208 protein-coding genes, 2 tRNA genes and 23 pseudogenes (2 of these 233 running past the window's edge) are annotated in these 224,648 nt (G+C 62.9%); 114 read left to right on the top strand and 119 right to left on the bottom strand.

Translation table 11 applies throughout. The features are described 5' to 3' along the window. The 8 genes and pseudogenes from ACHMXE_RS05385 to ACHMXE_RS05420 all read left to right on the top strand — a co-directional run. A protein-coding gene (locus ACHMXE_RS05385; protein ID WP_057595192.1) for an amino acid ABC transporter permease crosses the window boundary here: on the top strand, positions 1-635 show its 3' portion. The gene continues 49 nt to the left of window position 1, outside the view; the window shows 635 of its 684 coding nt (coding positions 50-684); its start codon lies beyond the left edge, outside the window; it ends in the stop codon at positions 633-635. Between the two features lie 9 nt (positions 636-644). Next, complete coding sequence (locus ACHMXE_RS05390) at positions 645-1,313, top strand: amino acid ABC transporter permease (protein WP_057595190.1); 669 nt, start codon at positions 645-647, stop codon at positions 1,311-1,313. Positions 1,314-1,316: 3 nt separating this feature from the next. Further along, positions 1,317-2,053, top strand: a pseudogene (locus ACHMXE_RS05395) (amino acid ABC transporter ATP-binding protein). A 54-nt stretch (positions 2,054-2,107) separates the two neighbouring features. Continuing rightward, entirely contained in the window at positions 2,108-2,893 is a 786-nt protein-coding gene (locus ACHMXE_RS05400) for a transporter substrate-binding domain-containing protein (RefSeq protein ID WP_209542305.1), read from the top strand. Continuing rightward, positions 2,890-3,222 (top strand): NIPSNAP family protein, encoded by a 333-nt coding sequence (locus ACHMXE_RS05405; RefSeq protein WP_203206412.1) that lies wholly within the window; start codon positions 2,890-2,892, stop codon positions 3,220-3,222. The genes ACHMXE_RS05400 and ACHMXE_RS05405 overlap by 4 nt, the downstream gene beginning before the upstream one ends. 10 nt (positions 3,223-3,232) lie before the next feature. After that, the gene (locus ACHMXE_RS05410) at positions 3,233-4,801 is read left to right on the top strand and encodes a UxaA family hydrolase (RefSeq protein ID WP_395347146.1); all 1,569 of its coding nucleotides are present in this window, start codon (positions 3,233-3,235) and stop codon (positions 4,799-4,801) included. Between the two features lie 68 nt (positions 4,802-4,869). Next, positions 4,870-6,081: a fumarylacetoacetate hydrolase family protein gene (locus tag ACHMXE_RS05415; protein ID WP_203206410.1), complete on the top strand. Its 1,212-nt coding sequence runs from the start codon at positions 4,870-4,872 to the stop codon at positions 6,079-6,081. Positions 6,082-6,095: 14 nt separating this feature from the next. Next, positions 6,096-7,532 (top strand): aldehyde dehydrogenase family protein, encoded by a 1,437-nt coding sequence (locus tag ACHMXE_RS05420; RefSeq protein ID WP_395347148.1) that lies wholly within the window; start codon positions 6,096-6,098, stop codon positions 7,530-7,532. A 106-nt stretch (positions 7,533-7,638) separates the two neighbouring features. Here ACHMXE_RS05420 and ACHMXE_RS05425 read toward each other — a convergent pair whose 3' ends face one another. Beyond that, positions 7,639-8,490 (bottom strand): DUF5991 domain-containing protein, encoded by an 852-nt coding sequence (locus tag ACHMXE_RS05425; RefSeq protein WP_209542308.1) that lies wholly within the window; start codon positions 8,488-8,490, stop codon positions 7,639-7,641. 531 nt (positions 8,491-9,021) lie between these two features. Between ACHMXE_RS05425 and ACHMXE_RS05430 the strand changes: the two genes are divergently transcribed. From ACHMXE_RS05430 to ACHMXE_RS05450, 5 genes and pseudogenes are all read left to right on the top strand, one after another. After that, positions 9,022-11,310 carry a DUF6351 family protein gene (locus ACHMXE_RS05430; RefSeq protein ID WP_209542309.1) on the top strand — a complete coding sequence of 763 codons (2,289 nt, stop codon included), beginning with the start codon at positions 9,022-9,024 and terminating at the stop codon, positions 11,308-11,310. 86 nt (positions 11,311-11,396) lie between these two features. Continuing rightward, positions 11,397-12,389 carry a tripartite tricarboxylate transporter substrate-binding protein gene (locus ACHMXE_RS05435; RefSeq protein WP_395347151.1) on the top strand — a complete coding sequence of 331 codons (993 nt, stop codon included), beginning with the start codon at positions 11,397-11,399 and terminating at the stop codon, positions 12,387-12,389. A gap of 152 nt (positions 12,390-12,541) precedes the next feature. Continuing rightward, positions 12,542-14,527 (top strand): ATP-binding protein, encoded by a 1,986-nt coding sequence (locus ACHMXE_RS05440; protein WP_209542310.1) that lies wholly within the window; start codon positions 12,542-12,544, stop codon positions 14,525-14,527. Continuing rightward, positions 14,520-15,876, top strand: a pseudogene (locus ACHMXE_RS05445) (sigma-54-dependent transcriptional regulator). The gene ACHMXE_RS05440 and the pseudogene ACHMXE_RS05445 overlap by 8 nt, the downstream one beginning before the upstream one ends. A gap of 230 nt (positions 15,877-16,106) precedes the next feature. Beyond that, the gene (locus tag ACHMXE_RS05450; protein ID WP_203206403.1) at positions 16,107-16,784 is read left to right on the top strand and encodes a hypothetical protein; all 678 of its coding nucleotides are present in this window, start codon (positions 16,107-16,109) and stop codon (positions 16,782-16,784) included. Between the two features lie 363 nt (positions 16,785-17,147). On the opposite strand, the gene ACHMXE_RS05455 is transcribed toward ACHMXE_RS05450, so the two are convergent. The 5 genes and pseudogenes from ACHMXE_RS05455 to ACHMXE_RS05475 all read right to left on the bottom strand — a co-directional run bounded on the left by ACHMXE_RS05455 (position 17,148) and on the right by ACHMXE_RS05475 (position 21,597). Next, complete coding sequence (locus tag ACHMXE_RS05455; RefSeq protein ID WP_203206402.1) at positions 17,148-17,501, bottom strand: H-NS family nucleoid-associated regulatory protein; 354 nt, start codon at positions 17,499-17,501, stop codon at positions 17,148-17,150. Positions 17,502-18,287: 786 nt separating this feature from the next. Continuing rightward, positions 18,288-18,466: pseudogene (locus ACHMXE_RS05460) on the bottom strand (PHP domain-containing protein); the annotation flags it as partial. A gap of 244 nt (positions 18,467-18,710) precedes the next feature. Then, positions 18,711-19,583 (bottom strand): hypothetical protein, encoded by an 873-nt coding sequence (locus ACHMXE_RS05465; RefSeq protein ID WP_395347153.1) that lies wholly within the window; start codon positions 19,581-19,583, stop codon positions 18,711-18,713. 201 nt (positions 19,584-19,784) lie between these two features. Continuing rightward, on the bottom strand, positions 19,785-20,627 hold the full coding sequence (gene imuA / locus ACHMXE_RS05470) for a translesion DNA synthesis-associated protein ImuA (protein WP_203206400.1): 843 nt from the start codon (positions 20,625-20,627) through the stop codon (positions 19,785-19,787). A 277-nt stretch (positions 20,628-20,904) separates the two neighbouring features. Next, a complete protein-coding gene (locus ACHMXE_RS05475; protein ID WP_203206399.1) occupies positions 20,905-21,597 on the bottom strand; it encodes a GntR family transcriptional regulator in 693 nt (230 codons plus the stop codon). Positions 21,598-21,699: 102 nt separating this feature from the next. On the opposite strand from ACHMXE_RS05475, the gene ACHMXE_RS05480 reads away from it, so the two are divergent. The 12 genes from ACHMXE_RS05480 to ACHMXE_RS05535 all read left to right on the top strand — a co-directional run bounded on the left by ACHMXE_RS05480 (position 21,700) and on the right by ACHMXE_RS05535 (position 33,558). Then, positions 21,700-22,440 carry an HAD-IA family hydrolase gene (locus ACHMXE_RS05480; protein ID WP_395347156.1) on the top strand — a complete coding sequence of 247 codons (741 nt, stop codon included), beginning with the start codon at positions 21,700-21,702 and terminating at the stop codon, positions 22,438-22,440. An 11-nt stretch (positions 22,441-22,451) separates the two neighbouring features. Continuing rightward, entirely contained in the window at positions 22,452-23,339 is an 888-nt protein-coding gene (locus tag ACHMXE_RS05485; RefSeq protein ID WP_395347157.1) for an amino acid ABC transporter substrate-binding protein, read from the top strand. A gap of 22 nt (positions 23,340-23,361) precedes the next feature. After that, a complete protein-coding gene (locus tag ACHMXE_RS05490) occupies positions 23,362-24,078 on the top strand; it encodes an amino acid ABC transporter permease (protein WP_395347159.1) in 717 nt (238 codons plus the stop codon). After that, positions 24,075-24,737 carry an amino acid ABC transporter permease gene (locus ACHMXE_RS05495; RefSeq protein ID WP_395347161.1) on the top strand — a complete coding sequence of 221 codons (663 nt, stop codon included), beginning with the start codon at positions 24,075-24,077 and terminating at the stop codon, positions 24,735-24,737. Before ACHMXE_RS05490 ends, ACHMXE_RS05495 begins: the two co-directional genes overlap by 4 nt. Before the next feature lie 29 nt (positions 24,738-24,766). After that, a complete protein-coding gene (locus ACHMXE_RS05500) occupies positions 24,767-25,495 on the top strand; it encodes an amino acid ABC transporter ATP-binding protein (protein WP_395347439.1) in 729 nt (242 codons plus the stop codon). Between the two features lie 22 nt (positions 25,496-25,517). Next, positions 25,518-26,591, top strand: a complete 1,074-nt coding sequence (locus tag ACHMXE_RS05505; RefSeq protein ID WP_395347163.1) for a threonine/serine dehydratase — start codon at positions 25,518-25,520, stop codon at positions 26,589-26,591. 94 nt (positions 26,592-26,685) lie between these two features. Continuing rightward, complete coding sequence (locus ACHMXE_RS05510) at positions 26,686-27,909, top strand: pyridoxal phosphate-dependent aminotransferase (RefSeq protein ID WP_395347165.1); 1,224 nt, start codon at positions 26,686-26,688, stop codon at positions 27,907-27,909. 22 nt (positions 27,910-27,931) lie between these two features. Beyond that, complete coding sequence (locus ACHMXE_RS05515) at positions 27,932-28,318, top strand: RidA family protein (RefSeq protein ID WP_395347167.1); 387 nt, start codon at positions 27,932-27,934, stop codon at positions 28,316-28,318. Positions 28,319-30,323: 2,005 nt separating this feature from the next. Further along, on the top strand, positions 30,324-30,506 hold the full coding sequence (locus tag ACHMXE_RS05520) for a DUF3606 domain-containing protein (RefSeq protein ID WP_395347170.1): 183 nt from the start codon (positions 30,324-30,326) through the stop codon (positions 30,504-30,506). Then, complete coding sequence (locus ACHMXE_RS05525; protein WP_395347173.1) at positions 30,503-30,772, top strand: hypothetical protein; 270 nt, start codon at positions 30,503-30,505, stop codon at positions 30,770-30,772. The genes ACHMXE_RS05520 and ACHMXE_RS05525 overlap by 4 nt, the downstream gene beginning before the upstream one ends. 452 nt (positions 30,773-31,224) lie before the next feature. After that, entirely contained in the window at positions 31,225-31,401 is a 177-nt protein-coding gene (locus ACHMXE_RS05530) for a hypothetical protein (protein WP_395347176.1), read from the top strand. A gap of 1,026 nt (positions 31,402-32,427) precedes the next feature. Continuing rightward, complete coding sequence (locus ACHMXE_RS05535) at positions 32,428-33,558, top strand: sensor histidine kinase (RefSeq protein WP_395347180.1); 1,131 nt, start codon at positions 32,428-32,430, stop codon at positions 33,556-33,558. Positions 33,559-33,569: 11 nt separating this feature from the next. On the opposite strand, the pseudogene ACHMXE_RS05540 reads toward ACHMXE_RS05535, so the two are convergent. Next, positions 33,570-33,740: pseudogene (locus ACHMXE_RS05540) on the bottom strand (transposase domain-containing protein); the annotation flags it as partial. A 392-nt stretch (positions 33,741-34,132) separates the two neighbouring features. Here ACHMXE_RS05540 and ACHMXE_RS05545 point away from each other — a divergent pair. Continuing rightward, positions 34,133-34,699: a hypothetical protein gene (locus tag ACHMXE_RS05545; RefSeq protein WP_395347182.1), complete on the top strand. Its 567-nt coding sequence runs from the start codon at positions 34,133-34,135 to the stop codon at positions 34,697-34,699. Position 34,700: 1 nt separating this feature from the next. Then, positions 34,701-35,807 (top strand): relaxase/mobilization nuclease domain-containing protein, encoded by a 1,107-nt coding sequence (locus ACHMXE_RS05550; protein ID WP_395347184.1) that lies wholly within the window; start codon positions 34,701-34,703, stop codon positions 35,805-35,807. A gap of 290 nt (positions 35,808-36,097) precedes the next feature. Here the strand turns inward: ACHMXE_RS05550 and ACHMXE_RS05555 are convergent, their stop codons facing one another. Together ACHMXE_RS05555 and ACHMXE_RS05560 are read right to left on the bottom strand one after the other, a co-directional pair. After that, the gene (locus tag ACHMXE_RS05555) at positions 36,098-36,337 is read right to left on the bottom strand and encodes a DUF6364 family protein (RefSeq protein WP_395347186.1); all 240 of its coding nucleotides are present in this window, start codon (positions 36,335-36,337) and stop codon (positions 36,098-36,100) included. Positions 36,338-37,184: 847 nt separating this feature from the next. Next, on the bottom strand, positions 37,185-37,415 hold the full coding sequence (locus tag ACHMXE_RS05560) for a hypothetical protein (protein ID WP_395347189.1): 231 nt from the start codon (positions 37,413-37,415) through the stop codon (positions 37,185-37,187). A gap of 1,405 nt (positions 37,416-38,820) precedes the next feature. Here ACHMXE_RS05560 and ACHMXE_RS05565 point away from each other — a divergent pair. Then, positions 38,821-40,026, top strand: a complete 1,206-nt coding sequence (locus ACHMXE_RS05565; protein ID WP_395347440.1) for an MFS transporter — start codon at positions 38,821-38,823, stop codon at positions 40,024-40,026. A gap of 63 nt (positions 40,027-40,089) precedes the next feature. Further along, a complete protein-coding gene (locus ACHMXE_RS05570) occupies positions 40,090-40,851 on the top strand; it encodes a glucose 1-dehydrogenase (RefSeq protein WP_395347191.1) in 762 nt (253 codons plus the stop codon). A gap of 7 nt (positions 40,852-40,858) precedes the next feature. Here the strand turns inward: ACHMXE_RS05570 and ACHMXE_RS05575 are convergent, their stop codons facing one another. From ACHMXE_RS05575 to gcvA, 4 genes and pseudogenes are all read right to left on the bottom strand, one after another. Beyond that, entirely contained in the window at positions 40,859-41,977 is a 1,119-nt protein-coding gene (locus ACHMXE_RS05575; RefSeq protein ID WP_395347193.1) for an alpha-D-ribose 1-methylphosphonate 5-triphosphate diphosphatase, read from the bottom strand. Between the two features lie 125 nt (positions 41,978-42,102). Then, positions 42,103-43,706 (bottom strand): annotated as a pseudogene (locus ACHMXE_RS05580) (L-lactate permease). A 50-nt stretch (positions 43,707-43,756) separates the two neighbouring features. After that, positions 43,757-44,359: a phosphohydrolase gene (locus ACHMXE_RS05585; RefSeq protein WP_203208355.1), complete on the bottom strand. Its 603-nt coding sequence runs from the start codon at positions 44,357-44,359 to the stop codon at positions 43,757-43,759. Between the two features lie 131 nt (positions 44,360-44,490). Further along, the gene (gene gcvA, locus ACHMXE_RS05590) at positions 44,491-45,390 is read right to left on the bottom strand and encodes a transcriptional regulator GcvA (protein WP_281081822.1); all 900 of its coding nucleotides are present in this window, start codon (positions 45,388-45,390) and stop codon (positions 44,491-44,493) included. 175 nt (positions 45,391-45,565) lie between these two features. On the opposite strand from gcvA, the gene ACHMXE_RS05595 reads away from it, so the two are divergent. Genes ACHMXE_RS05595 through ACHMXE_RS05605 form a run of 3 tightly spaced genes read left to right on the top strand, consistent with a single transcriptional unit; the run spans position 45,566 to position 48,978 of the window. After that, positions 45,566-47,245 (top strand): Na/Pi cotransporter family protein, encoded by a 1,680-nt coding sequence (locus ACHMXE_RS05595; protein WP_395347196.1) that lies wholly within the window; start codon positions 45,566-45,568, stop codon positions 47,243-47,245. A 34-nt stretch (positions 47,246-47,279) separates the two neighbouring features. Continuing rightward, the gene (locus ACHMXE_RS05600) at positions 47,280-48,242 is read left to right on the top strand and encodes a bifunctional enoyl-CoA hydratase/phosphate acetyltransferase (protein ID WP_395347199.1); all 963 of its coding nucleotides are present in this window, start codon (positions 47,280-47,282) and stop codon (positions 48,240-48,242) included. 55 nt (positions 48,243-48,297) lie between these two features. Beyond that, positions 48,298-48,978, top strand: a complete 681-nt coding sequence (locus tag ACHMXE_RS05605; RefSeq protein WP_395347201.1) for an SGNH/GDSL hydrolase family protein — start codon at positions 48,298-48,300, stop codon at positions 48,976-48,978. 275 nt (positions 48,979-49,253) lie between these two features. Here ACHMXE_RS05605 and ACHMXE_RS05610 read toward each other — a convergent pair whose 3' ends face one another. Beyond that, positions 49,254-49,382 carry a hypothetical protein gene (locus tag ACHMXE_RS05610; protein ID WP_395347203.1) on the bottom strand — a complete coding sequence of 43 codons (129 nt, stop codon included), beginning with the start codon at positions 49,380-49,382 and terminating at the stop codon, positions 49,254-49,256. Between the two features lie 192 nt (positions 49,383-49,574). On the opposite strand from ACHMXE_RS05610, the gene ACHMXE_RS05615 reads away from it, so the two are divergent. Then, positions 49,575-49,847, top strand: a complete 273-nt coding sequence (locus ACHMXE_RS05615; RefSeq protein WP_203208350.1) for a hypothetical protein — start codon at positions 49,575-49,577, stop codon at positions 49,845-49,847. A 767-nt stretch (positions 49,848-50,614) separates the two neighbouring features. On the opposite strand, the gene ACHMXE_RS05620 is transcribed toward ACHMXE_RS05615, so the two are convergent. Further along, the gene (locus tag ACHMXE_RS05620; RefSeq protein ID WP_395347205.1) at positions 50,615-50,917 is read right to left on the bottom strand and encodes a putative quinol monooxygenase; all 303 of its coding nucleotides are present in this window, start codon (positions 50,915-50,917) and stop codon (positions 50,615-50,617) included. Between the two features lie 386 nt (positions 50,918-51,303). Here ACHMXE_RS05620 and ACHMXE_RS05625 point away from each other — a divergent pair, with 386 nt between their 5' ends. Beyond that, on the top strand, positions 51,304-51,891 hold the full coding sequence (locus tag ACHMXE_RS05625) for a lipocalin family protein (RefSeq protein ID WP_203208347.1): 588 nt from the start codon (positions 51,304-51,306) through the stop codon (positions 51,889-51,891). Between the two features lie 247 nt (positions 51,892-52,138). Here the strand turns inward: ACHMXE_RS05625 and ACHMXE_RS05630 are convergent, their stop codons facing one another. Further along, positions 52,139-52,939 (bottom strand): GGDEF domain-containing protein, encoded by an 801-nt coding sequence (locus tag ACHMXE_RS05630; RefSeq protein WP_395347207.1) that lies wholly within the window; start codon positions 52,937-52,939, stop codon positions 52,139-52,141. Positions 52,940-53,030: 91 nt separating this feature from the next. Here ACHMXE_RS05630 and ACHMXE_RS05635 point away from each other — a divergent pair, with 91 nt between their 5' ends. The 4 genes from ACHMXE_RS05635 to ACHMXE_RS05650 all read left to right on the top strand — a co-directional run bounded on the left by ACHMXE_RS05635 (position 53,031) and on the right by ACHMXE_RS05650 (position 56,653). After that, on the top strand, positions 53,031-53,525 hold the full coding sequence (locus ACHMXE_RS05635) for a hypothetical protein (protein ID WP_395347209.1): 495 nt from the start codon (positions 53,031-53,033) through the stop codon (positions 53,523-53,525). Positions 53,526-54,012: 487 nt separating this feature from the next. Beyond that, positions 54,013-54,672, top strand: a complete 660-nt coding sequence (locus tag ACHMXE_RS05640) for a sigma-70 family RNA polymerase sigma factor (RefSeq protein WP_203208345.1) — start codon at positions 54,013-54,015, stop codon at positions 54,670-54,672. Then, entirely contained in the window at positions 54,669-55,322 is a 654-nt protein-coding gene (locus ACHMXE_RS05645; protein WP_395347211.1) for a ChrR family anti-sigma-E factor, read from the top strand. The genes ACHMXE_RS05640 and ACHMXE_RS05645 overlap by 4 nt, the downstream gene beginning before the upstream one ends. Positions 55,323-55,864: 542 nt before the next feature. Next, positions 55,865-56,653, top strand: a complete 789-nt coding sequence (locus ACHMXE_RS05650; protein ID WP_395347441.1) for a transglutaminase domain-containing protein — start codon at positions 55,865-55,867, stop codon at positions 56,651-56,653. Positions 56,654-56,747: 94 nt separating this feature from the next. Here ACHMXE_RS05650 and ACHMXE_RS05655 read toward each other — a convergent pair whose 3' ends face one another. From ACHMXE_RS05655 to ACHMXE_RS05690, 8 genes are all read right to left on the bottom strand, one after another. Beyond that, on the bottom strand, positions 56,748-57,194 hold the full coding sequence (locus ACHMXE_RS05655) for a response regulator (protein WP_203208342.1): 447 nt from the start codon (positions 57,192-57,194) through the stop codon (positions 56,748-56,750). A gap of 134 nt (positions 57,195-57,328) precedes the next feature. After that, positions 57,329-58,693: an RAD55 family ATPase gene (locus ACHMXE_RS05660; RefSeq protein ID WP_395347213.1), complete on the bottom strand. Its 1,365-nt coding sequence runs from the start codon at positions 58,691-58,693 to the stop codon at positions 57,329-57,331. Between the two features lie 560 nt (positions 58,694-59,253). Continuing rightward, positions 59,254-60,498, bottom strand: coding sequence for an MFS transporter (locus ACHMXE_RS05665; RefSeq protein ID WP_395347215.1), 1,245 nt, complete (start codon positions 60,496-60,498; stop codon positions 59,254-59,256). Then, positions 60,495-61,049, bottom strand: coding sequence for an isochorismatase family protein (locus ACHMXE_RS05670; RefSeq protein WP_395347217.1), 555 nt, complete (start codon positions 61,047-61,049; stop codon positions 60,495-60,497). Before ACHMXE_RS05670 ends, ACHMXE_RS05665 begins: the two co-directional genes overlap by 4 nt. Positions 61,050-61,062: 13 nt before the next feature. Next, a complete protein-coding gene (locus ACHMXE_RS05675; protein ID WP_395347219.1) occupies positions 61,063-61,452 on the bottom strand; it encodes a MarR family winged helix-turn-helix transcriptional regulator in 390 nt (129 codons plus the stop codon). Between the two features lie 445 nt (positions 61,453-61,897). Then, positions 61,898-63,526, bottom strand: coding sequence for a histidine kinase famiy protein (locus ACHMXE_RS05680; protein ID WP_395347222.1), 1,629 nt, complete (start codon positions 63,524-63,526; stop codon positions 61,898-61,900). Between the two features lie 455 nt (positions 63,527-63,981). Beyond that, positions 63,982-64,248: a hypothetical protein gene (locus ACHMXE_RS05685; protein WP_395347225.1), complete on the bottom strand. Its 267-nt coding sequence runs from the start codon at positions 64,246-64,248 to the stop codon at positions 63,982-63,984. Between the two features lie 406 nt (positions 64,249-64,654). Beyond that, entirely contained in the window at positions 64,655-64,870 is a 216-nt protein-coding gene (locus ACHMXE_RS05690; RefSeq protein ID WP_395347228.1) for a hypothetical protein, read from the bottom strand. On the opposite strand from ACHMXE_RS05690, the gene ACHMXE_RS05695 reads away from it, so the two are divergent. Continuing rightward, positions 64,869-65,180 carry a hypothetical protein gene (locus tag ACHMXE_RS05695; RefSeq protein WP_395347230.1) on the top strand — a complete coding sequence of 104 codons (312 nt, stop codon included), beginning with the start codon at positions 64,869-64,871 and terminating at the stop codon, positions 65,178-65,180. The two genes, ACHMXE_RS05690 and ACHMXE_RS05695, sit on opposite strands and share 2 nt — an antisense overlap. Before the next feature lie 369 nt (positions 65,181-65,549). Here the strand turns inward: ACHMXE_RS05695 and ACHMXE_RS05700 are convergent, their stop codons facing one another. The 3 genes from ACHMXE_RS05700 to ACHMXE_RS05710 form a co-directional block, all read right to left on the bottom strand. Next, positions 65,550-65,882: a hypothetical protein gene (locus tag ACHMXE_RS05700; protein ID WP_395347232.1), complete on the bottom strand. Its 333-nt coding sequence runs from the start codon at positions 65,880-65,882 to the stop codon at positions 65,550-65,552. Positions 65,883-66,477: 595 nt separating this feature from the next. Continuing rightward, a complete protein-coding gene (locus tag ACHMXE_RS05705; protein ID WP_395347233.1) occupies positions 66,478-66,705 on the bottom strand; it encodes a hypothetical protein in 228 nt (75 codons plus the stop codon). A 214-nt stretch (positions 66,706-66,919) separates the two neighbouring features. Next, positions 66,920-67,597: a TetR/AcrR family transcriptional regulator gene (locus ACHMXE_RS05710; protein WP_395347235.1), complete on the bottom strand. Its 678-nt coding sequence runs from the start codon at positions 67,595-67,597 to the stop codon at positions 66,920-66,922. A gap of 156 nt (positions 67,598-67,753) precedes the next feature. Here ACHMXE_RS05710 and ACHMXE_RS05715 point away from each other — a divergent pair, with 156 nt between their 5' ends. Both ACHMXE_RS05715 and ACHMXE_RS05720 read left to right on the top strand, forming a co-directional pair. Further along, entirely contained in the window at positions 67,754-69,796 is a 2,043-nt protein-coding gene (locus ACHMXE_RS05715; protein WP_395347237.1) for a carboxylesterase/lipase family protein, read from the top strand. 96 nt (positions 69,797-69,892) lie between these two features. Beyond that, complete coding sequence (locus ACHMXE_RS05720) at positions 69,893-71,962, top strand: carboxylesterase/lipase family protein (RefSeq protein WP_395347240.1); 2,070 nt, start codon at positions 69,893-69,895, stop codon at positions 71,960-71,962. A 63-nt stretch (positions 71,963-72,025) separates the two neighbouring features. Here ACHMXE_RS05720 and ACHMXE_RS05725 read toward each other — a convergent pair. Next, positions 72,026-72,466, bottom strand: a pseudogene (locus ACHMXE_RS05725) (NAD(P)(+) transhydrogenase (Re/Si-specific) subunit beta); the annotation flags it as partial. Between the two features lie 34 nt (positions 72,467-72,500). Continuing rightward, positions 72,501-73,379, bottom strand: coding sequence for a TetR/AcrR family transcriptional regulator (locus ACHMXE_RS05730; RefSeq protein ID WP_395347241.1), 879 nt, complete (start codon positions 73,377-73,379; stop codon positions 72,501-72,503). 72 nt (positions 73,380-73,451) lie between these two features. Between ACHMXE_RS05730 and ACHMXE_RS05735 the strand changes: the two genes are divergently transcribed. The 4 genes from ACHMXE_RS05735 (at position 73,452) to ACHMXE_RS05750 (ending at position 76,751) form a co-directional block, all read left to right on the top strand. Next, the gene (locus ACHMXE_RS05735; RefSeq protein ID WP_395347242.1) at positions 73,452-73,925 is read left to right on the top strand and encodes a nuclear transport factor 2 family protein; all 474 of its coding nucleotides are present in this window, start codon (positions 73,452-73,454) and stop codon (positions 73,923-73,925) included. Next, complete coding sequence (locus ACHMXE_RS05740; RefSeq protein ID WP_395347244.1) at positions 73,925-74,473, top strand: MFS transporter; 549 nt, start codon at positions 73,925-73,927, stop codon at positions 74,471-74,473. The genes ACHMXE_RS05735 and ACHMXE_RS05740 overlap by 1 nt, the downstream gene beginning before the upstream one ends. Before the next feature lie 11 nt (positions 74,474-74,484). Further along, on the top strand, positions 74,485-75,387 hold the full coding sequence (locus ACHMXE_RS05745) for a hypothetical protein (protein ID WP_395347245.1): 903 nt from the start codon (positions 74,485-74,487) through the stop codon (positions 75,385-75,387). A gap of 341 nt (positions 75,388-75,728) precedes the next feature. Then, positions 75,729-76,751: an alpha/beta hydrolase gene (locus ACHMXE_RS05750; protein ID WP_395347247.1), complete on the top strand. Its 1,023-nt coding sequence runs from the start codon at positions 75,729-75,731 to the stop codon at positions 76,749-76,751. A gap of 62 nt (positions 76,752-76,813) precedes the next feature. Here ACHMXE_RS05750 and ACHMXE_RS05755 read toward each other — a convergent pair whose 3' ends face one another. The 39 genes and pseudogenes from ACHMXE_RS05755 to ACHMXE_RS05945 form a co-directional block, all read right to left on the bottom strand. Then, positions 76,814-77,359, bottom strand: a complete 546-nt coding sequence (locus ACHMXE_RS05755) for a cytochrome b (RefSeq protein WP_203208328.1) — start codon at positions 77,357-77,359, stop codon at positions 76,814-76,816. Next, entirely contained in the window at positions 77,356-78,423 is a 1,068-nt protein-coding gene (locus ACHMXE_RS05760; RefSeq protein ID WP_395347248.1) for a catalase family peroxidase, read from the bottom strand. The genes ACHMXE_RS05755 and ACHMXE_RS05760 overlap by 4 nt, the downstream gene beginning before the upstream one ends. A 367-nt stretch (positions 78,424-78,790) precedes the next feature. Then, positions 78,791-80,216, bottom strand: a pseudogene (locus tag ACHMXE_RS05765) (NAD(P)(+) transhydrogenase (Re/Si-specific) subunit beta). Beyond that, on the bottom strand, positions 80,213-80,542 hold the full coding sequence (locus ACHMXE_RS05770) for an NAD(P) transhydrogenase subunit alpha (protein ID WP_093350473.1): 330 nt from the start codon (positions 80,540-80,542) through the stop codon (positions 80,213-80,215). The pseudogene ACHMXE_RS05765 and the gene ACHMXE_RS05770 overlap by 4 nt, the downstream one beginning before the upstream one ends. A gap of 24 nt (positions 80,543-80,566) precedes the next feature. Continuing rightward, complete coding sequence (locus tag ACHMXE_RS05775; protein ID WP_395347249.1) at positions 80,567-81,709, bottom strand: Re/Si-specific NAD(P)(+) transhydrogenase subunit alpha; 1,143 nt, start codon at positions 81,707-81,709, stop codon at positions 80,567-80,569. Positions 81,710-81,782: 73 nt separating this feature from the next. Further along, positions 81,783-82,972, bottom strand: a pseudogene (gene bktB, locus ACHMXE_RS05780) (beta-ketothiolase BktB). A gap of 38 nt (positions 82,973-83,010) precedes the next feature. Continuing rightward, positions 83,011-84,069 (bottom strand): phosphotransferase, encoded by a 1,059-nt coding sequence (locus tag ACHMXE_RS05785; protein WP_395347250.1) that lies wholly within the window; start codon positions 84,067-84,069, stop codon positions 83,011-83,013. Beyond that, positions 84,066-85,274 (bottom strand): annotated as a pseudogene (locus ACHMXE_RS05790) (acyl-CoA dehydrogenase family protein). The gene ACHMXE_RS05785 and the pseudogene ACHMXE_RS05790 overlap by 4 nt, the downstream one beginning before the upstream one ends. A 13-nt stretch (positions 85,275-85,287) precedes the next feature. Continuing rightward, a complete protein-coding gene (locus tag ACHMXE_RS05795) occupies positions 85,288-86,034 on the bottom strand; it encodes an SDR family NAD(P)-dependent oxidoreductase (RefSeq protein WP_209547352.1) in 747 nt (248 codons plus the stop codon). Positions 86,035-86,037: 3 nt separating this feature from the next. Beyond that, a complete protein-coding gene (locus tag ACHMXE_RS05800; RefSeq protein ID WP_395347251.1) occupies positions 86,038-86,673 on the bottom strand; it encodes a glutathione S-transferase family protein in 636 nt (211 codons plus the stop codon). 52 nt (positions 86,674-86,725) lie between these two features. After that, positions 86,726-87,175: a TetR-like C-terminal domain-containing protein gene (locus ACHMXE_RS05805; protein WP_395347442.1), complete on the bottom strand. Its 450-nt coding sequence runs from the start codon at positions 87,173-87,175 to the stop codon at positions 86,726-86,728. A gap of 231 nt (positions 87,176-87,406) precedes the next feature. Beyond that, entirely contained in the window at positions 87,407-88,171 is a 765-nt protein-coding gene (locus tag ACHMXE_RS05810) for an SDR family NAD(P)-dependent oxidoreductase (RefSeq protein WP_395347252.1), read from the bottom strand. 19 nt (positions 88,172-88,190) lie between these two features. Further along, a complete protein-coding gene (locus tag ACHMXE_RS05815) occupies positions 88,191-89,129 on the bottom strand; it encodes a 3-keto-5-aminohexanoate cleavage protein (protein ID WP_395347253.1) in 939 nt (312 codons plus the stop codon). Positions 89,130-89,177: 48 nt separating this feature from the next. Next, positions 89,178-89,807: an NIPSNAP family protein gene (locus ACHMXE_RS05820; RefSeq protein ID WP_395347254.1), complete on the bottom strand. Its 630-nt coding sequence runs from the start codon at positions 89,805-89,807 to the stop codon at positions 89,178-89,180. A gap of 43 nt (positions 89,808-89,850) precedes the next feature. Continuing rightward, a complete protein-coding gene (locus tag ACHMXE_RS05825) occupies positions 89,851-90,600 on the bottom strand; it encodes an ABC transporter permease (RefSeq protein WP_395347255.1) in 750 nt (249 codons plus the stop codon). Continuing rightward, on the bottom strand, positions 90,597-91,367 hold the full coding sequence (locus tag ACHMXE_RS05830; protein ID WP_395347257.1) for an ABC transporter permease: 771 nt from the start codon (positions 91,365-91,367) through the stop codon (positions 90,597-90,599). The genes ACHMXE_RS05825 and ACHMXE_RS05830 overlap by 4 nt, the downstream gene beginning before the upstream one ends. Beyond that, entirely contained in the window at positions 91,364-92,092 is a 729-nt protein-coding gene (locus ACHMXE_RS05835) for an ABC transporter ATP-binding protein (protein ID WP_395347258.1), read from the bottom strand. The genes ACHMXE_RS05830 and ACHMXE_RS05835 overlap by 4 nt, the downstream gene beginning before the upstream one ends. A 46-nt stretch (positions 92,093-92,138) precedes the next feature. Continuing rightward, positions 92,139-93,077: an ABC transporter substrate-binding protein gene (locus ACHMXE_RS05840; RefSeq protein ID WP_057598484.1), complete on the bottom strand. Its 939-nt coding sequence runs from the start codon at positions 93,075-93,077 to the stop codon at positions 92,139-92,141. 50 nt (positions 93,078-93,127) lie between these two features. Continuing rightward, a complete protein-coding gene (locus ACHMXE_RS05845) occupies positions 93,128-94,171 on the bottom strand; it encodes a zinc-dependent alcohol dehydrogenase family protein (RefSeq protein WP_203208314.1) in 1,044 nt (347 codons plus the stop codon). Further along, positions 94,171-95,184, bottom strand: coding sequence for an NADP-dependent oxidoreductase (locus ACHMXE_RS05850; RefSeq protein WP_395347259.1), 1,014 nt, complete (start codon positions 95,182-95,184; stop codon positions 94,171-94,173). The genes ACHMXE_RS05845 and ACHMXE_RS05850 overlap by 1 nt, the downstream gene beginning before the upstream one ends. Before the next feature lie 608 nt (positions 95,185-95,792). After that, positions 95,793-96,590 carry an alpha/beta fold hydrolase gene (locus ACHMXE_RS05855; protein WP_395347260.1) on the bottom strand — a complete coding sequence of 266 codons (798 nt, stop codon included), beginning with the start codon at positions 96,588-96,590 and terminating at the stop codon, positions 95,793-95,795. A 15-nt stretch (positions 96,591-96,605) separates the two neighbouring features. Next, complete coding sequence (locus ACHMXE_RS05860; RefSeq protein ID WP_395347261.1) at positions 96,606-97,355, bottom strand: enoyl-CoA hydratase/isomerase family protein; 750 nt, start codon at positions 97,353-97,355, stop codon at positions 96,606-96,608. Beyond that, positions 97,356-99,005 (bottom strand): GMC family oxidoreductase, encoded by a 1,650-nt coding sequence (locus ACHMXE_RS05865; RefSeq protein ID WP_395347263.1) that lies wholly within the window; start codon positions 99,003-99,005, stop codon positions 97,356-97,358. It lies immediately after the preceding gene. Further along, positions 98,983-100,175: pseudogene (locus ACHMXE_RS05870) on the bottom strand (CaiB/BaiF CoA transferase family protein). Before ACHMXE_RS05870 ends, ACHMXE_RS05865 begins: the two are co-directional and overlap by 23 nt. Further along, a complete protein-coding gene (locus ACHMXE_RS05875; protein WP_209547289.1) occupies positions 100,172-101,032 on the bottom strand; it encodes an IclR family transcriptional regulator in 861 nt (286 codons plus the stop codon). Before ACHMXE_RS05875 ends, ACHMXE_RS05870 begins: the two are co-directional and overlap by 4 nt. Further along, positions 101,029-103,263, bottom strand: a complete 2,235-nt coding sequence (locus tag ACHMXE_RS05880) for a molybdopterin cofactor-binding domain-containing protein (protein ID WP_395347264.1) — start codon at positions 103,261-103,263, stop codon at positions 101,029-101,031. The genes ACHMXE_RS05875 and ACHMXE_RS05880 overlap by 4 nt, the downstream gene beginning before the upstream one ends. 154 nt (positions 103,264-103,417) lie before the next feature. Continuing rightward, entirely contained in the window at positions 103,418-103,924 is a 507-nt protein-coding gene (locus ACHMXE_RS05885; protein WP_395347265.1) for a (2Fe-2S)-binding protein, read from the bottom strand. After that, a complete protein-coding gene (locus tag ACHMXE_RS05890) occupies positions 103,921-104,805 on the bottom strand; it encodes an FAD binding domain-containing protein (protein ID WP_395347266.1) in 885 nt (294 codons plus the stop codon). The genes ACHMXE_RS05885 and ACHMXE_RS05890 overlap by 4 nt, the downstream gene beginning before the upstream one ends. A gap of 41 nt (positions 104,806-104,846) precedes the next feature. Continuing rightward, on the bottom strand, positions 104,847-106,001 hold the full coding sequence (locus ACHMXE_RS05895; protein WP_203208304.1) for a thiolase family protein: 1,155 nt from the start codon (positions 105,999-106,001) through the stop codon (positions 104,847-104,849). Continuing rightward, a complete protein-coding gene (locus ACHMXE_RS05900) occupies positions 105,998-106,405 on the bottom strand; it encodes a Zn-ribbon domain-containing OB-fold protein (RefSeq protein ID WP_395347268.1) in 408 nt (135 codons plus the stop codon). The genes ACHMXE_RS05895 and ACHMXE_RS05900 overlap by 4 nt, the downstream gene beginning before the upstream one ends. 36 nt (positions 106,406-106,441) lie before the next feature. Next, complete coding sequence (locus ACHMXE_RS05905) at positions 106,442-107,071, bottom strand: SRPBCC family protein (RefSeq protein WP_395347269.1); 630 nt, start codon at positions 107,069-107,071, stop codon at positions 106,442-106,444. Positions 107,072-107,078: 7 nt separating this feature from the next. Beyond that, positions 107,079-108,323, bottom strand: coding sequence for an ABC transporter substrate-binding protein (locus ACHMXE_RS05910; protein ID WP_203208301.1), 1,245 nt, complete (start codon positions 108,321-108,323; stop codon positions 107,079-107,081). A gap of 37 nt (positions 108,324-108,360) precedes the next feature. Then, on the bottom strand, positions 108,361-109,203 hold the full coding sequence (locus ACHMXE_RS05915) for a branched-chain amino acid ABC transporter permease (protein WP_395347443.1): 843 nt from the start codon (positions 109,201-109,203) through the stop codon (positions 108,361-108,363). A gap of 288 nt (positions 109,204-109,491) precedes the next feature. Continuing rightward, positions 109,492-110,340: a branched-chain amino acid ABC transporter permease gene (locus ACHMXE_RS05920; protein ID WP_395347270.1), complete on the bottom strand. Its 849-nt coding sequence runs from the start codon at positions 110,338-110,340 to the stop codon at positions 109,492-109,494. Between the two features lie 67 nt (positions 110,341-110,407). Continuing rightward, on the bottom strand, positions 110,408-111,199 hold the full coding sequence (locus tag ACHMXE_RS05925) for an ABC transporter ATP-binding protein (protein ID WP_395347271.1): 792 nt from the start codon (positions 111,197-111,199) through the stop codon (positions 110,408-110,410). Beyond that, on the bottom strand, positions 111,196-111,612 hold the full coding sequence (locus tag ACHMXE_RS05930; RefSeq protein ID WP_395347272.1) for an ABC transporter ATP-binding protein: 417 nt from the start codon (positions 111,610-111,612) through the stop codon (positions 111,196-111,198). The genes ACHMXE_RS05925 and ACHMXE_RS05930 overlap by 4 nt, the downstream gene beginning before the upstream one ends. An 82-nt stretch (positions 111,613-111,694) precedes the next feature. Then, a pseudogene (locus ACHMXE_RS05935) lies at positions 111,695-112,021 on the bottom strand (ATP-binding cassette domain-containing protein); the annotation flags it as partial. Between the two features lie 7 nt (positions 112,022-112,028). Beyond that, a complete protein-coding gene (locus ACHMXE_RS05940) occupies positions 112,029-113,492 on the bottom strand; it encodes an aldehyde dehydrogenase (protein ID WP_395347273.1) in 1,464 nt (487 codons plus the stop codon). 435 nt (positions 113,493-113,927) lie between these two features. Further along, positions 113,928-114,989, bottom strand: coding sequence for an aldo/keto reductase (locus tag ACHMXE_RS05945; protein WP_395347444.1), 1,062 nt, complete (start codon positions 114,987-114,989; stop codon positions 113,928-113,930). Positions 114,990-115,190: 201 nt separating this feature from the next. Here ACHMXE_RS05945 and ACHMXE_RS05950 point away from each other — a divergent pair, with 201 nt between their 5' ends. Continuing rightward, positions 115,191-116,078 carry a LysR family transcriptional regulator gene (locus ACHMXE_RS05950; RefSeq protein WP_203208295.1) on the top strand — a complete coding sequence of 296 codons (888 nt, stop codon included), beginning with the start codon at positions 115,191-115,193 and terminating at the stop codon, positions 116,076-116,078. A gap of 180 nt (positions 116,079-116,258) precedes the next feature. Here ACHMXE_RS05950 and ACHMXE_RS05955 read toward each other — a convergent pair whose 3' ends face one another. From ACHMXE_RS05955 to ACHMXE_RS05965, 3 genes and pseudogenes are all read right to left on the bottom strand, one after another. Continuing rightward, a complete protein-coding gene (locus ACHMXE_RS05955) occupies positions 116,259-116,864 on the bottom strand; it encodes an enoyl-CoA hydratase/isomerase family protein (RefSeq protein WP_395347274.1) in 606 nt (201 codons plus the stop codon). 72 nt (positions 116,865-116,936) lie between these two features. Next, positions 116,937-117,318: pseudogene (locus ACHMXE_RS05960) on the bottom strand (type II toxin-antitoxin system VapC family toxin). After that, a complete protein-coding gene (locus ACHMXE_RS05965) occupies positions 117,315-117,518 on the bottom strand; it encodes a type II toxin-antitoxin system VapB family antitoxin (protein WP_203208463.1) in 204 nt (67 codons plus the stop codon). The pseudogene ACHMXE_RS05960 and the gene ACHMXE_RS05965 overlap by 4 nt, the downstream one beginning before the upstream one ends. Before the next feature lie 466 nt (positions 117,519-117,984). Between ACHMXE_RS05965 and ACHMXE_RS05970 the strand changes: the two genes are divergently transcribed. From ACHMXE_RS05970 to ACHMXE_RS05985, 4 genes are all read left to right on the top strand, one after another. Next, the gene (locus tag ACHMXE_RS05970; RefSeq protein ID WP_395347275.1) at positions 117,985-119,352 is read left to right on the top strand and encodes a type II toxin-antitoxin system HipA family toxin; all 1,368 of its coding nucleotides are present in this window, start codon (positions 117,985-117,987) and stop codon (positions 119,350-119,352) included. After that, entirely contained in the window at positions 119,345-119,713 is a 369-nt protein-coding gene (locus ACHMXE_RS05975; protein WP_395347276.1) for a helix-turn-helix domain-containing protein, read from the top strand. The genes ACHMXE_RS05970 and ACHMXE_RS05975 overlap by 8 nt, the downstream gene beginning before the upstream one ends. 452 nt (positions 119,714-120,165) lie before the next feature. Then, positions 120,166-120,327 (top strand): hypothetical protein, encoded by a 162-nt coding sequence (locus ACHMXE_RS05980; RefSeq protein WP_395347277.1) that lies wholly within the window; start codon positions 120,166-120,168, stop codon positions 120,325-120,327. A 406-nt stretch (positions 120,328-120,733) separates the two neighbouring features. Then, positions 120,734-121,825 (top strand): diguanylate cyclase, encoded by a 1,092-nt coding sequence (locus tag ACHMXE_RS05985; RefSeq protein ID WP_395347279.1) that lies wholly within the window; start codon positions 120,734-120,736, stop codon positions 121,823-121,825. Between the two features lie 303 nt (positions 121,826-122,128). On the opposite strand, the pseudogene ACHMXE_RS05990 reads toward ACHMXE_RS05985, so the two are convergent. The 4 genes and pseudogenes from ACHMXE_RS05990 to imuA (ACHMXE_RS06005) all read right to left on the bottom strand — a co-directional run. Further along, positions 122,129-122,342, bottom strand: a pseudogene (locus ACHMXE_RS05990) (PHP domain-containing protein); the annotation flags it as partial. Continuing rightward, the gene (locus ACHMXE_RS05995; RefSeq protein WP_395347280.1) at positions 122,342-122,908 is read right to left on the bottom strand and encodes a hypothetical protein; all 567 of its coding nucleotides are present in this window, start codon (positions 122,906-122,908) and stop codon (positions 122,342-122,344) included. The pseudogene ACHMXE_RS05990 and the gene ACHMXE_RS05995, both read right to left, overlap by 1 nt. A gap of 159 nt (positions 122,909-123,067) precedes the next feature. Beyond that, the gene (locus tag ACHMXE_RS06000; RefSeq protein ID WP_395347281.1) at positions 123,068-123,523 is read right to left on the bottom strand and encodes a hypothetical protein; all 456 of its coding nucleotides are present in this window, start codon (positions 123,521-123,523) and stop codon (positions 123,068-123,070) included. Positions 123,524-123,661: 138 nt separating this feature from the next. After that, on the bottom strand, positions 123,662-124,411 hold the full coding sequence (imuA, locus tag ACHMXE_RS06005; RefSeq protein WP_395347283.1) for a translesion DNA synthesis-associated protein ImuA: 750 nt from the start codon (positions 124,409-124,411) through the stop codon (positions 123,662-123,664). 354 nt (positions 124,412-124,765) lie between these two features. Here imuA (ACHMXE_RS06005) and ACHMXE_RS06010 point away from each other — a divergent pair, with 354 nt between their 5' ends. The 3 genes from ACHMXE_RS06010 (at position 124,766) to ACHMXE_RS06020 (ending at position 126,766) form a co-directional block, all read left to right on the top strand. Continuing rightward, positions 124,766-125,218, top strand: a complete 453-nt coding sequence (locus tag ACHMXE_RS06010; protein ID WP_395347284.1) for a YXWGXW repeat-containing protein — start codon at positions 124,766-124,768, stop codon at positions 125,216-125,218. Positions 125,219-125,555: 337 nt separating this feature from the next. Beyond that, on the top strand, positions 125,556-125,804 hold the full coding sequence (locus tag ACHMXE_RS06015; RefSeq protein ID WP_203208227.1) for a GlsB/YeaQ/YmgE family stress response membrane protein: 249 nt from the start codon (positions 125,556-125,558) through the stop codon (positions 125,802-125,804). A 134-nt stretch (positions 125,805-125,938) separates the two neighbouring features. Next, positions 125,939-126,766, top strand: coding sequence for an alpha/beta fold hydrolase (locus ACHMXE_RS06020; RefSeq protein WP_395347285.1), 828 nt, complete (start codon positions 125,939-125,941; stop codon positions 126,764-126,766). Between the two features lie 625 nt (positions 126,767-127,391). Here the strand turns inward: ACHMXE_RS06020 and ACHMXE_RS06025 are convergent. Next, positions 127,392-127,574 carry a hypothetical protein gene (locus ACHMXE_RS06025; protein ID WP_395347286.1) on the bottom strand — a complete coding sequence of 61 codons (183 nt, stop codon included), beginning with the start codon at positions 127,572-127,574 and terminating at the stop codon, positions 127,392-127,394. A gap of 335 nt (positions 127,575-127,909) precedes the next feature. Between ACHMXE_RS06025 and ACHMXE_RS06030 the strand changes: the two genes are divergently transcribed. Together ACHMXE_RS06030 and ACHMXE_RS06035 are read left to right on the top strand one after the other, a co-directional pair. Next, positions 127,910-128,398 (top strand): hemerythrin domain-containing protein, encoded by a 489-nt coding sequence (locus ACHMXE_RS06030; RefSeq protein WP_395347288.1) that lies wholly within the window; start codon positions 127,910-127,912, stop codon positions 128,396-128,398. Between the two features lie 825 nt (positions 128,399-129,223). Next, on the top strand, positions 129,224-129,556 hold the full coding sequence (locus ACHMXE_RS06035) for a hypothetical protein (RefSeq protein ID WP_395347290.1): 333 nt from the start codon (positions 129,224-129,226) through the stop codon (positions 129,554-129,556). A 313-nt stretch (positions 129,557-129,869) separates the two neighbouring features. Here the strand turns inward: ACHMXE_RS06035 and ACHMXE_RS06040 are convergent, their stop codons facing one another. The 3 genes from ACHMXE_RS06040 to ACHMXE_RS06050 are packed head-to-tail and all read right to left on the bottom strand — an operon-like array spanning position 129,870 to position 131,564. Next, entirely contained in the window at positions 129,870-130,778 is a 909-nt protein-coding gene (locus ACHMXE_RS06040; protein ID WP_209547321.1) for a ParB/RepB/Spo0J family partition protein, read from the bottom strand. After that, positions 130,775-131,260, bottom strand: a complete 486-nt coding sequence (locus ACHMXE_RS06045; RefSeq protein ID WP_395347291.1) for a ParA family protein — start codon at positions 131,258-131,260, stop codon at positions 130,775-130,777. The genes ACHMXE_RS06040 and ACHMXE_RS06045 overlap by 4 nt, the downstream gene beginning before the upstream one ends. Further along, positions 131,220-131,564 (bottom strand): ParA family protein, encoded by a 345-nt coding sequence (locus ACHMXE_RS06050; protein WP_395347293.1) that lies wholly within the window; start codon positions 131,562-131,564, stop codon positions 131,220-131,222. Before ACHMXE_RS06050 ends, ACHMXE_RS06045 begins: the two co-directional genes overlap by 41 nt. 463 nt (positions 131,565-132,027) lie before the next feature. Between ACHMXE_RS06050 and ACHMXE_RS06055 the strand changes: the two genes are divergently transcribed. From ACHMXE_RS06055 to ACHMXE_RS06120, 14 genes and pseudogenes are all read left to right on the top strand, one after another. Next, positions 132,028-132,459 (top strand): hypothetical protein, encoded by a 432-nt coding sequence (locus ACHMXE_RS06055; protein ID WP_395347295.1) that lies wholly within the window; start codon positions 132,028-132,030, stop codon positions 132,457-132,459. After that, complete coding sequence (locus ACHMXE_RS06060) at positions 132,456-132,791, top strand: TrbC/VirB2 family protein (RefSeq protein ID WP_261211782.1); 336 nt, start codon at positions 132,456-132,458, stop codon at positions 132,789-132,791. The genes ACHMXE_RS06055 and ACHMXE_RS06060 overlap by 4 nt, the downstream gene beginning before the upstream one ends. Positions 132,792-132,845: 54 nt before the next feature. After that, on the top strand, positions 132,846-133,190 hold the full coding sequence (locus tag ACHMXE_RS06065) for a type IV secretion system protein VirB3 (RefSeq protein WP_395347296.1): 345 nt from the start codon (positions 132,846-132,848) through the stop codon (positions 133,188-133,190). Next, positions 133,181-135,688, top strand: coding sequence for a VirB4 family type IV secretion/conjugal transfer ATPase (locus tag ACHMXE_RS06070; RefSeq protein ID WP_395347297.1), 2,508 nt, complete (start codon positions 133,181-133,183; stop codon positions 135,686-135,688). The genes ACHMXE_RS06065 and ACHMXE_RS06070 overlap by 10 nt, the downstream gene beginning before the upstream one ends. After that, positions 135,681-136,415: a type IV secretion system protein gene (locus ACHMXE_RS06075; RefSeq protein ID WP_209547326.1), complete on the top strand. Its 735-nt coding sequence runs from the start codon at positions 135,681-135,683 to the stop codon at positions 136,413-136,415. Before ACHMXE_RS06070 ends, ACHMXE_RS06075 begins: the two co-directional genes overlap by 8 nt. A gap of 359 nt (positions 136,416-136,774) precedes the next feature. Then, a pseudogene (locus tag ACHMXE_RS06080) lies at positions 136,775-136,903 on the top strand (conjugal transfer protein TrbL); the annotation flags it as partial. A gap of 146 nt (positions 136,904-137,049) precedes the next feature. Beyond that, a complete protein-coding gene (locus ACHMXE_RS06085; protein WP_395347299.1) occupies positions 137,050-137,697 on the top strand; it encodes a type IV secretion system protein in 648 nt (215 codons plus the stop codon). Positions 137,698-137,865: 168 nt separating this feature from the next. Next, positions 137,866-138,594 carry a virB8 family protein gene (locus tag ACHMXE_RS06090; RefSeq protein ID WP_203208215.1) on the top strand — a complete coding sequence of 243 codons (729 nt, stop codon included), beginning with the start codon at positions 137,866-137,868 and terminating at the stop codon, positions 138,592-138,594. Positions 138,595-138,632: 38 nt separating this feature from the next. Further along, the gene (virB10, locus tag ACHMXE_RS06095) at positions 138,633-140,780 is read left to right on the top strand and encodes a type IV secretion system protein VirB10 (RefSeq protein ID WP_395347300.1); all 2,148 of its coding nucleotides are present in this window, start codon (positions 138,633-138,635) and stop codon (positions 140,778-140,780) included. Then, positions 140,743-141,855, top strand: coding sequence for a P-type DNA transfer ATPase VirB11 (gene virB11, locus ACHMXE_RS06100; protein WP_395347302.1), 1,113 nt, complete (start codon positions 140,743-140,745; stop codon positions 141,853-141,855). The genes virB10 and virB11 overlap by 38 nt, the downstream gene beginning before the upstream one ends. Positions 141,856-141,877: 22 nt before the next feature. After that, the gene (locus tag ACHMXE_RS06105; protein ID WP_395347303.1) at positions 141,878-143,764 is read left to right on the top strand and encodes a type IV secretory system conjugative DNA transfer family protein; all 1,887 of its coding nucleotides are present in this window, start codon (positions 141,878-141,880) and stop codon (positions 143,762-143,764) included. A 27-nt stretch (positions 143,765-143,791) separates the two neighbouring features. Continuing rightward, positions 143,792-144,607 (top strand): hypothetical protein, encoded by an 816-nt coding sequence (locus tag ACHMXE_RS06110; RefSeq protein WP_395347304.1) that lies wholly within the window; start codon positions 143,792-143,794, stop codon positions 144,605-144,607. Then, positions 144,604-145,539, top strand: coding sequence for a TraX family protein (locus tag ACHMXE_RS06115; protein WP_395347305.1), 936 nt, complete (start codon positions 144,604-144,606; stop codon positions 145,537-145,539). Before ACHMXE_RS06110 ends, ACHMXE_RS06115 begins: the two co-directional genes overlap by 4 nt. Next, positions 145,511-145,792, top strand: coding sequence for a hypothetical protein (locus ACHMXE_RS06120; RefSeq protein WP_395347306.1), 282 nt, complete (start codon positions 145,511-145,513; stop codon positions 145,790-145,792). Before ACHMXE_RS06115 ends, ACHMXE_RS06120 begins: the two co-directional genes overlap by 29 nt. 203 nt (positions 145,793-145,995) lie before the next feature. On the opposite strand, the gene ACHMXE_RS06125 is transcribed toward ACHMXE_RS06120, so the two are convergent. The 3 genes from ACHMXE_RS06125 to ACHMXE_RS06135 are packed head-to-tail and all read right to left on the bottom strand — an operon-like array spanning position 145,996 to position 148,883. After that, entirely contained in the window at positions 145,996-147,081 is a 1,086-nt protein-coding gene (locus ACHMXE_RS06125) for a carbon-nitrogen hydrolase family protein (protein WP_395347307.1), read from the bottom strand. Between the two features lie 52 nt (positions 147,082-147,133). Further along, positions 147,134-148,651 (bottom strand): sodium:solute symporter, encoded by a 1,518-nt coding sequence (locus ACHMXE_RS06130; RefSeq protein WP_395347308.1) that lies wholly within the window; start codon positions 148,649-148,651, stop codon positions 147,134-147,136. 4 nt (positions 148,652-148,655) lie between these two features. Further along, positions 148,656-148,883 carry a hypothetical protein gene (locus ACHMXE_RS06135; RefSeq protein WP_203208209.1) on the bottom strand — a complete coding sequence of 76 codons (228 nt, stop codon included), beginning with the start codon at positions 148,881-148,883 and terminating at the stop codon, positions 148,656-148,658. Between the two features lie 252 nt (positions 148,884-149,135). Between ACHMXE_RS06135 and ACHMXE_RS06140 the strand changes: the two genes are divergently transcribed. Beyond that, complete coding sequence (locus ACHMXE_RS06140) at positions 149,136-150,107, top strand: response regulator transcription factor (protein WP_395347309.1); 972 nt, start codon at positions 149,136-149,138, stop codon at positions 150,105-150,107. A gap of 35 nt (positions 150,108-150,142) precedes the next feature. Then, entirely contained in the window at positions 150,143-152,119 is a 1,977-nt protein-coding gene (locus ACHMXE_RS06145) for an ATP-binding protein (protein ID WP_395347310.1), read from the top strand. Positions 152,120-152,171: 52 nt separating this feature from the next. Here the strand turns inward: ACHMXE_RS06145 and ACHMXE_RS06150 are convergent, their stop codons facing one another. From ACHMXE_RS06150 to ACHMXE_RS06160, 3 genes and pseudogenes are all read right to left on the bottom strand, one after another. After that, on the bottom strand, positions 152,172-152,501 hold the full coding sequence (locus ACHMXE_RS06150; protein WP_395347445.1) for a hypothetical protein: 330 nt from the start codon (positions 152,499-152,501) through the stop codon (positions 152,172-152,174). Positions 152,502-152,642: 141 nt separating this feature from the next. After that, a pseudogene (locus ACHMXE_RS06155) lies at positions 152,643-152,810 on the bottom strand (DUF3253 domain-containing protein); the annotation flags it as partial. 18 nt (positions 152,811-152,828) lie between these two features. Further along, complete coding sequence (locus ACHMXE_RS06160; protein ID WP_209547359.1) at positions 152,829-153,392, bottom strand: DNA-3-methyladenine glycosylase; 564 nt, start codon at positions 153,390-153,392, stop codon at positions 152,829-152,831. A 191-nt stretch (positions 153,393-153,583) separates the two neighbouring features. On the opposite strand from ACHMXE_RS06160, the gene ACHMXE_RS06165 reads away from it, so the two are divergent. Then, positions 153,584-153,805 carry a hypothetical protein gene (locus ACHMXE_RS06165; RefSeq protein ID WP_203208205.1) on the top strand — a complete coding sequence of 74 codons (222 nt, stop codon included), beginning with the start codon at positions 153,584-153,586 and terminating at the stop codon, positions 153,803-153,805. 89 nt (positions 153,806-153,894) lie between these two features. On the opposite strand, the gene ACHMXE_RS06170 is transcribed toward ACHMXE_RS06165, so the two are convergent. Together ACHMXE_RS06170 and ACHMXE_RS06175 are read right to left on the bottom strand one after the other, a co-directional pair. Further along, positions 153,895-155,283 (bottom strand): murein transglycosylase A, encoded by a 1,389-nt coding sequence (locus tag ACHMXE_RS06170; RefSeq protein ID WP_395347311.1) that lies wholly within the window; start codon positions 155,281-155,283, stop codon positions 153,895-153,897. Positions 155,284-156,027: 744 nt separating this feature from the next. Continuing rightward, a complete protein-coding gene (locus tag ACHMXE_RS06175; protein WP_395347312.1) occupies positions 156,028-156,771 on the bottom strand; it encodes a hypothetical protein in 744 nt (247 codons plus the stop codon). 218 nt (positions 156,772-156,989) lie between these two features. Here ACHMXE_RS06175 and ACHMXE_RS06180 point away from each other — a divergent pair, with 218 nt between their 5' ends. From ACHMXE_RS06180 to ACHMXE_RS06190, 3 genes are all read left to right on the top strand, one after another. Beyond that, the gene (locus tag ACHMXE_RS06180; protein WP_395347313.1) at positions 156,990-157,400 is read left to right on the top strand and encodes a hypothetical protein; all 411 of its coding nucleotides are present in this window, start codon (positions 156,990-156,992) and stop codon (positions 157,398-157,400) included. Positions 157,401-157,860: 460 nt separating this feature from the next. Then, on the top strand, positions 157,861-158,415 hold the full coding sequence (locus ACHMXE_RS06185) for an Rrf2 family transcriptional regulator (protein ID WP_395347314.1): 555 nt from the start codon (positions 157,861-157,863) through the stop codon (positions 158,413-158,415). 234 nt (positions 158,416-158,649) lie between these two features. Next, positions 158,650-158,958 (top strand): hypothetical protein, encoded by a 309-nt coding sequence (locus ACHMXE_RS06190; RefSeq protein ID WP_395347315.1) that lies wholly within the window; start codon positions 158,650-158,652, stop codon positions 158,956-158,958. Positions 158,959-159,129: 171 nt separating this feature from the next. On the opposite strand, the gene ACHMXE_RS06195 is transcribed toward ACHMXE_RS06190, so the two are convergent. The 3 genes from ACHMXE_RS06195 to ACHMXE_RS06205 form a co-directional block, all read right to left on the bottom strand. After that, a complete protein-coding gene (locus tag ACHMXE_RS06195) occupies positions 159,130-159,342 on the bottom strand; it encodes a hypothetical protein (protein ID WP_395347316.1) in 213 nt (70 codons plus the stop codon). A 395-nt stretch (positions 159,343-159,737) separates the two neighbouring features. Beyond that, positions 159,738-160,688 carry a hypothetical protein gene (locus ACHMXE_RS06200; RefSeq protein WP_395347317.1) on the bottom strand — a complete coding sequence of 317 codons (951 nt, stop codon included), beginning with the start codon at positions 160,686-160,688 and terminating at the stop codon, positions 159,738-159,740. Continuing rightward, a complete protein-coding gene (locus tag ACHMXE_RS06205) occupies positions 160,685-161,122 on the bottom strand; it encodes a hypothetical protein (RefSeq protein WP_395347318.1) in 438 nt (145 codons plus the stop codon). Before ACHMXE_RS06205 ends, ACHMXE_RS06200 begins: the two co-directional genes overlap by 4 nt. Before the next feature lie 618 nt (positions 161,123-161,740). Here ACHMXE_RS06205 and ACHMXE_RS06210 point away from each other — a divergent pair. The 5 genes from ACHMXE_RS06210 to ACHMXE_RS06230 all read left to right on the top strand — a co-directional run bounded on the left by ACHMXE_RS06210 (position 161,741) and on the right by ACHMXE_RS06230 (position 169,856). Continuing rightward, positions 161,741-162,937 (top strand): ParA family protein, encoded by a 1,197-nt coding sequence (locus ACHMXE_RS06210; protein WP_395347320.1) that lies wholly within the window; start codon positions 161,741-161,743, stop codon positions 162,935-162,937. A gap of 1 nt (position 162,938) precedes the next feature. Beyond that, positions 162,939-163,514: a ParB/RepB/Spo0J family partition protein gene (locus ACHMXE_RS06215; protein ID WP_395347322.1), complete on the top strand. Its 576-nt coding sequence runs from the start codon at positions 162,939-162,941 to the stop codon at positions 163,512-163,514. Further along, entirely contained in the window at positions 163,511-163,747 is a 237-nt protein-coding gene (locus ACHMXE_RS06220) for a hypothetical protein (RefSeq protein WP_395347323.1), read from the top strand. Before ACHMXE_RS06215 ends, ACHMXE_RS06220 begins: the two co-directional genes overlap by 4 nt. Beyond that, the gene (locus tag ACHMXE_RS06225; protein WP_395347324.1) at positions 163,744-163,977 is read left to right on the top strand and encodes a hypothetical protein; all 234 of its coding nucleotides are present in this window, start codon (positions 163,744-163,746) and stop codon (positions 163,975-163,977) included. The genes ACHMXE_RS06220 and ACHMXE_RS06225 overlap by 4 nt, the downstream gene beginning before the upstream one ends. Before the next feature lie 3,518 nt (positions 163,978-167,495). Next, positions 167,496-169,856: a YadA family autotransporter adhesin gene (locus ACHMXE_RS06230; protein ID WP_395347326.1), complete on the top strand. Its 2,361-nt coding sequence runs from the start codon at positions 167,496-167,498 to the stop codon at positions 169,854-169,856. 446 nt (positions 169,857-170,302) lie between these two features. Here the strand turns inward: ACHMXE_RS06230 and ACHMXE_RS06235 are convergent, their stop codons facing one another. Then, positions 170,303-170,872, bottom strand: coding sequence for a sugar O-acetyltransferase (locus ACHMXE_RS06235; RefSeq protein ID WP_203208197.1), 570 nt, complete (start codon positions 170,870-170,872; stop codon positions 170,303-170,305). A gap of 479 nt (positions 170,873-171,351) precedes the next feature. Between ACHMXE_RS06235 and ACHMXE_RS06240 the strand changes: the two genes are divergently transcribed. Then, a complete protein-coding gene (locus tag ACHMXE_RS06240; protein ID WP_395347327.1) occupies positions 171,352-171,597 on the top strand; it encodes a hypothetical protein in 246 nt (81 codons plus the stop codon). Between the two features lie 12 nt (positions 171,598-171,609). Further along, on the top strand, positions 171,610-171,891 hold the full coding sequence (locus ACHMXE_RS06245; protein ID WP_395347328.1) for a hypothetical protein: 282 nt from the start codon (positions 171,610-171,612) through the stop codon (positions 171,889-171,891). A 706-nt stretch (positions 171,892-172,597) separates the two neighbouring features. Here ACHMXE_RS06245 and ACHMXE_RS06250 read toward each other — a convergent pair. Beyond that, the gene (locus tag ACHMXE_RS06250; protein ID WP_395347329.1) at positions 172,598-173,107 is read right to left on the bottom strand and encodes a hypothetical protein; all 510 of its coding nucleotides are present in this window, start codon (positions 173,105-173,107) and stop codon (positions 172,598-172,600) included. Positions 173,108-173,857: 750 nt separating this feature from the next. Between ACHMXE_RS06250 and ACHMXE_RS06255 the strand changes: the two genes are divergently transcribed. The 3 genes from ACHMXE_RS06255 to ACHMXE_RS06265 all read left to right on the top strand — a co-directional run bounded on the left by ACHMXE_RS06255 (position 173,858) and on the right by ACHMXE_RS06265 (position 175,255). After that, on the top strand, positions 173,858-174,154 hold the full coding sequence (locus tag ACHMXE_RS06255) for a hypothetical protein (RefSeq protein ID WP_296736322.1): 297 nt from the start codon (positions 173,858-173,860) through the stop codon (positions 174,152-174,154). 541 nt (positions 174,155-174,695) lie between these two features. After that, positions 174,696-174,824, top strand: a complete 129-nt coding sequence (locus ACHMXE_RS06260; protein ID WP_395344889.1) for a hypothetical protein — start codon at positions 174,696-174,698, stop codon at positions 174,822-174,824. Next, complete coding sequence (locus ACHMXE_RS06265) at positions 174,821-175,255, top strand: hypothetical protein (protein ID WP_395344891.1); 435 nt, start codon at positions 174,821-174,823, stop codon at positions 175,253-175,255. The genes ACHMXE_RS06260 and ACHMXE_RS06265 overlap by 4 nt, the downstream gene beginning before the upstream one ends. 180 nt (positions 175,256-175,435) lie before the next feature. On the opposite strand, the gene ACHMXE_RS06270 is transcribed toward ACHMXE_RS06265, so the two are convergent. The 4 genes from ACHMXE_RS06270 to ACHMXE_RS06285 form a co-directional block, all read right to left on the bottom strand. Then, positions 175,436-175,651: a hypothetical protein gene (locus ACHMXE_RS06270; protein WP_395344893.1), complete on the bottom strand. Its 216-nt coding sequence runs from the start codon at positions 175,649-175,651 to the stop codon at positions 175,436-175,438. Next, positions 175,638-175,874 carry a hypothetical protein gene (locus tag ACHMXE_RS06275; protein ID WP_395344895.1) on the bottom strand — a complete coding sequence of 79 codons (237 nt, stop codon included), beginning with the start codon at positions 175,872-175,874 and terminating at the stop codon, positions 175,638-175,640. The genes ACHMXE_RS06270 and ACHMXE_RS06275 overlap by 14 nt, the downstream gene beginning before the upstream one ends. A gap of 1 nt (position 175,875) precedes the next feature. Continuing rightward, complete coding sequence (locus tag ACHMXE_RS06280; RefSeq protein ID WP_395344897.1) at positions 175,876-176,241, bottom strand: hypothetical protein; 366 nt, start codon at positions 176,239-176,241, stop codon at positions 175,876-175,878. A 279-nt stretch (positions 176,242-176,520) separates the two neighbouring features. After that, the gene (locus ACHMXE_RS06285; protein ID WP_395344899.1) at positions 176,521-176,994 is read right to left on the bottom strand and encodes a hypothetical protein; all 474 of its coding nucleotides are present in this window, start codon (positions 176,992-176,994) and stop codon (positions 176,521-176,523) included. A 91-nt stretch (positions 176,995-177,085) separates the two neighbouring features. Between ACHMXE_RS06285 and ACHMXE_RS06290 the strand changes: the two genes are divergently transcribed. From ACHMXE_RS06290 to ACHMXE_RS06305, 4 genes are all read left to right on the top strand, one after another. Next, a complete protein-coding gene (locus ACHMXE_RS06290) occupies positions 177,086-177,853 on the top strand; it encodes an SOS response-associated peptidase (protein WP_395344901.1) in 768 nt (255 codons plus the stop codon). 964 nt (positions 177,854-178,817) lie between these two features. Further along, a complete protein-coding gene (locus ACHMXE_RS06295; protein ID WP_395344903.1) occupies positions 178,818-179,549 on the top strand; it encodes an autoinducer binding domain-containing protein in 732 nt (243 codons plus the stop codon). A gap of 66 nt (positions 179,550-179,615) precedes the next feature. Continuing rightward, positions 179,616-179,681: transfer RNA gene (locus tag ACHMXE_RS06300), tRNA-OTHER, on the top strand. Between the two features lie 301 nt (positions 179,682-179,982). Further along, positions 179,983-180,058, top strand: a tRNA-Arg gene (locus tag ACHMXE_RS06305). Positions 180,059-180,580: 522 nt separating this feature from the next. Here ACHMXE_RS06305 and ACHMXE_RS06310 read toward each other — a convergent pair. The 6 genes from ACHMXE_RS06310 to ACHMXE_RS06335 are packed head-to-tail and all read right to left on the bottom strand — an operon-like array spanning position 180,581 to position 185,823. After that, positions 180,581-181,066: a Pycsar system effector family protein gene (locus tag ACHMXE_RS06310; protein ID WP_395344905.1), complete on the bottom strand. Its 486-nt coding sequence runs from the start codon at positions 181,064-181,066 to the stop codon at positions 180,581-180,583. After that, a complete protein-coding gene (locus tag ACHMXE_RS06315; protein WP_395344907.1) occupies positions 181,063-181,995 on the bottom strand; it encodes a TIR domain-containing protein in 933 nt (310 codons plus the stop codon). The genes ACHMXE_RS06310 and ACHMXE_RS06315 overlap by 4 nt, the downstream gene beginning before the upstream one ends. A gap of 9 nt (positions 181,996-182,004) precedes the next feature. Next, positions 182,005-182,559, bottom strand: coding sequence for a Mov34/MPN/PAD-1 family protein (locus ACHMXE_RS06320; protein ID WP_395344909.1), 555 nt, complete (start codon positions 182,557-182,559; stop codon positions 182,005-182,007). After that, positions 182,556-184,265 (bottom strand): ThiF family adenylyltransferase, encoded by a 1,710-nt coding sequence (locus ACHMXE_RS06325; protein WP_395344911.1) that lies wholly within the window; start codon positions 184,263-184,265, stop codon positions 182,556-182,558. Before ACHMXE_RS06325 ends, ACHMXE_RS06320 begins: the two co-directional genes overlap by 4 nt. After that, positions 184,265-184,723, bottom strand: coding sequence for a hypothetical protein (locus tag ACHMXE_RS06330; protein WP_395344913.1), 459 nt, complete (start codon positions 184,721-184,723; stop codon positions 184,265-184,267). Before ACHMXE_RS06330 ends, ACHMXE_RS06325 begins: the two co-directional genes overlap by 1 nt. Further along, a complete protein-coding gene (locus ACHMXE_RS06335; protein WP_395344915.1) occupies positions 184,696-185,823 on the bottom strand; it encodes a hypothetical protein in 1,128 nt (375 codons plus the stop codon). The genes ACHMXE_RS06330 and ACHMXE_RS06335 overlap by 28 nt, the downstream gene beginning before the upstream one ends. Positions 185,824-186,178: 355 nt before the next feature. Here ACHMXE_RS06335 and ACHMXE_RS06340 point away from each other — a divergent pair, with 355 nt between their 5' ends. From ACHMXE_RS06340 to ACHMXE_RS06350, 3 genes are read left to right on the top strand one after another with little or no spacing between them, the layout of a single operon-like run. Then, entirely contained in the window at positions 186,179-186,685 is a 507-nt protein-coding gene (locus tag ACHMXE_RS06340) for a hypothetical protein (protein WP_395344917.1), read from the top strand. Continuing rightward, entirely contained in the window at positions 186,682-187,089 is a 408-nt protein-coding gene (locus ACHMXE_RS06345; protein ID WP_395344919.1) for a hypothetical protein, read from the top strand. The genes ACHMXE_RS06340 and ACHMXE_RS06345 overlap by 4 nt, the downstream gene beginning before the upstream one ends. Further along, complete coding sequence (locus ACHMXE_RS06350; protein ID WP_395344921.1) at positions 187,076-187,843, top strand: ImmA/IrrE family metallo-endopeptidase; 768 nt, start codon at positions 187,076-187,078, stop codon at positions 187,841-187,843. The genes ACHMXE_RS06345 and ACHMXE_RS06350 overlap by 14 nt, the downstream gene beginning before the upstream one ends. A 1,114-nt stretch (positions 187,844-188,957) precedes the next feature. On the opposite strand, the gene ACHMXE_RS06355 is transcribed toward ACHMXE_RS06350, so the two are convergent. Together ACHMXE_RS06355 and ACHMXE_RS06360 are read right to left on the bottom strand one after the other, a co-directional pair. Continuing rightward, a complete protein-coding gene (locus tag ACHMXE_RS06355; protein WP_395344923.1) occupies positions 188,958-189,731 on the bottom strand; it encodes a class II aldolase/adducin family protein in 774 nt (257 codons plus the stop codon). 30 nt (positions 189,732-189,761) lie between these two features. Continuing rightward, positions 189,762-191,201, bottom strand: a complete 1,440-nt coding sequence (locus tag ACHMXE_RS06360) for an NAD-dependent succinate-semialdehyde dehydrogenase (protein WP_395344925.1) — start codon at positions 191,199-191,201, stop codon at positions 189,762-189,764. A 170-nt stretch (positions 191,202-191,371) separates the two neighbouring features. On the opposite strand from ACHMXE_RS06360, the gene ACHMXE_RS06365 reads away from it, so the two are divergent. The 8 genes and pseudogenes from ACHMXE_RS06365 (at position 191,372) to ACHMXE_RS06400 (ending at position 199,477) form a co-directional block, all read left to right on the top strand. Next, the gene (locus ACHMXE_RS06365; protein ID WP_395344927.1) at positions 191,372-192,421 is read left to right on the top strand and encodes a threonine aldolase family protein; all 1,050 of its coding nucleotides are present in this window, start codon (positions 191,372-191,374) and stop codon (positions 192,419-192,421) included. Then, entirely contained in the window at positions 192,418-193,200 is a 783-nt protein-coding gene (locus tag ACHMXE_RS06370) for an amino acid ABC transporter ATP-binding protein (RefSeq protein ID WP_395344929.1), read from the top strand. The genes ACHMXE_RS06365 and ACHMXE_RS06370 overlap by 4 nt, the downstream gene beginning before the upstream one ends. Before the next feature lie 41 nt (positions 193,201-193,241). Further along, positions 193,242-194,282 carry an amino acid ABC transporter substrate-binding protein gene (locus tag ACHMXE_RS06375; protein ID WP_395344931.1) on the top strand — a complete coding sequence of 347 codons (1,041 nt, stop codon included), beginning with the start codon at positions 193,242-193,244 and terminating at the stop codon, positions 194,280-194,282. Positions 194,283-194,288: 6 nt separating this feature from the next. Further along, positions 194,289-195,515, top strand: a complete 1,227-nt coding sequence (locus tag ACHMXE_RS06380; RefSeq protein ID WP_395344933.1) for a diaminopropionate ammonia-lyase — start codon at positions 194,289-194,291, stop codon at positions 195,513-195,515. 176 nt (positions 195,516-195,691) lie between these two features. Further along, positions 195,692-196,840 carry an amino acid ABC transporter permease gene (locus ACHMXE_RS06385; RefSeq protein ID WP_395344935.1) on the top strand — a complete coding sequence of 383 codons (1,149 nt, stop codon included), beginning with the start codon at positions 195,692-195,694 and terminating at the stop codon, positions 196,838-196,840. Positions 196,841-197,142: 302 nt separating this feature from the next. Then, a complete protein-coding gene (locus ACHMXE_RS06390; protein WP_395344937.1) occupies positions 197,143-197,904 on the top strand; it encodes an amino acid ABC transporter permease in 762 nt (253 codons plus the stop codon). A 335-nt stretch (positions 197,905-198,239) separates the two neighbouring features. Continuing rightward, a pseudogene (locus ACHMXE_RS06395) lies at positions 198,240-198,648 on the top strand (transposase); the annotation flags it as partial. A gap of 199 nt (positions 198,649-198,847) precedes the next feature. Further along, positions 198,848-199,477, top strand: a complete 630-nt coding sequence (locus ACHMXE_RS06400; protein WP_395344939.1) for a helix-turn-helix domain-containing protein — start codon at positions 198,848-198,850, stop codon at positions 199,475-199,477. A gap of 364 nt (positions 199,478-199,841) precedes the next feature. Here ACHMXE_RS06400 and ACHMXE_RS06405 read toward each other — a convergent pair whose 3' ends face one another. Together ACHMXE_RS06405 and ACHMXE_RS06410 are read right to left on the bottom strand one after the other, a co-directional pair. Continuing rightward, on the bottom strand, positions 199,842-200,027 hold the full coding sequence (locus ACHMXE_RS06405) for a hypothetical protein (RefSeq protein ID WP_395344941.1): 186 nt from the start codon (positions 200,025-200,027) through the stop codon (positions 199,842-199,844). Positions 200,028-200,185: 158 nt separating this feature from the next. Beyond that, positions 200,186-200,860 (bottom strand): annotated as a pseudogene (locus ACHMXE_RS06410) (succinylglutamate desuccinylase/aspartoacylase family protein); the annotation flags it as partial. Between the two features lie 255 nt (positions 200,861-201,115). On the opposite strand from ACHMXE_RS06410, the gene ACHMXE_RS06415 reads away from it, so the two are divergent. From ACHMXE_RS06415 to tnpC, 5 genes and pseudogenes are all read left to right on the top strand, one after another. Continuing rightward, positions 201,116-202,114: a Bug family tripartite tricarboxylate transporter substrate binding protein gene (locus ACHMXE_RS06415; protein ID WP_395344943.1), complete on the top strand. Its 999-nt coding sequence runs from the start codon at positions 201,116-201,118 to the stop codon at positions 202,112-202,114. 18 nt (positions 202,115-202,132) lie between these two features. Further along, positions 202,133-202,299 (top strand): annotated as a pseudogene (locus ACHMXE_RS06420) (IS5/IS1182 family transposase); the annotation flags it as partial. A 439-nt stretch (positions 202,300-202,738) separates the two neighbouring features. Further along, entirely contained in the window at positions 202,739-203,134 is a 396-nt protein-coding gene (tnpA, locus tag ACHMXE_RS06425) for an IS66-like element accessory protein TnpA (RefSeq protein WP_395344945.1), read from the top strand. Continuing rightward, positions 203,131-203,463 (top strand): IS66 family insertion sequence element accessory protein TnpB, encoded by a 333-nt coding sequence (gene tnpB / locus ACHMXE_RS06430; protein WP_132970686.1) that lies wholly within the window; start codon positions 203,131-203,133, stop codon positions 203,461-203,463. Before tnpA ends, tnpB begins: the two co-directional genes overlap by 4 nt. A 61-nt stretch (positions 203,464-203,524) precedes the next feature. Continuing rightward, positions 203,525-205,054, top strand: a pseudogene (gene tnpC / locus ACHMXE_RS06435) (IS66 family transposase). A gap of 65 nt (positions 205,055-205,119) precedes the next feature. Here tnpC and ACHMXE_RS06440 read toward each other — a convergent pair. Beyond that, the gene (locus tag ACHMXE_RS06440) at positions 205,120-207,168 is read right to left on the bottom strand and encodes a TonB-dependent receptor (RefSeq protein ID WP_395347446.1); all 2,049 of its coding nucleotides are present in this window, start codon (positions 207,166-207,168) and stop codon (positions 205,120-205,122) included. Between the two features lie 119 nt (positions 207,169-207,287). Next, the gene (gene nikR, locus ACHMXE_RS06445; RefSeq protein ID WP_395344948.1) at positions 207,288-207,758 is read right to left on the bottom strand and encodes a nickel-responsive transcriptional regulator NikR; all 471 of its coding nucleotides are present in this window, start codon (positions 207,756-207,758) and stop codon (positions 207,288-207,290) included. Positions 207,759-207,969: 211 nt separating this feature from the next. Here nikR and ACHMXE_RS06450 point away from each other — a divergent pair. Beyond that, positions 207,970-208,226, top strand: a pseudogene (locus tag ACHMXE_RS06450) (transposase); the annotation flags it as partial. Between the two features lie 745 nt (positions 208,227-208,971). Next, positions 208,972-209,493, top strand: coding sequence for a helix-turn-helix domain-containing protein (locus ACHMXE_RS06455; protein WP_395347448.1), 522 nt, complete (start codon positions 208,972-208,974; stop codon positions 209,491-209,493). A 392-nt stretch (positions 209,494-209,885) separates the two neighbouring features. Here the strand turns inward: ACHMXE_RS06455 and ACHMXE_RS06460 are convergent, their stop codons facing one another. The 8 genes from ACHMXE_RS06460 to ACHMXE_RS06495 all read right to left on the bottom strand — a co-directional run bounded on the left by ACHMXE_RS06460 (position 209,886) and on the right by ACHMXE_RS06495 (position 217,041). Then, entirely contained in the window at positions 209,886-210,086 is a 201-nt protein-coding gene (locus tag ACHMXE_RS06460) for a YqaE/Pmp3 family membrane protein (protein ID WP_395344950.1), read from the bottom strand. Positions 210,087-210,543: 457 nt separating this feature from the next. Continuing rightward, positions 210,544-211,389 (bottom strand): SDR family NAD(P)-dependent oxidoreductase, encoded by an 846-nt coding sequence (locus tag ACHMXE_RS06465; RefSeq protein WP_395344952.1) that lies wholly within the window; start codon positions 211,387-211,389, stop codon positions 210,544-210,546. A 3-nt stretch (positions 211,390-211,392) separates the two neighbouring features. Then, positions 211,393-212,430: a branched-chain amino acid ABC transporter permease gene (locus ACHMXE_RS06470; RefSeq protein ID WP_395344954.1), complete on the bottom strand. Its 1,038-nt coding sequence runs from the start codon at positions 212,428-212,430 to the stop codon at positions 211,393-211,395. Then, a complete protein-coding gene (locus ACHMXE_RS06475; protein ID WP_395344956.1) occupies positions 212,423-213,295 on the bottom strand; it encodes a branched-chain amino acid ABC transporter permease in 873 nt (290 codons plus the stop codon). Before ACHMXE_RS06475 ends, ACHMXE_RS06470 begins: the two co-directional genes overlap by 8 nt. A 26-nt stretch (positions 213,296-213,321) precedes the next feature. After that, positions 213,322-214,041, bottom strand: coding sequence for an ABC transporter ATP-binding protein (locus ACHMXE_RS06480; RefSeq protein ID WP_395344958.1), 720 nt, complete (start codon positions 214,039-214,041; stop codon positions 213,322-213,324). Then, positions 214,038-214,859 (bottom strand): ABC transporter ATP-binding protein, encoded by an 822-nt coding sequence (locus ACHMXE_RS06485; RefSeq protein ID WP_395344960.1) that lies wholly within the window; start codon positions 214,857-214,859, stop codon positions 214,038-214,040. The genes ACHMXE_RS06480 and ACHMXE_RS06485 overlap by 4 nt, the downstream gene beginning before the upstream one ends. Further along, positions 214,859-216,064: an ABC transporter substrate-binding protein gene (locus ACHMXE_RS06490; RefSeq protein WP_395344962.1), complete on the bottom strand. Its 1,206-nt coding sequence runs from the start codon at positions 216,062-216,064 to the stop codon at positions 214,859-214,861. Before ACHMXE_RS06490 ends, ACHMXE_RS06485 begins: the two co-directional genes overlap by 1 nt. Before the next feature lie 131 nt (positions 216,065-216,195). Continuing rightward, positions 216,196-217,041: a MarR family winged helix-turn-helix transcriptional regulator gene (locus ACHMXE_RS06495; RefSeq protein ID WP_203208161.1), complete on the bottom strand. Its 846-nt coding sequence runs from the start codon at positions 217,039-217,041 to the stop codon at positions 216,196-216,198. 230 nt (positions 217,042-217,271) lie between these two features. On the opposite strand from ACHMXE_RS06495, the gene ACHMXE_RS06500 reads away from it, so the two are divergent. The 6 genes and pseudogenes from ACHMXE_RS06500 to ACHMXE_RS06525 all read left to right on the top strand — a co-directional run bounded on the left by ACHMXE_RS06500 (position 217,272) and on the right by ACHMXE_RS06525 (position 221,366). Continuing rightward, positions 217,272-218,495, top strand: a complete 1,224-nt coding sequence (locus tag ACHMXE_RS06500) for a Rieske 2Fe-2S domain-containing protein (protein WP_203208160.1) — start codon at positions 217,272-217,274, stop codon at positions 218,493-218,495. 13 nt (positions 218,496-218,508) lie between these two features. Then, positions 218,509-218,850, top strand: a complete 342-nt coding sequence (locus ACHMXE_RS06505) for a non-heme iron oxygenase ferredoxin subunit (RefSeq protein WP_395344965.1) — start codon at positions 218,509-218,511, stop codon at positions 218,848-218,850. A gap of 205 nt (positions 218,851-219,055) precedes the next feature. After that, a pseudogene (locus ACHMXE_RS06510) lies at positions 219,056-219,292 on the top strand (FAD-dependent oxidoreductase); the annotation flags it as partial. Positions 219,293-219,365: 73 nt separating this feature from the next. Further along, entirely contained in the window at positions 219,366-220,208 is an 843-nt protein-coding gene (locus ACHMXE_RS06515; RefSeq protein WP_395344967.1) for an NAD(P)/FAD-dependent oxidoreductase, read from the top strand. 151 nt (positions 220,209-220,359) lie between these two features. Next, positions 220,360-220,842, top strand: coding sequence for a cupin domain-containing protein (locus ACHMXE_RS06520; RefSeq protein ID WP_203208437.1), 483 nt, complete (start codon positions 220,360-220,362; stop codon positions 220,840-220,842). A gap of 56 nt (positions 220,843-220,898) precedes the next feature. Beyond that, the gene (locus ACHMXE_RS06525) at positions 220,899-221,366 is read left to right on the top strand and encodes a GNAT family N-acetyltransferase (protein WP_203208157.1); all 468 of its coding nucleotides are present in this window, start codon (positions 220,899-220,901) and stop codon (positions 221,364-221,366) included. On the opposite strand, the pseudogene ACHMXE_RS06530 reads toward ACHMXE_RS06525, so the two are convergent. From ACHMXE_RS06530 to ACHMXE_RS06540, 3 genes and pseudogenes are all read right to left on the bottom strand, one after another. After that, positions 221,363-221,670: pseudogene (locus ACHMXE_RS06530) on the bottom strand (2Fe-2S iron-sulfur cluster-binding protein). The gene ACHMXE_RS06525 and the pseudogene ACHMXE_RS06530 overlap by 4 nt on opposite strands. Before the next feature lie 268 nt (positions 221,671-221,938). Continuing rightward, positions 221,939-222,238 (bottom strand): annotated as a pseudogene (locus ACHMXE_RS06535) (glutamine synthetase); the annotation flags it as partial. 567 nt (positions 222,239-222,805) lie between these two features. Beyond that, positions 222,806-223,759: a LysR family transcriptional regulator gene (locus tag ACHMXE_RS06540; RefSeq protein WP_395344969.1), complete on the bottom strand. Its 954-nt coding sequence runs from the start codon at positions 223,757-223,759 to the stop codon at positions 222,806-222,808. A 261-nt stretch (positions 223,760-224,020) separates the two neighbouring features. On the opposite strand from ACHMXE_RS06540, the gene ACHMXE_RS06545 reads away from it, so the two are divergent. Next, positions 224,021-224,648, top strand: partial view of a transporter gene (locus tag ACHMXE_RS06545; RefSeq protein ID WP_395344971.1) — the 5' portion only. The gene runs 389 nt beyond the window's last position; the window shows 628 of its 1,017 coding nt (coding positions 1-628); it begins with the start codon at positions 224,021-224,023; the stop codon falls past the right edge of the window.

The raw sequence follows: 224,648 nt of genomic DNA on the forward strand, positions 1-224,648 counted from the left end.
TCCTGCACGGCGCCTGGCTCACGATCCAGCTCTCGTTCGCGGCCACGCTGCTAGGCTTCGTGCTCGGCTCGCTGTGCGCGATCGGCCGCCGCAGCCAGCTCGCGTGGCTGCGGCGCACCTGCGGCATCTATGTGGAAGTGATCCGCAACACGCCGCTGCTGGTGCAGGTCTTCCTCTTCTACTTCGGCTTCGCGAGCCTCGGGCTGACGATGCATGCCGCGGTCGCATCGCTGCTGGTCCTCGTGATCAACGTCGGCTCTTACACCACTGAGATCATGCGCGCCGGTTTCGAGTCGGTGCATCCGGGCCAGATCGAGGCCGCCGAATGCCTCGGCCTTTCGCGCATCCAGACCTACTGGTACGTGGTGCTCCAGCCGGCCATGGAGCGCGTCTACCCGGCCCTGACCAGCCAGTTCATCCTGCTCATGCTGGCCACCTCGATCATGTCGCAGATCTCGGCCGAGGAACTCACCGCCGTCGCGAACCGCGTGCAGTCGATGACCTTTCGCGCCTTCGAGACCTACCTCGTGGTCGCCTGCTGCTACCTCCTGCTGTCGCTCGCGATGCGTGCCGGGTTCTGGCTCCTGGGCCTCCTCATCTTCCCTCGTCGACGCAGGCTCGGCACCGCGATTTGAGTCGACCCGATGAACAACGAATTCAACACCAACCACCTGCTCTTCCTGCTCCACGGCGCAGCCTGGACGCTCGGCCTGTCGGCCACCGGCTTCGTGGGCGGCGGTCTGCTCGGGTTCCTCGTGGCCCTGGGCCGCATCGCGCCCAGCCGGCTGTGCCGCGGACTCGTGGGCATCTACGTGCAACTGATCCAGGGAACGCCGCTGCTGATCCTGATGTTCCTGGCGTACTTCGGCCTCGGCATCATGGGCTTCGACGTTCCACCGCTCGCGGCCGCCGGCCTGGCGATGACGATCTACACCAGCGCCTACCTCGGGGAGATCTGGCGCGGTGCGCTGCAGTCCGTGCCCCGGACGCAGTGGGAAGCCGCCGAGTGCCTGTCCTTCAGTGCCTCGCAGCGCCTATTCCTGATCATCGTGCCCCAGGCCCTGCGCATCGCCACGCCGCCAACGGTCGGCTTCCTCGTGCAGATCGTGAAGAACACCTCGCTGGCTTCGGTGGTGGGTTTCATCGAGCTCGCGCGGGCCGGCCAGGTCATCAACAACGCCCTGTTCGAACCCTTCCTGGTGTTCTCGATCATGGCGCTCCTGTACTTCGCACTGTGCTACCCGCTCTCGCTGTGGGCACACGCGCTCGAAACGCGCCTGCGCGTCGGTCGACGCGCCTCTCCTGGAACCTGAGACATGAACGACAACACAGCACTGGTTCGACTGGACCAGGTTCGGAAAAGCTTCGGCACGGCGAGGGTGCTCGATGGCGTGTCCTTCGACGTGCACCGCGGCCAGGTCGTGGCCATCATCGGCCGCAGCGGCTCCGGCAAGAGCACGGCGCTGCGCTGCATCGACCGCCTCGAGACCATCGATGGCGGCGAGATCACCGTGTGCGGCCAGTCGCTGAGCAGCGCCTCGCTGGACCTGCGCCGCCTGCGCCGCGAGGTCGGCATCGTCTTCCAGAGCTACAACCTCTTTCCGCACCTCACAGTGGCCCAGAACGTCTCGCTCGCGCTCAGGAAGGTGCGCGGCAAGTCCGCCGCCGAAGCCACCGACATCACCGATCGCGTGCTGCGCCAGGTCGGCATGCACGACAAGGTGCAGGCCTATCCCGAGCAGCTTTCGGGCGGGCAGCAGCAGCGCGTGGCCATCGCCCGGTCCCTGGCGATGGAACCGCAGCTGATGCTCTTCGACGAGGTGACCTCCGCACTGGATCCGCAATTGACGGGCGAGGTGCTGCAGGTCATGGAATCGCTCGCCAGGCGCGGCATGACCATGATCCTCGTGACCCATGAGATGGCATTTGCCGCCAAGGTGGCGGACAAGATCGTCTTCATGCATGCCGGACGGGTGCATGAGATGGGCGGCGCGGACATCCTGGCCGCACCCGCACACCGGAGCTCGCGCAATTCGTCGGCAACGGACTCTGACCTGCACCGTCCCTCTTTTCTTCCCCATCCACATCCACATCAGGAGACATGACCATGATCAAGCCAACCCTCGGGCGCATCGCGCTGGCTTTCTCGCTACTGGCCGCCGCGGGCGCAGCACAGGCCGATCTGCTCGACAACATCAAGCAGGCCAGGAAGCTGCGCGTCGCCATCGAGCTGGCGCTGCCGCCCTACGGCATGACCAACGACAAGATGCAACCCTACGGCTCCGATGTGGAGACCGCGCAGCTCCTGGCGAAGGACCTCGGCGTAGAACTGGAGATCGTTCCGGCCACCGGTCCCACACGCATCCCGTTCCTGCAGACCAACAAGGCGGACCTCGCGATCGCCACGCTGTCGATTAGTCCCGATCGCCAGAAGGTAATCGACTTCTCCGTGCCGTACTCGGTCGTGCAGATCGTGGTCGCCGCGCCCAAGTCGATGAACATCAAGAGCTATGGCGACCTCGTCGGCAAGAAGATCGCCATCACCCGCGGCAACGTGCAGGAGATGGAGCTCGTGCAGAAGGCCGTGGGCGCGCAGATCGTGCGCTACGACGATGACGCGACGCTGGTGACCGCCGGCGTGAGCGGGCAGGCGCCGATCGTTTCCACCGCGACCACCCTGCTGCAGGCGATCCAGACCAAGGCGCCCGGCAGGGAACTCGAAACCAAGTTCGTCGTGAAGGAGTTCAACCTGGGCATCGGCATGCGCAAGGAAGAACCCAAGCTCCTGGCGTGGATCAACGACTGGGTCAAGGTTAACCGCGCCAATGGCAAGCTCAACGAGATCTTCAAGAAGTATCACCACAGCGAACTGCCGCCGCTGCCCGCGCAATGAGCGCCGTTCACGAACTGCGCATCTACCACTGCGCCCAGGGTCGCCTCGCGGCACTGCACCGACGCTTCGAGGAAGCCACGCTGCCGCTGTGGCGCCGCCACGGCATCGAGGCGGTGGGTTTCTGGACCACCGAGGTCGGCCCGAGCAACCAGGCGCTGACGTTCATGATCCGCTGGGACAGCCTGGCCGCGCGCGAACGCATCTGGAGCGCGTTCTCCAACGATGCGGAATGGCTGGCCGCGCGGGAGCGCTTCGAGTCCGAAGGGCCCATCGTCGCGCGCATCGAGAACCAGTTGCTCGTTCCCACGCGCTACTCGCCGCTGCAGTGAGGACCAGCGAATGACTGATCGCCATGGCCTCGCGCCGACTGCCTCGTTCTCGGCCGCGCCGCGTGTGATACGACTGCATCCCGAAGACAACGTGGTGGTCGCGCTCGACCAGCTGCTGTCGGGCACGCTCGTGCGCGGCGAGAACGTGGTCGTCTCCGGACTGGTTCCGCCCGGCCACAAGATGGCAACCCGCGAGATCGCCGTGGGCGAGGTCGTGCGCCGCTATGGCCAGATCATCGGCTTCGCCAGCGTGGCGATCCGCGCGGGCCAGCATGTGCATACGCACAACGTGACGATGGGCGAGTTCAGCCGCGACTACGCGCACGCGGCCGAGACCCGGGCCACCCCGGCCGCCTCGCAGCCAGCCACGTTCCAGGGGATCGTGCGCAAGGACGGGCGCGTCGGCACCCGCAACTACATCGGCATCCTGACGACGGTCAATTGCTCCGCCACCGTTGCGCGGGCCATCGCCGACCGATTTCGCCGCGACATTCATCCGGATGCCCTGGGCGCCTACCCCGACATCGACGGCGTCGTGGCGCTGACTCATGACGCGGGGTGCGCCATCGATGCGAAGGGTGAAGGCCTGCGGATCCTGCAACGCACGCTGGGAGGCTATGCCTGCCACCCTAACTTCGCCGCGGTGGTCGTCGTCGGACTGGGCTGCGAGACCAATCAGATCTCCAAGCTGCTGGCCAGCCAGGGATTGACGCATGACGATCGCGTGCACAGCTACACCATCCAGGACGTGGGCGGGACCACGAACGCCGTCGAGCGCGGCGTGGGTCTGGTGCGCAGCCTCCTGCCGTCGGCCAACGCCGTGCAGCGGCAGAGCGTTCCCGCGAGCCATCTGGTGGTGGGCTTGCAGTGCGGCGGCTCGGACGGTTATTCCGGCATCTCGGCCAACCCGGTGCTGGGTGCCGCCGTGGACCTGCTGGTACGGCATGGCGGCACCGCGATCCTGTCGGAGACGCCGGAGATCTACGGAGCCGAGCACCTGCTCACGCGACGCGCGCGCGCGCCGGACATCGGCCGCAAGCTGGTGGCGCGCATCCAGTGGTGGGAAGAATTCTGCGCGCGCAACGGCGCGGAGATGAACAACAACCCGTCCGCGGGCAACAAGGCCGGCGGGCTCACCACGGTCCTCGAGAAATCGATGGGTGGCATCGCCAAGGGCGGAACGACCTCGCTCAACGAGGTCTACGAATATGCGCAGCCGGTCGCCGCCAAAGGGCTGGTCTTCATGGACACCCCGGGCTACGACCCCGTGTCCGCCACCGGGCAGGTCGCCGGCGGAGCGAACCTGATCTGCTTCACCACCGGCCGCGGCTCGGCCTACGGTTGCGCGCCATCGCCGTCGATCAAGCTCGCGACCAACACCGCCCTGTGGGAGCGGCAGGCCGACGACATGGACTTGAACTGCGGGACCGTGCTGTCCGGCGAGCGCTCGATCGCCGAGCTCGGCGAGGAGCTGTTTCGCATGATGCTGTCGGTTGCCTCCGGGGAGCGCTCGCGCAGCGAGCAGCACGGCTATGGCCAGAACGAATTCGTGCCCTGGCAGATCAGCGTGGTCACCTAGGCGCCGGCTGCATTCCTTACTTCAGCCATCTTTCTCGAATTTTCCGAATACCGATCGAATGGAACGGCATGACGCTTGATCCTGTTTCCTCCCCGCCCCTGACACTTGCAGCCTCCGCAGTGCTGCCGGACGACGGCTACGCAGGCACCCTCGTCGGGCGCGCCTGGCTGACCGGCGAGGTGCCCGGTCCCGCGGTGGTCGCGATCCGCGCTGACGGGGTCTATGACCTGTCGAGCGCCTTCCCGACGATGTCCACCTTGCTCGATGCCGACGACCCGGCACGGCGGGTGCGCGAGACCGCCGGATCGCGCATCGGAAGCCTCGAGGAACTGCTGTCGAACAGCGTCCACCCTGGATGCGACATGCGCCGCCCCTACCTTCTGGCGCCATGCGACCTGCAGGTCATCAAGGCCGCGGGCGTAACGTTCGCGGCCAGCCTGATCGAGCGCGTGATCGAGGAGCAGGCCGGGGGCGATCCATCGCGCGCGGAAGAGGCCCGCGCGCAGGTGCGCGAGACCGTCGGCGACGACCTGTCGCTCATCAAGCCCGGCTCCGAGCAGGCCATGGCGCTCAAGCGCCTGCTGCAGGAACGTGGCGTGTGGTCGCAATACCTCGAGGTCGGCATCGGCCCGGACGCCGAAGTGTTCACCAAGGCGCCGGTACTGTCCGCCGTCGGCACGGGCCAGGAGATCGGCATCCGCAGCGACTCGGCCTGGAACAACCCGGAGCCTGAAGTCGTGCTGGCAGTCAGCAGCCAGGGTGCGATCGTTGGTGCCACGCTCGGAAACGACGTCAACCTGCGCGACATCGAAGGTCGCAGCGCCCTCCTGCTTGGAAAGGCCAAGGACAACAACGCCTCGTGCGCGATCGGTCCGTTCATCCGGCTCTTCGACGCATCCTTTGGGCTGGATGCCGTTCGTGGCGAAACGGTGCATCTGACCGTGCGAGGGCCCGAGGGTTTCGAGCTGGCTGGCATCAGCTCAATGTCGCAGATCAGCCGAGATCCGCTGGACCTGGTGGCGCAGACCATGGCGGCTCACCAGTATCCCGATGGCTTCATGCTTTTTCTCGGCACCTTGTTCGCCCCCATTCAGGATCGTGCGCAGCCAGGCAGCGGCTTTACCCACCATGTCGGCGACGTGGTGAGCATTCGCAGCGCGCGACTGGGCGAATTGCGCAATCGCGTCGCTCACAGCGAGGACGCGGCGCCATGGCGGTTCGGCCTGCGCGCCTTCATCGCCAACCTCGCGCGCCGCGGACTCCTCGCCCACGATCTTTGAAGAAACGAAGAAGCATGCAGAACCACGACAACCTGATCGGCGGCGAATGGCGCGCCGGCGCGAGCTACAGCCCCAACGTCAACCCCAGCAACCTCGGCGACGTGCTGGGCCACTACACCCAGGGCGACGCGAGCCATGTCGAAGCGGCCGTGGCCGCCGCCACCGCCGCCTTCCCGGCCTGGGCCACGGGCAGCGTGCAGGCACGCTCCGACGCGCTCGACAAGATCGGCAACGAGATCCTCGCGCGCAAGGAGGAACTCGGCACGCTGCTCGCGCGCGAGGAAGGCAAGACCCGCGCCGAGGGCATCGGCGAGGCCACGCGCGCGGGCCAGATCTTCAAGTTCTTCGCTGGCGAGTGCCTGCGCCTGTCGGGCGAGCTGCTGCCCTCGGTACGCCCCAACATCGGCGTGGAGATCACGCGCGAGCCCGTGGGCGTGGTCGGCCTGATCACGCCGTGGAACTTCCCGATCGCCATTCCCGCCTGGAAGATCGCGCCCGCGCTCGCCTTCGGCAACTGCGTGGTGCTCAAGCCCGCCGACCTGGTGCCGGGCTGCGCCTGGGCGCTGGCCGAGATCATCAGCCGCTCGGGCATTCCGGCCGGCGTGTTCAACCTCGTGATGGGCCGCGGCAGCGTGATCGGCGATGCGCTGGTCAACCACCCGGGCATCCATGCGATCAGCTTCACCGGCTCGGTGGGCGTGGGCCGCAACATCGCGGTGCAGTGCGTGAAGAACGGCAAGAAGGTGCAGCTCGAGATGGGCGGCAAGAACCCGCAGGTGGTGCTCGACGACGCCGACCTCGCGCAGGCGGTGGAGCTGAGCACGCAGAGCGCCTTCTACTCGACCGGCCAGCGCTGCACGGCCTCGAGCCGGCTGATCGTCACCGAAGGCATCTACCCGAAGTTCATCGCGGCGATGAAGGAACGCATGGCGAAGATCAAGGTCGGCGACGCGCTCGCGCAGGGCACCGACGTGGGCCCGGTGTCCTCGAAGTCGCAGCTCGAGCAGGACCTGGAGTACGTCGATATCGGCAAGGCCGAGGGCGCGGTGCTGGCGGCCGGCGGCGAGCGCCTGAAGCTCGACACCGACGGCTACTACATGTCGCCGGCGCTGTTCAGCGAATCGGCCGCGGCGATGCGTATCAACAAGGAAGAGATCTTCGGCCCGGTGGCGAGCGTGATCCGCGTGAAGAACTACGAGGAGGCGCTGGCCACGGCCAACGACACCGAGTTCGGCCTGTCGGCGGGCATCGCGACCACGTCGCTCAAGTACGCCACGCACTTCAAGCGCCACAGCCAGGCCGGCATGGTGATGGTGAACCTGCCGACCGCGGGCGTGGACTACCACGTGCCCTTCGGCGGTCGTAAGGGTTCGAGCTACGGCCCGCGCGAGCAGGGGCGCTATGCGCAGGAGTTCTTCACCACGGTGAAGACGGCGTACACGCTGGCCTGAAGAGCCAAGTAGCCGCGAGTCGAGGTCGCTGTAGCGCGAGCGCGCGAAAGCGCTGAGAGCGCACCCGAGCGTCGACCTGCGCGCGGGAATTGCCCAGGCATGCCTCTCAGCGCGTCAACCTGAAAAGCATGCCGCTGCGCGGCATGTTGTCGACGGCCCGCCCCAGGCCCTCCAATCGGGTCATGAGCCCTTCAGGTCCCCGCGTTAACGTGAACAAGCGCTCGCCGACCTGATGACGCCCCAGCGCGTTTTCGGGACCAAACTTGTAGAACTTGATCACGAGCGACTGTCCCTCGGGGGTTGCCGTGCAAATGATGCGTCGATGGGTCTGGTAGCCATCGCCGTTGAGCGCGCAACTGGTGGCCCCCGCGGAAGGCCCGAGCACCAAGGTGTGGTTGATGAATGCGGCCACCCCCTCGGAGGGCGTCGAGCCGCCGATGCGGCCGAGCGATTCTTCCCAGACGTAGCGACCGTGCCATGCGGAAGAAGACGCGGTGGACGAAGCAGGGCGCGCAGCGGCTGCGCCCGACCCCGAGGGAGCCGCCGCAACGGCCAACGGCGTCACCGCAAAGTCGCTGCCTCCGCGCTGCGCGGGCCACATGCCGATCTGGAACAGCTGGCGCTCCCCGCAGGCGTTCACGCTCCAGCGTTCGAAGTGGCCCCCACGCGAGTTGGCAGACACGGCGGGCTGCACCGGCACGTAGCCGCGCGGCATCACCTCCATGCGCACCTCGGACAGCGTTTGGCAACCCTTGACCGTACGAACATGGCCTGCGATGCGGTTGAGGATGTCCGTTGCGAGTTGAGAGCTAGCGAGCGTGCGCCCCGTTGAGGCGACGTGGGTCCTCCCTGGAGAGGGTTGGCTGGACGCGGGGGGCTGCTGGGCATGAGCCGCCGTGCTCCAGACAACGAGCGCGCCGGCCCCGACGGTACCGGCAGCAAGGCGAGCAAGGTTCATCGTCGAATCCCTCCATTCGAATGATCTCGTGGCCCAGGATTGGGCTGTCAAAGATTGCGGGCCCTCTACACGGGCGCGTTGTCTGCATCGAACGCAACGCTCTGTCGGCGATTTGCCTGGAGGGGGCGTGCGGTTTCCCGGCCACCTCATGTCCGGCGCGGCTGGACTTTCAGCCGAAAAACCGCGGGAAAACCTGGGGGTCGACCAGAAAACCCCTTTAATTTCAACGACTTGCATCGCCAGGTCGACATGGCACACACGTTGCTATTCCAGAGCGCATCCCCGAGACAGAGGACGGAGACAACCATGCGACACATCCCCTTGCACAGCACTTCCACGCGGCCTGCCGGTTCGCGGCCTGAGCGCCCGCGTCCACACCCGCCTCTGCCCCTGCACTGACAAGCGCCGCAAGGCCAACGGCCCGGCTTCGCCGGGTCGCGCCGCCGCATGGCCATCCCGTCGCGCGCGAGCCCGGCCACCCGCTTCCCGCTTTTCTTCCCTGCAACCAGAACCACAACGGAGACCGAGAAAATGACCGCAAGACCCGAGATCGAGACCCGCTTTGCCAAGGCGAAAGCACCACTGCGCATCAGCACCCTGCTGGCCACCCTGATCCTTGCCGCCTGCGGCGGCGGAAGCGACGGGGGCGGTGGATTCATACCGCCCATCGCCGGCGGCGGCGGTGGTGGTGGCAATCCCACAAACCCCGGCAACCCCGACCCGGGCACGCCGCCGGCCGGGGCGACGCTGAAAGTCGGTGTGCTGTCGTCGCCGCCTCAGCTGGTGACCGGGGACGACGCACTCGTCGAGCTCGAGTTGCTAAGCGAGCAGTCGCCCGGCAGTCTGTCGGTGACGGTCGACGGGCGCGATGTCACGGCTGCCTTCGCGCCCAACCCCGCGAATGGAAGACTGGTGGGAAAGGTCACGGGACTGAAGACCGGCGCCAACGAACTGGTCGCGAGCTACGGCGGCTACAGGGCAACGCTCGCATTGACGGCCTATCCGATCACCGGTCCCGTGATCTCGGGGCCGCACGAGGAGCCCTTCGTGTGTGGCTACGAGACCTTCACGCGCATGGGCGGCCAGAAGCTCAAGTCGCTCGACGACGGCAAGTGCTCGGTCGAGACACGTGTGGACTACTACTACCGGACCACCGCGGGCACCAACACGCGCTTCGAACCCGGCAGCCTGAGCGCCTATCCGGCCAACATCGCCTACCTCACGATCGACGGCAAGCAGGTGCCGTACGTGATCCGGCTGGAGAGCGGCACCATCAACCGCGGCCTGTACCAGTCGGCGATCCTGCACGACGTGCTCAACGAGCCGCCCCCGTCCCCGACCTACCGTACCGCGGGCTGGAAAGGCGGCCTGATCTATCCGCTCGGCGGCGGCTGCCAGGGCGGCTGGTTCCAGCAGGGCAATGACTTCGGCACGCTGATCAATCCGACCTACCAAAGCCGCGGGCTCGCGGTGACCACTTCCACGCTGAACGTCTTCGGCACGAACTGCAATGACCTGCTGTCGTCCGAGACCATTGCCATGGTCAAGGAGCGCTTCATCGAAAACTTCGGCGCGCCCACCTACACCATCGGCACCGGCGGCTCGGGCGGCTCCTACCAGAGCCACCAGACCAGCGACAACTACCCCGGCCTCTTCGACGGCGTGGTGGTAAGCCAGGTGTTCGCCGACGTGACCTCGTCCACGATCTTCAAGTTGCATGACTCGCGTGTACTGAACAACTACTTCAACGACCCGGCCACCGCGGCGCTGAACTACACCGTGGCCGAGAAGCAGGCCATCTCGGGCTACCTGCAGATTGGCAACATCCCCAACATGAGCGGCAGCGCCGGCCGGCTCGATCCCACCGTGTCCTTCCCCGCTGGCGTGCCGGTGGAGAAGCGCTACAACGCCGCGACGAACCCGACGGGTGCGCGCGCCACGGTGTTCGACCACACCGTGAACGTCTACGGCAAGACCGCCGAAGGCTTCGCGCTGCGCCCGATCGACAACGTGGGCATCCAGTACGGCCTGAATGCGCTCAACGAGGGCAAGCTCGGCATCGACAAGTTCATCGACCTCAACGAGCGCGCTGGTGGCGTGGACCGCGACATGAATCGCACCACGACGCGCACCGTGGGCGATCTCGATGCGCTGACCCGGGCCTACCAGTCCGGACGCATCGTCAATGGCGCGGGGGGACTGGCCTCCACCGCCATCATCGACCTGCGCGACTACAACGACGGCACGGTGGGCGGAGACATCCACACCAAGATCCACTCTTTCTCGATGCGGGAGCGGCTGCGCCGCGCCAACGGCAACATCGACAACCACGTGATGTGGACCAAGGGCGCGGGCAGTGCCGAGGCCTTCGATGCAATGGACGTCTGGCTGCGCGCCACCAAGGCAGACCGCTCGGACCGTCCGCTCGCCCAGAAGATCGCCGCCGCACGGCCGGCCGACTTGAAGGACGCGTGCTGGAACAACGGCCTGAAGTACACGGAAGAGCAGACCGCCTTCGGCGCGAGCGCGTGCAACACCTTCTACCCGGCCGGCACGACGCCGCGCATGGCCGCTGGCGGCCCGCTGACCGACGACATCGCCAAGTGCCAGCTCAAGCCGCTGAACCCCTCGGACTACCGCGTGTTCTTCACGCCCACGCAATGGGCCCGTCTGACTGCCGCTTTCCCCGATGGCGTGTGCGACTGGACCAGGCCGGGCGTAGGCCAGCAGCCCCTGAGCGGTACCTGGCTGTCCTTCGGCCCCTCGCCGTTGAACCTGCTGTTCGACGTCACCAAGCAGATCACGCCGTCGATGCTCTGACGTCGCTGACTGGACCTGCACAGACCGCCGTCGACCTCGCGGCGGCGATCCGTGCGACCTCTTTTCTTTCCACCGGAGCCATTTCCTTGAACCGATCGATCGTCAAACGAAGCCTTGCCGCTCTTGCCGCGGCCACTGTGTCCCTGGGCGTGCACGCGCAAGATTTTCCGGGCGGCAAGCCCATCACCATCGTCGTGCCCTTCGCCGCGGGTGGCCCCACCGACCGCGTGGCACGCGACCTCGCCGAAGCGCTGCGCAAGCCGCTCGACGGCGCAACGATCGTGATCGACAACGCCGCCGGCGCAGGCAGCACCATCGGCAATGCGAAGGTCGCCCGCGCCAAGGCCGACGGCTACACACTGCTGCTCACGCACGTCGGCATGGCCACCACCCCCGTGCTCTATCGCAAGCTGCCCTACAACTACGAGACCGACTTCGAGTACCTGGGCATGATCAACGACGTGCCGATGACCGTGATCGGCAAGCCGCAGCTCGAGGCCAACAGCTTTAAGGAGCTACGGGACTGGATCGGCAAGAACGCCGGCAAGACCAATCTTGGCAACGCCGGCATCGGCTCGGCCTCACACCTGTGCGGCCTCTTGTTGCAGAGCGAACTTAAGGCAGAGATGACCACCGTGCCCTACAAGGGGACGGCACCGGCCATCGCGGACCTGCTCGGCGGCCAGATCGATCTGCTGTGCGACCAGACCACCAACACCACAGGCCAGATCGAAGCCAAGAAGGTCAAGGCCTATGCGGTCACGACGCTCAAGCGCCTGAGCACACCGGCACTGAAGGATCTGCCCACGCTCGACGAGTCGGGCCTGAAGAGCTTCCAGGTCACGATCTGGCATGGGCTGTATGCGCCCAAGGGCACGCCGGCGCCGGTGCTCAAGAAGCTCAACGACGCATTGAAGGTTGCGCTCAAGGACGCGGAGTTCATCAAGAAGGAGGAAGGCCTGGGCGCGGTGGTCGTGACCGACAAGCGCGTGGAGCCGGCGGAACACAAGAAGTTTGTACAGGCTGAAGTCGCACGTTTCGGCCCGGTCATCAAGGCTGCGGGCGTCTACGCGGATTGATGGACCCCGGTGATGTACGAGAGAACGCCGATGCAGGGTAATTCCGCCTCGGCGAATCACGAGCGCCTGCGTACGATCGTCTGCTGTTTACCTATTCCCGCAGCCCTCCGCCCCCCACTCTCGTGTCAATGCTGCTTTCGGCAGGTCGTGCCGTGCTGAAGCTGTCCGCACCGTACCGCCATGGCTTCGCCGGCTCCCCCGACGATCTGCGAGACCAGGCCGTGCTTGCGCGCTTCAAGGGCGCGACAGTCATCTCGACCACAACCCGCTGGCGCCGCTGGGCCGCGGTAGGGGCGTGGCTGTGCCTGATCGCCGCGGGTGGTGCGCTGGCGTATCTGATCGGAGAGCGCACGGGCATCCGTGCACTCCAACAAGGGACGCTGCACCGGCTCGACATCTATTCCACCAGTCTGCGCAGCGAGCTCAGCCGCTACGAGTATCTGCCGCAGGTCGTTGCACTCAGCCCGGACGTGCTCGATCTGCTGCGTGCGCCGACCCACCGGACCCTCCAGCTCGAAGCGAATGTGTACCTCGAGACGGTCAATGCGCATGCGCAGGCCTCCGCGGTCTACGTGATGGACACCACGGGCCTGACGCTCGCCGCCAGCAACTGGAACCAGCCAGGCAGCAGCTTCGTGGACATGAACTTCTCCTACCGCCCGTACTTCAAGGACGCGGTGCGCGGCATGCCCGGACGCTTCTATGGGATCGGGACGGTCAGCCGTGAGCCCGGCTACTACTTCTCGCACGGCATCGTCGACGGCAACCGCCAGCTCGGCGTGGCCACCGTCAAGGTCAACCTCGACAAGCTCGATGCCGCGTGGTCACGCTCCACCGACAAGGTGCTGGCCATCGATGGGAATGGGGTGGTGTTCCTCGCATCCGAAGCGGCCTGGAAATTCCGCGCCTTGCGTCCGTTGTCGAGCGAAACCCTTCAGCAGCTCGCCCAGACCAGGCAGTACACGGAAGCAGGCGCGCTGCGCCCCATCGACATGCGCGAGCATCGACCGCTGTCGGGTGGTAACGCCATGGTGGTGCAGTTGAACGCCGATGGGCCGCGCCGCTCCGCGACGCAAGAGCCTTTCGGACCCGATTACTTGCTGGACAGCCGCCCCGTCGAAGGCACGGACTGGAAGCTGATCATCCTGTCCGACATGAAGCCGGTGCACGCCATCGCGCGCACATCGGCCGTGGGCACGGCATTCGCGCTGGTGTTCCTTACGCTCCTGGTGTTGTACATCCAGCAGCGCCGACGCATCGTGCACCAACGGCTCGCGGCACGAGAGGCCCTGCAAGGTGCCTACGACGAGCTCGAACAGATGGTGCAGGTCCGTACCGAAGCACTGAGCCATGCCAACGAACACCTGCAGACGGAAATCACCGAACGCCAGCGCGCCGAGGACATTCTCAAGAGCACGCTGGACGACCTGGTGCAGACCGGCAAGATGGCCGTGCTGGGCCAGATGTCCGCGGGCATCACGCACGAACTCAACCAGCCGCTTGCCGCGCTGCGCACGTTGTCCGCCAATGCGGTCGTTTTTCTGGAGCGCGGACACACTGAGCAGGTCGATCTCAACCTTCGCACCATCTGCGACCTGACAGACCGCATGGGCCAGATCACCTCGCAGCTGAAGAAGTTTGCGCGACGGTCGACCGTCCAGCTGCAATCGGTGGCGCTGGCCGACACCGTCGCCGACGCGCTGTTTCTGCTCAACCAGCGCATCCGCCAAGAGCGCATTGCGTTGTCACAGGAGATCGAACCCGGCCTGCGTGCCCTGTGCGAAGGCAATCGGCTCGAACAGGTGCTGGTCAACTTGCTGGTGAACGCCTTCGACGCCACGGCCTCCGCGGGCGTCGATCCGCGCTGCGTGCGCGTGGTGGCGCGCAGTACACCCGACGGCGTCGTGCTCGAAGTTCACGACAACGGCACCGGTATTGCGCCGGAGGTCATGCCACGGCTGTTCGAGCCATTTTTCACCACCAAGGAGCAAGGCCTCGGATTGGGCCTCGGCTTGGCCATCTCCGCCGGCATCGTGCGCGACTTCGGTGGCCTGCTGCGTGCCGCTCGCAGCGATCTCGGCGGGGCGGTCTTTTCCGTCACGTTGCGAAAAGCAGAGGAACGGACAGATCATGATTGAAACGCGCAACCTCGAGGTTCTCTATGTCGAAGACGATCCGCCCGTGCGCTTGGGCAGCACGCAGGCGCTACAGCTCGCCGGCATTCGCGTCACCGGCTTCGGTTCGGCGGAGCAGGTACTCCAGAAGCTGACGCCGGGCTTCGCGGGCGTGCTGGTCACGGACGTCAAGCTGCCGGGCATCGATGGCCTGGAGTTGCTTTCGCACGCCCTGAAGCTCGATCCGAGCCTGCCTGTGATCCTCGTGACTGGCCATGGCGACATCACGATGGCGGTGCAGGCCATGCGCCTGGGGGCCTACGATTTCCTCGAAAAACCTTTCTCTCCCGACCAGCTGACCGAAGTCGTCCAGCGCGCGCTGGACAAGCGCGCGTTGAGCCTGGAAGTCGAGCATCTGCGGCGCAGGATCGCGGGTTTTGAATCGATCGAGGCGAAGCTCATCGGTCGCTCCTCGGCCATGCACAGGTTGCGCCGTCTGGTGCTCGACGTGGCCAACTCCGATGCCGACGTCCTGATTCTCGGAGAGACCGGAACCGGCAAAGAGCTCGTGGCGCGTTGCCTGCACGATTGCAGTCGGCGCAAGGAAGGCAACTTTGCGGCCATCAACTGTGGCGGCATGCCCGAAGCGCTGTTCGAAAGCGAGATGTTCGGCCACGAGGCAGGCGCCTTCACCGGCGCCGCGAAGCGGCGCATCGGCAAGATCGAACACGCGCGCGGCGGGACGCTGTTTCTCGACGAGATCGAGACGATGCCGAATGAGCCTGCAGGTCAAGATGCTGCGCTCACTGCAGGAGCGTCAGTTCGAGCGCCTGGGGTCGAACGAACTGCGACCGATGGACAGCCGGGTCGTCGCCGCGACCAAAGCCGACCTGCTTGCTGCCGCGCGCGAAGGCAAATTCCGAGACGACCTCTACTACCGGCTGGGCGTGGTGGTGTTGAACCTCCCGCCGCTGCGCGAGAGACGCGAGGACATTCCGATGCTGTTCACGCACTTCGCCATGCAGGCTGCGCTGCGCCACGAGCGAGAGCTGCCGGTCGTGGCGCCCCACCATCTGGATGCGCTCATGGCGCATGCCTGGCCTGGCAACGTGCGGGAGTTGCGCAACATCGCCGATCGCTTTGTGCTCGGACTGTGGGAAGGCAACGAGGCGACGCGCGGAATGACGCCAGGCGAGCGTTCACTGGACGGGCAGATGGCCCAGTTCGAACGATATCTGATCCACGAGGCGCTCGAGGCGTGCAATGGTTCGGCTGCTGCCGCGGCAGAGCGGCTGGGCGTGCCGCGCAAAACCCTGTACGACAAGATGCGCCGACTGGGTCCGCTGGAAGCGGTCGAGGCGCGCAGAGCCTAAGTGCGCCACGGCCCGACGGCCGTGGTGCGATCGCGGCAGCATCAATTTTTCGAATCGTCAGCATTGTTGCGACCACCAGCGCGAAACGACCGAAAGACCGGCCGTTTCGCCCACTCCAGCCGGCCGCGGCCTCGCTTCACCGTGACCCCGCGAACAGCGACTCTCCGGCAATACGGGAGCGCTTGACGCGAACGAATGCCATCACACCTTGCTTCGCTGACAATTGCGGCATGAGCAACGCCAGCGAAGCCTTCGTACTCGATCCGGAAAGGACCCGCGACCTCGCGCATCTTCTGCTGGATGCCGAGGGTCGACTTCTGGTTCGCGATGCTCGGGAACTCGCGCAGACCACGGCTGAGGAACGGCTGTTGTTCGGGGTACGGCATGGCATCTACGGCTTGCCGACGGTGGAACTGTTGGAGTTTCTGCGCGCGCGTCTTGCCGGCCGCAGCGCGATCGAGATCGGTGCGGGTCACGGGGTGTTGGCCCAGGCGCTCGCCATCCCCGCCACCGACAACCGTCAACAGGAAGAACCAGCGATCCGCGCGTACTATGAATCGATCGGTCAGCCGACGATTCGTTACGGGAATCATGTCGAAAAACTTGATGCCGAGCGTGCCGTCGCCAAGTACCGTCCGCAGGTGGTCATCGCCTGCTGGGTCACGCACCGCTTCGAAGCGTCCGAGCCCCAACGCGGCGGTAGCACAACGGGCGTTGACGAAGCCTCCATCCTCAGAAATTGCGAGGAATACATCTTCATCGGAAACGAGAAGGTGCACCAGCACAAGCCGATCTTGTCGCTACCGCACGAGAGGCTGACACCCCCATGGCTGTATTCGCGTGCACTCAACGGAAGCCCGGATTTCATCGCGATCTGGCGACGAGCGCCTGTCCCCGGCGTGGCATGAGGCGTGTGAAGCCTTGGCGATTCTCAGTGCACACAGCAGGCTTGCCGTGGACGCACAGGACAATCGAGCGAACTGAAGGGCGCAGGAGCAAGGAAAAGGGAGAGCCTCAAGGCCGGGCCGGGCGCCTTTTTCGCTGCGCGCTCGCCCTGGCGGTCAACGCGAGGGAGGATTTTCCTTGGCTCACACAACTCGGACGACGAAGTGGCCGCAGGTGCGCGACTGCAGCTTTCTCCCGAGGACAAGCGGCCTGTGACTGCAGAGATCGCTGCCCGAAACTGCGGGGCTTACAAGGTTTCGACCGAGCGGCGGGCCGCTCGATCGCTCTCACCGTACTGTTGCCCCCGCGGGCGACAATCGCAGGCCTTACTTGGCAAGAAACTCTTCTGCCGACTTGCCAGCCTCCAATGCGGCCTTGAACCAGGCCGGGCGCGGACCGCGGCCGCTCCACACATTGCCGTTCTGATCACGGTACTTCGGTGCAGAGGCACCGGCCTTGCCAGAGAACTTGCGGCCCGCTTTGACCGATACGGCCTTCGGCACACGACCGCGCTTGGCGCCTCCCGCGACACCAAGTTCTGCAGCGGTGAAACCGTACACGGCAATCGCTTCTTTGATCCGAGCAAGCACCTCATTGGATTCCTGTTTGCGCAACTGTTCGGCCTCTTGCTGAAGCTGTTCGATTTGCTTTTGCACTTCGAGGAAAGTCTTTTTTGCCATTGCTTGGTGGTCCTGATAATTTTAAGGCTCGATTTTTATCATAGATATCGACACCTTCAGCCAGTGAGGATTGCGATTTTTCGAAATACACCGAAAGAATCCATATCTTCACACCTCCGGGTTGTGTCCGCGAGAAGGTATGTCCAGCGTTCATGGATGGGTAATCGATCTCACCTGAATTCGGCCTGAATGAGCTTCTCTCTCGCGCGGTGATGGCCGGACACTTGTTGGCGTGGACGCACGAGATCATCTGTCTGACGATCTTCAGGCTTCTGCGACCCAGCTAACTTATTTCTCAATTCGTGTGTTTGAAAGAGCTCATTGCGCGGCAAGAGGGGAAGCTCTGCGATTCGAGAGGCTGGCCACAGCTGACGTTCCGGGTCGTTTACCTGCGCGTGAATTCAATGCGATGCCACAGCAACGTTGCCTGCTGCGCAAGCGTCACTCTCAAGTCTCACCAGTTTCTCAGCTCGGGGCGGCTCGGACTGCTGCTCCAATCGATGGCATTTTTCTGAATCGCCCGCAGCTCTGATTGATCGCCTCACAGTGATCTCCCGATCGGCGTTGACTTCGCAGATGGCCCTCGCCAGCGTCTCATCCGATCGAGGCGGCCTCCGCACGCACAAAAGACACGCACGAAAAAGGGGTTCTGGTTGCAGTCCGCCTACCGGAAATCCCGGCTTTTCGCTTGCTTTCGCGAGCCTCCAGCCTAGAGGCGATGAGATTCTTCACCTTCTTCGCGCTGCTAGATTCCAAGCACCGCCATCAGTTTGGAGGCCAGGAGTTGGCAGCGACATGGGCACGAACCACGCCCGCCAGGCTGAGTCCGTGATCGCCGAGGCCGAGTAGCCAAGCTTCTTCGCGCGTTCGACCACTTTCTCCGGCCGACTCGCCCCACGAAGAAAGCTGAAGTTGCTCAAGCACTTCAGGTCGGCATAAAGGGCAGTTGAATTTCGAGCCCTCAAGCGAAGGTGTCGTGGAGAAACCGGACGGTCTCGGCCCTGGCCAGGCGCATCTGGAAAAAATCTACAGCACACCGGCCTGCTCGCTCACGACCACCCAGTCATCCTGCGCGACGTGGGAGGTGGTCTCCAACGGTGGGACGGTGGGAGAGGCCGCTCGTTTTTGACCGCCTCGATACTTGTTGTGCGGTCGCAGCAGCCGCCCTCCACGCGGTGGGGGCCCGCAAGCAGTCGAAGCACACCCCTGTCAGATCGGCCGGTTGTCCTGAACGGCCATACGCAGCGGCTTGGCCAGTACGAAGGTCGGCTGCGGCACGCTGAGCGGCCGGCATCCGGTGCGCGGTGCGGAGTCGGGCGCCGGTCGCCGGTCGCCGGTCGCCAACGACACATTCATTCCGTTCGGTGGTTTTCGACCAGGACCGGGCGCAACACGCGTCCGGCCCCAGGCGTGCGGCGTTGCGCTCGAGCACGAGCGCCATGGTCTCACCCAACCTTTGGCTCGGGCAGCATAGACAGGCTCTTTTCCTCCAATGACTGCACCTCGTTGGCCAACTGCTCCTAGATCGCCCACCGGCTCTAGCAGTTCGAACTTGACCGAGTGCCTAGCCAAAAGCCGCGTCAGGTGTTCTGTGTCACTCGTGGCGTGGGCCGTTCGCACCGTCATTTCGACGCAATCACCTGCCGACTTCGAACGCATAGCGTCATGGCACCAGCGCGAGGTTAGAGCGCTGACGCCCGAGCGCCGTGCCAGAAGCCACCCCGCCATCTGCAGCATCAGTCGACGCGCGCCGAAGACGATCGCTGGCGCATGTTCTACACGCGCCATCAGCTCGAGCTTCGCATGGTAAGTGTTGGACAGCTGCGCCCACTCGTGACCGTCAGGGCGCAAGCCATACGCCTGCGCCCGGCTTCCACGCAATGGTGCGTCGAAGCGCCGGCTCAGTCCCACGCGCGGTAGCGCCTTCACCTGCCCCAAGGTCTGGCAACCCAGGCTTGCCAGTGTGGCTTGGTGCGCGGCGACCTGCGTCAGTGTCTCGAACAGCAATGCATCCAGCAGTTGCGCCAATAGCTTCGTAAAGCCGTTGGACAGGCCCGCTCGCGCGGGGTGCGAGCGGGCCAAGCTTGTGGCACCCGCAGCGAGGTGTCGCACGCCAAGATCGGCGCACTCTTCGCGCACCACTTCACCAACCGGCGAATGCCGCCAAAAATGCGCAGGCTTTGCTCGCGTTCCATAACAACGCCGCAACACGATAGAAGCGCTTCAAGGACGGCAACGCGCGGGGTGAACTGCAAGTACTCGGTGGTCAGACTGTCGAGCGCCTCAGTGCGCGGCTTCGGACCGTCCGGCAGCTTGTGCGGGAGCAGTGCTGCCCACCGCATGGGAGAACTCTCTGAAATGGCGCGCCGCGATCAAACGACTCGGGTGTTGCAGGCGAGGCGTGAGGATTTCTGCCAGACCTCCGGGGATCGACGGCAGACGCAGTTCCGTATCGTGCGACGGCCCTTTGCGCTTGAGCAGCTGTATTCCCAGTTCCCAATCGATGCCGAATCGCGCCTGCAGGCGCAGCGGCGCAGCCGAAGCTTCATGCGCGGCCGCAGCTGGTCGAAAAAGGATGATCGGCGCGTCGCAGCTCTGCGCGGACACCTGCAGGCGACGGATCTGTTCCTGGCGAGCCTGCGGCACCCACCCCAGCACCATGCCCGCTGCGTTGGCCTTCAGCAGCTGTTCGATCGCCCACAGCCGCTCCATCGGCTTGTCCGCGTGAATCCATACCAGATGACGTTCGTCGAGCCCCAGATGAACAAGCCCTGGAATATGCGGAGCCTTGGGAGGTCCGACCACCACGATCTGCTTGCCTTCCAAAATCAGTGCACGCATGGCGGGCGCGAAGAGCCGCCATTCCAAAACCGTGGCCTGCGCCTGGAGAACCTCGGTCAACGAACCGCAAGGCCAGCCACCACCAGGCAGTTGCGCATCCAGGGCCTCGAAGCCACTGCTGAGGATGCGGGTCACGGGGCTGCCCAGGGCATCCCCCCGCCAGATCGCGGATTCCACCGCGTGCGGAAGTACCAGCGGGCGGCCTTTCGGGTCGCGCGACGCATTGGAAGCAAACGGGGTGGGGGGCGCGTCGTCGCCACTCACCCACGACAGGGAGGCAACCATGTGGACTCCAATACTGTATAAAAATACAGTATCCTGGAGCCTCTGGCCGTTGAGCAAGGAGGTTTACAAATTTGGCGGGTTTCCCAGGCGGTGGACAACTGCCTTACCGTCCTATGCGTTGTCCCCGGTCAAAGTGCGTGCGGACGACACTGAACTTTCGAGAACGCGCCAGTCAAAACGCGCAGCTTGAGGTCGGCCGTCCAACGGAACTCAACGATCCCCGCGACGCGGACGCGGTCTCCCCCGCCTGCTTCGCACAGCTCTTTACGCATACCAGCTACGACGACGAATGCTGGACAGGCCGCTTTGCAAAGCATTCAACGAGCAGTTCTCCCGTCGCGGAAATGTGCTGCGTCAGGAGCTTGCAAGCATTCGCGACGTCACCCTGCTGGCACATTGCCAGGAGTTCCCAATGCTCCTGTTGAGAGCGATCGCGATGTGAGGTGAACTCCCACGTATAGCGAAGATAGCGCTCAAAGCCCAGGCGCAGGGTCTCGACCATGGTCAATGTCCGAGGGCGATCGGCAGCGGCGTACAGCCCGCGATGAAAGCGGGCGTTCAGCGAGATGATCCGATCCACGCTCGCTTCACCGTCCAGTTCTTGGAGCACACGCTTGGCCACCTCGAAGTGGGCGTCAGTCAGTCGCGGGATAGCCCACGCAAGGGCCTGCGGCTCCACCAGGCTTCTTAAGCGCGTCATCTCTTCCGCCTCAGCAGCGGACATTGTCGCCACGCTGACTCCCCTGCGTGGCTCGGCGGCCAGGAAGCACTCGCGGATCAGATCCTTGAAGGCCTCCCTGACGACCGTCTGGCTGACGCCAAAGCGTGACGCCACGGCATCCTGTCGCAAACGCTCGCCCGGCTTGAGCCGACCTTGAATGATCTCGACGCGCAATGCGTCGACCACCGCCCCCGAGGTGGAGCGATCACCCAGAACCTGGTCTGCGAGTGAGGCTTCAACGTAATCCATAACTGTTCTCCTGTCAGGGATTGTACGAATCCGAGATCAGTTTGACGATTATCGATAATCGATTATATTTGCTCGATCATTCACTTTCCATCAAGGTTGCACATGACGCTCCGCCTTTCCGATTTCGACGCCGTGACTTTCGACGTGTACGGCACGCTGATCGACTGGGAACCCTCGATCGCCAAGTTCCTGACCCGCTGGGCGAACGACAACGGCGTCGACGCCGACGCCAATACCCTCGTCATGGCCTTCGACGGCGCCCGGGCGGCAATCCAGAAAGAACGCCCGGCCCACCTCTACCCCGAGGTGCTGAACAGGTGCTTCGATCGCATCTGCGCGCAGTTCGGCGTGGCCGTGGATCCCGACCTGCGGCGTCAGTTCTCTGCGGCGCCCCACACTTGGCCCGCGTTCGCAGACAGCCATGCCGGACTCAAGCGCCTGCAAGCGTCTACAAAGGTCGGCGCGTTCAGCAACATTGACCAGGCGTCGCTCAACACCTCGTGCGACAACTTGGACTTCCGCTTCGACCTGGTGGTCACGGCACAGCGCGTGGGCGCCTACAAGCCGGACTGGCCGCATTTCGACACCGGCATCGGCGACCTGATGCGCATGGGCATCCCGCGCGAGCGGATCCTGCACGTTGGTCAGAGCCTGCGGGCAGACATCACGCCGGCCAACCGGCTGGGCATGCGCTGCGCTTGGGTCAACCGTCCAGGCCGGCTGCTCGGTTTGTCCGGCGAGGGCGCGGCCGAGGCCAAGCCCGACCTCACCGTATCGAGCCTTGCCGAACTCGTGGCCGCCCTGACTGGCGCCGTTCAACCCGCAGCCGTATCGGCCTCCTAAGGAACGTTCGAATGAACACCGCCATCCATTTCGTGTCTCGCGTCCTGTTCGGCGTCGTTGGTGCAGCGCTGTTGGTAAGCAGCGGTGCGGCGCTCGCACAAAGCACCGACCCCATCCTGGAGCGCATCAAGGCCAAGGGCACGATCACGCTGGGCTACCGCGAGTCGTCGATTCCATTCTCATACCTCAACGACGACAGGAAGCCTGTCGGCTACGCGATGGACCTCTGCTTAAAGGTAGTAGACGCCGTCAAGCAGCGGCTCCAGCTACCTGCGCTCAAGGTCGACTACATCGCAGTGAATCCGCAGAACCGCATCGCGCTCGTGGCCAACGGCACCGTCGATCTCGAATGCGGCTCGACGGTCAACACGCTGAGCCGCCAAGTCCAAGTCGACTTCAGCGCGCCGCACTTCATCTCCACCACCCGGCTGTTGGTCCGCAAGGGCGCGGACATCAAGGAGGTCGAAGACCTGAATGGAAAAGCGGTGGCGCTCCCCATCAACACCACGCCGGAGCGCCTGATCAAGGCATTGATCGACGCCAAGAAACTGAAGGTTCGCATCGTCCCGGTGAAGGACAACTCGGAGGGCTTCCTCGCCCTCTCGACAGGGCGGGTCGACGCCTTTTCAACCGACGACATCCTGCTGTCCGGGCTGCGCAAGAGCGCACCGGTGCCGCTTGACTACGAGGTGGTCGGCCGGCCGCTCTCATTCGATCCGTATGGCCTGATGATGCAGAAGAACAGCACCGTGTTCCTCAGCCTGGTCAATGCCACCATCGCGCGCAGCGTCCGCTCCGGCGAACTCAACGCGTTCTACGACAAGTGGTTCACACAGCTGGACGTTCCGATGTCAAAGGATCTCGCAGCAGCGCTGAAACTGGCCGCGCTTCCCGAATGAATCGGCGCGCGCGCGACTCGTGATGAACTACGCATGGAATCGGAGGGTCCTCTTCGAGGACCCCTACGCCGGATGGCTGCTGTCCGGGCTGCAGGCGACGGTGCTGATCTCGCTCGCCGCCTGGGCTATCGCCGTGACGCTCGGTCTCGCCTTGGGCGTGCTGGGCTCACTGCCAGTTCGCGCGAAATGGCTGGTGACCGCCTACGTCTCGGTGTTCCGGAATGTGCCGCTGCTGTTGCAACTCTTCATCTGGTTCTTCGTGGTACCAGAGCTGTTGCCGAGCGAGGCCGGACGGTGGCTGAAGCGGGATCTGCCGATGCCGGAACTCTGGACGGCCATCGCTGCGCTGGGGTTGTTCACCGCGTCGCGGGTCGCGGTCCAGGTCCGTTCTGGCATTGCCGCGCTACCACACGGTCAGCGGTTCGCCGCCTTCGCTAGCGGGATGACCTTGACGCAAAGCTATCGCTTCGTCCTGCTGCCGCAGGCGATGCGGCTCGTCCTGCCACCGCTGACCTCCGAATTCCTTACCGTCTTCAAGAACTCGGCACTGGCGCTGACCATCGGCGTCTTTGAGATGACCGCGCAGAGCCGCCAGATCGAGAGCTACACCTTCAATGGCTTCGAGGCCTTCACCGCCGCCACCCTGGTGTACCTGACGATCGCGCTCTGCGTGACCGCAGGTATGCGGAGTCTGGAAAAGAAACTGACGATCCCCGGCACCCAGGGGGCGCGCACATGAACGCGACATTCGATGCCTCGGTCATCCTAAAGGCCTGGCCCTTCCTGCTCGAAGGCCTAGGGCTGAGCCTGATGCTGACCCTGGTCGCGATGGCGGGCGGCCTGGTGCTCGGCCTGTTCCTGGCACTGGCGCGGCGCTCTCGTCACCGCCTGCTCGCCGGTGCGGCGGCGGCGTACGTAAACGGCTTCAGGGCCGTGCCTCTGATTCTGGTGATCTTCTGGTTCTACTTCTTGGTACCGCTGATCGTCGGCAGGCCCGTGGGCGCGCTCACGTCGGCCTTGATCGCCTTCACGCTGTTCGAGGCGGCCTACTACTCCGAGATCATTCGCGCGGGCCTGCAGAGCGTGCGCATGGGCCAGTGGCAGGCGGCCGCAGCCTCGGGCCTGCGACCGGCGCAGGCGCTGCGCTACGTGGTGCTGCCTCAGGCACTGCGCAACATGATGCCCGTGCTGATCACGCAAGCCATCGTCCTGTTCCAGGACACCTCGCTCGTCTATGTGATCTCCCTGCGGGACTTCATGACGTCCACCAGCATCGTGGCGAACCGGGACAACCGCCTGGTCGAGATGTACCTGTTCGCAGCGCTCGTCTATTTCGTGCTCTGCGCATCCCTTTCACTGGCGGCCCACCTGGCTGCCAAGCGCAGGAGCACTGCATGACTTCCCAGAAAAAGAACCTCGAAGCGCCCATGATCGAAGTAGCCGGGCTCCACAAGGCCTATGGGTCGGTCCCCGTGCTCAACGGTTGCGACCTGACGATCCGCCGCGGCGAGGTCGCGGTGATCTGCGGCCCCTCCGGCTCAGGCAAAAGCACGCTGATCAAGTGTTTCAACGGGCTCGAGCCGTTCCAGCGGGGCAGCGTGCGTGTCGACGGCGTTGAGGTGGGCGCGGCGACGTCCAATTTGAGCGAGCTGCGCAGGCGTGTGGGCATGGTGTTCCAGCACTTCGAGCTCTACCCGCACTTGACGGTGCGAGAGAACCTCTGCCTCGCGCCCATGAAGGTGCTCGGCCGATCGCGCGATGCGGCGCAGCGCAAGGCCAGCGAACTGCTGAGCCGTGTAGGCCTGCCGGGGAAGGTCGACGCGTATCCCGCTCAGCTCTCCGGCGGCCAGCAGCAGCGCATCGCGATTGCTCGTGCGCTGGCAATGGACCCCATCGTCATGCTCTTCGACGAGCCGACCTCGGCCCTGGATCCAGAAATGATCGGCGAGGTACTCGCCGTAATGTTGGAACTCGCCCAGGACGGTATGACGATGGCCGTGGTCACCCACGAGATGGGTTTTGCCCGCCGCGCCGCGGACCGCGTGATCTTCATGGACGCCGGCAAGGTGGTGGAGAACACCTCGACGGACGCGTTCTTCGCCTCTCCCACAACCGAGCGAGCGCAGGAGTTCCTGTCGCGCCTAGTCTCCCATTGAGTGCAGTGTGCAGGAGTACACCATGACCAGACACGATACCCAGAGAAACCCGAGCCCCGTCCTCACCCACGAATCGCTGGGGCCCATGCGCGTGCCGACATTCGACGACGTCCGCTCGGCGTCCGAGCGCATCAGCGCCTATGTGGTGCGCACGCCGCTCGTACGATCACCAGTCCTCGATCACATCGCGGGCGCGCCGGTCTGGCTAAAAGCCGAGAACCTGCAGGTCACGGGATCGTTCAAGGCGCGCGGCGCCTTCAACGCCGTGCTGCGACTGAGCGAAGCAGAACGGCAACGGGGCGTCGTGGCCTATTCCACCGGTAACCATGGCCAGGCCATCGCTTGGGCGGCACGCTGCCTGGGCGTCCCTGCCACGATCGTCATGCCTATCGATGCGCCGCGTAACAAGGTCGACCGAGCGCTTGCCCATGGCGCCCGCGTCGTGCACTACGACCGGCGACACGAAAGCCGGGAAGCGATTGGAATGCGATTGCTGCAGGACTCCGGCGGCACGCTCGTTCCGCCAGGCGATCACCCCGACGTGCTGGCCGCACAGGGGACAGTCGCTCTGGAAGCGCTGGACGCACTGCCTCCGGCGGCCAGAGAGAACCTTGGCACCTTCGCCGCACCCTGCGGCGGCGGCGGATTGCTGGCGGGTTGCGGCCTGGTGTTGAACGCCCTCCAGCCGGACGCGCGGATTGCCGCCGTCGAGCCTTTCGGCTTCGACGACACGGCGCGCTCGCTCCACAGTGGAAGGCGCGAAGTCAACGACCCAGCAGCGCACTCGCTCGCAGACGCCCTGCAAGCCGCGACGCCGGCAGAACTGCCGTTCGAGATCAACCGTCACTTCTTGAGCGAGGCATGGTCCGTGACCGACGAGGAGATCGGCTGCGCTATCCGCTTCGCGCTGACCGAACTGCGCATGGTGGTCGAGCCCGGAGGCGCGGTTGCACTAGCGGCCGTGCTGGCTGGCCGGCTCAAGCCCGGAAGCAAAGACACGCTCGTGGTGCTGTCCGGCGGCAACGTCGACATGACGTTGCTGGCCACGCTCATGCGCGCCGACGACAGGCGTGGCCCCGTTGAGCGGCCGTCATGAGCGCGGACGCACGCATGCAGACCGCATCGTAGCGCGCGCCGTGCGCACCCTCTTATCGCAACAGCAACAGCAACAGCAAAGGCAAAAGCAAGCCATGAAGACCATCGAAGAGAAATTCCTGAAGCTGGGCATCGACAACGCGCCTGGTCAAGAAGTACGCCAGGATCGCAACGGGGCCGGTGCCGTGGACCCCGACGAGATCCTGCCCGGTGCTGCGGTTGACTTCTCGCATGGTGACGTGAATGTCACAGCGTTTGAACCCACGCCGGGCGCGCTGGAGGCCTTTATTGACGGCGTCCACCGCGGCGGCTCGCAGGCCTACACCGAGTACCGCGGCGATGCGGCCATTCGAGAAAAGCTCGCGCACGATTTGACCGCCTTCTCGGGGCAACCCGTCTCGGGCTCCGAACAACTCATCCTCACACCCGGAACTCAAAGTGCGCTGTTCCTGGCCGTCGCGGCCACCGTGACCGCAGGCGACAAGGTGGCAATTGTCCAGCCTGACTATTTCGCCAATCGCAAGCTGGTCGAGTTCATGGGCGCCGAGATGATCCCAATTCGCTTGGACTACCTGATCGGTTCTGCACAGGCCGGCCTGGACCTGCAACAGCTCGAATCGGCTTTCGCCCAGGGCGCCAAGGTCTTCCTTTTCTCGAACCCTAACAATCCCACGGGCGCGGTCTACTCCCGCAGCGAGATTGAGCAGATTGCCGCGCTCGCCGAACGTTTTGATGCCACTGTCATCGTCGATCAACTCTATTCCCGGCTTCTTTACGCGGGACAGCCATACACTCACCTTCGCGCCCATTTTCCGGCGACTGACAACGTCGTCACCATCATGGGGCCGTCGAAGACGGAATCGCTGAGCGGCTACCGGCTCGGCGTGGCGTTCGGCAGCGCTTGCATCATCCAGCGTATGGAGCAACTCCAGGCGATCGTTTCGTTGCGCGCACCCGGTTACTGCCAAGCCGTGCTGCAGACCTGGTTTTCAGAGCCCGCCGAATGGCTGGCTGACCGCATCGAAAAACACCAACAGATACGCGACGCCTTGCTGTCGATATTTCGGGCTGTCGAAGGCGTGGCGGTCCGCACGCCACAAGCGGGCAGCTATCTGTTTCCTCGGCTCCCTCCACTGCGCACGCCTCTGAAAGCCTTCATCCGTGAGTTGCGGCTGCAAGCCAACGTCACGGTTACGCCTGGGACCGAGTTCAGCCCGCACGCCGGTGACAGCATCCGCCTCAATTTCTCGCAAAACCATCAAGCAGCGGTCGCGGGGGTCGAGCGCATCGCGGCCATGGTCGAAAAGCATCGCCTTTGATGATCCACCTGACGCCCACGCCATGATCAGAAAAACCTTCAAGAGCGAATCGGCACCGCCGCCCGCCGGCACCTATAGCGTGGCAATGCAGGCAGGCCACCTCGTATTTCTCTCAGGCCAAACACCGCGCGACCGCTACAACGTGAGGCATGGGGACAAGCCCTTCGTCGTGCAGGCAAGGATGGCGCTCGACAACCTTGAGGCGGCCGCGAATGCAGCAGGTTCAAGCCTGCGCGATGCAGTAAAGGTTGGCGTGTTCCTCAAGGACATGGCTAACGCACAGGCCTTCGATGAGATCTACGCGAACTACGTCGGTTCCCCATCACCAGCCAGGACCTTAGTTCAGTCTAGCTTTAGCATCTTTGACATCGAGGTCGACGCCATATTGGCGCTGGACAGCGTACGCTAGCTTGCACTGGTCATCACAACATCTTCGAATTGCCGGTGCGTTGCACACAGAGCAACGTCAGCGTCACATTTAGGCGATGCTCTGCATCTGCGCCAGTGAGCCCATGGCAGGTTGGTGCACGCAGTGAACGCGTCGTCGAGCGCGCAATGCCCATCGCGGTCGTCGACGCACCAGGGCGAGTGCTCTCGGTGCGGGCCGGCGCTCAGATCAGCTTCTGGTCCGCCATCGATGGGGTCGCGCGGATGCACCTCCCGTCTTGCCTAGCGGGTTGGCGTTGGCATGTACATCCTGGGTTTCGAGGAGGGCGAGGCTGAGCGAGCCGTTGCAAAGTCTGCTTGTACTGCTTTAGGATTCCAGCGGGCGTGGCTGCCTGCCACGAGTTCATCCACCGTGGAAAGGAGATAGCGATGGCACGAATCGATGAAGGTCTCTTTGAGGCGTGGGCAGTCTCCGAGAACCTCTTGCACGAGGCGGTGCGTCAGATCCGCGGGGAGCTTCATTGAGTGCTTTGAATGAGTTGGCCGAGCTCAAGCTGGAGGCCAACCAGCGATTCATGGCGCTATGGAACGCAGGGGCAACTCAGCCGCTTGCACTTCGACAGTCGCTGCACTGATGTAGGCAAGGTCGGACCTCGCCTGCTTCGCGCGTCCCCGAAAGGCTGCCGCTGTTCGGGCGTGTCCTTGCCGCAGAGGCGTACCTTCACCGGCGCACAGCTTCCCGCGGCGCCGCAGCGCGCGGCGACGGTCTCGCCGTCGCTTATTCCGACGACGAAGAATCTCCGCACTTGGCCGCGCCAAAGTGGGGAAGGGCAAGTAGCACCGGGGTGCACGGTCCCTGCCTGGAACAGGGATTCAAGGTGCCTCGAGATTCTTTTCGACGTCAAAGTTCCAACGCTCGGACGACTGTCCGGCCGTGATGCCTCGTGGCATCACGCGCCGGTAAGCGCGATGCCCGGCGCCCGCTCTGCGCACAAGCGAACCCGGGGACTTCCAAGTTCAACCCTCGGAGTTCGTGCATGCGGGGAGCTCGTTGTCTGATTCTTCGCTACTACGCCTGTCGCGCGAAGCGCGGGCTTTGCTTCTACTGCCAGCGGCCTATAGGCCGCGACGTTACGGCGGACGAACCGACGGCCCGCAGGGATCGTGGCCCTGACAGACACGAGAACATCGTCGCGGCTTGTCGGTATTGAAATCTTCAGTGCCATGCGCGATTCGGTCCCCACGCCCCTGACGCTCCCCCTATGGCTTTTACGTGCTGCTGATGTCGGCTGCGGGGCTGTGGGGCCATCCTTAGTCGGACAACTCGGCTCTGTAGCGCGCAGTCACAATGGCGCGGCCAACGGCTATCCACGCGTGGTGTCTTCAAGCCGGGGCCCTCGTCCCCCGGACAGCCGCCCCCCCGGCCTACCGATCACGATCGCGCAGCACTGGTAGTTCTTTCGAGCCTCCTCCTTTGATGTCGCGCATGCATAAGACCGAGATCGATCGAAAGACCGGGCAGGTGATTTCCGACAAGCGGTCCGTCGTCCCGCTCGAAGAGCAACCTTCGCGCGCTGGCTGACATGCGTGCACGAGGCGAGGAAGACGATCGAGTTGCCCACAGCCGACCTGATGGCGGCAGATCCCGCTGGTGAAGGCGGTGCGCCTGAGGCCGAGGAAGATGCTGTGCAAGCCTGAGGACTACCGCCGTGCTCACGGCCCAAGGGACCGGGCCAGTCCACGCAATCGGCACGGCGGCACCTGTCTCTTGTGAAGAGATTTAGAAGCCTCGCCTTTCGCCGGCCGCGCCGTCCGGCTTGTGGAAAACTTCGAAACGTGTGCCTTTCTCTTCCAGTATCTGACCACCTGCAGCCGAACTACGGACATGGGCGTCGCGGGCGCCAGGCAACATGACTGCGCGCTGCTAGCCGTCAGTCCTTTGAGTCGGTCGTTTGCCGGCCTCGGCCTACTTTTGACCGAACATCGATCCCGGAAAAGCTCCCTGTATCCAAATACAGGAAGCATCGATGTCTGACGACATCAAGAAAACTGGCCTCGACCGAAAACTGATTTCGCCGGGCGAGGAATACGAAGTGAGAGCCTGGACCGAGAGCTTGCAGTGCACAGAAACCCAACTGCGCGATGCCATCAAGGCTGTAGGCAACTCGGCGGACAGGGTCCGTAAATTCCTTGCCGGGAGGCGCTGGTGAACCCTCTGCGTCGTATTTCGCTGCATGTCGACGAGCCTGACCCCGGTCACTTCCATTGGGTGCTCATGGAGGAAGGCACCGATGCCTTTACCTGGGCGGAGCTGTCTTCCAGTAAGGAAGGCTACGACATGTGGATCGATGCCTGGAGACAAGGTTCGCGCGCTCTTCTCGCCTTGACCGAAGACCAGACGCAGGGACCACGCTCGCAAGAGCTTGCCATGCCTTCATTCGCTGATCCAATGGGTGCAAGAGGGCGAAGGCCGTGATTCACTATTTAGCGCTACGCGCTTGGCGCGCAGTGGCGGCCAACTTCCGTAGAAGTCAAGCTCTCAGATGAAAGAAGCGCACTCCTACGAGGTTGTAAGAGTCGCGTTCATAAAAAGAACTTCGCGACATGAGTTGTTCGCGACGGAGCATGCCCACATGCATGGGGGCTCAGAACTGCAAGCTCGGCTCACTGCGCAAGTTGCTTGGGAGGCTGAATGCGAACGGGTCCGCAAAACTATAAATCCGCCGGTGGGCTACCCCAGGCCCGCAAAACGGCCTCAGTTGGGCCGAACAAGGCGCCTTAAAGATGTCCGTCGGCAGTGAGCGTCAAGTTATTCAATCTTGACCGACAGCAGGTGCACGCCTCTCCCACTGGTAAGTGATAAATGTTATACGCCGCTTTGTTTGAGAACACAATCTGGGACGGTGCCGAGCCGAAGGAGGTTTTCACATGGCGAATGAAGAAGAAACGATTGCCACTTTGGAGGAGCGGATCTCCAAGGCTGTCATGGACTGCGAAGCATGGAGGCGGACAGGGATCAGTGAGAGCTATATGGAAGCGTACGATCTGGTGGAAGCCTTGCAATTGCAGCTTCGAAGATTGTTGCGCCTTCCTGCTGCCAGTTAGCCTGACAGGCTCAAGCACTCCCGCGTTCGGCCTTGGGGTCAATCGAAGTCCCGCCCTAAGCAGCCGGTCGCGAGGCCGCGAGCCCATCGATAGATGCAAGAGCGACCCTTCGTCAATAGCGCAAAAACGGAAATGGTGAAGGTTTAATGGCGCGCAACGCGAACGTCCGATGGCGCCTGCCTCCGATCGAAGATGGCCACGGCGTACTAGCCGCTAGGGTTGACTGGCGTTCCGTAGTGCGTCTTGGCGCAACGCAACGCAACGCGCGGCGAGCATCGGGTCAGTCGTCCCCATCCATGCGATGGCACGCTGACGATGTAGCCGGAGAAGCTCCTGGCGGTCGAATCGGGGCGCTATGTCACGCTGCGAGGATCTGTTGTCGAATGGCTAGTAACTTGGATCGGACTGACTCAGAGAATCGGTTAGCGTCGCGCGGTCGGACGCTCACTCACCGAGCGCCAGTGATCCAACCGAAGCAGGATGGCAACAGCTGCAACGCATGGGATGGGGACTGGCCAGAGTCCTCCAGCACAGCACGCCGTTTTCGAACTGATGTAGAACGACAACCCACTGCACGAGCTTGTTGCCTAGGTGGGTGGCGCGCTTGAGGGCACGTGGCTGGCCACGCCGGAAATTCTCCAACGGCTGACCGTCATCGCGCTGGCTGCAGGTTACGCAACCGGTATTTGATTTGCTAAGCACGCCTGCCGTGCTTTTCCGTCAGGTACACGCCCAGCAGGGCTGTATTCCGGCTGACACGGACTCGGCAAGACATGTGTGGAATCTAGAGCCGCAGTTGCTGACCGTCTGGGACAGACAAAGCATCAGCCTGAACGGAGGGAAAGTCTTCGTAAGCGTCCGGCGAAGGCATGTTGAGTTTCAGAAGCGCTTCTTTGCTTCTGGAGGCCACTGCCGAGCCAAGGCCGCTGGGCTTTGGCGCATACTTTGTCTCTCAGGCGACGCGAGACGATTCCGCCATCACCCGCTGCGACCGGCGCTACGCCGCAGCATGCTGGAGCGATCCATATGCGTGGCTTCCTGCTGAACAATCGCGACGAACTCATTCAACGATGCAAGGACAAGGTTGCGCTGCGGCCTGCGCGTGGTGCCACCCGTGAGCAGTTGTCGAATGGCATCCCGATGTTTCTCGACCAACTGACGCGCACGCTTGCGGCCGAAGATGACGGTGACGCCGCTGGCGGTCTCCGCATATCCGGTCCGTCAGGAGGCGACGCGGCGGCGCTCTCGGAGATGGGAGTTTCGGCAACCGTCCACGGTGGGGAGCTGCTGGGGCTTGGCTACACAGTTGACCAAGTCGTTCATGACTATGGGGACCTGTGCCAGGCCATCACTGATCTAGCCGTCGAGCGGGACGCCCCGTTTTCAGTCGAGCAGTTCCGCACGTTAAACCTCTGTCTGGACAATGCGATTGCCGACGCGGTGACCGAGTTCGCTGCCCAGCGCGACCTGGAAGTGGCAAGAAGACAAGCCGAGGAGGAGAACCAGCGGCTGGGCTTTCTCGCACACGAGTTGCGCAACCACTTGCACGTAGCCAAGCTCGCGTTCGCAGCTTTGGAGTCGGGCAGGCTTCCAGTTGGTGGTTCTACCGGTGCGGTGCTAAAGCGCAGCCTTGGCTCGATGGAGAGTTTGATCGACCATTTGTTGGCAGCCGTCCGCGACGCGGCGCGCGCGCCCTTGCATCCGCGCATCTTTTGCCTTGCCACCTTCTTAGCCGATGCCGGCCGCGTTGCCGAGCTCTATGCAACCGACACGGGTTGCACACTCCGGGTTGCCGAAGTGGACGCCAATCTTGCGGTTGAAGGAAACCGCGAATTGCTGTTGGCGGCACTTGGTAACTTGCTTCAGAACGCCTTCAAGTTCACTCGGCCGAGCACCGAGGTTGCGTTGCATGCGCATACGTCCGGTGGATGGATCAACATCGGCGTGGAAGACTGCTGCGGCGGGCTTCCAGCAGGTGGGGTCGACACAATGTTCAAGCCGTTCCAGCAGGGCTTTAACGACAAGCGCGGACTTGGATTAGGCCTATCCATCGCTCAGCGCAGTGTCGAGGCCGACCGTGGGCAGTTGACCGTGCAAGACTTGCCCGGCAAGGGATGCGTCTTCACGATGTGCCTGCCGCTTCAAACGCTGGCGTAGCCTTTCGTTGGTCAATGCTTCGAGACCTCGTATCCGTCGGCGCGAAGCATCTTGTCCCCGTCCGGCTGATAGGGTCGCCAGCGATGCGGCAGAAGTTCGTCGATCCGGTTGGCCGCCTGGGTCGACAACCGCTCCAGCACATCGTGCAGGTAGGCGTAGGGATTAAGCCCGTTGAGCTTGGCCTCGCCGGCTTCCATCCAAATCAACTCAGCTTTGTTGACATCCGTGTCTTCGCCTCGAAGACTCGGGATTCGATTGATTCTCTCTAGTAGCAGATCTTGCAGCTGCTCGGCAGTGTGGGTGAATTTCGGCATTCAGGGCATCACGTGGAGCTCGTTCAGGCCACGAGCTTAGGGCGGAAACGAATTTTTGAACCGCTACCATTTCTGACAAGTCTCAAAGCGGGCGGCTGTCAAAAAATCAGTTCGAAAACTCTCGGTCCCTCGGCCAGCAACGTCGCTGGCGCGAGGGCTTTCCACCGCACGCACGCTCCGAGAGTCCGGCCGCAAAGTCCTTGCCCGGCGACCGCGAATCGATAGAGTTCAACCCGACCTATCGACCGCCGTCCCGCGCCATGACCTCCAACCGTCGCTCCAGCGTGATCCGTGCCCGCGTACCCTCAGAAACACGGGCCAGGTTTTCCGCCCTTGCTGCGTTCCATGGCCTCTGCGAGGCTCACCTGCTCGCTCGCATGGTCAACGAGGTTCTCAAGGGTTCAAGCACTGCCGAACCGGATGGCCCTGAAAGAAAGGAAACGTCGGCGGCCGACGTGGAGGACTCCGCGCTCCCTCGCGTCGCACTGCGCCTTCGAACGGGTGACCGCGCCCTGGCAACACTGCGCGCCGATGCCTGTGGCATGAAGCTCAGCAGCTATCTGGTCCTGCTCGTGCGCAATCATGTGCGACGCTTGGCGGTCCCGCCCCCCTGCGAACTGACGCAGCTCAAGATTCTTTGCGCACACCTGGCCTCGCTACGACGGCAGCTCGAGGCGTTCGGCACGCCGAACACTTCCATCGGCGTGGCCACCGAGCTCGGCGGCGTGCTTGCAGAGGTTCGGAGTCAGGTGGAAGCCGCGCGCAAGGAGGCGGCGGCTGTTGTACGCAGGAACCTCATCTGCTGGGAAACCGGCGCGCAGGCCTGAGATGCCCGCGAAAAACGCGCAAACCAGTCGGCAAGGCGCCGCACCGATCGGGGCCACACCCGATATGTTGTTGGACATCGTGAGCTATGGCCGCAAGGGGCCCGGCGGCATCTTGCGCTTCAGTTCCGACGAGCTCGCGCAGATCCGGCGCACAATCGATCGCGCGCCAGAGGTGATGGTGAAAATCACCGGTGGCGGACGCGACGCCTCCAGCGTTCAAGTTCATCTGGACTACATCGGCCGGCAGGGAAACCTTCCCATCGAAGACGACGAAGGACGCACTCATCACGGAAGAAGCGCCGCTCGCGAACTCGCATGCGACTGGCAGTTGGAACTCTGCAAAGGTCAGTACAAAGCCAAGCCACGCAAAGGTCAAACGGACACTCGTCCCAAGGTCGCGCACAACATTGTGCTGTCGATGCCTCAAGGTACACAGCCGGAAAAGCTGCTGAGGGCGGCACGCTTGTTCGCACGCACGAACTTCGGGCAGCGCCACCGATACGCCATGACCTTGCATGTCGACCAGGCGCATCCGCATGTGCATCTGGTCGTCAAAAGCGAGGAGGAGTACGAGCCAACAAGGCGGCTGTGCATCTACAAAGCCACGCTTAGACAGTGGCGCGAGCAGTTCGCCGCGCTCCTGCGCGAAGAAGGCGTCACGGCCAATGCGACAGCCAGGCAGGTACGAGGACAGATGCGCACTCCCTACAGCACAGCGGTCCATCATCGCCTGCAGGCGCTGCAAGCATCAGCTCAGTGGCCGCCGGAGGAGAAGGATCGGCACTGCGCGCCAAAAACTTCCACCTTGCTGCAAGCAAAAATTGAAAAGGTGCTGCGTCTCCTCGGGACCCAGGAGCAGGTCATCGATCACGGCCTCGAGGCGATGCAACGCACGCGACAAGGAGTCCTCCATGATTGGCGCACCACGGCCCAGCAACTGCGCGGGCAGGGAGAGGCCAAACTGGCAGCGCAGGTCGATCGCTTTGTCGAAAGCATGCCCGCAGTGCAGACCGACGCGAGATGGCTCGCAGAGCGTTGGAAGGCGCAGGCGAAGGGCCGTGCAGACCTGGCGCCTGTCGCCCCGGACAAAGGACCGCGAACACGGTGAGGAACCAGAGGCCGACGGGCCTCGCAGCTGCAGTGCATGCGACGCTCAGCGCCAGATCTCGCTTCACATAACTCTAGAAGCAATGCCTGCCAATCGAGAAACATCGTGGGTGCCACGCGCAGAGACGACGTCGACATGCAGAGCATCCAGGCGCAGAAAGCTGGCAGCGACCATGGGCTGCAATACGAAGGATCGCCCAGCGGCCGCATCAGCAAGCGCTTGCTCTACCTAAGCCAATTCAGTTGCATGATGCGGATGGTCGCTTCGACGCAGCAACCAGAATTTCTACGTCAGGTCTCAGGATCTGCAGCGTCGAACATTTCTTTGTTGCTTGCACCGCACAAGCCACCAGCGAGCCCTCCCTTGCCGCGATACACCGGGAGATGAACGACTTGAGGGGATGTCGGCTTGGCTTTCAGCCGCAGCCGAAGCCCTTCCTCGATCAAACGCGTGAGACTCGTCCGCTGCTGCGTAGCAAGTGCCTTGGCTTGCATCAGCAAAATGTCGTTGAGATTGAGCGTCGTTTTCATAGCCTGTGATCGAGAACTCGGTATGGACTTCTGTACTGTAGTTCGAGCGGGTAGTCCGTCAAGCTCCGTACGCCTGGAAATCGTTGGTTGAAGCGCTTCACCTGCCTCAAGCAGTGACGCCCACCGATTAAAGAACCGATATTGACGTCATGCTCGTCTCCTCGGGAGTTGCCGTCCAGATGCTGCGCCGATGAGTCATGTGTCTTCGCCGCTAAGCGCATATCTCGTCGAACGCGCAGACGGATCGATGCCGAACGTGGCGCTGCGCCCCGCAGCTGCGTCAATAACTGCTCCGGCGCCGCCGCGCGGCTCGTCAATGGTCCAGCCCAGAACGCCGATTCGACCTCGATGCAGCGCCGCCTCGCGTCAACGTTGACGCGACCTGGTGCGCGATCCACTTTGCCGCCACCTCCATGACTATCGGCATGGTCGCTGCGCGGCTCCCGACTCGTCGGCCGAAAGTTCGTGCTGTCACGATCTTGGTTGGATCCGAAGTCGTCAAGCCGCTATACGGAAACAGGTTCCTTCGGGGGTGAGGCGACCAAGCTTGTCCCAAAGGTGAGAGGTCGGTGGCTCGCCAATGGCTTGGAAAGGGTCGGCATACGTTGACAACGCGTATGGGAGATGCCGGCAAGACTGGCGCGTTCCCAGCAAGTCCGCGATGACCTACGGTCGGCCAGGAGCGGCCCTTCGGCGCCGCCACGCAGGCGTCTGTGCGTGGAGTCAGGAGAACTGCGCCGGGCGGACAACCCACGATGGGCGCGTCACCACCGGCCGCAGGTCAACAGTCGCCAGTCGCCAGTCGCCAGTCGCCAGTCGCCAGTCGCCAGTCGCGCTAACCAAGCATTCATCGATCAGGGCCTCTTGCGCTGATCAGATCGCGCACGGCAACGGTCAGTACCAAGAGTGCCAAGCCAGCTGCGGTCAGCGTCGCCGCCGTGTAGAAGCCGATCAGAGCCCAATAGAGTACAGGCTGCTCGGCTGCAAGGACGTCAGGTCCTTTGCGGTTGTTGAGCACCCCCGTGCGCAGGCTTTCCACCACTTCGGTCGCTCCCATCAGGCAACCCCAGCCGATCAAGGTCGCGACGGCGAGAGCTGCCAGCGACTGCAGCCACGGCCGACGGCGGCTTGGGGCATCCGGCCGACACGTCACGCGCTCGCCGCGCCGGCAAAGGTCAAGCAATTGCCGAAGAAATGACGCACTGTTAACTCACGCTTGCACAGGGTCACGGGGCAGATGGTTGGAGGAAATGGCTTAAGCATGACAGTTCGCTGATGCGGGCGGGCAGAGCAACTTTACTCGAACGTCCCCCTTTCGGATCTCGCGATCGGCTGCCGCGGCCCCATCGCGAAGCAGCCGTTACCTCAAGCCGCACTGACAGGCGCGTGCCATGCTCCGTCATAGACCATGCCCCGACCATCGGCAAGGCAACATCACTGCCGCCGGCATCGTCCGGCGCGAGGCGGCCACCGACCAGGACAGTGATCCAACGCAAGCGATTCTGTGAGGTGCTTGACGTGCCCGACAACGATGATGCCGAGGTTGTCTTTTCGCGACGAGTTTTTGGATCATCGTCGGCTGCGCGCCGCTTTTGTGCTTGATCGACTCCGCACACGGAGGGCTCCCGATAGCGACGATCAATGTGAGCAGAAGGTGTAGCTGGGTCCGAAAAATCTGATCCGGCTCGGCCTCAAGCACGTATGGTGTGTTCCAAATGTTGGAAATTCATGCCTCCTGAAGCCGCTCGCCCTCTCAAGAACGATTCCCATGCCTCTGTTCCCTGTTCCTTATGCACTGATGGCCTCGTGGACTGCCGGAGCTGTCGCGGGGACGGGCTTTACCGCACATACGACGGGGACGAGATTCCCTGCCCCTCATGCTTTGCGGAAGGGTTGGTCGTCTGTAGCGCGTGCAGGGGCACCGGGTTCCGGGCGCTGATCGCTCGGCACCCCATCGAGGCTCCGGATTCAGTAGTCGGGCAAGGCGGCGCCGAGGCTGCGCGGCCCCCTGATCGCCACGTCGAGCGCAGCTTTTGGGATGGTCATCGCTTCCAACCACTGATGGCGGTGTACATCGCAGCGATCGCCCTGATGGCGTTGATCAGCACGTTCCTCTGACCCGGTCGGCCACCAGCGACGAGGGCGAGTCGAGGCCCGACGCTCTCGGCCGCTCAAAGTGACTTCGAACTCGCGGCAGATGGCGCGCTTCACAGAGCAGGACGAAGAGAAAACACGCCCGATCCCGATGGCGTTTACACAGCAGTCAGCGAGACTGCCCCTGAAGTCGCTGCGCCCGCGCTGCCGGGGGCCGCATGCCGCTATGGAATTGCGGCCATTCGCTGCAGGTCTTCGCGTTCCAGCGTTCAGAGTGGCCGCCACGTGAGCGTCCTTGCTGCTTTTGTGGTGTGAGTTTTTCTCGCCGCACGTGTGACATATCATCGATGGCAGCTGTCGGCGGCCCACCCTAGCATCGCGCCATGACGATGCCGACCGCTGTCTCGCAGCCAACTGAGGCAAAAAAGGCATCCAGCAACCGCACCCGCGTGTTATGGACAACCTGTGCTGCACATGCACTCCATGACGGCTACGGCGACATGATTTATGCGCTGCTGCCGATCTGGCAGGCGGAGTTCCAACTCGGCTATGCCTCGCTGGCGTTGGTGCGGGGCGTCTACACTGGGACGATGGCTGTGTTCCAGCTCTCTGCAGGTCGTCTGGCCAGCTGGATCGGAAGCCGTGCCACGCTGGCGCTCGGGACGCTGCTCGCCGCACTGGGCTATGCGGCGGCGGGCCTGTCCGGTGGTCTGCTTGGCTTGTGCGTCGCTTTGGCCCTGTCGGGCAGCGGTTCGAGCACCCAGCATCCATTGGCTTCGGGTGCCGTGTCGCGCGCCTATGGGCGCAACGCCCGCGGGCCCCTCGGTATCTACAACTTTGCCGGAGATCTGGGCAAGGCCGCCCTGCCCGCGGCGATCTCGCTGCTGGCCACCATGATGCCGTGGCGTCATGCACTGTGGGCCATGTCCATCGTCGGTGGATTGGTCGCTGCAGGCCTGGCACTTTGGCTTCCGTCAACACCTCGCGACCCGGCGATCGAAGACGTTGAAGGCGCCGATGAAAAGAATCCGTCAGCCACCGGCTTTCGGCTCCTTCTGGCGATCGGTGTGCTGGACAGCGCCGTGCGCATGGGGCTGCTGACCTTCTTGCCGTTCCTGCTCAAAGGCAAGGGCATATCGACGCCGATGCTGGGCACAGCCCTGGCGATGGTCTTCATCGGCGGCGCCGCCGGGAAGTTCATCTGCGGCTGGCTCGGCCAGCGCATGGGCGTCATCGGTACCGTGCTCGCCACCGAATGCGGAACTGCGGTGTGCATCCTATCGGTGATGCTGTGTCCCCTGGTTCCCGCGCTGGTCTTGCTGCCGTTGCTGGGCGCGCTCATGAACGGAACCTCTTCCGTGCTGTACGGCACGGTACCCGAACTGGCACCCGGGGGAAATGACGAACGTGCCTTTGCGCTCTTCTACACAGGCACCATCGGCTCGAGCGCGATTTCTCCGGTGGTGTACGGTCTTCTGGGGGATCGGGTCGGCATCCAGTGGGCTACATGCGCGACGGCGCTGACTGCCATCGCCGTGGTCCCATTGGCGTTGGCGTTGCGCGCGCGTTTGTCGCTCACCGACCAGGCGGTCTGATGGCCCCACTCGACCACGAGCCAGAACATCCGGCCTTCTTCTCACTCTCTGGACCTTCAACCCATGGAAAATGCTTCTCAGGCACCCGTCATCTTGATCACAGGCGGCAGCCGCGGCGTCGGTGCGGCCACAGCGCGTCTCGCAGCCGCGCAAGGCTATGACGTGGTGATCAGCTATCTCTCAGACGAACCGGCTGCCGATACCGTCATCGCGGACGTGCGAGCCACGGGCCGGCAAGGGTTGGCAGTGCGAGCTGATAGCGCAGATCCCGCGCAAGTCGCTCGTCTGTTCGCGGAGCTCGACCGGACGTTCGGACGCCTCGATGTGCTCGTGAACAACGCCGCCATCTTGCAAAAGCAATGTCGACTGGAAGATCTCGACTTCGAGCGGATGCACCGCATCTTTGCAGTCAACGCCATCGGCCCGATCCTTTGCGCACAGCAAGCGATCAAGCGCATGTCCAGCCGCCACAACGCGCGAGGGGGAGCGGTGATCAATGTCTCGTCGGCAGCCGCGCGGCTCGGCAGTCCCAACGAATATGTCGACTACGCCGCATCGAAGGGTGCGCTCGAAACCTTCACGACCGGATTCGCCAAGGAGGTCGCTCGCGAGGGCATCCGCGTCAACTGCGTTCGCCCGGGTCATATCTACACGCAGATGCATGCCAGTGGCGGCGAGCCCGGCAGAGTGGATCGTGTCAAGGACTCGATCCCGATGGGCCGAGGCGGCCAGCCCGAAGAAGTGGCGCGAGCGATCCTGTGGCTGGCCAGCGCCGAGGCCTCTTTCGTCACCGGCACCTTCCTCGACGTGACGGGCGGCAAGTAGCGGTTGTTCAACGCAGCGTGCCAGTTTCGAAGGCACGCAGCGCGAAGCGCAATGCTCCCGCCACCACGCTCGCGACGACACGCGGCTGCCCGGGAACCGCGTCATCCACCAGCACAAAATCTGCCCGCTGCCCTGTCTCCAAGCGCCCGCGGTCCGTCAACCCCACCGCCGTCGCGGCATGGTGTGAGACCATGCTCCATGCCTCGGGGAACGAAAGCACCTCTCGGCGTGCGAGGTCGAATGCGGCGAGCAGCGGCGACGGATAGTAGTAGTCTGACGTCAGTACATCGCACAGGCCCTTGCGGACCATGTCCTCGGCTCGTGGCGCCCCCACGTGACTGCCACCGCGCAGCACATTGGGCGCGCCGAACACGATGAGGTCACCCGCCACCCTCGCTTCTCTCGCCGCATCCTCGCTCAGCGGAAACTCGGCCACATTGCAGCCCCAGAGGCTCAGACGTCGCCGCTGCGCCGCATCCGGATCGTCATGCGACGCGACGCTCAGCCCGGCTCGCCTGGCCTGTGCCACGAGCTGTGCCAACCCCGGCGCCTCGGGCACTGTCTGACTGGCCGCCTCAACGCGCTGAACAAAGGTCTGCACATCGCATTCCGCGCGCTCCGCGTACCGGGCGAGATGCACGGGATCGTCCAGCTTGGCCGCCAGCTGCGGCCAATGGTCATTGATGGACAGGAAGTGAACATGGCCAGCTTCGATCCATCGACTTGCGGCAGCCCAACCCTCCACGAATCTGGCTTCCAGTCGCAAGTGAAATCGGTGGTCGGCGCCCCATCGAACGCCGCGCTTCTGCAAGGCGTGAAGCATTTGCTCGGCAACGGCCAAGCCGCGCAGCCCGCCTTCCCACGAAATGGTCACGCCGTGATAGGCCGTCGTGATGCCGTTGGCCAGCAGCTGGGCGTCCACATCCGTGAGTGCCGTCGCGTGCGGCACTTGAACGCCTGCCCGGGGCCTGAGTGCCCGCTCGAAGGCATCGCCATGGATGTCAACGATGCCAGGCAGGACGAGCAGGTCGCCCGCATCCAGGAACGCATCGGACGACGCAGCCCCGTGCAGCAGCGTTTCGTCCACAGCGAAGGAGGCCGGCGCCAAGCCTTCGGGCGTGAGCACGCGCGCCCCTCGAATGCCAGCCAGGGGAGGATCGGTGTGGGACGCGCGCAACATGCGGCGATGCTACCCGAGCTCCGCAAGCGAGGCGGGGCAGCACCAGGCGCATCACGTCGTCGTGCGGGGAGTCAGTGACCAGGGATCATCCAGTGAAGATGGTTTTGTTGCAGCCACACCAACACGCCCAGCAAAAGGGTCAGAAAGATGCTGTGCTTGAACGTGCGCGCGACGATGGCCCCCTCTTTGCCATGCATCCCTGTGGTTGCAACACCGCACGCGATGCTCTGCGGGGAGATCATCTTGCCGAAGACGCCCCCGGTCGAGTTCGTGGCTGCCATCAGCGTGGGGCTGAGCCCCAGCTGGTTCGCCGCCACCACCTGCATATTGCCGAACAGGGCATTGCCGGAGGTATCGCTGCCGGTAAGGAACACCGCGATCCACCCAAGGAAGGCCGACACGAAGGGGAACCATGGACCCACCGCCACGATGCCCAGGCCCAGGCTGTACGTCATCCCAGAATAGTTCATCAGGTAGGCCAGACCGATGATCATGGCGACTGTGGCCACGGGCACCGCTGTTTGCCGAAAGGTGTCCTTCGCAGCGCCGAAGAAGTCCTTGACTGACAAGCGCATGACGACTGCGGAGACCAACGCAGCAACCAGCACCGCCGTACCGGTCGTCAGCGGCTGGAAGCTCCACACCGCCGGATACGCCTTCTGGTAGACAGTGATGTACACCGCCTTGTCGAGCCCGGGCCAGGGGATCGAGACTTCCCCGATTTTTCCGAGATTCGCGACGGTCCATCCCACGGCAATCACTGCAACGATCAGCCACGGATACCAGCTTTGCCGACCTGTCACGCTCGTTCGGGCAATGCTCGCCCGGTCGATGTTGACATGGTAGTGAGCATCGGGCGCCGGCTTCCAGTAGCGCAGGAAAGTCATCGTCACCACGATCGCCACGATCGCGGCCAGCACGTCACAGATCGCATAGCTCAAGAAGTTGGCGGCAAGGAACTGGGTGATCGCGAAGCTTTTCCCCCCGCCACGAGTGCAAGCGGCCAGACGGCGCGCAAGCCTTTCACGCCGCTGTAGATCGTCAGCACATAGAAGGGCAGCAGGAACGCGAAAAAGGGGAGCTGGCGCCCTGCCATCTGGCCCAGTTCCGCGGCAGGCAGCCCGGTGACGGCAGCCAGAACCGTGATCGGCAGGCCCATGGCGCCAAACGCGACCGGAACCGTATCGAAGATCAGCATGAATACCAGCGCATCGAGCACCGGAAAGCCGAGCGTGACGAGCAAAGCGGAGGTGATGGCAATGGGCGTACCAGTCCCCGCCACGGCCTCCAAGAGCGAGCCGAAGAGGAAACCCACCACCAGGAGCACAACCCGTCGATCGTTGGGCACGTTGTCCAGCACCCAAACACGAAAGGCGTCGAGCCGTCCCGCTCGTATGGTCATGTTGAACAAAAAGATCGCCGCGACCACGACCCACATCACGGGCCACACCGCCAACACTGCGCCGAGGGCCACGGCGTTGAAGGCCATGCCGACTGGAAACTGCCAGCCGTAGACCGCAACGGCCAGACCTACGCCCAGGCCCGCAAGACCCGCCTGCCAGCCAGGTCGCCGTAGCACGCCGAGCATCAGCAGCACGGTCGTGATCGGAAGTGCCGCCACGATGAAGGTGGGCAGCAGTGCGCCGCCGATCGGCATCGTCAATTGATGAAACATCTTGTCTCCTGCACTCGCGCGCTCGCGCGAGCTTGCTTTTTGGTTCTTGTTCAGTGCGCCGCGCGCGTTTCGCGGTGCTGCGCGTAGATTTGCGAGAGCATGGAAAAGTAGTGCTCGAACGGCGGCGTCTTGACGCCGGGCACCTTGGCCGCGTCATCCCAGCGGCGCAGCCGCATGGCGTCGAGGGCGAAGGGGCGATGCTGGAAGGCATCTGCCTCCTCCTTCGTGTAGATGCCGCCCTGCAGTTTCAGCGTGTGAATGGACAGCGGGCTGAGCTTCGCGCGGTATGTCGGATCGATCGCGCACAGACAGCGCTTGGCCTCGACGTGCAGACCGATGGGATCGACCACTGCGCTTGGGAGAACGGGGCGCAAGAACGGCAGCGCCACGTACTGGTGCAGGTCGTCACCCGTTCCAAAAGGCGATCCGTCGTCCGAACTCGGCGCCCCTTCTTCATGGTGCTTGCTCAAACCGATCAGATGCCCCAGGTCGTGCAGGAATGCCGCGACGATCAGTTCCTGCTCGGCGCCTTCGGATTCGCCCAGATGGGCCGTCTGCAGTGCGTGCTCCAGTTGCGTGACCGCTTCCTTGCCGTATGCCCGTGAGCCGTACGCGTCGAATAACGCCCGAATATCTTCAAGCTCCAAAGCCATGCTCGCTCCTTGTTCTCAGGTGTATGAAACGAGCGATGCTATTTTTCGGAGCCGTCTGGTATCAATCGATTTAAGTTGAGACAGGCCTGTGAGTTTTTCTGAACTCGCCCCTGGACCCGGCTTGGTTCCAGCTAGCTCGCAACCACTGGGCCCGTGTTGCCGACATCCACGAGCCAGGCACAGAAGGCCTCCACCGCGGCGTCACCCTTGGTCCGCTCCGGGCAGTACCAAAAGTAGCTCCTGGCCGGCAGCGCGTACTGCGGCATGACGTACTGCAGCCGCCCTTCGTCGATGTCATCGGCCACCAAGGCCGTCGGACCGATGGCAACGCCCACGGCGTTGACGGCGGCCTGGATGGACAGGTAAAGGTGCTCGAAGGTCAGTTCGCTGCGGCATTGGATCGTCTGGCTGCCCACGGCCGAAAACCAGTTGGACCAAAGCGCCGGCAGGCTGCTGGTGTGAAGCAGCACATGCTGCTTCAGGTCACTGGGCTGCTGGATCGGTGAACGCAGCAACAACTCCGGCGCCGCGACGGCGATCCGTTGCTCATCGAGGAATCGCCCCGAACGAAAGCCATGATGGCTTTCCGGGCCGCCGGTCAGGAACACTTCGAAGTCGTTGACGCGCGGCGGCATGGCGTCGGCCGCAATCGACAGCCGGATCTCGACATCGGGATACCTTCTCTGGAAATCCGGCAACCGGGGGATGAGCCAACGCATCGTGAACGTCGGCAAGGACTGCACGCGGATGATGCGGGTCGTCTGCGGCCGTCGGATCTGGTCAGCCACAGCGGCCAGGCTGTTCAGCATGGCATTGACCTCGGTGTGAAAGCGCATGCCATCGGCCGTGAGCTGCAGCCCGCGCGGCAGCCGCAGGAACAAGGCGGTGCCCAGCCATTGTTCGAGCACCTGGATCTGCCGGCTGATCGCGCCATGCGTCACGCACAGCTCATCGCCAGCCTTCGTGAAGCTGAGGTGGCGCGCGGCCGCGTCGAAGGCCTTGATGGAATTCAGCGGAGGAAGGGCTCGCATGGCATGCATCGGAACTGAGGAGGACGATCAAAAAGCATACATCCGTTGGTCTGCATAAAAACTCACCCGGCGTGTGAGCAATGGTCGATTGATCCTGAGGCCCACCGAAACCCACAATCGCGGCCTCCTTCACTGCGCCTCTCGCCGGCCCGACGCCCTGCGTCGTGTCACCTCGATGATCCACTTGCTCAACCTTCTCGCTGCGATCGCTCTGCTCGTGTGGGGCACGGGGATCGTGCGCACCGGCGTCATTCAACTCTTTGGCGCCAACCTGCGCGATGTTCTCTCGCGCAGCCTGAAAAATCGCTTCCTGGCGATGTTCGCAGGCGTGACGGTGACAGGCATCGTCCAGTCGAGCACGGCCACCGCGGTACTCATTTCATCGTTCGTCGGCAGCGGCCTGGTCGGCCTGCCCGCCGGATTGGCCGTGATGCTCGGCGCGGAGGTGGGCACCAGCCTGATGGCGGTGGTCTTCTCCTTCGACCTGTCCTGGCTTTCACCGCTGCTCGTGCTCGCGGGGGTCGTGCTCGCCACCGGCTCAGAGAAGCGAAAGCGCGCCCGCGTGGGGCATGTGCTGATTGGCTTCGGTCTGATCACGCTCGGGCTGCAGCTGATCGTCAGCGCGACCCAGCCCCTGCTCGCCTCTGCAACGTTTCGCAGCCTGGTGCTCGCACTGCCCGACGATGTTTTTCTGGAGATCGTCGTCGGTGCCCTGCTGACGATGGCGACCTATTCAAGTCTCGCCTTTGTGCTCCTGACCGCGACTTTGACGGCTTCGGGCGTCCTGCCGATATCGATGGCAATGTGCCTCGTGTTGGGCGCGAACATCGGCAGCGGAATTCTGGCACTGCTCACCAGCTCGGGACCGCGTGCGATCCGCATGCGGCTTCCGCTCGGCAGCCTGCTGTTCAAGCTGCTCGGATGCGCCCTGGCCGTGGTCATGCTCCCCCAGATCGAGCATCTGCTGCAACAGAACTTCTCGAGCTTGCATACCCAGGTGATTGCCTTTCACCTGGGGTTCAACCTCACGCGGGCCGTGCTTCTGATTGGGCTGACGGGACCGATGGCGAAGGTCGTCGAAACGCTGCTACCCACCCCTGCCACGCCGGTCGGCGAGATCCGCCCGCGACATCTCGATCCTGGCGCCCTGGCGACCCCTTCCCTCGCGATCAGCTGTGCGGCTCGCGAGGCCCTGCACCAAGCGGATCTGGTTGAAGCCATGCTCACCGGCATCCTCCCGGTGCTTCGCAACGCCGACCTCACGCTGGCCGAGCAGTTGCGCAAGATGGACGACCGCGTCGACGAAATCTGCTCGTCGATCAAGTTTTACCTCACGCAGATCCCTCGCGATGCGTTGCCGGAGAAAGAAGGACGCCGCTGGTCGAACATTGTCTCGTTCACCATCCACATGGAACAGGTTGGTGACCTCATCGAGCATGTGATCCAAGACCTCGAGGACAAGCAGATCCGCAAGGCCAGCCGCTTCTCGGATGCCGGGATGGGAGAAATCGCGGATCTGCACTCGCGATTGATTGCCAACCTGAGGCTGGCGATGAGCGTTTTCCTGGACGGCCAGGTGCACGATGCGAGAGCGCTGCTTGAGGAGAAGGCCCGGTTCCGCGAGCTGGAACACGCGTATGCCGCCAACCATCTTGCACGTCTCCAGATGCAGACGAGCCAAAGCATCGAGACAAGCTCTCTGCACCTTGACCTCATCAGCGATCTCAAGCGCATCAACTCCCTCATCTGCTCCATCGCGTACCCGATCCTGGAGACAGCCGGCGCCTTGACAAAGACACGGCTGCGTCATTCGAGCGCACTGCCGGCCACCTCCGCACAGGAACCCGTCGCCTGACCGGCACGCCCAGCCCTCTTCAACATCGCACTCTATGACCGCCCCCAACTCATCGCCTGCCTGCGTCGCCGGGCAAAGCAGCAGCACTTTTCTCGACGGCCTGCTCGCGACCGCCCGTCAATGCGGCCGGCGGAAGATCGCCATGGTGTTTCCCTGCGACGCAGCCGCGCTCCAGACAGGCTATCGGCTGACCGAAGAAGACATCGCCGATGTGAGCTTGTTCGGCCCGCGCGATCGTCTGCTCGAGCTCGGGGCGCGCGAAGGCACCGATCTGGAGCGATTTGAGTTGATCGACACCGGCGCCGACGCTGCGTCGGCTGCTCAGACAGCGTGCAAGCATGCGGCCGCCGGAAGCCTCGACATGTTGATGAAGGGCTCACTCCACACCGATGAACTGATGCGCGCGGTGGTCGCGCGCATTGACGGGCTGCGCACGCAGCGGCGTATTTCTCATGCCTTCGTGCTGCAAGTGCCGGGCCGCCCATCGCCGCTGATCATCTCCGACTGCGTCGTGAACGTGGCACCGACCTTGGGCGAGAAGGTGGAAATTCTTGAACATGCCATTCATTTGGCAAGAGCGCTCGGCGTTGTCCGGCCAAGAGCGGCTGTTGTCTCCTTCACCGAATCGGTCTTACCGGGTGCTCCGAGCACGCTCGATGCCGCAGCCATCGCGAAGATGGCGCAGCGTGGTCAGATCATCGATGCGGCTGTGGATGGTCCGCTTGCCTTCGACAACGCGGTGTCCATCGCATCTGCGAGCGCCAAGGGCATCGACTCATCCGTCGCCGGCAGAGCAGACATTCTTCTGATGCCAAACCTCGAAGCTGGCAACGCCCTCTACAAGTCGCTCGTTTACATGGCTGGTGCGTCTTGTGCCGGCGTCGTGCTGGGAACGAAAAAGCCTGTGGTCCTCACCAGCCGCACGGACAGTCTCGAGTCCAAGGTGTACTCGGCGGCGTTGGCAAGCGTGCTGCTGCGCGACGAATGCACGTCCTGATGGACTGGGCGCCCATGCTCGTGAAGCAACACCCTTTGACAGAAACGGTCAGGCCATGAAGCAAATCCTTGTGTACGGGGACAGCATGAGTTGGGGCATGGTCCCCGGCACCCGCAATCGTTACGCCTTCGATCAACGGTGGCCGGGTGTTCTGGAAGCCGCACTTCACAGCGCCGGTTTGCGGGAGATCCGAGTCGTCGAGAACTGCCTTCCCGGCCGGAAAACGATCTGGGACGATCCATTTCGCCCAGGGCGAAATGGCGCGGCAGGGCTCGGCGAGGTGATCGAGATGTGCGCCCCGCTGGAGTTAGTGATTATTCAGCTGGGAACCAACGACTTCCAGGCCCCCTTCGGCATCAGGGCCTGGGCAGCCGCCTCCGGCGTCGGAAAGCTGGTTGAAATCGTACGCCATGCCCCGTTGGAACCCGGCATGCCGCAGCCTCGCATCCTGATCGTGGCACCGCCGGAGATCGTTCAGCCGAAGGGCACCAACGAGAAAAAGTTCGAAGGTGCGGTCGAGCGAAGCAACGGCTTCGCCGCGGCGCTGGCAGAGATGGCGGTGGCGAAATCTGTTCACTTCTTTGACCTGAACCCGATCACGAGCCGCAGTGACATCGACGGAATTCATCTTGACGCCAACCAACACGACGTTATCGGCAAGGCGGCCGCGTTGGTTGTGCACGGGCTGATCGTTCGATCAAAAAACATATCTGATTCCATGTTGCACGCGAAATGAGAAGTTGCCCTTAGCAACCGGCCCGGCGAGCGAAGCGCCCCCTGAAAAGCGTGGGTCCGCAGTCGCGGGCAAGCCGAGTTGTCGCAACGCCAAGACGCATCTCGACCCCGTGAGCCGATCCTTCAAAGGGAATCGCGCATCACCGCGTGATGCGGTCAAACGAGGGTGTGTGTAAGTCCAGAGCCCCAAACGCGAGCATTCAAGAGCCGGCGAGACGAAGACCTCCTAGACAATTCGAGCTTGAGCCTCTTGACATTGCCCAGCGACTTCGGCGCTCACGGAAGATGATCGCGGTTCACCAGCGACATGGGATGTCGCATGGATTCCACGGCTGCCCTCGCAGCATCACGGATCACGAACAACAAGGGCAGGCGCAGCATGAAATTGCTGTCGAAACGCGTCATGCAGGATCGGCTGCTTGTCTTGCATCTGGCGGTCTCGCGTTCTGCATCACTGCACGAGTGGATACCACAGGCCAGACTGTCTCCGTCAGCTCAGACGCAAGAAGATGCGCCGTCTCTGTGGTGTTCACCAAGTGGGCCCTCTTGCAGTAGAGTGGGAGCTCCTCAACACGGAACCCGCAAGGGAGGCACACAATGACCACACCGGAAGAGGCAACAGAAAACGCGTCGGCGGCCAACGTTCTTGGAACAGAGATCGCGCTGACCGCGGCTTTACGCGCTTTGATCAAGGCGCATCCGCATCCGACCCTTCTCGCTAAGGAGCTTGTGCAGCAGCGACAGTTTTCGCAAGCACACCTCGAAGCGAGTTTGCTCCCCGATAAAGCGCTACGAGGGTTTGAGTTGACTTGGGCGCTGATACTCCATCAGGACCCAGCACAGGATGTGCGTCTCGTCTCGGAGCTGTAGCGCAAGCGGGCACCTGGGGACCACTCCTCAGGCTTGCGGCTTAGTCGGCGGACGACTGACGCCTCTCGACGGCAAAATCCCGCGCAGCCGTGGCGCGGGGAAAATCGCTCGGTCGCAGCAAGAGCCCTGGACGGAGCCAAGTTTCGTCCAGGCGCTGCAGCCATTCTTCTGGTGAGGGCTGGCTCAGACGTTCCTCAGCGGACAACCGCTGCACCCGATCGATCTTTGCTTTTGGCGTAGGCATAAAGAGACTTCTAGTCGCTACAGAAGACCCTATCTGTAGTCGAAATTCGCCTTTTCGCATGAGCAGACAGATATCCTGCTCCGCCGCCATACCAGTGTTGCTGACGGGCCTGCAGCGCGCAGGGCTGCCGACACCTGACTTTGCGATCGCCAGAAGGATGGGCTCCCCCTCTTCTTTCACCATGAAAGCCTGCCGTGCCGGAACGACAATGCACTGATCGTTCGAAACCCCAAATTCCATTTTTTGCGGTGAATAACGTAGGTTTGGCCGAGACCTTTCCTACCCGCCACCATGGCGCGTCTTGCGATGATCCGTATTGATGCGCGGTAACTGTACATAAAGCCGCTCAGGTACGCTCCTGCGCGAAGCGACTGCGTGCGCACTCAGTCCAAGCCAGGAGGCGGGAACGACCATCACGGCCAATTGTTTGCCGATACGGGCCATGCGCCACAACATTCCTGTGCGCGACGGCTCAGCGTGTGGTGCGCGGAGAAAGTCTCTCGGCGATCGATTTCCGATAGGTTCAGCCGGGCAACTTTGCCGCAAGCACGTCCACACTCTGAATGGACGGCGGTTCGGAGAAGAGCTCACCTGCGTGTGCCATCAAAGCCGCCGCAACCTTGCCGGAAAGATGGGCTTGGCGGCCTGCTTCATCCGGAAAGGCGTCGAAGATCCCGAAGGTTGTTGGCCCAAGGCGAATGCCAAACCAAGCGGTAGTGGCGGGCTCTTCCATGACGAGAGGGAGGCCACCCACGAGAAAATCTTCGACCTCCTTCTCCTTCCCGGGCTTCGCTTCCAGGCGAACGAATAACGCGACTGTGACCATAAAAGCCTTTCTTTCGTTAAACGCGACCGGTACTGGTCGTGTTGGGCAGAGGAGTCTGCGCCATTTCATTGGCCATGTCGCGAACTATCTTTCTTCCATGTCAGCTTCGCGGCATCGAAAGCCGCGATCGTCAGGCTATCGATAGCCGTGCGTGCCCCCCAGCGCGAGCCGCTTTCCCCGCAAGGCAGCTTCCACTGCTGGCCTCATTCTCTGGGAGCTTTCCCCTTGCGACGACCTCCGGCGAAGCAAGACACTGGAGTCGTCCCTGGGGTGGAGGAGCGTGGGAGCCCGATGCGCTGAGCGGGCTTGCAACCGCGCGGGGTGCCGTCCGACGTATCTGGCGCGCACCCAACCGTAATTTGTACAAAATTTCCGGAGTCGCCCCTATGCACCGCCTCTCGTCGCGGCTGGTCCAGCCGACCATCCTACTTTCCGCAGCCCTGCTCGCCACGCTGTTCGTTGCCGGCTGCGCTGTGTCACCGAATACCAAGATTCGGCCGGTGCCACAGGTCGACCTGCAGCGCTTCGTTGGCGACTGGTATGTCATCGGGAACATCCCGACGCGTCCCGAGCGCAACGCCTTCAACGCGGTCGAGTCGTACACGCTGCAGGCCGACGGCAGGATCGCCACCCAGTTCCGCTATCGTGAAGGTGCTTTCGACGGCGAGCTCAAGACGATGAATCCCGTGGCCACTGTAGTGCCCGGGACCAACAATGCGGTCTGGGGCATGCAGTTCATCTGGCCGATCAAGGCCGAGTACGTGATCGTCGACATCGACAGCGACTACCAGCTGACCATCATCGGGCGCAGCGACCGCGACTACGCTTGGATCATGGCACGCACGCCGCAGATCTCCGAAACGTCCTACCAGAACGCGGTGGCGCGTCTGAAGGAGCTGGGCTATTCAGTGGACAACCTGCGCCGTGTGCCGCAGCGCTGGCCGGAGACGCCCGGGGCGCGTGCAAGGCCTTAGCGCCTCGGGAGGCCCGGCCGGCAACAATCTACGCTCACGGCACGAAGCCCAAATCGCCCTCACCGACTGGACTTGCCAGCTCGATGAACGTACAGCCTTGGCCAACCCCGGACGTTTAGCACGTGGGGACATAGCCATCTGAGCGTCAAGCCAAGGCGACCAGCCGCATTCAATCAAAGCGCTCAAACAAAGATCGACAGATCGCACCGTCCGACCCTCGCAACTACACGGGAACGATGCATGCAACTCAATGGTCTTGGCTTCGCGCTTCAATCTTGTAGCTGACCCATCCCCAATAGTCGTCTACGGTTTCTCTGCGCTGCACGGCTTCTTGCCACTGGGACCGAGTGAAACCTGGATGCTGATTGGCCGGCAGCGCATACTTCTCACGCAAGGCTTCCGGCGTAAGGGGCTCATCATCGACCCGGAGATTCGTGAAAACTTGAAGATCGTCGACTCCGTCACGGACATGAGGCCATCTCGACTCAAACATGACACAGTCGCGACCAGCGGACTTTGCTTTCCATAGCGAATCATCTGCTTTTTTCAACGAAACTGACTGACTCCGAGATTCTCTCAATAGCGCAACCCCAACCGAGACGGTGACACGCAAACGCTGTGCTCCGATACTGAAGTGGCCTTGCGAGAACGCGCGACGCAGGTCCTCGCAAATCGCGAGAACATCGGCAACTTCCATGCCGCGAAACACCATTGCGAACTCCTCTCCACCAAGCCTGGCGACACAGACGTCGTTACTTTGATGAGCTTGGAGCATTCTTGCGGCCTCGACAAGTACGACGTCTCCCGCATCATGCCCATAGCGATCGTTGACGGCCTTGAAGAAGTCAAGGTCAAATATTGCGACCGCCCCGTGGGAACCTTCGATGACTGCTTGCTGCGCACGTTCGAGCTGTACTCCAAATCGTCTTCTATTGGCCAGCCCTGTCAGTGAATCCGTTTCCGATAGCTCAACCAACTGGCGATTTAGCGCTGAAAGCTCAGAGTGCGCCTGTTGCAGTGCTCTCTTCCGGGAAATCACGTCGGTCACATCAGTCCAGATGCTGACCAATTCATCTTCCCACCATTGTTCTTGAATACGATAGAAGCGACCCCGAACGAGCCTGAAGTGTCACTGGGCGATGCAACGGACCTTCAGCCTCACTCAGACACAATTCTTCGAACTCAGCGTCGCGTTCGAAAATCTCCTGGAACTTCTTCCAGTAGCTTCCTTGATTTACTCTCCGTTGAATTTCCGGAACTCCTCGAATCAGACTGAGAAAGTGTTCCGAAAAAAATCTCGTATTCACATAGCGCAGGTCTCCATGGGCATCATGGACCGTGATGCCCACATTGACTGCCGCTATCAGTCGATGCAGCAGTTCGCTATCTGTGCCTGGCGCGATTTGAGTACTGATGTCTCGCCAAATCTTGAAGCGCCCACCTTCTGGCAGCGAGAACATGCGAAGCTCGAGCCATCGGCCGTCAGCCCGCTGATATTGGATGGGCCCGCGCTCGTTCAGGTGCCTAAACATGCCGATTTTTCGTCGCCTGGACCATCTGCTCAGGCGTCGACGCTGGATGCTGTAAGCGCAGAAACGCCTCCAACGTTTCCTCGAACGTTGTTCCCACCTTGATCCATGAAGCGACTTCCGGAAAGAACTCTGTATAGAGTGCATTCCAACCAGTAACGCGATTCTGGTCGTCGTAACAGCACACGGCGCATCCGCCATGGAGCAACAACGCCTGCAGCAGTGCGTCAGGAGGGGCTTCAAGAGACGACATTGAGAGTTCCAAGCAGAGGGCCGCCAGGGGCGCAACGCCAAATCTTCCCAGATTCCCAGCGGCATTCGACGTTAGCAACGGCCTGCTAGGCACCCGCCGCCTCGCGATGTAGAAGTCGGCGTCCATGCCAGCACGCGATACGCGCTCGGTGCAACGCCCGCAAAGATACAGCTGTCATGCCGCGGATGCCGCATGCAGCGAGGTTGAACTCTGCTTGCTCGGTACCTTCAAGAGCAGTCGCGTCACCGAGATGGTCTCGCTCTAGTCGATTGTTACAGTTTTCGCCTGCAACCCGGGCCATTCTATGATCCAAGTGAGCCCAAGCCGCGTAAGGGAGGCATGAGCGCCGTTCAAGAACTCGTCGTGCCCGAACCCGACCCGGGGGTGTCCAAGCTGCCCTGGCTGTCTAGCGTGCCCAAAACGCAGCGACGAGGTGCAGTGCCAACCAGTGAGCAACTCAATGAGTGGGTGGAGGCAGTCGCAGCCGCCAACAATCGGCAGGCTTTCGCGGCGCTCTTCAAGCATTTTGCACCGAGGGTCAAGTCTTACATGATGCTTTGTGGGTCTTCGGAGACGTCGGCCGAGGAGCTGGCGCAAGAGACGATGGTGAGCCTTTGGCGAAAGGCCAAGCTCTTCGACCCGAAGCGAGCGGCGTTGTCTACATGGATCTTCGCGATCGCAAGGAATCTTCGGGTGGATTCTTTGCGACGAGACAACGTCCCCTTGGTCCCAGACGAGGAGGATCTGGCGACGCAGTTGGTTGACCCGGGTCCGGCTCTGGAAGACGGTGTGTGGACTGGCCAGAATGCAGTACGCGTACGACTGGCCATGGCGCAGCTCTCTCCAGAGCAAAAGCACCTGCTGAGCCTGTCTTTTTTCAAAGATCACCCCCATCCAGAGATTGCGCAAGAGCTTGGGCTTCCCTTGGGCACTGTGAAGTCGCGCATTCGAAGGGCGCTTGCGCGTTTGCGCGAGTTGCTTGAAGGAATGCAACCATGATCCGCCATCATCCCGCTGACGACCTGTTGCTATCACTCGCCGCGGGAACGCTCTCTATCGGCACGTCGCTCGTAGTTCGCACTCACATAGAAACCTGCGTTCAGTGCCAGGAGCGGCTTGGACTCTTTGAAGCGGTCGGTGGGGTCACACTCGAGGACCTGCCGCCTGCATCCCTGTCCGCGCAAGCGCTGGCACGAACACTCGCGACGATCGATCGGCCGGCATCGACTCACCCAACAGCAGCATCACGCACCTTCGATCGGGGCGATCGTCCTTCGTTGCCCGCCGGCATGGCGTGGCCTCGCGCGCTCGAGGCCTGCACGTCAACCCCCTGGAGGTTTCTCGCTCCTGGCATGCGGTGGAGCCGACTTCGTCTTCCTGCGCACCCGGATGCGAAGCTTTTCTTGTTACGCATCGGCTCGGGTCGCAACCTGCCATTTCATACCCACAAAGGCACCGAGCTCACCCAGGTGCTCCACGGCGCCTTTGCCGATGGGCGTGAGGTATTCGGCGCAGGTGACTTTGATGCCGCGGATCAGAGCATCCATCATTGCCGACTGTCGCCAACGGGGCCGACTGCATCTGCTTTGCCGCAGTCGAGGGCAAGATGCAATTTGATAGCCCGATTGCACGCGCGATGGCCAGCTTGATCGGGATGTGAGCTCCGGCGCCTCTTGGCGTTGACAAGTGGCAGAAGGCAAAAAGATCTCGACTTTTTTGCTTCCCTTCTTGCATTGTTTTCTCTAAGCCAAATGACCTCCCATGCTGGCGAAGGCCTCAACCCTTGAGGTACGCTCGAGCGGGGATCTCAAGCAGCTCTCTGATGGGTCCTGACTTCTGACGGGTGCACGTCTTTTTCGCATCCATGCATTTCCAGCGTCTCGAGTGAGAGAAATCCTCGGGCAGCACCCAGTCCGTCGCATCAGCCCCTAGCAATCGCAGGATTCGCGGAGGTTTTCCCCGGAAGGGCATGGCTTTTGCTCTTGCAACGCGTACCTTGAGAAGCGCGTAAGGTTTATAACCAACATGTCCAAACTTTCCGGGTGCAAACGTTGGTAGCAACTCGATAACTCGGCCGCAACCGACAGAATCGGCGATATGCGAGGGTTACACGCGAAGCCAGATTCCGGCGGCCGCTTCCACAGCCAATCTCCACGGAGAACGAAATATGCGACTTCACGCCACATGCAAGATGAGAGTGCGAGTAAGTAGCGACTGTCCTGTCGTCGCAATGCTTCGTCCGCGCAGTGGCGATGCGCAGTGGATGGTCAGCGAACGCTACGAACTTCACCCGTGGGTCACAACCACGGAATACGTTGACGTGTTCGGCAACCTGTGTCAGCGCCTGACTGTACCGAAAGGCGACATGCGCATAGAGGTCGAGATGATCATGGAAGCCGAAGCCGCGATTGCCGTCGCACCTGATGCCGAGGCGGTGGCGGTGCGCGACCTGCCCTCGGACACACTCCAATATTTGCTTCAAAGCCGCTACTGCCCCTCTGACAAGATGGAGGACCGTGCGCTCCAGATCGCCGGGGACACCAAATCGGGCTACGCCCAGGTCGAAGCCATTCGACGCTGGATCCACGAGCACCTGGAGTACCGGTATGGAGTGAGCGACGGATCTACCGATGCACTTGACACCCTCGCAGATGGCGCCGGCGTCTGTCGCGATTTCTCGCATGTGGCTATCGGGCTGTGCCGTGCCTTGCGTATTCCTGCTCGCCTGGTGGTCGGCTACCTGCATCAACTTGAGCCGATGGACATGCACGCCTGGTTCGAGGCTTTCGTTGGCGGGCGGTGGTACACGTTTGATGCGACGCAGGCGGAACCTCGAGGCGGTCGAATCGTATTGGCCTATGGACGCGACGCGGCTGATGTCGCGTTCCTCTCCAACTACGGCCCCCTCGAGGTAACGGAGATGGCGATCACCGTCGATGAGCTGGCAGCTGGGGCCTCCACGATGGCGCTGTCAACCTAGCGCAGCGCAGGGGTCCCCGACCCAGGGGACGCCTTATGCTGAAGCACAACGCGCTAGGCGGCGGCGCTGATCTGTGAGGTCATGCCTGTGCGGCCTACTCTTCGCGGCCGGGGAGCTTCATGCCCCGCATGAGGTGCCTCATCGACTCGCTGATCTCTTCACTGCTGGGCTGGGGAGGACGGCCATTGGCTACCAGACGTTGAACGAGTGACAAGAGGGGGTCGATTTCGAAAGGCTTGACCAAGAAGGCGTCGTAGCCGCGAAAGATTTTTCGAACGACGTCTTCGTCAGTAGCGCTCATCATGATGAACGGAATCCGACAAAGCACGGGATCCCGACGCACCGCTTCGCCGAACTCGCCGCCGTTCATGATCGGCATCATGAAGTCCGAAATGATCAAGGCAGGTGCTTCGCCCGAAAGCAGTTCAAGCGCAACCTTTCCGTTCGAAGCGGAGGCCACGCGATAGCCCTCCGTCTCCAGCAAGAGCCGGAGAATTTGCGCGTTGCCATACTCGTCCTCGACAACCAAAATGAGCTTCATCGGGACGGACCTTCATTCAGTTGCTCGTATGCGTGCTTGCATCGAGCAAGGGTAGATGTACATCAACAGTCGTCCGCGAGGCATGACCGCCGCGAATCTTCGTGATAGAGAGAATGCGCTTACTCGAGTCCCCGTCACCATCGCATGGTGATTGAAAAACGAAAGCATTGTCGAACCAACCGACGACCCCCCTCCGCCAATGGCGTATTGGCGGCAACCGCCAGTGCGGCGGGATCGACAGTGAAAATCGAGGTGACTCCTCTGGCCTTGAGCTCTGCCAGCAGTCGACCTAGGAAGCGATAGCCACGCTCGGAAAACGCCAGCGTGTCCGCCAGCCCGGCCAGGCCGTCGACAGCCAAACGGCGGATCTTGAGTTCATCGACCATTCGCAAGAGCTTGTGCCCCATCTCGTCCATGGACTCATCCTCGTGACCAAGCGGTTCAACCGTCAATGCCCCGCGGTCCGCAGCCTCGGCCACCGCCAGCCCCAACTCCGCGCCCATGCGCCGCAAATCACCTGCCAACTCGGTGCAAGGCAGCAGCAATCCAGGATTCTGAGCAGTGGAGGCGGCCGCGAACGCTAACGCCAGCGTGGTTTTACCGGACCCACTTTGCCCAATGACGACAGAGGCGCTGCCGGAAAGAAGCCCACCCGCCCGTAGGACTTCATCCAGCGCTGGCACCCCCGACGGTGACGCAGCAGGCCCCAGCATTCCCGTTGACGAAGGCGCTGGCAAGCTTTCAAGCCGTGGGAAGAACTGCAGTCCATTTGAGGAGATGCAGAAAGTGTGTTTGCCGCGGATGACCTGACTGCCTCGGAACTTGCGCACCTGCATGCGGCGCTCGGCGCGCCAGTGGAACGCGTGGTCCTCAAACGAGAAGATCCCGTCGACCATCGTCTGCTCAGCGCTCAGGGCATTGCCGTTGCCGCTTGTCAGCACAAGGCAAGTACAGGACATCGCAGAAACTAGGCTTTGCAGTTCATGGACAAACTGTCTCACCGAGTCATCTGACATGGAGACCGGACCGCCGACAACCAATCCGTCGATGACCAGCAAACCCGCGCGATGGCGCGCCAGCTCTCCTTGCAGCAGGGCGACAACCGATTTCAACCCACCCTGCTCCAGCTCCCGATAACCGCTCACGTAGAAAACTTTGGAATTGACCTCCTGGTGGTCAAAAAACAGCTGTCCTCCCATGTGCTGGAGCATGCGCGAATGAGATTCCGCCAACATCGTGACGTAGAGCGTTCGAGTCTCTCGTTTGGCCAGTGTGTAGGCAATCTGATTGGCCAGCGTGGTCTTTCCGACGCCAGGCGGCCCTTCAAGGATATAGACGCCGCCCTCGAACAAGCCGCCGTTGAGGATCTTGTCGAAGCCTTCGACACTGGTAGACAGTCTTTTCATTCTTGAGAAAAAGGGGAATGGAGGGGTAAATTTTTTTGAAGCGGCCCTGCTCAGCGCGCATTTTGCATCCGCTTGGCCGGCAGAGGCCGCCACGTCAACGCTCCAAGGAAGACGACCGCGCCCATCCGACGGCCCAACCGTCGGCTTGCGAACTGCAAAGCCGACCGCGCGAATGAGCACTCACCAACGCTCAACCTGCAGCCCATCACTGACCGCATCGACTCTTCCAGGGAGCTCCTTTCGCGCTCCTTCGCTCACGCGGATGCGAATCCGAACCAGAGGCCCGGCCCCGGCCCGAGGAATCAGTCTCATGCGCGGGGCCCAACAGATGCGCAGCGGGGCGGTGATTGAGCGGGCGAAGTCCGCCGCCCCCGCGGGGAGGACGGTTTCTTGCCCGGTCAGCCCACACCTGCACATCACCCTCCGCGGAAATTTCTTCCTCGGTGTCCTGAACCGTCGATTCGTTGTAAAAATGAGCGCTTAATGTGTGCGGCCAAGCAGGGGCTGGCGGCTAATTTTTCCGGCCACGCTCGTTCAACCGGACCACTGGCGACGACGCAGTACACATGCCGGAGTACGCTATCGACAGTCATGCGGCGGCTGTGCACCGCGAGATCGCTGATTGCGCCCGAGTGGACTGCCCCCACTCGAGTCTATGGTCCTGGTTTTGCCCGGGAAGTGACCACTTGCGACGACCGGTGGTGCGTCGAGAGGTAGCGCAACCCGACGATGGCCGCGGCCAGCCCCGACAGCGCCGCCACACCCATCGCCCAACGCGCCCCGAACGTGTCGGCCACCCAACCGACCAGGGGCGCACCCATTGGCGTGCAACCGAGCACGATCGCCAGCAGGATCGCCAGCACGCGCCCTCGCATGGCTGGCTCGGTCGACAGTTGCACCCAACTGTTGACCGTGGTGGTGAACGTTTGCGCGGCCACACCCACCACGATCAGCGCCATGCCGAAGAGCCAATAGCCGGGCATCAGCGCCGCCAGTGCGCAGCCCAGGCCGAAAACTGACGCCCCTACCAAGAGCACGCCCATGCGCGGCTTGTCGCGCCGCGCGGCGAGCAACGCGCCTGCAACGGAGCCGATGGCCATGATCGAAGACAGCAGGCCGTACTGGTGAGCGCCCGCATGGAAAACGGTGACCGACATCGTTGAGATGAAGATCGGAAAGTTCAGGCCGAAAGTACCGATCAGAAAGAGCATGAACAGCACGACCTTCAGGTCGGGGCGCCGCCAAACATAGCGAAAGCCCTCAAGGAAACTGCCGCGGGTGCGCACCGCGCGCTGGCGCAGATAGAGCTCGTGCACGCGCAGCATCTTCATCGCGCCGATGACAGCGACGTAGGACGCCGCGTTGATCACGAAGACCCAGCCCGTGCCGACCGCGGCGATGAGCGTGCCCGCAACCGCCGGGCCGATCATGCGCGCCGCATTGAATGAGGTGGAGTTCAGCGCCACTGCATTCTGCAGATCGATCTCGGTGACCAGTTCCGACACGAAAGTCTGGCGCGCCGGCGCATCGAAGGCCGCCACGCACCCCAGCAGCAGCGCGAACACGTACACGTGCCACAGCTGCACGAGGCCGGTGAGTGTCAGCAGACCCAGCCCGAGCGCCAACGCGCCCATGGTGGCCTGCGTGACCATGAGCAGCTTGCGCCGATCGAGATGGTCGGCCGCCCAGCCGGTGAGCGGCAGCAGCAGCAACTGCGGGCCGAACTGCAGCGCCATCACGATGCCGACCGCCGTGGCGTTGTGGCGCGTGAGCTGCGTAAGGACGATCCAGTCCTGCGCGGTGCGCTGCATCCAGGTGCCCACGTTGGACACCGCCGCGCCGCCGGCCCACACGCGGTAGTTGTAGCCCTTGAGCGAGCGAAACGTGCTGCTGCTCACCGAGCGAGCAGGTCGATGATTTCCTGCGTGGTGCCGGTCTCGCCCAGGCGCGGAAAGATGCGAGCGATGCTGTTGGCGTGCGCGTCGGCGTTCATGTCAGTCATGGCATCGATGCCAAGCGTGACGTTGAAACCCAGTTCGTAAGCCTGGCGTGCGGTCGACTCCACGCCGATGCTGGTGGCGATGCCGACGATCACGACCTGCGTGACACCCAGCGCCTTCAGGTGCGATTCGAGCCCCGTGCTCGTGAAGGCACCCCACGTGTGCTTGGTGACCAGGTGGTCCTGGGGCTGGCGGTCGAGTTCGACGGCCAGCTCGGTCCAGTCGGCGGGCAGTTCGCCGCCGGGGCGCTGCTGCTGGGTCCGGCCCTTGGCACCGCCTGCCACGTTGACGAGCACCACCGGCAGCGCACGTTGGCGAAAGGCAAACGCCAGGGCACTGGCGCGCTGCACGATCTCGCCGGTGGCGTGCGCGACGGGCAGCGCGAGGATGCTCTTTTGCAGGTCGATGACGATGAGGGCGGTTCGAGGATCGAGGGTGGTGACGGGCATGGCGGGTTCGCTTTCAATCTTCGGCGACGCGTTTGAGGAGTTCGATGGATGCCGCGAGCGCTTCCTGCTCGCGCGGGGCGAGCCTGGTCTGGATGACCTGGAACAGCCAGTCCTCGCGCGCGGCGCGGGCGTCCTTGAGCCATTTGCGAAAGGCCGGCGTGATCGACCAGATGGTCTGCCGCCCATCGGCAGGGTCGGGCGCGCCGCTCACAAGTCCCGCCCCCTGAAGCGCGGCGACCGTCGCGCCCATGGACTGTGGACGCACGCCCATCGTGCGCGCAAGGGTCGTCACCGTGGCCGGACCCTCGCGCTCGAGATGCAGCAGCACGGTCTTCTGGGAGCCCGTGAGATCGCCGGCATGCGACTGCTCACGCAGTCGCCGGTTGAGCTTGGCCACCAGCATGCGCAGTTCCGCAGCGAGGGTGTGCGCGCATCGATCAGGTCCGCTCGCTGACTCATTCATGAGGCCATCCTAGCGGATACAAAGCCAAACTACAAAGTTTTCCTTCGTAGTTTTCTTAGCCCTGGATGAGAGACATCGACGCGTGGGACTGCCGCGTAGCTCAACGAGTGCGCCAGGCAGAGCCGGAGGCCGAGGCCGCCGTCAAGGTCTTGAGGACCCTGGTCAGCGCTTGAAAAAGCGCACTCGGACTGGCGCATCGGTGCTGCTGCGTTGCGCTCATTTCCTCAAAACCGATGGGCCGATACGCCAAACGCCGCGACGCCGATGCTGCACCTCGCGTCCCCGGCCTCGACCTCAGTGATCGTGAGCAGCCGGACTTCGATCGGGTTGGAGTCAAAAACCGAGCATGATCGCGGGAGAGTGAAGCTATCGATGCGCCTTGGACTTAGCCCATCGTTCCGGTCGGACCATCCAGCACGTCCCTTACTCTTCGCGCCAAGTCAGCGAGGCGGTACGGCTTCTTGAGCAGTTCAAACTCGGCATTGGCGGCCGGTTCGTAAGCGCTCAGATCCCGGTCAAAGCCTGTAGTTAGCAGCACACGTACACCGGGAGATATCCGCTGTACCTCCCTGGCCAGCATGTACCCGTTCATCCCTCCGGGCATCATCACGTCGCTGAAAAGTAGATCAATTGCGTCGGGGCCGAGGTCACGAAGCTTGTCCAGCGCTATCTTGGCGTTGGGCGCGACATGCACCGAATAGCCAAGTCCTTCCAGCATGCCTTGTGCTACCACTGCCACTTCCTCGCGGTCCTCAACGATCAGGATTGCTTCAGTGCCACCCCGAATGCTGGGCCTCACGATGGATTCCGAGTCGTCAGTCAGCGCGCTGCCCACCGTCGGGAAGTACATGCAGATGGTCGTTCCCTTTCCTACCTCTGACTCGATCGTTGTGGCGCCGCCTGATTGCTTCACGAAACCATAAACCATCGACAGGCCAAGGCCAGTGCCCTTCCCCTCGTCTTTCGTCGTAAAGAAAGGATCCATCACGCGAGGCAGGATCGCCGGATCAATGCCCAGGCCGGAATCGGAGATGCAGACAGCAGCATACGGACCGGGCCTCAGTCCCTCGAACGCCGTGGGACTGCCAGGCGCCACCTCCATGAGGTGTGTACGCAGCTTGATCGTCCCTCCGCCTGGCATTGCATCGCGTGAGTTGACGAGCACATTCAAGATGGCGACCTCGAGCTGCGTCACGTCGATCTCCACATTCCCCGCGTTGGGCGCCAAGCCGAATTCGATGTGGATTGAATCACCCAGCGTACGCGCGGCCAACTCGGACATTCCTTGCGCCACCGCGTTAATGCTTACCACTCGACCGCGCAGACGTTGACGTCTGGAAAAAGCGAGCAGTTGCTGTGTCAGGGTCGATGCTTTAGAGATCGCGGAACGCAGGTTCTCAACTCCTCGACGGATAGTGCCTTCATCGAGCATGCCCTTTTCCAACTTCACCCCGAGTATGTCCAGATGACCTGACATGACTTGAAGCAGGTTGTTGAAGTCGTGCGAGATTCCACCTGTGAGTTGACCCAGAGCCTCCATCTTCTGCGCTTGTGCAAGTGCCTCTTCGGCGTCGCGGCGACGGCTAACATCGAGCTGGGACGCAAAGAAGTAGATCAGGTTACCGAGTGGGTCATAGACTGGCGAAATGAATAGCGCGTTCCAAAAAGTCGTGCCATCCTTGCGGTAATTGAGGATCTCGATCTGAACCTGCCGGCGGGACCGGATAGCCTCGCGGATCGTCGAAACGGACTCTCTGTCGGTCGCAGGGCCTTGAAGAAACCGGCAGTTCCGTTTCAGTACTTCGTCAATCGAGTAGCCTGACATCGCCAGGAAGGCACGGTTTGCGAACACAATGGGATTGTCGTGCTGGCGCGGATCTGTCACCAGCATTGGCATACGGGTGGTCTCGATCGCCGCGAAGAAGATGTCGTCCTTATGGTCGCGAAGTTCGTGCGGCCCGCCTTCTGCGCGTACGGTTGATAGGGGAAGTGACGGCTTTTCGGGAATTTCCATGACCACTGAACTCTCGTTCAAAAAAGTGCTTCAATTCTCGCCGCCCTGCAATGCAATCCGGCTGTAATCGGCGTAACGAGTGCTGTAGCCGTCCAACCAAGCGTAACTGCAACGCATCAGAATCACTGTGTGAAAAGACAACCTCGACAGGATTAGCACTAAACGTCGCTGTGCGGCAGGGTCCTCAGCGAGACCGCAAGCGCCTTGCGTGAGGCACATGCCGACGCCCGAGGCGTTTAGGACGGCGCTTCGTATTCACGGCGCGACCCATGTGCTGGATGCCCGTAGGCCCAGGCACCCCGATCAGATCCCGGGGCGTCGTAGCTCACTCTCTCTCTGCAAACCTGCGTGAACACGGTGCCTTGATAGCTGCAGTCATTCCGCTTGGCTGTCGCGCGTCCAGGGCGTGCGGCGGCGCGCTCGACCATCGACCGCGCCGTCTCGAGCCGCGGCATTCAAATCGAAGGGCGGGCTTCTTCCTTGTGCCTGATGCAGTATTCCAAAGCGGCCTCAAGCATGGGCCAGCTGGCGAAGACGTACACACGTTCCACCTTGTCCCAACGCCCCCCAAATTCCTTGAGCGTCAGCGCGAGCCCTGAGAGGCTGCCCAGAAGGGCGGGCTTGGGTTGCCCATAGAGTTCACAGTGATCGGCCACGGTGCACCCGAGGCGCGCCGCGAGGCCCTGCACACGGTCCGTACCGTTCGGAGGAGGAAGAAGCATGTATCCATTCTCGCAAATGCTTTGCCTGCTGGCTTGTCTCGCAGCGTCCCCCACTGACGACTTACCGAGCAACGTGAACGGTTGCTGCGAACGCCAGTGGGAACCTGCAGAAAAAGGATGACAGCGAACTCCCTTCGGTGTCACCTCGGAAAAGCGTCTGCACGTGCGTGCATCCACGCTGCTGCCGGCACAAGGCTGAGCAGCGCTCGCGCTCTCGTCAAGCACTCAGACTCGTGCACCGAACTACGCCCCTGTGCGTCGAGAAAGGCTTGTCCCTTTCGCATTCGCCCAGCAGAAGAGCGCCCTTTCGGGCTCGCTGGACACTCAGAGAAACGACGCATGGAACGACCAACCGAAATGATGTCGGGTCGGACTTAGATGCGGGCACAAGCAACCACCGACCGAGCTACATCGGCTTGCCCGTGGACAGGGCGGCCCTTCCTTGCGGCGTGATGCAGAAAATGATGGCGCTCGCGTCGGCGGGTGGGGCGTCAACGCCCGGAAGCTGGGCTTCAATCAACTCGGCCGCTTCGAGAACAATCGAATTTCTAACATCTGCTTCGTCATGAAGCTCGAGCGGAAACCTGGCGTCCTCGATGCGACGCAAAAAATCCATTGGCATGCCAGCCCCCTCCAACGGGCACGAAAATCTACTAAAGCCCTGTGCGCTTAGCAATGTCATTTTACGTATGCCGTCTCTCTATCTCTCAATGACCGAAAAGGTGTCGGCCCATTGGAAAGCCCACGCCAACGCTTATCCGCGAAAATTTCTGATGACACCCGCGCAACACGCGGAATACATGCGAGTGCTGAAGCTCTGCGGCTCGGCCAAGAGGGATTTTTTCACCCACATGGGAGTGCCGATCGAGATCGTTGCGGACACCCCCGGGGTGATGGTGGCGGCCGACGGCGTCGAGGTCACGTTGCTGTGATGGCGCTTTACTTTTGCTGGAGGTATTCGCGCGTGCCCGCGGGTCCTCACCTGAGCAGCGTGAATGACCGATGGTGAATGTCACCGTCGATGGCTGCGAGTGAATCTGGAGGCACATCGCTGCGATGGATGTATGCGAGCAGGGCGAACCCTAGGGCCAGCATGGCCGGCAGGCTCGCAGTGACCTGCGCTTCATGAAGGGTCGAGGCGTAATAGCGATATAGACAGGTACCGCCACATGGTGCCTGCATCGAAATCCAAGGGCCCGACCAACACGGCGGCGAAGCGCAAGATTCGGCCGTCGAAACAGCACGCGCTGCCGTGAATGATCAAAGCAGCGCGTGCTCGAGCGGACCCATCTTTTCTTCTGCTACTGCATGCGTGCAGAGGTGGGTGAGTCGGAAGACGGCGGTCTGCGACGCCGCGTGACGATTCGCGACATTCGTTGGCGCCACAGCGGCGGCCTCGACGGCGACTGCGGGTAGTCGAACCTTGCGAGCTCTTCACGCCCCTTTTGTGTGACGGCGAGCACCTGGGCAGCCAAGCCATCGCCCGCCAGCGTGAGCGGATCGGTCGGCGCCGGAACCAGCGCCACAACCAGCCCCGCCGCTCTGAGGATGCGGACTTGGTCAATGTCTTCGGGTCGATAGAACGAGACCGGCAGGCGGGACGTCGCGATCTGCCGCAACAAGTTCATGGTCATGGAAACCTCCTTTTCAGTTGACCAAAACTTCGACGGTGATCAATCTAGGTCCCCTTCGGCAAGATTTCAAGAGCCGTTCGACTCGTCACAGCGACACCCAAAAAAAGAGCCCGGCACGGAGCCGGGCTGAGGTTTACAGCAAGGTGCCACGACGCAGCCGTGGCGTCAGAAATGTAGGGTTCCCGCGCTTCACGCCATGTCAGATAACTTTGATTCTTTGCACTCTGAGCCGCGGGGGCCGCGAGAGACGCGAATGGTAAGAAAAAGGCGGGTGACGCCGAGAACGCGAAGAGAAGCCGGCCACAACCTGTCGTGTCCGCAGCGGCAAACTCGCCGAGCCGCCCGGGGCGGCTCCGCGGCTCCGATCTCGCCCACACCTCACGAACCCGACCGCTGCAGCCGATGTGCGCGCCGCAGGAAACAAGCACCGCGTAACAAGAGCCCCGCCGCGAACAAGCGCTTGCGGCAAGCTCGCTGCAGCCTCGCGCGCCAAGCCGGAGACTTGAGAATCAACATGGATGGAGATCTCGTCGCACGCCCAGTGATCTGGCCAAGGATCACACCAGCCAGCTGCCGACGATTTCAACGTGAGCAGCTACGCAGCCCGCGAGGCATGCGCAAACTCAAACTGATCTCGAGACTCGCGAATGGCTTCAAAGAGATCTGGTTCTTCCCAAAGGTCGCGCAGCAGCTCATCGGCCCGTGCACGCAAAGGCGCGACCTCTGCATGGCCGAGCGGACCGAGCCGAGTCATCGCTTCGTAGACCGCAGCCTCAGCCGCAGCCCATGCCTCATAACGTTTGTCAAACGCAACGGTGGTCATTCTGAACTCCAGGGTCACCTTTTCTACCCTTGGGTCTGCGAGAAGGACGTAGGACTTTTGGCTATCAGCAAGCAGCGCTGTTCGCCAAACAGTGCGCAGGGTCGAGCGACGCCATGAGCCATGACCGATGAAGCCAAATCATGAAAGCTGCGGCGCCTGGTCATGCGCTCCGCGTTCACAGGTGCGCCTGGCGATCTTTGCTCCAGCGCGAGCGTCACGGATGCCGGATACCGGCTTCGAGATAGTCCATGAAGAGCGCCCGTTCCTGCACTTCGTTGCCACGTCGCCCGATCGACAGCGGACCGAAGGGTGAGCGCATGGCATAGCTGCGGTATGAGATGCCGTAGTACAACGAATTCATCGTCAGAAGGAGTCGGAACTTCAGAACTTCGAGGGGTACCGCCGGGATCAATGCGGCAAGCCTGTCCAGTGCGAGCGTCAGTATGTCGCGGTGCATGTCGGCCGAGATTTTCTGGCCTTCCTCGCCAAAATCCCAGCCGAGCCGGCCGATGAAGCACACGGCGTCGCGGCCCAGCCCGGCCTCGGACAGCATGTCGATCATCGGACCGAAGGCCGCGTCCAGCACGTCGCGCACGGTGTGAGGCCCCCTATCCAGCGCCTCGAGCCGCGCGCGGCAGCGCGGCTCGAGGATTCGCTGAAGCATCCGCGCCACCTCGGTCACCACACTCTCGCGATTACCGAAGTGGTAGTGCAGCGCCGACAAGTTGGCCGCGCCCGCGGCCGCGACGATCCTGCGCAGCGACACAGCATTCATGCCCTCTCGCGCGAACAGCCGCATGGCTTCCAGCAGCAGGCGCTCGCGCGTGGCGGCGGCCGACGCCGCCAGCGCGGGCGGGCGTTTTTCCTTCGAGCTCGTTGCGGGACTGGGCATGGGACGCAGATTGTGACCTCTGGCTCGGCTAGGGTTAGTTCTAATTCGATTGAATTAATTCAATGGAATTATCCACCTGTTCCGTCTGGGTCGGCTCGGCCCCGCGCGGGGACCCCGTACGTCAAATAACCGAAGGAGACATGGATGATCAGAGGCATGGCATCGCCCGAGGGGCGCCGCTGCGGCACGCGGTGGGTGGCCGCTTGCGCCGCGACCGCGTTCTTGCTGGGTTGCGGCGGTGGAGGAGGGAGCAGCGCCAGTTTCGTAGCGTGGCCCACGGTGCCGGCACCCGGCGGCAGCCATGAGCCTGCACCGGACAACCAGCCCCGGCTCATCGGCGTGTTCGCAGGCGGACCGGTTGTTGGCCTCGACTACCGTGGCTCCGTCACAGGGGCGCGAAAGACAGACGCGCAGGGGCGCTACGACTATGCGCCAGGCGAAACGCTGAGCTTTTCGATCGGTGAATTGCCGCTGGGCACCGCGCCCGCCGCGGACGCGCTGTCGCCGCTGAGCATCGGCGGCGCCAGCTCGCCGGCCGACCCCCGCGCCACCAATCGCCTCATACTGCTGCAGACGCTCGATGCCGACGGCGACCTCAACAACGGCATTCAGGTCACCGGCGCAATCGGCGACATCGTCTCCAGGCATGCCGCGGCCATCGATTTCTCCCAATCGGCCACGGCCTTCCGCGCGAGCCTCGCACCATTGCTCGCAGCGCTCGATGCGGCCGGCGCCTTCACGGATCTCGATCCGCGTCCGCGCAGCGCGCGCGGCGCCGTCGCCGCGCAGGAGCACTACGCCCGCGCCACCGCCGCGCGCAACCTCGTGACCACCACCGGCGGTCCGCTGCGCGGCTTCGAGTCCAGCGCCACGACCTGGCAATACCTTGGCATTCCCTACGCGCAGCCGCCGCTCGGCGCGCTGCGCTGGCGCGCCCCGCAAGCGCCCCAGCCGTGGAGCGGCGTCCGCGAGGCGGTCGCCTGGGCTGATCAGGCCGCACAGGTCCAAGCGCTCGAGCGCTTCGGCGAGGGCGGCATGAGCGAAGACTCGCTGTATCTCAACGTGACGGCACCCAAGTCGGCCTCCAAGCTGCCGGTGATGGTGTGGTTCCACGGCGGCGGGTTCACTTCGCTCACGAGCAACACCAAGCCTTTCAACAACCCGAATGCCCTTGTCAGCAAGGGCGTGGTGCAAGTCTCGGTGAACCATCGCCTCGGTGCCCTCGGCTACATCGCGCACCCCGCGCTCAGCGCCGAGAGCGGTCGCGGCGGCTCGGGCAACTACGGGCAGATGGACCTGGTGATGGCGCTGCAGTGGGTCAAGGCGAACATCGCGGCCTTCGGGGGCGACCCTGACAACGTGACCGTCTTCGGCGAGTCCGGTGGCGGGCGCAAAGTGCTTTCACTGATGGCATCGCCGAGCGCGGTCGGCCTTTTCCACAAAGCGATCAGCCAGAGCGGCACGCTGATTCCCGACACCCGCACGCTGGCCTCGGCCGAGGCGGTCGGACTCGCGCTCCAGAAGAGGCTGGGCGCGGCCTCGCTCGAGGAGATGCGCAACCGCCCCTGGACCGAGGTGGTCGCAGCGGCCTCCGTGCTCGTGCCCTACACCAACATCGACAACGGCTATCTGCCTTACAGCGAGCGCGTGAGTTTCGAGTCGCGCCGACACAACGACGTGCCCTTCATGATTGTCGTCAACACCAACGACACCCCCGACCCGATCGAGACGGTGAAGAACGTGTTTCCCTGGATGACGGCGCACAGCGCCAGCCGGCACTATGCGGCCCTCTTCAGCCAGGTGCCGGGCGGCTGGCGCGCTAGGGGCGTGAAAACGTATCACGCGGGCGAGCTGGCCTACGTCTTCAATGCGCCCGAGAGCGTCGTCACCCACTACCTGCTCGACCTGGTGATCGACCCGGCCACCGGCGGCAAGCTCGCCATTGGAGACCTCAACGGCAACGGCGTCAGCGGCTCCGCGGGCGACACGCAGGACATCCTCGCCTCGGCCGGTTTCGACAGCGCTGATGCGAAGGCGATCGAGAACAGCATGGCGATCTGGACCCAGTTCGCCAAAACCGGCAACCCAAGCGTCGCGGGATTGGTTGACTGGCCTGCCTACACGCCCGCGAACGACCGCTTCGTCGAACTCGGCGCCGCGCCCGTGGTCCGCACCGGCCTGTCGAGCGTCTTTCCCTGAGCGCGCTGCCTGAGCGCCGCGTCGCCAGATCGCGAGGAGGCGCGGCGGCGCGGCCACGCCTTTCGTTCCCGCACACCACACCACAAGGAGACCTTCATGCACTCACACACGGCCCGCGCCGAGCGGCGCCGCTCGCGCGTCCTTTGCCTCGCAGCCTGGGCGAGCACCGTCGCCCTGCTCGGCTGCGGAGGCGGCGGCAATGGCGCCAGCCTAGCGTTCGTCGCGCCGCCTGCGGGCGACACCGCGCCCGATACTCAGCCCGAGCTCACGGGCACGTTCACGGGTGACCCTGTGTCGGGACTTGATTACCGCGGCTCACTGAGCGGCGCGCGCACCACCGATGCCGAAGGCCGGTACCGCTATGCGGCCGGCGAGACCTTGAGCTTCTCGATCGGTACCTTGCCGCTGGGCTCGACGCCGGCATCGGCCGCCGTCTCGCCGCTCGCCTGGGTCGGGGCCGACAGCACGACCAGTGACGTGCGTGTGAGCAACCGCCTGGTGCTGCTGCAATCCCTCGATGCCGACGGTGACCTCAACAACGGCATACAGATCACCGAAGCGATCCGCCAAGCGGTCTCGCGTCAAGCCGCCGCGATCGATTTCGCACAGCCCGCGGCCGCGTTCCGTGCCAGCATTGCGCCCCTGCTCGCAGCGATCGAGACGGCAGGCGCCTTCTCCGACCTCGACCCGCGACCGCGCACGGCCAGGACCACCGCAGCCGCACAGGAACACTACACGCGAAGCACGCGCACGCGCCACCTCGTGGCCACCACGGGCGGTTCGCTGCGGGGCTTCGAGGCAAATGCCGGGACGTGGCAGTACCTCGGTATTCCGTACGCGCAACCGCCGGTCGGTCCATTGCGTTGGCGCGCACCGCAATCGCCCACACCCTGGAGCGGTGTGCGCCAGGCCATCGCCTGGCCCGACCAGTCGGCGCAGAACCCGACGATGGAAGCTTTGGGCGAAGGCGGCATGAGCGAGGATTCGCTGTACCTGCATGTGACGGCGCCCAAAAGCGCGTCGAAGCTGCCGGTGATGGTATGGTTCCACGGTGGCTCGTTCGCAATCCTCACAGCCAACTCCAAGCAGTACAACAATCCAGATGGATTGACCACCAAGGGCGTGGTGCTGGTCACCGTCAACCACCGGCTGGGGCCGTTCGGCTATCTCGCGCATCCGCTGCTGAGTGCGGAAAGCGGCCACGGTGGCTCGGGGAACTACGGCCAGATGGACCTGGTGATGGCGCTCCAGTGGGTGAAATCGAACATCGCTGCGTTCGGCGGCGATCCCGGCAACGTGACCATCTTCGGCCAATCGGGTGGCGGCGGAAAGGTCTATGGCCTCATGAACGCGCCCGAGGCTGCCGGCTTGTTCCACAAGGCCATTGTGCAGAGCGGCGCCAATGCCATCGCGACAGGCGGAACACCCGCGAGCTCGCTGGCCGGCGGCGAGGCGATCGGCAAGGCCGTGTTCGAGCGCGTCGGTGCGACCACGTTGGCACAGGCACGCGCCTTGCCGTGGACCGCCTACACCCAAGCCGACCTCGACGCGGGCATCCCGCGCGAGACCTACCGACCCAATGTGGATCATCGTCACATGGTGAAGACCTACGGTCAGAACATGGCGGAGGGTATGCCCAGCGACGTGCCGCTGATGGTGGGAGCGACCTCTGGCGACTATCCCTCGCTTCGCGCGTCGCTGCCGGTATTCATGGCGCAACGCGCGCCGACCTATCGCTCGCCCCAGTACGTGTACCGGTTCAGCCGCGTGCCGGACGGCTGGTCGGCGATGGGCCTGCTCAGCGGCCACAGCGGCGAGTTGCCCTACCTGTTCGGCTACCCGCAAGGCATGGTGACGAACTACGTGATGGGTCTGGTGCTCACGCCGGCCGGCGCGAAGGCGCCCATCGGTGACCTCAATGGCAATGGCATCACCGGCACCGCTGGGGATGCGGCCGATGTCCAGGCGTCGATGGGCTGGGGACCGAACGACGAAGCCATCACTGAAACCACCATGACGCTATGGACCCGTTTCGCGAAGGATGGCAATCCCAGCATGGACGCGCCGGAGTGGAAAGCCTACACGCCTGCCAGCGACGCCTACTTGGAGATCGGGCCGGGCGGCGGTGCCACGCCGCGCACCGGCTTGGCCAGCGCCTTTCCCTGAACGCCACGCCACGCGGGCCTGCCCAAGGTCTCGCCTCGCGCGCAGCCGCCGGCGGGGGGCGCTGCCGAAGGCGATCACCGAGCCGCTGAAGGTGATGGCGCCGATGGCCGCGCCCAGGAACAGCTCCAGGCGGTTGCCCGCGGGGATCGGATCGCCCTTGAGCGCGATGTTGAAGGCATGCGGCTCGGCCACGGCGGCCACCGCGATGAACACGGCCGCGAGACCGATCATGCTGTGCACGAAGGCCACGAGCTCGGGCATCTTGGTCATCTCGACCTTGTTGGCCATGTAGGCCCCGAGGCCCCCGCCCACGACCAGCGCGACCAGCACGTAGGCCTGGCCCTCGAGGTTGCCGCTGGCGAGCTTGCAGATCAGCGCGCCGGTGGTCAGCACGGCGATCGCCATGCCGGTCATGCCGAAGACGTTGCCGCGGATCGAGGTGGTCGGGTGGCGCAGGCCTTGGCTAGCCGACCGTTCCCCAGAGCGTGGCGCACGGCAGCGCAATGCTCTGCGCGTTCATTGCCAGTCGACCGAAAGCTCAGCCTGGATGATCGGATCGATCCAGCGCGGCATCCCAGATGCCCATGGCTTCGACCACGGATTCCTCGACGACCGCGAGCCGCACACGGTCGCGGGCCAGGACGGACAGACCCAAGAAGAAACTGTCGAACGCGGCGGCCATCGAAGCCGGGTTCGTGGACTTGCGCAGCTCGCCGCTTTTTATGGCCCGCTCGACGCAGGTACGGAATCCAGCGCGGGTGCGACTGCGCACCTCTCGGAGCATTGCGGTGATGGTTTCGCTGCCCGACGAGCAGGCTCCCATCACGCCCAACGCAACCATGCAACCCTTGGGGTGCCCTCCCTCCCACTGCATCTTTGCCGAGCGCTTCAATGCAAGGAACACCGCTTCTCGCGGCTCTAGGGAAGGATCATGCAGGCTTCTGGTCAAGTGGCCGTAGATCTCCATGTATCGATCCAGCGCCTCTTTGTATAGCGCTTCCTTGGACTCGAAGGCCGCATAGAAGCTGGGCGCGGAGATGCCACTGCCCATCGCCGCCTTCAGTTGCGACAGCGAGGTCGATTCAAAGCCATGCTCCCAGAACAGGTGCATGGCCGAGGTAAGGGCCGCATCGCGGTCGAATGCGCGCGGTCGGCCTCGCTGAGCCATGAAGATCTCCGCCAGTTCAAAATTACATACTAGTCGATACACAATAAATCGGCAAGCAAAGACCTCCTCTCCCGGCTGGCAAATCGACCGGGGGGAACCGAGCCGTTGACAGCCTTCGAACGCCGCCATATATTTGTACCAATCGATATTTAAATCGACGCGTTTGAAGCATGCGCTTGAACACCAGGCGCCCGCGCAGGAAGCGGGCTCCACGCCCCGGTCGCTCCAGTCGCGCTTTTTTTTACTCATTTTTGTACCACTCGGTACATTTTCCCGGTGCGCTCACAGATCGCTCGCACCGCTCACTCACGGAGAACCCGCATGTCCCAAGAACTTGAAGCTCGCCTTGACGCCATCGAAAGCCGCTTCGCCATCGATGCCTTGATCGCCAACTATGCGGAAGCGTTCGACACGATGAATGTGGAACTCCTCGCCACCCTATGGCATCCCGACTCTCGGCTCTTGCTCGGCGCCAATGGAAACTCGGAAGGACTCGATGAGATCCTGGCGCAAGCACGCGTCAACATGAGGCGCATGCCGCACATGCATCACTGGATGGCGAACGCGATCATCACACTCGACGGCGACAACGGCCATGGCCTGGTTGCGGCGGACTGCCTCTTCTACGACGTCGAGAAGGGACCGCTGCAAGTGAGCGGCCAGTACAAGGACCTCTACCAGCGAAGAGACGGCCGATGGGCGTTCCAGCAGCGCATCTTCGAGATGCATTTCGCCACGCCGCTGCAGAACTGGACCCCCATCATGGGCACGGAACGCTTCGGTCGCCCCATCTGATGCGCGCCGCCGCAACCGAAATCATGCAAGAAACAAGTTCAGATTCGCGTCGGTGGCTCGCATTCGCGGTGTTGCTGGTGGGGGCGTTCCTGCCTCCGCTCGACTTCTTCATCGTCAATGTTGCGTTGCCGTCCATTCAGGGCGACCTCGGCACGAGTGCTGCTGAATTGCAACTGGTGATCTCCGGATATGCGGCGGCTTACGCGGTCTTCCTCATCACCGGTGGGCGGCTTGGCGACCTCTTCGGCCGACGGCGCATGTTCCTGCTGGGCATCAGCGGCTTCGGACTCACGTCCTTGCTGTGCGGCCTCGCAAGCTCGCCTTCCATGCTCATCGTGGGACGCATACTCCAAGGTCTCAGCGCAGCCGCCATGGCCCCACAAGGGCTGGCCTCCGTCCATGCGCTGTTCCCGGTGCGGGAGCGCTCGCGTGCGCTGGGCCTCTATGGCGCCACCGTCGGGCTGGCGGCAGTGATCGCGCAAGCCCTGGGCGGCGCATTCGATCTCCCGCAGACGTCTTTCACCTCCAGTGGCGAATCATCTTCCTGATCAATTTGCCCGTGGTGGCTGCGGTCCTGATCGGTGGATTGCCCTTGCTGCCGAACGTTCGTGGCGATAGCCCCGCGCCCATCGACTGGGGCGGTGTTCTGCTCTGCGCGCTCACGCTGAGCCTGCTGATCGTGCCGCTGGTAGAGGGGCGCGAAAGGGGCTGGCCATGGTGGGCATGCGCCATGCTCATCGCGACACCTGCCGCCGCGCTCGGTTTCTGGCGCTATGAAAAGGCGTTTTCTCGACGAGGCGGCGTCCCGCTCGTCAGCATCGACCTGGTCCGCATGCCGGGATTGATGAGCGGTCTCGCCGGCGTTCTTTTCTTCTACGTCGTCTCTGCCTTCTTCCTGGTGTTCTCCGTCTACCTACAGTCGGCGCTGGGACTGGATCCTTTGGCAACGGGACTGGTGTTCCTGCCCTTCGGTGTCGGCTTCTTCATCGGTCCGTTGACGACACCGCTGGCCATCCGTCTCTTCGGCAATTGGGTGCCCGCCATCGGCATGCTGCTCGAGGTGGCCGGGTGCCTGTACCTTGCGGCGCTGGTTGCTGGCGCCCCCGCACAAATGCCGGCCGAGTTTCCGCTCATCGTTGCGGTGGGACTGCTGGGTTTCGGGCAGGGATGGGCACTGCCTACCCTCGTGCGCTCGGTCATCGACCGTGCACCGGTGAGCGGCTCCGGGATGATTGCCGGCATCACCAACTCGGCCTTGCAGATCAGCGCCGCCCTGGGCGTCGCGGTCATCGGCGGCGTCTTCTTCAGCGTCGCAGGTACTTCGCCGAGCGCGAGCTCCATGGCCAAGGGACTGATTGCCGCCATGCTCTGCATCGGGGCCAGTCTGACCGTTGCGGCCATCCTATCCGTTGTGGCTTCGAGGTCGGGAGTCGGTGTCGCTGCCCGGCCGGCACCCAACTAAGGGCTGTTGGCACCAACCAATTCCGGACGGGAGGGTTGGAAACTGCTTGGCCTGGAGAGCACGGCAGAAGAGCTCCATTTGATTGCCGCGGATGCCCGAAGGTTCACGGCCTTCAGTCGGCCGCCTAGACAGACCCACCATGGACCCGAACGGAGGCGGGTGCTTCAAAGCTCGCGGTGGTCATGGATCGGGTCTCGCGGTGAGACCATGAGACATGAAGGCGCCGCAACGAGGCCAACAGGGAGGTCGTCCTTCGCGTTCTTCGATGCGGGGCGGCGATGGTGGCCTTATAGACTTGGCCGACCCGCTCTTGGGGGATCGAGTCAAAGGTCCATGAAGAAATGAAAGCCTGCCTCCTCCATCTGCTGGCGAGGGCCGCCATCGCCGCCACCGTGGTCAGCGCAGCTGCCGCCGAACCGCGCGAGAAGCCGCTGGAGGCGCCCGGGCCGCTGGGTCCGCTGCGGGGCACCCTGCTGTCGCCGGCTGCTCCGGCTACGCCGCTCGCTCCGGTGCTACTGATCGTGCCAGGCTCTGGCCCCACGGACCGTGACGGCAACAGCCCGCTGGGAGTGAAGGCCTCGACGTACCGGCTCCTGGCCGAAGGCCTCGCAGCGAAAGGGATCGCGACAGTGCGGATCGACAAGCGCGGCCTGTACGGCAGCGCCGGCGCGGTTGCCGACCCCGACGCGGTCACCATCGAGGACTACGCGGAGGACGTGCGCCGCTGGGTCGACACGATTCGTGAGGCCTCCGGCGCCGGATGCGTCTGGGTGCTGGGCCACAGCGAGGGCGGGATGGTCGCGCTCGCGGCGGCGGCCGCGCGGCAGGATCCGGCCATCTGCGGCTTAGTCCTGGTGGCGAGCACGGGCCGGCCGATGGGGCAGGTACTGCGTGAGCAGTTGCGGGCCAATCCCGCCAACGCGCCGCTGCTAGACCAGGCCATGGCCGCCATCGATGCGCTCGAAGCCGGCCGCCGGGTGGAGATGGCCGATGTGCAACCGGCGCTGCGGCCTGTGTTCCACCCGAAAGTGCAGGGGTTCCTGATCAGCGCATTCGCCATCGACCCCGCGAAGTTGGCCGGTCGGTACACGAAGCCCCTGCTGATCGTGCAGGGCGGGCGCGACCTCCAAGTCGGCGTCGCGGACGCACAGCGGCTGCGTCAGGCGGCGGCGCAGTCGAAGCTGGTGCTGCTTCCGGAGGCGAACCATGTGCTGAAAGCCGTCGAGACCGACGATCGGGCCGCCAATCTCGCGACCTACGGTCGTGCCGACCTTCCACTGGCACCAGGGGTCGTCGACGCCATCGCCGACTTCGTCCTAGCGCGGCAATTGCAGCAAGCGCCTCGGGCTGGTTCGACACGCTGAACGGCAACGACGGGACCGCTTCGGTCCTGGAACCCGCGCGCCTTCACGATCTGCCGAATGAATCAGCGACCACCTCGACGACCAAAGGTCATGGTCTCGAAGACGCCATCCCTTCGCACCCAGGCATGAAGAAGCGCGGCGGCGAAGTGCAGCAAGAACAAAGCGAACAAGCAGAACGCCAGGAAGCGATGGGCGCTCCACAGGATGCTGTGCAACTCGGCACTGGCTGGAACGATCGAGGGGAGCCGCATCCCGGCCAAGGTCACGGGATAGTCCGCAGCCGACAACATGGACCACCCGAGCAAAGGCATCGCGATCATCAGCGCATAGAACGCGACATGCGACAACCTTGCCGCAAGCTTCATGGGCTCGCTCATGCTCGCCGGCAGCGACGGTGCCCCGCTGCGCCATCGCACGACGAGACGCAGCAGCGCCAGTACGAGTATTGCAATGCCGAGTTGCTTGTGGATGCCCACCAGCACCAGGTAAGCGCGATCGATCGTGGACATCATGCCGACCCCGATGAACAGCATCGCAAGGATGCCGATCGCCATGACCCAATGGAGCACGCGCTGCAGCTTCGAGAATTTCATGCTTGGATGGTTCATGGCTTGGCTCCGGCTTGAACGCGCGGGTAGTGTTCCGACTCCGAGGTGCGGCGGTCATAGGACACCGCATAGGCCGCCGAGCGCGCCGCGGGGAACGGATCGTCGGAGGTCTGCATTCCCTCCGGCAGAACCGTGGGATCGAAGTTGATGTCGCGGCACGGTCCGTTGGCCTCGGCTTCGATCCGGGTCACCACGAGCGTGCCCGCTTCTATCTGTCGGCGATCGGCGGGCCAAACCTTGGTGGGGTCGGCCGTGGGATCGCCCGGATTGGCGAGCGTGAATACCAGCTTCCACTTTTGCGGGGCATCGGCGACTCGTCGGGTGAGCTCCTTGAAGAGAAAGTCGGGATCGCGCTTCTTCAAGTCCTCCGAAGGCACCGGAACCATCGCGGCGGTCGGAATGAATGACCAGCGCACGGCCTGCTTCTGACCCTGTGCGTTGGTCAGCATGAAACTGTTGAGGCTGTTGAAGCGATCTTCCGCGTAGGACTCGGCATATGGAGCACTGCCCGCCCACGCACCGAACTCGCGAAGCGAAGGATGGCTGGCTGCAAACTGCTTGATTGCGCCGGGGTCGTTCTTGTTCGCACTGGCACGCTGAAGTTCATAGAACTCCTTCGGCGTGGCGATCGGAAAGAACGGCGCGTTGATCATCGCAGTGCGCCACTCCTGCTTGTCTGGCGCCTCGATTCGAAGACTCAATCCACGTACACGACCCGTGCCATCCGCCATGGTCGGAATGGGGCCCGCAAGGTTGAAGCGACCCATGACCGGATAACTCCCGGCCTTGAAGATGGACGCTCGCGAAACCGCGACTCCCTCGCCGTTCGCCTCGAAATTTCCTGCGAAGCAGATGCCTTTCGCATGATTGCGTCGGAAGCCTTTGACCGGTCCGCTGGCCGGCGCGAGCGAATCCACGATTTTGGCGGACGTCAGGCGCGAAGGTGTCAGCCACCCAGCCGCATAGGCGAAGGCACAAGCCACGGCCCCGACCGAAAGAGCGATCGCGGCGAATCGGACGACAGTGGGTCGCCCGGTGGCAGTTTGATCCTGAGGGGTCTTCATCCGCCTACGCTCCCGTGCCAGTGTGGGAGGCTGTCAGCGAAAGATCGCTGATGTGTAGGTATACCCCCCAGCGTGGTGTCGATCGCGACCCGTTGTGAGTCGACTCGCTGCGTGAACCACGGAAGGCACCGCGATCAGACAGCAGGTAGTGCGTGTGTTTAGAACTTTTCATCTCATGCCCTTTCAATGGCTTGGCAAGCAGCCAGACAACGCGGGCCTGGCGCTTGCTCAGGGCTTAGTTCGACAAGAGATGACTGCTGGTTACACGCCCTTCGAAGATTTCCACCGAAACACGGTCTGCCGCGTAGACGTCGACAAGAGGCAAGCTTGGGTGATGCCGCAACGCAAGTGATTGGCGCCGGATTCTCTATTCGACCGCCTTGCCCATCTCCTCGACCACCTTCTTGGCGTCGCCGAACACCATCATGGTCTTGTCCATGTAGAAGAGTTCGTTGTCCAGCCCGGCGTAGCCGGCGGCCATGGAGCGCTTGTTGACGATCACCGTCTTGGCCTTGTAGGCCTCCAGGATCGGCATGCCGTAGATCGGGCTGCCCTTGGTGTGCGCGGCCGGGTTCACCACGTCGTTGGCGCCCAGGATGATCGCCACGTCGGCCTGGCCGAACTCGCCGTTGATGTCCTCCATCTCGAACACCTGGTCGTACGGCACCTCGGCCTCGGCCAGCAGCACGTTCATGTGCCCCGGCATGCGCCCGGCCACCGGATGGATCGCGTACTTCACCGTGATGCCCTTCTCGGTGAGCTTGGCCGCGAGTTCCTTGACCGCGTGCTGCGCACGGGCCACCGCCAGGCCGTAGCCCGGCACGATCACCACCGTCTCAGCATTGCCCAGCACGAAGGCCGCGTCGTCGGCGCTGCCGCTCTTGACGGGGCGCTGCTCCTTCGCGCCGCCCGTGGCCGCCGCCGCGTCGCCGCCGAAGCCGCCCAGGATCACGTTGAAGAACGAGCGGTTCATCGCCTTGCACATGATGTAGCTCAGGATCGCGCCCGAGCTGCCCACCAGCGAGCCCGCCACGATCAGCATCGCGTTGTTCAGGCTGAAGCCGATGCCCGCGGCCGCCCAGCCCGAGTAGCTGTTGAGCATCGACACCACCACCGGCATGTCGGCGCCGCCAATCGGGATGATGATCAGCACGCCCATCACGAAGGCCAGCGCGAGCATCGCGAAGAAGGCGGTCCAGTTCTCCGTCGCCATGAACACGAGGCCCAGGCCCACGGTCGCCAGGCCCAGCACGAGGTTGAGCATGTGCTGGCCCGCGAACTGCACCGGCGCGCCCTGGAACAGGCGGAACTTGTACTTGCCCGAGAGCTTGCCGAAGGCGATCACCGAGCCGCTGAAGGTGATGGCGCCGATGGCCGCGCCCAGGAACAGCTCCAGGCGGTTGCCCGCGGGGGATCGGATCGCCCTTGAGCGCGATGTTGAAGGCATGCGGCTCGGCCACGGCGGCCACCGCGATGAACACGGCCGCGAGACCGATCATGCTGTGCATGAAGGCCACGAGCTCGGGCATCTTGGTCATCTCGACCTTGTTGGCCATGTAGGCCCCGAGGCCGCCGCCCACGACCAGCGCGACCAGCACGTAGCCCAGGCCGGCCGGGTTGCCGTTGGCCAGCTTCCAGATCAGCGCGCCGGTGGTCAGCACGGCGATCGCCATGCCGGTCATGCCGAAGACGTTGCCGCGGATCGAGGTGGTGGGATGGCTCAGGCCCTTGAGCGCCTGGATGAAGCAGATGCTGGCCAGCAGGTACAGCAGGGTGACGAGGTTCATGCTCACTTGGAAGCTCCCTCGGCGGCTGCGGGCGCGGCCTTGCGCTCCTTCTTCTTGAACATCTCGAGCATGCGCCGCGTGACCAGGAAGCCGCCGAAGACGTTGACCGCCGCGAGCGCGACGGCCAGCACGCCCATGGTCTTGCCCAGGCCGGTCTCGGTGAGCGCGGCGGCCAGCATGGCGCCCACGATGACGATCGCCGAGATGGCGTTGGTCACGGCCATCAGCGGCGTGTGCAGCGCGGGCGTGACGGTCCACACGACGTGGTAGCCCACGTAGATGGCCAGCACGAAGATGATGAGGTTGATGACGGTGTGAGAGACGATGTCCATGTTTTCTTCTCCTCGCGTGTTCGCTTACTTCTTCGTGACCTGGCCGTCCTGCGTGACGCGGCAGGCGGCGACGATGTCGTCCTCGAGGTCGATCTTCAGCGTGCCCTCCTTGGTCAGGACGAGCTTGAGGAAGTCGAGCACGTTGCGCGCGTACAGCGCCGACGCGTCGGCCGCCACCAGCGCGGCGAGGTTCGTCTCGCCGACGATGGTCACGCCGTGCTTGACGACCGTCTTGTCGGCTTCGGACAGCGGGCAGTTGCCGCCTACCCCTCCATCTGGATTGACCGGACCTTTACCGGCGGCGATGTCGACGATGACCGAACCCGGCTTCATCGACTTGACCATGTCCTCGGTGATGAGGGTCGGCGCGGCCCGCCCCGGGATCAGCGCGGTGCTGATGACGACGTCGGCCAGCGCCACGCGCTTGGCGACCTCGGCCTGCTGGCGCGTGAGCCAGCTCGCGGGCATGGGACGCGCATAGCCGCCCACGCCTTCGGCCGCGTCCTTCTCTTCCTGGGTCTCGTACGGCACGTCGATGAACTTGCCGCCCAGCGATTCGATCTGCTCCTTGACGCTCGGGCGCACGTCCGAGGCCTCGATGACCGCGCCCAGGCGCTTGGCCGTGGCGATGGCCTGCAGGCCCGCGACGCCCACGCCGAGGATGACGACCCGCGCGGCCTTCACGGTGCCGGCGGCGGTCATCAGCATCGGGAAGAAGCGCTGGTACTTGTCGGCGGCGATCATCACGGCCTTGTAGCCGGCGATGTTGGCCTGGGAGCTGAGCACGTCCATGCTCTGGGCGCGCGTGGTGCGCGGCGCGGCTTCGAGTGCGAAGCCGGTGAGGCCGGCGGCGGCCATGCGCTGCAGGCCGGCGGCGTCGAAGGGGTTGAGCATGCCCACGAGCACGCTGCCTGACTTGGCGAGCGCGCACTCGGCGTCGCTCGGCGCGCGCACCTTCAGCACGATGTCGGCACCGAAGGCGCCGGCCTGGTCGGTGATCTCGGCACCGGCCGCTTGATAGGCCGCGTCGGTCACGCTGGCCGCCACGCCCGCGCCGCTCTGCACACGCACCGTGTGCCCCAACGCCACCAGTTTCTTCGCCGTCTCCGGCGTGACGGCAACACGAGTCTCACCCGCCGAGGTTTCGGCAGGTACGCCAATCAACATGACTTGTCCTTTGGTGGAAATGGGCGGTCCAAGGCCAGCCCGAAGATGGAAAGGGGTCTAACGACCCCGCCGCTCACTCGATGTTCTCGAAGATCGCGGCAATGCCCTGTCCGCCCCCGATGCACATCGTGACCAGGGCATAGCGCCCACCGATCCGCTGGAGTTCGTGCAACGCCTTCACTGTGATGATGGCGCCAGTCGCGCCGATGGGATGGCCCAGGGAGATGCCCGAGCCGTTGGGGTTCACCTTGGCTGGATCGAGCGCCAGCTCCGCGCTGACGGCGCAGGCCTGGGCGGCGAACGCCTCGTTGGCCTCGATCACATCGAGGTCCTTCACCGACAGTCCGGCGCGCTCGAGCGCCGCTCTGCTCGCCGGTACGGGGCCGATGCCCATGAACCGGGGGTCGACACCGGCATGGGCATAGCTCACCAGCCGTGCCATCGGCTTCAACCCGCGCGTTCTGGCGGCCGAAGCTTCCATCAGCACCAGTGCCGCCGCCGCATCGTTGATTCCGGATGCATTGCCAGCGGTCACAGTCCCGTTCTCTCTGAGAAAGACCGGCTTGAGCTTGCTCATGTCCGCCAATAACGCCCCGGTGCGGAAGTGCTCATCCTTGTCAAAGACGACATCGCCCTTGCGGCCCTTTTGGATGATGGGGACGATCTGGTCCCTGAACACATCCGCCGCCCAGGCGCGCTCCGCGCGGTGATGGCTTTCCACCGCCAACCTGTCCTGAGCGTCCCGGTCGATGCCCCACTTTCTGGCCACGTTCTCTGCCGTCACACCCATATGGATGCGCTCGAAGGGATCGTGCAGGGCGCCCAGCATCATGTCAGTCATCGAGGTGTCGCCCATGCGTGCTCCCCATCGCGAGGTCGATGACACATAGGGCGCGCGGCTCATGTTCTCGGCCCCTCCACCGATCGCGATATCGGTGTCGCCCAACAGGATCGCTTGACTGGCGGAAACGACCGCCTGCAATCCAGACCCGCACAGGCGATTCACGTTGAAGGCAGGCGTCGTCTCTGCGCATCCTCCCTCGATGGCCGCGACCCGTGACAAATACATGTCGCGAGGCTCGGTGTTGATCACATGGCCAAACATCACGTGCCCCACATCCGAACCCGGGATGCCGGCCTTGGAAAGAGCTGCTTTGACGACTTCGGCGGCCAGGGTGATGGGAGGACATCCTTGAGCGCACCACCGAAGGTACCGATGGCGGTGCGCACACCGCTGAGGACAACGACTTCACGATGGGACATGGAAGACTTTCTAAAAAACGGGGATCCTGACGCGCCGGTCACAGGCGCTGCACCTGCTGCCAAGCAAGATCGGCCACCAGCGCGAAGCGGTCTCCAACCTCCTGCGCATTGGCGCTGGATGCAGTGCCTCGGAGATTGCGGCCGCGAATGCCGTGAAGGATGGCTGCGAAGCGGAACATGTTGAACACCACGTAGAACTCGAGGTCGGGGAGATGATGGCGGCCCGACTCGCGGCAGTAGGTCCGCACGTAATCCGCCTCGGACAGGAGTGCCATGCCCGCCAGGTCGGCGCCGAGCAAGCCGTTGTGGATCTCCTGCGGAACCCGATACATCATCAGGTTGTAGGCAAAGTCCGCCAGGGGATGCCCCAGGGTCGAGAGTTCCCAATCGAGCACCGCAACAACGCGAGGCTCCACGGGATGGAAGATCATGTTGTCGATCCGGAAGTCGCCGTGCGTGACGGCAACCTCGTCGTTGGCGGGAATGTGCTCGGGCAGCCATTCCACCAAGCGATCCATCGATGCATGCCGACCCGCGACTTCGTCCTGGAGGTACTGCTGCGACCAGCGCTCGATCTGCCTGGCGATGTAGCCGCCCGCCCTGCCGTAGTCCGACAGGCCCAGCGCGACCGGGTCGTACCGATGCAACTGCGCCAGCGTGGCGTTCATCGCTTCCAGATAGGCGCGCCGGTCCGCTGCGGCTACATCGGGCAGGCGTGCGTCCCAGAAGATTCGGCCCTCGACCAGATTCATCACATAGAACCAGCTGCCGATGACCGTGTCGTCCAGGCAGAGGCCATGAACCCTCGGCACCGGAAAGCCGGCCTGCCCCAGGGCCGTCATGACCCGCGCCTCACGCTCGATGGCATGGGCGCCCTTGAGGAGCACACCCGGCGGCTTGCGGCGCAATACGTAGGATGCGTGCGGCGTGCGCAACCGGTAGGTCGGGTTGGACTGCCCACCCTGGAACTGGTCGACCCGCATGACGCCCCCGTAGCCGTCCACGTTTTCCGCCATCCAGCGCGCCAGCGCTTCTTCGTCGAACCGGTGCTGTGCGCGAACAGGACGAATGCCCTCCTCTTCGAGAACCGACGTCATTGCACACCCCCCTGGAGCGCATCCCGCTTGATTTTCTTTGCAAGCGACCACTTGTGGGTCTCGGTCGGACCGTCGTAGATCCGGAAGGCGCGTGTCTCCCGAAAAATCTGCTCAACCACTGAATCGCCCGAAACGCCGCTGGCGCCCATGACCTGCACGCAGCGGTCGGCGATCCGAAACAGCAAGTCCGACACCGCAACCTTGGCCATCGAGCTTTCAGCCGTTCCGGCCGATCCCGCATCCAGCACTCCCGCGCACCAGTCGATCATCAACTCCGCCTGCTTGAGATCGATCAGGTTGTCCGCGAGCATGAAGCCCACGCCCTCATGGTCCACCAGCAGTTTCCCGAAAGCCGAGCGCGAGGTCGCGTAGCGCACGGCGATCTCATGGGCCCTGGCCGCACCGCCCAGCCAGCGCATGCAATGGGACAGCCGCGCGGGGGGACAGGCGGACCTGGGCATACCGGAAGCCCTCATGGGCCGAGCCGAGGACATGGGCGTCAGGCACCTGCAAGCCATCGATCAAAACCTGGGCATGGCCGCCGGGCATGGAGCTGTCGAGCGTGTCGATGACGCGCTCGATCTTCACCGCCGGATGCGGCAAGTCCACGAGGAACATCGTGGCGCGCGCGGGCGTGCCCTGACCGGTGCGCGCCATGACGATGCCGACCTTGGCGCCGACCGCTCCGGTGATGAACATCTTGCGGCCATGGATGTGCCAATCTCCGCCGGCGCCCCCGTGTTGGACCGCAGTGGTCATCAGCATCGACGGATCGGAGCCCGCACCGCCCTCCGCCGCCGGCTCCGTCATGAAGAAGGCCGAGCGCTGCTGGCCGGACACCAGGGGCGCCAGAAAGCGCTCTTCTGCTGCGGCGTTCCGATCCTAGACAACAGGAACATGTTGCCCTCGTCCGGCGCCATGGTGTTGACCGCCACCGGCCCGAGTGGAGAAAGGCCGGAGCGTTCGAGCACGGCAGCGGTCTCGCGCTGGCTCAGGTGGTGTCCATCCGGCAGGATGTGAGGCGTCAAGACGCCTGCCGCACGCGCCAGGCTTCGCAACTCCAGCACCAGATCTTCCGAGGGCCCATGGGCACCGCAGCGTGGATCCGATTCGTAAGGGATGACGGTCTGGCGGACGAAGGCTTCGACCCGCTCGGCGATCTGCCGGCTGCGTTCGGTGGGAGAAGGACCGAAGGTTTGGTTCATGCTTAAGACGATTTCAAAGGGTGCTGACCAAATGGCCGCCATCGACCACGAGTTCCGCGCCGGTCATGTAGCGCGAGGCATCCGAAGCGAGCAGCAGCAAAGGTCCGTCGAGATCCTCCAGCCGCCCCAGGCGCCGCTGCGGTATGCGTCGCACCAGCGCCCGACCCGCGTCCGACGTCCAGAATTCGCCGTTCAACTCGGTGTGGAGGTAGCCGGGCGCGAGGGCGTTGACGCGCGTGCCCTGCCGCGCCAGCTCGAGGGCGAGGCATTTCGTCATCTGCACGACGCCAGCCTTGGACACCGCATACGGAAGCACCCCGCCGGCTTGCCGCAGACCCAGGATCGAGGCGATGTTGATGATGGCGCCGCCGGGGTTGGGCGCCATCAGCCGCGCCGCGGCCTGCGCGACGAAGAACATGCCCTTGAGGTTGGTGTCGATGACGTCGTCCCAGGCCGCCTCGTTCTGATCGAGCGCGGCGCCCTCCCGCACAATGCCCGCGTTGTTCACCAGGATGCTCAGCGTTCCGAGCTCTGAGATCGCGCGGCTGCTGGCCTCGATGTCGCGCACGTCGAGCCGCATCGCGCTGGCCGCCCCGCCTTGCTGGCGGATCTCTGCCACGATGCCGGATAGCGTCTCGGCGCGCCGGGCCGCCAGCACCACCTCGACACCCTGGCGGGCCAGCAACCGCGCGAAATGGGCACCGAGGCCCGAAGAAGCGCCCGTGACAAGCGCACGCTTGCCGTGAAGGTCGTGGGCCATCATTCAGTTTCCTTCGCGGATCGCTCGCGGCATGAGTTCATAGGGATGCTTCCAGCCCGGCAGCTCGCTGATACGTCCTGCCCAGGCCTGGACGTTGGCAAACTGCAATCTGTCGAACCGCGCATCCTCGTCGTAGTAGAGGTAGCCCGCCATCGAGATGTCCGCCACGGTCGGTGCGTCACCGACCATGAAGCGACGCCCGGCCAGATGCGCGTCGGCGATCTCGTAGGCGGCCTGCGCCTGCGCCCGCAGATAGCCCGTGAGCTGGTTCTCTTCAGCGCCGCGGATGCCGACCATGAAGCGCAGGGTGGCGAACGCCGGCGTGAAACGGTGGTTGTCGAACAGCAGCCAGCGCAGGACCTCTTGCCTGTCCTCGTCGCTCGCCGGTGCGAATCGGCCCGTCGCCCGCGAAAGGTAGTCCAGGATCGCGCCGCTCTGGGTCAGCAACTTGCCGTCCGGCCGTTGCAGCACAGGCAGTTCTCCCTGTGGATTGACGGTGTGGATGAACGCCGCCTTGGAGTCGGGATTGAAGAAGTCGACGAACTCGGCTTCCCAGTCGGCCCCGACAAGGTTGAGCATGAGCGCCACCTTGTAGCAGTTGCCGGATTCGCCTCGGCAGTAGAGCTTGTAGGCGCTCATGGCCGCTCCTCGAGGAGCGACCGTCCCGACGGCTGCGCGCCGCCCGGCAGACTTACTTCTGGCGCCCCGATCGCAGCAGGGTGGCTGCCATGGCCGCCAGGTCCTTGCCAAAGCGCGCGTCCAGGTTCTTGTGCCCCATGAGCAGCCGGAAATACACGGCCCCGTACATCATGTCGAGCGCGGTATCCACATCCAGCTCCGCGGAGAACTCCCCCGTCTCCTGGCCGCGCACGACGACCGCTCGCACATCGGCGCGGCGCTGCCGGAAAAAGCGTTCGCGAAACGCGTCGCGCAGCACGGGATCCGACTGGCCTTCCGCCAGTATCTCCGCCACCATCTTCCCCACTTCGCCGCGGTACTGCCTGACCAGAAGGATCAGGTGCTCGGACATGGCCTCCATCGCCGAATCCGCATCGCGCACCGGCGTGCTGGGAAGCATGAGGTCGATGAACGTGTCGATGACCACCGCATTGCGATTGGCCCACCAACGATAGATTGTCATCTTGGCCACGCCGGATTCCCCGCGCGATCGCATCGATCGTCAAGTCGCCCACCCGCGTGGTGGCGAGCAGATTGCGCGTGGCATCCAGCACAGCGGTGCGGGACTGCTCGCTGCGCGGACGTCCAGTGTTGCGCGTGCCCTGACGGTTGGCGACGGTGGGAGCGGTGCTCATCGGAGAGGCTGATTCCAAGACATTGGGTCATAGTTTAGTGTCCGTGGGGGAGGGACGGATCAGCCGCCGGGCGGGCGCACGAACAGCGTGGTGCCGCTCACATGCCGGGAAGCGTCGGTCATGAGGAAGTGCGCCAGGCCGATGATGTCCTCGGGCTGACCCAGGCGTCCTCCCGGATAAGAAGCTGCAATGCGCTCCATGTATTCCGACGTCATGTGGTCGTTGGCCATGGGCGTGTTGGTAAGCCCCGGGGCAATGGCGGTCACGGAAATGCCCTCTCCACACACTTCCTGATGCAAGGTGTTGGTGAAGCTGGTGACCGCCGCTTTGGTGGCACCGTAGGCGGCGCCGCCAGGCATGCTCCTGACACCCAGTGCGGAGGTGAAGTTCACGATTCGCCCGTTCCGTTGGCGGATCATCTGCGGCAGTACCGCCCGTGCGAACAGGAAGGTTCCCATCACATTGACCTCGAAGATGCGCTGCCAGTCGGCCAGCGTGTGGTCCTTGACGAGGCACCGGTGCAGCTGGCCCGCGTTGTTGATCAGCCCGTCGATGCGTCCCCATTGGTCCAACGTCGTTTCCACCGTCCGCGCCACGGCCTCCTCGTCGGTGACATCGCATTCGACGGCCACGGCCCGCTGCATGCCGATCTCGTTGGCGACCTGATGCGCCGATTCGAAATCTCGGTCGATGACGGCGATCTTCGCGCCTGCATCGGCCAGGCCGATGGCCATGGCCCTGCCGATTCCGCTGCCGGCACCCGTGATGAGCACCACCTTGTCGTCGACGGAGAAGTTGGCGGCTTGATAGCTTTGCTGCTTCATGGAAATCCTTGTGCGTGGGTCAGAACGCCGTCTGCGAAGAGCCCTTCAGGCCGAGTCGTTGCCGCGCCTCGGACGGCGTGGCCACCTCCAGACCCAGCGATTCGATCGTCGCGCGGATCTTCGAGACCTGGGCGGCGTTGGATGGTGCGAGTTGCCCCTTGCCGATGTAGAGGCTGTCCTCCAGGCCCACACGCACGTTGCCGCCCGAGATCGCGCCCGCAGTGGCAAAAGGCATCTGGTGGCGCCCCGCCGCCATGACCGACCACTCGTAATCGTCGCCGAACAGCTTGTCGGCGATATGCCGGGCATGGTTCAGGTTGTCGATGTCCGCGCCGATCCCGCCGAGGATGCCGAAGACCGTCTGCACGAAGAGCGGCGGCTTCACGAGCTTGCGGTCCAGGAAATGCGCCAGCGAGTACAGGTGGCCGATGTCGTAGCACTCGAACTCGAAGCGAGTGCCATGCCCTTCGCCGAGTTCATGCAGGATGTACTGGATGTCCTTGAAGGTGTTTCTGAAGATGCCGTCGCGGGAGTTCTCCAGGTAAGGGGCCTCCCAGGCGTGCTGGAAGTCCTTGTACTTCTCCAGCATGGGGAACAACGCGAAGTTCATGGAGCCCATGTTCAGCGAGCACATCTCCGGCGACGCCCGCCGGGCGGCCGCGATCCGTGCATCCAGCGTCATCCATTGGGCGCCGCCCGTCGTGATGTTCACCACCGCGTCGGTCGACTGCTTGATCTCTGGAAGAAACCGCATGAAGGTGTCCGGATCGGCGGTCGGCTCGCCATTGCTCGGATCCCGCGCATGCAGGTGAAGGATCGCAGCGCCCGCCTCGTACGCCTGCCTCGCGCTTGCCGCGATTTCGGCCGGTGTGATCGGCAGGTGCGGACTCATGCTCGGGGTGTGGATGCTGCCGGTCACCGCACAGCTGATGATCACTTTGCCCTTGCTGTTTTTCATTCTGAGATCTCCTGGTATGAAGGATCGCGCCGTCGCTGTTCCGCCGGTTCACCGAAGCGGAGAGAAAGGCGCGGGGATGTAGATCGAGGACTTGGCGCCGTCGAGCCATTGCAGCGAACCGCGCGGCGGCCACAGCCCTTTCTGGAAGGCATCGGCACGCACGGCCTGACGCTGGTCCAGGGTTTCGAACGGCCAGATATGGACGATGCGCGGGGGTCCCGACAGCGACTGCAGGGCCGCGACCAGCGGCGACAGGGTGACACGCCCGGGCGCGGCTTCCTGCCACGCAGCGATCGTCTGCGGCAGGGCCTGCGGCGCATCCCTCAGCGCATAGGTTCGGATCTCATAGAAGCCACCGAGCTTGCCGCCCGCATGCACCGGCAGCCCAGGAAAGCTGGCGAAGAGACCTTGGTCCAGCCCGACGAGGCTGCCGATGGCGCCGGCATGGGGCGCCAGTTCGGCCTCCCCGAACGCTTGCTCATCGAGGGCCTCGGCGGAGGGAAAGCTTCGCAGCACCACGATCTCGTTGAGGGAACCGATCTCCGAGATCCAGCAGCCCAGCAGCGCAGGCGCCCGCGGGCCGACGAGCGACTTGTGGATCCCTTCGAGCACGGCGGCGACGCCGCCTGGAATGCATTGAAGCGTGGTGAGGTTGAAAACGGTTCGATCCTGGGCCATGGGTCTGGAAGGGTTGGAAGTCTTGGAAACTGCGATCACGGCGTCAGCGCCAGCGCAGCAGGTAGTTCTCGCAACGCTGGAGCACGCTGTTGCTGACGAGACCGATCAGCCCGAGCACCACGATCCCGGCGAAGAGGTCGGCCGACTGGAAGGCTCGGCCGGCCAGCAGGATGGCGGTCCCCAGACCGGGCTGGCCGGTCAGCATTTCCCCCACGATGGAAAGGATCAGGGCCACCGTCATCGAGAGCTTCATGCCCGACACGATGTCGGGCACCGCATTCGGCAGGCCCACCTTCATGACGAAGGACAGTTTTCCGAGGCCCAGGACATGTGCGACCTCCTTGAGCCTGGGCTCCACGGTCGCGAAGCCATGGACCGTCGCGAGCAGCGTGGGCCACAGCGAGCCGAACGCCACCACACCGATGACCATGGCTGGCGTCAGGCCGAAGAAAACGATGGCAACCGGCACCACCGCCGAAGCCGGCAGTGGCCGGATGAACTCGAGCAACGGTCCGACGTACACACGGCCCTGCGACCAGACCCCCAAGGTGGCGCCCAGAATGATCGCGATCAGGCTGGCCAGCAGCCAGCCCCACAGCATGCGCAGGGTCGTCTGCATCGTCTGGTCCGCGAGTTCCCCCTCACGAAACCCCCAGACCAGCGCCTCGGCGGCGGCCCTTGGGGTTGGCAGATAGATCTTGCCCACCAGCCCGGTCACGGTGACCGCGTGCCACAGCAATCCAAGCAGGAACAACCCTGCGAGCGCATGGAGCGAACGGGAAGCAACGCTCATGACGGCAACCCCTCTTGTGGACTGCTCAAGCCGAGGCCCGCCATCAGGCGCCGTTGCGTCTTCACGAGAATGAGGTTCAGCGCCCAGCCAAGCACACCCACCCAGAGCAGGTAGCCGAACATTTCCGCAGGCTTGAGCGCGACCTGCGCGGTGACCAGTCCATAGCCCAGCCCATACGGATTGGCCACGATCTCCACCGTCACCGCGACCACCAGTGCGATACCGATCGCCAACCGCAGCGCCACGATCAGCCGCGGCGCCACCGAGGGCAGAACGATCTTGAGCACGCGCGCCATGTAGCCCAGCTGCAGCACGTCCGCGACTTCGATCAGCCGTCGATCGACACTTGCGACGGCGCCCTGGACAAGGATCAAGATCGGCCAGAAGGTGGCAAATCCGACGACGGCGCTTTCCATGTGGATGCCGAAACCGAAGGCCATCATCGCCAGCGGAATGAGCGCCACCGACGGCATGGGTCGCAGCAGCTCGATGGGCGCATCCAGCAAGCGCGCAACCCTTGGCGACAGCCCCAGCACCAGTCCTCCTGCAAGACCGAGGACCGCGCCGTAGACCAGGCCCATGCCCGCGCTGGCCAAGGTCTGGGCCGTCTTGTCGAGCAGAATTCCGCTGGAGAACATTCCCCACAGCGCCCGCAGCACCGTGCTGGGCGGGACCACGTTGTCGCTCAGCGAGCCGGATACGTTGGCCGCGATCTCCCAGATGCCGAGCAGGCAGACGGGCACGATCAGCCCCTTGCCGGCATTCATGCGGCCTCCTTGTGCATGAGACCGTGGAGTTCCCGCCGCAAACGAACAAACTGGGCGTCCTCACGCGTCGTCAACTGATCGCGTGGCGCCGGCAACGCGACGTCGATGACGCGATCGACGCGTCCAGGGTTCGCGTCGAGCGCAATCACCTGGTCGCCCAGGTAGATCGCCTCTTCCAGGTCATGGGTCACGAACAGCACCGTCATATCTCGGCTCGCGGCGATGGACAGGATCTCGTCCTGAAGGGACTGACGCGTCATGGCATCCAGTGCGCCGAAAGGCTCGTCCATCAGCAGCAGACGAGGCTCCTGCGCCAAGCAACGCGCGATCTGCAGGCGCTGCTGCATGCCACCCGACATCTGGCCGGGGTATTTGCGGGCATGGTCCCGAAGACCTACGGTCTTCAGAAGCTCGTGAATGCGATCGGCGCGCTCCGGGCGGGGAATGCCCGCGGCCTCCAACGCCAGGGAAACGTTACCGGCCACGCTGCGCCATGGCAGCAGCGCGCGGCCGTAGTCCTGGAACACCACCGCCATGTCGCGCCGTGGCCTGCCAAGCGCCTGATCCGCGAAATGAACACTTCCGCTCGAGGGCGTGACGAGCCCGGCGGCGACTCGCAGGACCGTCGTCTTGCCGCAGCCGGATGGACCGATGATGCAGGCGAACCCGCCGGCAGGAATCGTGAACGACACGCCGCTGAAGACCGGGCGTCCCGCATAGGACACCGAGACGTCCCGGAAGGTCAGTCCGGAAGATCGTTGGGGGATGCAGTCACTGCGCATACAGCCGTCCCACCTCCGGGTTGGTGCGCAACATGCCTTGCTCGCGCATCATGGCGATCGTGGCGGCCAGCGTTGCGGGGTCACGCGCCGTCACCAGCTGGGGCATGGGAATCTTCGCGGCCACGTCCGGGGGCAGGCCCGTGAACCTGGCGATCTGAACCTTGGTCTGATCCGGATTCGCTTCTGCGAAGGCAATGCCCTTCTTCAAGGCCTCCCGGAACTTCGCAATGACATCGGGATTCGCTTTCGCATAGTCTCGGGTCGAGACGTAGTAGAAGATCGGCATTGGCTGCTCGAAGTTGGACACCATGGAAGTGACCACGTAGCCGGTATTGCTCTCCAGCATGCGTCCCAGCATGGGCTCGGCGGTGATGACCGCATCCACGCTGCCTCCGCGGATCAGGTCCGGGTGCTGCGGAAACCCGCTCTCCACGAAGGTCACCCGCTTGGCGTCGACGCCATTGAGCGCGAGCCACTTGCGAAACCACACATGGAGGATGGCGCCAACGCCAGGCACGCCCACCTTCTTGCCCACGAAATCCTGCGGCTTCTGGATTCCGGAGCCGTTGCGAGCGAAGGCCGCGAAGTTCTTGCTGGTCTTGGCGCCCACGCTGCCTTCGGCAATGACAACAAGATCCAGGCCGCCATCCACCGCCTGCAGGAAAGTCGTGGACGTGATCGTTGCGACCTGTACCGCACCCGACTGGAGCGCCGGCGGCATCGAGGGATTCAGCGGAATGAGCTTGAGCTCCACGGGCAGTCCAGCGTCCTTGAAGTAACCCTCCGAGGAAGCCATGAACGCCCCAGCGATCTCCGCCGTTGCGACATGGCCCAGCACGAGCGGTTTGGGCTGAGCCAGTGCCGGACCTGCCATCAGCGAGGCGGTCAATGCCAGCGCGATCACTTTTGCAAAGATCTTGAATGTCATGGGTGTCTCCTGTTTTTTGAGGGGGCGAGCGTGTAAACCGGATGCGGCAGTCAGAGAAGGTCGGGGTTGGGCAGCAGGATCACCTTTCCTGCACGGCCGGTACGCGCCGCGTGTGCGACGGCGGTCTTGACGTCGTCCATGGGATAAATCGCCTCCACCCGGACGTCGATCACCCCCTGCTCGATCAGCTTCGCAATCACGTCGTACACGGCGTTGCGCTCTTCGACAGACGCGTTCTCGAACCAGTGCGTGAACCAGTAGCCGCGAAGCGCGATGTTGCGGAACACGAGGTCCGATGCGTCGACACGGCAGGATGCGGAAGACAGCAGGCCGTAGGTCACGACAGTTCCGCCGTCCACCAGACAGCGGCCCAGGGCGGCAGTACCCTCACCCGCGACTGCATCGAATGCCAGTCGAATCGGTGCACCACCCACGGCAGCCTGAATGCGTTCAGTCAGATCGGGCCCATCCGCAACCACGGCATCGGCGCCGCTGGCCATCACGGCTTCGATCTGGCTCTCGCTGCGCACGATGCTCACCGTACGCACGCGCATGTGCTTGGCCAGCTTGATGACGTTGTGCGCCACGGCCGAGTTGCCGGCGTTCTGCAGAACCCATTCACCCGGCTCGAGTGCGACGAAGCCCTTGAGCATGTGCCATGCGGTTGCCGGATTCACCGCCATCATGGCGAGTTGGTGGATGTCGGCGGTCTTCGGCAGCGGCCGAAGCCCTGCCGCGGGCGCTGTGACCTGCTGGCACCAGTTGCCGCGGCCCGCGAACAGCGCCAGCACCCGGTCACCGATCCGAAGATGCCGGACATCCTTGCCGAGCTTGCGGACCTGTCCCACCGCCTCGCCGCCAGCCAGGCAAGGCAACGGCGGCGGACGCGCGCCGAACCGGCCCTGGAAGTTGAGAAGGTCGGAAGGATTGATCGGGGCGGCCAGGATGTCGAGAACCACCTCATTCGCACCGGGTTCATCTGGTTCTGGCACGTCGACCAGCGCCACGAGGTCGGGATCTGAGCCGAATCCCAGGATATGTACAGCTTTCATCCGCCGCTCCATCGTGTTCAGGCTTAGGGCCGCCGCGCGCATCAGCGGGCGACGTTCACGATGGTCTTGCCCAGGTTGGCACCCTTGAGCATCCCGATGAAAGCGGCCGGTGCGTTTTCCAGACCGTCTACGGCATGCTCGGCGTAGCGCAGCTTTCCTTGCTTGAGCCAGGCGGAGAGGCGCGCCAGCGCCTCGGCATTGCGAGGGGCCCAGTCACCCACGATGAAACCCTCCATGCGGGCGCGGCTGGTGAGAAAGTAGCGCATGCTGCGCGGCCCCATGTCGGGCTCGGTGAGGTTCGATTGGGAGATCTGGCCGATCACCACCACGCGCGCTTTGAAAGACAGGTGATTGAAGACGGCTTGCGAGATCGCGCCGCCCACGCCATCCAGATAGACGTTCACGCCATTCGGGCAAACGGCAGTGAGCGCGGCTTGAAGATCGCCCACGGTCTTGTAGTTGATCGCGTGATCGAAGCCCAGTTCGTTCACGCAGTAGGCGAGCTTGTCGTCGTCGCCTGCAATGCCGACGACGGTGCATCCGGCGAGCTTCGCGATCTGGCCAGCGATCTGGCCCACCGCGCCCGCCGCACCGGAGATCACCACCACGTCGCCAGGAACAGGTTGAGCGACGTGAAGCAGCGAGAAGTAGGCGGTCAGACCCGGCATGCCAAGCACACCGAGCGCGGTCGATGGAGGAGCCAGCTCGGGGTCGATCTTGCGCAATTGAGAGGCGGCAATCGCTGCGAACTCCTGCCAGCCACCAGGTCCCTCGACGATGTCGCCGGGCGCGAATCCCGGCGCATGGCTTTCGACAACCCGGCCCACCGTGCCGCCCACCACGACCTCACCGATGGCCACAGGGGCCGCGTAGTTTTTGGCGTCGCTGATACGACCGCGCATGTAGGGATCCAGTGAGAGAACCAGCGTCTGGACCAGCACTTGCCCGGCGGACGCGATGGGCATGTCTGCGCTCGTGAGCTCAAAGTTTTCCGGTGCCGGCATGCCAGTGGGGCGGCTCTTGAGGGTGATCTGGCGGTTTCGCGGATGTGACATGGGTTGATGCGGCTGTTCGTACAAAAAGGTTCGGCTGACCCGCTATCCGAGAAGAAGATCAGGAGCCGACACTTTCGATACTATACGGCTAGTATCGAAATTAGCGCAGGGATTACCCTTGGCTGTCCAGGCAAGCTTGCAGCAAGATTGACTGTTCTACTGGAAAGTGAGGGAGCGTTCGCTGTGGCGGCGTTCGCAGCCACCGATGGCAGTCATCTGCCGAGCCGCGAAGAGATTTCTCGGAAAGGCTCAGACCGATGAGAAAAAATTGGAAAAAAAGATCAAATCGCTTGTGCCGACACCGATGGTGTGCAGTGAGCTCAAGTCTTCTCGCGCAAATTGGATGCTCAACCGAACGTAAGTTCGACCACTGTCAAGTGCTGCACCACCAACGGTACCGTTGAACGTGCGGGCTTCCCCGCTCAGTCCCTGCCCGCACCCGTTTCACGTGCGCCCTGGTCGGGGGATGGACGACTGCACAGGCCAGTCACCACGTGAGAAATAGGCTTCGCAACTTGTCCCGCCTGCATGGCGAGTCGTCCTTGACATCGCCAGGCCATCAAGTGCCGAAGGACAAAAGATTGAGATTTTCAATGGGGGTGAGCGCCTCACCCGGGCGCCGTGGACCAAAAGTCCGCCAGCGTGCGGTTGAACAGTTCAGGATCCTCGAGATTGGCCAGGTGGCCGGCCCTATCCAATTCCACCACGCTGGCATGAGGGACTGCGTTCTTGAGCATCTGCAGCGCGGCCGGCGTGACTCGCCGATCGAGCCTGCCGCTGAGCACCAGCGTTCGCACGCCTGACGCGCGCGACAACGCAGGCCTCGCGTCGTCGTTCAGGATGCTCTGAAGCGTTTGCAGATAGTCATCCATCTTCATGGTGGCGATGAGAGCAACCATCTCTGATTTCACCGCAGGCTCCATAGACGCGCAGGCCGTGCCGTCCATGTACATCTGAGCGAATGCGGCTATACCTCTGTCCCGCAGGAACTCACGTGTGGACTCGATGCGGGCTTGAGCCTCCGGGCCAGCCAAAGCGCAGTAGCTGCATGCCAGCACCATGCTGCGGCAAGCGCCGTCCAGGCGGGCGGCCAATTCAGCGGCCATCAGTCCCCCCATCGACAGGCCGACCAGATGGGCCCGCCGAACACCCAATACGTTCATGACCGCCGCAGCGTCGTCCACGCAATTTCCGATCGAAAAGCCGCCCCGGTTGCTGGAGCGCCCGTGGCCTCTGCAATCCATGGCCACCAGGTGGTAACGGTCTCGCAGGGCATCGAACTGTGACGCCCACATGGCGGACGAAAGACCCAGGCTGTGGAAGAAGACGACGCTGGGCAGCTCAGGCGTGCCTTCCACGCGCACATGCAGCCGCTCACCGTTGAGGTCGAAGTCGTGCAGGGTCATGATCGGACGTCCGGATCAGTGGGCGGCACCGGCACGAATCGCAGGCATGGCGCCGGCGAGCATGCTGGCCGCCATCTCAGCGCACATGTCGAAATCCGCGGCCTGCGCTGCACGCAAGTAGCGCTTGACGGTGGCCAACGCCACCGGGTGGCGAGCACCAAGCAGAGCGACGATCTCATCAACACGTCCTGGCAAAGCGGCCTGCTCCACGACTTCGCCGACGATGCCGCCGCGTACCGCTTCGTCGGCGCTCAATGTCGCCAAGCCCAGCACCATGCTGGCGGCGACCTTGGGCTGCACCTTGCGCGCCAGCGCAGACAGCGCCAGTGTCGGCGGCAAGTCCTTGCTCATCTCGGGCAGACTGAAACGCGCGGTCCGCGATGCCACAGCAATGTCGCAGGCAGCAACCAGCGCGCAGCCTAAGCCGTGCGCATCGCCCTGCACCTGTGCCACAGACACGATGTCCAGCATATGCAATGCACGGTAGAGAGCAAGGATCGGTCCGACCAGACGCACACGCAAGTCTTCGGAGGTCGCCTGTCCCGCAGTGGGTGCGCCGCCCTCGGGCGCTCGGCCCACGCAGAACTGATCGCCCTCCGCACAAATACGCAGCACGCGGACCTCTGGTCTTGATCCGGCCTGGGCGATGGCATCCCGCGCCTCCCGTATGTCCGGCAAGGTCAAGGCATTGCCAGTCGCGGCCCGCGACAGCGTAAGGCGGGCCTCGGCGCCGTGGTAGTCAAGGCGGATGGCGGAATGGGTCATTCAGGGTCTCCTGGTTTCCGAAAGCACGAGATCGGCGCCCTTCTCAGCGATCATGAGCGTAGCGGCGTTGGTGTTGCCAGCGATGATGCGCGGCATGATGGATGCGTCGATCACACGCAGGCGAGACGCACCGCGCACGCGCAGATCGAGGTCGACCACGCTGCGCTCGTCTGCGCCCATGCGGCAGGCGCCTACGGGATGGTGCACGGAGTCGCCCTTTAGGCGACAGAATGCCAGCAGGTCTTCGTCGCTTTGCAACTGCGCACCAGGCGCCAGCTCGAATGTTCCGTAGTCCTGCCAGACTGGTTGCTCGAAGAACTTCCTCACCCAGCGCAAGCCGTTGAGCATCAACGCGCGGTCGTACTCGTGGTTCATGTAGTGACCCACGATCGCCGGATGCTGATCCGCGTCTGCGCTCCTAATGTGAATGCTGCCGCGCGAGCGCGGAGCCAGCGCGCACATGATGGCGGTGACGCCTGGCACTTTCGAAAGCCGCCTGGGGTGCTTGGATGGATCGAGCGAGCCGGGTGCAAACAACATCTGCAAGTCAGGGCGGTCCACCGCGTCCGATGATCGAAAAAATCCACCGGCAGGCGCAGCGTTGCTCGCCAACAGACCATTGCGGCGTGTGTAGTAGCGAAGCACCTGGCTTGCAAGGCCCAAACCCGATGCATAGCGATTCAGCGTATCGAGGTTCCTGACGCCCACCACTACGGGCGCCTGGTAGTGGTCCTGCACGTTCTCGCCCACAGAGGGACGGTGCACATGGACGTCGATCCCCAAGGCCTGTAAGCGCGCCCCATCCCCCACACCCGACAGTTCGAGGATCTGGGTACTGCCTACCGTTCCGGCCGAAAGAATGACCTCGCGACGCGCACGGGCAGTGCACACGCGGCCGTCGGCTGCGCGGAACGTGAGTCCGCTCGCCACATTGCCATGCCACGCAATACGCTGAACGACCACGCCGGTAAGCAGGGTGAGCTTGGATCGCTGGCGCGCGCGCTTGAGGTAGGTACGTGCCGCACTCATACGCCGTCCGCCCTCCACCGGTTGGTGGTAGTAGCCAGCCCCCTCCTGGCTTGGTCCGTCGAAGTCGTCGCTAGGCGGAATACCCGCTTGCACCATCGACCGAATGAATACATCGCAAGCGGGATGGCTTGGCGCGCGCGTTACGGGCACTGGCCCCTCGTCGCCATGCAACTCGCTCGGCCCACGCACATGGCGCTCGCTGCGTTTGAAATAAGGCAGCACGCTCTGCCAGTCCCACCCCGTGCAGCCGGCTTCGGCCCAGCCGTCGTAGTCCGCGGAATGTCCCCGCACGTGAACCATGGCGTTGATGCTGCTCGATCCGCCGAGCACGCGCCCCCGCATATAGGTGATCTGCCGTCCCGCGAGGCCCGGCTCAGGGTCCGTGCGGTAGTCCCAGATCACGCGAGGATCGAATGCGACATAGTTAAAACCCGCAGGAACGTGTAGCAACTCCATCGAGTCTTTCGGTCCCGCTTCAAGCAGGAGCACGCTGTGGCGGCCGTCTTCGGTCAGACGGTCGGCTAACACGCAACCGGCCGTCCCGGCCCCTGCAACGATGTAGTCGAATTCCAGTTCGCTCCCGGTCATCAGCGGCCCCTCAGATGACTGCAGTGGATTCATGCAACCAGTCATTCACCACTGTTTCGGTGTGCTCACCGAGTGCAGGGGGGAACGTGGGCGTGGCTTCGCTGGCACCCACGAATTTCAGCGGATTCCCAGCCACGCTTGCCTGAAGCTTGCCGCGCGGGCTGTGATCGGGAGTCTGAAGGTTCAGCACCATGCCACGCGCCTGCGCCTGATCACTGAGCAGCGCCCGATCCAGCGTATTCACAACGCCAGCCGGAATGCCGTCTGCGATGAGCAGCGGCATCCATTCGGCCGCAGTGCGCGCAAGAAAGGCCTTCTCCAGAAGCGGCCAGAGAGCATCCCTGTTTGAAAAGCGTGCGGCATTGGTCACGAAGCGCGGGTCGTGCACGAGCCTTTCCACGTTCAATACTTTGGCGAGAGATCGCCACATCTTCTCGGTGTTGGCCGTCACGACCACGCTCGCGCCGTCGCCTGCGATGAAGCTCCTGTACGTGGGAATGGAGTCATGGCCCGCACCCTGTCGTCCAGGAATCTGCCCGGAGTGCAGGAAGGCTGCCGCTTGATAGCTCAGCATCGCGAGCTGGCAGTCAAGCATAGCCACATCGACCCAGCGGCCCTTGCCGGTGAGGGTGCGCTCATGCAAGGCCGCCAGCAGGCCGATCACGGCGTAAAGGCCCGCCGACAGGTCGCCAAGCGGAATCCCGGCGCGAACAGGCTCGCCATCCGGCTGTCCCGTCATACTCATTCCGCCGAGAGCGCCTGGACCACCATGTCATATGCGGGCCAGTCGCGCCAGGGTCCGTCCTGGCCGAAGCCGGAGATCGAGCACCAGATGAGCCCGGGCTTCTCGAGGACGAGGCCTTCGTAGTCCAAACCCAATCGCGGCAGCACGCCCGGGCGGAAATTCTCCACCACCACGTCAGCACGCATGGCGAGCGAGCGCACAAGCGCGACGCCTTCGGCCGTCTTCATGTCGGCGACGACGCTGCGCTTGTTACGGTTGACGCTCAAGTAGTAGCTGCTATCGCCATCTACGAAGTTCGGCGGGATGGTCCGCGAAAGTTCACCTGTCGGCGGCTCCACCTTGATCACGTCCGCGCCGAGGTCGGCGAGGATCATGGTTCCGTACGGACCTGACAGGAACTGCGTCAGGTCAAGGACACGCACACCTTTCAAGGGCTGCGCAGGCTTGGCATCGATCATGATTTTTCGTCTCTGGTCGTATCTTGGTAGGTGGATGCCGGCCTGGGCCAGATGCCCGGGTAGCCCAGCGTGCGCGACAGCTCGCCGGCGTAGTGCATTGCCAGGCCGGCAAGCCGCGCGCGGTCCTTTTTCTGGAAGCGGGTCTCGGGAACGGTGTAGCCGAGGGTTCCGACAATCTGTTCGCGGCCGTCGAAGACTGGAGAAAACGTGCCGACCGCTCCGGAGATGCGCTGGCCTCGGGTGTGCGAGTAACCCTGGTCGCGTATCTCGATCAGCATGCGCCGGATCGCCGGGTGATCGCGCCGGTTCAGTGGGTCATCGTTCGCCAGCACGCGGTCGACCTTGTCGCTACCCAACCAGGCCAGCGCGGCCAGTCCAGACGAACCCGTCGAAAGCGCGTAGGGCACATTGAGCGGTACGCGGTAGTCGAGCATCTGGCCAGACTCCACGCCGGAGATGAAAACCAGCTTCAAGGCGCGCTGGTCGAGCATGGCCAGATAGCTGGACTCGCCTGCTTCCCGCGCGGCGCCATCGAGAAACGGCCGCGCAACGGCCTGGAGCGGCATGCGATGCGTCACCAGCGATCCGAGGCGGAAGAATTCGAAGCCGGGCCGGAACGTGCGGGTGATGTCATCGCGCTCGACCATGCCCTCTTGCATCAGCAACTCGAGCAAGCGGTGCATCGTCGAGATTGGAAGATTGACCGTGTCAGCCAGCTCTTTCATGGTGGGCTCCTGGCGCGCTTGCGCCACCGCACGCAGGACGAGCACGGTGCGCGCGATCGTGCCGGTCTCACGTTCCGCGCCGCTACCCTGCTTCGCTGCCGACAGCGTGCCGGGGCGGGGAAGCGGTGTCATGCAGCGCTCCCTTCGCTGTAAGCCCCGGCGGCCAGCAGTTGCTCGAAGAGGTCCTGAGGAACTGTCGGCGAGTTTTTGAGCTCCAGACGGAATTCACCGAGGGCGTTCTCGATGGCGCTGATGATCGCCGCCGCAGCCGGAATAGTCCCACCTTCGCCTGCGCCCTTGACACCCAGTGGATTGAGGGGCGAAGGCGTTTCAAGGTGCACGGTGTCCACGCGTGGCACATCCGTCGCCATGGGCATCAGGTACTCGCCGAAGTTGGTGGTGACTGGCTGTGCGTTCTCGTCGTACTGCATCCACTCCAGCGTCGCGTTGCCGATACCATGGGCCACCGCCCCCTGCACCTGCCCATCAACGATAAGGGGATTGATGAGGTTGCCGCAGTCGTGCGCCATCACGTAGTTGATGATCCGCGTCTGGCCGGTGTGCTTGTCGACTTCGAGTTCCACCACCGCCGTGCCGTTGCAGAAGGTGCTTTGCGCGGGCGAGAAATACTGAGTCTCCTCCAGCCCGCCTTTAAGCCCTTCTGGGAACGAGAATCCAGGCATGCCCTGCGCGATGCGCGCCAGTTCGCCGAAGCCCATGCTCCTGGCAGGATCGGCAACCAGATGCACGCGAGCCTCACCCAAAGCAAGCGAGGACACGTCGCACTGCATGATGAATGCTGCCAAGCTCAGCAAGCGTTCCCGCACCTTGCGAGCAGCCAAGTAGACAGAGTTTCCAGCGGTCACGGTGATGCGGCTTGCAAACGTGCCGACACCCATCGAAATGACGCCCGTGTCGGCGGTGATGACGTCCACCCGGTCCATTGGAAGATTGAGCTCTTGCGCGCAGATCTGCATGAAGGTGGTGTGATGGCCCTGTCCCTGCGGCGCGGCTCCGGTCAGCACGCTTACCCGGCCGTTCTGCTGAACGCGCACCGTAGCGCCCTCGAACGGCCCGAGACCTGTGCCTTCAACGTAGTTCGCCACTCCTATGCCTATGTAGCGACCCTCGGCGCGCGCCTGGCGCTGACGCTCGGGAAACCCCGCGTAGTTCGCCCGCGCCAGCGCGGCGGCTTGGGTGGCTGGATAGTCGCCACTGTCATAGCGCATGGGTTTGCCGTCGCGATAGATGAACCCTACGTCATAGGGCATCTGCTCAGGCTGGATGAAGTTGCGTTCGCGGATTTGGGCGCGGTCCATGCCGAGCCGTGCGGCGGCGCGATCCAGGATTCGCTCCATGGCGAACACGGCCTGGGGACGGGCCGCGCCCCTTACAGGCGACGTCCCGCCTTTGTTGGTGAGCACCACCTTGAGATCCACCGACATCGACGGAATGACATAGGGACCGGGAGTCGTGGTCACACCGATCCACGGCATGATGATGCCCCACGGCAGGTAGGCCCCGTTGTCATGCACCATCTCGAGCTTGGCACCGCGAATTCCGCCGTCTGATTCGAGCGCGAGGGAGATCGTCCACCACTGGTCGCGTTCCTGCATCGCGGTGAGAAAGTGTTCGCGCCGGTCTTCGATCCACTTCACCGGCCGGCGCAGGTCCCGCGCCGCGATGCACACCAGGGCCTCTTCGGGATAGAACATCCCCTTTGGCCCAAACCCGCCGCCGACATCGTTCATGATGACGCGCAGCTTTTCGGGATCCGATTCCAACAGGTCCACGAGGACTCGCTTTTCCAGGTGGGGTGCCTGGCCCGACGACCACACCGTGAGCTGACCCGTGCTGGCGTGCGACTCTGCCATGTAGCCGCGTGCTTCCATAGGATGAGCGGAGCCGCGGTTTTGCCAAAAGGTGTCGGTGACCACCACCGGAGCATTTTCGAAAGCGGCGGCAGCATCGCCGTAGGCCATGGTCACGTGCGCTGCAATGTTATCGGGCGCGCCGGCATGGGCCAGCGCCGCACCGGGCTTGAGCGCGTCGATGGCGTTGGCCGAGACTGGAAGTTCTTCGTATTCCACCTCGATGAGCGCGCACGCGTCCTCGGCGAGGTAGCGGTTGTCCGCCACCACAAAAGCCACTGGATCACCGACGGTGAACACTTCCTCATGCGCGAGCAACCGCTGCGCGTGCATCTGGCGAATGGCCGGGTTGGGCACGAGGATCGGGATGCCTCCACGAGCGGACTCGGGCAACTCGGCAAAGGTGTAGACCGCCACCACGCCGGCCATGGTCCTGGCCGCAGAAACGTCGATGCGCAACACCCGGGCGTGCGCGAAGGGGCTGCGCAACACTGCTGCGTGCAGCGTGCCGGGATCTTGAGGTCGTCGACAAAACTGCCCTGGCCTTGCAGCAGCTTCCGATCTTCGGTGCGTTGCACGCGTTTGCCCACGTAGTCGTGGCCGGTGCCGATCTGTTTGGCGTCGGTGATGTCCATCGCAGCCTCCTTCAATTCACTTCTTGGTGGGCCGGCGTGGCCGTTGCGCGCAGGCGGCGCGCCGCCAACTGAGCCGCCTCGACGATCGGTTGGTAGCCCGTGCAGCGGCACAGGTTGCCGGTGAGCGCGTCGCGGATCTGTGCCTCGCTGGGATCCGCGTGGTCGGCGAGCAATTCGGTCAACGTGGCCAGCATGCCGGGCGTGCAGAAGCCGCACTGCAGCGCATGGCACTCATGAAAGGCCTGTTGCAGTACCGAGAGCGTTCCGTCGGGAGCAGAAAGCCCCTCCACGGTGGTGATTTCGTGGCCATCGACCTGCACGGCGAGCGTGAGGCACGATCGCGCGGTTCGCCCGTCGAGCAGCACGGTGCAGGCGCCACAGACGCCATGCTCGCAACCATAGTGCGTGCCGGTCATTCCACAGTCATGGCGTAGGAAATCACCGAGCGTTCGGCGTACTTCCACGCTACGCTCCATGGTCTTGCCGTTGATCTGGCAGCGAATGCTTTTTTCGTTCATGATGTTCCTTCATCTTCGGACGGTTGCATCCGCTCGAAGGCGGTGCGCAGGGCTCTGCTGCTCAGGACACCCGCGAGGTGGCGTCGGTACTCGGCGCTCACGTGCGCGTCGCCCACGGTGTCCTGCGCGCGTGCCGCCGCCGCTACCTCCCCTATCAGCGCTTCGTTGGCCTCGCGCCCCAGGGCACCGGCCTCTACTTCCGAGAGGCGTACGGGTCCGGCGGCAATGCCGCACAAAGCCACCGCCAATCGGGTGATACGTCGGTGGGCATCGCAGGAGGCGAGCACCGCCACGCCGACAATGGCGTAGTCGCCCTGACGGCGCGCGTACTCGGTAAAGGACCAGCCATGTCCACGTGGCCAAAGATCGATGTCGATGCGCGCGAGCACCTCGCCATCCTCAAGGTTGGGTGTCAGATAACCCAATGCCCAGTCGGCCATGGACACGCGCCGCTCGCCGCGCTGGCTGCGCAGCACGAGTTCCGCTCCTTGTGCGGCCAGGAAGCAGGGCTGTTCTGACGCTGGGTCGAGATGGCACAGGCTGCCACCCAGCGTGCCGCGGTTGCGAATCTGCGGATGGCTGACGAGCTCGTAGGCTTCGGGAATCAGAGGTGCAACGCGGCGCACCAGCTCTGATCGCTCGATGTCGCGCTGACGGGTCATCGAGCCGATTTGCAATCTGCCTTTCTGCAGATCGATGCCTTGCAGCTCGCTGACCGTGTTGAGATCGATGACATGGTCGGGCTGCACGAAGCGAAAGTTCATCATTGGCATCAGGGTCTGCCCCCCAGCCAGGAGTTTGGCGTTGTCCAGCGTCGAGGCCAGGTCCATGGCTTCGGCAATCGTGGTCGGCGCGTGGTAGGCGAATGCAGAGGGTTTCATCCGGAATCCTTGAGTGCTTGGTGGGTGGTGCAAGCGAGGGTTCAAGCCTCGAAGACGTGGATGCAACAAGCGCCATGGTCAAAGCCAGCCGTGCCCCCACCTGTGACGTGCGTGAGACCCAGTCGCGCGCCCCGCACCTGCCGCGCGTCGCACCTGCCCTGCAGCTGCCGGACGATCTCCACGATCTGTGCGGTTCCGCTGGCACCTACTGGGTGCCCTTTGGACAACATCCCACCGCTGGGATTGACAACGTTGCGCCCTCCCAGCGATGTGACACCGCCGTGCAGCAAGCGCGGCGCTTCGCCTTGCGGGCAGAGCCCCAACGCTTCGTAGTACAGCAGCTCGGCAATGGTGAAGGCGTCATGGCATTCGAGCACGTCGATGTCCCGCGGATCCAGCGCAATCTCCTCGTAAAGCTCGCCTGCGCAGCGCAGCGTGATCTCTGGAATCGTCATATCGCGAAATCCGCTGAGGTAGCGCCCCGAAGCCAGATGCGAGCCGCGCACCTTCACGGCCGGATGCAGGGCCGAGCGAGCGCCGTCGGCCGGCCCGATGACGACTGCGGCCGCGCCATCGCCTGTGGGACAGCACTGCATGAGGGTCAGCGGGTCGGCGATGGGACGCGAGGCCAGCACTTCCTCGACTGTCGTTGGGGCACGGAACTGCGCATAAGGCGTGAGCGCGCCGTGTCGTCGGGACTTCACCGCCACCATCGCCAAGTCCCGGGCGCTGTGGCCATGGTCATGCAGGTAGCGCTGCGCGCGCATTGCGTACAGCCCGGGCATCACCTGGCCATTCGCCACTTCGATGTCTTCTTCGTCCAGTGGCAGCGTGCCGCCACCGAGGCGCGTGAGTTTCTCGACGCCCACCACCATGGCATAGTCGATCTGACCGCTGCCGACTGCGATGAACGCCTCACGGAACGCCGTTGCGCCAGACGAGCATGCGTTCTCGTTGTTGACGATGGGTATGCCCGTGAGCCCCGTTTCGCGTGCCACGCGCTGGCCTGCCATCATGCCGGACAGGGCTGAGCCGCAGTACATGGCCTCGATGTCGCTGCGTACCAAGCCCGACTCTTTCAGCGCGTCGATGACGGCGGGACGGGCTAGGTGAGGTACCGAGACCGCACGATGCTTGCCGAATGGAATGATGCCGGTGCCCAGCACCGCCACATCACGAAGTTTGGCGTGGCTCATGCCGCGGCTCCTTCCAGGAAATAACGAAAGCCCTCTCCCGCAGCGACCACCTTCAGCACGACAGGCTGGTCCGCACGCCAGTCGGTGGTGGCATCGGCGAGCTTCGCGAGCAGACGCAACCCGTTGGGAAAGTCCGCATAACCGAGCGCGTAGGGCGTCTGCCAGTTGACCGGGGCAGCGTGTACACGCGTAAAGCTGTAAAGCGATGCCTTGCCCACCAGGGGCAGATCCCGCAGCGACTCATGAAGACAGAACGGGCAGATGGTGGAGGCCGGAAATGTGCATTTGCCGCAGGCCATGCATTGGCTGGCGCGCAACGCCAGACCGTGCTCCTGCGTCATTACTTCGGTGGCGGCCAGACGCGCCCCCTCGTTGGGGGCCAGAGTTTCGGAAGGGGGATTCATTGGTTGTCCGTCGATATCGGAGTGGAAAAAGCGGCGTCAGGAGCGGCGGCCTATGAGGCGCGCGAACCAGCCCTTGACGGACGCTGCCAGGGCCCGCCACATCAGGGACCCCGCATCCAGACTTGCGACGGCTGGTGGCGCTGCAGCTGAGGGCAGGGCCAACGATCCGGCCTGCGCAGGACCGTGTGACTCGGGTTCGGTCTTGGGTATCTCGCCAATGCTTTGCTGCAGATTGGCGGCGAACTGGTCCATCAATTGGCGCGACAAGGCCTCGATCATTCCGGCGCCGCGGCCGAACTGAGCCACCGCGCCCGAAAGATCAACCGAGGAAATGATCTCGGCGCGAGTGCCGGCACCCTCCGGCTGGAGACGCATGTTCACATCGGCTTTCGCGCCGCCACGTCCCTTGGTATCTGAACCCTGCGCTTTCACGACCACGCGGCTGGACGCCGCGTCGACATCATCGAGGTGAAACTTGCCCGCGAAGCTGAAGTTCATAGGTCCGAGCTTGACGCCGAAGCTGGCGCGCCAACTGCCGTCGTCGTTGCGCCCAAGCAGCTGCGCCCCCGGGAAACAAGGGGCAGCTCGCTCAATGTCCGTCAGGATCGTCCAGGCAGTGGCGGGCGGTGCGGCGATCACGAAGGAGGACTGGATGGTCAATGCCATGTACAGCTCACTTCTTCGCCACGTCTTCGAAGACGAAGTCCTTCGTCATCGGCGAGGTGTAGTTGCTCTCCAGGCTTTCCAGACCGAAGGGCTTGTTGCGATTGATCCTGAAGACCGAGCCGGCCATGGCCGGTGCACGGCCTGCAATGGGTCCGTAGGTGTAGTTCCCTGAAAGACCGAGGTTGTCCACCATACCGAGCTGCGTGAGTGCCCTCATCACGCCTTCACGGGAAAGGTCGTTGTTGGCCACCGCCTTTTCCAGCAATGCTGTCATGGCGCGCGCCTGGTTGTAGCCCACCACGGCCCAGAGATCCGGCTTCTGATCGGGCCGGAAACGCTTGAGGTCATCGAGCATCGGTGCCACGCCCGGCACGCCGGTGCTGGCCCATTCCACGCCTTCTCCCGCGATCAACACATTCTTCTCAAGGTAGTCGATCGCCGGAGTGCCCAGCAGCGAACCGTGCCACGACGGCCACTGGCCCACCCACTGCGGAGCGTAGCTTGCGCGCGCTGAACTTCCCACGATGTTGACGAGCTGGGCCGGCACCGTGGTGACGAGAACGACTTCACATCGTGCGTTCTTCATCTGATTGATCTGACCGGTGAAGTCGCGATCCTGAGGCCCGAAATACGTGGTCTCGACAACCTTCTTGCCGCTCTTCTCGAGCGCGAACTTCCAGCCCTTGAGGCCCGCCAGGCCGTACGGGTCATCGCGCACCATGGCGCAAAAGTTGGCGTCCTTTTTGTTGCCCTTTCGCAGCAGGTAATCCACCGAGTTGATGGCCATCAACTCATACGTGGATCCGATAGGCAGCAGATTTGGGTCCCTGATCATGAAGCCCTCGAACCCGCCCGGCGCCACCACGAACTTGTCGCGGCGAAGCTCGGGCAGGATGGCTTTGGTGGTGTGCGTGCCAAACACCGATGCGGTCACCACCTCGCCTTTTTGCTTGGCGTAACGCTGCACCGCCTGACTCTCGGTGTTCTGATGATCCTCTGTCAGAACCTTCACCTTGTACTTCCGCGCGATGCCACCATTCGCATTCACGCCATCGAACCACACTTGCATCCCCGTGAGCACAGGTTGCCCGAGTACCGCCACGGGCCCGGTGAGAGGGCCGATGTAGCCAACGCTGATGGTCTGGCCGTCGAAGCCCGGGGCGGGCTTGGGATCGGCGAGGGCGGGGCCGCACAGCAGCGCGAAAACCGGCACGGCCGTCGCGGCGAGGCGGCAGGCAAATGCTTTGGTCATGAATGTCTCCAGTGATTTGATAGAAGGAAGGCCGAAGTCAACTGCCACGTACGCGTTGCTCGAGGCGGCGCCAGAGGCCGCCTAACAGCGCGGACAGGCCACGGGGCGCGACCGTCAGGAATATGACGATGAGCACACCGAAGAGAACCTGGATCAGGGCGAAGACTGAGATCAACCCGCCGTCACCCGGCATTTGCGACACGATGCGCCCGGTGTTGGGTATCACCCCGAGGATGGCCTGCGTGGCGTGCGGCAGACTGATGATCACGGCCGCGCCAACGATGGAGCCAAGCACGCTGCCCACACCTCCGACGATGATCATGGCGAGGTATTGGATGGAGAGCACCAAGGTCCATTCCGCAGGACTTGCGAAGCCTACGTAGGCGCCGTAAAGCCCGCCGCTGAACGCGGCCAGCATGCTCGACATGGCAAACGCGGCCACCTTGTAGCGTGGGATGTCGATACCCAGCACCTCGGCCGTGAGGTCGCGATCGCGGATGGCTTGCAGCGCGCGTCCAGGCCTTGACCGCAAGATGTTCACCAAACCCAGCCCGACCACCGCCACCATTGGCCAGACAACCCACGCGAAGCGCCTGTCCTTCAGCGTCGGATCGCCCATGTCCCAACCCAGGATCGCCAGCGTCGGCGTGATCGCACGACCGCCCACTCCGCCAGTCACCGATGACCAATTGTTGAAGATGTGCAGACCGATGAAGACCAGCGCGATGGTTACCATCACGAGATAGTTGCCGCGAAGGCGCAGCGCGAAAGGTCCCGTGGCCGCGCCCACGGCACCGCCCAGGAGCGCGCAGGCGGCCAGCCAGACCGGCAGCGGCAAGCCCCAATCCCCGCCGACCACGGCTGCGCAGTAGGCACCCATGCCGATGAAAAATGGATGGCCCAGCGACACCTGCCCGCATTGCCGGAGAGAAGGTTCAAGCCCATTGCGGCGATGGCGGCGATGCCGATGTACACATACAACTTCAGAAGAAAGCCGGTCAGCACCAGAGGTAGCGCGAACCAAGCCACCAGCAGCCCGATCATCAAGAGCCAGCGCAGCGGATGACCCAGCAGATCGAGTCGATGCACGATGGCCGCCCGATGGATCGCACGAGTGGAGTCGGTCCAATCAACCCAAGAGCGCGAAGAAGGAGGGGTGGTGCTCATGTCAGCCTCTGCGCACGCTGCGCGTTCCAAGCAGCCCATACGGCCGCACCAACAGAATGGCGATCAGCACGATGTAGGGCATGACCAGGTGAAAGTTCTTGCCTAGCCATGGCGCGTACACCGGGACGTAGTACGCGGTGAGCACCTCGGCGATGCCGATCAGAACGCCTCCAAGCACAGCACCGGCCGGACTCTCCAGGCCACCGACGATCACAGCGGGAATGGCGGCCAGCGCGATCAGCGACAGCTCGGGGCTCACCACGCGAGCCCCACCCCCCAGGAAGATGCCGGCGACGCCGGCGACCGCGCCAGCAAGGCACCAGGCCGTGTTGAAGACCGTGTTGGGCGAAATGCCCTGGGCCATGGCCGCTTCGCGATCGATCGCCGTGGCCCGCATGGCGATCCCAAGACGGGAAAAGCGGAAGAAAAGATACAGCGCGACGACGATCGCCACTGCAAGCAGCACCGCCCAGAGGTCGATGGTGAACACTGATAGTGGGCCGATCGAGGTCATCGAGATACCCCAGGGATCGCCCATCGTGAGCACGTCGTAGCCCCAGATTGCCGGCGGAATCTGCTCGAGCACGATGAGCACCGCCCACGTCAGCATGATCAGGGTGAAGTGCGGCTTTCCAGCCATCCGCGACAGCACGAGGGTCTGCACCAGTATCCCAACCCCGCCGGTGGCGAACGCTCCTAACAGCAAGGCCAGCCCGAAATGAAGGCCCCATCCACCCACCGCATGGTGTGCCAGGTAGGCGCCAAACATGAGCAGGCCGCCGGTCGTGAAGTTCAGCACGCCGGTGGCCTTGTAGACGATGACGAAGCCGATGGCGATGAGCGCGTACATCGTCCCCCTGCGCGAAGCCCGCGAAGAGAATTTGAAAAAAATCAATCATGCTGTGCGTCCCGATCGGTCATTGATGCGCCGCCGCACCGAGGTAAGCCTCGATCACGCGCGGGTCGTTGCGCACGGTGTCCGGGTCGCCGAACTGAATCACTCGACCAAACTCGAGCACCATCACGCGATCGGCCAGATCCATCACGAACCCGACGTCGTGCTCGACGAGCACGATCGTGGTTCCCGGCACCTGACGCACCTGATGGATCGTCAGCGCCATGTGGTCGCGCTCTTCACGGTTCATGCCAGCCACTGGCTCATCCATCAGCAACACGCTCGGCTCCATGGCGAGCGCGCGGCCGAGCTCCACGAGCTTGCGCGTGCCGTAAGGCAGAAGACCGACGGGACGCCCGCAAGCCTCACGCAGCTTGAGCAGGTCGACCAATTCGTCCACGCGTTCGCGGTGAGCGATTTCCTCGTCGCGGGCCTTCCCACGCCATAGCGCCGCCGAGAGAAAGCCGGTCTTCATCAAGGGATGCCGGCCCAGCATCAAGTTGGTTTCCACATCCGCGTTGTCGAACAGGCCCAGGTTCTGGAACGTTCGCCCCAAGCCCAGGCTTACGCCATAGGACGTGGGGCGACCCACCAATTCATGACCGTTCAACCGGATGCTCCCCCTCTGCGGGGCATAGATGGACGAGAGGCAGTTGAAGAGAGACGACTTGCCGGCGCCATTGGGTCCGATGATGGCCAGCAGCTCCGAAGCCTTCACGTCGAAGCTCACGTCGGCCAGCGCCTGCACGCCACCGAACGCCAATGACAGACCTTGCACATCGAGCACGCGCTGTGCAGCCTCGAGCCCGCTCATGCAACGCCCCCAGCTGCGACCGCATCGGCCACCCGAAAGCTGCGGCGCCCCTGGCCCGACATGCCAAGGTAGATCTCACGCACGCGAGGGTCGCTTTGCAAGACGCCGGCCGTTCCACTCACAGCCACCCGACCATTCTCAAGCACCAAGGCGTGGTGGCACAGATCAAGTGCCACACTGGCATTCTGCTCAACCAGAAGCACACTGACGCCGCTCTGGTTGATGCGCAGCAGGATCTCTGAGATCTGCGCCACGATCTTCGGTGCCACGCCAAGCGATGGCTCGTCGAGCAAGAGAAGGCGCGGTGCGGCCATGAGCGCACGACCAATCGCCAGCATCTGCTGCTCGCCGCCGGAGAGATAACCGGCGATGGCATCGAGGCGCTGCTTCAGAATTGGGAAGTAGTCGAGCACGCGATCCAGCGTGTCTTTTGAGTTCGGCACGCCTGGCGCCGACGCGCGGACGGGTGTGAGCACCCGCCATGAGATTCTCGGCCACGGTCATCTCACCGAAGATCCGGCGGCCTTCCATGACTTGCGCCAGACCTTGTCGCACGCGCCCGGCGGCATTCAGTCGTTCCATCGCGTGGCCATCGAAGCGAAGGCTGCCGGATTCGACCTGACCATGGTGCACGGGAAGCAGCCCGGAGACGGCACGCAGCACCGTGGTCTTGCCCGCGCCATTGGGTCCGAGAATGGCGACGATCTCACCGGCCGCGAGGGAGTACGAAACGTCCGTCAGCGCGCGCGAGCCGCTGCCATAGCGCACGCTGAGATCGCACACCTCCAACAGTGGCGGCGCCTTGGAGCTACCGGTTTGCATGTCCGACTCAACCAATGGTGAATGGATCGCGCGTGGCGCCCGACAACTCGATCCAGACCGTTTTGGTCTCGAGGAAATCGAGCATGCCTTCGCGCCCGTTTTCTCGGCCTATCCCGCTGTGGCCAAATCCGCCGAAAGGGGCGAATGGCGCGGCCACGCGGTAGGCATTGATCCATACGGTTCCCGCGCGCAACTTGGCGGCCATGCGGTGGGCCAGGCGCACATCGGTGGTCCATATGCCCGCTGCCAGCCCGTAGTCGGTGCCGTTGGCCAACGCCACCGCCTCGTCCTCCGTGTCAAAAGGCATCACGGCTAGCACGGGACCAAAAACTTCCTCCTGCGCAATGCGCATGTCCTGTGTGACGTCCGTGAGCACCGTGGGCCGCACGAAGAAGCCTCCTGCTTCGCCGGCGACCCCGCCACAAGCGACTTTCGCGCCCTGCGATTTCGCCGTCTCCACCATCGAGAGAATCTTCTGGTGCTGGGCGGCCGTGGCCGCCGGCCCCATCTCGGTTGCCGGATCCATCGGGTCGCCCAAGCGGATGGTGGCGGCGCGCGCCACCAGCGCATCGACGATCGCCTGTTGCACGCTGCGATGCACGATGAGCCGCGAGCCAGCCATGCAGCTTTGGCCCGTGGCCGCGAAGACTCCGCTCATGATGCCGTTGACCGTGGCAGGTATCTCGCAATCGCCAAAGACCACCTGCGCCGATTTGCCTCCCAGCTCGAGCGTGATTCGTTTGAAGCCACTCGCCACCGACTGGGCGATCGCAGCACCCACTCCATCGGAGCCGGTAAACGCCACCTTGTTCACGCGAGGGTCGGTTACCAGCGCGCGGCCGACCTCGGCACCGCCGGTCACCACGTTGAACACACCGGGTGGAACGCCCGCCTCTTCCACCAGCCTGGCGAACACCAATGTGGAGACCGGTGTGTATTCCGATGGCTTCACGACAAAAGTGCAACCCGCCGCCAGGGCAGGTGCCAATTTCCACACCATCAGCAGACCCGGCGAATTCCAGGGTGTGATGGCAGCGACCACTCCCACCGGCTCTCGTCGCGTGAATGCCATAAAGTTCGGCCGGTCGCTGGGCAGGACATCGCCCCATGGCTGTACGGCCTGCCCCGCATGGAAATAGAACCACTCGGGGATGTAGCGCCATTGCGCCAGCATTTCCTTGTAGAGCTTGCCGTTGTCCCGGCTCTCCAGCAACGCCATCTTCTCGGCATCGCGTGCCACCAGATCGCCCAGCTTGCGCAACAAGCCCGCGCGTTGCTGCGGTGTGGTAGCAGGCCAAGCACCGCGGGCAAAGGCATCAGCCGCGGCCCCCACAGCAGCGGCGACGTCCTTCGGGGAAGCATCTGGCACTCGGGCCCAGGGCTGCTGGGTATATGGATTCAGGCTTTCGATCCAGCCGCCGGTACCCGGCGTGGCCTGACCGTTGATCCACATGTCGAAGGTCTCAAGCATGGTGTCTCTTTCGTTTTTTGCATTCCGATCAACGGAAGCGACTACTGATTAACAGAATTAGAAGTCGCGGCCACGCCTGCAAATGAGAGGCGAAACCCGGAAGTCGATTCCGTTAAACGGAAGTTGCCGATGCTGCGACATGGAGAGACTCGCATCACGAATTCATGACGCGCGTCGCCTCATTCGTCCTGCTCATTGCTAAAAATTCAATGAGTCAATGGCTCGGGAAGACAACTTCCATGCCAGGCAGCCTCGGGCTGCCGGCAGCAATTGAGCGGCCCCAGCTTCGGGAGAGGAATCGTGTCCGGTGCTTGCGCGCTCGGCAGTGCCTCGCGCTACGTTGGCCGTGCGCTCCGGCGGCCAACCACAAGGCGAGCGCGGCAAACCGCATTGCGCGGCACATGCAACTGCTTGTTGCCGCGCCCGATCCGTGCTTCAGGAAACTGAAGCAGTCTTCCCGGCCCAAAGGTCAACAGGACCGAGCCGATCAGCACCTTGTGTAGCAAGCATCCAGCCCGGATATTCGAGCGGCAGTTCGCTGACCGCGTCGAGTTGGCGGATCTCCTCCTCGCTGAGCGTTAGCGTGGTGGCTGCAATGTTGTCCTCGAGCTGGCTGAGCCGCTTGGCGCCAACCAGAACAGAGGTCACCACCGCTTTGGACAGGAGCCAAGCCAAGGCGACTCTCGCCACACTGCACCCGTGCGCAGCCGCGATCGGGCGCAGCGTGTCAATCACCCTCCATGCACGCTCTTTGTCCACGACGGGAAAGTCGAACTCGGCGCGTCGGGAATCCTCTGGCGACTGCTCGTCGCGGCTGAACTTCCCGGACAGAAGGCCACCTGCGAGTGGACTCCAGACGAGCAGGCCCATTTTTTCCTCCGCGAGAAGCGGAGCGAGCTCGCGCTCTAGATCTCGGCCGGCCAGTGAGTAGTAGGCCTGAAGCGTATTGAAACGCGAAAGATGAAGGCGGGCCGAGATTCCAAGCGCAGTTGCGATGCGCCAGGCTTGCCAGTTCGAGACGCCCAGGTAGCGAACCTTGCCTTGTCGCACCAGATCGTCCAACGCGCGCAGCGTCTCCTCGATGGGTGTGAGGCTGTCGCTTGCGTGAATCTGGTAAAGATCGATGTAGTCCGTTTGCAGCCGTTTAAGGCTACCTTCCACAGCGTCCATGATGTGGCCGCGAGAAGCGCCAACATCGTTTCGGCCCTTGCCGACGCGGCTGTACACTTTGGTCGCAAGCACATAGTCCTTGCGCGCGATGCCAAGATTCCTGAATGCTTGTCCCAACGTGCGCTCGCTCTCACCTGCAGAGTACACATCGGCGGTGTCGAAGAAATTGATGCCCGATTCATAGCTCGCTTTGACGAGCTCATCTGCACCTTCTTGGCCCACGTTCCCGATGTGCTTATAGACGCCGCTCCCATCGCTGAAAGTCATGGTTCCAAGGCAAAGCTGCGAGACGAGCAACCCAGTGTTTCCAAGAGTTCGATACTTCATGATGAATTTGAAGAAGTTTTGCGTTGTGTGAAGGCAAGGAAATGCCAGCGCTGGGCCAGTGTCGACCTGCTCGATCAAGACGAGAAGAGCCAAAGATGCAATATCGTTTTCTGTTTTTGCAGCGTCGATCGGGCATAGCGGGTAGGGGCCTGGTTCACCCTTAACGCTGTTCAAGAGCTCTAACAAATCACAAGAAATCGCATGGACTGGAACGACCTGAAGTACTTTCTGGCTGTATCCCGCACCGGCAGCCTCACACAGGCCGCGCTCGAGCTCGCGGTGAGTCAATCCACTGTGAGTCGGCGCATCGGAGAGTTGGAGTCAAGTCTCGGCTTCAGCGTTTTCGTGCGCCATCAGACAGGCTATTTGCTCACGGATGGAGGGCTTGAGATACTGAAGCACGCTAAGCAGGTCGAAGACGAGGTTCTTGCGTTGGAGCGCAACGCAGCTGGCCTCGATGGATCTCCTACAGGAACGGTTCGCATCGCGACATCGGAAAACTTTGCCACTGACCTTGTCATCCCCGCCATGCCTGCGCTTCGCAAGCGGTATCCGGGCATCTGCCTGGAGATCATCACCGGGACTGCGACTACTGCGCTCGGTCGCCGAGAGGCAGACATCGCATTGCGTGTAACCAGGCCGAGCAGGGGAAATCTCAAGGTCAGACGTGTGGGCCACATGACCTATTCCGTCTATGCGACCCGCAGCTACCTCGAAGAGAACCCGCCTGTTGAGGGTCTGCCGCTAGCAGGTCGTCAATTTGTGACTTGGGATGCCGGCCACGCGCACTTGCCTGCCGCTGTCTGGCTCGCACGCGAGCACCCAGGCTGCAAGATTGCGCTGGTCACGAACAACTTGCCGTCGCAGATCGCGGCAGTTCGCGCAGGATTAGGATTGGCTGTCATTCCGGATTTTCTCGCCGCGCGGGAAGGTTTTGTTCAGGTCATACCCGCAGAGCAACTGTTCAGCAACGATGTTTGGTTGGTCATCCATGCCGATCTCGCCGATTCGCTGAAAGTGCGCGCAGTCAGCGACTTTCTGGCCGAAGAGGTTGTCAATCGAGACCCAACCCTTTCGACGTATGAATGAATGAACGCCTACCGGACGAGCTTGCTGCGTGTAACGCCGTCTTCCGACCGAGCTCGCGATGCGCTGTCGCGGTGGCTGCGCGAGCTTAGGGAGATCCGCGCGATCCTCTCAAGCCGACATCCGCTCTTGACGCCGGCCTCAGGGTGCTGTGACGGAGCATTTCCATTGCATGCTGCGAGATCAATCGCGGCGCCTGAGGCGAAACTCGACTTCTCTCAGCAGTCGGATCGACCGAAGCGGCCTTGTGACCTCGGCCTGGGATTTCGCAATAAATTTGCACTTAGATCGAGTCATGGCCATGTCCACCTGGGGATGATCGAACGCGTGCCGGGAGTGAACGATATATACCGGCGTATGCCCATGCTGCAGTGCCCCCATCATGAAGCAGAAGCACATCACACTGAGTCGGCAGCGGCCGCACTCGAGGCCATGGTTTCCAGAGCGCTGCTCTCTATTTCCCCTGGAACTTCGCAGCTCTCTCTGCGCCCAGGCCGATTGCCCCTCGCGCAGATCTTCCGAGAGGTAGGCGCTGCGGATGCTCGCGTCGAGCGCCTGCGGGTCGAGCGTGCCGCGCGCGATGCGGTTGAGGTGATGCTTCATGCCGGTCAGCGCGATCGGCGCCATCGATGCGCAGTCGCGCACCAGGGCACCGACCTCCTCTTCCAGTCGCTCGGGTTCCGCGAGCTGCGTCAGGTAGCCGATGCGCCATGGCGAGTCAACGACGGAACCAAGGGGGCAACGAGCACACTGCCTATCGTGCAGGGCCGCCCAACGGGCATCGCTCAACGATCTGTCGAATCCGACGCCTCTTCATCAGCGATCGCATCCGCACCCCACGGGATGTTGGAAATCCAACGTTCAATGGACAGCGGGTCGGTACCCGACCGCAAACCTTTGCGTCATATCGTTCAGGCGCTTGTCGTAGAGACCACAGTTCGGCGCCAGGCGTCATCAGCGTCGATGCCACAAGGGTCAGGTCCACGAGGCCACACCCCAATCCAAAGAGACGCTCTTTTTCGATGAAGAGGAGCACTTCGCGCAGGCTGGCTTGCTGCACATGTTGCAGGTGATGCAGATATCCGAGCGTCTGGGTACGCGCTGGCGGTGTACCGCATGCAAGCTCCCCTATCACCATCGGATGAATCAATACTTGGTCAAGCCCGAGCAGCTGCTCCAAGGTGGAGTTCCGCGCGCGAAAATGATCAACCCAAACCGAGGTATCAACCAACACCAGCGTCATGAGCCGGTGCCTTCGCGGCGACGAGGAATGTCGGGCATCTCAGGCATCCGCCCTCCAAGCGCCGCGAGCCGCTTCGCCGACTGGACCCGTACAAAAGTCTTGATCGCTTCCCTGAATAGATCCGCCTTGTCCATGCTTGGGTCCGCAACTTTTAGCGCCTCTTCATACAACGCGTCGTCAATCGTTACCGTTGTTCTCATAGCGAACCCCTTTTTCATCAAATTTGATGCATTTTAGCATCGCATTTGATGCAAGCAACTGGGCGGACGTGCTTGAGCTCACGGCAGCAGGGGTTGTATTCCCGCGGTTGGTCAGGGCCACCAAGCTTAGCCAGTGAGAGCCGCGCCAGCGACGCGTGGTCGCCGACCTGCACATGGGTGTCGCACCTTCAATGCGCCGATGTGTTCCCCGACGTGTCGACCGTGCCCTGCAGACGAAGAATCGGAGGAAAAAGGGTGCACATGGATGCCAAACAGCCCAGAGGGGCTTCCAAAAAGCCCCAAGCGGCGGAGCTGCGTCAGGCCCTCCCTGCGAAAAGGATTGAAACGCTGCCGATCACCCAAAATCTTCGCAGCTCTCGCTTGGCGACATAGACGCATATTTTCGCCACTATAGTGGTCAAATCGATTTGACAAATTCGAGACTTTAACCATCATGATGGTTAATATGCAGGAATTCTCCTTTTTATCTGCTGCCCGCGGTACGACCATCGAAGTGCATGCGAACGGCCGATGGCAAGCCGCCGCCACGATCCAGGCGTTGGGAGCAGATCGCTGCCGTTTCGAGTACCTGCCTGAGTACGTTTTCAGCGAGGAGAATCCGCAGCCGGTTGCGTTGGGTCTGCCTGTGGGCATCGAAGCCGACCGATTCGTGGAGGGCCTTACAGGCCGCGAGCCGGATCGCCGCCCGCCGGCCTTTGTCTATGACTTGGTGGCACAAGGCAGAGGCCGCAGGTATCTGCTGGACAGGCTGGGTCTGGCAGACGCCGAAAACATGTTGCTGCCGCTCGTCATGAACGGTGCTTTCAATCCGATCGGTTGTCTGCGATTCGAAAGCGCAATGGAATTCTTCCGCGAGGAGGCCGCACGCGACGCTGATCCTGGCGCACAACGTGGCTTTTCCATGGAAGACGTTCTGAACCACAGCGAGGAATTTCTCGAGCATCTGTCCCTGCATGCCATGCTTGCCGCAGGCACCACCGGCGTGCAGGGTGTCGCCCCGAAGTTCCTGCTGACGACCGACGAAGCCGGGCGCTGGTTCGCAGACATGGCACTGCCCGACGAACGCGCCACCACACACTGGTTGCTCAAGTTACCCCGAGGAAGAAGCGAGGCAGACCGCACCGTCCTTCGCAATGAGGCCGGTTACCTTCGTCTCGCTGCTGCGTGTGGGTTGCGAATGTCGAGCACGCCGCAACTTCAAGGCGAGGTCCTGTTCGTACGCCGTTTCGATCGGGTCGTCGTCGACGGTCAAGTGAAACGACTGCACCAGGAAAGCCTCGCAAGCATCTGTGACTTGAGGGGTTTCGGTTTGCCCAAGAGCCAGCACTTCCTGCTCTCAGGCTTGCGCTCGGTCGTGTCAGACCCGTTCACGGAAACTGTGGAATTCATTCGACGCGACGTGCTGAATCTGGCCATGCGCAACACCGACAACCATGCACGCAACACAGCCGTGCAGCGCCTGGTCGACGGCACCGTTCGGCTGACACCCCTCTTCGACTTCGCCCCCATGTTCCTCGATCCGGAGGTCGTGGCGCGAGGCTGTCACTGGCGCGACGATGCTGGAAAACTTCAGCGCAGCTGGAGCGAAGTCATAGAAACGCTTCAAGTGAGCGACCAGGAGAGAGCGCGCATCGCACATGCGCTCCATGCCTTTGCGCCCACTGTTGCGGCGCTGGCTGATACGGCCAGGGAATGCGGCGTGGAGCAGGCGGTCATCGAGGCATGCCGCGGCAGTATCGATGCGCAGGCATTGCAGTTGGACGCCTTGCGCGATCTTCTGCCCAGAACCGCACGGAGCAAGCCTCGTGGATAAGCGACGCAAAGCGCCGGACCTCTCACACGAGCGCAAGCTGCGTCAAGAGATCTACGACGCCATGGCGGCGGGGCGAATGTCTGTGGGACAGGCCGTGGCTGCCATGCGGCGGATCAGCCGCCTGACCCAACCAGAATTCGCCAAGCATCGAGGGCTCAGCGTCCAGAGTCTTCGGCTCATCGAGAGCGACAAGACCAATCCGACCATCGACACGCTGGGGAAGATCGCGAGCATCTTCGGGTTGCAGGTCGGCTTCGTGCCCAAGACCGACTCCAGCATTTCTTGGCAGCAACTTGAAAATGATCTTTCGGAGCCTACAAAGCAATCGCCGCTATCTGCTTCAATCGAGCATCGTGAATGAAGTCAACGTGGCAGTTGATCAGCTCCTGCGAGTCGGATTCGCGCCACCTCTGGCGAGGAGAGGCCCAAGTCAGAAAGGCTCACACTTCGCGTTGACGTATCTTCATACGCAAGCAAGGTTTCACTTGTCGGACTTCGCTGAGCAGTGTGTGTCGTCGGTTGGAGACGACAACCGGGAGCTTGATGGGCCCACGTCGCTCTGGCGAGATAAAACGCGCTGCAGCTACCGGGCGATGCGCCTTCTGCGAGCGTTTCGCGACGGGGGGGCCGAGGTGCGGCTAGAAGGTCCATCGATGCGCTGGCGCGAGCGTGCCAGCGCGCTCGGCAGCGCAGCGCGTGCTTGCATCCGCAAGCGCCGCAATGCACAGTAGCCCTTCTTCATAAGGAATTTGACCCATGGCACTCGCTTTGCTCAAAGACCTTTCGAACGCAACGCTTCCGTACACAACGTACATGAAGAACGACGTGCAGAAGGTTTCCCGATTGGTCTTCGCTGGCCTCGTCGAGGCGAAGTTCCGAGCGCTCGGCGGAAGGAGCGACGGCTACAGAGAGCCGCTCGAAGCCACCATCACCGCGATCACACCTCAGGGCTGGTCCGTGCTCAGAGACAAGTAGCACTACTGTGCGGGGGTGCAACGTCCATGGGTCGTCAACGCAAGGACTTTCTCCGGAACCAAGCATTGAAGTAGATCCCGTATTCGGCGCCGATATCAAACACCAGGTGCGCATGCGCGGTGGGGGCGCCATCTCTACATCACGGTGAGGAAGCAATCCTCCAACGCGAAAGGCACGTGGAGGAGCAACGTACGGCGCACGCCCCTCCGCCTTGCCAGCACCAGTTCTAGTTCCAAGTCGGACCGTACCCACAGGTGCAGCCGCAGGTCGTCGGCAAGGGGCTGCAGGAGCAGCGGAGCGGGCTGACGAAACCTTAACGCCGCGTCTGCGAAAGAATACGGTCGTTCCGCATTTACTCTAAGGGCTTCTACGATGCGAGGCATCAACCAGGGACGCGTGCTCCTGCGTGCCCCAGCAACAAGGGATCGACAGTGAACAAGACTCAAGACGCTGCTTTGGACAGCACAGGCTCGACAAGATCGCCGGGCCACGGGCGACCGGCGCCGCCAAACCCTTCAACGAAGATCAACGCCTTGCGGCGCTGCATCGCTACCAGGTGCTCGATACCACCGCAGAGCAAGCCTACGACGACGTGACGACACTGGCGTCGGCCGTCTGCAAGGCGCCGATCGCCCTCATCTCGCTCATCGACCAGGACCGCCAGTGGTTCAAGTCGCGCGTGGGACTGGACGCGAGCGAGACGCCGCGCGAGCTCGCGTTTTGCGCCCACGCCATCCTGCAGCCGGATCTCGTGTTCGAAGTGCAAGATGCCCACCTTGACCCGCGCTTCGCCGGCAATCCGCTCGTGACGGGCGAACCGGGTATCCGCTTCTACGCCGGGGCACCGCTGGTAACGGCCGACGGCCTGCCGATCGGCACCGTCTGCGTGATCGATCGCGAGCCGCGTATCTTGTCGGCCGCCGAACGCAAGGCGCTGCAGTCGCTGGCCCGGCAGGTGGTCGCACAACTCGAACTGCGCCAGGCCATGGCCGGGCTGGAGCTCGAGAGCATGACCGATCCGCTGACGTCGCTTTGGAACCGGCGAAGCCTGGATCGGAGACTGCATGCGGCCTGGGATCTGCATGCACGCGAGCGTTCGCCGCTGAGCCTGCTGATGATCGACCTGGATCACTTCAAGCGCATCAACGACGCACACGGCCATCCAGTCGGAGATCGGGTGCTGGTGCAGGCCGCGGCGATCATCCGCGACCAGATCGGCAATGATGGTCTTGTCGCCCGTTTCGGGGGCGAGGAATTCTGCGCAGTGATGCCGGGCGTGGACGCCGAGACGGCGCGGGCACGCGCCGAGCAGGTGCGCCGCGCCATCGAGGACGCGGCGTGGCCCGCCGCTCATGTGACCGCCAGCGTCGGCGTGGCGACCGCGACGGCTGACGCAGAAGGCTCTCCCAACGTGATGCTCACGCGCGCCGATCGCGCGCTGTATGTCGCCAAGCGTGACGGCCGCAACTGCGTGCGGCAGTTTGACGGGTGGTCCTGATCGGTTTGGCGTCAAGCGGCGTGCGCCGCGGCGGACCGCTCAGCCATCGACCATTGACGAAAACAACGGTGCCGCTCCGCACCCAACCAGGGCAAGTGCTCGTTTGCGACGCCTGCGCCGCGCTACATTCGTCGGGAGTACGCGTCATTCCGGCGATGAATCGCGCAGACCATCCCGGGGGTACCTCGATATCAACAATGCCGAGCCCAGCCCCCTCGTTTGGTAAAAACTGCAAAAGACATCGTTCTCAGCATCGAGAGATCGCCTGCGCGATCATCACCGTCAGCGCCGTGCGTACACGTCGATCCAAAACTGGCTGCCGATCAGCAGCTTCAGGTCGTGCTCCTTGGCAGCCACATGGGCACGAGCCACACCCGCCAGGCTGCACTCGTCGGTGATCGCCAAGGCCGGGTAGCCCAGCTTTTTCGCGCGCTCGACCGGCTCCTCCGGCGACTCGCGCCGCGAAGAAAACTGAAATTGCTCAAGCATTTCCCTCGGCATAGAAGGGCAGTTGCATCACAAGCCGTCAGGCGAAAGTGCCGGGCAGGAACCAGGCGGTCTCGTTCCTGCCAGACGCATCTGAAAGATTCCCGACACGCCGGCATGCTCGCTCACGGCCACCCGATAGTCGCACGCGACGTGGCGGGTGGTCTCTGGCCCAGCGTCGGCCGCGGAGGCGCCGTCGTGGTTGCTCGACTCCACGCAGGAGGTGCGGTCCCACCAGCCGCCCTCCACACGGCGTGCCCCGGCCAAGAGTTGCAGCAACCCCTGGTAGATCGGCCGGTTGTCCTGAACCGCCAGACGCAGTGGTTGGGACAGCGCGAAGGTCGGCTGCGGCACGTCGCGCGGCCTGCATCGGATGCGTGGCGCGGGCTCGGGCGCCGGGCGCCAACGACACATCCATTCCATCCGGTGGTCTTCGAGGAGGACCGGGCACAACACGCGGCCCGGACCCAGGCGCGCGGCGATGCGCTCGAGCTCGGGCGCCAGGCGCTCGCTCGACTGCTTTGCCTCGGGCAGCATCGAGAGGCTCTGTTCCTCCGGCGGATGCACCGCGGCGGCGACCAGCTCGAGGTCCCTCACCGGTGCCAGCAGCTCGGCCTTTGGCCAGATGCTCGGCCAGAAGCCGCATCAGGTGCTCGGTATCGCGCGTGGCGTGGGCCGTGCCCACCGTCATTTCGCCGCTATCGCCTGCCGCCTTGGAGCGCATGGCGTCATGGCACCAGCGCAGCGTGAAAGCGGTCACGCCGAGCGCCGTGCCAGAAGCCACCCGGCCATCTGCAGCATCAGTCGCCGCGCTCGGAAGAGCATCGCCGGGACATGCTCCACACGCGCCATCAGCTCGAGCTTCGCATGGAAAGTTTCGCCCCACCGCGCCCAGGCATGCGCGTCGGAACGCAAGCCGTACGCCTGATCGAGGTTGCTGAGCAACTGGGTGTCGAAGCTCCTGCTCAGGCCGCCGCGCGGCAATGCTCTGACCTGTCCCAAGGACTGGCAACCCAGGCGTTCCAGTGTGGCTTGGTGCGCGGCGACCTGCGTGTGCGTCTCCAGCGGCAACGCGTCCAACAGTTGAGCCAAGCGCTTCGCGAAGCCGTTGGACAGGCCTGCTCGCGCGAGCGCGAGCGCCGCCCGGCTGGTGGTGGCCCAAGCCAGCTGCCGTACGCCAAGATCCACGCATTCCTCGCGCACCCGCTCCACGAGCCTGCGCTTTCCGCCGAACAGGCGCAGGCTTTTTTCCCGAATTCCATGACCCCGCCGGGACAGGTCAGAAGCGCTTCGAGGACGGCAACGCGCGGTGTGAACTGCAGGCACCAGGCCGCCAGACCGTCGAGCGCCTCAGGGCGCGGCTTCGGACCGTCCGGCAGGTTGTCCGGGAGAAGCGCTGCCCACAGCATGGGAGGAACGTCTGGAATGGCGCGCCGCGATCAGGCGGCTCGGGCGTTTCAGGCGAGGCGTGAGGATTCCCTCCAGGCCACCGGGGATCGAGGGCAGGCTCAGTTCCGTATCGTGCGACGGCCCCTTGCGCTTGATCAGGTGCAACCGCAGCTCCCAGTCGATGCCGAAACGCGCCTGCAGACGCAGGGGCGCGGCCGAGGCCTCATGCTCGGCCGCAGCCGGGCGAAAAAGGATTACCGGAGCGTCGCAGCTCTGGGCGCACACCTGCGGCCGCCGGATCTTTTCCTGAGGCGCCTGCGGCACCCAGCCCAGGACCATGCCTGCGGCGTTGGCCTTGAGCAGTTGTTCGATGGCCCACAACCGCTCGACCGGCTTGTCCGCGTGGATCCACACCAGATGCCGTTCGTCGAGCCCCAGATGAACAAGTCCTGGAATATGCAGCGCCTTGGGCGGCCCGACCACCACGATCTGCTTGCCTTGCGCAACCAGGGAGCGCATCGCGGGTGCCAGAAGACGCCACTCGAGGACGGTCGGTTGCACCTGGAGCACCTCGGTCAACGAACCGCAGGGCCACCCGCCGCCGGGCAGCTGCGCATCCAGTGCCTTGAAGCCGCTGCTGAGAACACGCGTCACCGGGCTGCCCAGGGCGTCTCCCCGCCAGAGCGCGGATTCCACCGCATGGGGAAGCATCAAAGGGCCTTTTTGCGGGTCGCGAGACGCAGGCGAAGGCGACGCGGGCGGGGGGGAAGGGGAGTGCGGCGGGCGGCGGGTCGTCGCCACCCACCCACGACAGGGAGGCGGCCATGCGGGGCTCCATATACTGTATGGAAATACAGAATCCTTGAGCCTCTGCCCGCTTAGCAAGAATGTTTACAAATTACCCGGGATTTTCGGGCGAAGGCATACGTGCCCGAGGGTGTCCTGTGTCGCAAGGGATCATCGGGCTACATTGGGAGGCTGCGCACCGCCCTGCCCGCGTGGCGACAACCACGTGCACGGGGCTGGCGTTAAAACGAAGACCCACCAACGAGGACCGCTGAGCCCATGAAACTCCATCTCGATGCACTTGCCCTGGCAGGCGCCCTGTCCCTCCTCGGCATCAGTCCAGCTGCGACCGCACAGGTCTCCGTCAACATCAACGTACCTGGTCTGGTCATCACGGCGCCGCCTGCGCCGCGCTATGAAGCGCCTCCTGCGCCACGAGGCGGCTTTGTCTGGGTACCGGGACGGTGGGCCTGGAATGGTCACGACTACGCCTGGCGTCCAGGTCGGTGGGCCAAGGCCCGCGCAGGTTATGACTACGCACCGGGTCGCTGGATCGAGGACCGGGGAGGCTGGCGCTGGACCGAAGGGAATTGGCGACGGCGTGAAGGCTGGCGCGAGAGTCATGAGCATCGTGAGAGGCACGAGCGTCGTCGCGATTCGGACGCTCATCGCCACCATGAACACGGGCCGCACCACTGCCCGCCGGGACAAGCCAAGAAGGGCCGTTGCTGAGCAGGGCCTGTGGGCGCATGCCGGCAATATGCCTGCCGATGCCGAATCGAGCACCGCGTCGCGGCGTCGACAAGCCGTAGAGAACGCGAACCCTTGGCAGCCGTCGCAGGGTCTGCCAGCCAGATGCTTGGGGAGGAGATTTGACATCCGACCCGCTTCTCGGATCGCGCCTACAAGCAAGTCCGCCGGCTGGCCCCAACGTTGCTCTCGTCGCGGCAATGGTCCCCGGGTCCCCGGGGCATCGCTCCGGGCTCTGCGTAGGCCCTGGGCATAGCAGCGATCACATGAGCGCGATTGAACCGCGCGCTTGCTATTCCTCCACAAAATCGAACTGCTTATGTCACTCCTCTGGACCATTTTGATCGGCTTCGTCGCAGGCCTGGTTGCGCGTGCTGTCATGCCTGGGCGTCAAGCTCTTGGTTTCATCTGGACCACCGTTCTGGGCATCGTCGGCGCCCTGCTCGCGACATATCTCGGACGCGCTCTGGGATGGTATGAAGCAGGCGCTGGAGCAGGCTTCGTGGCCTCCGTCGTCGGTGCAGTGATCGTGTTGGCCATCTACGGCGCCGTTCGCAAGCGATCCTGAACCGAAGCAATACGCGCAGCAGGCGCACACATAAAGGCAGGCAGGGCAGGCCGGCTTGATAAACCCTCACCCTGCCTTGCCGATCGAAACGAACCATGTCGAGCCTAGCCACTCCCACGCATCGCACCATCCACGTGAACGGCATCGCCTTGCACGTGGCACTCGCGGGAAGCGAGGAAGCCCCTCTGGTCATCCTGCTGCATGGTTTCCCGGAATATTGGGGTGCTTGGCGCAAGCAGATCGAGCCCTTGGTCGACGCAGGCTTTCGCGTCGCTATTCCTGCTCAGCGTGGGTACGGGAGTTCGGACAAACCCGGTTCGATCTCCGCCTACGTTCTCGACACCCTGGCCGACGACATTCGCGAACTTGCCCAGCACCTCCAGGCGCCCCGGTTCAGTCTGGTGGGCCACGATTGGGGCGGTATGGTGGCTTGGCATCTGGCCGCTCGCGATAAGACGGCCGTCGATCGTCTCGTCATCCTCAACGCGCCTCACCCGGCGAGCATGTTCTTGTACACGCTCAGCCATCCCCTTCAGATACTGCGCAGCAGCTACATCGGTTTTTTCCAAGTGCCCTTTGTTGCGGAGGCAGCGCTTGCCGCTAGGAACTTCGCGTTGCTGGAGGCGGCACTCACGCGCAGTGCTCGACCCCACACCTTCAAGGATGCCGAACTGCGCGCTTATCGCGAGGCTTGGGCGCAGCCGGGAGCGGTCGCCGCGATGCTGCGGTGGTATCGCGCGTTGCCACTCGCGCGGCCGCAGCAAGGCTTGATCGACGCGAAGGTGCGCATCATCTGGGGCGAAGCGGATGCCGCGCTTGAGGCGGGGCTTGCCGCCGCAGCTTTGCCGTTTTGCCGAGACGCGGACATCGTTCGGCTCGCGAAGGCCACACACTGGCTCCATCACGAGGAGCCCGCGCGAGTGAATGCGGCGCTCATCGAATTTCTTTCTCCGGCGAGCTGACAGCGCGCGACGCCAGCCACCCGCCCGGGATACACGTCGTTGCCCGCTTCGGCAGCGTTGCTGCACAGACCCACCCTTCACCGCGGGTCTCAATGACCGCCAGCGCAGCATCCGCAGGGACGAAAGCCCTTCGCCCGCGCAGCTGATCAACCTGCTTTCTGTCGCGCTCGACGCTTTCCGGAGCCTTCAAACGGCGATGCCTGATCGCCCTGACCTGAGCGGCCTCCTCATGCGCTGACCGCACTGCCTTCCGTGTCTGCGGGGCGCCTTCGGTTCGAACAAGTCGCTGCCGGGACAAACCTCCTCGCCAGCGGGCCGAAAGCTCTCAAACCCATCTTCCTCGAGCGCCGCAGGCAGATCGCGGATCGCCCCCGCTACACGGTTCGCACCCCAAGGGGACCGCCCATGACCAAAGCACGCTGACCCCGCCCTAGGCAGTTCCCCTTGCGGCCGAGAAAGGCAGCAGGTCGGGCGCTGCGCTACTGCATGCGTGCGGACGAAGAGGTGCTCGAGGACGGCGGCGTGGTGCGGTGCCGCGTGAAGATGCGGGGCATGCGCTGTCGCCAAAGCGGCGCCCGAGCGCCGGGATACTCAAATCGAGCCAATTCCTCACAACCCTTCTGCGTCACGGCCAGCACCTGCGCTGCGAGACCTTCACCGAACGGACCGGCGAATCCGACGGATCGGGAAGGACCGCAACGACAAGGCCGGCAGCCCGCAAGATGCGGAGTTGATCGATCTCTTCGTTTCGATAGATCGGCATCGGCAGACGGGAAGCCGCGATCTGTTGAAGCAAGTTCATGGTCATACAAGCCTCCTTTTCGTTGACCCAAACTTCGACGGGTTCGACTTAGCGGCAGCCGCGAAAAACTTCAAGAGCCGATCCGCAATCAGCCGGTTCCACCCCGCGTCTGCGCTGCAGCAAGAGCCCACGCACGCCTTGCACGGCGCATCTTGGCCGAACGCAAGTGCTCTCGGGATCCGATGTGCTTGTCGCACCAACGAATCGGGCCTTTCTGACTGCTATAGCGTTTGGCGGGCTGTCGAGAATTCTGGCGAAGCGATGCGCCTATCGCCTACGGCCCTATCGAGACGAGGATCCGATCTTGAGCTTCCCATGACCCATATCACAGGAGCTATGCCATGACCACGAATCGTTCCCAGCCCGATGCCTGCAGCCTGCTGGACACCGACCACAAGAACGTCAAGAAGATGTTCACCGCCTACGACGAACTCGCCAGCTCGAAGTCGGCCCGCGCAACCGCACAAAAGCGCGAGCTTGCGCAGCAGATCTGCGCAGAACTCACAGTACACACCCAGCTCGAGGAAGAAATCTTCTACCCCGCGGTGCGGGAGGCCATCAAGGAGACCGACTTGCTGGACGAGGCTGAGGTCGAACACGCGAGCGCCAAGGATCTCATCGCTCAGATCCAGGAAGCCGAGGACATCGACGAGATGTTCGATGCCAAGGTGAAGGTGCTCGGCGAGTACATCGACCACCACGTGAAGGAAGAGCGCAACGAGATGTTCCCGAAGGCCCGAGCCGCCAAGGGTCTGGACCTCGTGGCAATGCGCGGGCAGTTGATGGCGCGCAAGGAAGAACTGATGGCGGAGGTGATGGCCGGCGCATGAGCTTCGCGGTGCCCGCACGAGCCCGCCTTTCAGCGGGCTTTTTTTGCATGGGCCACTAAACCTTCCAGCAAGCCTGCGGGGCTGCGTCGCTGAGCATGCTGACGCACCGCGAGACGCACTCGCCTGAATGCGCACCCCTCCACCGAGGCCTCAAGTCGTCCAGGCGCCGCAGCATCATTACTCGATCGCCTGAAAGCTCCCCGCCGCAGGAGCGCCGTCTCACGCAACAACGCACTCGGCGCATGCCGATACTCTACGTACAAAATATAACCGAGCAGTCACAAACACGACCCTTCGCCTAAGAAATCGGCGGATGGTTTGCAGTTCCCCCTTCAACTGCGACAATCGATGGCTCCACCCATACCCTCGGATTGAGCATGACAGTTCTCAACAGCTGCTCCTGCAGCATCGTCCATTTGAAGAGCGTAGAGCGCCGTCCCTGGATGCGAGTGTTCCCGTGGTTAGAGGCCTACCAGTGTGGAAACTGCGCAAAGGTGCAGTTGCTTCCCAAGGATGCGGTCGACAAAGCGCTGGTCGACTATGCATCTAGGCTTCGCGTCCATCCGAGATCGCATCGACCTGCGCCGTGGTCCAAGGCAAAAGACAGCACCGCAAGCTTCAACGAGCGGCACTGATGCCCGCTGGACCGTCGGTGGCGTCCGGCCACCCGTTCCAGCAAATCGGCGAGTGCCGCCGCACGCCCCCCTGCGCCGGGCCACCCGCCGCACGACAGTGCGGACAAGCCACCGAGCCCCGCAAAAGCAAGCGTCTGCCCGTCGTCAAAATGAGCCATGCGGCTAGCGGCCGAACCGCACCGCTTGGCTCTTGAAGCCCGATGTCAGAGTCGCCAACTGCTGGCCCGCCGCGCCAAGAATTTCCAGCATCGACGTCCTTGCCGCAAGTGCAGCGGAAGCGTCCTACGGAATCGGCCTCGGCTCAAGAGAAATTTTGCGCCGTTCTCCACCTATGAGTGTGCTCAGAACCTTCATCGGAATCGCGGTGTTCCCATTTCTAGCCGTCATCGTCATGGTCATCGGCTTCGCCTGCGCCGCCGCTCATGCCATCGCCCTTCCAGGCCTGTACTGGTGGGAACGCTACAGGGAGCGAAATCCGACGCCCATCGGACGAAAGAAATCCAGGGCTGAGCCCCAGGGCTGAGCCGCCTGCACCGCCGCGCCGGCAGCTTAAAGATGCGGGCGATAGCCGCGAAGGGCCTCCGCTCGCAAGAGAGGACGGCGGCTCGGCGCCTGCAAGTGCCGGATCATCTGATGGCAACGCGTGGATTGCCTGTGCACTCAAGCAGTCGGTGCCCCTTCGCTGAGGACGCCTCATTGCTCGTTGGGTGTCCAAGGCACGCAAACGTTCTGAGGGGGGCGCGACTGCTCGGAGGTCGAGCGCTCCCGCTCCCAGGAAAATTGCTTGCTTCGGCCGGCGCCGGATGGAATGCCAATCAGCCGCTACGATGCGATCACTACTCCTGCGCCGCCCAGCACACCAAGCGCAGCTCACTCAGTGGCAGCGCCGCATGACTCCCGTCGGCAAAGCGCACCTCGCCCTTGTCGGCGTCGTGGGCCTTGATGCGCAATGTCCCCCGGCGCCCGCCGTGTTCGACCACCAGCACCGTACGGCCCGCGCTGCGCGTCGCTGTCGCCCGGGCAACAGAGCGCTCGACCTTCCCCGTCGGAGCAGGCCCTGGCGCTTCCTGCGTGGCCAGCATCGCTTCAACCTCCGCGCGGGTGGTCGGAGCGTCTCGCTCAAAGGCGGCCGCCACCGTTTCTGGCGCGCGGCGCCAGGCCGTCACAAGTCGGTAGAGGCCACGAAGGTCAAGGCCGATGCGCCCTTCGTCGATCGCTTGCCTGAGCGGCGGCGGCATATCGTTCAACGCGGCCGCCTCCGTGACGAAAGATCGGGACTTGGCCAGCCTGCGAGCGATGTCCGCGCGCGACATTCCCTCGGCCTCGCGCAGTTGGACAAACAGCGCGAGGTCCAGTGGGGACATGTCCTCGCGATGCAGGTTCTCCACCGCCTGAGCGAAGGGGTCCGCTCGATCGTCCAGAAAGGCGGGCACCGTGATCAAGCCTGCCTGTCGAGCGGCACGCACGCGCCGCTCGCCGCGGTTGATCAGATAGCGTCCAGCTGCAGCCCGGTTCGCTCGCACGGATACCGGCTCGAGCACCCCGTGCACACGAATCGATTCGCTCAGCTCGACCAGAGCCTGCTCGCCAACGCGACGACGCGGCTGGTCGGGATCGGGATCGATCAACGCGAGCGCGATCTCCAGGGGCGCTTGCAGCGCACTTGCAGTGCCAGCTGAATCGAGAAGCTCGGAAGCCCGAAACTTGTGGAGCCCGCTGAGGTCGAGTGGCTTGATGTCCTTCATGATGGCATGCCCGAAGATGCCATGTCTTGCGCGTCCATGCGACGTTGTAGCAGCTCGAAGACCTCCCTTACCTCCAAGCACGCGTCACGTGCTGAGCCCTTGGCCAGCGCCCAGACCGACACACCCTGCGACAACGCTTCCGGAATGGCCGAGCGCGTCGAGATGTGTGCGGGAACGATGTATTCGGCAAAGCTTTGGACGAGTTGCCGCATCGCTGCCTTTTGCCGCACGGAGTGAGGGTTGAAGCGATTGAGCACGATGCCGGCGAGGCGCAGCTGAGGGTTGTAGCGCTGCCGCACACCGAAGACCGTCTTGAGCATGTCGGTCACGCCATCGATGCTGTACTCCTCCAACTCGATCGGACAGACCACATCGGTGGCGGCGATCAGTGAGGCGCTCATTCGCAAGCCGAGCGCGGGTGGCGTGTCGATGACCACCACGTCAAACAGCGAGCTCAGAGCCTCGACGTTCTGGCGAAACACCGGGATCGGCAACCTCCGCCTTGGCGAGTTCGACGTCTGCAAGGTTCTTCGAGGCCGGCGCCAATGCAAGCCGGCCTTCTCCTGCGAGCTGATCCTTCACCTCGGTCTCTTGCGCGAAAAGCCCGGCTGCGCCCACACCCTGGGCATGTGCACGCAGCGTCTTGGAGGCGTTGCCTTGCGTGTCAAGGTCGATGAGGCACACGGATCTGCCGTGCTTTTCGCGTTGCCAGAACGCGTAAAGCACCGCGAGCGTGGTCTTCCCTACCCCGCCCTTCTGATTGCTGAAGACCACCACCTTGCCCATGCCATCCCCTTGGTCGAAGGTTTGTTCGACGCAAGCGTGCAGCCACCGCAGCGTGCGGAGCAGTTCGCCGGCCTGAAAGGACCCGTGCGTCGACGCCGGTCAACGGCGTCGAGAACGCCTGCCGGCAAAGGTGCGCATTGGAGACCAGAGGTGCCCGGCCGATGACTACCCGAACTGATAGTGGCGTGGTAGCCCTCGCGCACAGACATTGCACCCGATGCAAATCTCCACCAACTTCTCGAACCCTCCTTCCGGGGTGCAACGGCCCATCCGGCGTTGCATGCGATGCAATACGCGCGTAGCGAAGGCATCTTCGGCATCGCGCTTGACGGCATGGCCAGAAAGGCCCCAGGGAACGCGCCAAGGAAAGCGCCTGCAGACGTTCCCAGGAGCGCTCCTGAAGACGCTCCTGGGAACACTCCTCCCTGCACTGGCTTGCCTATCCGCCAGCGCCGAGCCCGTCGTGCTGCCCGTCGTGCAGGCATCACGCGACAGCGAGCGCGTCGCCATCCTCAGGCAGGAGCTCCAGAACACCAAAGCGTCCATCGAGGTTCTGACTCGCCGTCACGCGGCACGCCTCAAAGCCGCGGATGCCGAGGGCGCGGCGGAGGTCGAACTTGAGCGCGCACGCGCGCTCGGAGACCTCGTCGCACTTGAACGAGAGCTCGCAGCAGTCTCTCGAGCAGGCCCGTCGGCGCCACGGCGGCGCAACGCGGACGGTGCACCGTCGACCGACACCAAGCCCACCACGCGCCGCTCGGATGCGGCAGCACCCGCGCGCTGGTGGGACGTGTATCAGCAACGCATCGGCAGCGCGGACGCATCGGCGCCACCGCCCGCGGGATCTCTGTCCCCTGTTTCGCCCAGCGTGAGAAACAAAGAAAGTGGCACATGAACTTCAACACTCGTGATATCCACCGTCCGGCGATGCGCCATTCAAGAGCGCCAACGCTTGCCCTGCGCGTGCTGCTCGCCGCCGCTCTGTGTGTGCTGTGGCCCCTCATGGCGCATGCGGGCAGCCCATTTGCAACCGGCGCCAACGCCGCGCAGCAGCAACTCGTTGCGATCCTGACACCCATTGCGGCCGTCGCGGTGATGGTCTCGGGTGCGATGGCCTGGTTCGGGCGGCTGAGCTGGTGGTGGCTGGTGGCGGTGGTGATCGGCACGGTGCTGGTGTTCGGCGGCCCGCAGATCGTCTCGTGGATCCGTGGCCTCTTCGGCGTCTGAGGGGCGGCCATGCATCGCAACCACGGCATCACGGCAGACCCTCTTTTTGTCGGCATGACCCGGCCCTCCATGGTCTGGGGCGTGACCTACTCCGCCATGATGTTCAACATCGTCGTGACCATCGAATCCTTCATCGTCACGAAGAACCTCGCCTGGCTGCTCGCCTTCGTCCCGATCCATGGCGTGCTCTACCTCGTATGCCTCTACGAGCCACGTTTCTTCGACCTGCTGCAGTTGTGGGGCCGCACGCGCTTGCCGGCGGCGCTCAACGGAAACCTGCGCTTCTGGCGCGCCAACTCCTACAGCCCGCTCGCTCTGACCCTGCCCGGTGCCCGCGGCCGCCGCCGGGACCGACACGTGCAGGTGCTGATCGCCGTGGAGGGTGCGCTGTGCGATTGACCACCCGTTCTGAATCGACATTGCGCCGCGAAGCGAGCGCGGCCTCGATGATCCCCTTCTCCTCGCACGTCGATGCCCATGTGGTTCGCCTGCGCTCAGGAGACTATGTCCAGACCCTGCGCCTGGGGGGCGCAAGCTTCGAGAGCGCTGACGACGAGGACCTCAACAACTGGCATGAACGCCTGAACGTGCTGCTGCGCAACATCGCATCACCACATCTGGCGCTGTGGACCCACGTCGTACGCAGGCGAGAGACAGGCTACCCCGCCGGGCGCACCGTCCCCGGCTTTGCCGATGAGCTCGAGCAGCGCTACCGCCGCAAGATGGCCGAGGAGCGGCTCATGGTCAACGAGCTCTATCTGTCCGTCGTCTACCGTCCGCAGTCCACCCGTGTCGGCAACGCGGCGCTGGCCTTCCTCAAGCGAACCGACGCACAGGGCGCCCTGGCAGAGCTCAAGGACTCCCTGGACACATGCACCAAGCTTCGCCAGGAGTTACTAGCCTCACTGGAGCGCTACGACCCCGAGCCACTGGGCATCTACCGACCGATAGGCACACAAAAACCGTTCTCCTCGCTGCTCGAGTTTTTCGCAATGCTGATCAATGGGGAGTGGCAGCGCATGCCGCTGCCACGATCTCCGCTCAACGAGGTACTTGCCACATCCCGCCCCTTCTTCGGCAACGAAGCCATGGAGTACCGCTCGGGGACGCAAAGTCGCATCGGTGCCTTCCTCGGCATCAAGGAGTACCCGACGCCCACGGCGCCCGGCATGTTCAGCGGCCTTCTCACGGCCGACTTTCCGTTCATCCTCGCGCAGAGCTTCACGTTCCTGGCCAAAGGCACCGCGGTGGACATGATGCGTCGGCAGCACAACCGCATGGCGGCCGCAGGCGATCTGGCTGTCTCGCAGGCCGACGAGCTCGCAGACGCGCTGGATGACCTGGTCAGCAACCGTTTCGTCGTCGGCGATCATCACTTCAGCCTGCATGTGCTCGCCGATGCCGAGGAAGGCGCGGGCGCTGTCGAGGGCGTGCCGCGGCTCAAGCAACTCAACGACCACATTGCGCGGGCCCGCTACCTGCTCGGCGACACCGGGATGGTTGTCGCACGCGAGGATCTGGCGCTCGAGGCGGCGTTCTGGGCGCAGTTGCCGGGCAACTTCGGCTACCGCACGCGCAAGGCGCCAATCACCAGCCGCAACTTCGCGGCCATGTCGCCTTTTCATAACTTCCCGACGGGTCGCGCGCGCGGAAACTTTTGGGGCGATGCGCTGGCGATGCTCACGACACGCGCAGGCTCGCCCTACTACTTCTCATTGCATGCGAGCGACCCGCGCAGCCCCGATGGTGGCAGCCGTCGCGATGTGGGCCATGTCACGGGCATCGGGCCCGTTGGTACGGGCAAGACGACCTTCCTCGGGTTTTGCATCGTCGCGATCTGCAACCGTCTGGACGCCACCCAGATCATCTTCGACAAGGACGAGGGCCTCCACATCCTCGTGCGGGCATTGGGAGGCCAGTACCTTCCGTTGAAGAACGGAAGTCCCACCGGCTGCAATCCGCTGCAGCTCGACGCTGGGGTACCCACAAACCTCGAGTTCCTGCGGCAATGGCTGCGCCGCCTCGTGATGCGCTCGCCCCACGAGCTCCTGAGCGTGCGACAGGAAGACGACCTGGATCAGGCCCTGCACGGGACCCTCGCACTCGCTCCACCCTACAGGCGCTTGTCGCGTCTTCTGGCTTTCCTGGACGTCACCGACCCAGAGGGAGTGCACGCGCGGCTGCGCAAGTGGTGTGCGTCGGAGCGCGGCGACTACGCGTGGGTGTTCGACAACGACCACGACGTTGTCGCGCCACTGCTCGAGGCGCATGCGTTGGTCGGCTTCGACGTCACCGACTTCCTCGACAACGACGTGGTGCGCGCCCCGCTGACCATGTATCTCTTTCATCTCGTCAACTGCATGGTCGATGGCCGGCCGCTGGTGTGCTGGATGGACGAGTTCGCCAAGCTGCTGGACGACCCCGCATTCGCGAGCTTCGCGAAGAACGGCCTGGAGACGTGGCGCAAGAAGAACGCGAACATCGTGACCTTCACGCAAAGCACGCACCATGTGCTGGGCTCGAGCATCGCGCGAGCCATCGTGGAGCAGACGCCCACCAAGATCCTTTTTCCCAACCCCGAGGCCAGCCACGCGGATTGCACCGAGGGTTTCAACCTCACCGAGCGTGAGTTCGCGCTGGTCAAGCAGGAACTCGTGCCCGGATCGCGCCAGTTCCTCATCAAGCAAAACCGTGACAGCGTCGTGGCCCAGTTAGACCTCAGGCATCTGGACGATGCGCTGGGCGTCATCTCGGGCCGCACCAGCAACGTCCGGCTCATGCAGGCGCTGATGAAGCGCCATGGCAGCGCGCCCAGCCAATGGCTCGCCCCTTTTCGCGAGGCGCTGCTACAGCACAGCTCGCAACGACCTTCACCCCAGGAGTTTCCACATGCCTAGAAAGCTGCTTTTCTCGCTTGTCACCTGCGCTGCGCTACTGGCTCCACTGCAAGCGCGTGCGGGGATCCCGGTCATCGACTTCGCGGCCATTGCCAATCTGATCCAGCAGATCATGTACTGGCAACAGCAGATCTCTGCCATGCAAAAGCAGTTCGACGAGCTCAAGGCCTCCAAGGAGCAACTCAAGCAAACCTACGAGTCGATGAGCGGCTCGCGCGGCATGGAGCAGCTTCTTGCGACTTCCGACGCAGCACGCAACTACTTGCCGAGCAACTATGCCGATCTGAGGAAGTCGCTCGACACGCCCGTGCCAGGCTATGCAGGTCTGTCGGAACAGGTGCGATCGATCGTGAGCGCCAACAGCGTGCTGTCGACGACGCAGATGGACGCGCTGAGCCCTGAGCTCAGGCAACTCGTCGAACAAGGCCGTCAATCTGCCGCCTTGCTGGATGGCATGACCCAGACGGCTTTTCAGACCACCAGCCAGAGGTTCTCTGCACTGCAGACGCTGATCACCGCCATCGCGCGTGCCCGAGACCCCAAGGCCATTCAGGAGCTGCAAGCGCGAATCCAGGGGGAGCAGAACATGCTGACGAACGAGCAGACCAAGCTCCAGGCGCTCTACCAGTTGTCCCAGGCTGATGAGGCAAGACTGCGCCAGCGAACCCGAGAACGCGTGGTGTCCGGCCACGGTGACTTCTCCAGTCGATTCACACCGACACCCTAGCCGCCCCTGCCCCCTCAACACATCGCTTTGGCGCGCCACCGTCGTGGTCATCGCCATGGCGGCTTCGGGAAATCCACTGGCTTCTCAAACGGCGAGCGGGCTGCCAATCACCCGCTGCGCTTGCAGCATGCGCACCAACCACAAGCCATGCGACCCCACCGAGAAGGCCGACGGCGCATCCAGCGGCTGAGGTCGAAGTGGCGTCGCACGATTTTTGAAACTTCAGGAGCCAAGCCATGTTCTTTCGGCAGCTTTGGACGCAGCTCGTCTCGCAGCTCACTGAGTTCATAGGCGCGAAGTCTGCAGCACTGGCGAGCGCGGTCGAGCCCGCGGTGATCACGTTGGCAACGCTCTACGTGATGATCTGGGGATACCTTTCGCTCACCGGCAAGATTCAGGAACCCATTCTGGAGGGGATCAAGCGGATCTTCTTCATCGCGGTCATCCTGGGTGTGGCTTTGAGACTCTGGGCTTTCAACGAGCTCATCGTCGACACCTTCTTCAACGCCCCGACCCAACTCGCGGCAGCGATCGTCGGCGCCGCAGACCCCGTCTCGACCATCGACACGATCTGGGAGAAGGGGGAGAGGTCGCATTCAGCCTGTGGAGCAGGGGCGGTGTGCTCAATGGGGATGTGGGCTTCTACATCGCCGGCGCCGTCATCTACCTCATCATCGGCGCCGTCGCGGTCTACGCGCTCTTCCTCTTCGCCCTGTCGAAGATCGCGCTGTCCGTCGTGCTGGCGCTGGGCCCGATTTTCATTTCCCTGCTCTTCTTCGAAGCGACACGGCGCTTCTTCGAGGCATGGGTCGCCCAGCTTTCGAACTACGCGCTCGTCGCGGTGCTCGCAAGCATGGTCGCCTCGCTCATGCTGCAGGTCGTGGCGAACTACGCCGCTCAAACCGCGGAACGTGGCGCGGCGCTCACGACGGTGGATGCCATCAACATGGCCTTGATCGCCGCGGTGGTGCTGCTCGTGATGTGCCAGGTGATGCCGATCGCCGCCGGACTTGCCAGTGGCGTTGCGCTCAGTTCCTTCAGCGCTGTCGGTGGGCTCACCAAGTGGGCGCTCGGTGGCACCAGGCGCAGCGCGTACGAATTCGGCCGCGGCGTGCTCGACGGCCTGCACGGCGAACGCGGCAGCCGATGGGACTCCTTCCGTCGCCTGGGAGGCAACCGGGTCGGATCATCGATCGCTTCGCTGGCCGGCAGGAGTGCAGGCGCGCAGCGCCCCACCCTGCCCAGAGACCGAGTGATGAATCCCTCTTCCTCTCGGACTTGACCCCTCTGAAAAGACTTTATAGGAGCTCTCACGTGAGATTCATGGTCGCACTCTTGCTCACCCTCGCACTTGGCGGCTGCGGCACGCGAGCGCCCCGACCTCCGACCTGCGAAGGCGCCCTCACACCCATCAACGGTGCCTCCGCGCCCCGTCCTGCAGGAGGCTCAGATGCATCGTGACGAGGCGCTCGAGCGCTACACGCTCGAAGCTCAGAGCTGGGAGCTCGACCGCGCACGTCGCGCCCAAGGCTCAGCCAAGACCGCCTGGGTCGTGGCCGCGGCCGCCACGGCCGTCGCGGTATTCGCCGTGGCCGCCGTCGCCGGACTCACGCCCCTCAAGCAGCCGGTGCCGGTGGTCATTCGCGTGGACAGCAGCAGCGGCATCGTCGACATCGTGCCGGCCTATGAAGGCACCACCGACATTCAAGAGGTGGTGACGCGCAACCTGCTGCAGAACTACGTCATTGCGCGCGAGCGCTACTTCTATGCGACCGCCGAAGCCGACTACGAGCTGGTCGCCTCCCAGAACTCGCCTCTCCTGAACCAGGCCTGGGCGGCGTCGTGGGCCGCCAACAATCCACTCTCGCCGCTCAACACCTTCAAGGACGGCACGGCCATTCGCGCGCAGGTGCGTGCTGTGACCTTCCTCAAGCTGGAAAGCGGCAAGGAGAAGCTCGCACAAGTTCGCTTCAGCCGCTACGCCCGAGCCGGTGGCACGGGCGATGAGCAGACGACCCATTGGGTGGCGACGATCGAGTTCGCTTACGTGCCGCCATCGAAGGATGACAAATGGCGCTCGCTCAATCCCCTGGGGTTCAGGGTGGTCGAGTATCGGCGCGAGCCCGAAGTCGCACCGACCGTCGCCGTCCCCCTCTCCCCCGCAAAGCAGGCGCGCTGATGAACCATCGTCTTGCATCTTTCCGCCAGCCCGCGCTCATGCTGGTGCTCGTCCTTGGCTGGCTGTGCACCACCCACACGGCGGTGCGCGCCGCAACGATCCCGTCCGAGGGGCACGTCGATGCGCGCGTGCGCACAATCGACTACGACCCGGAAGACGTCATCAGCCTGCATGGCTACGTGGGCTACCAGATTCACCTGCAGTTCGCCGAAGGCGAGACCTTCGTGAACCTGGGCTCCGGCGACAACGGCTCCTTCGACGTAGGTGCGCAGCGCAACCACCTCTTCCTCAAGCCGAAGGAAGCGCAGGCCAATACGAACCTCACGATCCTCACCGACCGTCGCACCTATCACTTCGACTACATCGTCTCAGCCCGGGCGCCCGCCGGGGCCGCGGCTCGACGGATGATCTATTCGATCCGGTTCAACTATCCGGCCGACACGCTGCGCGCTGCCGAAGAGGCGAGAAAGCGCGCAGAGGTGGAGGCGAAGCTCACCCGCACGGCAGCAACGCGCAACTGGGACTACTGGTTCTGCGGAAGTGAGTCGCTCAAGCCAACCCGCGCCTTCGACGACGGCCACCACATCCGCCTTCGGTTCGCCGACCAGGCTGAACTGCCGGCCATGTTCGTTCAGAACGACGACGGCACGGAGTCATTGCTGAACTTCAACATCGACACCGACGAGATCGTGATCCATCGCCTCGCGCGTCGCCTCGTGCTACGCCGGGGTCAGCTCGTGGGGTGCGTGGTCAACAGGGCATTCGCAAGCGCGCGCGCGCACGCCCGGCGCGACGGTGGCGCCCGATGTGCAACGCGCAACCGTGGGAGAGCAGCCGTGAGTGGCGCGTCGAATCCGGATCGTGATCCGCCGGCAATTTCATCCGCTGACGACGAAGCGCTCGGAGGAAGCCGCCGCGCGGGCGCGGTCGATCCAGACACTGGCGAGCTTTATTCCGTTCCCCGCCGTCCGGAGCGCCCTGATGCTTCCCACACCGGGCGCGGCCATGCGATCGACGGGGAGCGGACCATTCCCTCGGTGAATCGGGAACGCACGATCCAGTCGAGGATCAGCAGCTTTGTGGCAATCGGCACCATGCTGCTGCTGGGTGCCGGTTTCCTGTTTTGGTACTACAGCACCCAGTACGCCAAGGGTCGCGAGGCGCAGTTGGCTGCACAGAAGGCCTCGGCGGCCCGCGCCGGCGGCGAAACCAAGGTGCCGCCGCTGGGCCGGATCGATCCGCCGCCGACGCCACCACAGGCCTCCGCACCGCCACCCAGCGCTTCACCGCCTGCAGCGGCGGCGACACCCCCGGGCGGACCACCGCCAAAGACCCCGGCCCAGCTTGCGCTCGAGCGCAAGCTCGGAACGCCCGTGATGCGGCACGCGCTGTCGCCTGACGCGGCCGCAGCAACGGCCGCTTTCGCCGACGGCCCCGCCGGGCCGGCGGCAAGTGGCGTACCCAACATGGCGCAGATCCTGGGGGCCTTGCAGCCGCCACCCTCCACCTCTCACGTATCTCCCAGCTCTCCTGGCCTCGAGGGCAGTCTCCGACCGACGCGCACCCCCGCCGTTACAGCACAGGTCCTGCCGACGCGCCGCTTTCTTCTGCCCAAGGGCGCATTCATCGATTGCACCTTGGAGACCGCGATCGATTCGACCTACGAAGGTCTCACCACCTGCATCGGTGCCAGCGACATCTACAGTGCCGACGGCAAGGTGGTGCTGCTCGAGCGCGGCACGAAGTACGTGGGTGAGCAGCGCGGCTCACCCCGCCAAGGGCAGGGCCGTGTTTTCGTGCTTTGGAGCGAGGCGAGAACACCCACCGGGGTGGTGGTCCAGTTGGCATCGCCGGGCACCGACGAGCTGGGGCGCAACGGCCTACCGGGATTTGTGGACACCCACTTCTGGGAGCGCTTTGGCGCAGCGATCCTCGTGTCGGTCATCGACGGCACGATGCAGGCGCTGACGGCCCAGCAGCAAGGTGGCGCGGGCCTGACTAACCGCGGCGCGCTGGTGGTCGGTCCCCAAGGCAGCCGGGACATCCTGACCGAGGTACTGCGCAGCACCATTGCTATACCTCCAACCGTGATCAAGAACCAGGGCGAACGCATCCAGATCCTGGTGGCCCGAGACGTGGACTTCCGCGATGTCTATGCCCTACGCGTCGCGCCTGCCCAACCCTGAAGAAGCGGAAGCTTCAGGCGTGGCGACGGCAGCCACGCCACCGCCGCCCTCCTCGCTCGCGCTGTTTCTCGACCCGCTGATGCCGCTGCTCGAGGACACCGAGGTCACGGAGATCTGCATCAACGAACCAGGAATCGCTTTTGTGGAACGGCAGACGGGATGGACACGCGAGATACTCGCGTTCGCGAGCTTCGACTGGTGCATGTCGATCGCCAAGCTCGTTGCCAACTTCACGAAGCAGCGCGTCTCGGCCCAGGAGCCGCTGTTGTCAGCCACGCTGCCTGGCGGCGAACGCATACAGATCGTGCTGCCGCCGGCGACTTCCGAGCAGACCGTCTCGATCACGATCCGTCGTCCCTCCAGTGCACTGTGGTCGCTCGATCAACTTGAATCGATGGGCGTGTTCGAGCCGACACGCTACAACGAAGCAGCATTGAAGGCAGCGTCGGAGGCGGGTTCTGCAGGCCCCGGAGACCGCGAGCTTGCGGGTTTGCTTCGCGAACGCAGGTTTGGAGACTTCCTGCGCCGCGCAGTTCGACTGCGCCGCAACATCTTGCTGTCGGGCGCCACCGGCTCGGGCAAGACGACGCTGAGCAAGGCATTGATTCTCGAAGTGCCCCCCGAGGACCGGCTGATCACCATCGAAGACGTAAGGGAGCTGTCCCTTCGCAACCAGCCCAATCACGTGCGTCTCTTCTACTCCCAGGGCGCTCAGGGACAGGCGATCGTGACGCCTGGTCAGCTCCTGGCTGGCGCCAAACGTCAGCGTCCCGACCGCATCTTCCTGTCCGAACTGCGAACCGGCGATGAAGTCTATGACTACCTCGTCTCGGTGAACACGGGCCATCCGGGCTCGATCACCAGCGTCCATGCCGACAGTGCCCAGATGGCCTTCGTGGCACTCGCGCAGTTGATGAAGCGCAGCGCCGCGGGCCACGGCATGACCACGCGTGAAGGCGTGGAGCTTTCTCAGCTGAGCGTGGACATCGTCATCCAATGCGCACGTGTGCGGCAGCGACGCATCGTGCAGGAGATCTGGCATGACCCCAGCACCAAGCGTCGAGCCTTGGCCTAGTGCTTTCAGGATTGGGGGCGTCTTGCTCGTCGCGGCCGTTGTGGGCCTGTGGGCGGCCGGCTACGCCTTCTTGATGCTCATGAAGCTGCCGCCCGACAGCGCCACGCTGTCGACGATCGTTGACTACTGGCTTGCTTACGGTGACAGACCCGAAGTTCGTCGATCGCTGCTGGCCGCTTTGGTGGGAGCACAAGGGGTCACGCTCGGTGGCGTGGCCATCGCGATGGTCCCACGCCGACGCGCGCTGCATGGCGAGGCCCGATTCGCCACGCATCGCGAGATCCGAAAGGCCGGGCTGCTCGCAGACAACGGCATCGTTCTCGGGCGCCTGGGCGCGCGCTACCTCGTGCTCGCCGGTCAACAAGGCGCCGAAGTCGAAGCACCTCCTCGCAGCGGCAAGGGCGTGGGCGTCGTGGTGCCTAACCTGCTGAACTGGCCCGGCTCCACCATCGTGAGCGACGTGAAGGGAGAGAACTTCATGCGCACAGCGGGTTTCCGGCTTTCCAAGGGCCAGGAAGTGCACCTGTTCGATCCCCTGTCCGAGCAGGAGCGCTCCTCGCGCTGGAATCCACTGGGCTATGTGTCGCAAACGCCGTACCGCTGCATCGACGACCTGCAGCGCATCGGAACGATGCTGTTCCCGGATCCCCTGGCGGGCGATCCCTTCTGGACCTCGTCCGCGCGATCACTGTTCCTTGGGATCGCGCTGTACCTGTTCGAGACACCCGGGGCGACACGCACCTTGGGTGAAGTCCTGCGCCAGGGCATGGCGAGCGACGCGGAGGGCTTCCAGAAACATTGGAAGCGCGTCATCGAATCGTGCGAGCGCGCCGGCTACCCACTGTCGCAGGAGGCTGTGCGCAGTCTCTACGACGTCATCGACCTCGCGCCAACGACCGCCTCGAGTATCCGCAAGACCTTCACGAGTCGACTTGATCTGTGGCTCAACCCCCTGATCGACGCGGCCACTTCGGCCAACGACTTCGATCTTCGCGACCTGCGCAAACGCCCGATCTCGATCTATGTGCAGATCAACCCAGACAACATCGCACGTCTGCAGCCCTTGCTCAACCTGTTCTTCCAGCAGGCCATCGGTTTGCAGACGCGGGAACTGCCCGAGAGCAACCCGGCCCTGAAGCACCAGTTGCTGCTCATGCTCGACGAGTTCCCCGCACTCGGGCGCATTCCGGTGATCGCGGAATCCACGGCGTTCTTGCCCGGCTACAACGTGCGCACCGTGGTGATCGTCCAGTCCAACTCGCAGCTGATCGAGAAATACGGCGTGGAGGGTGCCAAGTCGATTCGCAAGATGCTCGCCGCGCGCATCGTTTTCCCGCCCAAAGAGTATGAGGATGCCGAGGCCATCTCACGCGAGCTCGGCACCTACACGGTCCGCCAGAAAAGCGTCAGCCGTCCGATGTGGGGCGGCTCAGGCAAATCGGGCAGCGTCAGCATCAGCGAACAGCCGCGCCGGCTTCTGCTGCCCCAGGAAGTCAAGGAACTCGACCCGGCACGCATGATCCTCTTTTACGAAGGTCTCAGGCCGGTTCTCGCTCACCGCATCATCTACTTCAAGGACAAAAATTTTGCGCGGCGGGAGATCGCTCCACCCGAAGTCCCGAAGCTCACGATGGCTGTGCGTGCAACCACGGCACTTGCCGGATATGCCATGCCAGCGCCTGCGCCGCCGGCAGGATCGAGCGCTGCGACCTCGACGATGCCCGCCACGAGCACGGGCCATGCACTGTCGAAGGACAACCTACAGATGGCCCAGGCCGTGCTCGACGGCAGCTTGGATCTGAAGGACTTTTCTTTCGACTTCGACGACGTCGACATCCCCACCGAGCCACTGAGCGAGGAGGAGATGAAGCGCCGCACCGACGAGTTCATGGCCCGCCTGCTGGTCTGAGCGGTCCATTCCAACCAAGGCCATCGCATGCACTCCTCATCCAATGCCGCCCCACTCGGCGCGCAGCCGCCAGGGGCCGCGTCTTCGCCGCCATCGGGGTCCAACGATCCGCAGGAGACCGCCAGCACAAGGCGCCCGCGCAGTGGCCGCGCGCCCGTGCGCGGCGTGTTGCTGGAGGCCGCCGCAGCGCCTTATCGGTTCGATCCGGCAGCACGACGCTCGTTCTACGTCCTCCTGCGCACAGAGGTTGGAGAGCGCAGGCTTTGGGGCGCCGACCTGGAAGCCGCGCTCCAGCGAGCGGCCTCCCAGCCACGCATCGGAGACGACGTCGTCGTCTTGCCTCTGGGCACGCAACCCGTCCGGCTTCGCGTGCCCGCCGAGGACGGCTACAAAGACGCAGTCGGCGAAGAGCGGATGCGTGCCCAGCGGCGTCACTGGCGCATCGAGACGCAAGACCATGTGCACATGCTCGCGCAAGAAGCTCAGCATCTGCGCGTCGAACGAACGTTGTCGCCAGAGACCATGCGGCGCGACCCTCGTCTGACATACGCCATGGCCGGACTGCAACTGGCTGCACAGTATGCACGGCGCCTCACCGCCGATCCGCACTCTCAGCAGCAGTTACTCGCATCCATTCGCCATCGCATCGCTGATGCGCTCGTGGATGGGCTGGACCTCCATCTTCCAGACAGGCGGGTGGCGATGGCGCGAGCGCCCGTCCTCTCGGGGCCGGGACGCGCCACCGAGTGGACAGGCATGCCCATGAGCGGACGTGAACTCGCAAGGCAGAGGCGCGCGCCCTTCGCCGGCCGCTGCGGACTCGATCCGCAAGCTGCCAGATGACCATGCGTCGTGATGCGCACGAGAAGACCTTGATGCCAACAACGCACAGCAGCAGCCGGTGCGAAGCGACGGCCAGCGGCCGTTGGCACGTGGCGGATGGATCGCTCGAGTCGCTCAAGTGGCTCGCGCTGGCGTTGATGGTGGGGGACCATGTCAACAAGTACCTTCTGAGCGGGCAGGTCACGACGCTCTACCTGCTCGGTCGCATGGCGATGCCGCTTTTCGGCTTTGTGCTCATGTACAACCTCGCGCGCCCTCGCATGAAGGCCGCGAGTGTTCATCGACGTGTGGTGAAGCGGCTTGCGGCCTTCGGTGTGCTCGCAACGCCCGCGTTCGTCCTGCTGGTCGGATGGTGGCCACTGAACATCATGGCGACGTTGCTCGTCGCGACCTTGATCGCCTGGCTGCTGGAACTCCGGACCGTCGGCCATCGATGTTTGGCACTGCTCACCTTTGTAGTGGGCGGCACCGTGGTTGAATTCTGGTGGCCGGGATTGTTGTGCTGCCTGGGCGCGCGCTCTTTCATTCGTCGTCCGAGCATCAAGACCGCGATCGCCTGGCTGCTTGCGACCGCGTCCCTATGGCTCGTCAACGGCAACTTCGCTGCCATGGCCGCGCTGCCGCTGATCTGGGGGTTCAGCCGCATTCATGTTCCCCTTGAACGGCGGCGATGGGTCTTCTATGCCTTCTACCCCGCCCACCTGTTCGTTCTTGCCCTTGCGCTGCACTTCGCCAGCACACCGCGCTGTGCGCGGGCATGCTCACAAGTTGCGACGAACCTCGTAAGGGCACCTGGAGTGCAGCCACTCGCTGGCGCAGCCGAACCGGTCCAACCCCGACCTATCGAAGGTGTCAGCGCGGCAGGAGGTGGCGATTCAAGTACACCCGTGACAAAGTGGCACCATGAATTCACGCATCGTGACTACCTTTGACGTCGAGCCTGAACTGCGTGCCGAACTCGAATCGGTTGCGGATGCTGACGGACCCGTCAGCACTTCTGCCGCCGATGGGGCGTGCCGAGCCGTCGAACGCTGCCGTGTTCAAGGCGAGTTCTACGCGCGTGGGGATATCGCTTGGCAAGAATATCTACGAACTGGTGTTTCGCAACCTTTGGCCGAGGTGTTCGATCGCATCCAGGCCCGCATTGATGCACGACGTCGCGAGCTTCAAGACCCAAACACATGACCAGGGCTCGCGGGGTTGAGATGACCTCCGCGAAATCCTTCCCGCCCGGCAGATGAAGGTGTTGGTCGTTCATCATCAGCGGGAAGCGGACTACCGCTGAGACGACGCGGCCTTAGGTCTGCGACCCGGGCTTGCGGACCGAGTCACCGCGCTAATGAAGTGAGACGAGCGTCGATGACCCGCCGAGTGGGCGGGAAGCCTCGTCAAGCCGGGCTGTTCGCGCCGACCGCGTGCTCAGTCACCGCACCGGTGTCGAGGCGCTGCGCCTGCCCGGACGCGCCGCCCTCGGTCTGAAGCGCCAGGTCGAAAACATGGACCCGGTGGTTCGGTGCCCGGTTGATCATGAGCCGCATGACATCGGCGCGCGCGTAGTGGCCCGCGGGATCGGCGGCCGCCTTGGCCACCGCGATCTCGCCCAGGTCGATCTCGGAGCAGATGACGCCCTCCCAGGTGTCAGGCATGCGCTCGGACAGCGGATTGCCATGGGGCCCGTAGATGACGGAGTGCCCGCCGCCGACCGTGAACAGCGCATGCTTGGCCGGCGTATCGCAGATCTGCGACACCATCGACGCCGAGGTCACGGCCGATGGGGCCAGCACGAAGCAGCCACCTTCCAGCGCATAGGTCTGCGTCGCCGCGAGGCTGACCTCCGCGCCCAGCGCGTAAGCGTTCTCCTTGTAGAGGCTGAAGCCGGGCCATGCGGCGATGTGCAGCTGCTCGTTCTGGCTGTACATCGCAAACTTCGTGAGCGGCTGCAGATGCTCCCAGCAGGAGAGCGCGCCGATGCGGCCCAGCGGCGTGTCGCTCACCACGAGGTCGCTGCCATCGCCTTCGCCGAAGACGGTGCGCTCCATGTGCGTCGGCTTGAGCTTGCGCCGGCGCGAAACGGTCTCGCCCTGGTTGTCGATGATCCAGTTGCCGACGTACAGGCTCGCGCCCAGCCGCTCGACGACGCCGAGCGACACGAAGATGCCGAACTGCTTCGCGGCCGCTGCGATGCGTCGCGCACCCTCGCTGTCGTAGCTGAAGGCGTTCTCGAAGAAGCGCCGCACCCATCCCTTGCCAAAGCCCCAGGCCGGCGCGTCGAGCCAGACCCACCAGGGGTAGCCCGGAATCCAGTCCTCCGGAAAGGCCACGATGGCGGCGCCCTTGCCGGCCGCCTCCTCGATGTAGCGCACCGTGAGATCGATGGCGGCGTCGTGGTCGCAGAAGCCCGGCGCGGCCTGCACCACGGCCGCAAGGAACTTGGGAGGGAAAAGGGGCGACGGCGCGCCGGTGGATGCATTCATGGACGAAGCGCTCCTCGAGGGATGGGTGAATGAGGGAATGGGTGGGGAAGACTCAGGCGCGCGCGGAGGCACCGACGCTCGCTGGCGGCGGCACCGGCTCGGCCACGGCCTCGCGGGTCAGCCCGAACAGGCCGTCGATGCGCTGGCGCTCGGCCGCGCCGTGGGGCCGCAGCCATGCGAAGCCGGCGTAGATGGCCAGGTTCACGGCCAGCGCGATCACGCCCGAGGTCAGGCCCCAGGCGGCCTCGAGCTGCCGGGAGAAGAAGCTCTCGAGCACGATGACGAGCACGAAGCCCACGACCATGCCCGCGATCGCCCCTTCCTTGGTCCCGCGCTTCCAGAAGATGCCCAGGAACTGCGGCACCGCGAGCTGGATGACGCCCTGGTAGGCCAGCACCGCGAGCGTGAACAGCGCCGGCAGCTTGAGGCAGGCGACCCAGGCGGCCAGGGCCGTGAGAACCACCATGCCGATCTTCGATACCGTGACCAGCTGCCGCTGGCTCAGCGTGGCGTAGTTCCCGACCAGGTCGTTGGCGATCTGCGCGCCCGTCGCCTGGATGCTGCCGTCGGTGTGGCCGATCGATGCCGCCAGCAGCACCACGCCGGCCAGCCCGAGCAGCAGCAGGCCACCCGCTTCCTGGCTCACGATGAACCACACGTCCTCGGGGTGGCTGGCCACGGAGGGAAGCTGCGAGGCGAGCATGCCGAAGATCAGCAGGGGGATGCAGAACACCACCGACGCGGGCATCGCGATGGCCGCCGATTTCTTCAGCGCCGCCACGCCGTCGGCGGTGAACAGGCGCACGAAGATGAACGGCAGGCACCAGCCGCCGATGGTGCTCGTGAACAGCAGGCTGAACAGGTAGAGCGGCCCTTCCTTCGAGCCGAAGGACGGCAAGGAGAACATCGCGGGATCGAGCGACTGCAGCCGCACGCCCTTGTTCGTCCACAACCAAACGACCAGGCCGCACAGCATGAGGCTGCCGAAGATGTAGGCCACGATGCCCTGGTACATGTCCGAGATGATCACGCCGCGCATGCCCATGCGCACGGTCCAGATCTGGCGGATCGCGACCACCACCACGCCGAGGATCACGGCCTCCGAGAAAGGCAGCGCACCGAGCGACATGAAGTGGAAGAGACCACCCATCGCCTGCATCGCGAGTACCAGCCAGGGGAAGCCCGACACGATGCCGATCAGCGCTGCGATGGTGCGGATGTGCCTGGAGTCGTAGCGCAGGGCGAACAGATCGGGTTGTGTGCGCAGGTCGAAGCGCTGGCCCCAGGTCCACACGCGCTGCGACATGGCGTACATCAGGACCACCGTCATCAGGCTGTAGGCCAGCACGTAGAACGAGATCACGCCGGCACTGACGGCCAGGCCCGCGAAGGCGGTGAACATCGCGCCCGGATACCAGGTGTTGAGGAAGGACATGGCCTGGTAGTTGGCACCGAACGAGCGGCCGCCCACGGCGTAGTCGGTAAAGGACCGGTCCTTGCGGTAGCTGCGGTGCAGCACGTAGATGATGACGAGGAAGAAGGCCAGCTGGAGGCCGAATGTCAGCACCATGGCTTCACCCCCTTCCCGCTTCGCCGTATTCGGCGACATAGGCGGCCACCACGCTGGCCGCGATCGACACGCTGAGGGCGAGGAAATAGAACAGGGTCGGCGGCAGGCCGAGGATCGGCGCCCGGTGGTCATTGACGAGCCAGTGCACAGGCGGCAGCAGGAGCAGCAGCGCATTGAGCAGGAACCACCACCGGATCGAGGCCGGTAGCCGTGGAAGTGTCGCGAGGGGCATGGGAGGCTTTCGGGAAGGCCGCGAGCTGCGGGAGTGAGAAGGGCCGGTACCAGGTCTGCGAGGCGGATCCTTCGCATTGCGACGGACTCTAGGAGCGCCGTCCTTTCGCGTGCACCGTTCAAATGAACGGGGTACGGTCCCCGGGGGTGGGCAAGCCGCATTGGCAAGGCGGGGACGCAAGGCTAGGATGGCCCGCCACACCATGCGATGGCATATGGCTTGCTTGTTGGAATGCCCCCAGTTGGAACTCCCATGCTGAACAACCTTCAGGAGTGCGGCAACCTGATCCTTCGGATCAACGAGGCGGCCTACGAGGCGCGCGAGGAGGACTTCCAGGCGCGCGTGCTGAGCGACATCGATCGCGTGATCGGCTTCGATCGCGCGTGGTGGGGGATCATGTCGCCCGTCGCCGCAGGCGGCTTTCGCCTGCTGAGCTCCTACCGGGCCAACCTGCCCGCGTCCTACGTCGAGACCTGGGACACCTGCACGCCCGACGACCGCCTGGCCAGCAGCGTCAGCGATGCGCCCACCCACACCGTGCGCTTCGACACCCACCAGCTCCACAGCACGCCGGGCCTGTATGAGATCAACGCGGGGGTCGGCAACCGGCATGCGCTGTGCACCGCGATCAAACTCGCGGAGCGTCCCGGCGACTTCCTGTTCGTCTCGCTGTTCCGTGGCGGCCGCAGCCCCGCGTTCGACGCCTCCGAGGCCTGGGCCAAGCAGTTCCTCATGCCGCATGTCTTCATGGGCTGGCGGCACAACCTCGGGCGCAATCAGGAGCGCGCCGATGCGCAGCCGGCCGGTGGGCTGCTGGCGTCGGCCTTCGTCGACCTCCAGTGGGGCGTGATCGAGAAGTCGGCGGGCTTCCAGGACTGCGTGACCCGGATCTGGCCCGCGTGGGCGCCGCCAGCGCTGCCACCGGCGCTCGTTTCGGCCTTGCGCCGCGACGGCGGGCGAAGCGTTTTCTCGGACCTGGTCTTCTCGATCGAGGCCGCGGGAGCACTGCAGCGGCTCTCGATCCGCAGGCTGCGCGCCATCGATCGCCTCACGCCGCGCGAATCGGACGTGGCGCGCGCGTTCTCCTCGGGCCAGTCGTACAAGGAAGTCGCCCGCGCGCTGCAGCTGTCGCCGGCCACCGTCAGGCACTACCTGCGCGAGATCTACATCAAGCTCGGGCTGACGGACAAGGCGGAACTGGCGAGCCTGTTGAACGCGCCTTGAACCGCCGCCGTCGACGCGCTCGGGCGACGACCGCCTTGCCCATCTCCTCGACCACCTTTTTGCCGTCGCCGACCAGCCTCATGGTCATTCCCATGCAGGACAGCTGTCTGCCCAAACCCGAGATCTCCGGGGCAGCTTGGCGCATGTTTGCCGGCAGGGCTGGACAATGCGCGTCGACGCTGGGCAGTTCAGCGGTCGCTAGCCCCCTCTTACGCCAGCTCGCCTCAGGCTGTGATAGCTTTCGTTTTCACCGAATCTCGATCGAAAGCACCGTGGCGCCTGCTTCCATCTCAGCTGCATTTTTGCCACCCGACTCGGCACTCGCCGCGCTGATTGCCCAACTTGATTGGGCGTCTACGCCCTTGGGCCCGATCGATCAATGGCCTCAGCATCTGTGCTGCGCCGTGGGCATCGTGCTGCATTCGCCGAAGCCCATCGCGCTTCTTTGGGGCGAAGCCGGCATCATGATCTACAACGATGCCTATGCAGTCGTCGCAGGCGGACGGCATCCAGCTTGCCTGGGTCAACCCTTGCGCGAAGCGTGGCCGGAAGTGTCCGAGTTCAACGATCGCCTCATGAAGACGGTGCTGGCCGGCAAACCTCAATCCTTCGAAGACCACGAGTTCACCTTCTTGCGCAACGGTTCGCCGGAAAGTGTGTGGCTCACGCTCGACTATTCGCCGGTGCCGGATGCCGCCGGAGGGTTCGCTGGAGTGATGGCAACGGTGACCGAAACCACGGGCAAGGTGATGGCAGAGCGCGAGCTGCGCAAGGCCAATCAAACGCTGGAGGCGAGGATCGAGGAGCGCACGCGCGCGCTCGTGGAAGCCGAAGATGCGCTGCGCCAAGCCCAGAAGATGGAGGCGATTGGCCAGCTCACCGGGGGCATCGCACATGATTTCAACAACCTGCTCGGCACTCTGAAGGTCAGCTTCGAGCTTCTCGAACTGCGCATGCGTTCTGGCGACACGCAGCAAGCCCAGCGCTATGTCACCGTCGGCAAGGAAACAGTGGAGCGGGCGGCTTCACTCACCCAGCGTCTTTTGGCCTTCTCTCGCCGCCAGACCTTGGATCCGCGGCGAATTGATCTTCGCCATCGCCTGAACCAGTTCGAGGAACTTGTTCGTCACAGCGTCGGGCCATCGATCGCCGTCCAGTTCAATGTTCCGGCGGACCTTTGGCCCGTGCGCGCAGACAGCGCGCAACTCGAGAACGCGCTGCTTAACCTGTGCATCAATGCGCGCGACGCGATGCAGCCCGGTGGGGGAAGCTTGACGGTGACGGGCAACAACTGTTCATTTCCCCACGACGCAAGCACGCCCATCGGGAACGCGCCTGGTGACTACGTGTGCCTCGAGGTGCGCGACACGGGTTGCGGCATGGATGCGCAAACCAAGGCTCATGCCACGGAGCCGTTCTTCACAACCAAACCCTTGGGCCAGGGCACCGGCCTGGGTTTGTCGATGGTGTACGGATTCGCCCGCCAATCGGGTGGCCAAATGCGCATCGAGTCGGAATTGGGTCAAGGCACCACAGTCAGTATCTATATGCCCCGTATCGACGGCGATTCGAACGACACGGAGGCTGCGGTTGGTCAGCGCAACCCGACAAGCGATACGGCGGCATTCTCAGCACCGAGGTCGACGCGCGTACTTCTGATCGAGGACGAGGCACCGCTTCGAGCCCTGCTCCAGGAAGAACTTGTCGCCGCGGGCTACGAGGTCACTGCCGCGGCAAATGGCCGGGAAGGCCTCGTGTGCGTGGATGAAGAGCCGAACAGCGAATTCCACATCCTGATCACCGATGTCGGACTTCCCGGAGGTATGAACGGACGCCAGGTCGCCGATGTCGTGCGGCTGCGCAAACCTGACCTCAAAGTGCTGTTCATCACGGGCTACGCAGCCGGCGCCGCCGTGGGCAATGGTGAGTTGGAGCCAGGGATGGAGGTGATGACCAAGCCTTTCGAGCTGGGGGAATTCAAGCGGCGCATTGCCCGGATGCTTGACTTCTGAGTCATCGCACGGCGGACTGCGCCGGCGACCGCCGTTCATAAATGCAGCTCGATCAAGTCACCTCGTCGTTCAGGCGGCGAAACCATTCGCCATAGGGTGTGTTCTTGACCAGCTTGCGATTCATATCGGGCGCACCGTCGGTCCACCACGGCGGGCCGCGTTCTCCCAGTCGACGCTTTGCATCGTCGACGAGGGCGCGAGCGGTTGCGCGCTCATCGATCGATGCGGTTGCACGCAACGCGCGTCGCGCCGCCATCAATTGGCGGACCCAGAGGCTTTTCTCTTCTTCGGACAGTCCCGGGTTTGCTGCGCGCCACAAACGCCCCCGAACCACCAGATATCGGCCATCGGGTGTCATGAGGGGGCCGTCGAGGGTCTGCAATCGACCTCTTTTTCCGATCACTTGCGTTCCTTCTCGAACGGCAACGTGAGACGGATGGGTCCACCGCGATCCATCGCGTCGACACGGTCCCCCTTTTCGGGTGACGAGCACTCGCCGGCGACGGGCGAGTTCCTGGGCCACTTCGCGCACCTGCGGCATCAGGGCGCGCCAGTTCGACGGTGCGCTTACCAGGGCTCGCGCAACCTCCGAAGGGCAGATGCTTGCTCCAGGCGCACGACGAGCTAGTAGCTCGAAGATTTGTGCTTCGACGGCCTCGTTCGCCACAACCGCCCGTGAGGAGTCGATCATCGGCGCGAGGCTCCCGCGTCAACCAAAGCTGCGACTGACAAAGCGAGATCCTTTCAGCCCAAAACGCCAAGGCACATCCATCGCCTTTGAAATGCCGATGCGAGCGCCGACCACCACATCCTGTACCACACTCGGACCCTTCAGCTCGAAAGGCGCGCGGTCCAGCGGCAGGCCGTCGTGCGCACCGGTGATCCCCAGCGCCTGGGCGACCCGCCCCGGTCCCGCGCACAGGAGCCGCGGCTCGAGAAGCCCTCGGCGTGCCTGCATCGCATCGAAACCATCTGTCGGCTCCAGCGCGCGGATCAGGACACCGGCGCCGTGGCCCTCCTCCCGGCACACGAAGTTCAGGCACCAGTGCAAGCCGTAGGACCGATACACGTAAGCACGGCCTGGCGGACCGAACATCGTGGCGTTGCGCACCGATCGGCCGCCATAGCTGTGCGAGGCCGGGTCCAAGACGTCATAGGCTTCCGTTTCGACGATGCGCCCCCCGACCCCTTCCACCCAAAACGACGCACCGATCAATGCTCGCGCGAGCTCGGGTGACGAAACGCCAAAGTCGATGGAAAGCGAAGAGCACATGCCGACAGCGTGCTGCCAGTGGCAGTCAAGCGATGTCACCAGCCCTCTAGCGCAGCTGTAGTCGCACGGCGCTTCCAAGGCCGGGGCGGATGTCGGCAGCAGGCTCACGGCAGTACATCGAGCGCCACGGCATTGCACTCTTCGAGAACAAGGTGCACATTGGACTTTTTATTCGCAAAAGGTGTTGACTGATGGCACTCGCTTTGCTTTCTGAAATTGCAGCGATCAAGCTGCCCCTCACCGTCATCGCGAGAGCGGACGTGCAGAAGGTCTCTCGCCTGGTTTTCGCCGGCCTTGTGGAAGCAAGGTTTCGCACGCTCAGCGGACAGCCGACGGGCTACTGCGATCCGCTCGAGGCGACGGTCACCGCAATCACGCCCGAGGGCTGGTTATCTCTCGGCAGCAGACAGTGAACCACGCAAAGGCCGCTGCTGTGAGGAGTTTCTGAGGCTGCGAGATCCCCCGCAGCCCCGCGCCGGGCTGGTGGCTTTTCTTCGGCGCTTCAATCGTTGACGCAGCTGTTTTCGTCCGCGACAAGGCATTCGGGAAGATCGTCTCCGACGGCACCGCCGCGCGTGCGCACCGCCGTGGAGGCCGCCTGTGCCACTGCCAAGTCGCGCGGGAGCAGGACCCAGAGTTGTCCTCGCTCCTTCATGCGCCGAGCCTGCGTCGCAGCTTGCTGGCCATTGCCGAAGAAGTAGTCCGCACGCACCGCACCGCGAATGGCACCGCCTGTGTCCTGCGCGATCGTCAAACGGCGCATCGGGGCCCCACTGCCTGGCGCGCGCGTGGACACAAACACGGGATATCCAAGCGGCGTGCTTCGCGGATCCACGGCGATCGAGCGTCCAGGCGATAGCGGCACCCCCAGCGCGCCAACCGGTCCTCCGCCAGGCGCACTGGCCTCCTTGAAAAACACGTAGCTTGGATCTTCAATACCCGAGCCAGTCACCCGCTGTGCGGGGCGGCGTCCGGGCACCGCAACAGCGCCATTGACCTTGGGCAGGGCGAGTGTGAAGCCACGCGTGCGAACCACGGAGACGTCGGCGCTGCTGCCAGCCGCAGGCTGCAGTGCTTCGTCCTCATCATCATCGTCGAGCTCAAGTTCCAGCGAGGAGCCGCGCACTTTCACGGGACTGCGAGGTTTGCCCGACGCCGCCTGGGCCAGTGTGGGCCTGAACGGCTGACCGTTCTGCTCCGCATAGGCGATGCGGATCACCTCGCCCGAGTCCAGACGAATGCGTCCAGAGCCCTGGATCTGCATCTCGTAGAGCGCGGAAGCGTTGTTCACGAAGGCAATGACCTTGGCATTCGGCGCTCCCTTGGTTTCGATTTCCTTGCGTGTGTAGTAGGGCAGGAGACGCTTTCCCTCGACGCGAAGGCGCACCTTGCGATCCAAAGTGTCTCTGGTGATACGCGAGAGGTCGAGCGCGTACAACCCTGCGCGGCCCATGTCACGCGTGCTCAGTCCCGCTTGCACGACGACACTGCGTCCCGCCACACGCGCAGCGACGATCCCTTCGCCTTTGGGAAGTTTTCGCGCATCCGCAAACAGCATGTCTTGGGGCTGTGCATATACGGGGTAGATGTTGGGGGCGCCGTAGTGCCGGCTGCCGCTGATCTCAGGCTCAAAGTAGCCGGTAACAACGCCGTCAGGGCGCCGATCATCGTCGCGGATCTGATAGGCCGAGAAATCGCGCTCGAAAAAATGGCGGATGGCCAAGTCATCGGCACGATCTACTGTTCGTGCACGCTCGCAGACTTGCCGCCATGCCTGTGCTCGCCCCGACAAGACCTTGCAGCTGCCGAGAAACGCAGGCCAGGTCTCCGAGAAATCATCCTGCCGCCAGCCCGGCAAGAGTTCGAAGCCCACCGAGGTATAGGTGGCCAACCGAGTTGAGAAAGTACGCGCTCGACCCGCGATCGCACCCGCGCTGCTCAACCCGGACCCGCCGGCGACGGCTGCCTGCGACCCGCTCGATGGCGCTTGCCCTGTTGAGCTCGATGGAGAGGCTGGACGAGAAACCGGCAGCGGCGCTGATGCGCGCGGTGTTGACGTTGCCGAGCGCTGCGCCGGTGGGTTTGACGACCACTCAGGCATCGCGGCGGAATTTCCTGCACTTCCGACCGAATGGGAGTCACCCGTCGTGCACCCTGGCAGTGTCACTGCGCCCAGGGCAATCAGGGCTACCCAGCGAGCAAGGATCATGTCTCGCAGTTGCATGCCGATTCCTCGCGAAGGAGCTTGCTGACGCGCCACGTCACCGACGAAGTGGCGCTACGAACGGCCAAGCTTAGTGCCGGCCAGATGCTTGCGAATCGGGGCGACTGCCTAGCGCAAACGACGTAGGAACGTGGCGCACGCGAGGGCAAGGCTCGCCGCCGGCCCATGCTTAGGCGCTGCAATGCGCAGGCAGTTGGCGCCTTGCTGTGGATGTACCTTCGCTGCCGATCCGTTGCGGCGATGAGTACAGCCCAGACGGCCGCGTGGATCGGGCAGACGCGATCCGCGCGCCGACCATGCGGTGGCCACATTTGCCATGAAGCTCACCTTGATCCACAGGTCTCGACCTGACGCCTTCGCCGATGATGGGTCGACGGGTTCATGCCTCGCGCTGCAACGCCGACTGTCTCCTCAAAGGACCATCCGGTCCCATGCCTGGTGCGCCCACTCATACTTTCCGCAAGCATAGGAGACGAGCGTCTCCACGGCGGCCTCGCTGCCCACGGGCTGCTCAGCCCGATAGTGACAGCCCGTCGTGACCAACTGGTGCTCGAGATGAAAACCCCGATCGTCGGCATAGACCTGGATGTAGGTTCCATCGCGTCGCTCCACGATCGCGAAGGCATCGGGCGCTTCGGCCAGTCGAGGAATCCAGCGGCGCAAATTGTCCTCCGTCGCCTCCTCCCCGACACCAAAGTCGGGGCACTCCAGGAAGGGGCGTTGGTACTCTGCGCCGATATCGAAGACCAGATGGGCGTGCGCGCTCGATGCGTCCTGGCGGTACATCGCGATAAAGAAGCAGTCCTCGGCAGCGAGCGGTACATGAACAAGGGAAATTCGTTGCACCTTGCAGCGCCTCGCGAGGATCAACTCGAGACTGCGTTCGGGTCCGAGCGGCAATCGAAGCTCTTCGCGAAGACTCAGCGCAAGTGAAAAGGCGTCGCGCTTGATGCGTTCCCCTGCTGCGAACTCTTCAGTCCCCTCCTGGAGCAGCGCCAGATATTCGTGGAGTTGCATCAGGCGCGATGGCGTCGACGCTGCGGGGCGCGAGGCGAACAAGGAGGCGATCTTGCGTGCGAGCATGATGGCGACAGGATGAGTCGAGAACGTCTGCGGCGATAGGATGCCGGCGAGCGAACAGCCTGTCCAGTTCACCGCTGCCTTTCAGAGCACCTCCACCGAACGTTGCGTCGGTTGCAATGAGCGAGGAGCGGATCATCTCTTCATATCGGCGCTTGCAAATGGCCGCGGTCCCTACCTAAGGGCCCGACGGGCATCGTCCTACTCCGGCCCCACGTCCAGGCCCCTAAATTGCCAACTACTGGAGATGCACAGGGCAGCTCCAAGCAACATCAAGTTCAGGGGACTTACTCATGAAAAAACATCTTCTCGTTCTCGCCATCGCATCGACCTGCTTCGCCATGAACGCCGCGAATGCTGCTGAAGGCATGACCAAGGACCAGTACAACGTCGCCAAGGAAAAGATCGAGGCTGACTACAAGGTCGCCAAGGCCAAGTGCGACACGCTGAAGGACAACGCCAAGGACGTCTGCGAGAAGGAAGCCAAGGGCACCGAAAACGTGGCGAAGGCGCAGCTGGAGCAGGACTACAAGCCCAGCGCGGCACATGCCAAGAAGGTCGCTGAGGAAAAGGCCAACATGACCTACGACGTTGCCAAGGAGAAGTGCGACGACCAGTCGGGCGATGCCAAGAACGCCTGCGTGAGCCAAGCCAAGGCCGACCACGACAAGGCCAAGGCCGACATCAAGGCGATGAAGGGGTAAGCTCCCTCAGCGCTCATGCGGGGGTGCGCGATCCCGCGTACTTCCCTGCCCTCCCCATGCCCCGCCTCGTGCGGGGCGTCTTTTTTGTGGGCTTCAACCTCTGGCCGGGTGCCCGATCAAGGTGAGCCGAGCACTAAAAAATAAGCTAACGGCGTTTCTTAGCCTTGCCCTCGACGGCCAACACCACCATCGCCCTTTGAGCGAACTTGATGCCCAAGGCACGGACACAAGTGCAGGCGTGCACGATGCGCAACTGGCACGGGAAAGCCCGTAGCGCATCATCTGACGGGCGATCCCGCCGATGTCTTGGGCCCTGCATCGACGGCCCAAGTACCTTTCTCCACAGATGTCGCGCTGGTGTAGTTGGTGCAACGGACCCCTCGTTGGCCCGCGCTAAAGCGCAGCGGTTCGTTTGCCAAAAGCGACGTGATCCAACAAACGCTGTGAAAAGGAGCTTGCGATGCGATTGACCACCAAGGGTCGTTTTGCCGTAACCGCGATGATCGACATCGGGCTGCGCCAACGTCTCGGACCTGTGAATCTGGCCGCCATCAGCCAACGACAGCAGATCTCGCTGTCATACCTCGAGCAGTTGTTCGGCAAGCTCCGCAAGCACAATCTCGTCGTGTCGGTCCGTGGGCCTGGCGGCGGCTACCATCTTGCGCGCCACAGCGCTGACATTTCGGTGGCCGACATCATCGCGGCCGTGGATGAACGAGGCGCCCTTGGCACTGATGCGGATGATGCAAATGACCTGGGTGAGCAAGGCGCCTCGCCAACCTCATTGTCGCGCAGCACCGAGGAACTCTGGGCCTCACTGAATCAACGCATGCTTGATTTTCTGCGGACCGTCACTTTGCAAAAGCTTGTCGAGGACCAAGTTGCCAAGGGCGTCGAGCTCGAAGCACCCACTCCGGCAAAGCGTGCGATCACCTCGGCTGCCCCGTCAAGCCTGTGCGCACCCGCGCCCCCGAATTCGGTCTTCGCGCTGGCCAATGCGATGTCCAAGCACTGATGTCGTCGCTCGAGCAACCTGAGCAAACGGTCCCTCCACAAGCTGCCATCACAACCTTCACTTCATGCGCTTTATGGACGCCCATGAACGCGCCGCGAGCTGAGCACAGGTCCCGTTAACCAGCGTCACCCTGCGTGGCAGTTTCACCGACGGCGGTGCAGCGGCTCGACGTCGCAGCGCCATCGCTTTGAACCCACGCGACCTTCAGCCATCTCGCGATGATGCACACGGCACATGGAGGTCGATCCACTTGCAAGCGCGCGTTGGGGCCCGCTTGTTGAATCGAATGCCATGGCTGCAACGGTCATCATGACCTTGTCATGGGACGCGCTGGGTCTGGCCATGACCGGCGGTACGTTTGCGGCTTTCGGGATGCTGCTTCACCTCTTCGCATTCGCTGGCGGCTTGCTCAACGGTTTCCGGCACGACGCCACTGTCGATGACCGGCGCCACGCCACGCAACTGCTCGTGGGTTCGGGGATCTGTGCGCTCAGCGCTGCGGCGTTGGGAGCGATCGCCCTGCTGCTTGCGTCCTTTGAATGAGAGGCCATAGCCCGGCCGGCCGCGGTTCGAAGGAGCGTTCCTTCACGAGCAAGCACCAGAGGAGCTGAACAGGCTGCGTGAAACGCCATCCGCGTGCGCGTGGGCGCCAGCCCATCGAGGGCATCTGAACCGGCGCACTCAACGCTCGGACAAGTGCACCACATCCACCATTCAGACCGCTGGCGGTTGCGACGTGGGTCGGCACAGCCAGGGCGAGTTCTTGCGTTCGCGTCGAGCAACCCAACCCAGCGGCAGGTTCGCGAGTTCAACGAGCGTCTGATCAACCTTCACCAACTGACCCAGCCCGACGATCATCGCCTCCGACGCGTCAGCGCCGCTGCCGGGCAGCATCTGCCAGGCGCCGTCGTCCTCGTCGTGGAACACCTGCAGGATTGGTGCAGCCCCACTCATGATGGACCTTACGGTGAAGCAAGCAACGTTCGGGGCATCTTCGAAAGCCCAGGCATCCTCAGCATCAGACATATTTTTGCCAGCAGTCGATGGATCACTGGCACCAGTGAAAGTTGACGTTCGCTGTCGGGCCTTGGCTGAAGTCGGGGGTGTCGAGAGTGACTGCGCCTGGCCGATGGCGGCTGCCTGGCATCGTAGCGGAGCCGGTATTTCCGACGCCGCTTGCCCGGCGGTTCCCCGGCGTTTCCCGCCCTCGGCATGACCTCATCCTCGAGCGCTGTGGCGAATCAAATGATCTGACGCACAGGTGCCTGCTCGTCTCGACACCACCTGCCATGCGGCGCAGATAAGGCGAGCGTCTCAGGTGCCTACACCGTGTTCCAGTCGGCGCCGTATGTGGCGGCCGCGTAGGTCTGGACCACCATCGAGCCGAGCAGACCATGCATCACGTCACCCTGCGCCGCGCGTCGGCTCACGATCGCGGTCAACAACCCCTTGGTGGCGAGCGCCTGCAGCGCGCGATCCACCCATACCTGACGTCGAGCCTGCGGCAGCGCCTCGATCTCTCGGCGCATCATGCGGATCCGTTCGCCAGCAGAATCGGCGGGTGTGATGGGAGTGGTGGACTCTGCGGCAACGGTAGCGGCCGTTGTGTTGGCAGCAGCGTCCGGGGGTACGGCAGCGTCCGCGGTAGGCTGTGCCGGCGGCGATTCAAGATCCTGCTCTTCGTCTGCGTCCATCGGCGCAGGCGCCTCGCGCTCGTTGCGCAGCAGCGAACGGAGATAGGAGTAGGCGTTGTCCACGGCCCGCAGCGAGTTGTTGGCCGCACGCCTTTCCAAAGCGTCGAGTTGCTCGCGCACCCGGTCGTCGCCGAACTCCTTGATCAGGCCATCGAGCTTGATCTCTCGAATGCCCAGAGTTTCTGCGCGAAGCACAAGGTTGGCATCCACCGGCTTGTCAGCGCTCGTCGCAAAGGGCGAACGGGCACGACGGCGAACCGCAAACTGCACTTCGTCGACCACCCTGCCCTGGCGATGCTCGATGAGCTCGATCTCCAGATCCGTCTCCTGGTTGATCTCGGCCACCGCCTCCTTCACGCGCTCGTTCTTGAATTTGCGCCATTCGCGGCGGTCGCCACCAGGCAGATTGCTCAGCGCGTCAGTCCACCATCCCACCGGCTTGCGGCTCGTCACGCCGCCGGGATTGTCCCGGTAGCGCACGCAGATCTCGTACAGCGCGATCGCGGCATAGGTGCTCAAGCGGGCAAGCACGTCGAGCTCGATACGGGCCCACCGCGAGGGCTCGCGCAGCGCCGTCATGATGGACGGGGGAAGGACCAGCTCACCCAGGTCTCGCCGCGGCGAACCTCTAGCGCGACTTCTGACAGCATGGAGAAACCGCGCCATTTGACCCCGTCGCCTGGCGCCGTGGATTCCCAGTCGACCTCCAGGCTTCTCATCTCGCCGAGGTAGCGCTTGGCGGCCGTACGGTCGGCGCCATCGGACCCGGTGGTGCGCAGCACGGCCGCCAGGGGTGCCTCGAACATGAAGTCTGCCAACGGCATCGACGCCATGGCGGTGAGGCGAGCCTGTGACACCTGCAGCAGCACCGTGTAGATGCGGCGAGCGGTCAACGTCACCCGCGCGGACCGCGGGACCATCACGATCATCTCGTGTGGCTTGCGCAGTTCGAGCCCGTCCGTGCCCACGACGCGGGTGGGCGCCGAGGACGAAAGCGGGCTGGAAGCTGTCATCTCGCGATCATATGTCCAAGTCGACGTGGACACCAAACCGAGCGGCCTACCAATTTTGGGGGTGGGAAGTGTCCGAAGCTTGGTTAAAGCGCGGACACTTTGCTCGGCGATCCACTTTCAGGCCGAGTAAAACACGGACATACGGCGAATTCGACGACAGTCCAGCGCCTCATGCCGACGAGTAAAACGCGGACACCGGACCGATTGGCACCCCGTTTTGAGTCAATCCGCCCTGGTTAGATCACGGACGCGGGCCAAAAAACGAGGCTTTGGGGTGGCCAGGTCGTACTGTGGACAACCCGGCAGGGTGTCGTTAGACCACGGACGACTTCCGAGTACGGTACGGACGGATCCGAGTAGATCGCGGACGCATCCGCGTAAAGCACAGACAATTCGCCTCTAGAAATAGCCGTAACCCGTTGATTTTAAAGGGAAAAATCTGATTCGAAGTCTTTGCTAACTTCTTTAAAGATATTAATACCTTCTTAAACTCGGGGAGAAGTTATCCACAATCAGAGAGAACTTCGGCGAAACCTGCTCTGATGGATTGCAGATTCTTCGAATTTCGACGAGTGCTGGGCATAATCGCATGACATCAGCACTTTGAGAGTTTCGCTCGTGGATATCAAACAAACCATCAAACGTCAGTCCCTCGAAGATATCGAGGCACAGGCGCAACGCATTGCCGGCATGATGGATCACATCCGCACCGCGATGCTGGCTCCGACCGCCGCCAAGCTTGCACCGGCGCTGGGTTCTGCGCAACTGGCCGACCTGTGCGGGGTCGACAAATCGAAGATCGCCTATCGCCTCACCCGCGGCGATCTGCCTGCAGGGTCGATTCAAGGCAATCGCCGTGAATGGTCGATGGGGGAGGCCCAACTGTGGTCGCGCGATTTCCGCAGTGAGCACATGCGACCCAAGGGTGCCGCCGGCATCACCATCACGGTGGCCAACTTCAAGGGTGGCGTGGCCAAGACCACCTCCGCCGTGACCCTGGCCCAGGGCTTGTCGATGCGGGGTCACAAAGTCCTGCTACTCGATCTGGATCCTCAGGGGTCGGCCACCACGCTCTTCGGCGTGCTGCCCGATGCCGAGGTCGACACCGAGCACACCGCGATGCCGCTCTTTGCAGGCGACGAGGATGACCTGGCGTACGCGATCCGTACGACCTACTGGCCGAGCATCGACCTGGTCTGCGCGGCCCCTCTGCTTTACGGCGCCGAGTTCGTGCTGCCCGCGCGGCAAGCCAAGGACCCGGGTTTCGAGTTCTGGCGCGTGCTCGACCGAGGTCTTGACACCCTGCGCGAGGCCTACGACGTGATCGTCATCGACACCCCACCCTCACTGAGCTACGTCACCATCAACGCGCTCATGGCGGCCGATGGTGTGATCATGCCCTTGCCCCCGTCTGCACTCGACTTCGCGAGCTCGGCCCAGTTCTGGGATCTGTTCTCCGACCTGTGCAACCAACTGATCCGAAGCCGCGGCAAGAACAAGAGCTTCGAGTTCATCGACGTGCTGCTCTCGCGGGTGGAAGCCTCGGATGCCGCAAGTTCGGTGGTCCGGCAATGGGTGCTCGAGGGCTACGGCGACAAGGTGCTGCCCATCGAGATTCCGAAGACGGCCGTCGCGGCCACGGCGAGCGCCGAGTTCGGTACCGTGTACGACCTCCCGCGTGGGTCAGTGAGCTCGAAGACCTTCGCGCGGGCGCGCGATGCGTACGACAGGATGTGCGAGTTAGTGGAGCAACAGATACGGGCAGTCTGGGCACGTCAGCTGTCCGAAAACGCCATGCTGGTGGCAGGAGATTGATATGGGCTTGAGAGACAAAGCTTCCAAGATCGACTTTGCTTCGCTGACTGCCCCCGTTTCGGTGACGCCCGAAACCAAGCAGCCCAAGACGGCGCCCGGCGCCATGATGGCTTTCGCGAACGACGCGCGTTCGGACCTGCTGCGCGAGAACGAGATGCTCAAGGAAGCCGCGGACAAGGCCGCGGGCCTCGAGGCACAGCTGCAGGAAGTCCGCACGGAGCTCGAAGGCTGGGAGGGCGCTCGCGCGACGCGTCACCTGGACCCGAAGCGCATCGGACGCAGCCGCTATGCGAACCGCCATGAGAGCAGTTTTGTGGGTGAGGATTTCGAACGGCTTAAGCGCGAGATCCAGGAATCGGGCGGCAATGTGCAGCCGATCAAGGTGCGTCCGGCCAGCAAGCCGGGCGGCGAGTTCGACTACGAGGTGGTCTTCGGCCACCGGCGTCTCGAGGCGTGTACGCAGCTCGGCCTTCCCGTGCTGGCCGTCATCGACAACCTCGATGATCGGTCGCTCTTCGTCGAGATGGAGCGCGAGAACCGCGAGCGCCAGGATTTGTCGCCGTGGGAGCGGGGATGATGTACCGGCGCGCGCTGGACTTGGGCCTGTTCACTTCGAACCGCGCCTTGGCCACGGCACTCGGCATTGATCACAGCAACGTGGGCAAATCTCTCGCGCTGGCGCGGCTTCCGGACGAAGTAGTCGCTGCCTTCCGCTCACCACTGGAGATCCAGTTGCGCTGGGCGCCCTTGCTCAACCGCGCGCTCGAGTCGGACGCGGACGGCGTGCGGGCCCGGCCGAGAAGTTGTTGACCCGATCGGCGCGTCCGGCCGCCAAGGAAGTGCTGGCCAAGCTGTTGGTCGCTGATACCGAGCTTCAGGTCGATTCGAAACCCCACACATTGACGGTCAAGAATAAGAAGGCAGCAACGCTGAGCTTCGACGTGGACGGAAGGGCGAATGTGCGTATCCATGTGCCGCTGTCAGTTGAGCGCCGAGCGTCCCTGGAGAAGCTGTTGGCCGAGTTCCTGCAGAACGAGTAGGCAGGGCACCGCAGACAGCGGCGCGATACAACAGAGGGGTGTGGTTCCGAACCACACCCCTTTTTTCTTGCCTCTTGCGCTTTGCCCTCCGCGGTTCGCACCAGGCAACCAGCGATGTCTCAGTGCAACCCTGTCCGATCGTGAAGGGTAGAGTGGAATGGGGCGCGCGGCGGAAGCTGTGCACGAGGGCCGCGACGTTTGGGGCAGGGCGTATCCACAGATGAGTCTGGGGAATCTCGCCGCTCGAAGTGTCCTGATCGACGCAACGGAAGGCTGGTCTGCGGGGAGAAGCTACCAAGTCCGGGAGGCGATCTACTCGTCAGCGTGAGGACCCCGCCTCGAGTGCTCCAATTCATCGGACAAACTCAGGGTGTGGTTCGGAACCACACCCCCCCTATTTTGTGACCAAGAGGACTTCATGGGACGACAGTTCGGGCGTACACCGGAGCCCTTCCTGCCGTCCCGGGCGCCCCATCGGAGACCCGAAAGTGCTTTGGGCTGCACATTAGTAGGAGTTCGTCTCGGGAATTGCGAAGCCGCATCGGTTCTGTTTATTCGGGACCTCAGCCCGTTCAGAGCTCGAACTGCCATAGGGCAACGGGTCTCGCCAGAATGCTTTCCGGCCGAAAGCCGGTAACCCTGGGGTGCCGTCAAATAACCCGACCGATCCCTCGGGTGTGGTTCCGAACCACCCCCCGCTTGGATCCGGTTGGATGGCGATTTCGAGATCACTGCGCAACGAGTGTGCGGCTCTCACCAACTGCTCGGTCCCAGCTCATGCGCCTCGGCATTAAGTGCAGCCGCATCGCGCGCACGGCTGCCGAGCCATGCGAGAAGACCACAGAGATGGCGAAACTTGGCTCCGATCGCCTAGTGCAGGCGTTCAACCTTCCCTGGTGGATACAAGATTCACATTGACTTGCCTGCCCGTTTGCACCCGCGGCGGAGCACGCTGCGCAAGGATCCGACGGCGCAATTACTAGGATGAGCCGCCTCCAACATGCGAAATTTTGTAGATCGAGCGCGGCTGCTAGCAACCATGATGGGGTGTGGTTCCGAACCACACCCCGTGAACCCAATGGCGGATTAGCTCGGGGTGTGATGCGTCCAACTTTCCTTCCGCGGCGAACGATCTCGCACATCGGTGCATACCGAAAACTTTTCCCCACTTGGTGGCTCACCAGCAATACATCCAAGCCACATCGCAGCCCGCGACGCGTTCCGACCCATGAGGGAGGAGAGCGAACAAACCGTCCGTGCTTTACTCGGCCCTGAACTGCCGTGGTGTCGTAGTTGCTACTGCTTCCTTCGGGGCGGGCCCCCGAACATGGCCGGCGGACGGAAGTTCACAGTTCGCCACGTACTTTTCCCCTCAACTCGGAGCTGTCGAAGTCACCACAGAGTCACTGCATCGCCTTTCGATTCACTCACCGACGCCACTGACATCCAGTTGCGCGGCGCGAAACCTTCATCCTGGCTGCCGCCATGAGCTCGGAACAGCGACGGTTAGAGACGCTGATTGCTGTCAAGCATATCGGGTAGCTAGCGCCGGCATTTTCCTGCGCCAGCTCCAATGGCGTTGTGTCCCCGCAGTTACCATTTTCTAGACGGAAAGCGCTCCCTCGCGCACATCCATCATGTCCGAACGCAGTTGCTTAGATAAAAGTGTGCACTTACTCTACACGCAAATCAGCCGCGGAATCCTAGTGGCGCGAAAGGTCCATGACGTTTTCGGTCGTCAGTGCAATTGTTCGCTCAACCCAGCAAGCGCAGCGGACCTAGTGCAGTGATCCGTGGAGCTCGAGAATCGGACGTCGGCCCCGCTGCGCCACATTCCCATCGGTAAAGCCAAAACGGCTCGCCATGCAGCGCCGCGATGATTCGTCCTAAAGTATTCAACGGAACACGAAGCGCCGCCTTGAGAGTGAATCGGGACAAAGTGAGCCGCCACTCGCCGGCATCAAAAGTGTGCGCTAAGTCATTGATTTATCAGGAGATCTGGTGAACCTGCTTTTGCATGAGGGGTTTGTGCATCAAAAAATAGCACGGATGATTATTGGTCGAGGCGCGCAGCGCCCAATGACAGGAGACAGGGCATAGGGGCTCCAAGCAGTGGCCGAAGCTGAGCGACTGCGCGCTTGTACGCATACGAGGAAGGCGCCCACATTGACGAATCCGCTGTGTAGGCCACGACGGCGCTGGCGGTTAGAGTGAGCCGGCCGAGATCTCGCCTTCGCGTTTCCAGCCAGTCACCAGCGCCGGGTTCAAGCCTCGACGGCCAGTGATCACGACAGGCAGTAGTCCCCCAGCGCCAGTCGACCCGTGCACCCAGCATCGGGCGACCGTTCAGTCCGCTGTGAGCGCGACCGGACCGTCCCACAGCGCGCCACAGTTCAAGACCGCTTGCGGGTCGCGACCGGTGTTTTGTCCCAAGCCGGCCCGCGCGCGCAAAAGGCCTCCCACGCTCACCAGCTCTTCTTCGTCAACCCAACCGTGGAGCAAGAGCTGCAGCCAATTCTGAGCGTTGCCTGTGCTGTCGATCTTGTAGCTGGTAGCTCCACGCCCAAGCGTCCCCCATGAAGCGCGGCTTCACCCAATACATCCCGCGGACTGGCAATGCACCCGCACCCCCGTGGAAAGCAAGCCACCGCCCTCCAAGCCAATGCTCGCTCGCTGTCGTTGACCGGATGTGGTCCCGAACCACACGCACACGGACGCTGGGGCAGGGTAGGGAAGGTTCTCTGTGTTTTTCCTCACAGGTGTCCTCCGATTAGCGCCAAAGTTCTATGTATGTGTTTTATGATGTATCTTTCTGAAACATTTACAACCGAAGAGACATGACTAATTCGAAGTTCCGCCGCACCGCTGCCGCATCCGCCGTTCTCACCGTTCTGCTGGCTTCCGGCACTGCCTTCGGCGCCAGTCTGAATTTGGGTGCAGCCGGTACTGCTGGCGGCTCAAACAGCGGCGGCGCCGCAGGCGCGGGCGGCTCCGCGGCTGTTGTGGCAGGGGATGCTGCGACCTCCATAGGCGCCGGGGGCAATGGAGGATCGGCAACTTCAGGTGGGGTTGCTGGCTCGGGTGGCAGCGGCTCAAGCGCTGGATCCAACGCTTCAGCGATCGGTGCTGGCGGCACAGGCGGCTCTGCAAGCAATGGGGCAACCGCCGGACTTGGGGGCGCAGGCGCGACCGCAAGCGGGTTGGGCACGACGGCGATCGGCACCGGAGGCAACGGTGGCGCTGCAACTACCGGCGGAACCGGCGGCAACGGAGGAGCCGGTGCCGTGGCAAGTGGCGCTGGAGCGACGGCCATTGGCGCGGGGGGCTCGGGTGCCGGAGGTTCGTCTGGTCGAACAGCGGCCGCTGGCGGTGCAGGTGCTGCTGCTGCTGGTACAGGATCTATTGCTGTGGGTAGCGGCAGCTTTGCATCTGGCGCGCAGGCTGACGGCGCGTCGGCAATCGCGATCGGAAGTGCGTCCGGCGGAAGACAAGGTGCAGTCGCTTCGGGCGAATCGAGCATGGCGATTGGCGGTGCGTCTGGAACGCAAACCGGCGCAAGCGCCGCGGCCGCCAGCGGCGTTGCGTTGGGCGCCGGCAGCCAAGTCACTGCGGCTGCGACCAACAGCGTTGCGTCGGGGGCCGGTTCCGTGGCCAGCGCAGCCAACACCGTGTCGGTAGGCGGCAATGGTGTGACCCGCAGCATCACCAATGTCGCTTCGGGAAACATTGCCAGTGGCAGCACGGACGCCGTCACTGGGGGGCAGTTGTTCAGCGTGCAGCAGACCGCGAACGAGGCGAAGGCCACAGCTGAATTTGCGTCGGCGATCGCGGGTCAGGCGGGCAAAGATGCCAACGCAGCCCAGCAGTCTGCAAACGCAGCAAACTCCATTGCGGGCACTGCACTGGACGTTGGCAACAAGGCTCAGACCACGGCCACCAATGCGCTGAGCACGGCGCAGACAGCAACGACGGCAGCAGGCACGGCGCAAGCTGCCGCGGACAACGCCCAGGCCACCGCCAGCAAAGCGCTGGGCGCGGCCGGCAATGCACAAAGTACCGCTGACGGCGCTGTTTCAGCGGCGCAAGCGGCTGACAAGGCCGCGTTCATCGCGCAGCAAACAGCCAACTCCGCCAGCAACCTCGCCGGTGTGGCCCTCGGCGTTGGCAATACGGCGAACAATACGGCAAACAACGCGCTGAGCACCGCGCAAGGCGCGTCGGCGGCGGCAGGGGTGGCGCAGTCCAGCGCGGATGCCGCACAGGCGACGGCAAGCAAAGCTCAGGGCGCCGCCGCCAACGCGCAGTCCACTGCCGACAGTGCGTTTGCTGCCGCCATGACGGCAGACAAGGCAGCCTTCGGTGCCCAGCAGACAGCCAACACGGCCAACAACCTGGCTGGCGTGGCTCTCGGCGTGGGAAACACGGCCAACAACACTGCGAACAACGCCCTCGCTGCAGCGGGCAACGCGCAGACGACCGCGAATTCGGGCGTTGCCGCTGCCGCCGCTGCACAGACGACGGCGAACAGCGGGGTTGCCGCGGCCGCCAACGCACAGACCACGGCCAACACGGCGGTGAGCGCGGCCGCGGCTGCACAATCGACTGCCAACACAGGCGTGGCCGCTGCTGCCAATGCCCAAACAACCGCGAACACGGCTCTAGGCGCGGCTGCCAACGCACAGACCACGGCTGATGCCGGTGTTGCCGCTGCTGCGGCCGCGCAGACGACGGCGAATACGGGCGTGGCCGCGGCTGCCGCTGCGCAGACGACTGCCAACGCCGGCGTTGCTGCTGCTGCTGCTGCGCAGACGACGGCAAACACCGGCGTGGCTGCGGCTGCCAACGCACAGACGACTGCGAACACCGCAGTGAGCGCGGCCGCCGCGGCACAAACGACGGCCAACACAGGCGTTGCAGCTGCAGGCGCGGCTCAGACGACTGCGAACACCGCCCTGGGCGTGGCCAACAACTCGGCGCAATACAGCGCCGGCGGGACCAACCTGCAACTCAACGCCAACGGCGGCGCAGGCTCGACCATCAGCAACGTGCGGGCCGGCGCGGCGCTCACCGATGCGGCCAATGTGGGCCAAGTGCAGCAGGCTCAGCAAGGCGCGATCACCAGCGCGAACAACTTCACCAGCCAGCAGGTCATGGCACTGCAGACGCTCATGAATCAGGCGTTCTCGAACGGGCTGTGCAGCTTCTCGGGCGGTAACGTCACCTGCGGCACGGGCGCGAGCGCCACTGGCCAGGGCGCCACCGCCTTCGGCCCGAATGCGCAGGCCAACGGCAACGACACCGTGGCGGTCGGCAACGGCGCGCAGGCCAGCCATGCGGGCTCGGTCGCCATCGGCGCGGGCGCGCGGGCGCTGGCCGATCCGACCACCGCGGTCGGCAACAATGCCCAGGCCCTCGGCAACGATTCGGTCGCGCTCGGCGCCAACACGCTCGCCACCGGCCGCAATGCCGTGGCACTGGGCCAGGGGTCGGTCGCTACGCGCGACAACAGCGTGTCGGTGGGCAACCAGGCCACCGGGCTCGCACGCACCATCACCAACGTCGCGCCGGGCGTGCTGCCCAGCGATGCCGTCAACGTCGGCCAGATGCAGCAAGCCGTTTCCACCGCGACCAACGAGCTCCGCAGCTTCGCCGCTCAGGGCATCGCGTCGGCGCTGGCCATGCCCAGCATCCCCATGCTCGCGCCCGGACAGCGCTGGGTGGGCGCCGCGGTCGGCAACTACGCGGGTGCCTCCGCGCTGGGCATGGCCTTCGGCTACCAGGTCAGCGAGCGCCTGAACCTCGGGCTGGGCGTGTCGACCGGAACCAGCGGCAGCGCCAACCACGTGGCCACGCGGGTGCAGGTCGGCTACGCCTGGTAAGCAATGCTTGACGGTGTCGCAGTGCGTCTTGCATGCGACACCGTTTCGCCGTGACTCACTGCTCCATCGTGGTTGGTAGAGCGCCTGCAAAGATGGCCACATACCAATCGCATGCCCCCAAACGGGAGAAGAGGGGCGCGAAGGTGCAGTCCCAGCGACAACGAGACGTTGATGCTGCTTTGCGAAGACTGATGCAATGACGGCTTGAGGCCGGTTCTGGATTCAGGTTGCATCGTGCCGGGCCCAGCCGGCACGATAGAGTGCCCTCGGCGGACTCTCGCGCGGGCTGAGAAAAGTTAGATGGCAAGTTGGCGGAGGGCGGTGTCGCTCCGCATTAGCGGCCTGCGTTTCGAGACGACGTGCACCAGTGACCGTTCTGGCTTTGCGCAAAGCCGCAGTTATGGCATCGGTTGCGACTGCACCCAACCTCCGGATGCCCGCCAGGGCTATGAGCGAGCGGGCGAAGTCTGGGCTTTGATGCGCGCGGGGTTCCCGACCACCGTCGCGCCTTGAGGCACGTCGCGCGTGACCACGCTCCCGGCTCCGATGACCGCATCATCACCTACCGTGATGCCGGGCAACAAAATGGCGCCGCCCCCGATCCACACGTTGCGCCCGATCCGAATAGGGCGGCCGAACTCGAGGCCGGTCTCGCGTTCCGCAGCGGTGCGCGGGTGGTCCGCGGTCAGGATCTGCACGTTGGGCCCGATTTGCGTCTTGTCCCCGATGTGGACTTCCACCACATCCAGGATGACACAGCCGAAGTTGAGGAACGCGCCCGATCCAAGATGGATGTTGAAGCCATAGTCGCAGTGAAAGGGCGGCCGGATCGTCGAGCCATCTCCCACCGAGCCCAGCCGCTCGGCCAGCAGCACGCGTCGATCGGCGGTGGCCATGCCCAGCGCGGCGTTGTAGCGAACCAGCCACTCTCGGGTCGCCGCCAGATCGCTCTGGAGCTCGGCATCGCCTGCGTCGTAAAGCTCGCCGGCCAGCATCTTCTGTTTCTCGGATTTCATCGAAGGCACTCCATATCGTCGGTCGCGCCAGCCATGCAGGCGATGGCCGGCTGAAGGCAAGCCTAAGCGCCCGGAGCAGCTGTTGGTGTAGGAGCCCGGGCGCAGTCAACCGGCCGATCGAAGGAGAGGACAGCCTTCATCTCGGCGTTGGGGGCGCGAACATCTCCCTGGTGCAACAGGCCGGTTCCCAAGGTACTCAAAGACCTTCTTCAAGGCGCGCAGAACGTCGGCGCCCCCAAAGAGCGCGAGCGTCTGTGGCGAATACACGCGCGACGCGCGCGAACAGGTATCCCGCTGGTCTGCTGGGGCTGGATCCATGTGAGCAGGCGTGCAGCTACGATGCTGCAAGCGAGAAATAACCTTACTCATCAACACTTGGCTGAAGGGGCAACCACCTCTGTGGCAGTGACCTCGGCGTCGACCCCAGTGACGTTGAAATTACCGTCCGGGCTGGGTAAAACCCATCATCGACAGACGCTGTGAGCGACTTCCCCCGCAAATCCTTTGAAGGACAGGTCTACACCTTTGCGCACCTGGGCCAGCGTGTCCTCCCAGTGGATCTGGTGGTTGAGAAGCAGCCGATCTCGGTGCCGGTCCGGGTGACCTTCGGCTGCCACTGCTTCACCGAGGACTTCGACACCGCCAAACACGGCGACCATCACCGTTACGCTCACCTGGGCGAGGTACGAGCCTTCGACGTCGAGCGTTATGCCTGCTCGCTCTAGCTGCCGCGGGTTGTGGACGCGATCCTAGGCGGGACCATCTACCGCTCCGATCAGAACTACACCTACGTCTCGCAGGTGGTGATCCCGCCGGTCTCCGGGCAGCAGCCGTACTCAATCTTCTTCAGCCTGGAAAAGACCAAGAAGGCCGCAGCACCCGCCGTGGAGATGTACGTGAAGAGCGCCTACCTCAGCCCCTTGAAACACAAGCCGAACGCCCAGAACTGGCGCTTTAAGGCCTTGGTCGGCGAGACCGCAGGGCTGTTCGATCCGAAAGCCAAGGGGCGGAAGAAGTGACCACAGGTCCTGACCCGTCAATAGATCTCAGAAACCGCGCATTGACCTTGGCACTAACAACTGTTATCATGGCCACTCAAAGACAGTTCGAGAGCGAGTGCGTATACGAACTAGCTGCCTGGAAACAGGTCCTGCACACCAGCAGGGGTAACAGAGCCTCGCAGCGATAGCCCTCGGGCTATCAAGGAAAGGGCCTCCGGGCCCTTTTTCTTTGGCCGCGTCGATCCCAGCACCCTCCCCAAACGAAACTTGACCAGGCATGGACTGGTCGGGCTTAAGACCCTGGCTCTGACACCAGGGCGAGATCTCACAGTGGCGACACTGCGAGGGGTAAGGCCGCTGTTAGGGCCTCATGCCTCACGGTACTGCGCGCGCAATTTGTCGAGTTCTGAATTGTTTGCGTATCTGCTTGGCGACCAGCGGGCTCCGTGGCGGCGAATCCCGTCCTTGATGAACACCTCGGACATGCTGTCCAACCGGGAGTCAGCATTCGATGGAAATCAACAACCCGTCCATGAGGCGAGAGGCCGTCGGCGCCTGCGTCCTCAGCCGACGGCGGCCAAAACGCGAGCCACTGCCCATGGTGAACTGACTGGACTCGCCCGACCATGGGCGCTGAAAGAGCCGGCGATCCAGCATGTCGTGTCTCGACGCTCTCCCGGCCGCGGCTGGTTCGCGGCACAAACGGGTGGAATTCGTCGTTGGCTCAGACATAGAGGGCGTCCGTGCCCGGCGAGGCGGTCTTGGCTCGCGCGGAAAACCCCTCGTACAAGAAAACGATGTTGTCCGCCGGGTCACCCGAAAGTCGCCCCCGAACCTTGTCGAACGTCATCATCGCCACGCTGAACTTCGGTGGCCCGACGACCAGGACGGGCTGCGATCGAGCTTCATGCCACTGGTAAGTGCCACCGTGTTGTCGACGTCCAACTTCGAGAATGTAAGACCCCATCAGTTCGACCAAGCCCTTCACATCCGCAGGCGGCATTGCCTTGGCATATGGCGACGCCTCCGCCAGCATCTCCTCCACGATGGAAAGACTCTGCTCGGAGTAATCGAGCCGTCCTCCGGCACGCGCCTGGAACTGGGACACGGCCAGCGCCGCCTTCTCGCGGACCTGCGCCGCGAGGTCGGGGCCTTGGGCAGACGCCGGCGAAGCCTCCATCACAGTCAGAGCGAACAACGCTGCGAGGGCCGGGTCAAATCGAAGAAGGGTCATGCTGCGCGTCGGATGGGCGGGCAGGTTGAAGGCCGCGCGATAGCGCGGAACACGAACCCTGCCCTGGGTGTCTTTTTGGGCTGCTGGGCGAAGCCGCTCAGCATCGTAACGGCCCCGTGTCGATCCAGCGTGACTTGGCCCAAGGCACATCTCAGGGCCAGCACCAGCACGCACATGCGAGGGTCACGGCCGGTGAGCGGTGAGCACTCACCCTCAGCGGGACGCGGGCAAGACCCGCCAGCCGTGACGATCAAGCCGCCGCGGAACGCGGACGTCGATTCGGCATGGCTTCGCGCGAGGCGTATTCCGCCTTGGCCCGGTTGACTGCCTCTTCGGGCAGCAGCTGCAGCTTTCGGCAGCTCGAGCACTGATACAAGCGACGCTGAGACAACAAGCGCATCCACCCTCGTCGCTCCACGCGTCCCAGGTGATTGGCAGTGCAGTCGCAGGCGGAAAAGATCGACATGTTTGCAGAGAAAAGAGTTGCGTCCATCGCTGCCGGCAAGCGTGGCGAGTCCCTCGCTTGTCGTGGCCATGGTGAGGCGCATCACACATGGCGCGCTTTTCTTCCCTTGATGCCGGTCGCAAGGCGCAGCATCTGTGATTTGATTGCATTTTGTTTCATTGGGCTTAGCATTGCAACCAAATGATTACATTGTCTCGGTGCGCGGGCTGAGACCGGCGGAACAAGTGCGCCTCGCGTGCATGACCGTTTGGACCAGCCGGAAGCGCCCTCCGGTGAGGTTGCCCATGACAGACACCATCTCGCAGGTTTTCGATTTGCCAAGGCAGTTGGACGACCGCGTGCGCGTGTCGCGTCCAGTCCGTGCCGTGTTCCACGTGGCTTCTCGGGAGGAGGTGAACCGGTGGCTTCTTGGGAAAAGCGGAGAGGCCATGACCGACCAAGACCTGGTGCTGAAGTACGTCGTTGAAGTTCGCGATCTCTCGCACGACGATGAACCCTGCCTGTCCGTTGAGGACCTCGCGAGCGACAAGCGGGCCGCGGCGATGCTCGCCGCCGTCTTCCTCCGCAACATCGAAGGGTGAAGACTAACTTCACAAGCCCAAGGGCAGAGGCAGGTCAGCGCTAGAAGGGGGCGATGCCAACATGAGATTCGGACGCCACTTCGACCCTCAGCGCTGGAGCGCTGTCCGACCACGTTGTTCCGTTGGGCAGAAGGCAGCAACTCTCGACCAACGGCGACGCCAAGGCTCACCCAGTCCGACCACAGGTTTCGCTGTGCACGTCCAACCGTTGCCTCCTTGGTAGAAATCGCGGAGCAGACTCGGCGCAGCCCACTATCGATGGCGACTTGAGCGAGCGAAAAAAAGATGACTTCGGCCACCTGCGCAACGAGAGGTTCTTCCGGTGCTTGGATGGTCTGGACGGCTCCTACACCAATTTCGCACGGCCGAGGCCGCGCACGCTGACTAGAGGCATTGAGTTGGGGGGCCGAAGACGGGACCCCATGTCGACACCCTCAATGGATCGAAGCATGCCAACATGAAGGAGCTGCGCTTCAAGGCTCACAACGGCTCGGAGATCTGACGGGCGGCCTTCGCCTTCGATCCGCAGTGAAAAGCGTATGTGCTGGTAGCCGGCGACAAGCATGAGCAGGACGAGGCGGCGTTCTATAAGGCGCTGATCAACACGGCCGACAAGAGGTTCGACGCCCACCTGAAGAAACTCGCCAAGGACAAGAAGGAATCAACATGAGCACCACGCTGCGAAGCATCATCGAAAAGTTTTCCGTCGAGGATCAGAAGCTCATCCAGAGCAAAGCGACCGTCTTGGCAGAGGAGATGGTTCGTCATGCGGGCTCATTGGCGGAGGTCCGCGCTGCGTTGGTCAAGACCCAGGAGGAAGCGGCGCGCGTTCTCAATGTCAGACAAAACGCTGTTGCTCAGCTGGAGAGGCGTTCGGACCTGCTGCTTTCTACATGGCGCAAGTACATAGAAGCAATGGGCGGAGAACTGGCCGTAGCTGTCAGAACTGAAACGGGCACTGTGATCATGCTTGATAGTCTGAGCTCGATTGCCAAACCGTCGGCGCCGCGTCGCACGCGCGCGTCTGGCGTTGCGCGCAAGCGGCAGACTCGTCCTGCCGGCAAGGCCAAGGTCGAGCGCGGAGGGGCCGCTGTCGCCTGACGACCCGTTCGGGCAAGAATGCATCAATATGCCAGTTGCAACCTGGTCAGTGCAGCGTGGGTGGCAGCCGCAGATCGCGGCCGCTTCCTGAGCGAAGCCTGCGGCTAAGGACGAAGGCCGTTAGCTTGCCTCCTGTGCAACAAGTCTCTCAATCAAGAGAGACTCATCGGCTCAATGGGATCACGCGCCGTTGGTGCGTCGAATCACCACGGGACCGATGCCCTCGTAAACCGTCGCGCCGTCCTTGAGCGACGTGACTGACCAGCGCGCACCAGGCGTCACCTTGTAGTCGCCCGGCGCCATCGGCAGCTCGCGCATGTCTTGTACCTCGTCGCTGTACCAGACGGGTGTGACCAGCACGGAGTTCTCGAACAGGAAAAAATCAGCTTGGCTCATCCGGCGATTGTCGAGGTGGGGGGAGAAGACCGGGCACGTCGTACATGACCGCCCGGATGTGATCGCCAGCGTTGCGGTCCCAGTCACCATAGTGTTGGCCGATTTCGGCACACATGCCGACCACAAGTTCGGCAAATTCAAGGAGGGTAGGGCGCAGCGGCTCGTCCGGCGCCAGCTCGCCGGCCTGTCTGGCCATGGCCGCGTACTCGGCCTGGATGTCCACTTCAAACCGGCCGAACTTCGAAGAACGCCTCGTCGGTGTCCCCGAGATCTCGGAAGCCTGCGGTTCGCGCAGCGTCATAGGCCTTGGCCCAGCGCTGCGCCAGCGCCAACTCGTCCTTCGTGAGATCCGCACCGCTGGACTCGTAGGCGTTCTGGTAGGCACGCAGCGCCGGCACCACATCCTCGCCGAGCTGGCGCTCGAGCTCACGCGTGAAGCGCTGCTCGGATACACGCACGACATCGGCCGTGGCGTGCGGGTAGTCCAGGAGCTTGGCAATGAAGGCAACGCGGTGCGGCTGCAGCAGGATGTCGAAATTCAGCGGCGCGTCGACTGCCGCCTCGACCTCAAAAAGTTCAGTGTTGTTCATGGCGCATCCAGTCAAGGCTTCGTGCTTTTCTGTGTGGTCCGGTTGTCGATGAAGAAGGTTGAGGTCAACACGGCAGGCCGCGGGGGGGGAATGAGGCCCTCACTGCGATCTCGAAGCAACGACGCCCGCCCGCTTGCGCCGCGCCAGCGGCAAACCACGGATCGCTCGCGTCGAGAGGAACACCCGCTAAGCGGTGGCGAGTGCGGACTCCCTGGAACGACGCAGGCTCTTGGGCCGGCAGCCTGCTTCGGACACACGGAGAAGGCGTCAACTTGTCCATCAAAAGGGCAGCGCACAGAAGGTCGCCCGGATGTGATCGCCAGCGCTACCGTCTCGCGGATGGCGGTACTGCTCCGCGGAGGCTGCGCAGAGCTCCGCCACGCCGTGCGCAAATTCCTTGAGATCTTCTGGAAGCGCCTGGCCGTGGTCGATCAGGCCGATGTTGCCGGCCAGGGTGCGGAATTTCTGTTCGGCCTGAACTTCGAAGCGGTCCGCGCCCGTGTCGAAGCCGAAGCGCTGACGCGCGCACTCTTCGGGAGGCCGATGGCTCAGAAAGGGGTACACCGCATCGGCCTCGAACGTCAGGTATTCGATGTCGACGCGGCCCTGATGCAGGCGCTGGTACTCGTCGCTAAAGCGCCGGGTCCAGTCGCGCTTGGCGTTACGTCGCGTCGCAAGGCGGATGAACTCCCCATTGGAAACGGGGCCGTCGGGCGCCGACTCGGCGCCGGGCAGGGGCGGGGTGATGTCCATGGACTATCTCCGATAACTGTATGAAAATACAGTATCGACCCGCCACAACCTGACCGTCAATGGGTTCCCGAGCGCAGAATTCAGCCAAGCCATGTGCACCCGCTACATCACCCCCGAAGACCGCGAGATCGAAGCTGCTTGGTACATCGGCGCGCGCAGCGCTGAGCGCTGGATGCGCAGCATGCGGCCGCTTTCCACCGGCGTCTTCATCCGCCGTGATCGCGAGCGGACCGAGTACGCCCGTGAGTTGGTGGCAGGGCAGTGGGGGCTGATCCCAGCGCACTCGCCGAGCCATATCCCCCAAAACAAGCCGCGAAGAGGTGAGACGAAGTCCAAGCGGCTGTCGACCTACAACGCCCGGTTCGATGGGATCGAGAAGAAGCCGACCTTCAAGGATGCATGGACCCACAGCCGGCGGTGCGTGATCCTCGCCGACAGCTTCGATGAACCCTGCTGGGAAACTGGCGCCAACGTGTGGTGGCGCTTCAAACGCACGGACGGCCGCCCTTGGGCGCTCGCGGGCCTATGGAGCCCCTGGCTGGACCGGGAGACCGGTGAGATGTGGGAGAGCTTCACCATGATCACGATCAACGCCAACCTGCACCCAATCATGGCCAGGATGCACAAGCCGGAGGTCGACAAGGCGACGAAGAGGCCAATCGAGGTGCAAGACAAGCGCTCGGTCGTCGCCATCGAGGAGCGCGACATCGACCGCTGGCTCACCTGCTCACCGCGGGAGGCCCGAGAGATGGTCGAGCTCATCCCCCTTCACCTGATCGACGCCGCACCGGCGCCGACCGTGCCCGAGGCGGCCGAGGCAGGTCAACAGCGAGAAGTTGAATCCTCGGAAGAAGGCTGAGCTTCCACCGCGGCCCATGGCGGAAACCGACGAGCCGAGGGCCGGGCTACTGCCCAGTTGATGGCATTCGAGATACGGAGTCCAGCGGGCACTCGGTGCGACCGCAGAGTGCTAGGCAAAGCAACACATCGGTGCTGACTCCTGCGCTACTTGGCCTCAGCAGTAGTGAGAGCGCCGACGGCTGTGATCGCGTTGCCTGACTCGTTCGCCATACCTGGCTCGACATCACGCCATTGTTTCGGGCTTGTAGAGCGAACTTCCTCCCTTGAGGATGCAGGGCAGGGAACAGCGGCGTGTGTACGTGCGCGGAACGTACGAGTCGTTCAAAACATTTCCGAGCATCTGGATGTCGTGCACGAATGTCCGTGCTCAGCATGGTGGAAGGCGCTGCGCGAGCTGGTGAATTCTTCGCCGGTTTCAGACATAGCGCGGAGTACGACAGACTGAATTTGTGAGTACGAACGGCGTTAGCGCATTTACGTGCCGCGTGTTTCCCTGAGGTGAACCGGCTCAGCGATCGATTGCGCGCCCCGGCTGATCCTGCTCGTTTGTTGCTGGGGCTCGTGCAGTACCAACGGGCTAGAGCCCTGAAAAAGGTATGGCGTGATGCGCTCGTTTCGCGCGGTTCGCTGAGGCGCAAGCCTTTCTGTCATGTCGGTATCAGCTCTCCTGCCTACTTCCTCATCGTCAGCCGGACAAAGGTATTCATCGTGCGCAGCGCTGCTTTTCGGCGCGCGGCCCGCTTTTAAGTATTGGCGGAAAGGGTGGAAGTTTTGTCGCTGTGCTGCGAGAACGTCCTTTCTAGACTGCGCTCGAGTAAACCGAGAAAGCAACGGGCTCACTGCAGCACGTCACAAAAAGCCCGGCATCACATTCGATAAGGAAACCATTCATGCCCAAGAAAAGGAATTCGCCATTCCTTGAGCGACGCCCAGGCGGCAGCCTTCGGCTCTGCAAGCCTCGAGTGAATGAGGACTTCGCCTCACCTTTCGAATTCTTCCTGAACATGGAGAGGGCGCTGGTCCGCGCCAACAATCTACAGAGCAAGTTCGACGTGATCGCGCGATATGCGCGACCACTTGGCTTCGAACGTTGCGCCTACGGCGTCAGAATTTTTGACTCCTTCACGCGCCCTAAGACGCGCATGATCAACAACTACAGCGCGGCTTGGCAGCAGCGCTACCAGGAGGCGGGTTACCTGAGCATCGACCCAAGCGTAGCGCACGGCTTGCGATCCCACGCACCGCTGGTCTGGAGCACTGAGCTCTTCAGGAGCACCCCTCAGTTCTGGGACGAAGCGCGCGAAAGCGGCTTGCGCTACGGATGGGCTCAATCGTTCTTCGATGCAGACGGTTGCGTAGGCATGCTGACAGTCGCTCGCTCCCACGAAAAGCTAACGCCCTCGGAACTTGCAATCCTCGGCTACCAACTTCACTTGCTTGCCGATGCCGCGCATCGGCACTTGTCGGCTCAGGTTCGAAGGGACGAGCCTGACGACTTTCCCCTCCTGTCCGACCGAGAGCTCGAGGTATTGCGCTGGACAGCGGATGGCAAGACATCCGAAGAAGCCGGCATCCTCCTGGAGGTTTCCCCCAACACGATCAAGTTCCATATGAAGAAGGTGATCGAGAAGCTGTCCGTGGCTAACAAGGTAGCCGCTATCGCTCGCGTGGTAAGCCGTGGCCTGCTGGTGTAACTGCTCGGCAGGCCACTAGACCCGGCGTTCTCTCAGCCTAGGCACACGAAACTCCCTGACCCCTAGGGGCTCGTTTGTGTTTACGGACTCATAATCCGTTGGTCGCTGGTTCAAGCCCAGCACGGCCTACCACCAGATACCGCGATTTTGCTTGGATGTTTGCTATGAAAAATATAGCATTCTGCTTTCAGGCAGTTAGAGTTTCGCTCTTTTGTCACGATCCATGTCTCGATACAAGTGAGATCGTTTGAGACGATCTGAGTCATTGTGCGGCTGCTCGTGATGGTCGAGCGTCGGCGGCCGATAGTCGAAATGCTGAAGTTTCCGGTCCAGCGGTCCAGCGGTCCAGCGGTCCAGCGGTCCAGCGGTCCAGCGGTCCGCGTTTCAGTTACGATTGAGCGAGCATTCACTTCCGTGTTACAATTTGCCGACTGCGGCTGTAGTCAGTTGGATAGAGTACTTGGCTACGAACCAAGGGGTCGTGGGTTCAATTCCTGCCAGCCGCACCATTTTTCGTGGGTCAACTCGTCTTTCGGAGTTGCCCCTTTTCTTTTTTTGACACGAGACTACGCCCCTGTAGGGCGGCCGCCACGCTTCTCTTCGGTCTCCAAAAGCCTGATGCACGAGGCACTCTTTTCTTGGTCATAGGCATTCTGTCTGTCCGTGTGAAAGCTGCGGCTGCCGCGGCAGTGACTGCTTCACTCTGGCCAGCCGCGCGCGGCCGCAGACCGACCTGATGGACTGATGACTAGGAGCGGCCAAAGCGATCGGTCGCCCTAAGGCCGGAATCGGCAGAAGCAGCGACGTCGAGAACGACTGCTCCAGACTGATTGCCGTGGCTGACGAGCCGCACCGCTAAAGTCAGCTTCCGGCGTCAGTGGGCAGTCACGTAGGACAGCAGAATGGGACACGAGGGGAATACAAGCGCGTACGGCCATCTGCTGGCAAGCGCTTCCGTGGCGTTAAGCCGTTCCCATCAGTCGCTCGCAGCCGAAGGCCAACGCTTGCAAGTCTTTTTAAAGCGACTGGGCTCACCCTGGCAAGACCAACGCGCCCACAGCGACAAGCCAGGGAAGCGCCGACATGAATGCGACCATCATGGCCTTGGACACCCACTCATGTTTTCGCAAAGCGATCTTGGCGTTGATATGCACTTGGATCGCCAAGTCGCTCACCAATGCATGGTCGCTCGCCTTGATGAATGTGTCGACGTAGTCGACCTGCGCGTACCCTGCAATTTTTCCGAAGAAAAACAACGAATCGGGACCTTTGACGCGCGGATAGACCGCCATGGCCGCGCAGGCGAGCGACACCACCCCAAACAACGCGCACATCGTCGCAGATCCGATGGCCCACGCTGACTTGGTCGTCGTGGTCGCAAACGCGGCACCCAGGCCCGCCAGCATGGCAACCTGAATGGAGACGACGACACCGACCTTGACTTCCGCTGAGGCAATCCAAGCGAGCTGCCGCTCGAGCGCCCATCTCGCGTCGGCTAGTGCATCGGCGCGGCTCATTTTGCTTCCACCAGCGAACTGCGCACACCCTTCTCTCGAATAACCGCCTTGATGCGAATGATGGTTGAGCCCAAAGCGGATGCAAGATTTTCCGAGGCCGACTCAGTCTTGTACTCCAGGGGATTTAAGCCTTTAAAGTCGCTTGGTAATTTGACGTCCTCGCCACGGGGCACAAGCAGCAGAGTGCGTGGGCGGCCGAGGCGCGACATGAAGAACCCGAGTTCGAAGATGACGTTGTCCCGCGGAGTCATCGACTTTCGGTCTCGCGACCGGACCAGGTCGTCGGGCTGTGCAATGGCGATGCCGAAGTCTGCTTCATTGACTTCGCGTTCGAGATCTTCGAGCGGATAACTTCCCGCACGGAAAATAAAATCTTCGCTCCAAATCTGGACGGTTGCATTTTCATGGTCAAGACCTACCTTGATCGCTTCGGCGATCGAGAGCGCCTCTGCCGAGCAGATGATAAAAACGCGCGGGCGTGGATTCTGCCGGTTGATAAACTTGTTGCGTTGATGTAGCCGCCCCGCCAAGTCAACCGCCAGAAGCTTCCAAATGCGCGGAAACTCCTCGCCGACGGCATCGAGCTGCGAATGTGTGATTTTCCAGGCGATCGTCTCCTCGTCCGCTTGGACGGTGGCGGCACGCGCAATCTCCGCGTTGACGGCTGACATTTCACCGACCGTGAGATTTTTCTCTCTCGGATACATCCGAAAGCCGTTGGCGATGACACACGCCTTGCCGGCGAGCAGGAAGTAAAGATCCCTGTCGTGGGCCCCTTGCTCGATGATGTTCTGTCCCGCCGAAAACGCCATGAGTTCGCCAGCGTCAGCCAGCCGTGCAGCGATGGCCGCATCGCCTTGGACGATCTTCTGTGCCCTCAGCGCCTCGATCAAATCTGGCCGAGCTTCGAACCTTGATTTCAACGTCATGCGTTACTCCTATCTGACCAGTTTGATGGACTCCTGCGCGAGTGCCAACCGCTCCTGCACCGCCGCACGTCGGCCGCCTGCTTGGCCGCGTTCTCGTACAAGCGCATCCCCTGAAAGGGGCACTCGCATGGGCCGGATGCCTTTGGCGAACGCGTGGGCGCTCGCTTCGATCCCGTTTTTTTCCGCCTTGACCACCAAGAGCACCAGGAAATTGGCCTTCTGGTCCGGCTCCCGCAGTAGCAACTGCATCTGCTTTCCATCGACAGCGCTGGGCAGCGCAGGGAAACTTGGATGCGAATGCCACTCGCCGAAATAGTTGAATCGCTCGTAGTGATGTCCCGTGCGGTCGAAAAACCGGCGCATGAACCGGTCGTGCTGCCCGAACTTACGCACAAAGCTCGCGAAGCCGCCGCCCGAGCGCTGCACCGAGAGATCCACAATCTCGAAGGCACCGCCACCAAGATGTTCTGCAGCCAGGACGCCGCCGATCTCATTGGAACCCGCGCGCGCAAGCTCCGCTTTGAGCTTACGCCCGCACGCGTCGCCGAGCCTGATTTCGATCACGCGCGCGCCGCCATCAGCGTCAACAACTCCGCCCAGCCTGCGCGGCGCTCGTCGCCGTCGACCGGTTGCTGGGGCGGCTCGTCCTGAGCACTGGCGACGACGATTGGCCATGTGTCGAAGGCCGCGTCGAAAATTCCCTCTTTGCGCAAACCAATGGCATACGCGGAATGTTCGAACGTCGACGCGCCGCCGGCCAAGATATCGATGACCACCCGGGCTAGGTGCGCCGAGATGACAGATACGTCCGCATCGTCTGCGATCATCGGTGCACCTGCGCCGTCGATAGCCGCGTAGTCGGCCGCCGCGATAGGAGGCTCGGGAAAATCTGGATTCGAATACCATGCTTCGATGGACGCGCGCACCGCGTGTGGCGACGCCTCGATGCCAGGCCTCGCCCGAACGACGAGCCCCCCGTAGCCCCCGCCGAAGACGCGTGCCCAAACCATGGGTTTCTGCCGCTCGCGCGTCACCGCGGCCAGGTAGTTGAATGCGGAGTCGTCGCCGCTGGCATCGACGATCAGGTCGCAGTCGCCGAGCTTCGTCAAGACGCCAGCTTGCGCCGAGCTCGATTCTTGGCCGCCGAGCTTTTGAAAGCTTTGCTCGAATACGGCTCTTGGATTTACGAGCGTCAGGCGCTCCCCAACGGCCGCTGCCTTGTGTGCGCCGACCGAAGTCCAGTCGAGATCATTGCGTACCAAGTTTTCGGCGCGAACAATGTCGTCATCGACCAGATAAAAGCTTCCAACGCCTGCGCGCGCGAGCGCTGCCGCCACCTTGCTGCCTACGGAGCCGCAGCCCACGATCCCTACTTTGCGCGTCGGTAGCTCGGCGTGACGCTTGGGCAAGCGGCGCGTCAGTTCCGGATAAATGATCTCAAACTCGTCTACCTTGTTGTCGCCGTAGTCGAGAAAGAACGCGCGCATCTGCTCAGGCTCGACCGTCAAAAAAATCTCCCTGGGCTCGGTACACTCGCCTTCGCCGAGAAGGGTTTCCCTAACCTTCTTGGAGCCCAAGCTAGCGGCTTGACTCAGCGCTTGCGCACGAGCATCACCTGCCGTGAGGCCTATCAAAAAGCCAGCAGTGGAAGAGCGGCCCACCGGTGCTGGCAGGTCCGCATCGACCCAGCGCATAGGGCCTTCTGCGTTGACCGAAATCAGGCTGCTGACAAGTGAAGCTCCACCGCGCACCTGCCAGCTGAACTGTGCCGGCGCGTGGCCTTCCGCTGCGATCGCGTGCTCGAAGGCACTCCGCGTCAGGATGAAACGCCATCGTTTCCCCCGCAGCCGTTGGCCTAAGCTCAGTTCGTGATCAGATTCAACCTCCCCGTGCCGGCCGCGCTCGTCTATTACGCTCTCGGTTGACATGAGCTCGTGTGCGCTGACCAAAAGTGCGACGCCTTCGATTTCAGGGCGCCAGTTATCCGTCCTGATTTGCAAGCACAGGTCGCCGTTGTTGTATTGATGCGCCGTGGTTAGCATTGAGCCATCGCGCGTCTTGACTGCCGGCGGCGCGACCGGAAAAAGGTCGGGATATGTCATCGACAGTTCGACCAACTTGCCTGCGACACGCATGTCGACATCGACCACGATGGCCATCTTGTCGGTGACACGCCAATCCACCCGTTCAAGCCAAGGCGCTTCGGCCGCCAGCTTTTCCACCGCGCGTCTCTCCCGCGAGAGGCGCTCGGGTCTGTCGATGAACCACATCAGGCGAACCCCGCCGGAGTCCGCGATGGGCCCGCCGCTTGAGCCGGGAAGGAGAAGACGGAGGCAGCGGCCCCCGCAGCCGCCGCTGACGCTTCTCGCAGCAGCCGCGTGGACGTGGTCGCCTGCGCCTTCGAGGTAGTGCCGGCGAGTGTCTCTGTCGCCTTGGCATAGTCGAAATTGCGCGCGCGTCGCGACGCGCCGAACAAATCTTTCAGAGCTGTGGGAGCGTGCTCAGCGACGCCTTCGCCGATCGCCGTTTGATCGCCCGCGCAGCGGAGCTGCTGCGTCTCGGACTCCAGGACGCTGCGGCTAATGCAGCAGCGGATTTTCTCGCCTTTCACGCCAAGTCGCGTAATTGCCATCGGACCATAGTCGAGTCCGATCGCGAGTCCCAGCTCGCCGGCGTCGACGCCCTCGTCTTCAAGCATATTCAAGGCAAGCTCGAAGCTGCTGCGCATCGCAGCGGCGCACAGCATCGCATTCTTCGCTGACAACGCTGCGTCCGTAGTCGAGCCGTGCCTTCGACCATCACGCCATGGACGCAATCGCCGATGAACCGGATCTTCCGGCCGGCGAAATCCTCGTGTAGCACGGCGTCAAGCTCGCCGCGCAGGACATGCAGGGTCTTCACCACGTCCTTCGCCGCAGAGTCGTCATCGATGTGGTTGTCGACGTAATTGGTGAACCCGTCGATGTCTGCGTAGATGGATATGGCGTCCTGTCGACGCGAGTTGCCCTCGGCCAGCGCTTCAAGGTCCAGGTCGCGATACGGCGGAGTGTGGCCCGAGAACACGAATGCACCGATCGGATTGCGCTGGATGCCGTCCTTCCAGTCCTCCACGATCTCCTCGACCGTTACGCCGAGCTTGGCCTTGTTCTTGGACGTGTCAACATCGGCCGTCGCAAGCTTGGTGACGTCCTCGTTCTCGACAGCAGCCAGCCCCACCACGGCGCGCGTCGTGTTGGTCGTGAAGATGCCGGCGGCCGCGCCGCCGCCAGAGCGCTTGGCCGCCAAGTTGGCCGGTCGTCCGAGGAACAATGGTTCACGGTTGCCGCGCCGGCCGTTGTTGACCGCCAGAGCCTTTCCAGAGTCGATGCCTACGCGCACCTTGGCGGCCGGCAGCGGGTCGGCGCCGTCCTCGCCGGTCTGAGCAAGCACGTCGATCAGGAGCTGAGCGGTGGCGATGGCACGATGGATGCGGGCTGCTTCGTCGCCATAGGGCTTGGCGAACACGGCATGGAGACGTTGGTTGTGGAAATCGACCTGGATGGCGCCGACCGCCAGTAGGACCTTGCGCGCCGCGCGATAGTGCAGGTTCAAGAAGCGCAGCGTTCGGCGGTGAGCGACCACGCCTTCCTTGGCCGTGACGCCCAGCATCTCGTCCATGTTGAGGATGTCGACATACATATGCACACCGTCGACACGGTAGGCCACGCCGTTGGATAGGCCTGCGAGGTCCGTATCACGTACGTAATCCCTGATCTTGACGTCCCGGACTTCGTCCAGCCGCTTGTCGATGCGAGCCTTCGCGTCCTCTTCATTCCAACTGCGAGCCATGTTTGCCTTTCCCCGCGACTGCCCTGCGGAATATAGCTACTTTTGATTGGTACCGAGCGCGAATTGTTACAATTCAACCGTCCCGCGGATCGTTTCGCGCCGGCTCTCTCGGCGCTTATGTGAGGGTGCGATCCAATTGCGAAACGCGGACATGGATCTGCGATGTCCGCGTTCAGGCCATTGATCGCATACAACAACATCAGGAGACTTTGTGACTGGGAACCCACCAAAATCACACGCGACGCTCGCCGAGTTGATAAGCGCCTTGGAGCTTCTGCCTAGCTCCGATCGTCTGCGGCTTGCCAAGTATGGGAGCGTCCTATGCCTAGGCACCGAGTACGCTCAGGGCCAAGAGTTGCTGAACGAGGCGATCCAACGCGCGCTGATCGGCGCTTCAGGCCAAGGACTGCCCGGCAAGGAGGGGCGGCATTGGCCGACCGCTGTTTCCTTGGCTGCGTTTTTGACAATGACGATGAGAGGCTTGGCCAGCGATTCGCACAAATCGTTGGAACACAAGCTTTACAAGACCGCGACCAGGCTCAGCAAGGAAGGTGAGGACCACGGCGACGACAATCCCAAGCTTCTAGCTTTGGGTTTCGTGCATCCATCGGTAGAAGATGAACTCATCGCGTTGAGCGATTTGGAGGAGCGAGACCGCCGTATCGAAGCGGACGTTCGGTTGCTCGAAGCTGAATTTTCGAGCAGCCAGGACGTTCAGGCGATTATCGAAGGCGAAAAAGATGGTATGTCCGCTCAAGAAACGCGAGACACATTTGACATGACGCCAACTCAATACGACTCCGCGCGCAAACGCTTGCGCCGGGGCGCGGACAAGCTGTTTCCTGGACGGAGGAAGCCATGAGCAAAGAAACCCATCACACTCTGCGAGCAATTCAGAACTTGGCGGGGGAAGATTTGGACGGGACCAGCGACGTGCAGATCCGCGGCGAGTTTATCGAGGATGGGTTCGATCCAGATGCGGAAGCGTCCCGTATCGCTGCGAGCATCGACGGGGTTGTGGCCGCGTTCATGAGAGCCCATACAGCGAGCGCGAAGCGTGAGGCCACGAGCAGGCGATCCCTCATTCCAATGGTGCGACCGACATTAGAGAAAATAAGGGCTTTGATCGAGCGAGCATGTGCCTCAGAGCCTGCTCTAGCCGCAAGCTATCGGAAGGGATCCAAACAGTCAGAAGCCGACTTGGAGACCATGTATGACGATTTGGTCGCTCTCGGAAAGATAGATCCAAGCGATGTCTACGATTGACGCAAGCATTCTTTCGCCTGCAGAGAAATTACTTTGGGGCTGTGGTTGCCGCCTCCCCGAGCACATCGATTTGGAGGGTATCGCCAACTCCAAAGGCGCGCTGGTTCGGCGCCGCCACCTGGATGGATGTGCGGCGCGGCTTGTGACCGATGGAGTGCGCGCCATCATTAGCGTCGAATCACGTGACAATCCAGGCAGACAACGTTTCTCGCTAGCCCACGAGCTTGCCCACTGGATCAACGATGCGGGCCACGGTTTCAGTTGCTCCGCCAAGGACATCGGCGCCGAGAGCGCAGCAGCCAAGTCGACTGAGGCTAATGCAAACCTGTTCGCAAGCCAACTCCTGCTTCCCGATTACATGGTCGTGCCTTGGATGGCTGGAAGAAAAATGACTTTGAACGTGGCGGCGGCGCTCGGCAAGGCTTTCGGTGCGAGCGTGACGGCTTCGGCGATCAAGCTCGTTAGGCGATCGAGCTCGATGGCGATAGTCGTATGCCACGACCAACAGCGGCGCCGATGGTATGTCGCAAGTCCCTCATGGCCTTTTGACGTCCAGCCTGCCTATGAACTACACCAAGACACGGCGGCTTTCGAAATTGCCTTCAAAGCGCGCAATGGCATGTCTGCGCCCCGGAAGGAGCTTGGCGATCGATGGCTCAGAGGGAAGGATGTCTATCGCATGATGGTCGAGTCTCAGTCTATGAAAATCCCCGACGACGCGGTTTTGACAATTCTCAGCATCGCGCAGCGGTAGCGTCCACCTTTCAATCGTATACTCCAAATCGTAGGTCGCGCCGCGTCAACCATCGAAGACATCTGGCGAATCAACCGGCCCGATATCTGACGGCAGCAAATGGGTCCGTAGCCGTCGGTCGGCAGCGTTCCATTGACCGGCAGCGCCCGATGCGCAGCTGCCGTTCGATAGATCGGCTCAGACCGGTTGCGAGCGTTCAGACCTGCGGGGTATGTAGCGGCTGCCGCGCAAAGCAGGCATTCGTGGCTCTAGTGATGGCCGGGACTGGGAGAAGCTATCAACGTCGGAAAGCATGGAGCCATGTGAGACGATCGAGAAATGCGTTGATGATCTTTTGCCGCTGGGTTTCATTAGCGCAGCGGCAGAGCGCTTCTCAACGCCGAAGTAGTGACGTCGCAATGATGGATGTTGCATTCCCTTGGAATTCGCGAGCGCACGGGAGGCCATCTTGCTTACTTGATAACCGGCAGCTATTGTTTCAGTGTTAGCGCCTGTGAAATCGTGACGGTGGTCAGAGGTCCAGAGACATTAACACCATCAGCGTCAGCAGGCATACCTGTCCGCGCTACGGGTCGGAAGTGAGACCGCAGCCTCGCGTCCTGAATCCTCATGCAAACACGAGTTCTTGCAATCTAGGAGGCACCCACACGAGCGAATCTCGAGCCGCAGAGCGTGGTCTTACCACCGAAAACTCTCTCTTATCGGTGGTGGAGGACAAAAGTGGCGGCCCCTCACCAGCCTAGCTGGAATCAACCGTCTGACCGACGAGGCCTAGGAATGGATGGTGGGCGCACAGTGTCTGTCGTCGGGCAATGGTCCCGTCTTTGGTGACTACGGCCGGTTTTGGCAGATTGGTGTACTACGTGAAATGCGCGCGCATTACCAGAAATCGGACAGAGCGCAAAACGATGATGCTCAATCTGCGGGCGTCTCGCCCGACGGCACGATCTCTTCCGGGTACTCGTAGCGCAGTTCCTCCAGCGAGAAGGTGCAGCGCGCGGCGACGGCGACGGTCTCGCGCAGCCAGTCCTGGGCGGGACTCGCGCTCGAGCACGCGCGGCCGCGGATACGACGGCTGGTCGCCAGCGGTGACGGCTGCTGTGAGCAAGCTTAGCTAAGTGTCGTAGCCCGGGCTTTCGAGTTGCGCTTTACGGATCAGGGCCGGCCAAGCAATGTTTGCGCCCATGCCTTTCGAGTTGATTCTGCGTGCTTCTGCTGCACCGGCGATGACAGCGGGCTCCACATACACCAGCTCGCCCCCGGACTGAGCATCGAGCTGGATGCGACAGGCGTTCTCGAAGGTGTACATATTTAAAAACGCCTCCGGGATCGAGCGTCCGACCGTCAAAAGCCCATGATTGCGGAGAACGAAGAAATTATTGCTGCCGAGATCTTTCTGAAGCCGCTCCTTTTCTTCGTCTCGCACTGCCACTCCTTCGTAGGTGTGGTAGCTCAATGATGGAATGATGAACGTGCTTTGCTGGCTGATTGGCAGGATGCCGGCTTTCTGTGCAGAGACCGCTACACCCGCACGGCTGTGCGTATGCAGAATGCACTGGATATCCGAGCGCTCTTCGTGAATGGCACTGTGAATGACGAATCCTGCCGGGTTGACGAGGTGCTCTGTCGGAATGACCTTCTCGCAGTTCATGTCGACTTTGACAAGATTCGATGCAGTGACTTCGTTGAACATCAACCCGTAAGGATTGATCAGGAAGTGATGCTCGGGCCCCGGCAACCTCACACTAATGTGCGTGTAGACGAGGTCGGTCCAGCCGTAGAGAGCGACCAGCCGGTAGCAGGCTGCGAGTTCTACTCGGAGGCTCCATTCCTCGTCTGTCACCTGGTCACGGACCTGAGCGGAATTGTTTTGCGCTCTTGAGTTCATATCTTTAAAACTTCAATGTGTTGGAGGGAACTAGCGGGCGGTGGTTGAGACTGCCTTCGTGTTCAGGTATGCCTCCACCGCTTCGGGCCCGCCCTCCGACCCATATCCGGAGTCCTTAACTCCCCCAAAAGGCATCTCTGGCGACGGGGTAGGCGGCTGGTTGATCCACAGCATTCCGACATCGAGAGTGCGGGCAAGCAGATCTGCATTTCGTATGGAGTTGGTGAATGCGTAACCAGCAAGGCCGAACGGAAGTCCGTTGGCTTCAGCTATCGCCTCTTCGATTCTGTTGAAGGAGCGGACTGCTGCGATTGGGCCAAATGGCTCTTCATTGAGAACTCTGGCGTTGCCGGGGACGTCAGTCAGCACTGTTGGCTGGTAGAAGTTGCCTGATTGACCAATCTGATTGCCACCAGCAAGGAGCGAGGCTCCACATTCGATTGCGTCAGCAGTGAATTGCTTCAAGGCGACCAGGCGTCGCTCATTGGCCAGCGGGCCCATTTGGGTCTCAGCTGCAAGGCCGTTGCCGACTACAAGACTATTGGCAACGTTGGCAAGCGCCCCAGAGAACTCCTTGACAACGCTTTCATGAACCAGAAAACGTGTCGGAGAAATACAGACCTGACCGGCGTTAAGGAACTTCGTGCGGCCAGCCACGATTGCTGCGTAAGCAATATCAGCGTCCTCAGCGACGATGACGGGAGCATGTCCCCCGAGCTCCATGGTCACTCTCTTCATGTGCAGCCCGGCCAATGCCGCGAGCTGCTTGCCAACAGGCGTCGAGCCTGTGAATGTCACCTTTCGAATGACCGGGTGCGCGATCAGGTAGCTGGAAATCTCAGCGGGATCACCATAAACAAGGCCGATCACGCCTGCCGGCACTCCGGCATCGGCAAAGGCCTGGATGAGGCTGGCCGGTGAGGCCGGTGTTTCTTCCGGTGCTTTAATCAGAATGGAGCAGCCAGCGGATAGCGCGGCCGCCAGCTTGCGGACGACTTGGTTGATTGGGAAGTTCCAAGGGGTGAACGCCGCAACCGGTCCGACCGCGTGCTTCAGGACCATCTGCCTCATATTAGGTGTGCTGCGCGACGGCACAACACGCCCGTAGACGCGCATGCCTTCCTCTGCAAACCACTCGACGATGGTCGCTGCAGCGAGCACCTCCGCCGTGGCTTCAGCTATGGGCTTTCCCTGTTCTCGGGTGATCAGGATGCCGATCCTGTCGGCTCGCTCTCGAAGCAGTTGCGCGGCGGATCGCATATAGCCGGACCGCTCCGCTGGTGAGAGGTCGCGCCATCGTTCAAACCCGTCTTGCGCTGCTTTCAATGCTTGGTCGAGATCGATTTTGCTGGCGTGTGCGACACGCCCGATCTCGCTGCCGTCTGAAGGATCAAGGACTGCAAGGGTGCGTTCGTCTGCAGCGGCTTGCCATCGACCGTCAATGAAAAGTTCGGTGTTGGGGTATGTCATGTGTGTGAGAAACCGCATGCTGAGTACGGTTCGTGCTTAGTGAAGAAGCCTTGATTCGTTGTGATCGCCTCAAAGCAGCACAATTATGGCGTCTTGTTTCTTAACGGAAAAATATTTCCTACGAGCGTCATCTGTGGTTGCATAAGAAACTTTGGTGCTATAGTGGCGCCATGCATGATTTCCGCAGTGACTTGATGAGTGGTGCGCCTGAGGGCGTTGACGGCTTTGTCCTCGAGGCCCTAAAGGCGGCGCCGGCGTTTGGCCATAGGGAGGATCCCTTTCAGGTGCGCCTCGAGCGCCAGATTGCAGAGATGCTGGGATTCGAGGACTCGCTGCTGGTGCCGACATGCACCATTGCGAACCAGATCGCGCTGCGGGTCTGGAGTGAGCGCGGGCACCCCCGTGTCGTCTCAGATGCGCATTGCCACCTTGTGGTTGCGGAGGCTGCATCGACGCAGATCCTCAATGATGTGAAGCTCGAGACGCTGTCCGGGGAGCGTGGGCATCTCTCGGCGCAGCAGGTCGACCAACACCTGAACGCGGCTGAGGGTGTTCCGCTGATCTGGCTGGAAAACACTCATATGGCCCATGGCGGGACGGTCATGCCCGCAGGGTGGCTTGCTGAGATCAGCAAAGTTGCTGGTGCGAGGCAAGCGCCCATCCATATAGATGGCTCCCGCATCTGGAACGCGATCGTTAAGAGCGGCGTAGCGTCGGATCAGATCGCGCTTGGTGCCGACTCTTTGTCTCTCAGTCTTACAAAGGCCCTGGGCGCGCCGGCTGGGTCAATGATTCTGGGAAGTCGGGAGTTTGTTCGTCGTGCCGTCGAGATCAGGTCGGCCTTTGGGGCGTCCTGGCGACCGATCGGTGTCGTCAGTGCTGCGGCGCTGCAGGTCCTCTCTGGCTTTGAGCGCAGGCTTGAACAGGATCATCGTCGCACTCAGGGACTGGCGAGCCTTCTGACGAGCGCTTTCGCTGCAAGTGCGTCTAGCTTCGCGATCAATGCGCCCGATACCAACATCTTGCTACTCCAGACGCCCGACACGGCAGAGGCCGACGCATTGCACCAATTCCTCATGGAGCGACAACTGATGTCGCTGCGCTTTGGTGCCAGCGCGATCCGCTTTGTCGTTCATGCAAGGACAGATGACGGCTCCATCGCTGCTCTTGCCGCTTCGGTGGCGGAGTTCATTTCATCCAAAAGCAAGGTCAAGGCATGAGCCAGCCCGGTCAGTCTCAAGCAGGGCGGTCGACACTGCCAGGCTCTACGTCCATCGAGATCGAAATGAGGGACGTTGAGAAGTTCTACGGCGATTTTCGAGTGCTGAAAGGTGTGAGCTTGCAGGTCCGTAAGGGTGAGCGCATCGTCGTGTGCGGTCCTTCGGGATCCGGCAAGTCTACGTTGATCCGCTGTCTTAACGGGCTTGAGAGCTTCCAGTCTGGAGGCGTGGCCGTCGCGGGCCGCGATCTCCCTGTCAATGCATCCGCCGCGGTCGGGGACTTCCGGGTGGGTATGGTGTTTCAGCAGTTCAACCTGTTCCCGCATATGACAATCATGCAGAACTGCACGTTGTCGCCCCGGTGGACCAAGAAGATCCCGCTGGCGGATGCAGAGCGCGACGCCGCTGCAATTTTGAAGCAGGTACGCATCCTCGACCAGGCGGACAAGTTCCCGGCCCAACTATCAGGCGGTCAGCAGCAACGCGCTGCAATTGCACGAGCGCTTTGCATGGACCCAGAGATCATGCTTTTCGATGAGCCCACTTCCGCTCTCGATCCGGAGATGGTTGGAGAGGTGCTGGAAACGATGGTTTCTCTGGCAAGCCGGGGGATGACCATGCTCTGCGTTACGCACGAAATGGAGTTCGCGAAGCAGGTGGCAACGCGCATCGTCTTCATGGATGCCGGCGCAATCCTGTTCGACGGTCGAACCGAGGAATTCTTCTCGGGCAGAACAGGTCCCCGCATCCAACAGTTCCTGAATCAGATCGCCAAATAAAAGACCACGTCACCCCCGCTCTTCCCACACACGAGGTTCATATGACTCTTTCCCAATCTATCCCCCGAGCGCTTGCGCTCTTCCTGGTCTCTGCGGCTTCGGCTTTTGCCCAGCAGCCGGCAACAACAGTCCCTACACCGGACACAGTTGGTCGCGTTCAGGCGCGAGGCGTTGTCAGCTGTGGGGTCAGCCCTGGGACCGAAGGCTTCGCGGTGCCGACAACGGACGGACAGTACAAGGGCCTCGACGCAGACGTGTGCCGGGCCGTTGCTGCTGCGGTTCTCGGCGACGCCAACAAGGTCAAGTATGTGCCTGTTACGCCCTTGAATCGATTCCCATCGCTGCAAAGCGGTGAGATTGACATCATGGTTATGGAGGTCACCTACACCTTTGCGCGCGATGCAGGGCTCGGCATCGATTTCACCGGCATCAACTACATCGACGGACAGGGCTTCATGGTGCCGAAGAAGTCGAAGATCACAAGCGTCAAGCAGCTAAACGGGGCAAGTATCTGCACAAACCCCGGGTCCGCCTCGGAGCTCAATATGGCGGACTTCTTCCGTCAGAACAAGATGACGTACAAGCCAGTGCTGATTGAGCGCCGGGAAGAGTTGGTTGCTGCCTACCTGAACGGACGTTGCGATGCGTATACATCGGATAAGGTGCTCTTGGAGATCACGCGCACGAAGAGCTTCCCTAGTCCCGATCAGCACGTCGTTCTCCCTGAGACAATTTCCAAGGAGGCGTACTCGCCCACCGTTCGGCATGGGGACAACCGGTGGGCCGATATCGTGAGGTGGTCAGTCTGGGTGATGATGGAAGCGGAGGAGCAAGGTATCACCTCTGCAACCATCGATCAGGCAAAAACTTCGACCAATCCCACCCAGCAGCGTCTTGCTGGCGCGACTGGCGACTTCGGTAAGCTCCTCGGCCTTCGCCAATCCTGGTCGTACGACATCATCAAGCAGGTCGGCAACTACGCGGAGAGCTTTGACCGCAACCTTGCACCTCTTGGCTTCTCTCGCGGCGTCAACAAGCTGTGGAAAGACGGCGGCCTTCTTTACTCTCCTGCATTCCGCTGATCTGCGATGGCAAAGACTAACTCTATCTTTATCAACAAGAGCCCCATACCCTCTGCGCACGCTGCAGCCTTCTTCTCAGAAGATGATTTGTTGCGGGCGAAGCGCGACATCTCAGCCTGGCCAGGCTACCGGTCTACGCCGCTGATCTCGCTGGGTGAGGTCGCCGAGCGTGCCAAGGTGCGAACCGTCCTCTACAAGGATGAGGGGGGACGCTTTGGACTTGGCAGCTTCAAGGCGCTGGGCGGCTCCTACGCAGTGCAGCGGTTGGTTGAGCAACGCGTGCGCACACTCCACAACCGTGACGTACCTGTTGCAGAGATCCTGGGCGATCAAATGGGCGCTGCGACGGGCCTTACCGTCGCCTGCGCAACCGACGGCAATCACGGAAGATCCGTTGCTTGGGCAGCTAAGCTGTTTGGTTTGAAGTGTTTTATCTATGTGCACGCCAATGTCAGCGTTGGACGGCAAGAGGCTCTTGAAGCCTTGGGGGCGACCGTCGTCAGGGTGCCCGGCGTGTACGATGACGCCGTAGCTCGAGTCGCCGAAGATGCAGAGTCCAATGGGTGGACTGTCGTTTCCGATACCTCGTATCCTGGCTACGTCGACATCCCGAGAGATGTGATGTTGGGCTACACAATGATGCTTAACGAAATTCTGGACGAAGCACCATCACCGATAACGCATGTATTTGTCCAATGCGGCGTCGGGGCGATGCCCGCTGCGGTCTGCGCGTATTTTTCGCTGAAGTCGCCTTCGACCCATACAGTGGTTGTGGAGCCAGAAAGGGCGGCCTGCCTACTGGAGTCCGCAAAGCGCGGTCGGATCATCAATCTCGATGGCGATCTGGCGACGATCATGGCCGGGCTTGCTTGCGGACATCCGTCTGAGCTTGCCTGGGACGTCTTGTCTAAGGGGGCCAGCGCGTTTATGACTGCGCCTGAGTTGCTTGCACTGAAAGCGGTCCGGATGCTTGCGAACCGTAAGCCAAGTGTCGTCGCCGGCGAAACTGGAGTTGCCGGCCTCGCCGGCTTCATTGCGGCCAGCGAGAGTAACGAGCGTCAAGCACTTGGACTTGATGCCAATAGCGTCGTCTTGCTCATCGGGACTGAAGGTGCGACTGATCCAGACCTCTACCGAAAGATCGTCGAGCTGCAAGACGAAGAGGTGGAAGGGTTTTGCGCACAGTTTATCGAAGGGGCTCGGCGTAACGCTGAAGCCCGACTTCCGACTTGATGGAATGAGAGGTTTGCGTGCCGCACATATGTTTTGAGCGACAGCCAGCCTCTTAGTTTTTCGCATGCCTTGGTCTTTCATGAGATTGCATGCGGCACAACGACGGTTGAAGCCCGTCTTATGGCAACAGGGGCTCCGGGAGCTACGGCACGGGAGCTTCAAGATTTTTATAGACGATGAACGCCCTTCCTTTGTCCCCTAATCCAGGCCGCTGGCGGTCAGTATTGATTCAGCTTGGCGTCCTGGCTGTCTTGGCTCTAATGGTTTCGGTCGCTCTGCGTGTTGCAATGGGAAAGATCGGCGCGCAGCAGACAGCGACGGGTTTCGGATTTCTTGGCACAACATCCGGCTTTGATATCTCGGAAAGCTTCATTGCCTATGACGCGACCATGAGTTATGGCAGAGCAATTCTTTCGGGCCTTTTGAACACGCTCGTCGCAGCACTCATCGCCGGCGTGCTCGCCACAATTATTGGCCTTGCTGTCGGGCTTGCTCGGCTCTCCTCGAACTTCATGCTGCGCAACGTGATGCTTGCAATCAGTGAGTTGATTCGCAATGTTCCACTGTTGCTGCAACTGATCGTCTGGTACGCGCTCGTGATCAACCTTTTTCCGGCGACGAGAGAGGCGGAGCCTACGCTTGGCGTCATCGTCACCAATCGCGGCGTGTTCTTCCCCTCTATCGCCGAGGTCGGAAAAAGCCAGCTTAGTTGGATTCTGCCTGTCGCTTGGATAATTCTTTGTTGTGGCTATATCGTAGCTATGAGATCGCCCAAGTTTGCTGACCGGGCTCCGCACGCCGCAATACGCGCTGTCTTTTGGGCTTTGACACTGGGTCTGCTTGTTTGCTGGATCGGAGTCGTCCAGATAACCCGGCCAGCCCTAGACGGTTTCAATATTCAGGGTGGAGTATCAATCTCACCCGAAATGACAGCCCTTGTTCTTGGGCTTGCAATCTATTCCGGCGCATTCATCGGTGAAGTCATCCGGTCAGGCATACTTTCGGTCCCGCGAGGTCAGGTGGAGGCGGCATACGCCATCGGCCTAAGTCCCTATCACCGGATGCGACGCGTGGTACTTCCACAGGCGTTGCGCCTTATTCTTCCGCCCCTATCGAACGTTTACCTTAGCCTGGCAAAGAGCACAAGTCTTGGTGTGGCAATCGGTTTTCCGGATCTAAGCTCCGTAATAGGGACAACAATCAACCAGTCTGGACAGGCCATCGAAGGTGTTCTGATTCAGGTGGCGGCCTACTTGGCAATCAGTCTGCTTGTTTGGGGCGCGGTTGCCCTGTATGACCGTCGAACAAAATATGTCGTCCGCTAACACGCGTTCTCGCACCAGTCTTCAGGGCCGCATCGTCGGCGCAGTGTTCCCAAGTCCGCTGCAATCCATCATCTCGCTTACCGTTGCTTCCTTTTGCTGCTGGATCTTGTATCGAGCCGTCGACTGGATGATTGCTCATGCGGTGTTCTTCGGGGAGCTCCGACACTTGCAGGGCGGCTGCAGGCGACGGCGCATGCTGGGCCGTCATCGTTCAGAGCTTCAAGTTCATCCTCATCGGCCGTTACTCGGCCTCCGAAGCATGGCGACCCGTCCTAGTGATTTGCCTCTTCATCATCATCACGATGATGAGCTACTTCAGATTCAGTTGGGGCAAGCCGCTTATGGCAATGTGGTACAGCTTCATCGTACTATCACATGTCGTTTTGGACGGCAGCATGTTGGGCCTGCCCGCGGTGTCGCCCGATCAATGGGGAGGATTCGCTCTTACGATCGTTCTGGCGACGACCGGCCTAGGGGTTGCTCTTCCGGCAGGCATCGTGCTTGCGCTTGCGCGCCGCTCCAAGCTGCCACTCGTCCGAAGCCTTTCGGTCGCATACATTGAACTGATTCGCGGGGTGCCACTCGTCGCAGTGCTGTTTCTGGCCTCGGTGATGCTGCCACTTCTGCTGCCAGACAGCTTCTCACCAACCAAAGTTGGGCGCGCCTGTGCAGCAATCGGCTTTTTCGCTGCAGCCTACATTGCTGAAGTTCTCCGTGGTGGCTTGCAGACAATTCCGTCTGGGCAGTTTGAGGCGGCAAGAGCACTCGGCATGAACTATGTGGTGACGACGCTAACGGTCGTTTTACCTCAGGCGTTCAGGGTCACCATTCCGCCCCTGATCAACACGATGGTGGCAATCTTCAAAGACACATCGCTTGTGGCAGTTATTGGGCTGACCGACTTCTTGGGCATCGTGCGCGTCGTTACAGTTGACCCGCAATGGCGTCTTTTCTACCTCGAGCCGCTGATATTTGCCGCGATCGTCTACTTCTTTTTTTGCTGGTACATGTCCCGGGTTGGATTCCGCATGGAACGCAGCTTGATGAATTCCACGGCACGTTGAGGGTGATGGGTTTCGCCTCTGTCCTCACTTATCGGATGCGCTCATCTAAGTGCGAGCACAAGTGCATGAAGATGCCGAGCGGCAAGAGGCGGGCACGCGCGTTCCCGGCGGGCGTAAGCGAGAAGTCGTTGCTAGAACCTATCCGGTTTTGGTATCGCTACGCCGCCTGGCAATTCAGTGTGTAGATGGTGGCCCTAAGGCCGGTCTTGCTCAAGCGCTCCTGTGCCGAGTCAACATCAGTGGTTACAGGTGTAGCGGAGGCGCGTTTCGACCGCCGATGCAACGACGGGATTTCGTCGGCGGGAGCGAGCGGGCTTCCCGTTACCACTGACCAGGATGTGGCCGCAGCCATCCGGTCCAAACGGATGATCGAGGTGCTCGCGCGCCTGGTCAGTCTGCACGGTGCGTCACTGTTCCTGCGTTCGGGCAACGAGCCGACGTTCGTCAGCCGGGCCATCCTGGAGTCGATCTCAGGCACGGGCATTGCCACCGTGCTCCACGATCCCGGTAAGCCCTGGCAGAACGGCACCGACGAAAGCTTCAACGGCAAGTTTCGCGACGAGTGCCTGTCCATCGAGTGGTTCGCTCGCGCAGCGAAGCCGCTGTCCTGATCGAAGCCTGGCGCAATCACGACAACGAGGCACGTCCCCACAGCAGCGGCAATACTTGACCCCGGCAAAGTTCAAAATCGAACTCCGTAAAGAACCGCAACCCGCCGTCTCTTGGAAAAACTGCCTTGACTAAACCGAGCAGATCAAGGGCTTGAGTTAACGAGGGAGGGGTCTGTTGCATTCTTCTACGCTATAATTATTGCTTGAACGCGTGATCCTGTACTCGGATAGTTGTCTTGGCGGGATCCTGACGGTTGGTCAAGCTCTAAACTCCATTGCGACTGGCACGCTTCCTGTATCGATATGCAGAATTTCACACAGACGAACACCAAATGAGCGGTGAAAAACTTGCAAATGTTCCAGAGGTCGGTTCGCAGATTCGAAATGCGCGGCAGCAACGCGCGCTCACGATCCAGCAGCTCTCGGTATTGTCTGGGGTATCTTCGTCTGCAATTTCAAAGATAGAGAACGGGAAAGCTTCGGCGTCTTTCGATACGCTTATAAGCCTGAGCCACGCTCTCGCCATTTCATTCGAAGCGCTGTTTGGCAAACCTCAGGCGCCATCTACCGCTTTGCGTGCTATCACTAGGGAGGCCGATCTGGCGCGATTCTCTACCGACCAGTACGACTATGAAGTTCACGCGCAAGAGCTTGCAAACAAGAAAATGATTCCCTTAGTCATGGAAATCACAAATCGGGTCTTCGACAGTGGCACAAAATGGAGCGCCCATCCTGGCGAAGAATTTATATACATTGTGAGCGGCGAGCTGAATTTCCACACGGAGATGTATACGCCAACGCGATTGAAGGCCGGCGAAAGCGTTTACATCGATAGTGGAATGCCACATGCATTTGTGTCGATTAGCGATGACAATGCCAAAATCGTATCTGTGTGTCTTGACGGCGCGGCCAAGAGCACGGAAGCATTTGTGATTGCGCGGACCAAGACTACATCCGCCTAGAAAGAAAGCGCTGCTCATACGCAAAGAACCGCCGAAGTGCGCGATCAAGTCGTGTAGCAGCAGGATCAGGCACTCTTCCTTCAGGTGAAAGTTGACCTTCGCTGCTTTGCTTGCTGCTCGCATGTTGTAGTGCAAATGTCATTACCCAGGTGCTTGAGATGGGCCCGATCGACTCCACGGAAACTAGAGAGCACCATTCGCAGCCTCGTCAGGCAATGCCGGCCGCCAGATGCCAGACCTTGACGCGCCCAACGCGGCGCATAACGGCCTTCAGTCTTGAAAAGTCAACGGCGTGCATCGACCAAGTCGAGGTCTCCAAATCGCTGCGCGCGCACACGATTACACGTAAGTGATTGATATTCACTCACACGGGCGACTGCATGGGAATCGCTAGTTGCAATAGGCAGTCTCCTGCATCAGTGACCACACTTTGGCGCATGCAAATCACAACACCGCCAGCATTGAAGCGCAGTTCGCGAGCGTCCCGCCATGGCTCCACAGGGTCGTGAATGAAACCGGCAAATTGTCCTGCTTCAACGGTGTCTCCCATCGCGACGGCCGCCTCAAACAGGCCTGAGCAGGGTGCGTAGACGTGATGCTCCGGCGCAAAGAACTCGAACGCGGCAGGACGCCTGCTGCTGAACACCTCGGTGTTCTCCCGCGCAATACTCCAAGTTCTTGAAGAACGCGCGCAGTTCCCTGGCGTATCAGATCAACGCCTTCGCTCGAGAGGCTTCCGCCGCCGCCGAATTCACCTGATATAAAAAATTTCTCGTTGCGAAGGATGGCTTCCATTGATGTCCTCCCTTCTCCGTACTCGAAGTTCAGGTATCTCACTCGCTCACACCCGAACGCTGTCGCGACTCGCAAGGTGAGCGCGCTCTCGCTCTCCGTCCTTGGGCGCTTGAGGAAGAGGATCGGCAGGTGAGCAAGCGATGCTCCCCCGGAGTGAAAATCAAAGACGAAATCGGCCTTAGCGAAGAGTTCGCTTTCGAGAAAGTGCGCGAGCATTTCCGTTGGGGTGCCAGTCCTGTTCCCGGGGAACGATCTGTTGAGGTTACCGCCGTCGATCGGCGATGTGCGCCGGCCGGCGCGCAAGGCGGGAAGATTCAGTGACGGCAAGAATATGAGCCGACCTGAGAGGTTTTCCAAGCGCACCTCTTTCATCAGGTGCTGGAGCGCGACTGGCCCTTCAAACTCGTCGCCATGGTTCCCACCGATCAGCAAGACGGATGGGCCTTGCCCATGCGCGGCAACGAATATGGGTACGGGAATGTGGCCGTAGGCAGAACGGTCGCTCGAGTAGGGAATGCGCAGTGTTCCTCGTTGGAATCCCTTGGCATCAAAGTCAATGTTGGTTCGGATCAAAGACTTGTTGGACATGTGTTCACCTATGAAGCATGAGGCGCGTCCCGGTACCTGGGCGCTACCGGTGGTCTGTACAGCACCATCTTACACAAAACTTTCCTTTTGGAAAGTGTAGGAAAAGTTATTTCCTTCTGGCATATTATGAAACTCCTGGCGAGCGCGTTCCACCTTGACGTTGGTAGCGCTGAGTTGGCGACCCGCCGGATTGGATTGCTCGTCTCAGCTAAATCCGCCATATCGCACCAAACGAGGGCCTCCTTCATGAGTCACATGTCCACCAGACGCAGTTTTCTTTCCGCGACCGCCGCTCTCACCACCGCGACCGTACCGCTGCTAGGCCAGGCACAAGCAGAGTCGTCGTCCCAGAACAAACTCCTACGGGCTATTGTCGGAACCGCCGCCGGCAGCACTCCCGATGTCATCATGCGCGTCATTCAGGATCGTGTGGGTGGGGCTCTAAGCAAAACGATCATTGTGGAGAACCGGTTGGGCGCGGCCGGCCAGATCGCCACCGAATACGTCGCCAATCAAGCCAACGACGGCAGCACTTTCCTGGTTGCAAGTACCAGCATGATGATCACGACACCGTTACTGAATCCTGCCGTCAAATACAGCTATGGAAAAAATATCGTGCCGATCGTTGGTTTGGGTAGTGTGGGTTACGTAGTGGTGACTGGCACAGGTCCGGGCGCACCCAAAACCTTGAACGAACTCTTCGATCAGCTACGCAAATCCAGTGGTAGCTACAGTTCCTATGGAGTCGGCGCATTCGGCCAGTTGGGTGCGGAAATGTTGATGGAGCGCGCAGGTGTGAAGGCGCTCCATGTGCCGTACAAATCAGCCGCAATGCCCGATTTGATAGCTGGGCTGAACACCTTTGCCGTGACTACTGTCAGTGAGGCTGTACCCTTGGTCGCTTCCGGCCGCCTTCGCGCGCTTGCAGTGGCATCACCAACGCGTATGGCTAGCCTTCCAACGGTGCCTACCGTGGCGGAAAGCAGTAGCGGAAAAATCGACTTGTCGAACTTCTCGCTGGAAGTGTGGTATGGGCTCTTTGCGCCTGCCAAGACTTCTTCGACATTCATCAGTACCCTGAGCAACGTCGTCATTGATACGCTAAAGCGCCCAGAAGTACAGACCAAACTGGACGCCGCGTCTGTCGTGGTCACACCCTTGTCCACGCCTGTGTTCGCAAAGAAGGTAGACACTGATTTTGGGTTCTGGCAAGAAACACTGAAGCGCCTTCAGGCAAGCGGACGGCTTAGCTAATCGCTCGTCAGTGAGCTCGACGAGACCACCATCCTGCGGTTTCGACATCCGCTGGAGGCCCATGACTTGGCGGTCGACATGCTGCGCGTGATCAATGACATCCTGCAGGCAAGGGCTTGATGTTGCGCGCCCGCACCGTGGCGGACGGCGCTTTGATCTCGGCACCGAGTTCGACCAAGAACGCCGAAGTCAGGTCCGCAAGGCCATCAATACGGCGGTGGTGCCCAGCAAAACGATGCCGAGCCTGCTCGAACGAGCAGAGCGGTTGCATCGTCGTCGTACGGTTCTTTCAATCGCGTCCGCAGATCACGTTCTGCAGACCATCCTTAGAATGCGGAGCTCACTGTATTGTTGAAATTGGATGAGTGCCGCTTTGTGCCGACTGCCCATGGCACGCCAAAAATTCGCGAGAAAGCTCGCCAACATCGATGCCTTTGTGACTTGGGGGGACCAAGGAGTTGAATCTTAGGGTTCGACGGCTTTGTGTAGATGCATCCGGGTCGCACGCCGCGGCAACCTCTGGCAAAGCTGGAGCGCAGTAAGCGTCCGGCCAACCCGTCTTGATTCCCGTCATCGGGCCTAGGAGCATCGTGTTCACTACTCCACTTATTTCTTGGCGGACACGTGAACACTATCGAGACGACGGTGAAGGGAGATCGGCGCCGCAGGCGTCGTCATACCGATGAGTTCAAGGCGAGCCTGGTCGCCGCCTGCTCTCGGCCCGGCGTGTCGATCGCCTCGGTGGCATTGGCCAATGGCATCAATGCGAACCTGTTGCGCCGCTGGATCGAGCAAGGCGGTCAACGGTTGCCCAGCGCCGACTCTGTCGAGACGACTGCCGACATGCCGCGGGATCAAGCCAAGGCGGCGTTCGTGCCCGTGCAGCTCGACGCCACGCCCTCACCGACAGCATCTGACATTCGCATCGAACTCAAGCGCGGTGCGACCACAGTGGTCGTGAACTGGCCATCCAGTGCCGCCGCGGCGAGCGCTGCCTGGCTTCGCGAGATCTTGCGTTGATCCGCGTCGAGTCGATCTGGATGGCGGTGCAACCGCTGGACATGCGTGCCGGCACCGAGGCTGCCCTGGCCCGGGTCGTGTTGGTATTCGGTGCTGCACGCCCGCACCATGCCTACCTCTTTGCCAACCGGCGTGCCAACCGCATGAAGGTCCTCGTGCACGACGGCATTGGCGTGTGGTTGGCAGCAAGGCGGCTGAACAGCGGCAAGTTCGCCTGGCCCAAGAACATCGACGGAACGCTGACACTGAGCCGGCCGCAGTTCGATGCGCTGGTACTGGGACTGCCCTGGCAGCTCGTCGGCGAGGCCGGTGTGATCACCACGCTGTAGCGCGTCCATTGCGGTATCCGCGGATGGTGCGTGGGCATTGTTGCCGGCACGATCACTGTCCGTGATTGCCGACGACATCGACACACTGGAGCCACAGGAGCTTCGCGAGAGGCTGCGCAAGGCTGACGCTCAGTTGGCGTTCCAGAAGTCGATCATTGACAAGCTCACGCACGAGAACGCTATCCTCAAGCGACTGAAGTTCGCCGCCAAGAGCGAGGCTTACAACGCCGAGCAAAAGAGCTTGCTCGAGGAGACGCTGGACACGGATCTGGCCGCCGTTGCGGCGGAGATCGAGGCGCTGCAGGCAGCGAGGACGTCCCCTGCTGAGAAGCAAAAACCGAAGCGCGAGAAGCTGCCTGCGAACCTGCCGCGCCGCGAGATCCATCACGAGCCCGAGAACACCACCTGCGGGTGCGGCGAGCCGCTGCAGCGCATTGGTGAGGACGTGGCCGAGAAGCTCGACTACCAGCCGGGCGTGTTCACGGTCGAGCGCCACATCCGCGGCAAGTGGGTGTGCAGGTGCTGCGAGAGATCACCCAAGCGCCGGTGTCGGCTCACGTCATCGACAAGGGGGTGCCCACCGCCGGCCTGCTGGCGCAGGTGCTGGTGGCCAAGTACCTGGATCATCTACCGCTGTACCGGCAGGAAGCGATCTTCGAGCGTGCAGGCCACACGATCGCTCGCTCGACGCTGGCACAGTGGGTGGGTGAGTGCGGCACACAGCTGCAGCCGCTGGTGGATGCACTGGCAGCAGAGTTGCTGCGACACGACGTGCTGCATGCCGACGAGACCCCTGTGGCGATGCTCAAGCCCGGAGCGGGCAAGACGCACCGGGCCTACCTGTGGAGCTACTGCACGACGCAGTTCAACCCGGTCCAGGGCGTCGTGTTCGACTTCGCCGACAGTCGCGGTGGACAGCACGTGCGCGACTTCCTGAAGCTGAGCGCAACCGGTGCCAAGCCGAGATGGCAGGGCAAGCTCGTCACCGATGACTTCAGCGGCTACAAGGCGTGCTTCGAGCTTGGGGTGACTGAGGCCGGGTGCATGGCCCACGCGCGGCGCAAGTTCCACGAACTATGGGTCAACCACGGTAGCCTGGTCGGCGAACAGGCGCTGAAGTTCTTCGGTCCACTGTACTGACGTCGAGCGCGAGGTGGCGCGGGCTGATAGCCGCAGCAGGCTCGAACTCCGACGACTACGATCAAGGCCGGTGGCCGATGCGTTGCATCAGTGGATGCGTCAGCAGCGCCAGAAGATCCCCGACGGATCGGCAACCGCCAGGGCGATCGACTACAGCCTCAAGCGCTGGGATGCGCTCACGCGCTTCCTCGAAGATGGCGACCTGCCGATCGACAACAACTGGGTAGAAAACCGGATCCGGCCGATCGCGCTCGGCCGCCAGAACTGGCTGTTCGCGGGGAGCTTGCGCGCGGGCCAGCGGGCGGCGGCCGTGATGAGCCTGATCCACTCGGCCAAACTCAGCGGGCACGATCCTTACGCCTACATCCGCAACGTGCTGACCAGGTTGCCTACCCATCCCGCCAGCCGCATCAATGATCTGCTGCCTCATCGTTGGGCGCCAAGCAATTGAAGACCGTCCGGCTCGACATCAGCGCGCGTTCGCTGTCTGCTCGTGAAGCCGCAGGCTCTATTCCATCAGAACGTCCAGCGCGCACTCACACGAGCGCTGCGTGGCTCCATCGGATGGATATGCTTGCCGTCGATGCCGCTGCCGCAGTCCCCGCGTGCCACCTCGCCCGCACTGCACGAGGCGTAGAAGTACTCGATGTCATTGCCCTTCCTGCCCGTCAGATTGAACACGTCGAGGCCCAGCGTCAGGTGCTTGTTCACCGCATAGCGCGCGCCGAAGTTCAGCAGCGTGGTCGCGCGCGATCGCACGCTGTTGAGCGTGTCGAGTGCGCGCGGGCCCATGTACCGCAGCCGAAGCGAGGCCGTCAGCGGGCCGTCCGTGTAGGTCACGCCAGCCGCGAAAACCCGCTCCACCGCGTTGTCGATGTAGCTGCCTTCGCCCTCGGGCGCCACGCCCCGGAAACGTGCCCGCGACAGCGCCGCGTCGGCCTCCAGTCGCCACCGTGAATCGTCCTTCCAGCGCATCGTTGCCTCGATGCCTCGGCGACTGCTGGCGCGGCCGGGTTCCGTCGTGCCCGCGTCGCCCACGTAGACCAGCTCGGAATCGAGCCTGAGCTGCCACAAGGCAGTTGTGAACGTGAAGTTCTCGTTCGGCTGGAAGCGCCAACCGATCTCGGCACCGCGCCCCTTCACGAGCGCAGGAACCCGCTCAGCCGGCAGTCCGCTTTGCGGGTCGACGCTGATGGTGGCGCCCCGCACGTCGTTGCTGTGGAACCCCACGCCGGCGTTCAGATACAGCTCGTGCGCTGGGGTGACGGTGAAGGCCAGTCCGGCCTTCGGGCTGGCGAGCGAGTCGCGGCCACGACCGCTGTTGACCGGGCCATAGACCGGCTCTCGCCCGTCGACCTGGTAGCGCAGCGCATCTGCGCGCAGGCCCACGTAGCCACGCCACCGGTCGCTGAAGTTCACCAGCTGCTGCCCGTAGACCGAGAACAGATCCTGCGATACCTTGTCATTGCGAACGGTGGAGATGCGCTCACGCGCCACGGTGTTGTAGAGCCCGACCTCGCCGATGCGGTCGCCGCGCCACTGGGCGCCGAAGCTAAGGATGCCGTCGAGCCCGGCGATCTTGTTGGGTCGGTTGTGCGAGGCCTGCGCGCCGAAGACGCGACGGCGGTCGGTCTGCTCGAACTGGTCGCCCAGCTCCGGGTTGTTCAGGAAATAGGTGAAGTCGGAGAACAGGTCGAAACGGTAGTCGATGGCGTAGGCGCTGACCTGGGTCTGGCCTTCGGGGCTGTTGTCGAACCACTTGCCCGACAAGCTGATGCGCCGCGTCTTGCCGCCGTCCGTGGTGTTCATGGACCCGAAGCGCGAGAGTTCGCCGCTGTCGACCAGCCGCTCGGGGATCTGGTCGGTCGAGTTCCAGCGGCTCTGGTAGGCCATGCCGGTGATCGTGAAGCCGCGCGCCTGCGAGCCCTGGGAGTAGCGCAGCACCGCGTTGGCCTTGCGCAGCCGCTCGGGCGCGTCCCACGGGCCGTTGTTGCCCTCCAGCTCGACAGCGCCCAGCCAGGTCTGGTCCTGTACCGTGCGTGAGCCGGCCGCGAGCAGGCGGCGGAAGTTGTTCGCGCCGAGCGTGACCTCGGCGAAAGGCGCATCGAGCGCGCTCACGTAGTCGAGCGACGCGCTGCCGGCCAGCGAGAAGTCACCGCTGTCCGCGAAGTACGGACCCTTGCGGTAGCGCACGCCCGAGACGAGGTCGGGGATCAGGAAGTTCAGGTCGGCGAAGCCCTGGCCGTGCCCGTGCGTGGGCATGTTGACCGGCATGCCGTCGACGGTGACCGCGAAATCGGTGCCGTGGTCGAGATTGAAGCCGCGCAAGAAGTACTGGTTGGCCTTGCCATCGCCCGAATGCTGGGTGGCCACGACGCCGGGTACAGCTTCGACGATGTCGCCTGGGCGCAGCTTGGGACGCGCCTGGAACGATTCCTTCTCGGCCGCCCCCTCGCTGGCGCTGTCGGCCGAGCCGATGGTGGCATCGCGCGGGCCCCGTACCTCGACCTCGGGCAGGTGCCTGTCCTGTGCCCAGGCGGGGCCGCTGGTCAGCAGGGCCGTCATGAACAGGCCGGGGGAGCGTCGGAGGATGGCGCGCACGGGAAATCCCTCTTGTTGTAAGAACAATCAGGAATTATTCATACATACAGGCGAGAGCCGAATACGCCATTCGGCGCAGAACCTTAGTTCATGGGCTTGAGATGGCGGTGCGGCTTGCTCTTGCCGTGGGCGTGTGGCTCGCTGATGTCGAGCGGCACGAGGTGCACATTGCCGTGGCGCACGCCGCGCAGTGCTACGAGCTGCTCGGCGCAGGCCTGCACCGCCCCGGTCGGTCCCCTCAGGACCACCGTCTCGAGGCAATGGTCATGGTCCAGGTGCGTGTGCAGGCTGGTGATCACCAGGTCGTGGTGGTCGTGCTGCAGGTCCATCACGCGGCTGGTGACGGTGTGCTCATGGTGGTCGTAGACATAGCTCACGTTCGCCACGCACCAAGCGGTCGGCCGCTTGGAAGGCTTGTTAAGCACGGCGCTGCCCAAGCGAGAGCGGATCAGGTCGCGAACGGCTTCAGAGCGGTTGCCGTACCCCTTGTCGGCGATGAACGCATCGAATTGACGGGCGAGTTCGTCGTCGAGGGAGATGGTGAAACGTTCCATGGCTGCGGTTCCTTTGCGCGCACGCATCATAGAGGCCCAGTTCCACCTGTCCTCGCCTTGGAGATCAAGGTGTGTTCTGCAGACGCTTACCAACCTTTAGCCAAAAGTCAGTCGCGACGCAACAACCGCACACAAGGTCAACATGGTGACCTGCCCGATTTCTCCGAGACATTGATTTCTAGGAAGATGGCTCCCGCCCGAAGACGGGCCCATAAAGAAGAGTCGATTCAACGAAGAGCAAATGGTCACGATCCTGCGCGAAGCAGAGCGCACGACGGTGGCCGAGGCCGCCAAGAAGCAGAAGGTCAGCGACGCAACCATCTATGCCTGGCGCAAACACCTCGGTCGGATGGAAGCGGTCGACGTCAAGCGTCTGATGGCCCTGGAGCTTGAGAGCAGCCGGCTAAAGAAGCCCTTGCCGAGCGAGATCTGGACCTCGAGATCCTCAAGGAGATCAACGCAAAAAAATGGTGAGCCCGCTGGCTCGGCGCTTCACGCGGTGAGGTGTGCAGGGTCCAACTTATCTCCCTGGAGTGCTCCCGGTCCGGTAGACGGACTCGCTTGTCCTGTCTCGGCTGCTGCTACGACCCACTGCCGTCGCTGCGGGCTCTACCTCTCGGCAATGAATTTGGAGAGAACGCAGTCAACCCAAGACTAGCGATCTCTGTCGCGACCCGTTCGTGTACTTTGCTAACTTCTTCGGACGAAGGCGAGCTTAAATAGGCGAGCGTGAGTACGGTCAATGGGTGCAAACCCAAAACCCGCACAAGCTCATCGATCTTCCTAAGCGTAGGTGCGTTTACCCCTCTCTCAAGAATGCTGACATAGGTCCTAGAAGAAACAGTGTCAAAGGCTTCTTGAGGAATGCCGACTGCCACCCGAGCAGTTCGAAAGGCACGCGGAAAATTTGGCGCTGGAGTGGGTGATACGCGGCGGCTTGGCACCGCATGATTGCCGCATATAGAATGGCATAAGACTACAAAGTATATGACGAGTTAATGCCGTTATTGGCTCCGACCGTTTTGTAACAGGTCAGCTGCTATTCTCAAATTCGAGACTTCAAATGATTCGACAAGAGCCCGCATCACCGCTGCCAACAGCTCGAACGTTGCGCGTTCCAGTGCCAACCACGCGTGTCCGACCGCTGCATGCTGCGCCCGCTGAGCGCAGCCTTTCCGCATCGCGTATAGGCGCCCACGTGAAGACGCTGCGCATGGCATCAGGCACCCCGGCGAGCAGGCTGGCGAAGCTCGCGGGAATCTCAGCTTCGTTACTCTCGCGCGTGGAGCGTGGTCTGGTTTCGCCTTCGGTAGAGACCTTAGATCGGATTGCCGAGGGCTTGCGCGTCCCGGTGTCGCGCTTGCTAAGTGACGGAGGTCGCCGCATGGATTTCTGCCACGTGCCAGCTGGGCGCGGCATTACGGTTGACCGGGTTGGTGCCGATTCGGACCATAGGTACGAGTTGCTCGGTCACCTCTTATCGGGCAACCTGTTCGCCGAGCCCTACCTTGTCACTCTTTCACCCGATGCCGAGCCCTGCGTTACGCTTCAGCATCCAGGGGTGAAGTTCCTGTATTTTCTCTCTGGTCGGATTGCGTATCGTTATGGCAGCAAAACGGTGTCGGTGGGAGCTGGAGACTCCCTGCTGTTCGACGCCACTTCGCTGCATGGAATCGAAGCAGTCGACAGCGGCCCGGTGTCATACCTGTCTGTGCTCTTAGCTCTGCGTGACTGAAGTTGAGTGATTGGTCGGGCAGTCCGACGCTCGAGGTACCGTTTCGTGAGAACAGCGCTGCGGGCTTTGAAGCGTCCGTGGTCAAGAGTTCCTGGACTCGGCTCAACAACCGCCTGCCTGCGGCTCTTCGCCCGCTGGCGATCGCTAGTTCAGGCGCCGCAGAGCTCTTTCAAGCCTGTGGGCGTGGTCCTTGTCCAGTCTCGGCATCGCTTCTGACAGTTCGGCATGCCGAACTACTAGGCCCAAGCCGGCGACAGCGTTACTGAAGTCATGCAAAGCACAAGACAAAAAGTCCACCGCCTGTAGACCGGCGCCTGAGGTCGCGTTGTCGTAGCTTAGGCATATGTTGGGCAAGAACGGCCTCTCTTTGATGCGCGCCTAGCTGTCGCCGCTCAGGAGCTCCGGCGCGCGCTCAGCGCCTTTTCGATCTTGCGATCGGTCTTGTACTGACCGAGTGCATACACAGCCCAGATCGCGGCGGGAAGCCAGCCGATGAGGGTAACCTGCAAGATCAAACAGATGATGCCTGCGACGGGGCGGCCGATCGTGAAGAAGGCGACGAAGGGAAAAAGAATGGCCAGGATAAGACGCAAGGTGTTTTCTCCGTGATTGGTCTAGACATGATCCTGCCAAAGGACGGGCCGGCCGACCATAGCTTCTTCTCACGATCTATCCGCCCACCAGGTTGCCAGCGGTCGGCATTTCTGGGGTGGATGGTGAGAGGGCCATAGCACGGCTGGGGGCGCGGCCTCGTAGGTTCCAGGCAGTCGCAAGCTGAAAGCCCCTATGAGGCGGGCCGCAGCATCACACGAAAGTCCCCGACGCCAGCGTGGCTTGATTGCTCGCCGCTCACGCTCTCCAATGACCGGCTGATCGTCGGTCCGATGGAAGCTACCCGCTTAAGCCTCTCGGACGAGCGAGCCGCCTAGCACCAGCGCCGCAGAAATGACTTTTCTTCGGCTTTGCAGTTGGGCAAGTATCTCCGCGCTGGAGGCCGGGTCTTGGCTTACCCGACCGGCGCATCGCGTCTTTCTCGTCCTCACCTGATGATCAGATCCGCGAAGGCGTCGCGGGCATCCTGCCATCGATGTCCGTGAACCCGTACTCTTGCGCCAGTTCTGCAACCAGATGCAGTCGACCGCTCTTTTCCATGATCGCTGGATCGGCCGCCAAGCCCACCACAGCCCGCCCCGCGAACTCGGAGGACTCCCCGCTTTCCATGATCCGCTTGGCCAGTGGTGCAGGGACCCGGTCCGGCTGAACGAGGAACTTCTCGCTCTTGATAAAACCCGGCCAAATCACGACCGCGGCCACGTTGAAGGGCTTGAGGTCGTGAGCCATGTCCTTGGCCATTTTGTCGACGCCGGCCTTCTGCACTCCGAAGGGCACGTTGAAGGTGTAGCGCACAGCGCCGCCCGAGGAGGTATTGACGATCAGTCCTTTGCGGCGGGCAACCATCTTCGGCGCCGCGCAGCGGCTGGCAATGTAGTGCGAGCGCAGCCCCACGCGCAGCAGGTTTTCCCAAAGACCGTCTTCGAGCTCCCAGAAGGGCACGTTGACCGGCATGTGGGACGGGGCCGCAAACACGTTGTTCACCAGGATGTCGATCGCTGCGTTCTGTTCATCGTGCACACGCTCGAACACGCGCTTCACACTGGCGTCGTCGCCATGGTCGCAGACGATCGGGATGCATAGGCCGCCGCGCTGGGCGATTTCATCGGCGGTTTCCTGAAGGGACCCCGGCCAATTTGACGCGCCGGCCTCGAGCGTGCGCCCGGTCGCATAGACCAGCGCCCCGGCTTCACCGAGTGCCAGCGCGACGCCCTTGCCGACGCCTCGCGTTGCGCCCGTCACCACGGCCACCTGGCCCTCAAGCGGCCTGTTGCGATTCAGCATGCTTCATTTCTCCTTGATATCGATGGGATTCAGGGGCGGTGCCGCAGCGCGATCGGACACAGCCATGCGTCCGCGCCACTTGGACAGCAGCGGCAGCACGAACACGGCCCCGAGCATCACGGCGCCGTAGAGAACGCCCGTGAGCTCTTGCGACAGCTTTTCGGCGACGTCGGGTACGAAGGAGAGAAAGACCGCGGCCACAAAGGTACCCACGCTCGAGCTCGGACCAGCAAGCGCCACGCCGACCAGCAGGCTCAGCGAGAGGAAGATCGGGAAGCTGTCCGGAGAGACGAAGTGGGTCAGGCCCGTGTTGAGTGCGCCGGCCGCACCGACGGTGGCAGCACTGACCGCGAACGCGGTCGCTCGCCACTTGCGGACGTCGACGCCGACGGCCAGGGCGGCTGTCGGATGGTCGCGCAAGGTGATCCAGGCAAGACCCGCCGGGCCGTTGAGCAGTCGCCGCAGCACGCCGTAGATCAGTGCGGTCCAGGCAGCCGTCAGGAGCAGGTTCCACGCATCGGGTTGCAGGAACTCGATGCCGAAAGGTGCAGCCGGCGGGTCCAGGCTCAGCCCACTGACGCCGCCAGTCCAGGGCTCCAGCAGCGGATGCTTCAGAAGCTGCGGCAGCGCGACAGCGAGTGTGAAGGTGGCCAAGGCGAGATAGGGGCCCGCCAATCGGGTCGCTGGCAGACCGAAGAGGAAGCCGAAGAGTCCGCAGACTGCCATGGCCGCGGGCACGGTGACATAGAAAGGCAGCCACTGATGGGAGAGCAAGACGCCCGCGGTGTACGCGCCGACGGCAAAGAAGGCGCCGTGGCCCAGCGAGATTTGCCCGCTGGACCCGATCAGCAGTTGCAAGCCTTGCACGGCCAGCGCCAGGATCAGCACGCTCGACAGCTTGAAGGCCCAATAGCTCGGGAGCAGCGACGCGACTGCCACGCAGGCAATGGCGAGCACGGCCAGCCACGCCGTTGCCGGCGCAACAAGTAGGCGCAGGGGTCGCACGCTCGTCGTGGAAGAGATGTGGGTGGACTCAGACACGCTGAACCGCCTTTCCGCCGAGCAGGCCTTGGGGCCGCACGACAAGGATGGCAAACATCAAAACCAGCGCGATCGTGAGCTTGAGCTCATTGCCGGTCACGTAGGCACCCAGCAGGTTCTCGCCAATCCCCAGCACGAGACCTCCCAGGATGGCACCGGGCGGGCTGTCGACACCGCCCACGACCGCGGCGGCGAAGCCATAGATCATGATGCCGGCCATCATGTGCGGGCCGAGGAAAACCACCGGAGCGGCCAGCAGGCCCGCGACCGCTCCGATCGCGCCTGCGACGCCCCAGCCGATCATCAGCACCCGGCTCACGCTGACCCCTGACAGCGCGCTCGACAGCGGATTCAGGGCAGCTGCGCGCATTGCCAGGCCGAGGCGCGTGAAACGGAAGAAGGCACTCATCGCCAGCAGCACGGCAAGCGTGACCGCGACGGTACCGAGCGCGTGGCCTGACAACATGCCCTGGCCCAGCGGGCTCCAGGCCTCAAACGGACTCGCGAAGCTGTGGCTTTCATGGCCAAACAGCAGCCCGGCCGCGCTCTGGATGATGATCATCAGTGCCACGAAGACCGTTACGATCGACAGCAACGGCGCGTTATGCAGCGGCCGCAAGGCGACGCGTTCGACCAGGGCGCCGGCCACGAAACCGAAAGCAATGGCTGCAATGCCTGCGGCCCAGTACGGCACACCGGCCTCGAGCAAAGACCAGGCGATGTAGGTGGAGAACATCGCCATCTCGCCTTGCGCGAAATTCACGTGATGGGTCGCACGATAGATCATGACCAGGGCCAGCGCCAACATGGCGTAGATGCACCCGTTCACAAAACCCGCGACCACCTGTTGGACAAATTCCGTCATGTGTCTGTGTCTCCTTCTTCTTCTTCTCAGATGCCGAGATAGGCCTTCTTCACGCGCGGGTCGTCGCGCAGGGCCTGTGCGCTGCCGCTGATGGCAACGCTCCCTGCTTCCAGCACGTAGGCCGTGTGCGCCAGGTCGAGCGCAAGGCGGGCGTTTTGCTCGACGACGAGGATGCCCAGGCCGCTGTCACGGTTGATCTGGGCCAGCACCTCGAAGATCTGTCGAATTACCAGGGGGGCCAGGCCGAAGGACGGCTCATCGAGCATCAGCAAGCGGGGCTTGAGCATCAATGCGCGCGCGATTGCGACCATCTGCTGCTCGCCGCCGCTCAGCAGCCCGGCCGGCTTGCTGCGGTAGTCCGCAAGCCGCGGAAAGAGGGCATACATCCGCTCGATGTCGCGCCGCACATCGGCACCGCGTCGACGGGTTATCGCACCGACCAGCAGGTTTTCCTCGACCGTCAACTGCGTGAAGGTGCCGCGGCCGTCCGGCACATGGGCCACACCCAGGCGGGCGATGGCATCGCTGGTAAGACCCGCAATGGATTGGCCGTCCAGGAGGATCTGTCCGCGCGTGCTGACCAAGGCGTGGCTGATCGATCGCAGCAGCGTGGTCTTGCCGGCGCCATTCGCACCCAGCAGGGCGGTGATGCCCCCGTTGGCCACATCGAGATCGACCGACTTGAGCACGGGCGAAGCCTGGTACGCCGCGAAGAGGCCGCGGACCTGCAGCAGCGGGCCGCTCATGATTCACCTCCCAGGTAAGCGCGCACCACCTCGGGGTTGGCCGCCACGGCATCGGGCCGACCTTCAGCGATCTTTCGGCCGAACTCGAGCACCACGACTTGGTCAGACACGCGCATCACGAGGTTCATGTGATGCTCGATCAGCAGGACCGAGGTGCCCCGCTGGTTCCGGATCTCGAGGATCCAGCCGAGGAGCTCTTCCACCTCCTCGTGGTTGAGGCCCGCGGCCGGTTCGTCCAGCAGCAGCATCTGTGGCTTCATCGCGAGTGCGCGGGCCAGCTCCACGCGTTTGCGCGTGCCAAAGGACAGTTGGGCGACCGGGATGTCGGCCACCTCGCGCAGGCGGGCAAAGGCGAGCAGTTCGTCGACGCATGCGTCGACCTGCTCGCGGTCTTGGCGGCCTCGGCGATTGCGCATCAGCGCCGCGAAATGCCGACCACCGAACTGCAGGAAGCAGCCGGTCTCGACGTTCTTGCGCACTGTTTGACGATCGAACAGGGCGACGTTCTGGAAGGTGCGAGCAATGCCGAGGGCGGGCACTTCGTGCGCGCGGACCGTTCGCAGGTCGCGCTCGGCAAAGTGGATCGCACCTTCATTTGGCTCGTAGAGACGGCTCAGGCAGTTGAACAAGGTGGTCTTGCCGGCGCCGTTCGGACCGATGACGCCGCAGATCACGCCGCGGCCGACCGAAAACGAAACGTCGGACAACGCGCGGATGCCGCCGAAGCGCAAGCCCAGGCCATCGATGCGTAGCAGCGGCGCGGCGCGCGCTGGGTCCCGCCCGCGGGCAGCGGGAGACGAAGAATGCAGCGCGCTCATCAGACCACCGGGAGCCAGCGGGCGCCGTCGAAGCGCTGCAGGCGAAGCTGCTGCACGATGCGGTAGTCGGTGGGCGAGGAGTTCACCGTGATGCCCGGCACCAGCGCGGGCAGCGCCACATTCTTGAGTGAGGTGGCTTCCTTGAGGATGCGTTCGGCGCTCAGGTCGTCGCCGCAGCGCCTGAGCACCTCTGTCATCAGGAACCCCATGCTGTAGCCCACGAGATTGAGCTGCTCGGTGGTGTCACCCTCGGGGTAGTATTTCTTCATGAACGCGAGCCAGTCCTTGTAGGCCGCGTCATTCACCCATTCGGCATCGCCGGCGGATTTGCTCGGCGTGGCGGATACGAGGCCGGTGGACTTGTCCAGGCCTGCGACCCGCAGCACCGTGGCGATGAAATTGCTGGTGATGGGAATGATGTGTAGCGGCTTCCAGGGCAACTCGCTGACCTTGCGGATTGCTTGGATGGTGAACTTGGGGCTCGTGATATCCATGAAGACGTCGGCGCCCGTGGCCGCGAGGCTGATGATCTGTGAATCGATCGTGGGAGCCGTCACCTCGTAGCCCGTGGCCATCACAACCTGGATCTGGCTGCCCAGCGTTTGCAACTGTCGCTTGAACGCGGCCAGGTACTCCTTGCCGAAATCGTCGTTCTGGTAGAGCACCGCGACCTTGGCGCTTGGCTTGGTCTTGTGGATGTACTCGGCGTAGACCGAAGCCTCGGTCGAAAACGTCGGCAAACCCGGCACCGTCCAGGGAAAGTTCTTCGGGTCCGCAAAGCGATCGCTGCCGGCGTAGACGAAAAGCTGAGGGACCTTCTTGCCGTTGAGGTACTTCTGGACCGCCACGTTCTGCGCCGTGCCCATGCTGGCGAACATGGCCTTGACGCCCTCGCGCTCGACGAGGTTGCGTGTCTGCTCCACGGCCTTGGCGGGGTTGTAGGCGTCGTCCAGCGACAGCAGCGTGACGCTGCGCCCGTTGATGCCCCCGTTGTCGTTGAGCATCTTGAAGTAGCGCGCCTGCACCTTTCCGATCGCGCTCAGCGCTGACAAAGGGCCGCTGTAAGGCATCGTCTGCCCGAGTCGGATCTCTCCCTTGAAGCTCGGCTGGGGTTGAGCCAGCACGCGATCGAAGGAGAGCGTCAAGGGCGCCAGCGATGCCTTCAGCAGGCTGCGGCGCGATATCGGGAGCTTGGGGACATTCATCGTGGTTCCAGTTCACTGAGACAAGTGCCGCGCTCGGCGCGCGCAGTGGGGCACGTTTGCCCAACTACTTTCTGCCCAATGATTATCTTCCTGGCAAGATAAACGTCACTAGCGTAAACCCTGTCGTAGCGCTACATGGCGGCTATCAGTCGCCGGAAGCATTCATCCATCTGCCGTAGTTCCGCTCGGCTGACTCCACTGGCCTTGACGATGCCTTCCAGTGATTGCGCAATGCGAGTCATCGCGGTGTCGGCAACGGCTTGGCCGCGCTTGGTGAGCTTCACCAACTCGGAGCGACGGTCTTCCGCCGCTGCGGCGCGTGCAATGAGCTTCTGAGCGCGCAGGCTGTCAAGCCGCTTGGTGATCGCTCCCGATGTGACGAGCAGTTCCTTGTACAGATCGGTCGGCCGCATGGCGTTGTCGGCACCGTTGCGCCGCAGGGCCAAGAGCACGTGCAGATCGCCGACGGTGGTGTCGGCCTGCTTGGCGATCTCCTGCACGCGTCGCTCGTGCAGGTAGTGCGCATGCTCGAGCCGCAAGAAGAAGCCGGCGAGCCAGAAGTCAACGTCGGGGCGCTCGTGAGCCCAGGCCAGCGAGATGGCATCGAGGCGTTGAGGTTTGAGCGCGTTCGCAGCCTTTGCCTCCTTGGCCGCTAGCTCGCTCTGGAGTGCGTCGCTTGGGCTGTCCGCGCTCGTCGGTTCACTGGCGGCCCACTGCAGCAGCGCCTGGATCGCCGCTTCGTAGCTCAGGCCTTGGTCGCCGGCCCCGTGCTCGCCATGGCTGGGCCCGAGCTTTGTCTGCTTGTATTTGCCCTCTCCAATGAACACTCGGCCGTACCAGACGGCACCGCGGCTGCCCTTGTAGTAGCCGAGGTGCACTCGTGGCGAATGGATGTGCCAGTAGGGCTTGCCGCGCGGAGCCAGCGCTCGCCGGGATTGCGTGGACGAGAGGTCGATTGATGCGAAGGGCTGGGCCATGGTGATTCTGGTTTTGTCCAATTTAGTCTACCCAATTTACCCAATATCAATCTTGCGGCGACGTCTTCCTGGTCCGAAGAGAAGCTCGTAAACCGCTCTTTGCCCAATTTGCCTAACACCTTTTCGAAGAATTCAGTAGTGAAAACCCGCTAATAGATTGACCATATGTCTTCCAAAGAAGATAGTTGGACATCTTTTACCCAACCACCTACAACTGAACAGGTGCACCCATGACCACCAAGGAAGACAACGAACTTCTCACCCGCATCGAGGGCGACGCTCCAATGGGGCAGATGCTGCGGCAGCTTTACTGGATACCCGCGGTGCTGAGTTCGCGCCTCGAAGCGGGCGGGGCGCCGGTTCGGGTGAAGTTGTTCGGCCACCGCTATGTCGCCTATCGCACGCATGACGGTCGGGTGGGTTTCCTGAATGAAGCCTGCCCGCACCGCGGCGTCTCGCTCGCCCTTGCGCGCAACGAAGACAATGCACTGCGCTGCATCTTCCACGGGTGGAAGATCTGTGTATCTGGCGAAGTGCTCGAAGTGCCTAACGAGGCGGCCAATCCAGAGTGCTTCCGCAAGACGATCAACGTCAAGCACTACCCGGCTGTCGAAGGCGCGGGTCTGGTCTGGGTCTGGTTGGGCGAGGGCGAGGCGCCCGCGGCGCCCAACTTCGAGTGGATGGGACTTGGCCCGGAACAGGCCTACTCGTGCGGCCTCGAGCTCAACTCGAACTGGCTGCAGGGTGTGGAGGCGACGATCGACTCCTCACACATCGCACTGCTGCACCAGAGCCATCTGGAAAACTCGAAGATGGACATGGCCGCGGCGCGAGTGAACAACGCCGTGCGTTACAAGTTCGAGGACACAGCCTACGGCTATCGCGCAGCCGCGCTGCGGGAAGCGCCTGACGGCCAGTGCGTGGCACGGGTGACAGAGTTCGTTATGCCTTACTACGGCCTGATTCCACCGATCAACACGGGCGACGACCAGGATCGCACGGTCATCATCGCCGTACCCGTCGATGACACGCACCTGATCCAGTGGTACATCTACTACAACACGAAGCGTCCGACGGATTCGATGAAACGCGCGCAACGCGCGAACACCTGGCCGATGGCCGGCGGTGTCTGCCATGATCCCGACCGCGCTTGGGGGCAGAACCGCCAGCTGATGAAGCACGGCAACCACACGGGCTTCAACGAGATCGTCGTCGAGGACTTTGTCACCCAGGTCAGCATGGGTCCGATCGTCGACCGCTCGGAGGAATACCTTTGCTCCGCGGACCAGGCCATCATTCGCCTGCGCCGCCACCTGCTGCAATCCGTCAGGAAGTTCATGGCAAATGAGACGCCGCCCAGCGCGATGCCTGAAGGCCGCGACTATGCCGGAATCACCGCGACTGGTGGCCGAATGAGGTCGATCGAAGACGACTGGCGCACCTTGCCGCGTTGAGGGAGAGCCGTCCATGGAACACGGTGCTTCGAAGCAATGGGTGCGCGCGTGCGCGGCGTCTGAAGTGAAGAAGGGGGAACCCAAGGGCGTGAAGCTCGCAGGTATCCCGATCGCGCTTTATCGGCTGGACGACGGCATCCACGCCACGCATGACGTGTGCACGCACGCCTATGCGCTGCTCTCCGATGGCTATATCGAGGGGGAGGCAGTCGAGTGTCCCCTGCATGGGGCCATGTTCGACATCCGCAGCGGGAAGTGTCTGGCGGTGGCCAATGTTGACTTGGCCACTTATGCAGTGCGCGTCGAGGACGATGCACTCCTGGTGGAAATCCCACAGGGTGTGGCCCAGCCATGACGCCCCTTGGGTCGACATCGGTGTTGCCGTCTGCTGCGGTCGGCTCGCCTGACGCGCGCCTCGTTATCGTGGGGGGCGGCCAAGCGGCAGGGGCGGCATTGAAAACCCTGCGCCAGCTTGACTACATGGGTTCCATCGTTCTCGTGAGCGACGAAGCCTTTGCGCCCTATGAGCGCCCTCCCCGTCCAAGGAGTACCTCTGGGGCATGGGGCAAGACTTGCGCGCGGTCGCGCCAGATGAGCGGTCAAACGAACAGCTGCGGCTGGACCGTCGGGTTGTCTCGGGCGATGTGGCCTCGAGGACGCTGTTTTGTAGCGATGGCTCGACTCTGTCCTACAGCGCGTTGCTGCTGGCCACGGGCGGAGTCCCTCGGCGGTTGCGGGTGCCAGGCGCGGAGCTGGGTGGCGTTCATGCTTTGCGCAGTGCGGGCGACGCGCTGTCGCTGCGTCGTTCGATCGAACGCTGCAGACAGGAGCGGCGCACCTTGTTGATTGTGGGCGGAAAGCTGGATCGGCTTGGAGGTCGCGGCCGGGGCGCAGGCGGCCGGACTCGACGTGACGCTGGTGGAGCAAGGCGGACGGTTGTGCAGCCGCACGCTGCCCATTGCGGCAGCAGACTGGCTGCGGCGGTTTCATGTGTCGCGCGGCGTCGACGTGCGGCTAGGCTGCTCGGTACTTCGCCTCGACGGCGACGCTGACGTTCGTAGCGCGCAGTTGTCGGACGGCAGCGCTTTGCCGGTCGGCGCGGTGGTGGTTGGCATTGGCATCGATCCCAGCACGTCGCTGGCCGAGCAAATGGGGCTGCAGGTACGTTCGGGAATCGTGGTGGATCGAAATTGTCGAACCTCGGTGCCCGAGATCTTTGCGGCCGGAGATGTGGCCGAGCACGTCTGCCCTTGGCACCGTGTGCCCGTGCGTATCGAGACCTGGGACAACGCCAATCGCCAGGGAGCGATCGCGGCCAGGCAGATCGCCGGAAGTGGGGCCGCTCTACATCTCGTGAAGCCGGTCCAGGCGCTGGGCGATGACCTGCAGGGCCCTTTAGAAGGCGCTTCGGACAGGTCCTGCACAGCGCCACCTTGGTTCTGGTCGGATCAGTACGGCGTGAACCTCCAGGTGATTGGCGCTCCACTGTGCGGCGACACGGTCCTGGCGGGCGCAGGTGGCAACGCGACAGTGGATTCGCCACTGTTCATCTACCTGCGCGGCGATGCGGTGATCGGTGCCGTAGGAATCAACCGACCACGCGAGATGCGCCGCCTGCGAAAGCTGCTGGCGGAGCGTCCCGACCTGCAGCGTGATGCATTGATCGCCGAGGGCTTCGATGTCGCACATGCCGAGCCGGCCCTCTGCTCTTGAAACCATGAAGGAAAAGACCATGAATAGAAATCGATCGATCCGAGACGGTGCAGCCGGATTCTTCAGCGCGTTTGCACTGTCTTTCGCTGCGCGAGGCCCTGCTGCGTGGAGGCACCTGAATGCTCGCCAGCAGCTCGCCACCGCCGTGGCCATGGCGTCGCTGATACTCGCCGCGGGATGGGCAACGATGCCGAACGCAGGGAAGAGCGAGACCATCGAGTGGTTCGAGGACCTATGCAGTGCCGTGAAAAGGCCGATGTTCTCGTCATCTGCCTCGCAGACCGATGCATCAGGTGCCGCACGGCCTGCTACCGTCCCGAAGGTGATCTCGTGCGAGCCGTTGCCCAATGTGCCCGGTAAGTCCGTCACGACGTTGATGGTGGATTTCCCGCCGTTGGCCTATTCACCGGCGCACCGGCATCCAGGCTCCGTCACGGCAATCATCCTGGAGGGCACGATCCGGTCTCAGCTCGCAGGCACGCCACCAGGCGACTATCACTTCGGGCAGACGTTTTTTGAGCCGCCGGGCACGCTGCACATATTCGCGGAGAACCCGGACCCGGTGCGTCACGCAAAGTTGGTCGCGGTGTTTGTGACAGACGAGAACTGTGGCCCGCTGGTGCTGCCGCCCTGAGCGGTGCGCGGAAGGATCTAATCGTGTATCTAGACGGTCCGAGGGAGGTAGACTGAATGAATTCGAATCTGCAAGTTCGATCGGTGGAGGTCGGGGATTTCGATCGCTGGCGGGTACTGTGGAGGGGATACCAGGAGTTCTATAAGGTTAGCTTCACCGACGCTCAAGTCCTTAGGACATGGACGCAACTGCATGACGCGGCGCAGCCTGTGCACGGTGCGGTAGCGCAGGTGGACGAACGTGTTGTTGGTCTGGTGCACTATCTCTACCATCCTTCGACTTGGACGGACGGGGACTACTGCTACCTCCAGGATCTCTTCGTCGATCCGGTCATGCGGTGTCATGGCATCGCCGAGAAACTGATTCGGCATGTCTATGAGCAGGCGCAGAACCATCAGGCGGTGCGTGTGTATTGGCTCACACTCGAGAGCAATGCGCCGGCGATGCGGCTGTACGACCGCATAGCAGAGCGCTCAGGATTTGTTCAGTACCGTCATCGATTGATCCGCTCAAGATCGACCTAACCTTCGAACTCACTCCCTTCCTCCGGATTCAAAGCAGTGACCTGACACGTCAGGCGGCTGCCTGGTCGGCGTTCGGCCGCAACGCCGTCGAGCATATCTTTCTCCATGTCGTCCGGAGGTGGAGCAGGTCGACAAAGGCGTCGTCGACGTAGACATGGCAGGTGGCGCAGGAGCAGCGACCGCAGCATTCGGCGTCGATGCCGTGGACATTGCCTCGGATCGCCTCTTCCAACACGCTCGAGCCAAGCTACGCCTCGATGTCGCGCGTGCTGCCGTCTTTCTGGATGGCGTGGATGGCGGGCATGGCGTGACTCAGAACAAGTCGGAGTACTTGCGGTGTTCTCACTCGCTGACTTCGAGGTTGAAGCGTTTGATCTCGGCTTCCTTGATGCGGCAGAGCTAGTCGATGAAGCCTGTCCCCAGCTGTGCCTTGAGCATCTCGTAGGCTCACAGGCGGGCCAGCACTTCCGGCAGTAAACGCGGAAGAGAGTCGGCGGGAGGTCGAAAGGCGCGTCGGCAGACGGTCCCGGGTCGATATTGCAACGTATGCTATCCAGCTCAGTGAACAGCTTCGACGCGAGGTACAAATACCGGTTGGCCGTGGGCTCGCCGACGCGTTCCCGATGCGGGTCGCGTTCTGCCCCGCGCCGCGAAGGACCCGCAGCATGCCGCCTCGGTTGTCCCGTGCCCAGTTCGCGCGATCGGACGCGAGTGAAAAAGGGACGGTAGCGTCGAGAGCCTTTGATCGTGGAACTCGCGAGTACCGCGGCGTCGCATGCGTGTTCTTTGAGGCCGCCCAGATATCCCGGGCCGAGCTGACTGAGATCTTCACCGACCACCAAGGGCATGAAGGCGTTCACGCCATCGCTCATGCGCCGCGGCGACTGGTGCAGGTGTCAGCCACTAGACATCACGTTTGGAAATGCGCGCGCGGCACATGACGGTGGCGTGGTAGCCGGCGCACTGGCAGAGTTGCTTGATGGCGCTGCGTAGCAGCACCAGGCGTCGGCGGGCAGTACTGGGCCTTCCGTCTTGTCGAACGAATGCATTCCCAACCAAACCGCGTGCTGGTGCAGCTTCGAGATCTGATCATCGATTCGGGTGACGGCACGACGTGGCGCGTGGCGTTGGGCCTGCTGCGCCACGTCGTGGACATCTGAGTCGCTCCGTCAAGGGGGTGATGAGGTCGCGTTTACGTCGTCCTGGCGACTTTATTGCCGAGACCGGGCGATCCGATCTCTCGCTCCCTGACCATGAGTCTGTATGGTCGCCTACTTGATCAAGCTGCACGTGGGGCTCTCCACGCGGAAGAGGCGTCGCTGGCCCGCGCACGATGCCGCGCGTCGCGCCCATCGCGCGGACTTGCGCCGGCGTCTAGCAATACTGCGTCACCCCGGACGATTCCAGCGCAAGAAGAACGACGTACCCAAACAGAATCTCTAGGGAAGGCTCGCAGCAAAGCGTGAACCGGAGTGGAAGAGGCGGTGGAGCATGGAGCGCATCCACATGTTCCCAGGCTCGCGGTGGTAACGCTCGTGCCAGTACTGGGCGATCTCGAACTTGGGAAGCCGCACGGGCGGCTTGACCAGTTCGAGGTCGAGTTCGCGCGCCAGGACGGCAGCGAGTGGGGAGGGCAGTGTCACGAGCGCGTCCGTCTGCTTGGCCGCTAGCACAGCGGCGGTGAAGCCGGGCACCCGGATGGCGATGTTGTTCTGGGGAATGACTGCCTCAAGGGCCTCCTGCGCCATCTGCATCGCATGGCCCGTGCGCTCCGCGGCCACCAGCACATGTCGCTCGGCGGTGAACTCGGCCGTCGAAGGTGTCGTCGACAGCCGGGGGTGTCCACGACGCATCACGCTCATGTATGTAGCGTTGAACAGGATCTGGCGGCGGATCCCCTGCGTCAGCAGCGGGTAGGAGCCGATGGCGATGTCCGCCTTGCCGGTCTGCAGCCAACCATGGAGGTGCTCGGCTTCCAATGGCATAGCACTCACGTGCACATTTGGTGCCTCGGACTCCAATGCCCGCACGATGGGCGGGAGCATCACCACGATCGCGGCATCCACCGCGAGGAAGCTGAAGTTGCGGTTGGACACGTGAGGAGCGAAGGGCACCTGGTCCACATGCAGGGATTGCACCCCATCGAGGATTGCCCGCACGGCGGGTGCCATCCCGAGTGCCTTGGGTGTCGGCTCCATCTGCAATCCGACGCGAATGAACAAGGGGTCGTCGAAGTAGCAGCGAAGCTTGCTCAGCGCCTTGCTTAGCGCGGGCTGGCTGGTGTTGAGCACCATCGAGCTGCGAGTGACGCTGCGCTCGCGCAGCAGCACATCCATCACTCGCAACTGGTTCAGATCGAGGCCTTCTGTATGTTCGCGGGGCATGGTGGTCATGTCTTCAACCTCATAGTGGCGATCCGTTGCGCAGATTAGAGTTGAAGCTGGTTTTTCGCAATCCGGGCGACTACGCCTTTCGCCATCGGCTGTGCACGAACAGCGCGCATACGATGCCCTGGCCATGGCTCTGTCGCAAGAGCGATGCCATACGTGCCTGAAAGTCCATGACGCAGCGGAATACTGCGAATGCTTTTTCGCCAATGTCCTTTGTTGCCCTGCAAACCTAATGTCCGGGCTCCCACTACGAGGAGCTAGAGCATGGGCGCATTCGAAACGGCTAGCGGCAAGCACGTCGGTCCAGATTCCGCGGGGCATTCCACATCAACGCAGACTTCTTCGAGCGCACGCGCGCCGGGTAGGCGATGGCTGTCCGTCGCAGTCTTCCTGCTGGCCAGTCCTGCGTTCGCCACGGAAGGTGGTGGCAACTCCTACCCGATGGGCGTAGAGACGAACTTCAACGGTGTCATGCTCACCGAGGGCGCGCATTGGTTCGTCTACTACTCGCACTACGGCGCGACTCACTCGAAGAACAACGCCGGCGAAGACAACCCGCAACTCGCGCGGTTTCGTCTTGCTGTGAACACGGTCGCGCCGCGCCTGTCCTATGTCTGGCCTGGTGCACGCCTGTTCGGAGCCAAGATCGAGACTCGCGTCGTGCAAGCGATCGTGGCCAGCGATCTCGAGGCTGCTGTTGCGCGACCCGACGCCCAGGTCCCGCTGAACCGCGGCGGCAACCGAACAGGCCTGGCCGACATGGCACTGTCGCCGGTCATCCTGGGGTGGCATTCCGAGACCTTCCATCAGACCACCGGCGTCGATCTGCACCTGAAAACCGGTACCTACGATGTGTCGGAGCGGGTCAACACGGGGCGCAACTATGCGCAGG

Origin of the sequence: Variovorax sp. UC122_21 (genome assembly GCF_044056785.1) — a bacterium.
Lineage (GTDB): Bacteria > Pseudomonadota > Gammaproteobacteria > Burkholderiales > Burkholderiaceae_C > Variovorax.

Bases quoted from the DNA above. Each gene is read 5' to 3' on its own strand.
- ACHMXE_RS05390 (WP_057595190.1), top strand. From the start codon at position 645: ATGAACAACGAATTCAACACCAACCACCTGCTCTTCCTGCTCCACGGC.
- ACHMXE_RS05400 (WP_209542305.1), top strand. From the start codon at position 2,108: ATGATCAAGCCAACCCTCGGGCGCATCGCGCTGGCTTTCTCGCTACTG.
- ACHMXE_RS05405 (WP_203206412.1), top strand. From the start codon at position 2,890: ATGAGCGCCGTTCACGAACTGCGCATCTACCACTGCGCCCAGGGTCGC.
- ACHMXE_RS05410 (WP_395347146.1), top strand. From the start codon at position 3,233: ATGACTGATCGCCATGGCCTCGCGCCGACTGCCTCGTTCTCGGCCGCG.
- ACHMXE_RS05415 (WP_203206410.1), top strand. From the start codon at position 4,870: ATGACGCTTGATCCTGTTTCCTCCCCGCCCCTGACACTTGCAGCCTCC.
- ACHMXE_RS05420 (WP_395347148.1), top strand. From the start codon at position 6,096: ATGCAGAACCACGACAACCTGATCGGCGGCGAATGGCGCGCCGGCGCG.
- ACHMXE_RS05425 (WP_209542308.1), bottom strand. From the start codon at position 8,490: ATGAACCTTGCTCGCCTTGCTGCCGGTACCGTCGGGGCCGGCGCGCTC.
- ACHMXE_RS05430 (WP_209542309.1), top strand. From the start codon at position 9,022: ATGACCGCAAGACCCGAGATCGAGACCCGCTTTGCCAAGGCGAAAGCA.
- ACHMXE_RS05450 (WP_203206403.1), top strand. From the start codon at position 16,107: ATGAGCAACGCCAGCGAAGCCTTCGTACTCGATCCGGAAAGGACCCGC.
- ACHMXE_RS05455 (WP_203206402.1), bottom strand. From the start codon at position 17,501: ATGGCAAAAAAGACTTTCCTCGAAGTGCAAAAGCAAATCGAACAGCTT.
- imuA (WP_203206400.1), bottom strand. From the start codon at position 20,627: ATGGTTGCCTCCCTGTCGTGGGTGAGTGGCGACGACGCGCCCCCCACC.
- ACHMXE_RS05475 (WP_203206399.1), bottom strand. From the start codon at position 21,597: ATGGATTACGTTGAAGCCTCACTCGCAGACCAGGTTCTGGGTGATCGC.
- ACHMXE_RS05480 (WP_395347156.1), top strand. From the start codon at position 21,700: ATGACGCTCCGCCTTTCCGATTTCGACGCCGTGACTTTCGACGTGTAC.
- ACHMXE_RS05485 (WP_395347157.1), top strand. From the start codon at position 22,452: ATGAACACCGCCATCCATTTCGTGTCTCGCGTCCTGTTCGGCGTCGTT.
- ACHMXE_RS05490 (WP_395347159.1), top strand. From the start codon at position 23,362: ATGAACTACGCATGGAATCGGAGGGTCCTCTTCGAGGACCCCTACGCC.
- ACHMXE_RS05495 (WP_395347161.1), top strand. From the start codon at position 24,075: ATGAACGCGACATTCGATGCCTCGGTCATCCTAAAGGCCTGGCCCTTC.
- ACHMXE_RS05500 (WP_395347439.1), top strand. From the start codon at position 24,767: ATGATCGAAGTAGCCGGGCTCCACAAGGCCTATGGGTCGGTCCCCGTG.
- ACHMXE_RS05505 (WP_395347163.1), top strand. From the start codon at position 25,518: ATGACCAGACACGATACCCAGAGAAACCCGAGCCCCGTCCTCACCCAC.
- ACHMXE_RS05510 (WP_395347165.1), top strand. From the start codon at position 26,686: ATGAAGACCATCGAAGAGAAATTCCTGAAGCTGGGCATCGACAACGCG.
- ACHMXE_RS05515 (WP_395347167.1), top strand. From the start codon at position 27,932: ATGATCAGAAAAACCTTCAAGAGCGAATCGGCACCGCCGCCCGCCGGC.
- ACHMXE_RS05520 (WP_395347170.1), top strand. From the start codon at position 30,324: ATGTCTGACGACATCAAGAAAACTGGCCTCGACCGAAAACTGATTTCG.
- ACHMXE_RS05530 (WP_395347176.1), top strand. From the start codon at position 31,225: ATGGCGAATGAAGAAGAAACGATTGCCACTTTGGAGGAGCGGATCTCC.
- ACHMXE_RS05535 (WP_395347180.1), top strand. From the start codon at position 32,428: ATGCGTGGCTTCCTGCTGAACAATCGCGACGAACTCATTCAACGATGC.
- ACHMXE_RS05545 (WP_395347182.1), top strand. From the start codon at position 34,133: ATGACCTCCAACCGTCGCTCCAGCGTGATCCGTGCCCGCGTACCCTCA.
- ACHMXE_RS05550 (WP_395347184.1), top strand. From the start codon at position 34,701: ATGCCCGCGAAAAACGCGCAAACCAGTCGGCAAGGCGCCGCACCGATC.
- ACHMXE_RS05555 (WP_395347186.1), bottom strand. From the start codon at position 36,337: ATGAAAACGACGCTCAATCTCAACGACATTTTGCTGATGCAAGCCAAG.
- ACHMXE_RS05565 (WP_395347440.1), top strand. From the start codon at position 38,821: ATGCCGACCGCTGTCTCGCAGCCAACTGAGGCAAAAAAGGCATCCAGC.
- ACHMXE_RS05570 (WP_395347191.1), top strand. From the start codon at position 40,090: ATGGAAAATGCTTCTCAGGCACCCGTCATCTTGATCACAGGCGGCAGC.
- ACHMXE_RS05585 (WP_203208355.1), bottom strand. From the start codon at position 44,359: ATGGCTTTGGAGCTTGAAGATATTCGGGCGTTATTCGACGCGTACGGC.
- gcvA (WP_281081822.1), bottom strand. From the start codon at position 45,390: ATGCGAGCCCTTCCTCCGCTGAATTCCATCAAGGCCTTCGACGCGGCC.
- ACHMXE_RS05595 (WP_395347196.1), top strand. From the start codon at position 45,566: ATGATCCACTTGCTCAACCTTCTCGCTGCGATCGCTCTGCTCGTGTGG.
- ACHMXE_RS05600 (WP_395347199.1), top strand. From the start codon at position 47,280: ATGACCGCCCCCAACTCATCGCCTGCCTGCGTCGCCGGGCAAAGCAGC.
- ACHMXE_RS05605 (WP_395347201.1), top strand. From the start codon at position 48,298: ATGAAGCAAATCCTTGTGTACGGGGACAGCATGAGTTGGGGCATGGTC.
- ACHMXE_RS05610 (WP_395347203.1), bottom strand. From the start codon at position 49,382: ATGACGCGTTTCGACAGCAATTTCATGCTGCGCCTGCCCTTGTTGTTC.
- ACHMXE_RS05615 (WP_203208350.1), top strand. From the start codon at position 49,575: ATGACCACACCGGAAGAGGCAACAGAAAACGCGTCGGCGGCCAACGTT.
- ACHMXE_RS05620 (WP_395347205.1), bottom strand. From the start codon at position 50,917: ATGGTCACAGTCGCGTTATTCGTTCGCCTGGAAGCGAAGCCCGGGAAG.
- ACHMXE_RS05625 (WP_203208347.1), top strand. From the start codon at position 51,304: ATGCACCGCCTCTCGTCGCGGCTGGTCCAGCCGACCATCCTACTTTCC.
- ACHMXE_RS05635 (WP_395347209.1), top strand. From the start codon at position 53,031: ATGCAACGGACCTTCAGCCTCACTCAGACACAATTCTTCGAACTCAGC.
- ACHMXE_RS05640 (WP_203208345.1), top strand. From the start codon at position 54,013: ATGAGCGCCGTTCAAGAACTCGTCGTGCCCGAACCCGACCCGGGGGTG.
- ACHMXE_RS05645 (WP_395347211.1), top strand. From the start codon at position 54,669: ATGATCCGCCATCATCCCGCTGACGACCTGTTGCTATCACTCGCCGCG.
- ACHMXE_RS05650 (WP_395347441.1), top strand. From the start codon at position 55,865: ATGAGAGTGCGAGTAAGTAGCGACTGTCCTGTCGTCGCAATGCTTCGT.
- ACHMXE_RS05655 (WP_203208342.1), bottom strand. From the start codon at position 57,194: ATGAAGCTCATTTTGGTTGTCGAGGACGAGTATGGCAACGCGCAAATT.
- ACHMXE_RS05670 (WP_395347217.1), bottom strand. From the start codon at position 61,049: ATGCCCGTCACCACCCTCGATCCTCGAACCGCCCTCATCGTCATCGAC.
- ACHMXE_RS05675 (WP_395347219.1), bottom strand. From the start codon at position 61,452: ATGCTGGTGGCCAAGCTCAACCGGCGACTGCGTGAGCAGTCGCATGCC.
- ACHMXE_RS05680 (WP_395347222.1), bottom strand. From the start codon at position 63,526: ATGGAAATTCCCGAAAAGCCGTCACTTCCCCTATCAACCGTACGCGCA.
- ACHMXE_RS05685 (WP_395347225.1), bottom strand. From the start codon at position 64,248: ATGCTTCTTCCTCCTCCGAACGGTACGGACCGTGTGCAGGGCCTCGCG.
- ACHMXE_RS05695 (WP_395347230.1), top strand. From the start codon at position 64,869: ATGCCAGCCCCCTCCAACGGGCACGAAAATCTACTAAAGCCCTGTGCG.
- ACHMXE_RS05690 (WP_395347228.1), bottom strand. From the start codon at position 64,870: ATGCCAATGGATTTTTTGCGTCGCATCGAGGACGCCAGGTTTCCGCTC.
- ACHMXE_RS05700 (WP_395347232.1), bottom strand. From the start codon at position 65,882: ATGACCATGAACTTGTTGCGGCAGATCGCGACGTCCCGCCTGCCGGTC.
- ACHMXE_RS05705 (WP_395347233.1), bottom strand. From the start codon at position 66,705: ATGACCACCGTTGCGTTTGACAAACGTTATGAGGCATGGGCTGCGGCT.
- ACHMXE_RS05710 (WP_395347235.1), bottom strand. From the start codon at position 67,597: ATGCCCAGTCCCGCAACGAGCTCGAAGGAAAAACGCCCGCCCGCGCTG.
- ACHMXE_RS05715 (WP_395347237.1), top strand. From the start codon at position 67,754: ATGGCATCGCCCGAGGGGCGCCGCTGCGGCACGCGGTGGGTGGCCGCT.
- ACHMXE_RS05720 (WP_395347240.1), top strand. From the start codon at position 69,893: ATGCACTCACACACGGCCCGCGCCGAGCGGCGCCGCTCGCGCGTCCTT.
- ACHMXE_RS05730 (WP_395347241.1), bottom strand. From the start codon at position 73,379: ATGAGTAAAAAAAAGCGCGACTGGAGCGACCGGGGCGTGGAGCCCGCT.
- ACHMXE_RS05735 (WP_395347242.1), top strand. From the start codon at position 73,452: ATGTCCCAAGAACTTGAAGCTCGCCTTGACGCCATCGAAAGCCGCTTC.
- ACHMXE_RS05740 (WP_395347244.1), top strand. From the start codon at position 73,925: ATGCGCGCCGCCGCAACCGAAATCATGCAAGAAACAAGTTCAGATTCG.
- ACHMXE_RS05750 (WP_395347247.1), top strand. From the start codon at position 75,729: ATGAAAGCCTGCCTCCTCCATCTGCTGGCGAGGGCCGCCATCGCCGCC.
- ACHMXE_RS05755 (WP_203208328.1), bottom strand. From the start codon at position 77,359: ATGAACCATCCAAGCATGAAATTCTCGAAGCTGCAGCGCGTGCTCCAT.
- ACHMXE_RS05760 (WP_395347248.1), bottom strand. From the start codon at position 78,423: ATGAAGACCCCTCAGGATCAAACTGCCACCGGGCGACCCACTGTCGTC.
- ACHMXE_RS05770 (WP_093350473.1), bottom strand. From the start codon at position 80,542: ATGGACATCGTCTCTCACACCGTCATCAACCTCATCATCTTCGTGCTG.
- ACHMXE_RS05775 (WP_395347249.1), bottom strand. From the start codon at position 81,709: ATGTTGATTGGCGTACCTGCCGAAACCTCGGCGGGTGAGACTCGTGTT.
- ACHMXE_RS05785 (WP_395347250.1), bottom strand. From the start codon at position 84,069: ATGACGTCGGTTCTCGAAGAGGAGGGCATTCGTCCTGTTCGCGCACAG.
- ACHMXE_RS05795 (WP_209547352.1), bottom strand. From the start codon at position 86,034: ATGGCCCACGACCTTCACGGCAAGCGTGCGCTTGTCACGGGCGCTTCT.
- ACHMXE_RS05800 (WP_395347251.1), bottom strand. From the start codon at position 86,673: ATGAGCGCCTACAAGCTCTACTGCCGAGGCGAATCCGGCAACTGCTAC.
- ACHMXE_RS05805 (WP_395347442.1), bottom strand. From the start codon at position 87,175: ATGACAATCTATCGTTGGTGGGCCAATCGCAATGCGGTGGTCATCGAC.
- ACHMXE_RS05810 (WP_395347252.1), bottom strand. From the start codon at position 88,171: ATGAAGCAGCAAAGCTATCAAGCCGCCAACTTCTCCGTCGACGACAAG.
- ACHMXE_RS05815 (WP_395347253.1), bottom strand. From the start codon at position 89,129: ATGAAAAACAGCAAGGGCAAAGTGATCATCAGCTGTGCGGTGACCGGC.
- ACHMXE_RS05820 (WP_395347254.1), bottom strand. From the start codon at position 89,807: ATGGCCCAGGATCGAACCGTTTTCAACCTCACCACGCTTCAATGCATT.
- ACHMXE_RS05825 (WP_395347255.1), bottom strand. From the start codon at position 90,600: ATGAGCGTTGCTTCCCGTTCGCTCCATGCGCTCGCAGGGTTGTTCCTG.
- ACHMXE_RS05830 (WP_395347257.1), bottom strand. From the start codon at position 91,367: ATGAATGCCGGCAAGGGGCTGATCGTGCCCGTCTGCCTGCTCGGCATC.
- ACHMXE_RS05840 (WP_057598484.1), bottom strand. From the start codon at position 93,077: ATGACATTCAAGATCTTTGCAAAAGTGATCGCGCTGGCATTGACCGCC.
- ACHMXE_RS05845 (WP_203208314.1), bottom strand. From the start codon at position 94,171: ATGCGCGCGGCGGCCCTAAGCCTGAACACGATGGAGCGGCGGATGAAA.
- ACHMXE_RS05850 (WP_395347259.1), bottom strand. From the start codon at position 95,184: ATGTCACATCCGCGAAACCGCCAGATCACCCTCAAGAGCCGCCCCACT.
- ACHMXE_RS05855 (WP_395347260.1), bottom strand. From the start codon at position 96,590: ATGACCCTGCACGACTTCGACCTCAACGGTGAGCGGCTGCATGTGCGC.
- ACHMXE_RS05860 (WP_395347261.1), bottom strand. From the start codon at position 97,355: ATGACCCATTCCGCCATCCGCCTTGACTACCACGGCGCCGAGGCCCGC.
- ACHMXE_RS05865 (WP_395347263.1), bottom strand. From the start codon at position 99,005: ATGAATCCACTGCAGTCATCTGAGGGGCCGCTGATGACCGGGAGCGAA.
- ACHMXE_RS05875 (WP_209547289.1), bottom strand. From the start codon at position 101,032: ATGACACCGCTTCCCCGCCCCGGCACGCTGTCGGCAGCGAAGCAGGGT.
- ACHMXE_RS05885 (WP_395347265.1), bottom strand. From the start codon at position 103,924: ATGAACGAAAAAAGCATTCGCTGCCAGATCAACGGCAAGACCATGGAG.
- ACHMXE_RS05890 (WP_395347266.1), bottom strand. From the start codon at position 104,805: ATGAAACCCTCTGCATTCGCCTACCACGCGCCGACCACGATTGCCGAA.
- ACHMXE_RS05895 (WP_203208304.1), bottom strand. From the start codon at position 106,001: ATGAGCCACGCCAAACTTCGTGATGTGGCGGTGCTGGGCACCGGCATC.
- ACHMXE_RS05900 (WP_395347268.1), bottom strand. From the start codon at position 106,405: ATGAATCCCCCTTCCGAAACTCTGGCCCCCAACGAGGGGGCGCGTCTG.
- ACHMXE_RS05905 (WP_395347269.1), bottom strand. From the start codon at position 107,071: ATGGCATTGACCATCCAGTCCTCCTTCGTGATCGCCGCACCGCCCGCC.
- ACHMXE_RS05910 (WP_203208301.1), bottom strand. From the start codon at position 108,323: ATGACCAAAGCATTTGCCTGCCGCCTCGCCGCGACGGCCGTGCCGGTT.
- ACHMXE_RS05915 (WP_395347443.1), bottom strand. From the start codon at position 109,203: ATGGGTGCCTACTGCGCAGCCGTGGTCGGCGGGGATTGGGGCTTGCCG.
- ACHMXE_RS05920 (WP_395347270.1), bottom strand. From the start codon at position 110,340: ATGTACGCGCTCATCGCCATCGGCTTCGTCATCGTCTACAAGGCCACC.
- ACHMXE_RS05925 (WP_395347271.1), bottom strand. From the start codon at position 111,199: ATGAGCGGGCTCGAGGCTGCACAGCGCGTGCTCGATGTGCAAGGTCTG.
- ACHMXE_RS05940 (WP_395347273.1), bottom strand. From the start codon at position 113,492: ATGCTTGAGACCTTCGACATGTGGATCAACGGTCAGGCCACGCCGGGT.
- ACHMXE_RS05945 (WP_395347444.1), bottom strand. From the start codon at position 114,989: ATGAAGTATCGAACTCTTGGAAACACTGGGTTGCTCGTCTCGCAGCTT.
- ACHMXE_RS05950 (WP_203208295.1), top strand. From the start codon at position 115,191: ATGGACTGGAACGACCTGAAGTACTTTCTGGCTGTATCCCGCACCGGC.
- ACHMXE_RS05965 (WP_203208463.1), bottom strand. From the start codon at position 117,518: ATGAGAACAACGGTAACGATTGACGACGCGTTGTATGAAGAGGCGCTA.
- ACHMXE_RS05970 (WP_395347275.1), top strand. From the start codon at position 117,985: ATGCAGGAATTCTCCTTTTTATCTGCTGCCCGCGGTACGACCATCGAA.
- ACHMXE_RS05980 (WP_395347277.1), top strand. From the start codon at position 120,166: ATGAAGAACGACGTGCAGAAGGTTTCCCGATTGGTCTTCGCTGGCCTC.
- imuA (WP_395347283.1), bottom strand. From the start codon at position 124,411: ATGCTTCCCCATGCGGTGGAATCCGCGCTCTGGCGGGGAGACGCCCTG.
- ACHMXE_RS06010 (WP_395347284.1), top strand. From the start codon at position 124,766: ATGAAACTCCATCTCGATGCACTTGCCCTGGCAGGCGCCCTGTCCCTC.
- ACHMXE_RS06015 (WP_203208227.1), top strand. From the start codon at position 125,556: ATGTCACTCCTCTGGACCATTTTGATCGGCTTCGTCGCAGGCCTGGTT.
- ACHMXE_RS06025 (WP_395347286.1), bottom strand. From the start codon at position 127,574: ATGACCATGAACTTGCTTCAACAGATCGCGGCTTCCCGTCTGCCGATG.
- ACHMXE_RS06030 (WP_395347288.1), top strand. From the start codon at position 127,910: ATGACCACGAATCGTTCCCAGCCCGATGCCTGCAGCCTGCTGGACACC.
- ACHMXE_RS06040 (WP_209547321.1), bottom strand. From the start codon at position 130,778: ATGAAGGACATCAAGCCACTCGACCTCAGCGGGCTCCACAAGTTTCGG.
- ACHMXE_RS06050 (WP_395347293.1), bottom strand. From the start codon at position 131,564: ATGGGCAAGGTGGTGGTCTTCAGCAATCAGAAGGGCGGGGTAGGGAAG.
- ACHMXE_RS06060 (WP_261211782.1), top strand. From the start codon at position 132,456: ATGAACTTCAACACTCGTGATATCCACCGTCCGGCGATGCGCCATTCA.
- ACHMXE_RS06065 (WP_395347296.1), top strand. From the start codon at position 132,846: ATGACCCGGCCCTCCATGGTCTGGGGCGTGACCTACTCCGCCATGATG.
- ACHMXE_RS06075 (WP_209547326.1), top strand. From the start codon at position 135,681: ATGCCTAGAAAGCTGCTTTTCTCGCTTGTCACCTGCGCTGCGCTACTG.
- ACHMXE_RS06090 (WP_203208215.1), top strand. From the start codon at position 137,866: ATGCATCGTGACGAGGCGCTCGAGCGCTACACGCTCGAAGCTCAGAGC.
- virB10 (WP_395347300.1), top strand. From the start codon at position 138,633: ATGCTGGTGCTCGTCCTTGGCTGGCTGTGCACCACCCACACGGCGGTG.
- virB11 (WP_395347302.1), top strand. From the start codon at position 140,743: ATGTCTATGCCCTACGCGTCGCGCCTGCCCAACCCTGAAGAAGCGGAA.
- ACHMXE_RS06110 (WP_395347304.1), top strand. From the start codon at position 143,792: ATGCACTCCTCATCCAATGCCGCCCCACTCGGCGCGCAGCCGCCAGGG.
- ACHMXE_RS06115 (WP_395347305.1), top strand. From the start codon at position 144,604: ATGACCATGCGTCGTGATGCGCACGAGAAGACCTTGATGCCAACAACG.
- ACHMXE_RS06120 (WP_395347306.1), top strand. From the start codon at position 145,511: ATGAATTCACGCATCGTGACTACCTTTGACGTCGAGCCTGAACTGCGT.
- ACHMXE_RS06125 (WP_395347307.1), bottom strand. From the start codon at position 147,081: ATGAATGCATCCACCGGCGCGCCGTCGCCCCTTTTCCCTCCCAAGTTC.
- ACHMXE_RS06130 (WP_395347308.1), bottom strand. From the start codon at position 148,651: ATGGTGCTGACATTCGGCCTCCAGCTGGCCTTCTTCCTCGTCATCATC.
- ACHMXE_RS06135 (WP_203208209.1), bottom strand. From the start codon at position 148,883: ATGCCCCTCGCGACACTTCCACGGCTACCGGCCTCGATCCGGTGGTGG.
- ACHMXE_RS06140 (WP_395347309.1), top strand. From the start codon at position 149,136: ATGCTGAACAACCTTCAGGAGTGCGGCAACCTGATCCTTCGGATCAAC.
- ACHMXE_RS06160 (WP_209547359.1), bottom strand. From the start codon at position 153,392: ATGTGCTCTTCGCTTTCCATCGACTTTGGCGTTTCGTCACCCGAGCTC.
- ACHMXE_RS06165 (WP_203208205.1), top strand. From the start codon at position 153,584: ATGGCACTCGCTTTGCTTTCTGAAATTGCAGCGATCAAGCTGCCCCTC.
- ACHMXE_RS06180 (WP_395347313.1), top strand. From the start codon at position 156,990: ATGAAAAAACATCTTCTCGTTCTCGCCATCGCATCGACCTGCTTCGCC.
- ACHMXE_RS06185 (WP_395347314.1), top strand. From the start codon at position 157,861: ATGCGATTGACCACCAAGGGTCGTTTTGCCGTAACCGCGATGATCGAC.
- ACHMXE_RS06190 (WP_395347315.1), top strand. From the start codon at position 158,650: ATGGAGGTCGATCCACTTGCAAGCGCGCGTTGGGGCCCGCTTGTTGAA.
- ACHMXE_RS06200 (WP_395347317.1), bottom strand. From the start codon at position 160,688: ATGACGGCGCTGCGCGAGCCCTCGCGGTGGGCCCGTATCGAGCTCGAC.
- ACHMXE_RS06205 (WP_395347318.1), bottom strand. From the start codon at position 161,122: ATGACAGCTTCCAGCCCGCTTTCGTCCTCGGCGCCCACCCGCGTCGTG.
- ACHMXE_RS06215 (WP_395347322.1), top strand. From the start codon at position 162,939: ATGGGCTTGAGAGACAAAGCTTCCAAGATCGACTTTGCTTCGCTGACT.
- ACHMXE_RS06220 (WP_395347323.1), top strand. From the start codon at position 163,511: ATGATGTACCGGCGCGCGCTGGACTTGGGCCTGTTCACTTCGAACCGC.
- ACHMXE_RS06230 (WP_395347326.1), top strand. From the start codon at position 167,496: ATGGCGATTGGCGGTGCGTCTGGAACGCAAACCGGCGCAAGCGCCGCG.
- ACHMXE_RS06235 (WP_203208197.1), bottom strand. From the start codon at position 170,872: ATGAAATCCGAGAAACAGAAGATGCTGGCCGGCGAGCTTTACGACGCA.
- ACHMXE_RS06250 (WP_395347329.1), bottom strand. From the start codon at position 173,107: ATGACCCTTCTTCGATTTGACCCGGCCCTCGCAGCGTTGTTCGCTCTG.
- ACHMXE_RS06255 (WP_296736322.1), top strand. From the start codon at position 173,858: ATGACAGACACCATCTCGCAGGTTTTCGATTTGCCAAGGCAGTTGGAC.
- ACHMXE_RS06265 (WP_395344891.1), top strand. From the start codon at position 174,821: ATGAGCACCACGCTGCGAAGCATCATCGAAAAGTTTTCCGTCGAGGAT.
- ACHMXE_RS06270 (WP_395344893.1), bottom strand. From the start codon at position 175,651: ATGAGCCAAGCTGATTTTTTCCTGTTCGAGAACTCCGTGCTGGTCACA.
- ACHMXE_RS06280 (WP_395344897.1), bottom strand. From the start codon at position 176,241: ATGAACAACACTGAACTTTTTGAGGTCGAGGCGGCAGTCGACGCGCCG.
- ACHMXE_RS06285 (WP_395344899.1), bottom strand. From the start codon at position 176,994: ATGGACATCACCCCGCCCCTGCCCGGCGCCGAGTCGGCGCCCGACGGC.
- ACHMXE_RS06290 (WP_395344901.1), top strand. From the start codon at position 177,086: ATGTGCACCCGCTACATCACCCCCGAAGACCGCGAGATCGAAGCTGCT.
- ACHMXE_RS06310 (WP_395344905.1), bottom strand. From the start codon at position 181,066: ATGAGCCGCGCCGATGCACTAGCCGACGCGAGATGGGCGCTCGAGCGG.
- ACHMXE_RS06315 (WP_395344907.1), bottom strand. From the start codon at position 181,995: ATGACGTTGAAATCAAGGTTCGAAGCTCGGCCAGATTTGATCGAGGCG.
- ACHMXE_RS06325 (WP_395344911.1), bottom strand. From the start codon at position 184,265: ATGTGGTTCATCGACAGACCCGAGCGCCTCTCGCGGGAGAGACGCGCG.
- ACHMXE_RS06330 (WP_395344913.1), bottom strand. From the start codon at position 184,723: ATGCGCAGCAGCTTCGAGCTTGCCTTGAATATGCTTGAAGACGAGGGC.
- ACHMXE_RS06335 (WP_395344915.1), bottom strand. From the start codon at position 185,823: ATGGCTCGCAGTTGGAATGAAGAGGACGCGAAGGCTCGCATCGACAAG.
- ACHMXE_RS06345 (WP_395344919.1), top strand. From the start codon at position 186,682: ATGAGCAAAGAAACCCATCACACTCTGCGAGCAATTCAGAACTTGGCG.
- ACHMXE_RS06350 (WP_395344921.1), top strand. From the start codon at position 187,076: ATGTCTACGATTGACGCAAGCATTCTTTCGCCTGCAGAGAAATTACTT.
- ACHMXE_RS06355 (WP_395344923.1), bottom strand. From the start codon at position 189,731: ATGAACTCAAGAGCGCAAAACAATTCCGCTCAGGTCCGTGACCAGGTG.
- ACHMXE_RS06360 (WP_395344925.1), bottom strand. From the start codon at position 191,201: ATGACATACCCCAACACCGAACTTTTCATTGACGGTCGATGGCAAGCC.
- ACHMXE_RS06365 (WP_395344927.1), top strand. From the start codon at position 191,372: ATGCATGATTTCCGCAGTGACTTGATGAGTGGTGCGCCTGAGGGCGTT.
- ACHMXE_RS06370 (WP_395344929.1), top strand. From the start codon at position 192,418: ATGAGCCAGCCCGGTCAGTCTCAAGCAGGGCGGTCGACACTGCCAGGC.
- ACHMXE_RS06375 (WP_395344931.1), top strand. From the start codon at position 193,242: ATGACTCTTTCCCAATCTATCCCCCGAGCGCTTGCGCTCTTCCTGGTC.
- ACHMXE_RS06380 (WP_395344933.1), top strand. From the start codon at position 194,289: ATGGCAAAGACTAACTCTATCTTTATCAACAAGAGCCCCATACCCTCT.
- ACHMXE_RS06385 (WP_395344935.1), top strand. From the start codon at position 195,692: ATGAACGCCCTTCCTTTGTCCCCTAATCCAGGCCGCTGGCGGTCAGTA.
- ACHMXE_RS06390 (WP_395344937.1), top strand. From the start codon at position 197,143: ATGATGAGCTACTTCAGATTCAGTTGGGGCAAGCCGCTTATGGCAATG.
- ACHMXE_RS06400 (WP_395344939.1), top strand. From the start codon at position 198,848: ATGAGCGGTGAAAAACTTGCAAATGTTCCAGAGGTCGGTTCGCAGATT.
- ACHMXE_RS06405 (WP_395344941.1), bottom strand. From the start codon at position 200,027: ATGGGAGACACCGTTGAAGCAGGACAATTTGCCGGTTTCATTCACGAC.
- ACHMXE_RS06415 (WP_395344943.1), top strand. From the start codon at position 201,116: ATGTCCACCAGACGCAGTTTTCTTTCCGCGACCGCCGCTCTCACCACC.
- ACHMXE_RS06440 (WP_395347446.1), bottom strand. From the start codon at position 207,168: ATGACGGCCCTGCTGACCAGCGGCCCCGCCTGGGCACAGGACAGGCAC.
- nikR (WP_395344948.1), bottom strand. From the start codon at position 207,758: ATGGAACGTTTCACCATCTCCCTCGACGACGAACTCGCCCGTCAATTC.
- ACHMXE_RS06455 (WP_395347448.1), top strand. From the start codon at position 208,972: ATGGCATCAGGCACCCCGGCGAGCAGGCTGGCGAAGCTCGCGGGAATC.
- ACHMXE_RS06465 (WP_395344952.1), bottom strand. From the start codon at position 211,389: ATGCTGAATCGCAACAGGCCGCTTGAGGGCCAGGTGGCCGTGGTGACG.
- ACHMXE_RS06475 (WP_395344956.1), bottom strand. From the start codon at position 213,295: ATGACGGAATTTGTCCAACAGGTGGTCGCGGGTTTTGTGAACGGGTGC.
- ACHMXE_RS06480 (WP_395344958.1), bottom strand. From the start codon at position 214,041: ATGAGCGGCCCGCTGCTGCAGGTCCGCGGCCTCTTCGCGGCGTACCAG.
- ACHMXE_RS06485 (WP_395344960.1), bottom strand. From the start codon at position 214,859: ATGAGCGCGCTGCATTCTTCGTCTCCCGCTGCCCGCGGGCGGGACCCA.
- ACHMXE_RS06490 (WP_395344962.1), bottom strand. From the start codon at position 216,064: ATGAATGTCCCCAAGCTCCCGATATCGCGCCGCAGCCTGCTGAAGGCA.
- ACHMXE_RS06495 (WP_203208161.1), bottom strand. From the start codon at position 217,041: ATGGCCCAGCCCTTCGCATCAATCGACCTCTCGTCCACGCAATCCCGG.
- ACHMXE_RS06500 (WP_203208160.1), top strand. From the start codon at position 217,272: ATGACCACCAAGGAAGACAACGAACTTCTCACCCGCATCGAGGGCGAC.
- ACHMXE_RS06505 (WP_395344965.1), top strand. From the start codon at position 218,509: ATGGAACACGGTGCTTCGAAGCAATGGGTGCGCGCGTGCGCGGCGTCT.
- ACHMXE_RS06520 (WP_203208437.1), top strand. From the start codon at position 220,360: ATGGCGTCGCTGATACTCGCCGCGGGATGGGCAACGATGCCGAACGCA.
- ACHMXE_RS06525 (WP_203208157.1), top strand. From the start codon at position 220,899: ATGAATTCGAATCTGCAAGTTCGATCGGTGGAGGTCGGGGATTTCGAT.
- ACHMXE_RS06540 (WP_395344969.1), bottom strand. From the start codon at position 223,759: ATGACCACCATGCCCCGCGAACATACAGAAGGCCTCGATCTGAACCAG.